172 protein-coding genes, 1 tRNA gene and 13 pseudogenes (2 of these 186 running past the window's edge) are annotated in these 230686 nt (G+C 70.8%); 90 read left to right on the top strand and 96 right to left on the bottom strand.

Annotation, left to right across the window (positions count from 1 at the left end):
- The 8 genes from Phou_RS51645 to Phou_RS37675 all read right to left on the bottom strand — a co-directional run.
- Nucleotides 1-59, bottom strand: the beginning of a protein-coding gene (locus Phou_RS51645; RefSeq protein ID WP_218579453.1) for an NAD(P)-binding domain-containing protein. It extends 223 nt beyond the left edge of the window; 59 of the gene's 282 nt are visible here — the first part of the coding sequence; its start codon is at nt 57-59; its stop codon lies beyond the left edge, outside the window.
- Nucleotides 60-69: 10 nt separating this feature from the next.
- Nucleotides 70-591 (bottom strand): imine reductase family protein, encoded by a 522-nt coding sequence (locus tag Phou_RS51640; protein WP_218579452.1) that lies wholly within the window; start codon nt 589-591, stop codon nt 70-72.
- A 401-nt stretch (nt 592-992) separates the two neighbouring features.
- On the bottom strand, nt 993-2036 hold the full coding sequence (locus Phou_RS37700) for a hydroxyacid dehydrogenase (RefSeq protein ID WP_218579451.1): 1044 nt from the start codon (nt 2034-2036) through the stop codon (nt 993-995).
- A gap of 219 nt (nt 2037-2255) precedes the next feature.
- The gene (locus tag Phou_RS37695; protein WP_173066420.1) at nt 2256-5750 is read right to left on the bottom strand and encodes an alginate lyase family protein; all 3495 of its coding nucleotides are present in this window, start codon (nt 5748-5750) and stop codon (nt 2256-2258) included.
- Between the two features lie 181 nt (nt 5751-5931).
- Entirely contained in the window at nt 5932-7554 is a 1623-nt protein-coding gene (locus Phou_RS37690) for an extracellular solute-binding protein (protein ID WP_173066417.1), read from the bottom strand.
- 32 nt (nt 7555-7586) lie between these two features.
- Entirely contained in the window at nt 7587-8543 is a 957-nt protein-coding gene (locus Phou_RS37685) for a carbohydrate ABC transporter permease (protein ID WP_246274170.1), read from the bottom strand.
- 11 nt (nt 8544-8554) lie between these two features.
- Nucleotides 8555-9466, bottom strand: coding sequence for an ABC transporter permease (locus Phou_RS37680; protein WP_173066414.1), 912 nt, complete (start codon nt 9464-9466; stop codon nt 8555-8557).
- Nucleotides 9459-10748, bottom strand: coding sequence for a polysaccharide pyruvyl transferase family protein (locus Phou_RS37675; protein ID WP_173066411.1), 1290 nt, complete (start codon nt 10746-10748; stop codon nt 9459-9461). Before Phou_RS37675 ends, Phou_RS37680 begins: the two co-directional genes overlap by 8 nt.
- 81 nt (nt 10749-10829) lie before the next feature.
- On the opposite strand from Phou_RS37675, the gene Phou_RS37670 reads away from it, so the two are divergent.
- Nucleotides 10830-11834, top strand: coding sequence for a LacI family DNA-binding transcriptional regulator (locus Phou_RS37670; RefSeq protein WP_281365141.1), 1005 nt, complete (start codon nt 10830-10832; stop codon nt 11832-11834).
- Between the two features lie 299 nt (nt 11835-12133).
- Here Phou_RS37670 and Phou_RS37665 read toward each other — a convergent pair whose 3' ends face one another.
- Nucleotides 12134-12880, bottom strand: coding sequence for a hypothetical protein (locus Phou_RS37665; protein ID WP_246274169.1), 747 nt, complete (start codon nt 12878-12880; stop codon nt 12134-12136).
- 493 nt (nt 12881-13373) lie between these two features.
- On the opposite strand from Phou_RS37665, the gene Phou_RS37660 reads away from it, so the two are divergent.
- Nucleotides 13374-13583, top strand: a complete 210-nt coding sequence (locus Phou_RS37660) for a hypothetical protein (protein ID WP_173066404.1) — start codon at nt 13374-13376, stop codon at nt 13581-13583.
- Between the two features lie 731 nt (nt 13584-14314).
- Here Phou_RS37660 and Phou_RS37655 read toward each other — a convergent pair.
- On the bottom strand, nt 14315-14638 hold the full coding sequence (locus Phou_RS37655) for a nuclear transport factor 2 family protein (RefSeq protein ID WP_173066401.1): 324 nt from the start codon (nt 14636-14638) through the stop codon (nt 14315-14317).
- A gap of 159 nt (nt 14639-14797) precedes the next feature.
- A complete protein-coding gene (locus tag Phou_RS37650; RefSeq protein WP_173066397.1) occupies nt 14798-15628 on the bottom strand; it encodes an SDR family NAD(P)-dependent oxidoreductase in 831 nt (276 codons plus the stop codon).
- 58 nt (nt 15629-15686) lie between these two features.
- Between Phou_RS37650 and Phou_RS37645 the strand changes: the two genes are divergently transcribed.
- The 6 genes and pseudogenes from Phou_RS37645 (at nt 15687) to Phou_RS37620 (ending at nt 23757) form a co-directional block, all read left to right on the top strand.
- On the top strand, nt 15687-16343 hold the full coding sequence (locus tag Phou_RS37645; RefSeq protein ID WP_173066394.1) for a TetR/AcrR family transcriptional regulator: 657 nt from the start codon (nt 15687-15689) through the stop codon (nt 16341-16343).
- Between the two features lie 700 nt (nt 16344-17043).
- Nucleotides 17044-17359, top strand: a pseudogene (locus tag Phou_RS53675) (sensor histidine kinase); the annotation flags it as partial.
- On the top strand, nt 17356-18015 hold the full coding sequence (locus tag Phou_RS37635) for a response regulator (RefSeq protein WP_173066388.1): 660 nt from the start codon (nt 17356-17358) through the stop codon (nt 18013-18015). The pseudogene Phou_RS53675 and the gene Phou_RS37635, both read left to right, overlap by 4 nt.
- A 1070-nt stretch (nt 18016-19085) precedes the next feature.
- Nucleotides 19086-20205: pseudogene (locus Phou_RS37630) on the top strand (IS630 family transposase).
- Nucleotides 20206-21084: 879 nt separating this feature from the next.
- On the top strand, nt 21085-21987 hold the full coding sequence (locus tag Phou_RS53670) for an expansin EXLX1 family cellulose-binding protein (RefSeq protein ID WP_173068883.1): 903 nt from the start codon (nt 21085-21087) through the stop codon (nt 21985-21987).
- A gap of 306 nt (nt 21988-22293) precedes the next feature.
- Complete coding sequence (locus tag Phou_RS37620) at nt 22294-23757, top strand: leucine-rich repeat protein (RefSeq protein WP_173066385.1); 1464 nt, start codon at nt 22294-22296, stop codon at nt 23755-23757.
- Between the two features lie 138 nt (nt 23758-23895).
- On the opposite strand, the gene Phou_RS37615 is transcribed toward Phou_RS37620, so the two are convergent.
- Entirely contained in the window at nt 23896-25374 is a 1479-nt protein-coding gene (locus tag Phou_RS37615) for a non-reducing end alpha-L-arabinofuranosidase family hydrolase (RefSeq protein WP_173068880.1), read from the bottom strand.
- 620 nt (nt 25375-25994) lie between these two features.
- Here Phou_RS37615 and Phou_RS37610 point away from each other — a divergent pair.
- From Phou_RS37610 to Phou_RS37585, 6 genes are all read left to right on the top strand, one after another.
- Nucleotides 25995-28694: an RICIN domain-containing protein gene (locus Phou_RS37610; protein WP_173066382.1), complete on the top strand. Its 2700-nt coding sequence runs from the start codon at nt 25995-25997 to the stop codon at nt 28692-28694.
- A 336-nt stretch (nt 28695-29030) separates the two neighbouring features.
- Complete coding sequence (locus Phou_RS37605) at nt 29031-29606, top strand: SigE family RNA polymerase sigma factor (protein WP_173066379.1); 576 nt, start codon at nt 29031-29033, stop codon at nt 29604-29606.
- Between the two features lie 466 nt (nt 29607-30072).
- Nucleotides 30073-30387: a hypothetical protein gene (locus Phou_RS37600; protein WP_173066376.1), complete on the top strand. Its 315-nt coding sequence runs from the start codon at nt 30073-30075 to the stop codon at nt 30385-30387.
- Between the two features lie 181 nt (nt 30388-30568).
- Nucleotides 30569-30931: a WD40 repeat domain-containing protein gene (locus Phou_RS54750; protein WP_281365139.1), complete on the top strand. Its 363-nt coding sequence runs from the start codon at nt 30569-30571 to the stop codon at nt 30929-30931.
- 139 nt (nt 30932-31070) lie between these two features.
- Nucleotides 31071-31454 carry a poly-gamma-glutamate hydrolase family protein gene (locus tag Phou_RS37590; protein WP_173066370.1) on the top strand — a complete coding sequence of 128 codons (384 nt, stop codon included), beginning with the start codon at nt 31071-31073 and terminating at the stop codon, nt 31452-31454.
- 164 nt (nt 31455-31618) lie between these two features.
- A complete protein-coding gene (locus Phou_RS37585) occupies nt 31619-34456 on the top strand; it encodes a penicillin acylase family protein (protein WP_173066367.1) in 2838 nt (945 codons plus the stop codon).
- A 406-nt stretch (nt 34457-34862) separates the two neighbouring features.
- On the opposite strand, the gene Phou_RS37580 is transcribed toward Phou_RS37585, so the two are convergent.
- Complete coding sequence (locus tag Phou_RS37580) at nt 34863-35885, bottom strand: serine/threonine-protein kinase (protein WP_173066364.1); 1023 nt, start codon at nt 35883-35885, stop codon at nt 34863-34865.
- Nucleotides 35886-36738: 853 nt separating this feature from the next.
- Complete coding sequence (locus Phou_RS37575) at nt 36739-39201, bottom strand: glycoside hydrolase family 2 protein (protein ID WP_173066360.1); 2463 nt, start codon at nt 39199-39201, stop codon at nt 36739-36741.
- A gap of 141 nt (nt 39202-39342) precedes the next feature.
- On the opposite strand from Phou_RS37575, the gene Phou_RS37570 reads away from it, so the two are divergent.
- The 6 genes from Phou_RS37570 to Phou_RS37555 are packed head-to-tail and all read left to right on the top strand — an operon-like array spanning nt 39343 to nt 44747.
- Nucleotides 39343-41115, top strand: coding sequence for an ABC transporter substrate-binding protein (locus tag Phou_RS37570; RefSeq protein WP_218579449.1), 1773 nt, complete (start codon nt 39343-39345; stop codon nt 41113-41115).
- A 10-nt stretch (nt 41116-41125) separates the two neighbouring features.
- Nucleotides 41126-42115 (top strand): ABC transporter permease, encoded by a 990-nt coding sequence (locus Phou_RS37565; RefSeq protein WP_173066357.1) that lies wholly within the window; start codon nt 41126-41128, stop codon nt 42113-42115.
- Between the two features lie 13 nt (nt 42116-42128).
- Entirely contained in the window at nt 42129-43379 is a 1251-nt protein-coding gene (locus tag Phou_RS51635) for an ABC transporter permease subunit (protein WP_246274167.1), read from the top strand.
- Nucleotides 43376-43567, top strand: a complete 192-nt coding sequence (locus tag Phou_RS53655) for a hypothetical protein (protein WP_246274166.1) — start codon at nt 43376-43378, stop codon at nt 43565-43567. Before Phou_RS51635 ends, Phou_RS53655 begins: the two co-directional genes overlap by 4 nt.
- Entirely contained in the window at nt 43549-43902 is a 354-nt protein-coding gene (locus Phou_RS53650) for an ATP-binding cassette domain-containing protein (protein ID WP_246274165.1), read from the top strand. Before Phou_RS53655 ends, Phou_RS53650 begins: the two co-directional genes overlap by 19 nt.
- On the top strand, nt 43899-44747 hold the full coding sequence (locus Phou_RS37555; protein ID WP_173066354.1) for an ABC transporter ATP-binding protein: 849 nt from the start codon (nt 43899-43901) through the stop codon (nt 44745-44747). The genes Phou_RS53650 and Phou_RS37555 overlap by 4 nt, the downstream gene beginning before the upstream one ends.
- 6 nt (nt 44748-44753) lie before the next feature.
- Here the strand turns inward: Phou_RS37555 and Phou_RS37550 are convergent, their stop codons facing one another.
- Nucleotides 44754-45878 carry an ROK family protein gene (locus Phou_RS37550; RefSeq protein WP_173066351.1) on the bottom strand — a complete coding sequence of 375 codons (1125 nt, stop codon included), beginning with the start codon at nt 45876-45878 and terminating at the stop codon, nt 44754-44756.
- A gap of 55 nt (nt 45879-45933) precedes the next feature.
- Between Phou_RS37550 and Phou_RS53645 the strand changes: the two genes are divergently transcribed.
- Both Phou_RS53645 and Phou_RS53640 read left to right on the top strand, forming a co-directional pair.
- Complete coding sequence (locus tag Phou_RS53645) at nt 45934-46881, top strand: cellulose-binding domain-containing protein (RefSeq protein WP_246274164.1); 948 nt, start codon at nt 45934-45936, stop codon at nt 46879-46881.
- 71 nt (nt 46882-46952) lie between these two features.
- Nucleotides 46953-47705, top strand: coding sequence for a glycoside hydrolase family 5 protein (locus tag Phou_RS53640; protein ID WP_246274163.1), 753 nt, complete (start codon nt 46953-46955; stop codon nt 47703-47705).
- Nucleotides 47706-47875: 170 nt separating this feature from the next.
- Here Phou_RS53640 and Phou_RS37540 read toward each other — a convergent pair whose 3' ends face one another.
- The 15 genes and pseudogenes from Phou_RS37540 to Phou_RS37475 form a co-directional block, all read right to left on the bottom strand.
- Nucleotides 47876-48292: a hypothetical protein gene (locus Phou_RS37540; RefSeq protein ID WP_173066348.1), complete on the bottom strand. Its 417-nt coding sequence runs from the start codon at nt 48290-48292 to the stop codon at nt 47876-47878.
- 124 nt (nt 48293-48416) lie between these two features.
- On the bottom strand, nt 48417-48920 hold the full coding sequence (locus tag Phou_RS37535) for a hypothetical protein (RefSeq protein WP_173066345.1): 504 nt from the start codon (nt 48918-48920) through the stop codon (nt 48417-48419).
- A 428-nt stretch (nt 48921-49348) separates the two neighbouring features.
- A pseudogene (locus Phou_RS37530) lies at nt 49349-51081 on the bottom strand (cellulase family glycosylhydrolase).
- A 319-nt stretch (nt 51082-51400) separates the two neighbouring features.
- Nucleotides 51401-51691 carry a hypothetical protein gene (locus tag Phou_RS37525; protein ID WP_173066342.1) on the bottom strand — a complete coding sequence of 97 codons (291 nt, stop codon included), beginning with the start codon at nt 51689-51691 and terminating at the stop codon, nt 51401-51403.
- A gap of 224 nt (nt 51692-51915) precedes the next feature.
- Nucleotides 51916-52335 carry a hypothetical protein gene (locus Phou_RS37520; protein WP_173066339.1) on the bottom strand — a complete coding sequence of 140 codons (420 nt, stop codon included), beginning with the start codon at nt 52333-52335 and terminating at the stop codon, nt 51916-51918.
- Between the two features lie 269 nt (nt 52336-52604).
- Nucleotides 52605-54062, bottom strand: a complete 1458-nt coding sequence (locus tag Phou_RS53635; RefSeq protein WP_173066336.1) for an MFS transporter — start codon at nt 54060-54062, stop codon at nt 52605-52607.
- 253 nt (nt 54063-54315) lie between these two features.
- Nucleotides 54316-66540: pseudogene (locus tag Phou_RS51625) on the bottom strand (condensation domain-containing protein); the annotation flags it as partial.
- Nucleotides 66526-73965: pseudogene (locus tag Phou_RS51615) on the bottom strand (amino acid adenylation domain-containing protein); the annotation flags it as partial. The pseudogenes Phou_RS51615 and Phou_RS51625, both read right to left, overlap by 15 nt.
- Nucleotides 73966-73974: 9 nt before the next feature.
- Entirely contained in the window at nt 73975-87708 is a 13734-nt protein-coding gene (locus Phou_RS55845; protein ID WP_371872258.1) for a non-ribosomal peptide synthetase, read from the bottom strand.
- A pseudogene (locus tag Phou_RS55840) lies at nt 87682-92669 on the bottom strand (amino acid adenylation domain-containing protein); the annotation flags it as partial. The pseudogene Phou_RS55840 and the gene Phou_RS55845, both read right to left, overlap by 27 nt.
- An 83-nt stretch (nt 92670-92752) precedes the next feature.
- Nucleotides 92753-94219 (bottom strand): serine hydrolase domain-containing protein, encoded by a 1467-nt coding sequence (locus Phou_RS37495; RefSeq protein WP_218579446.1) that lies wholly within the window; start codon nt 94217-94219, stop codon nt 92753-92755.
- 238 nt (nt 94220-94457) lie between these two features.
- Nucleotides 94458-95195 (bottom strand): thioesterase II family protein, encoded by a 738-nt coding sequence (locus Phou_RS37490; RefSeq protein ID WP_218579445.1) that lies wholly within the window; start codon nt 95193-95195, stop codon nt 94458-94460.
- A 133-nt stretch (nt 95196-95328) separates the two neighbouring features.
- Nucleotides 95329-96060 carry a hypothetical protein gene (locus tag Phou_RS37485; protein WP_173066327.1) on the bottom strand — a complete coding sequence of 244 codons (732 nt, stop codon included), beginning with the start codon at nt 96058-96060 and terminating at the stop codon, nt 95329-95331.
- Between the two features lie 204 nt (nt 96061-96264).
- Nucleotides 96265-99240, bottom strand: a complete 2976-nt coding sequence (locus tag Phou_RS37480) for an AfsR/SARP family transcriptional regulator (RefSeq protein WP_281365138.1) — start codon at nt 99238-99240, stop codon at nt 96265-96267.
- A 692-nt stretch (nt 99241-99932) separates the two neighbouring features.
- Nucleotides 99933-100460, bottom strand: coding sequence for a hypothetical protein (locus tag Phou_RS37475; protein WP_173066321.1), 528 nt, complete (start codon nt 100458-100460; stop codon nt 99933-99935).
- A gap of 551 nt (nt 100461-101011) precedes the next feature.
- Between Phou_RS37475 and Phou_RS37470 the strand changes: the two genes are divergently transcribed.
- Nucleotides 101012-101428, top strand: coding sequence for a hypothetical protein (locus Phou_RS37470; protein WP_173066318.1), 417 nt, complete (start codon nt 101012-101014; stop codon nt 101426-101428).
- Between the two features lie 358 nt (nt 101429-101786).
- Nucleotides 101787-102212, top strand: a complete 426-nt coding sequence (locus tag Phou_RS37465; RefSeq protein WP_173066316.1) for a PPOX class F420-dependent oxidoreductase — start codon at nt 101787-101789, stop codon at nt 102210-102212.
- A 141-nt stretch (nt 102213-102353) separates the two neighbouring features.
- Here Phou_RS37465 and Phou_RS37460 read toward each other — a convergent pair whose 3' ends face one another.
- The 3 genes from Phou_RS37460 to Phou_RS37450 form a co-directional block, all read right to left on the bottom strand.
- Nucleotides 102354-104312, bottom strand: a complete 1959-nt coding sequence (locus Phou_RS37460) for a glycoside hydrolase family 6 protein (protein ID WP_246274162.1) — start codon at nt 104310-104312, stop codon at nt 102354-102356.
- Nucleotides 104313-104378: 66 nt separating this feature from the next.
- Nucleotides 104379-104609, bottom strand: a complete 231-nt coding sequence (locus Phou_RS37455) for a DUF4287 domain-containing protein (RefSeq protein WP_173066313.1) — start codon at nt 104607-104609, stop codon at nt 104379-104381.
- Nucleotides 104606-105076 (bottom strand): DUF998 domain-containing protein, encoded by a 471-nt coding sequence (locus Phou_RS37450; protein ID WP_173066310.1) that lies wholly within the window; start codon nt 105074-105076, stop codon nt 104606-104608. Before Phou_RS37450 ends, Phou_RS37455 begins: the two co-directional genes overlap by 4 nt.
- Nucleotides 105077-105335: 259 nt before the next feature.
- Between Phou_RS37450 and Phou_RS37445 the strand changes: the two genes are divergently transcribed.
- The 7 genes from Phou_RS37445 to Phou_RS37415 all read left to right on the top strand — a co-directional run bounded on the left by Phou_RS37445 (nt 105336) and on the right by Phou_RS37415 (nt 109846).
- Nucleotides 105336-106016 (top strand): DUF998 domain-containing protein, encoded by a 681-nt coding sequence (locus Phou_RS37445; RefSeq protein ID WP_173066307.1) that lies wholly within the window; start codon nt 105336-105338, stop codon nt 106014-106016.
- Nucleotides 106017-106027: 11 nt separating this feature from the next.
- On the top strand, nt 106028-106591 hold the full coding sequence (locus tag Phou_RS37440) for a dihydrofolate reductase family protein (RefSeq protein ID WP_173066304.1): 564 nt from the start codon (nt 106028-106030) through the stop codon (nt 106589-106591).
- Entirely contained in the window at nt 106588-107433 is an 846-nt protein-coding gene (locus Phou_RS37435; protein ID WP_173066301.1) for an alpha/beta fold hydrolase, read from the top strand. Before Phou_RS37440 ends, Phou_RS37435 begins: the two co-directional genes overlap by 4 nt.
- Nucleotides 107408-107983 carry a DUF998 domain-containing protein gene (locus Phou_RS37430; RefSeq protein WP_173066298.1) on the top strand — a complete coding sequence of 192 codons (576 nt, stop codon included), beginning with the start codon at nt 107408-107410 and terminating at the stop codon, nt 107981-107983. The genes Phou_RS37435 and Phou_RS37430 overlap by 26 nt, the downstream gene beginning before the upstream one ends.
- 17 nt (nt 107984-108000) lie before the next feature.
- Nucleotides 108001-108168, top strand: a complete 168-nt coding sequence (locus tag Phou_RS37425) for a hypothetical protein (protein WP_173066295.1) — start codon at nt 108001-108003, stop codon at nt 108166-108168.
- A 62-nt stretch (nt 108169-108230) separates the two neighbouring features.
- Nucleotides 108231-108596: a YciI family protein gene (locus Phou_RS37420; RefSeq protein ID WP_246274402.1), complete on the top strand. Its 366-nt coding sequence runs from the start codon at nt 108231-108233 to the stop codon at nt 108594-108596.
- Nucleotides 108593-109846, top strand: a complete 1254-nt coding sequence (locus tag Phou_RS37415; protein WP_173066289.1) for an RNA polymerase sigma factor — start codon at nt 108593-108595, stop codon at nt 109844-109846. The genes Phou_RS37420 and Phou_RS37415 overlap by 4 nt, the downstream gene beginning before the upstream one ends.
- Nucleotides 109847-109885: 39 nt before the next feature.
- On the opposite strand, the gene Phou_RS37410 is transcribed toward Phou_RS37415, so the two are convergent.
- On the bottom strand, nt 109886-110311 hold the full coding sequence (locus Phou_RS37410; RefSeq protein WP_173066286.1) for a hypothetical protein: 426 nt from the start codon (nt 110309-110311) through the stop codon (nt 109886-109888).
- Between the two features lie 74 nt (nt 110312-110385).
- Between Phou_RS37410 and Phou_RS54735 the strand changes: the two genes are divergently transcribed.
- Both Phou_RS54735 and Phou_RS37400 read left to right on the top strand, forming a co-directional pair.
- A complete protein-coding gene (locus Phou_RS54735; RefSeq protein ID WP_281365137.1) occupies nt 110386-112620 on the top strand; it encodes a helix-turn-helix transcriptional regulator in 2235 nt (744 codons plus the stop codon).
- Nucleotides 112621-112644: 24 nt separating this feature from the next.
- A tRNA-OTHER gene (locus tag Phou_RS37400) sits at nt 112645-112705 on the top strand.
- A 179-nt stretch (nt 112706-112884) separates the two neighbouring features.
- Here the strand turns inward: Phou_RS37400 and Phou_RS37395 are convergent.
- The 5 genes and pseudogenes from Phou_RS37395 to Phou_RS53610 form a co-directional block, all read right to left on the bottom strand.
- Entirely contained in the window at nt 112885-114921 is a 2037-nt protein-coding gene (locus tag Phou_RS37395; RefSeq protein WP_173066280.1) for a ThuA domain-containing protein, read from the bottom strand.
- Nucleotides 114922-114960: 39 nt separating this feature from the next.
- Complete coding sequence (locus Phou_RS37390) at nt 114961-118842, bottom strand: ThuA domain-containing protein (RefSeq protein WP_173066275.1); 3882 nt, start codon at nt 118840-118842, stop codon at nt 114961-114963.
- 77 nt (nt 118843-118919) lie between these two features.
- Nucleotides 118920-119776 (bottom strand): annotated as a pseudogene (locus Phou_RS56095) (transposase).
- 225 nt (nt 119777-120001) lie between these two features.
- On the bottom strand, nt 120002-120628 hold the full coding sequence (locus Phou_RS37380; RefSeq protein ID WP_503827017.1) for a DJ-1/PfpI family protein: 627 nt from the start codon (nt 120626-120628) through the stop codon (nt 120002-120004).
- Between the two features lie 225 nt (nt 120629-120853).
- Nucleotides 120854-120937, bottom strand: a pseudogene (locus Phou_RS53610) (GntR family transcriptional regulator); the annotation flags it as partial.
- 343 nt (nt 120938-121280) lie between these two features.
- On the opposite strand from Phou_RS53610, the gene Phou_RS37370 reads away from it, so the two are divergent.
- Together Phou_RS37370 and Phou_RS37365 are read left to right on the top strand one after the other, a co-directional pair.
- The gene (locus Phou_RS37370; RefSeq protein WP_173066269.1) at nt 121281-121829 is read left to right on the top strand and encodes a hypothetical protein; all 549 of its coding nucleotides are present in this window, start codon (nt 121281-121283) and stop codon (nt 121827-121829) included.
- Nucleotides 121830-122236: 407 nt separating this feature from the next.
- On the top strand, nt 122237-122692 hold the full coding sequence (locus Phou_RS37365) for an NUDIX domain-containing protein (protein WP_246274159.1): 456 nt from the start codon (nt 122237-122239) through the stop codon (nt 122690-122692).
- A gap of 284 nt (nt 122693-122976) precedes the next feature.
- Here the strand turns inward: Phou_RS37365 and Phou_RS37360 are convergent, their stop codons facing one another.
- Both Phou_RS37360 and Phou_RS37355 read right to left on the bottom strand, forming a co-directional pair.
- Nucleotides 122977-123738, bottom strand: coding sequence for a metallophosphoesterase family protein (locus Phou_RS37360; RefSeq protein ID WP_173066266.1), 762 nt, complete (start codon nt 123736-123738; stop codon nt 122977-122979).
- A 132-nt stretch (nt 123739-123870) separates the two neighbouring features.
- Nucleotides 123871-125370 (bottom strand): peroxidase family protein, encoded by a 1500-nt coding sequence (locus Phou_RS37355; RefSeq protein WP_173066263.1) that lies wholly within the window; start codon nt 125368-125370, stop codon nt 123871-123873.
- A gap of 584 nt (nt 125371-125954) precedes the next feature.
- Here Phou_RS37355 and Phou_RS37350 point away from each other — a divergent pair.
- From Phou_RS37350 to Phou_RS37295, 13 genes are all read left to right on the top strand, one after another.
- Nucleotides 125955-126311: a hypothetical protein gene (locus Phou_RS37350; RefSeq protein ID WP_173066260.1), complete on the top strand. Its 357-nt coding sequence runs from the start codon at nt 125955-125957 to the stop codon at nt 126309-126311.
- 302 nt (nt 126312-126613) lie between these two features.
- On the top strand, nt 126614-127447 hold the full coding sequence (locus Phou_RS37345; RefSeq protein WP_173066257.1) for a VOC family protein: 834 nt from the start codon (nt 126614-126616) through the stop codon (nt 127445-127447).
- An 82-nt stretch (nt 127448-127529) separates the two neighbouring features.
- Nucleotides 127530-128321: a class I SAM-dependent methyltransferase gene (locus Phou_RS37340; RefSeq protein ID WP_173066253.1), complete on the top strand. Its 792-nt coding sequence runs from the start codon at nt 127530-127532 to the stop codon at nt 128319-128321.
- Nucleotides 128299-128964, top strand: coding sequence for an AAA family ATPase (locus tag Phou_RS37335; protein ID WP_173066250.1), 666 nt, complete (start codon nt 128299-128301; stop codon nt 128962-128964). Before Phou_RS37340 ends, Phou_RS37335 begins: the two co-directional genes overlap by 23 nt.
- Before the next feature lie 268 nt (nt 128965-129232).
- On the top strand, nt 129233-130546 hold the full coding sequence (locus Phou_RS37330; RefSeq protein WP_173066247.1) for an MSMEG_0569 family flavin-dependent oxidoreductase: 1314 nt from the start codon (nt 129233-129235) through the stop codon (nt 130544-130546).
- Between the two features lie 14 nt (nt 130547-130560).
- Complete coding sequence (locus Phou_RS37325; RefSeq protein WP_173066244.1) at nt 130561-131376, top strand: amidohydrolase family protein; 816 nt, start codon at nt 130561-130563, stop codon at nt 131374-131376.
- A gap of 23 nt (nt 131377-131399) precedes the next feature.
- Complete coding sequence (locus Phou_RS37320; RefSeq protein WP_173066242.1) at nt 131400-131915, top strand: MSMEG_0572/Sll0783 family nitrogen starvation response protein; 516 nt, start codon at nt 131400-131402, stop codon at nt 131913-131915.
- An 11-nt stretch (nt 131916-131926) separates the two neighbouring features.
- The gene (locus tag Phou_RS37315) at nt 131927-133006 is read left to right on the top strand and encodes an MSMEG_0568 family radical SAM protein (RefSeq protein ID WP_246274158.1); all 1080 of its coding nucleotides are present in this window, start codon (nt 131927-131929) and stop codon (nt 133004-133006) included.
- 4 nt (nt 133007-133010) lie between these two features.
- A complete protein-coding gene (locus Phou_RS37310) occupies nt 133011-134402 on the top strand; it encodes an MSMEG_0567/sll0787 family protein (protein WP_173066239.1) in 1392 nt (463 codons plus the stop codon).
- A complete protein-coding gene (locus Phou_RS53605; RefSeq protein WP_246274157.1) occupies nt 134399-134710 on the top strand; it encodes a hypothetical protein in 312 nt (103 codons plus the stop codon). The genes Phou_RS37310 and Phou_RS53605 overlap by 4 nt, the downstream gene beginning before the upstream one ends.
- Nucleotides 134644-135249 (top strand): carbon-nitrogen hydrolase family protein, encoded by a 606-nt coding sequence (locus Phou_RS37305; protein WP_246274156.1) that lies wholly within the window; start codon nt 134644-134646, stop codon nt 135247-135249. The genes Phou_RS53605 and Phou_RS37305 overlap by 67 nt, the downstream gene beginning before the upstream one ends.
- The gene (locus Phou_RS37300; protein WP_173066235.1) at nt 135246-136079 is read left to right on the top strand and encodes a carbon-nitrogen hydrolase family protein; all 834 of its coding nucleotides are present in this window, start codon (nt 135246-135248) and stop codon (nt 136077-136079) included. The genes Phou_RS37305 and Phou_RS37300 overlap by 4 nt, the downstream gene beginning before the upstream one ends.
- Nucleotides 136076-137044 (top strand): MSMEG_0565 family glycosyltransferase, encoded by a 969-nt coding sequence (locus Phou_RS37295; protein WP_246274155.1) that lies wholly within the window; start codon nt 136076-136078, stop codon nt 137042-137044. Before Phou_RS37300 ends, Phou_RS37295 begins: the two co-directional genes overlap by 4 nt.
- A 225-nt stretch (nt 137045-137269) precedes the next feature.
- Here the strand turns inward: Phou_RS37295 and Phou_RS37290 are convergent, their stop codons facing one another.
- The 7 genes from Phou_RS37290 to Phou_RS37260 form a co-directional block, all read right to left on the bottom strand.
- On the bottom strand, nt 137270-138991 hold the full coding sequence (locus Phou_RS37290; protein ID WP_173066231.1) for an Hsp70 family protein: 1722 nt from the start codon (nt 138989-138991) through the stop codon (nt 137270-137272).
- Nucleotides 138992-139154: 163 nt separating this feature from the next.
- Nucleotides 139155-139736: a dihydrofolate reductase family protein gene (locus Phou_RS37285; protein ID WP_173066228.1), complete on the bottom strand. Its 582-nt coding sequence runs from the start codon at nt 139734-139736 to the stop codon at nt 139155-139157.
- 65 nt (nt 139737-139801) lie between these two features.
- Nucleotides 139802-140641 (bottom strand): helix-turn-helix domain-containing protein, encoded by an 840-nt coding sequence (locus Phou_RS37280; RefSeq protein ID WP_246274154.1) that lies wholly within the window; start codon nt 140639-140641, stop codon nt 139802-139804.
- 43 nt (nt 140642-140684) lie between these two features.
- Complete coding sequence (locus Phou_RS37275) at nt 140685-140822, bottom strand: hypothetical protein (protein WP_173066222.1); 138 nt, start codon at nt 140820-140822, stop codon at nt 140685-140687.
- 145 nt (nt 140823-140967) lie between these two features.
- On the bottom strand, nt 140968-141636 hold the full coding sequence (locus Phou_RS37270) for a Type 1 glutamine amidotransferase-like domain-containing protein (protein ID WP_173066219.1): 669 nt from the start codon (nt 141634-141636) through the stop codon (nt 140968-140970).
- A gap of 34 nt (nt 141637-141670) precedes the next feature.
- Entirely contained in the window at nt 141671-142048 is a 378-nt protein-coding gene (locus tag Phou_RS37265) for a VOC family protein (protein ID WP_173066215.1), read from the bottom strand.
- Nucleotides 142049-142356: 308 nt separating this feature from the next.
- Entirely contained in the window at nt 142357-143022 is a 666-nt protein-coding gene (locus tag Phou_RS37260) for a hypothetical protein (RefSeq protein ID WP_173066212.1), read from the bottom strand.
- A 144-nt stretch (nt 143023-143166) separates the two neighbouring features.
- Here Phou_RS37260 and Phou_RS37255 point away from each other — a divergent pair, with 144 nt between their 5' ends.
- The 4 genes from Phou_RS37255 to Phou_RS37240 all read left to right on the top strand — a co-directional run bounded on the left by Phou_RS37255 (nt 143167) and on the right by Phou_RS37240 (nt 148286).
- Complete coding sequence (locus Phou_RS37255; protein WP_173066209.1) at nt 143167-145134, top strand: sensor histidine kinase; 1968 nt, start codon at nt 143167-143169, stop codon at nt 145132-145134.
- Nucleotides 145122-145769 (top strand): response regulator transcription factor, encoded by a 648-nt coding sequence (locus Phou_RS37250; RefSeq protein WP_173066206.1) that lies wholly within the window; start codon nt 145122-145124, stop codon nt 145767-145769. The genes Phou_RS37255 and Phou_RS37250 overlap by 13 nt, the downstream gene beginning before the upstream one ends.
- A 169-nt stretch (nt 145770-145938) precedes the next feature.
- Nucleotides 145939-146262, top strand: coding sequence for a PadR family transcriptional regulator (locus tag Phou_RS37245; RefSeq protein WP_371872248.1), 324 nt, complete (start codon nt 145939-145941; stop codon nt 146260-146262).
- Nucleotides 146259-148286: a hypothetical protein gene (locus Phou_RS37240; RefSeq protein ID WP_173066203.1), complete on the top strand. Its 2028-nt coding sequence runs from the start codon at nt 146259-146261 to the stop codon at nt 148284-148286. Before Phou_RS37245 ends, Phou_RS37240 begins: the two co-directional genes overlap by 4 nt.
- Here the strand turns inward: Phou_RS37240 and Phou_RS37235 are convergent.
- From Phou_RS37235 to Phou_RS37210, 6 genes are all read right to left on the bottom strand, one after another.
- Nucleotides 148200-148430: a hypothetical protein gene (locus Phou_RS37235; RefSeq protein WP_173066200.1), complete on the bottom strand. Its 231-nt coding sequence runs from the start codon at nt 148428-148430 to the stop codon at nt 148200-148202. The two genes, Phou_RS37240 and Phou_RS37235, sit on opposite strands and share 87 nt — an antisense overlap.
- Nucleotides 148427-149017, bottom strand: a complete 591-nt coding sequence (locus tag Phou_RS37230; RefSeq protein WP_173066197.1) for a hypothetical protein — start codon at nt 149015-149017, stop codon at nt 148427-148429. Before Phou_RS37230 ends, Phou_RS37235 begins: the two co-directional genes overlap by 4 nt.
- On the bottom strand, nt 149014-149619 hold the full coding sequence (locus tag Phou_RS37225; protein WP_246274153.1) for an RNA polymerase sigma factor: 606 nt from the start codon (nt 149617-149619) through the stop codon (nt 149014-149016). The genes Phou_RS37230 and Phou_RS37225 overlap by 4 nt, the downstream gene beginning before the upstream one ends.
- A gap of 203 nt (nt 149620-149822) precedes the next feature.
- Nucleotides 149823-150212 (bottom strand): hypothetical protein, encoded by a 390-nt coding sequence (locus tag Phou_RS37220; protein ID WP_173066191.1) that lies wholly within the window; start codon nt 150210-150212, stop codon nt 149823-149825.
- A 356-nt stretch (nt 150213-150568) separates the two neighbouring features.
- Nucleotides 150569-151471 (bottom strand): YybH family protein, encoded by a 903-nt coding sequence (locus Phou_RS37215; protein ID WP_173066188.1) that lies wholly within the window; start codon nt 151469-151471, stop codon nt 150569-150571.
- A 39-nt stretch (nt 151472-151510) separates the two neighbouring features.
- Nucleotides 151511-152521, bottom strand: coding sequence for a sigma-70 family RNA polymerase sigma factor (locus Phou_RS37210; RefSeq protein WP_246274152.1), 1011 nt, complete (start codon nt 152519-152521; stop codon nt 151511-151513).
- 140 nt (nt 152522-152661) lie between these two features.
- Here Phou_RS37210 and Phou_RS37205 point away from each other — a divergent pair, with 140 nt between their 5' ends.
- Nucleotides 152662-153153 (top strand): hypothetical protein, encoded by a 492-nt coding sequence (locus Phou_RS37205; protein ID WP_173066182.1) that lies wholly within the window; start codon nt 152662-152664, stop codon nt 153151-153153.
- A gap of 415 nt (nt 153154-153568) precedes the next feature.
- Here the strand turns inward: Phou_RS37205 and Phou_RS37200 are convergent, their stop codons facing one another.
- Nucleotides 153569-154270, bottom strand: coding sequence for a DUF8189 domain-containing protein (locus tag Phou_RS37200; RefSeq protein WP_173066179.1), 702 nt, complete (start codon nt 154268-154270; stop codon nt 153569-153571).
- Nucleotides 154271-154740: 470 nt separating this feature from the next.
- Nucleotides 154741-155391 (bottom strand): GntR family transcriptional regulator, encoded by a 651-nt coding sequence (locus Phou_RS37195; protein ID WP_246274151.1) that lies wholly within the window; start codon nt 155389-155391, stop codon nt 154741-154743.
- Nucleotides 155392-155571: 180 nt separating this feature from the next.
- On the opposite strand from Phou_RS37195, the gene Phou_RS37190 reads away from it, so the two are divergent.
- A complete protein-coding gene (locus Phou_RS37190) occupies nt 155572-156279 on the top strand; it encodes an alpha/beta fold hydrolase (RefSeq protein ID WP_173066173.1) in 708 nt (235 codons plus the stop codon).
- A 69-nt stretch (nt 156280-156348) separates the two neighbouring features.
- Entirely contained in the window at nt 156349-157032 is a 684-nt protein-coding gene (locus Phou_RS37185) for a trimeric intracellular cation channel family protein (protein ID WP_173066170.1), read from the top strand.
- 28 nt (nt 157033-157060) lie between these two features.
- Here Phou_RS37185 and Phou_RS37180 read toward each other — a convergent pair whose 3' ends face one another.
- From Phou_RS37180 to Phou_RS37120, 13 genes are all read right to left on the bottom strand, one after another.
- On the bottom strand, nt 157061-157768 hold the full coding sequence (locus tag Phou_RS37180; RefSeq protein ID WP_173066167.1) for an SDR family NAD(P)-dependent oxidoreductase: 708 nt from the start codon (nt 157766-157768) through the stop codon (nt 157061-157063).
- Nucleotides 157765-158757, bottom strand: coding sequence for an alcohol dehydrogenase catalytic domain-containing protein (locus Phou_RS37175; protein WP_173066164.1), 993 nt, complete (start codon nt 158755-158757; stop codon nt 157765-157767). The genes Phou_RS37180 and Phou_RS37175 overlap by 4 nt, the downstream gene beginning before the upstream one ends.
- Complete coding sequence (locus Phou_RS37170) at nt 158757-159866, bottom strand: zinc-binding dehydrogenase (RefSeq protein WP_173066161.1); 1110 nt, start codon at nt 159864-159866, stop codon at nt 158757-158759. The genes Phou_RS37175 and Phou_RS37170 overlap by 1 nt, the downstream gene beginning before the upstream one ends.
- Nucleotides 159863-160855: a zinc-dependent alcohol dehydrogenase gene (locus Phou_RS37165; protein WP_173066157.1), complete on the bottom strand. Its 993-nt coding sequence runs from the start codon at nt 160853-160855 to the stop codon at nt 159863-159865. Before Phou_RS37165 ends, Phou_RS37170 begins: the two co-directional genes overlap by 4 nt.
- 3 nt (nt 160856-160858) lie before the next feature.
- A complete protein-coding gene (locus tag Phou_RS37160) occupies nt 160859-161878 on the bottom strand; it encodes a class I mannose-6-phosphate isomerase (RefSeq protein ID WP_173066154.1) in 1020 nt (339 codons plus the stop codon).
- Nucleotides 161875-163359 carry a M81 family metallopeptidase gene (locus Phou_RS37155; RefSeq protein ID WP_173066151.1) on the bottom strand — a complete coding sequence of 495 codons (1485 nt, stop codon included), beginning with the start codon at nt 163357-163359 and terminating at the stop codon, nt 161875-161877. The genes Phou_RS37160 and Phou_RS37155 overlap by 4 nt, the downstream gene beginning before the upstream one ends.
- Complete coding sequence (locus Phou_RS37150; protein WP_173066148.1) at nt 163359-164108, bottom strand: SDR family NAD(P)-dependent oxidoreductase; 750 nt, start codon at nt 164106-164108, stop codon at nt 163359-163361. Before Phou_RS37150 ends, Phou_RS37155 begins: the two co-directional genes overlap by 1 nt.
- A complete protein-coding gene (locus Phou_RS37145; protein WP_173066145.1) occupies nt 164108-165316 on the bottom strand; it encodes an enolase C-terminal domain-like protein in 1209 nt (402 codons plus the stop codon). Before Phou_RS37145 ends, Phou_RS37150 begins: the two co-directional genes overlap by 1 nt.
- 1 nt (nt 165317) lies before the next feature.
- Nucleotides 165318-166595 carry an aspartate aminotransferase family protein gene (locus Phou_RS37140; protein ID WP_173066142.1) on the bottom strand — a complete coding sequence of 426 codons (1278 nt, stop codon included), beginning with the start codon at nt 166593-166595 and terminating at the stop codon, nt 165318-165320.
- Nucleotides 166596-166615: 20 nt separating this feature from the next.
- Complete coding sequence (locus Phou_RS37135; protein WP_173066139.1) at nt 166616-167383, bottom strand: SDR family NAD(P)-dependent oxidoreductase; 768 nt, start codon at nt 167381-167383, stop codon at nt 166616-166618.
- A complete protein-coding gene (locus tag Phou_RS37130) occupies nt 167380-169218 on the bottom strand; it encodes an ABC transporter permease subunit (protein ID WP_173066136.1) in 1839 nt (612 codons plus the stop codon). The genes Phou_RS37135 and Phou_RS37130 overlap by 4 nt, the downstream gene beginning before the upstream one ends.
- 19 nt (nt 169219-169237) lie before the next feature.
- On the bottom strand, nt 169238-170446 hold the full coding sequence (locus Phou_RS37125; RefSeq protein WP_173066133.1) for a sugar ABC transporter substrate-binding protein: 1209 nt from the start codon (nt 170444-170446) through the stop codon (nt 169238-169240).
- 145 nt (nt 170447-170591) lie between these two features.
- On the bottom strand, nt 170592-172079 hold the full coding sequence (locus tag Phou_RS37120) for a M81 family metallopeptidase (RefSeq protein ID WP_173066130.1): 1488 nt from the start codon (nt 172077-172079) through the stop codon (nt 170592-170594).
- Between the two features lie 142 nt (nt 172080-172221).
- Here Phou_RS37120 and Phou_RS37115 point away from each other — a divergent pair, with 142 nt between their 5' ends.
- From Phou_RS37115 to Phou_RS37095, 5 genes are read left to right on the top strand one after another with little or no spacing between them, the layout of a single operon-like run.
- Nucleotides 172222-172986 (top strand): IclR family transcriptional regulator, encoded by a 765-nt coding sequence (locus tag Phou_RS37115; protein ID WP_173066126.1) that lies wholly within the window; start codon nt 172222-172224, stop codon nt 172984-172986.
- Nucleotides 172987-173002: 16 nt separating this feature from the next.
- Nucleotides 173003-174589 carry an N-acyl-D-amino-acid deacylase family protein gene (locus Phou_RS37110; RefSeq protein ID WP_173066122.1) on the top strand — a complete coding sequence of 529 codons (1587 nt, stop codon included), beginning with the start codon at nt 173003-173005 and terminating at the stop codon, nt 174587-174589.
- A complete protein-coding gene (locus tag Phou_RS37105) occupies nt 174579-175790 on the top strand; it encodes a type III PLP-dependent enzyme domain-containing protein (RefSeq protein WP_173066119.1) in 1212 nt (403 codons plus the stop codon). The genes Phou_RS37110 and Phou_RS37105 overlap by 11 nt, the downstream gene beginning before the upstream one ends.
- Before the next feature lie 11 nt (nt 175791-175801).
- Nucleotides 175802-176857 carry a Gfo/Idh/MocA family protein gene (locus Phou_RS37100; protein WP_173066116.1) on the top strand — a complete coding sequence of 352 codons (1056 nt, stop codon included), beginning with the start codon at nt 175802-175804 and terminating at the stop codon, nt 176855-176857.
- Nucleotides 176858-176890: 33 nt separating this feature from the next.
- On the top strand, nt 176891-177364 hold the full coding sequence (locus tag Phou_RS37095; RefSeq protein ID WP_218579444.1) for a flavin reductase family protein: 474 nt from the start codon (nt 176891-176893) through the stop codon (nt 177362-177364).
- Between the two features lie 23 nt (nt 177365-177387).
- On the opposite strand, the gene Phou_RS37090 is transcribed toward Phou_RS37095, so the two are convergent.
- A complete protein-coding gene (locus Phou_RS37090; RefSeq protein ID WP_173066109.1) occupies nt 177388-177942 on the bottom strand; it encodes a Uma2 family endonuclease in 555 nt (184 codons plus the stop codon).
- 197 nt (nt 177943-178139) lie between these two features.
- Between Phou_RS37090 and Phou_RS37085 the strand changes: the two genes are divergently transcribed.
- Together Phou_RS37085 and Phou_RS37080 are read left to right on the top strand one after the other, a co-directional pair.
- A complete protein-coding gene (locus Phou_RS37085) occupies nt 178140-178529 on the top strand; it encodes a hypothetical protein (RefSeq protein ID WP_173066106.1) in 390 nt (129 codons plus the stop codon).
- Nucleotides 178530-178570: 41 nt separating this feature from the next.
- Entirely contained in the window at nt 178571-179365 is a 795-nt protein-coding gene (locus Phou_RS37080) for an endonuclease/exonuclease/phosphatase family protein (protein ID WP_173066103.1), read from the top strand.
- Between the two features lie 45 nt (nt 179366-179410).
- On the opposite strand, the gene Phou_RS37075 is transcribed toward Phou_RS37080, so the two are convergent.
- Entirely contained in the window at nt 179411-180166 is a 756-nt protein-coding gene (locus Phou_RS37075) for a siderophore-interacting protein (protein WP_173066100.1), read from the bottom strand.
- Between the two features lie 63 nt (nt 180167-180229).
- Between Phou_RS37075 and Phou_RS37070 the strand changes: the two genes are divergently transcribed.
- Both Phou_RS37070 and Phou_RS37065 read left to right on the top strand, forming a co-directional pair.
- Nucleotides 180230-180643: a helix-turn-helix domain-containing protein gene (locus Phou_RS37070; protein ID WP_173066097.1), complete on the top strand. Its 414-nt coding sequence runs from the start codon at nt 180230-180232 to the stop codon at nt 180641-180643.
- Between the two features lie 236 nt (nt 180644-180879).
- Nucleotides 180880-181398, top strand: coding sequence for a sigma-70 family RNA polymerase sigma factor (locus tag Phou_RS37065; RefSeq protein WP_173066095.1), 519 nt, complete (start codon nt 180880-180882; stop codon nt 181396-181398).
- 24 nt (nt 181399-181422) lie between these two features.
- On the opposite strand, the gene Phou_RS37060 is transcribed toward Phou_RS37065, so the two are convergent.
- Both Phou_RS37060 and Phou_RS51605 read right to left on the bottom strand, forming a co-directional pair.
- Entirely contained in the window at nt 181423-181839 is a 417-nt protein-coding gene (locus tag Phou_RS37060; protein WP_173066092.1) for a CBS domain-containing protein, read from the bottom strand.
- Nucleotides 181840-182066: 227 nt separating this feature from the next.
- On the bottom strand, nt 182067-182465 hold the full coding sequence (locus Phou_RS51605; protein ID WP_218579443.1) for a hypothetical protein: 399 nt from the start codon (nt 182463-182465) through the stop codon (nt 182067-182069).
- Nucleotides 182466-182697: 232 nt separating this feature from the next.
- On the opposite strand from Phou_RS51605, the gene Phou_RS37050 reads away from it, so the two are divergent.
- From Phou_RS37050 to Phou_RS37000, 12 genes and pseudogenes are all read left to right on the top strand, one after another.
- On the top strand, nt 182698-183126 hold the full coding sequence (locus tag Phou_RS37050) for a phage holin family protein (RefSeq protein ID WP_246274150.1): 429 nt from the start codon (nt 182698-182700) through the stop codon (nt 183124-183126).
- The gene (locus Phou_RS37045) at nt 183123-183740 is read left to right on the top strand and encodes a DUF3618 domain-containing protein (protein WP_173066089.1); all 618 of its coding nucleotides are present in this window, start codon (nt 183123-183125) and stop codon (nt 183738-183740) included. Before Phou_RS37050 ends, Phou_RS37045 begins: the two co-directional genes overlap by 4 nt.
- Nucleotides 183741-183865: 125 nt before the next feature.
- Nucleotides 183866-184039 (top strand): CsbD family protein, encoded by a 174-nt coding sequence (locus Phou_RS37040; protein ID WP_173066086.1) that lies wholly within the window; start codon nt 183866-183868, stop codon nt 184037-184039.
- Nucleotides 184040-184249: 210 nt separating this feature from the next.
- Entirely contained in the window at nt 184250-184552 is a 303-nt protein-coding gene (locus tag Phou_RS37035; protein WP_281365170.1) for an ATP-binding protein, read from the top strand.
- A 110-nt stretch (nt 184553-184662) separates the two neighbouring features.
- Nucleotides 184663-185510 (top strand): annotated as a pseudogene (locus Phou_RS37030) (STAS domain-containing protein).
- Nucleotides 185510-185905 carry an STAS domain-containing protein gene (locus tag Phou_RS37025; protein ID WP_173066080.1) on the top strand — a complete coding sequence of 132 codons (396 nt, stop codon included), beginning with the start codon at nt 185510-185512 and terminating at the stop codon, nt 185903-185905. The pseudogene Phou_RS37030 and the gene Phou_RS37025 overlap by 1 nt, the downstream one beginning before the upstream one ends.
- A complete protein-coding gene (locus Phou_RS37020) occupies nt 185902-186312 on the top strand; it encodes an ATP-binding protein (protein WP_173066077.1) in 411 nt (136 codons plus the stop codon). Before Phou_RS37025 ends, Phou_RS37020 begins: the two co-directional genes overlap by 4 nt.
- A complete protein-coding gene (locus tag Phou_RS37015; protein ID WP_173066074.1) occupies nt 186309-187313 on the top strand; it encodes an anti-sigma regulatory factor in 1005 nt (334 codons plus the stop codon). Before Phou_RS37020 ends, Phou_RS37015 begins: the two co-directional genes overlap by 4 nt.
- Before the next feature lie 4 nt (nt 187314-187317).
- Nucleotides 187318-188661: an ATP-binding protein gene (locus Phou_RS37010; RefSeq protein WP_173066070.1), complete on the top strand. Its 1344-nt coding sequence runs from the start codon at nt 187318-187320 to the stop codon at nt 188659-188661.
- Nucleotides 188658-189416: a response regulator gene (locus tag Phou_RS55135; protein WP_308784721.1), complete on the top strand. Its 759-nt coding sequence runs from the start codon at nt 188658-188660 to the stop codon at nt 189414-189416. The genes Phou_RS37010 and Phou_RS55135 overlap by 4 nt, the downstream gene beginning before the upstream one ends.
- Nucleotides 189377-190207 (top strand): PP2C family protein-serine/threonine phosphatase, encoded by an 831-nt coding sequence (locus Phou_RS55130; protein ID WP_308784720.1) that lies wholly within the window; start codon nt 189377-189379, stop codon nt 190205-190207. Before Phou_RS55135 ends, Phou_RS55130 begins: the two co-directional genes overlap by 40 nt.
- Before the next feature lie 484 nt (nt 190208-190691).
- Nucleotides 190692-191144 (top strand): DUF3052 family protein, encoded by a 453-nt coding sequence (locus Phou_RS37000; RefSeq protein WP_246274149.1) that lies wholly within the window; start codon nt 190692-190694, stop codon nt 191142-191144.
- Between the two features lie 340 nt (nt 191145-191484).
- On the opposite strand, the gene Phou_RS36995 is transcribed toward Phou_RS37000, so the two are convergent.
- Nucleotides 191485-191745, bottom strand: a complete 261-nt coding sequence (locus Phou_RS36995) for a hypothetical protein (protein ID WP_173066067.1) — start codon at nt 191743-191745, stop codon at nt 191485-191487.
- Between the two features lie 289 nt (nt 191746-192034).
- Here Phou_RS36995 and Phou_RS36990 point away from each other — a divergent pair, with 289 nt between their 5' ends.
- Both Phou_RS36990 and Phou_RS36985 read left to right on the top strand, forming a co-directional pair.
- Entirely contained in the window at nt 192035-192358 is a 324-nt protein-coding gene (locus tag Phou_RS36990) for a CU044_2847 family protein (protein WP_173066064.1), read from the top strand.
- Nucleotides 192359-192599: 241 nt separating this feature from the next.
- The gene (locus Phou_RS36985) at nt 192600-194081 is read left to right on the top strand and encodes an AAA family ATPase (RefSeq protein WP_246274148.1); all 1482 of its coding nucleotides are present in this window, start codon (nt 192600-192602) and stop codon (nt 194079-194081) included.
- Between the two features lie 358 nt (nt 194082-194439).
- Here Phou_RS36985 and Phou_RS36980 read toward each other — a convergent pair whose 3' ends face one another.
- Entirely contained in the window at nt 194440-194937 is a 498-nt protein-coding gene (locus Phou_RS36980) for a winged helix-turn-helix transcriptional regulator (protein ID WP_218579442.1), read from the bottom strand.
- A gap of 144 nt (nt 194938-195081) precedes the next feature.
- Between Phou_RS36980 and Phou_RS36975 the strand changes: the two genes are divergently transcribed.
- From Phou_RS36975 to Phou_RS36970, 3 genes and pseudogenes are all read left to right on the top strand, one after another.
- Entirely contained in the window at nt 195082-196089 is a 1008-nt protein-coding gene (locus Phou_RS36975; RefSeq protein WP_173066057.1) for an NADP-dependent oxidoreductase, read from the top strand.
- Nucleotides 196090-196259: 170 nt separating this feature from the next.
- A complete protein-coding gene (locus Phou_RS54730; RefSeq protein WP_281365136.1) occupies nt 196260-196385 on the top strand; it encodes a hypothetical protein in 126 nt (41 codons plus the stop codon).
- A gap of 15 nt (nt 196386-196400) precedes the next feature.
- Nucleotides 196401-196919, top strand: a pseudogene (locus Phou_RS36970) (alpha/beta fold hydrolase); the annotation flags it as partial.
- A gap of 1674 nt (nt 196920-198593) precedes the next feature.
- Here the strand turns inward: Phou_RS36970 and Phou_RS36965 are convergent.
- The 8 genes and pseudogenes from Phou_RS36965 to Phou_RS36930 all read right to left on the bottom strand — a co-directional run bounded on the left by Phou_RS36965 (nt 198594) and on the right by Phou_RS36930 (nt 207645).
- Nucleotides 198594-198779 (bottom strand): hypothetical protein, encoded by a 186-nt coding sequence (locus Phou_RS36965; protein ID WP_173066036.1) that lies wholly within the window; start codon nt 198777-198779, stop codon nt 198594-198596.
- A 124-nt stretch (nt 198780-198903) separates the two neighbouring features.
- Entirely contained in the window at nt 198904-199434 is a 531-nt protein-coding gene (locus Phou_RS36960) for a hypothetical protein (RefSeq protein ID WP_173066033.1), read from the bottom strand.
- Between the two features lie 78 nt (nt 199435-199512).
- Nucleotides 199513-200805, bottom strand: a complete 1293-nt coding sequence (locus Phou_RS36955; RefSeq protein ID WP_173066030.1) for a CHAT domain-containing protein — start codon at nt 200803-200805, stop codon at nt 199513-199515.
- Nucleotides 200802-201113 (bottom strand): hypothetical protein, encoded by a 312-nt coding sequence (locus Phou_RS36950; protein ID WP_173066027.1) that lies wholly within the window; start codon nt 201111-201113, stop codon nt 200802-200804. The genes Phou_RS36955 and Phou_RS36950 overlap by 4 nt, the downstream gene beginning before the upstream one ends.
- On the bottom strand, nt 201110-203299 hold the full coding sequence (locus Phou_RS36945) for a hypothetical protein (RefSeq protein ID WP_173066024.1): 2190 nt from the start codon (nt 203297-203299) through the stop codon (nt 201110-201112). Before Phou_RS36945 ends, Phou_RS36950 begins: the two co-directional genes overlap by 4 nt.
- Before the next feature lie 7 nt (nt 203300-203306).
- Nucleotides 203307-204848 (bottom strand): hypothetical protein, encoded by a 1542-nt coding sequence (locus tag Phou_RS36940; protein WP_173066022.1) that lies wholly within the window; start codon nt 204846-204848, stop codon nt 203307-203309.
- Between the two features lie 720 nt (nt 204849-205568).
- A pseudogene (locus Phou_RS36935) lies at nt 205569-206353 on the bottom strand (transposase family protein).
- A gap of 422 nt (nt 206354-206775) precedes the next feature.
- Entirely contained in the window at nt 206776-207645 is an 870-nt protein-coding gene (locus Phou_RS36930) for a hypothetical protein (protein ID WP_173066019.1), read from the bottom strand.
- Between the two features lie 342 nt (nt 207646-207987).
- Between Phou_RS36930 and Phou_RS36925 the strand changes: the two genes are divergently transcribed.
- On the top strand, nt 207988-208356 hold the full coding sequence (locus tag Phou_RS36925) for a group I truncated hemoglobin (RefSeq protein ID WP_173066016.1): 369 nt from the start codon (nt 207988-207990) through the stop codon (nt 208354-208356).
- 406 nt (nt 208357-208762) lie between these two features.
- Here the strand turns inward: Phou_RS36925 and Phou_RS36920 are convergent, their stop codons facing one another.
- Nucleotides 208763-210559: a hypothetical protein gene (locus Phou_RS36920; protein ID WP_173066013.1), complete on the bottom strand. Its 1797-nt coding sequence runs from the start codon at nt 210557-210559 to the stop codon at nt 208763-208765.
- 603 nt (nt 210560-211162) lie between these two features.
- Between Phou_RS36920 and Phou_RS36915 the strand changes: the two genes are divergently transcribed.
- Nucleotides 211163-211351 (top strand): hypothetical protein, encoded by a 189-nt coding sequence (locus tag Phou_RS36915; RefSeq protein ID WP_173066010.1) that lies wholly within the window; start codon nt 211163-211165, stop codon nt 211349-211351.
- 25 nt (nt 211352-211376) lie between these two features.
- On the opposite strand, the gene Phou_RS36910 is transcribed toward Phou_RS36915, so the two are convergent.
- Entirely contained in the window at nt 211377-211529 is a 153-nt protein-coding gene (locus Phou_RS36910; RefSeq protein WP_173066007.1) for a hypothetical protein, read from the bottom strand.
- A gap of 138 nt (nt 211530-211667) precedes the next feature.
- On the opposite strand from Phou_RS36910, the gene Phou_RS36905 reads away from it, so the two are divergent.
- From Phou_RS36905 to Phou_RS36895, 3 genes are all read left to right on the top strand, one after another.
- Nucleotides 211668-212324, top strand: a complete 657-nt coding sequence (locus tag Phou_RS36905; RefSeq protein ID WP_173066005.1) for a hypothetical protein — start codon at nt 211668-211670, stop codon at nt 212322-212324.
- Nucleotides 212325-212720: 396 nt separating this feature from the next.
- Nucleotides 212721-213368 carry a hypothetical protein gene (locus Phou_RS36900; RefSeq protein ID WP_173066002.1) on the top strand — a complete coding sequence of 216 codons (648 nt, stop codon included), beginning with the start codon at nt 212721-212723 and terminating at the stop codon, nt 213366-213368.
- A 391-nt stretch (nt 213369-213759) separates the two neighbouring features.
- A complete protein-coding gene (locus Phou_RS36895; RefSeq protein WP_173065999.1) occupies nt 213760-214434 on the top strand; it encodes a nucleoside/nucleotide kinase family protein in 675 nt (224 codons plus the stop codon).
- 311 nt (nt 214435-214745) lie between these two features.
- On the opposite strand, the gene Phou_RS36890 is transcribed toward Phou_RS36895, so the two are convergent.
- A complete protein-coding gene (locus Phou_RS36890) occupies nt 214746-215513 on the bottom strand; it encodes a hypothetical protein (protein ID WP_173065995.1) in 768 nt (255 codons plus the stop codon).
- Between the two features lie 1221 nt (nt 215514-216734).
- Between Phou_RS36890 and Phou_RS36885 the strand changes: the two are divergent.
- The 3 genes and pseudogenes from Phou_RS36885 to Phou_RS36880 form a co-directional block, all read left to right on the top strand.
- Nucleotides 216735-217826, top strand: a pseudogene (locus Phou_RS36885) (Hsp70 family protein); the annotation flags it as partial.
- 245 nt (nt 217827-218071) lie between these two features.
- Nucleotides 218072-218341, top strand: a pseudogene (locus Phou_RS55835) (hypothetical protein); the annotation flags it as partial.
- A 24-nt stretch (nt 218342-218365) separates the two neighbouring features.
- Nucleotides 218366-219064 (top strand): WD40 repeat domain-containing protein, encoded by a 699-nt coding sequence (locus Phou_RS36880; protein WP_173065989.1) that lies wholly within the window; start codon nt 218366-218368, stop codon nt 219062-219064.
- Between the two features lie 381 nt (nt 219065-219445).
- Here Phou_RS36880 and Phou_RS36875 read toward each other — a convergent pair whose 3' ends face one another.
- From Phou_RS36875 to arfA, 8 genes are all read right to left on the bottom strand, one after another.
- Nucleotides 219446-219859 (bottom strand): VOC family protein, encoded by a 414-nt coding sequence (locus Phou_RS36875; protein WP_173065986.1) that lies wholly within the window; start codon nt 219857-219859, stop codon nt 219446-219448.
- Between the two features lie 22 nt (nt 219860-219881).
- Nucleotides 219882-220856, bottom strand: a complete 975-nt coding sequence (locus tag Phou_RS36870) for an NAD(P)-dependent alcohol dehydrogenase (protein WP_173065982.1) — start codon at nt 220854-220856, stop codon at nt 219882-219884.
- A gap of 65 nt (nt 220857-220921) precedes the next feature.
- Nucleotides 220922-222667 carry a family 43 glycosylhydrolase gene (locus tag Phou_RS36865; RefSeq protein ID WP_173065979.1) on the bottom strand — a complete coding sequence of 582 codons (1746 nt, stop codon included), beginning with the start codon at nt 222665-222667 and terminating at the stop codon, nt 220922-220924.
- 10 nt (nt 222668-222677) lie between these two features.
- Nucleotides 222678-223664 carry a glycoside hydrolase family 43 protein gene (locus tag Phou_RS36860; RefSeq protein ID WP_173065976.1) on the bottom strand — a complete coding sequence of 329 codons (987 nt, stop codon included), beginning with the start codon at nt 223662-223664 and terminating at the stop codon, nt 222678-222680.
- A complete protein-coding gene (locus Phou_RS36855) occupies nt 223661-224476 on the bottom strand; it encodes a carbohydrate ABC transporter permease (RefSeq protein ID WP_173065973.1) in 816 nt (271 codons plus the stop codon). The genes Phou_RS36860 and Phou_RS36855 overlap by 4 nt, the downstream gene beginning before the upstream one ends.
- A complete protein-coding gene (locus Phou_RS53600) occupies nt 224476-225006 on the bottom strand; it encodes a carbohydrate ABC transporter permease (RefSeq protein ID WP_371872247.1) in 531 nt (176 codons plus the stop codon). The genes Phou_RS36855 and Phou_RS53600 overlap by 1 nt, the downstream gene beginning before the upstream one ends.
- 354 nt (nt 225007-225360) lie before the next feature.
- Nucleotides 225361-226698, bottom strand: a complete 1338-nt coding sequence (locus Phou_RS36845) for an ABC transporter substrate-binding protein (RefSeq protein ID WP_246274146.1) — start codon at nt 226696-226698, stop codon at nt 225361-225363.
- On the bottom strand, nt 226695-228224 hold the full coding sequence (gene arfA, locus Phou_RS36840) for an arabinosylfuranosidase ArfA (RefSeq protein ID WP_173065968.1): 1530 nt from the start codon (nt 228222-228224) through the stop codon (nt 226695-226697). Before arfA ends, Phou_RS36845 begins: the two co-directional genes overlap by 4 nt.
- A gap of 93 nt (nt 228225-228317) precedes the next feature.
- Between arfA and Phou_RS36835 the strand changes: the two genes are divergently transcribed.
- A complete protein-coding gene (locus Phou_RS36835; RefSeq protein ID WP_173065965.1) occupies nt 228318-229343 on the top strand; it encodes a LacI family DNA-binding transcriptional regulator in 1026 nt (341 codons plus the stop codon).
- 164 nt (nt 229344-229507) lie between these two features.
- Here Phou_RS36835 and Phou_RS36830 read toward each other — a convergent pair whose 3' ends face one another.
- Nucleotides 229508-230602 carry a hypothetical protein gene (locus tag Phou_RS36830; RefSeq protein WP_173065962.1) on the bottom strand — a complete coding sequence of 365 codons (1095 nt, stop codon included), beginning with the start codon at nt 230600-230602 and terminating at the stop codon, nt 229508-229510.
- A 74-nt stretch (nt 230603-230676) separates the two neighbouring features.
- On the bottom strand, nt 230677-230686 hold the end of the coding sequence (locus tag Phou_RS36825) for a hypothetical protein (RefSeq protein ID WP_173065959.1). It continues 212 nt past the right edge of the window; the window shows 10 of its 222 coding nt (coding positions 213-222); its start codon lies beyond the right edge, outside the window; its stop codon occupies nt 230677-230679.

Here is a 230686-nt window from a genome sequence, read left to right as displayed (position 1 = left end):
CGCCCCATCGGGCCGAGGCCGATGACCGTGACCGGTGCGCGGTCGTTGATGACGCTCATCGGGTGCTCCTCAGTTCCTCGAACATGCGGGCGGTGCCCTCCTCGCCGAACCGGCGGCGATCTGCCGGCGGACGATGTCGTGTACGGGCTTCAGCACCTCGGCATCGACGCCCGCGTCGCTGCTAGCCCGCATCAGCGCGGCGAGCGCTGTCTGCGTGAACCGCAGGCTCTGCTGGCCCTCGCCGGTGTAGTCCTTGGCGTCGATGATGGCGGCCAAGCCGGCGAGCCCACCGGTCATGGCGGCCAGGAAGACCGCTTGCCGCTCGGCGAACTCGGTCGCAGGGAAGTAGTCGTCACGCCCGGTGCTGCTGAGCCGCGCCACCACCGTTGCGGCCACCTGCGGTCCTTCGGTGCGCAGCCCGACCGACGCACAGCCACAGTCGCAGGTGGACACGACGCGCACCGTCGCAACCTGTTCGCTGAGGATCGGTACATCGACGAACATCACCAACCGGGCCACCAACCCATGCTCCGCCTCGGTGAGCGCCCTCGGTCGTGGCAGCTCGACGAGCGTCGGAATCGACTCGGTCACCGCGTCACGGTAGCGCCATGCCGGTCACCGACAGCACCGGTTTACCCGTCCCGACGGGCCGCCTGGGTCCGCGCTCGATCTGCGGCAGATGACGACGCCAGACCGAGCGAGATATTGGGCGGTCGACAGCAGCCGGCCGTTCTGCCGACCGGACGGCCGGAGACGGTGTGGCTACTCGCTCCGTCCCGGTGCCGGCTACCGCGACCACGACCGGATTCTGGCACGCTTCCACGCTCACGGTACGGGCGACAGGCTGGCTCCGCCCAAACCGCGCTCGGAGGAGAACCGGTGCCACCTCGCAACTTCTCGACGCCCGACCCTGCTCGTCGGCCCCCGCGCCATCGCGGCCGTCATCGTCGCGTCGACACCCTGGATCCGCTGGGTACGCCGACGGCGAACGGTCATGCGCGTAGCGCCGTTTCGGCAGCGCGGACCTCGTGTAGCAGCGGCTGGCCCGCGACGAAGCGACCGACCTCGTCTACTACCAGCCGACCGACGCGGCGCCGCTCGAGTCCGATACTGCCGGCGATGTGTGGGGTGAGCACCACGTTGGGCAGCGTATAGAGCGGCGAGCCCGGCTCGGGTGGCTCGGGATGGGTCACGTCGAGGAGCGCGAATACGTCCTGACGCCGGCGCAGGACCCGGATCAGCGCCGGCTCGTCCAGCACCGCACCGCGTGCGGTGTTGATGATTGTGGCACCCTCGGGCATCGAGGCGAGCAGTTCCTCGGTGATCAGTCCCGAGGTCTGTGGCAGGGACGGCGTGTGCACAGTGATCACGTCGGCGCGGTGAAACAGTTCCTCGATTCCCACGAGCTCGACGCCGAGAACGGCCGCACTCGCGGCGTCAACGTACGGGTCGGTGGCAACCACGTGAACGTCGAGTGTGGACAGCCGTTGGGCCACCAGGCGGCCGATCAGGCCGAGTGACAGTATGCCGACCGTGGAGCCGAACGTGCCGGGCGCCGTCGGCTGGGATGGGAACAGGCCGAGCCGGCGTACCGCGCGCTCGAAGCGGTGGGCGTGCTTAAGTGCCAGCGTCACCTGCGCGAATGTGAACTCGGCGACTGGCACCGCGTTGGCGGCGGCGGCCGACACGATGTGGATGCCGGCGGCCCAGAACTCGTCGGTGACGATCGGCCGCACCGATCCACCACCGTAGAAGACCGCACGGAGCCTGGTCGCGTGGGAGAGCAGAGTGCGGTCCAGGCGGGGGCCGCCCCAACCGGTGACGAGCAGCTCGACGTCGGCCAGTAGCGCCGGTCGCGTGCTGACCTGCTCGACCGTCGCGTCCGGGCCGGCCCAGCGCACCAGGCGGTCCAGGCGGGCGCGTTCGTCCGGTCCGTACACGTCGTCGACCAGGTCGCGCGGCATGACCAGCAGCGCCGACGGACGGTGTGGCGCGTCGGCGAGCACCGGTGACGAGGCTTGGGGTGCGGAGGACAACGCACAGCTCCTTCGTGATCGGCCACGCTGAGTGGGGAAAGACCCGGAAGCACCGACGCGAGTCATCGCCGGCGTGCCGGCACCACGGTTTGGTGCGCCGCCGTATGTGTGAGCGGCGCGCCAAACCTCGTGCTTTGCGCAGAAACAGCCGGCGATCGAGTCGAGCGCGACGGGGCAGCGGCTCCCCCATCCGCAGCGGTCGTGCCGCCGGCAACGCCGCTACCCGCCAGCTCCGTCGTTGCGGTCCGGCCGGTTGCTGGCGCCGGGCGCGCTTGGCCGGAGGCGTTCCCGCTGGCAGGACTGAGCGACAGTGATGTTCTCGAAAGTGCTCTGTGTGGATGCGTAAAGCCCGACGCCGCCGCTGCGGACAACCGTGTCGCGAGCCGTCAGGACCTCAACGCCGTTCAACGTCACGGTGATGCGGTCGCCGTGAATCACGGCACCCAGTCGAACGGGGCCTGTCAACGGGTTGCTGATTGATGCCGAGCCCACCCCGACCGGACCCGACGCGTGAGCCTCGCGGATGATATTCGCGTACTGGGTTCCTTCGCTCGTCTTGCCAATGTGGATCCGGTACCCGTACGAGTCCGTGGTGTCTCGTAACGAGATTCCCGCGTTGCCGACGGATCCGTTGATCGTGACCGTGGTCTCCGCGACATAGTCGCACGCTTCGGAGAAGCGCGACGGCAGTGTCGAGTCGGCTAGGACGTGCGCCCTGCCACCGGCAGGAGGCGTGAGGTGCAACTGACCCGAGGCGACGGACACAGACCCTGTTATCGCTCGCCAGTTGGCCTGATCGATCCCTTCCCTGATCACGATGTTGTCGAAGGTCGCGGCCCGCCGATGCGTGAAGGCGGCGGCACCACCCGTCGGCAGCTGTGAGTCGTCCGCGGAGATCGACGTGTCGCCGACTTTGGCGGTCAGATGCTTCCCGATCGCGGAAACGATCAGCTTGTGCGGGGCGTTGGCGCCGGTGGGCAGCTCGGTCGTCGCGAGAATCCAGGTCTCCCCGTCGTATACCTTCACGAGCTGCAGCGTCGCCCCCGACGAGGAGTTGAGTACATTGGCCCGATAGTAGTTTCGGGAATCTTGGTAGCGGAACGCGAGACCGGTACGGGCCGTCGTCTGGCCGCGTACCCCAGGAACGATGTCCGCGGCCATGACCACGTCATTCGGTACATCCTGCAGCGCCGCGAACGACATGATGTCCGCGGTCGAGGTCTGTGCCAACTGCGAGTCCGGACCAGCGCCGGTTAGCGACCAGGAGCCCTGCACCGGCGTCCAGCCGTCACGGGATCCGTTGAAGTCGTAGACGGTGCGGTCCAGGCTGGCATCGGCGAACTCGTCGTCGAGCACGGGTGTCGGAGAAAACGACGCTTGGACCGACACGGTGATGAGGTCGCCCGTGCGGGTGAACGCGGTCGGGGTCTCGTTCACCGTGACCGCGTTGACGTTGGGCGCGTTGATGGAGAGCGTGCCGGTGAACGGGTCCCCGAGCGAGATCTGGGCGGTCGCGCCTCGCAGTTCCACACTGACGTCGGACACCGGCGCGGATGCGGCGATAACGGTGGCACCGTGGTCGACCAGCGACGACCCGCGGGTCAACGCGTACCGGGTGAGCCCGCCACCCGAAGCACGTTCGAGGTAGGCGGTCTCGGCGTTGGTCGTGGCGGCCCCGAACGCCCTCGACGAGGGAGTCGCCTCCCGCGAAAGGTAGAAGCGTCCGGTCGCGTTCGGCAGGCCGATCTCCATCGCGGTCGCCACGGAGTGACCCACCCCGGGCATAGCGATGCGCTTCGCCGTCACCGCGGGCGCCGCGCCGGCCTTGCCGGGAACCACCACCGTGTCCAGTCCCGTCGACCCGGTGGCGCGCCAGTCGTACGACAGGTAGTCGACGTCCGTGAGTACCTGATCGCCGACGCGTACGGCGCCGTCCTCGTGGACAGTGGGGGTGAGCGCGGCGCCGGCCGTGGCCACCGGGACGAGCCGTACGCCGGCGACCGGTGCGGCTCCGGGCACGGTGTCAAAACCGACCGTGGCGACCTTCGTATTCGGGTTGACGGTGACCGGATCACCAGGGAAGTGCCAGAGCTGCCGGTAGTTGTGCGCGGCGGTGTCACCGGTGAGGTCGTCGGAGACGACCCAGTAGCCGGGCTTGATGAAGTAGACGGCGCGATCGTGCACGACCGGCCGGTAGCCCATCGTCGTACCGCGGTAGATGTCGAGGCCCGCGTTCGAGCGCCACAGGGACGTCGTGCGGGGGACGCCGGCGGTCTGCGGGACTCCGTCGACCTCGATGGTGTTGTGCGCCTCGGTGGTGCGGCGCATCCAGTCGTTGGTCGGAGTCGCGCTGTAGTCCCCCACTCCGGAGTCGACGATCAGCGGACGCCCGTACGCCGCCATCACCAGGCTGAGGTCGTCCGGGTGCCGATGCGAGGCGGTGTAGCTGGAATTCTGGTTGTTGATCAGCATGTACCGCGCGTCGGCGCCCCACCCGGAACGCTGTACCGCGAAGCTGATCGGGTACACAGTGGACTGTAGCGTCGGGACGGTCCCCTCCGTTCGACCGGAGGCGACCCAGGTGAAGTCGGGCCAGGAGTTGCGTGCACCGGTTCTGCCGATGGCGGCCGTGCCGGCGTCGGCGTTCGGCGAGTCGCCCACCATCGCGACCTCGAGATTAGGCTGGCGGGTCGCAAACAGCGAATCCGCGATCCAGTCCGAGGTCCGGACGAGCGAATCGGGAAGGGTGCGCCCATTGGGATCCGCAATTCTGGTGACGGTGTTGAGCAGATCCGCCACGTACGCCTGATAGTTGAACGCCGGCTCGCGGTACACACCGTCGCCCTTCACGTGCGCGCGCAGAAACCGCTCGAGCGAGCGCACCGCAAACCACTCCCAGCCGGTCGACGCCGAAAACTCGGGCAGAAACACGGCTGTCGCGTAGACCGAGCGGGCCATGGACACGTACCAGTTGTTCCCGACGTGTACCTGCATCACGCCGACGAGGTACTTCGCCGTGGCGTGCACGCCGGACAGGTACGCCACGAGGTCGCTCGCGTCGATGCCCGGGTCGGTCCGGAACTCCGAGAACGCACTGATCAGCTGTGCGAGACGCTTGGCGGCCGACAGGTTGCGGCCCTGCGGCCAGCTCTGAACGTCGGCGAAGAAGTCGAGCGAGATGTCCATCCAGGCCGCCGCGTACGCCGCACGCTTTACCGGGTCGGTCCCGTACGCGTAAGCGCTGATCAGTCTGGGCATGAACGCGAGATCACTCATCAAAGTCTGCGCGCTGCCTGGGGCGTCCTGCGTCCCACCCCAGGTGTCCTGCCAGTTGACGTCGATCCGCTGCTGGGCGTCGTTGTAGAAGTCGCGGGTCTCGGCGCCGAACCGGAAGATCCCCGCCGCGAGCTCATCGGCGCTCGCGTCGCCGCCGCCCGCGTCCGCGTTCGGAGCCGGGTGGTGGACGTTTGTGCGGCCGGCGTAGAACGTTTTGAGCTCGCCCGCGGCGCCCGCTTCATTACCGGCGGCGAGCTTTGCCGCCACTGCGGCGAGTTCCGGACGCGTCAGGTCGAGCAGTTCGCCGAGATCCGACATGTCGGCCGCGGCGGCCCGGCCCGGCGACAGGACCGTCGCCACCAGAGCCAGCACGAGCGTCGCAGCGGCCCCCGCACGGGCCTGTCGAGGCGTGTACCAGGGAAAATAGCGTCGTCTCACTATGGTCTTCTCCCTTACCCGTGAGCGTGTTAGCTGAAGTCCTTCGACCGCGCCCGGGAGCGCCGAAAGCAGTCCGCGGAGTTCGCGGCCGGCTGGTGTTGCTCAACCCGGGTGGGTGCACTTCACGGCTCGGCGGCCCGAGGCGAACGGGTACGCCGGACCGGCCGCCGTGTCCGGCTCGTCAGCGACCCGCCTGCTCCTCGTACTCCGCCTTGATTTTGTTGCCCACCCGGTCCATGAACTGCTTGATGGCCGGCTGCCATGCCGAGACGGGTTTGTTGCCGAGCTGGATCTCCAGCAGGACCGAGTCCAGTTCCTGCTGCTCGCTGGCCGCCTTGCTGGCGGCGGTCTCCGAGTACAGCCCGAGGGTCGGGTCCGGGGCGGCGAGCGGGACGCCGGCGACCTGGTGGTCGTACTGGTCCTGCACGGCCTGGCGGTTACCAGGCTCGTAGATGACGGGCGATGCCTCGGCGAGGTACCGCACGGGCAGGAATGTCTGGCTGCGCCCGCCCTCGGTGAGGGTCGGGTCGGAGCCGTTGCGGTTGAACGTCTGGCCCTCGACGCCGTACCGCAGTGCCATGTACTCGCGGCTGCCGAAGGGTGAGCACAACCAGTCGAGGACCTTGAGGATCTGCTTGATCCGGTCGGCGTCGTCGGTCTTGGCGATGGCGGTGAAGCTGGACAGGGCCGGACCGGGCGTGCGTACCTGCGTCCCCGTGCCATCCCGGGTGGGCGAGAGCATGCCGGTCAGGCGGAAGCCGGTCACGTCTTTGGCCTGGCCGTAGAACTTGCCCCAACCGGCGTACCCGCCGATGGTGAACGAGGTCGTGCCGGCCAGCATCCACGCGTTGCGCTTGGTGTTGGGCGCGCCCGCCTGGTCGGGATGTATCACCCCGGACTTCACCAGCTCGACGGTGTCCTGGAGGGCCTGCGCGAACTGCGGTGTCGTCCCGGTGTGGGTGAAGACGCCGTCCTTGGCCTGCCAGGCGCCGGCGCCGCCGGGCCAGTTTCCGGTGATCCCGTTCATCTCCAGGATCGTGGTGAACGGGATCTGCCCGAACGCCCAGCGGCCGGCCCGCTCGTCGGTCAACGCGGCCGCCATCTGCTTGAACTCGTCCCACGACGTGGGTTGAAGGCTGAGTCCGGCCTTGGCCAGCAGGTCGGCCCTGGTGTACAGCACGGTGCCGATCCGTGCCCGCGGCACCGGGATGCCCCAGATCCGTTGGTCGTAGACGGTGCTGCGCCAGGCATCGGTGGGCAGGCCGGCGAGGTTCGGGTAGGCAAGGACCGCGTCCCCGGACAGGTACTCGGTCAGGTCGGTGAATGTCGCCCTCAGCATGGCCGGCATCTGTTGGACGACGCCCTGGATAGCGACCATGTCCGGCAGGTCGCCACCGGCGATGGTGGTGGCTACCTTGCTCTTGTAGTCCGCCGACGCGACGTAGGTGATCTTCAGTTCGGTGCCGAGTTTGTCGTTGAGGTTCTGCCAGTAGGGGTTCGAGCCGAGCGCGGGGGCGATCGGGTCGTACGTGTACGTCAGCGCCGTGACGGCCTCGCCCTGCACCGGCTGCGACGCTGCGCTGGAGGCGGTCGGGTATGTGAAGTATCCCGGCGACACCCCGGCCGGCTCGGCGGCCAGGTCGGGCGTGGCCGCGGTGACGGGCTTGTAGGTGGGCAGCTTGACCGGCCCGGTCGAGCCGTTCGACGAGCTCGACCCGCCGTCGCCGCATGCCCCGAGCAGCGGGCCCAGCCCCGCTGCCGCGCCGAGTGCCAGGACGCGACGACGGCTGAGGTTAGGTGCCATGACGTCTCCTTCCACATTGTGTGGACGACCGATCAGCCCTTGACGGCGCCGACCATGAGTCCCTTGGCGAAGTGCTTTTGGATGAAGGGGTAGATGAGCAGGATGGGCAGGATGGAGATGACAAGAATCGCCATCTGGACGGAGATTTGCGGTGGCAGGTTCTCCAGGTTGGAGCTGAGCTGGTCGGATCCGATCGGGGTGTTGTTGACGACGTAGGTGCGCAGCACCAGTTGCAGCGGCCACTTTTCGGGCGACTGCAGGTACAACATCGCGGAGAAGAACGCGTTCCAGTACGCCACCGCGTAGAACAGTCCGATCACGGTGACGACCGCCTTCGACAGCGGCAGCACGATCCGCAGCAGGATGCGCACCTCCCCCGCACCGTCCATAAAGGCGCTTTCCACTAGCTCGCTGGGGATTTCCAGGAAGAACGCGCGCATGACGATGACGTTGAACGCGTTCACCAGCACCGGCAGGATCAGTGCCAGGTAGTTGTCCAGCAGGCCGAGCTGCTTGACCGTCAGGTACATCGGGATGATGCCCGGGTTGAACAGCAAAGTGAACACCGTCATCAGCAGGATCGGCTTGTGCAGCAACGAACCTGGCCTAGACAGCGCATACGCCAGAGCGATCGTGGCGACGAGGCTGAGTGCCGTGCCCAGCGCGGTGATGCCGGCGCTCACCATCAGCGCACGGGTGACGATTCCGCCGGACAGGACGGCCCGGTAGGCGTCCAGCGTCGGTTCGCGCGTCCACAGCACGAAGCCGCCCGCACTGCTGATCTCCTCCGGGGAGGCCATGCTGGTCATCAGCACCGCCCAGAACGGAACCACCACCGCCAGGCAGCCCACGCCGAGCACGAGTCCCCGCGCACCGATCCCCAGCTTGCTGGGCTCACCCATCCAGGCCGGACGCTGGCCACGGCCCGAGCGCGACCGCCGCGGTCCCGCGCCGCCTGCGGGGCGCGCCACGGACACCGCAGCCGACACAGGTACACCCGTCACTTGGCGTACACCCCCTGCTCGCCCAGCGCGTGGGCCGCCCGGTTCGCGCCGAGCACGAGCGCGACACCGACAATGCCTTTGATCAGCCCCACCGCGGCCGCGGTGCCCCAGTCCCCGCCGACGATCCCGTGGTTATAGACGTATGTGTCGAGCACCTCGCTGGCACCGGCGCCGACCTGGGCCTGCTGCAGGATGATCTGCTCGAACCCGACGGACAGCGAGTCACCGAGCCGCAGGATCAGCAGCAGGACGATCACCGGGCGGATAGACGGCAGGGTCACGTGCCACAGGCGGCGCACCGCCGAAGCGCCGTCCACCACCGCGGCCTCCATCTGTGCCGGATCCACTCTGGACAGTGCGGCGAGGAAGATGATCGTCGACCAGCCGGTGTCCTTCCAGATCACCTGTGATGTGATCATGAGCTTGAACAACTCGGGCACGCCGACGATGTGGAATGTCGACAGGTCGGCCGAGCGCAGCCAGCCGTTGAGCATCCCGCCGTTGCCGAACATCTGCTGGAACAGGGCGACCACGATCACCCAGGACAGGAAGTGCGGCATGTAGAGGATCGACTGGGTCAGGCGTTTGAGTCGTTCGCTGATCGTCGCGTTCAGGACCAACGCGAGGCAGATCGGCAGCGGGAACACGAAGACGACCTGGATCAGCGTGATGATCAGCGTGTTGACGAGCGCGTTGAGGAACACCGGGTCGCCGGTAAGCACGGGCTCGAAGTTGTCCAGCCCGACGTAAGGGCTGTGCCAGATTCCCAGGAACGGCTGGAAGTCCTGGAACGCGATGATGTTCCCGCCGAGCGGCAGGTAGTGAAACAGCAGCAGCGCCGTGACCCCGGGAAGCGCGAGCAGCAGCAGGACCCGGTCGCGCCGCCAGCGGTTGCGCAGGCTATGCATCGCCGCTCCCCACCTGTACAGGCAAGCCGATGGGTTGGCCCGCGACGCAGGCCCGCACCGCCGCCCGCAGCCGGTCGTCGGCGTTCGCCGCGACCCTCCTGCTCCGGGCGACCGCGGGCGCCGGGTCGGTGGCGATGTCGGTGACCGCCGCGACCACCATTGCCGCGGCGCGATGGTCGAGCTCGATTACCAGGTCCGGAGCGCCGAGGTCGGCGAACATCTGGGACTTGGTCGTCTCGGTCGGCTGTCGAAGGTAGATGGTCGGGATCGCGTGCCGTGCGGCCAGGATCGGCGAATGACACTCCATGCTGACCACCAGCGACGAGGCGGCGTAGACACCGGTCGCCTCCTCCAGCGGCCAGTACCGGTCCAGGAGCCGGACCTGCCTGAGTGTCTCTGGACTGACCAGGCTGGGAAGGTGCTCGTGCGCGAGCTCGACGGCGTAGCTCATCTCGGGCACCACGACGGCCGGCAGGCCGCTGACACGTACCCAGGTCTCGATCGCCGCCGCCAGCACCGCCAGGTCGTGCGTCACGGTCGCCCGGTTGACCGCGTCGCGCCGCATCTGCTCGCGGGTCGGATCCGTGCCGTAGATCTTCGCGTAGGGGCTGTAGCGCAGCCGCGGGACGAAGCAGGCGAACCGACCGGGCTCCAGGCCGAGACCCTCCAGCAGGCGGGCGGCCGCGACGGCGTCAATGTGGTCGAACGCGAACGTGCCATCCGGCCCGAAGGCGAGGTCGGGCCTGGTTATCTTCTGGCTGCGCAGGGTGGCGAGGGTCAGCGTTTCGCGGCAGTAGACGAAGTCGGCGCCGTCGAGGCGGTCCTTGACGTCGTCGTCGAGATAGGACGGCGGGAGCAGATCGACCATCCGGGCCAGCTCCGGCAGCGTCGCCGCGGTCGGTGGGCACAGCGGATCCACGGTGACCCCGAAGTACCCGTACGGGCGGCCCACGTGCCGGCGCCACCAGTCGATCTCGGTGCTCTGGAAGGCGTCGGCGCCCGATCCGTGCATCAGCACGTCCGCGCCGTCGATGGCGGCGGCCAACTCCGAGGTGCTCGGCCCGTCGCCGTCGAGAGTGCCGTCGACGACGCGCAGATCGGGCAACGCGTGTCGCAGCATGGATCGCTCGCGCTCCTCCAGCCGCACCGGCCAGAGGACGACCTCGACCTCGGGGGCGAACCGCTGGAACGCCCGCACGACACCAGGGGAGTGAGCCACGTCGCCGATGTTCACCGTCGCCCAGGACGACCGCAGGAGGACGGTGTGACGGGTCGATGTCATGCATGCTCCTTCGGTGACGTATCGTTAATTCAACGTAGGGGTTGGTGAGACGTTACGTCAAGATCCGAGGAGGCTTGCAACATGGCAACGCAACGTGACGTCGCACGAGCTGCTGGGGTGTCGCTCGCGGTGGTGTCAGCGGTGGTCAACGGCACGAGCCACACCCGGATGAGGGAATCCACCCGCACCCGGGTGCTCCGGGCGATGCAGCAACTGGACTACCAGCCGAACCATGCGGCGCGCTCGCTTCGACTCAACCAAACCGGCATGATCGCGATGATCCTCAACAAGCTCGACAACCCGGTCTACGGACCGCTTCGGCAAGGCGTCTACGAAGCGGCGGCGGAACACGGCGCTACGGTCCTGCTGGGCGATGCCGAGACGATGCGCTCCGGCAGCCAGTTCCTCACCCGGCTACTCAGCCAGGGCACGGTCGACGGCATCCTGATCCGCGGCGAAGGGCTGCTGGACGACGACGTAATGGCCGAACTCCGCTCCCACCCCAAGCCGATCCTGATCCTGGAACACGCACCGGACCATCCCTGGATCGACATCGACGATCGCCGCGCAGGTGAGATCGCGACCCGGTTCCTGGTCAACCTCCGCCACCGCCACATCGTCTTCATCGGGGGATCGGGATACATCTCCCAGCAGCGCTACGTGGGCTACCAGCAGGCGATGGACTCCGCCGGGCTGACACCGGCCCCACACCTGGCCACCGGGTTCGGCGAGCAGGCCGGCGCCGACGGGCTCCGGCAGGCCATGCAGGCGGCAACCGCACCGACAGCCATCGTCGTCAACAACATCATGAGCGCGGTCGGGGTCCTCGCCGCCGCGCACGACCTCGGCATCGCCATCCCCGACCAACTGTCGGTGGTCGGCATCCACGACGTCGACCTGATGCAACACCTACGCCCGGCCGTGACCGCAGTCCGGATGCCCATGTACCAACTCGGCTGGGCCGGCGTCGAGGCGCTGTACGACCTGATCGCAGGACGGCCGGGCGCGGGCGGTGTCATCACCGACCCCGAACCCGAACTGGTAATCCGAGACTCAGCGACCGCCCTGAACCCGCCGGGCACCTGAACCTCGCTGCCGTTGGCGCGCGTGACATCGCGGCGTCGGTCCCCATGGTCGGCAGGCTGTGACCTGGTGCACCGGGAAGCCTGATCGGCATGTCCACCGCTCGTCGCAGTCACCTCGGTTCGACCTGCCGACCGTCACGCGAGACCAAAATGTCGGCCGCTGTTCGTCGGCGGACCCCGGCCGGTGACCTACCGATCCGTCCCCCAGCTCCCGTCTTTCACTCCGGTCCCCTTCCGGCATTCGTCGCCGTTTCGGGAAGGCGCGGCGCGGCTCATTCGTTCCCGCCGGATTAGCTCGCGCTATATCACCAGGGTGTCGAACCGGCCTTCCCGGCGGCGGACGTGCCCACGCCATCCCGCTACCAGCGCGATGAAAGTCCAGCCGCTGCCGCCGAGAACCAGTGACCCCAGCTTGGCGGTGGAGTCGACTCGATCGGCCTCCTTGAGCGCGATCACACCGTTCGGATCGGTGAGAACGGTCAGGGTGTCGCCGATCTCGTAGTCGGGGGCGCTGCCTCGATAGATCAGCGGCTCGTCGAGCGGCCCATCGTCACCCTCGAGCGTGAACGTGTGCCGCTTACCGGCGACCTCAGCGTCGACGACGGTTACCTGCTGACGGACGCCGCGATTCTCCAGAGCCAGGTCGGGGGCGAGTTCCACCGACCCGACAAGCACGAACAGGCCGGGAATGAACGACAGCAACGACAGCCACATCGCTCGGTGCAGCAAACGTACGACGATCATGAAGGCCAGGCAGAAGGCGACTCCCGTCACGATCGAAATGACCTTCGACCCCACCGCGGCGTACGCGATCGCGGTATTGAGCGCGATGAAAGCCAGGCCAAGCAGCACCACCAGCGCCGTCCTGGTGGCCGACTTGCCCGCCGGCCAGGCTCCCGCCCAGCGGGTGGAACCAGCCGGCGGCGCCGCGGCTGGACCGGATCCGTACGAACCGAACCCGGCCGGAGGCGTCCGGGTGAATCGCTGGTCGGCCTCTCGTCCTCCGTCCGGCTGGATCCGGTCTGGTGGGGCGGGTTCGGAACGCATGACCAAGATCATAACGGTGGCCGACACCCAACCCGAACGTGCGGCGGAGGACCGGATCGCCGTTCAGATTCCCGAACCAAGGATCCAGGCGGCGCGCCTGGAGTGCTCGGGTACTCGCCGTGCCATGCGTGCTCGGTTGATGAACCGGCAAGCATCTGCCATGCGGCGGCGATGACGATCGGTCGCGGTACCCTGCGGCGTATCCGGCGATCCGACGGCGGATGTCGCGGCGGAGCGCCAACCCACCGATCCCGGTCGGCTATCGAGGCGCACCGGAGCCGACCGACAGCGGAAGCTGTAGCGCCAGGTAGCGGCCGTGTGACCTGGCGATGTACTCGCTGATCATCATCCGCGGGACCGGGTGGTGAGTCTCCACCACGGCTGGTACAACTGCGGCGTGAACGACCAGGTCGCATATCCCCCTCGGCCAGGCACGCCGCCGGTGCCCTCTTCCCCGACCACGCGTAGCCGGGCCTACCGCGTGTGGGCCCAAGTGCTTCTGTGGGCACCGGTCGCCTTCACCGTGATCGGCGTCGCGCTCGGCGTGGGGCTCATCGCGGTCGCCGATGCCGACCCGACAAACGGCTCGGCTGCGTACGGCTATCTCGGCCTCGTAGCGTGGGGGGTCCTCTTGGTGCTGTCGCCCGTCCTGCTCGGGTCGTTCATCGCCGGACTGGTCATGGTGACCCGGGCGCGGCGCTGACGCACACTGCGAGGCCCGTCGACAGGAAGATGCTCCACCACGCCTGCGGAGTCGGGGTCCGCCCTGGCCTGGCGTTTGTGTCACCAGGCCAGGGCGTGCCCCGTTCCCGGGTGACGCTGGCCAGTACAGCCAGGCACACGCTCTGATCAGCCTCACCACCGCGTTGATTGAGGCCGGCGAACTGGCGTGGGCCCGGCCAGCCGCCAGCGAAGCCGAGCAGGTCGCCCGCACCATCACCAACCCAAACAGCCAGGCAGAAGCGCTGGCCAGCCTCACCCCCACACTGGCCGAGGCCGACGAGCTGGAGCGCGCCCGTATGGTGGTTGCCAGCGCCTGCCGTTACCAATTGGGGAAGAATGCCTCTGGCGCAATTGAACCGCGTTGCGCCAGTAACCTACGCAGGCGAGCAATGCCGAGAAGCTCGCCGCCGCGGCCTAAAGGGCCTCGGTCAGGCCGGTCCAAAACCTGGCCGCTGCTAAACGCCATCCGTTGAGCCCTGCCAGACATACAGACACTTCGACCTCAAGACGTAGCCGCGATGTCCGCGATGGAGTCCGAACGATGGGGTCGAACGGTCGTGTGGCAGGGATCCGAAGTCGCGGTCGGCCGACCGCTCAGCGCTTGGGACATCCGTCGTTGGTGAGCGACTGGATCAGGTCGTTCGTGGTGACCTGGCTGCTTCCGCGTTTCTGACCGGGGCAATCCTCAGGCCGCCCCGGCCCCTTGACGAATCAGACGGGGTCGATTGCGAGGTCGGTGACCTGGTCGTCCTTGATGCCGAACACGAACGCGAAGGACAGAGGCCCGCCGGGGAATTCACCGTCCCCGGAGGCCACCAGCCGGTCGCCCGCGAACGAGGTCGGCGTGAGCACGATCTTGGGGTCGATCAGATGCCCCTGGATCCACTCGTGGATCTCGGCCTCGCCGGTCCAGGTTTTCCCGTCATCGTGCACGGTGGCCCCGTCGCCGAAGACCGCGGCCAGCGCGTTCGCGTCGTTCGCGTTGGTGGCCGCGATGAAGTTCTCGACAGCTTTGGGAAGGGTGATGTCGTCCATTTCTGCTCTCCGGTCTTTCTCGGGTGTCAGGACGCGGGCACGTCCTGGCGTGTAGATGCAGCACCTCAGCGGCACGGTGCACGGTGCCGGGGGATGCTCTTCAGGTTCGGGCAAGGTCAACTCACGCGAGTTGCGGACCCCCCGCTTCTGGCAGCAGGTTTAGAAGTCCGCGCTGCGCGAGAGCTTCTCGTTCGCGCGCAGTTCCGCGAGTGCGTTCTCGTGCATCGCAACAATGACGTCGTAGCCGGAGTTGCCGAGCACGATCCGGTGTGGTGGAACGGGGGCGTTCATCGCGCTGATCACGGCCTGCACTCCGCGTTCAGGGTCACCCGCTTGTTTGCCGTTGTGGTCCATGAATGCCGCCTTGACGGCCTCGACCATCGGCACGTAGGCGTCGACGGTCTCATTGACGGACTCGTTCTGGAAGTAGGAAAAGGCACTGGTGCGGAACGCTCCCGGCTCCACGACGAGCACGCGTACACCGAACGGCTCAACTTCCTGGCGCAGCGTCTCCGACAGTCCTTCGAGCGCGAACTTCGCCGCCGAGTAGTAGCCGAACCCCTGTCCGCCCACCCGGCCAGCCACCGACGACATGTTCACGATCCAGCCGTCGCCGCGTGCCCGCATACCAGGCAGTACCGCGCGCACCACCTCGACCACGGCGAACAGGTTGAGATCGAACGTGCGGCGGATCGTCTCGTCAGGGGCCCCCTCGACCGAGCCGTACCAGCCACGGCCCGCGTTGTTCACGAGCACGTCGATCCCGCCGAACCGCTCCTCCGCCGCCTTGACCGCCGCACGCACCTGGTCGGCATCGGTGACATCGAGCTGGAGAACCAGCACACGGTCGCCATGCGATGCAGCCCATTCCTGCAGTTCAGAGGGCCGACGCGCGGTCACCACCACCTGATCGCCCTGTTTCAGCGCAGCCTCGGCATAGACCAGGCCGAACCCTCCGGGCGTCCCACCCGTGATGAACCAAGTCCTCATGGACTTCACCTCCCGCTATAGAAGGCAATGTAGCGCTATAACAGTTACCATAGCAAGCATGCAGAACGCACGGGATCGACTCTTGCTCGCCGCGGCGGAGTTGCTGGAGAGCGGCGCTACGGTGTCCACGAGAGCGGTGTGCGACCGCGCCGGGGTGCAGGCCCCGACGCTGTACCACCACTTCGGCAGCAAGCAGGGCCTGATCGACACCGTGGCGAACCACGGCTTCACCCAATACACGGCGATCGAGAGCTCAGGCGACCCGCTGGACGACCTGCGCGAAGGCTGGGACAGGCACGTACGGTTCGGGCTGGAGCACCCGTCGTTCTACGGGCTGCTTTACGGCCGCGTCGAGCCGGGAAAGCCCTGCGCCGTCACTGCTCCCGCGCACGCCGCGTTGCGCGACCGGTTCACCGCAGCCGCCGCCCAGGGCATGCTCAAGGTGCCAGCGGCCGACGCCGCCGAACAGCTACTCGCCGCCAACGTCGGCATCACACTCACCCTGATCAGCCAGCCAGAGCCGGACTTCGAGCTCTCCAGACGCGTCCGCGAGGCCGCACTGGCCGGAGTGCTGCACACACCCACCACCGACACCCCCGCGACCCGCGCGAGCGCCGCACTGACATTGCGCGCGCTGGTCGGCAACGACCCGGGCGACCTCACCCCTGGCGAACGCGGGCTGCTCGGCGAACTGCTGGACCGCCTGGCCCGCTAGGAAGTGGAGCACGCGGCGTTTCTCCGAGGGCCGCACGTCCTCGTCGCTCTGGACGCGCGGCCCCGCCCCGATGTACCGCCGCGCCACTTGGGCAGGTAGGACTCGATGTCCTCGAAATCGGTGGCCCGCCACACCTCGATCGACCTACCCTCGACTCGGCGAAGCATTCCAAGAACGCGTTCATCCGCTCGGCAAGCTTGGCGTTCGGCTCCTAGAAGGCTGGTCGCCCTTTCGACGCGGGGCATGCACATCCTGCCCTGCGGACGATGCATCTAATGGGCGAAGGCGGCGTGAAGACGATCCGGGTTTGCGCGCGCTCTTCCGCGAAGGCGAGTGCCCAATCACTTCAAAGTTCCGGGCCTGCCCGTTGTTGCAGCGATGTAGGGGTTGCGGATGAGTGACCGTCCACAGTGGGCCGCGCATCTCAGCCGCGGGCGGTCTGCCGTCACCACGCCCTCCTCGAGTACGTCCAGGACGACTCGCTGTACGGATTCTGGTGGCTAGTCGCCCTGCGCGGCCTGCGACGCGGTGAGGCGGCCGGGCTGCGGTGGCAGGACCTCGACCTTGAGCGGCGACAGCTCACGGTCGTGAACCAACGCACCACGGTCGGCTACCAGATCGTCGAAGGACCGCCGAAATCCGCGGCCAGCCGCCGCACCATCGCCCTGGACGACCGGACCGCCCGGACCACAGCACAGGCGACCCGCGTACGCCCTCCGTCGGCGACCTCGACGCCCTCGTCGACCAGACCCGGCAGGCCGGGCAGCCGGTCGAGTTCGTCCGGGAGGGTACGCCGACGGCGGCCACCGGTAGCGCCGAGGTGGCCGCGTACCGGGTGGTGCAGGATCAGCACCGACGGCTCCGGATCCGGAAGCGCGTCGCCCGGCGGCAGCGGGCGCGGCCTCACCGGGCTTCGCGAGCGGGTCAAAGTCCTCGGTGGCGACTTCAGCGCCGGCGCGCAGACCGGCGGCGGCTTTCTCGTGCGGGCCCGGATCCCGGCCGGAGACCCGTCGTGACCGCGCCGATCCGGGTGCTGGTCTGCGACGACCAGGAGCTGATCCGCGCCGGCTTCGCGACGATCATCGACGCCCAGCCGGACATGCAGATCGTCGGCGAGTGCGGCGACGGACGCGCGGCGGTGGGCTTGGCCGCCCGGCTCCGGCCGGACGTGGTGGTGATGGACGTTCGGATGCCGGTGCTCGACGGCATCGAGGCGACCCGCCTGCTGGCCGGCGCCGGCGTCCCCGAGCCGGTAAAGGTCCTCGTGGTGACCACGTTCAACCTCGACGAGTACGTATACGAGGCGCTGCGCGCCGGCGCCAGCGGCTTCCTGCTCAAGGACGCCCCACCGGCGCAGCTGCTCAACGGCATCCGCACGGTCGCGACGGGCGCCGCGCTGCTGGCCCCGGAGGTAACCCGGCAGCTGGTGGGCAGGTACGCGGCGCGCATCCGCCCCGCCGAAGGCGACCCGGACAGCGGCGCGCTGACCCCGCGCGAGCTGGAGGTGCTCCGGCTCATCGCGGAGGGCCTCTCCAACAGCGAAATCGCCGCGGCCCTCGTGATCAGCCAGGAAACGGTAAAGACATACGTGTCCCGCATCCTCACCAAGCTCGACCTACGCGACCGGGTGCAGGCCGTGGTGTACGCGTACCGCCGCGGCCTGGTGACTTGAGCGGCCCTTCGCGCGGTGTTCGTGTGCACGAGCAGCACGACCCTTACCTTGGGGACCGCTCATCGTCCTCAATCTCGAAACTTCGCCGAGGACCTCGGCCGCGCCCCTTTCATGCCGTCCCTCGGGTTCTTCGACGTCGTCGTGCCGACCGGCCCGAGCCCGCTTGTCGTCGCAGAGGCAGGGCGCCGCCTCAGGGCACTCCGTGGCGGTATCCGATCATTACGCAGTTGGGACGCACTCATCTCGGCTAGAAGAGTGAAGCGTCACCCTCCAGTCAGGGCCGCCGCCCTCGTAACCAGGCTGTCGGGGTGCGGGCAGACGTGCACAACGCTGGACGCGTGGTCTACCGAAAAAGTCCGATGACCGACACGACAGCACCGACGACGCCTGCCACGACGCCGACCACGTTCCAGGCGGGTGAACTCAAGATCGGCAGCTGCGGTCTATCCGGTGCGGTGCGCGGCGGCGTGAACTCTTGGGCGGGAGTACGTGGCACAGACCCTTTCCACCTCTTCCGCCTCGCTAGACCTGCCAGCACGCTGAGCAGGATGATCAGCAGCGAGAGCGCCAGTAGCGCTGTGAAGGAGGACGCCGCCACGTCGAAAGAGTAGATGTTTCCACCCACAGTTGGCGAACTCCGCCGGCTTGTCGATCTCGCCGCCCTCGCCTGGCGCCATATAGCCGCACAGCGCAGCTTCTTCGCCGGCACCGACACGCTGCTCGACGAACGCCTCGGCCGCCAACCACGCACCGCCCACCGCGCAGGCAACGACCCGATAACAGAGCCTCGCCACCGCCGCGCACATGCGGCAGACCCCTGTAACTGGTCTTGCAACCATCAGCGCTCGGATCGCGACCAGATGCGAGTACCGATCAAGCCCCGATATCAGCGCGTGAGGCTTCGCTCGGCTCTATGCCGAACTACCGGATGCGGGTCTTTCAATGCCGCTAGTGCGCTGGCCACAAATGTTTACCGGGTTGCTGACACGCCGGGCGTGGTCGGTCGGTTCTGGTGAGGTCGCGGGCACGCTCAACAGCGGTCACACCGTTGTTGAGCGTGAGGTGGGTGGATGGCTGAGCCGGTACGGGCGCGGCGGCTTACTGACGAGGAAGGCCGTCGGCTGCAACAGATCGTGCGGCGGGGCAAGCACGGAACCATCCGGGTCCGCCGCGCCATGATGATCATGGCGTCGGCGTCCGGTACGCCGGTGCCAGCGATCGCCCGCCTTGTGGCAGCGCACGAGGACACCGTCCGCGATGTGATCCACGCATTCAACGAGATCGGACTGCGTGCGCTGGACCCTAACTGGGCGGGCGGCCGTCCCCGCCGGATCAGCACAGACGACGAGGCATTCATCGTCGCGACGGCCACCGGGCGGCCCACCACGGTGGGTCGCCCGTTCACCCGCTGGAGCATCCGCAAGCTGGCTGACTACCTGGCCACCAATCCCCACCGGCCGATGGCTGTTGGCCGGGAACGGCTCCGCCAGCTGCTACGCGAGCACGGCGTCACGTTCCAACGCACCCGCACCTGGAAAGAATCGCGAGATCCGAACAAGGAAAGCCAAGCTCGACCGCATCGAGCAGGTCACCTCGCAGTTCCCGGACCGGTGTTTCGCCTTCGACCAGTTCGGACCGCTGTCGATCCGGCCGCACCACGGCAGCTCGTGGTCACCCAAGAGCAGACCTGATCGGTTACCGGCCACCTATACCCGCACGCACGGGATCCGCTACTTCCACGGCTGCTACAGCCTCGGTGACGACCAGCTCTGGGGCGTGATGCGCCGCCGTAAAGGCGGCGACCACACCCTCGCGGCCTACAAATCGATCCGGGCCGCACGCCCGGACGGCGCGCCGATCTACATCATCTGCGACAACCTGTCCGCCAACACCACCCCGGCGATCCGGGCCTGGTGCGCGCGAAACAAGGTCGAACTGGTCCTCACTCCAACCAGCGCCTCCTGGGCCAACCCGATCGAGGCCCAGTTCGGGCCACTACGCGCCTTCACCATGGCCAACTCCAACTACCCCAACCACACCGTCCTAGCCCGCGAGATGCACGCATACCTACGCTGGCGCAACGCCAACGCCCGCCACCCCGACGTCCTAGCCGCCCAACGCCGCGAACGCGCCCGCATCCGCAGCGAACGCCAACAACGCTGGGGCCGACCACGCACCAAAGCCGGCTGACCATCAGACCCGGTGAACGTTCGTGGTCACCGCACTAGGCACCGTTCGCGGTGACCCGGCTCGCCAAGGTGGCGAAGTAGCTCAATGGAGATCTCACGCCGCTGAGGGTTCGCGTCGGTCAAACCACGCTGCGCGAGCTCGGTCACGCCTCGGCCAACTGTGATGACCGGGCCGCGATCGCTCGAAGGGTAGACATCGCCGCACCCTGTACCGATGGGTTCATATCCGCCAGGCCGAGCGCCAGAACCTGCAAGACTGCCGCCTCCCGCACGCGTGGTCCTCGTCGCCGAGAGCAGCGGTCACCACGCCTGCGGACAGCGACGTCGGCAAGGCACACAGACCGCGAACAGCCCTGAGCCGAACCCTCGGGTCAATGTCATCCGCCGCCCGCACAAGCGCCGAGGCGATCGCGTCGTACTCGACCGAACCAGGCCGCCTTCGGCGGGCCATTGTTCCAAGCCCCGTGATCGCCGCGCCGTTCCGTATCGATGCTCGATGTGGACCGTCGCAACAGATCCGCCACCTCATGGCTCAGGGCCTCGCCAGGTCCAACCACCACCCGATCATTTCACCCTTACAGCCCTGGCAACCATGCTCATCTCGGCTATGAGCGTGCGACGCCTCTGTCGCTGAGAGCCACGGCGCTCGTTTCGCGGGCCTGTGGCGACACCGCTTCGACAACGACTGCCTGGAGCTGCCGGGCTGCGCACCCTTCACCACCCACCCGGGTGGGGAGCCGATGTGGCTTTCGCGGCGGTACCCGGGTAGAGGTGGAGGGCGGCTTCTGAATTTTCTCGGGGCGGTCGAGCAACCTTTCCGGTCTGCCGGACCACTGAAGATCGTTCGGGTCGATTGGAATGGTTGAAGGAGAGCACCGACATGACCCCTGTGCACCCGCGCCGCAGGTTGCGCCTCGCGTTCGCGAGCGCCGTATCCGCGACCATACTGGCGGCCGGCGCTGGGTGCGGCGAACCCTCCCCCGCCGGGCCTATCGCGGCCACACCCGCCGCCAGCACCCAGGCGACCGTCCCAAGCGGGGCGGGGACCGCCACCGCGGCCTCTGGTGCGAGCCGCGCAACGGCGCGGCCGTCGGCCTCTCCGAGCATCAGAACGTCGCTATCGCCGAGGAAGAGCGGCCCGCGGACGGCGTCCGCTGCGGCACCGTTGGCGGGACGGATCCGACCTAACGTCATGTATCGCGGAAAAGCTACCTTCTACGACGCCGGGGACGGCGATGGCGCCTGCCTGTTCGGCCCAGCCGATGACCTCATGATCGGGGCGATGAACCAGACCGACTACGAGGCGTCCAAGGCTTGCGGGGCGTACGTGCTGGTCCGCGCGACCAACGGCGCCTCGGTCACGGTCCGGATCACCAACCTGTGCCCACTGCCCTGCGCGCCCGGGCAGATCGACCTCAGCCCTCAAGCGTTCGCCAAGCTGGCCGACCCCAAGCGCGGCGAGGTACCGATCACGTGGAAACTACTCAGCCCCAGCATCTCCAACACGATCTCGATCCGATACAAGACCGGGTCCAGCGAATGGTGGTGCGGCATCCAGGCGATTGGCCACCGCAATCCAGTGGCGCGGCTGGAGGTCCGCACCAACACCGGCTGGCACCGGCTGCCCCGCACCGACTACAACCACTTCCTCTCCTCCAACGGCAGCGGGTGCGGCGGCGCCATCAGAATCACCGACGTCTACGGAGAACGGCTGACCATCAACGGGATCGCGCTGAGGCCGGACGAGGCGCAGCCGACCCGGGTCCAGTTCGCCAAGCACTGAGGCTTGGCGCACGTCCTCCACCAACCCTTGCCGCGTGCCCGGCTTCGAGCCAGCGGGACCGCGTGCTGCCATGTCACCGAGTCCTCTGGGGTGTGGCTCGTAGGCGGCGAAGCGCCAGCGCGGGGTCGACGGCGGGCTCCAGCGCCGGCCCGAGTACCCGGTATCGCGGGAAGTCCAAGCGACCGTCGAGTCCGGGTGCTTGAATGATCTTCGCTCGTGGATCGACGTACCACATCTGCGTTCTCGGCTATTCGGTTGGTCCCGGCCGGGTCTCCAAGTCATGGCAAAGGCGGCGGGAGTACTGGCATGAAGTGGATCAAGGTCGCGGCTGGCGGGCTCGTGCTGGTCGCGGTGGGCGCGGCGGGGACGGCCGCGGCGGCGCTGCACGGAACGCCCGATCCTGTGACCACCGGGCGGTCGTGGGTGCCGCCGGGTGTGGCCGGAACCTCGGTGACCTCGTCGCCGGCCGCGGTGCCGCCGCCCTCGGCGTCCGCGTCGCCTTCGAGCAGCCGCACGACTGGTACGCCGGCCGGGAACCCGTACGCCGCGGGCGCGGTGATCGCGGACATTACCGTCGACCCGGGTCCGGACCCGGTCTTCGCGCGCGACGCGGACCTGCGGCGGACCGAGACGTACACCTATCGCTTCTCCACAGTGGGCGACCACCGCCTGGCGCCGGGCACGTTCGCCTTCCCGTACGACGTCACCACCGGGGCCCTCAAGGCGCGGCTGGCCGAGCGGAAGGCCGACCTCGCCGCAGCGACCGGAATCGCGCTCTACCTGACCGGCGGGACCGCGCTTGGCGACGCCGATCTGAGGGCGCTGCAGGGCGTGCACCGCGACCTGGGGCTGACGAACCTGTCCCGTCTCTACGTCTACAACCTCAGGACAGTGGCGGGTGGGAACGAGTGCACGCCGTCCTCCGGCCTGGCGTGCGCCGGTCAGACCGCTCGCGGCGGCACCTTCCCGTATCTGTGGTTCAACGGCTGGTGGGACACGTGGGTCAAACACCTGGTCCTGGATGACCTGATCGACGTGCCGGATGGGGCGTTCAGTAACCACACCTTCACGGACGTGAGCCTGCGCGCGGCCCGGTCGATCGGTGTCATGGCGTTCGGTCACGGGCCACGCGCACGGTTGAGCGTGCTGTACCTGCCCAGCGTGCGGACGATCGCGCGCGACGCGTTCCGCCGCAACCAGTACCTGACAAAGGTCAACCTGCCCCGGGCCACGACGATCGCCGACTTCGCCTTCGACGACGCGTCGCGCCTGCGGTATCTCACCGCCCTGCAGCTCGAACGGATCGGCCGGAACGCACTCAACGACAGCCACGCCCTCGTGTCGGTCAACCTTCCGAACCTGCGGTACATGGGCATCAACTGCTTCGACCTCAACCACGCCCTGACCGGCCTGCGGCTGCCCGCGCTGACTGAGCTGGACAAGAACGCCATCATCCGCTTCGACAACCTCCGATGGCTGTACGCGCCGCGGTTGAGCACCGCCCGGCACGACTCCATCACCAGCAACCCGAAGCTCAATGCCGTCCACCTACCGAAGATCGTCCACCTCGGACCGCGCGCCCTCGCCGGCAATCCGGCCCTCACCCGGATAAACCTCGGCGACCAGCCACCCCGGCAGGACTCAGACGTCTTCGCCGGCACCGACCAGGCGACGATCTACCACACCGGCACCGCCGCCGCCTGGGCCGGCTTCGTCCCGGCCGGCAACCCATCGCTACCGATCCGAGCACGAAGCTACGAGTCTCGGTAAAAGGTCCCGGTGGCTGGCGGGAGCTGCTGGTCGACGACCTGCAGACGATCTGCGTCTTCTGAGCCGGTCCGGGAGGCGACCAGGCGGGGCGGGCTCGGCCTTGCGCCGAGCCCGCCCGCTCCGGATCCACCGGGCTATCTAGCGCTGCAGTGTCATTACCGCCGGCCGCCAAGGCAGGAGGTTGTAGTCCACGCCGGTGGAGCCGGGGTCGAGCCCCTGGTACAGCAACTGCAGATTGCAAGGGTCGACAGTCTTGGTCTGATCGGGGTTGGTGCGAACCAGGTCACCGTGGCTGATGTCGTTGGTCCACGTGGCGCCGCTGTTGGCCTTGCCGGCGAAGGGGTTGCTCTCGGTGGCGGCCTGCGGCGTCCACGACCCGCCGAGGCTGGTGGCCGTGAACGAGCGGAAGTAGCGGCCCTGCGCGCCCATCGCCTCGACCAGCATGAGGTACTGGTTCTGACCCTGGATCCTGTAGACCTCGACCCCCTCGAAAAGGTTGGCGACCGTGTCGCTCATGATTTCCGTGTATGACGAGCCGAAGCTGCCCGGGAAGTTGCCGATGGGCATGCTGGATCGGTAGATCTTGCCGTTGTCGCCGGCGAAGAACATGTACATGTTCGTGTCGTCGGCGATGAGTGTCTGGTCGAGCGGAGCCGCGTCGCCGGGAATGTCCCCGGTAAACAGCGTCTGCGGCGACGACCAGCCGTTGGCGTTGGTGGGGTCGCTCGAGGTGCGGTAGGAGAAGGTAGTCGGACCCCATTGGTAGGCGAGCACCCAAATGTTCGTCGGGGCGAAGTAGATGAGCGTCGGCGCGACGGTGCCGATGGACATCGTGTTCTGGCTGGCCGAGGCCATGTCGGACCAGTTGGCGAAAGGGCTGAAGTTTATCGATCCATAGTTCTTGTTGAAGTCGGTCGTCGAGGCATAGACGATGTGCTGGCCGTTGTAGACGACGTTGGTGAAGTCCTTGAGCGCATTCAAACCCGACTTCGGGTTTGCCAGCGGGCCGGTCGATGACCAGCGGTAGCTCGACGGAAGCGTGCATCCGCTGCCCCCATCGACCTTGACGAGCTGCCACTGCTGGTTGCTGCCGTTCCAGTCGCTCCACTGCACGACGCTGCCGCCGTCGGCGGTCGACAGCCCCTGCACCTCGACGACCTTGCCGCTGTTCCGGTTGACCAGCCGGACATAGCCGCTGTCGGAGTCGGCCAGCCGGAACTGCTGGTTGGTCCCGTTATGGTCGGACCACTGCACAAGCTGCGTGCCGTCTGCGGTGGACGCACCGTTGACGTCCACGACCTTGCCGGAGTGGCGGGCCTTCAGTCGGTAGTAGCCACCGCCGGAGTCCACGAACTGGAACTGCTGGTTGGTGGCGTTGGTGCGGGTCCACTGGATGAGGTTGGCGCCGTCGGCGCTGGACACGCCGTTGACGTCGAGGGCCTTGCCGCTGTTGCGGTTCAGCAGTACATACCAGGCGGTGGTATCCACGGTGGCGGCCGACGCGGACGTTGTGACCACCGTAAGTAGCCCGCCCGCGACCGCCGCGACCACCGCAACCGCCAATCCTGACCGCCACCGACGACGCCACCTCGCGGTGTGCCCAACCCCAACCGACATAGCATCTTTCCTTTCATCATGTGGGGAACCGCTGACATGAACACGCCGCATCGGCGCGGACCCGACCCCGAGGACGACCCGCGCACGACAACGGCCTCGGCCGTGGTCTGCGTCGTGCCGGCGCCAACCGTCTGGGTCCCGGCCGTTCGTGGGGTTCTTCATGACGAGGTGTTCTCCTTGCATGCCGTTCACCAGAGGAAAGCTGGATCCAGCACCGGAGTGGCCGGGTTCCACTGCTTTGTGGTCGCGGGCCTCGCAAAGGTTGCCTCGAGCCGGGGACCTTTTCGGATCACCTTGCCGCTGCGCAGAGTATTCAGCCGGCATGGAGCCTCGGGAGACGCCCAGGACCTCGCCGGGCGGCCTCTCCTCCCGTGCCGCAGCGGAGCGGGAGCTCGAGTTGGGCGCGCGGGGCCGCCACGCCGGCCTACGTGCCGGGGCCGGAGGCGCTGGCCGCGGCGTGGACGGTGCGGCGCCTGCCGCGCCACGGTGCGACCTGAGAAATTTCCTCGGCTCGAGGCAACCCTTTGCGGGCCCGTGACCACAAAGGAGTGGGACCCGGCCACTCCGATGCTGGATCCACCTTTCCTCTGGCGAACGGCATGCAAGGAGAACACCTCGTCATGAAGAACCCCGCGAACGGCGGGCGCCGCGGGCGTCACCGCCGGCGCCGTCGTTGGATCGCCACCGGCCTGCTGCTCGCCATGTCCGCCGTCGTCGTGCCGTATGTCCTGTTCGTTGAAGAGGACTCGCAGGCCGCGACGATCGACGGGGGTGCCTATTACCGGTTGATTTCCGTGCGCAGCGGTAAGGCGCTGGACGTGAACGCCTTCTCGACCGCCGACGGTGCCCGCGTCCAGCAGTGGACCGACCAGAACACCGCCAACCAGCAGTGGAAGCTGCGATCCACCGGGGAGGGCTACTACGAGCTGGTGAGCCGCAACAGCGGTAAGGTGCTGGGCATCGCGGGCGATTCGACCGCCCAGGCGGCTGCCTCTGAGCAGCAGACCGAGAGCTCCTCCACCTCCCAGGAGTGGCGGATCGACGATGTGCGAGGTTCCGACGCCGTCACCTTCACCTCCCGCCGGAGCGGCCAGGTCCTGGACGTGTCCGGAAACTCCACGGCCGACGGCGCGGCTGTCATCCAGTGGCCCGGCCACGGCGGCGCCAACCAGCAGTGGAAGCTGGTGAAACTGGCCGAGGCCCCGGCGGCCCAGACACCGACGGCCGGGACTCCGACGACCGCTGCCCCGACGGCCGGGACCGGCACGACGGAACCCAAGACCCCGACCGGACCGTATGTGTGGAACAACGCCCAGGTGGTGGGCGGCGGTTACGTCACCGGGCTGGTGTTCAACCCGCGGGAGAAGGGCCTGTTGTACGCGCGCACCGACATGGGCGGCGCCTACCGATGGGACGCCGCCGAGCGGTGGATCCCGCTTACTGACTGGGCCGGCGAGAAGGACTGGAACCTGTTGGGCATCGATTCGGTGGCTACCGACCCTGTCGATCCCAACCGGCTCTACCTCGGGGCGGGCACCTACACCAACGAGTGGGCGGGCAACGGCGCGATCCTGCGCTCCACCGACCGGGGTCGCACCTTCCAGCGCACCGATCTGCCCTTCAAGCTGGGCGCCAACGAGTCCGGCCGCGGGGCGGGCGAACGGCTGGCGATCGACCCCGCGAACCCCGGCACCCTGCTGCTGGGCACCCGCAAGAACGGCCTGTGGCGCAGCACCGACTACGGCGTGACATGGAGCCAGGTCTCCTCGTTCCCCGTCAAAAACGGCGCGAGCAGCGGCGCGGGCATCTCCTTCGTCACGTACGGCCCGGCCGGAAGCGAGACGATCTACGCCGGCGTCGCCGACACGTCCACCTCCCTGTACCGCTCCACCGACGGCGGCAGCAGCTGGCAGGCCGTCTCCGGGCAGCCGACCGGCCAGATGCCGCAGCACGGCGTGCTCTCCGGTGACGGCTCGCTGTACCTGACGTACACCAACAACGTCGGACCCAACGACGCGACGGCAGGTTCGGTGTGGAAGTACACGCCGGCCGGCGGGGCGTGGAAGAACATCTCCCCGTCCCAGGGCGGCTACGGGTTCTCCGGTCTGGCCGTCGACCCGCAGGAGCCGTCCACGGTGATGGTCACCACCCTCGACCGCTGGTGGCCTGAGGACGAGCTCTACCGGACCACCGACGGCGGCACGACCTGGAAAGCACTGGCCGCCAAATCGGTGCGGGACGCCTCCGGCGCCCCTTACGTCGGCACCGGCACCGGGCACTGGATGACCGCCCTGGCCATCGATCCCTTCGACTCCGGGCACGTGCTGTACGGCACCGGCAGCGGCATCTGGCGCAGCAAGGACGCCAACGCCACCGACAGCGGCGGCACCACCCACTGGACCGTGGGGGCCCGGGGGCTGGAGGAGACCGCGCTGCTGGACGTGATCGCCCCTCCCGGCGGCGCCCACGTCGTCACCGCCATGGGCGACCTGGGCGGTTTCCGCCACGATTCACTGACCGAGGTGCCCGCCGGGCGGCTGCAGAACCCGATGATGACCAACAGCACCGACATCGATTTCGCCCAGTCCAACCCCGCTGTCATGGTCCGCGTCGGCCGTGGCGGTGCGCAGGACGGCGCCTACTCCACCGACGGCGGCAGCACCTGGAACGGCTTCACAGCAGAGCCGGTGGCCGACGCCGACACCGGCCATGTCGCGCTCGCAGCGGACGGCTCCGCCATCGTCTGGACCCAGGCCGGTCAGGCTCCGTACCGCTCAACCGACAAGGGGGCGAGCTGGTCGACGGTCAGCGGCCTAGGCACCGACGCCGTGGTCGTCGCCGACCGCTCCTCAGCCAAGACCTTCTACTCACTGGCCGGCGGCAGCCTCTACTCCAGCACCGACGGCGGCGTGACCTTCACCACCCGCGCCACCAACCTGCCCACCGGCCGACTCGCGGCCGTCCCCGGCATCGCCGGGGACCTGTGGATCGCCAGCGGTGCCAAAGGGCTGCTGCACTCCACCGACGGCGGCCGCACCTTCACCACCCTCACAACGGTGCAGTCCGCCTCCGCCCTCGGCTTCGGCAAGGCCGCACCGGGCGCCGCCTACCAGGCCCTGTACCTGATCGGTACCGTCAAGGACGTCACCGGCGTCTTCCGCTCCACCGACAGCGGCGCCACCTGGCTCCGCGTCAACGACGACGCCCACCAGTGGGGCAGCATCAGCGGCGCGGGCGTCATCACCGGCGACCCCGACACCTACGGCCGCGTCTACATCGGCACCAACGGACGCGGCCTCCAGTACGGCGACCCCTCCTGACCCCAAGGCCGTGGCGTTTATGACGAACCCCGACCGGCCCGCGGCATCCGCCGCGGGCCGGTCACGCGACTTTGGTCACGCCGGCGAGGACACGGCAGTGAGCGCCTTGCGAACGCCGCGTTGCATGTCATGGGATTGATTTATAGCCGCAACTTCCTGCTCGTATCCAGGGGCCGCGACGCTACCGGGTATAAGCCCACATCCTCGAGCCGACGCGCCCATCCTTTGGACTCGCGCGAGGGTGCACGGGTCTTTCAGACATGGGATCTCATGGCTACGATCCGGAGGCGCAACCGGACGAGTACAGACCGACTGTCGAGGGGGTGGGAGGCGCCGATGGCAGTATCGCGCGACGACGCCTTCCATTCCTTCTTCGAGATGCATCACGCCGAGCTGGCACGGCTGGCGTACCTGGTCACCGGCGAGGCGGAGGTAGCCGACGACCTCGCCGCCGACGCACTCCTGGAGGTATGGCGGCACTGGGACAGGGTCGCCGCGGCCGACAGCCCGATCGCGTACGCCCGCGGTGTGCTGGCCAACCTGGCCCGCAACCGGATCCGCAGGCTGAGCCGGGAGCGGCGCGGTCTGCTCGGTCTGGGCCTGCTGTGGCGCGACCGGACGCAGGACGTGGACGTGCCCGCGGTCGTCGACCTACGGCAGGCGCTTCACCGGCTGCCGTACCGGCGTCGGGCATGCGTGGTGCTGCGTTACGCGTTCGACCTGTCCGAGCGGGAGACCGCGCGTGCCCTTGGCATTTCGGTGGGCACCGTGAAGAGCCAGACGTCGCGCGGGGTGGCCCAGTTGACCGCGCTGCTCGGCGGCCAGTCGGCGTCGACGAGCGACGGCGCGCGGTGGCTGGCCCCCGCGTCCCGAGCCATAGTTCCGCCCGGCCCGTCGGGAAGGGGGAGCTGATGTCGACGGATCGCGTCCGCTCGGCGCTCCGCGCGGCAGCGGCCGCTCACCAGCCGGACCGTGCAGCCATTCTGACCCGGATCCAACGCGGCCAGGCGGCGACTGGCGCATCCCGGGCGCCCCGCTCCAACCACCGGCGCACGGCCGTGGCAGCCGGGATGGCCGCGACCGTGGCAGCGGTCATCGGTCTCAGCGTGGCGGTCACCTGGGCCGCCGTCCGCGGCGAGACGCCGCAGGAGCCGATAGCCGCGCCCTCGGCCACCACGGTGTCCCCCGCCCCGGCCGCTCCCCAAGCGCCGCTGCCGGGTCGGTGCCCAGCCATGGCCCTGCGCACCGTCCGCCGTCCGCCGCTCAAGCGTCTCGTTCACCGGCGGCGTCCCCGAGCAACTCCTCGGCCCAGCAAGGCTTCCTGTGGTCCAGCGTCGCCGTCGATCCACACAGCATCGACAACTGGGCGCAAAGCAACGTGACACTGAGAAACAGCCAGACGGTCACCGCGCTGGAGCTACGCGTGCGGATCGCGCTCACGCCGGACGTGGTCAACACCGGGGCCTGGAGCACCATATCCGCCGACGCTCTGGTGACCACCGTCGAGCAGCAGGCGGACGCTCTGGTCTACACGTTCACGCTGAAGCCGGGAATGCGCCTGGGGGCCGCCACACACTTCTTCGGGGTGCAGTATGGCCACGCGACGGGTGGCCGGGACCCGAGCCGGGACACCTACCAGGCCGTCGCGACCGCAGATGACGGTGCCCGAGCCGAAGTGGACGGCCGCTTCTGAACCCGGTTGGGATCTCGATCACATCGCGTACACATTGGTCTTCCCGTTCGCATCCCCCGGTAAGGCACCGAGCCATTCCGCGTGACGATGGTTGCGCTGCGCAGCTGACCGTCGGCGGTGCGGTGACACGCCGGATCTGTCGTGGTGCAACGAGAAGTGGAACCCAGCCACGGCCAGACCTGTGGGCGCGCCCCTGGCCGGCCACCCGTGGCCGGCGTACACCATCGCGCTGAGCCCCGACGGTCGCCTATTGGCCACCGGCAGCGAAGACGACACCCTAAGGCTATGGGATCCGGCCACTGGCAGACCCGTCGGCGCACCCCTGACCCGCCACAAGGGAGCGATGTACGCGGTGGCATTCAGCCCGGACAGCCAGCAACTCGCCACCGGCAGCCACGACGGCACGGTACAGCTGTGGGACCCCACCCTCTACACCGAACCAATCCGGAGCCTGTGCAGCCAACCCGGCGGCCTCACCCGCGAAGAGTGGGCCGTACACGCCGCAGGCGAACCATTCGTCGACGTCTGCCGGAGGTCACCATGACCAGTAACCAACCCGCGCGATGGCTCCCTGCGTCCTCGCGGGCCTGCTCGTACTGCTCAGCGGCTCAAGCGGCGCCCAGGCGGAGCGTGCGTCAACCCGGTACACCGCCGCGACGGGCAGCGTCGCGGAGTACCCGTCGATGACGGCGCTGCGCAAGGTCGAGCAGGAAGGTACCGCGTATGAACTCACCTGGACGATCACCGGCTCGCCGCTGATCGTCGTCGCACCCCACGGTGGCGCGATCGAGCCGCGCACGAGCGAGATCGCCGCGGCCATCGCCGGCGCCGAGCACACGCAGTGCCAGTTCAAGGGCAAGCTGCCGGCCGGTCAGAACCACCCGCGGCTGCACGTCACGAGCGAAAAACCACCAAGGACGGGCCGCCGTCAACGCGCGGGCAGGACTTCGTCGACGCGGTACGCGGCGTGTACTCATGATCGAAGCGCCGTGTTGGACCGCAACGAGCCGGCCGGCGTGCTGTGCCCTACCGTCCCGCCTTGTTGTGTGGGATGTCCCGCTCTTTGAGCCGCCGACCGGTGGACCCCAGTTGGTGGTCCAGGCCCAAGACGGCGAGGAGCGGCGATCAGGTATCCGACGCCACAGCAAATCCACAACGGTTCCACAGGCCGCCGCGGGGACCGTGGGCGGCAAGCCGTGTTTGGGTACCCGTCTAGTCGTGGAGGCCGCTGATGCGCCGTTCGGCCATCGCTTTCCTGTCCGCCGGCATCGTCGCCGCCGGACTGTTCACCGCCGCGCCGCCAGCGCCAGCGGATGTCCGCGACGCCGGCCGGGTCGCCATACCCGGCCTGCGAGCGCCCGCCTCGGTGGTGCGCGACGTCGAGGGTCTTGCTCATGTCAACGCCAGAAACCAGCACGACCTGTTCTTCCTCCAGGGCTGGATACACGCTAACGATCGCCTGTTCCAGATGGACCTGACCCGGCGGCAGGCAGCCGGAACGCTCGCCGAACTGCTGGGTAAGGACGCGCTTGCCGGCGACGTCCAGCTGCGCACGATCGGCCTGCGCCGGGCCGCCGAGCGCAGCCTGCCGCTGCAGTCCGCCGACACCCGGGCGGCGCTGTCGGCGTACGCGGACGGTGTGAACGCGTGGCTGGCCCGCAACCGGCCGCCGCGGCAGTACGCCGACCTGCTGGTCACCCGGGTCGCGCCGTGGACACCGGTGGACTCGCTCGCGATCCTGAAGGCGATCAGCTTCAGCCTGTCGTTCGACATGGACGGCGTCCGCACCACGAACACCGCCAGGTACGCGCGGGCCGGCGCCGCGAACGGGTTCGACGGCGTGGCGGCGGTGGACCAGGACCTGTTCCGCTTCCAGCCCTTCACGCGCGCCTCCACCGTGCCGGACGCGACCGGCAGGCGTGCCGCGATCCAAGGAAACCCGCCAGTCACGGCCGGCCGCCAGAGCCAGGCGCTCGGCGAGCTGTCCGAGGAAGGCCTGCGGCTGGTCGACAGGTACCGGACGGTGGCCGAGCGGGTGCCGCTGATCGCCCAGGCGATGGACAACGAATTCGACTTCGGGTCGAACGCGTGGGCGATCGCCGGACGGCACACCGCGACCGGCCGCCCGATCCTCGCCAACGACCCGCACCTGCCGCTGGACTCGCCCAGCACGCTTTACCCGATCACGCTCAGCGGTGCCGGGTTCGAGGTGACCGGCCAGGGGCTGGCCGGCATCCCGTACGTGGTCGTCGGTCAGAACCGCCAGCTCGCCTGGGGCCTCACCACGAACCTCCTGGACGTCACGGACATGTACCAGGAGCGGATCGAGCCGGACCCGACCTCACCGTCCGGACTGTCCACGGTGTACCAGGGCAGGAAGGAGCACGTCCTGGCGATCCCGGAGTCGTACCGGATCAACACGCGAACGCCGGGCCAGAGCGACACGATCGTGCCGGTGCCGCCGGGTGGTGCGGTGCCCGCCGCCACGTTGATCGTGCCGCGCCGCAACAACGGCCCGATCGTCGACGCGAACGTGGCCGCGGGCGTGGCCGTGTCGGTGCAGTACGCCGGCTTCTCCGGCACCCGGGAGCTCGACTCGTTCCGGATGGTGAACCTCGCGCGGGGACTGGACGACTTCAAGCAGGCACTGAGCTTCTTCGACGTCGGTTCGCAGAACTTCTTCTACGCCGACATCCGCGGCACCATCGCCCACTTCACCACCGGCGAGGCGCCGCTGCGCGAGGACCTGCAGGCCGGCCGCGTCGACGGCAACCCGCCCTACCTGGTCCGCGACGGCACCGGCGGCAACGAGTGGCTGCCGGCCAGAACCAAGCAGCCCGGGCAGGCACTGCCGTACGAGGTAATACCGTTCAACGAGATGCCGCAGGTGGTCAACCCACCGGCCGGCTTCGTCATCAACTCCAACAACGACCCGGCCGGCACCACGCTGGACAACGACCCGTTGAACCAGACGCGGCCCGGTGGCGGCATCTACTACCTGACCCACACCTACGACAACGGCAGCCGGGGCGGCCGGGTCACCGACATGGTCCGCGCGGACATCCGCAAGGGTCGCGTCACCGCCGAGGACACCCGGGACCGGCAGGCCGACGTCACGCTGCTGGACGCGCAGTTCTTCACGCCGTACATCACCGCCGCGTTCGACCGGGCCCGGCACAGCGCGACGCCCGAACTGAACGCACTGGCCGGAGACTCTCGGATCGCCGAGGCGGTACAGCGGCTGTCGGCATGGGACCGCACCACACCGACCGGCATCCGCGAGGGGTTCGACGCGAGCGACGACAACGGCCGACTCGGCGGCCCGTCGCAGAAGGAGATCGACGCCAGCGTCGCGGCCACGATCTTCGCGGTCTGGCGCGGGCAGTACATCGACAACGTCATCGACGAGCGTCTCAGGCCGCTGGAGCTGCCGTTGCCGGGCGGTCCGGAGTCGGTCAGGGCACTCAAGCAGCTGCTCGACACGTTCGACAGCCGGCGCGGCGTCGGGGCCTCGGGCCTGGACTTCTACGCGGTCCCCGGCGTGCCGGACGCGGCCGACCGCCGCGACGTGCTGCTGCTCAGGAGCCTCGCCGACGCGCTGGACCGGCTCGCCGGCGACCCGTTCGCACCGGCGTTCCACCGCTCGACCGACCAGGACACCTACCGGTGGGGCAAGCTGCACCGCATCGTGTTCGACGGCCTGCCCGTCCCGGCCGTGTACTCGGTGCCGACCGTGGACGGGCCGTTTGCACAGCCGCTCACCGGCCTGCCCGGCCTGCCCGTCGACGGCGGCTTCCAGACCGTCGACGCCTCGGCACACAACCCGCGCGCCGCCTCGGTGAACGACTTCATGTTCGTCTCCGGCCCGACCAACCGCTACGTAGGGCAGGCCACGCCGCTCGGCATGCGGGGAAGGACCTCGCTGCCGGGCGGAACGAGCGAGCAGATCGGAGACAAGTTCCGGTTGAACCTGCTGGGCGGGTGGCTCACCAACGAAAACTTCCCCTCCCGCCTGCACCCGACCGACCTCATCGGCGCCACGGACTCCGTCACCTTCTTCACCCCGTAGCGGTCAGATCGCCGGCGTCGCGCACAAGCCATGGCACGAGGACCCCGGGGCCGGCGGCGTCGCGGGCTGGACGCCGCCCGGCGAGCTGCGTTGGATGTTCCCCGCGACGCGCCAGGTCGAGGGCCTCGTGCACGTCGCCGGCGAGCACCAGCCCGGCACCAGCAACCGGCTGACACGCCCGCCACCACCGAGCAGCTGCTGTGCTTGCGCGATGACTTGCCGACCGGTCATCTGGACCGGACCCGCCTTCAGGCCGAAACAACCGCACCGACAGCTCCCGCGCCGCACCTCAGGCAGGAACAACACCGGCACGTGGGTGACGCCCAGCCGCCGGGTGTCCAGGCCCGTCGTCGAGGGACGTCACCCGTTCCGCGTCTCGAGCCAGGCATCGGCTACCGATACGGCGTCAAACACCCCGCGTCCGGCAGATCGAGACCAGTTCGCCGGCGCTGGGCCGGTCGCCTGGGTCGCGGGCCAATGCCCGCAGGATCAGCTCATCCAGTCCCGCCGGCAGCCCGAACAGATCTGGTTGCGCCGACTGGACCCGCAGGATCCACTCCTGCTCACTGCGGCTGGCGAATGGGTGGACACCGCAGGCCAGGTAGGCGAGTAGGCAACCCCACGCGAAGACGTCCACCGCTCGCGTGGCTGGGCCGGTACGCAGCTGTTCCGGTGCGGCCCAGCCACGGCTGTACTGCACGATCCCGTCAACACCGCACCGCTCGCCAACGTACCGGGCGATTCCGAAGTCGATGATGCGAACGTCGTCGTCCCGGACCAGCAGGTTCGCCGGCTTCACATCGCAGTGCACGATGCCCTTGTCATGTATCGCAGCAAGCGTCCGGGCCAGCACCCCTCCAAGCGTCCACAGCCGCTGAGCCGGCGGCGGCCCGCCCACCAACGTGGCGCCGCTCCGGTAGCCCGGAAGATGAGCCGTCACCAGGTAAGCGCCCGCCGTGGACACGCCGTGCCCGAGTGCCGGTGCGGTGCAGTCCGGATCGACGGCAGACGCCAGCAGGAATTCACGCAGGCATGCCTCGGCAACCCCGTCAACGTTGCGCAGGAGCTTGACCGCGACCGGCTCACCGGTGGGCGCCACCGCGTAGAAGACGTCCGCCATCCCGCCAACCCCGAGACGCGACACCAACCGGTAGCCGTCAACGTCGACCGGGTCGCTCTGGTAAAGCGGCCGGGTGTCGACAGTCGAGTCCGGATCTGCCACCACTGAGGCAGGTGGAACGCAGAGTTCGGCGCGGTCGGGATCGTCGGCCGATGGGGCGTCGCGGTGGCGCGGCAGCTGCCCGCTGCCCACAGGCGCGCCGACCGGTTGGCCGCGTCCTGACGCGGTGCCCGTGTGCGCGGTCGTGAAGCGGGGCCTGGCGGGATAGGCGGCGGCCGCGATCGTAGATGGCTCGGTGAGAACGATCATGCTGGTCAACGCTCTCTAGGGGACACCCCGCAGGCGTGCCCGGCCGGAGCGGCGCCTCTGCTGAAGCACCGAGGGCGCTGGTTGTGCCGCAGGGTCGAGGCGGCGAGAACTGGTCCGCACGGACGCCGACTGGGGCCGCACCGGCCGATGATGCCCAGCCCAGGTCCGAACGGGACAGCGAACTCCGTCCTGTCCGGCCAGCGTCGGCGACGCCCGGACTCGGTCAGAGCCAGACGCTGCCGGAAATTTCGGGCTGACCGGCGGGCATCGCCCGTCGTGCCGGCACACCCTGCTGGTTGCCGTAGGCGGCGCCCACAGCCACGAATGCAGGTCGACCGCCTCCACCGCGGCGACCAGTGTCCTCGCCGACATGGCAAACCGCGCCAATGTGGAGCCTCAAGGATTACGGGATGCAAGTCATGGTGTCCTCGCCGCTGTCTACACATGATGGTGACGCGTGAGCGGGCGAAGTCCGGGCCCACCGGCCTGCGAAGCGACCTCCCCGTTGGGAGGAGCCGCCGGCCTGACATGTACGGTAGCGCCGACCTGTTACGGCGCACGTACGCTACAGGTTACTCCCGACATCGCCAACACGCGCACCAAGACCGCGACGGATCAGGGCCTCCCGGGATGGCAGGCCAGGAGCCGGCTGGATGACCGGGACCCCGCTGTCGGCTCGGCCCTCGCGAGAGGTCCAGCAACACGAGCAGTCGCGACAGCATGCGGAGACTTCTTCCGCGCACGCCGCCCAGGCTTTGCACGCGTTCGGCGACGAGGTCGATGATCTCCAGCTGCTCTCGGTCAGATCACGAATCATGACGCCTGGCCGGGCGTACAACTCCCGCAAGGTGCGTCAAAACGACGATGTCCCACTGGATGCGGCCTGAGCCACTGTATTGGCACAGCGCAACACGTGTGGATGCACCAAAGTGGACGCTTGGTCGAGGGTCGCTGTCGTGCGTACGAGGAAGGTGTGGGTTCTCCCTGCCGGCAGGGAGATGAGCATGTCGTCGACCACCGCGTCGGGCGCGACCTTGTCCGCCAGCAAGGCGATGTCCCGGGCGTACGAGGTGGCCCGCACATCGACCCGGTAGCCGCCGGCCACAGGCGTGACCCTGGCGGTGAAGGGCACCGGGTTGTAGGCGAGATCGCGGTCCTCGGCGAACAAGTGGTGGGTATGGGCATCGCCGGCTGTCGCGACCAGCACTTCTCGTCTCGGGTCGGTGGGTTTGAGTAGGTCGTCGGCCAGATCCAGCAGGGCGGTGGAGCGGGGTGGCACGTGGAGTGACAGCTCGGCGGTGGCCAGCATGTCGCCGGCGAGGGTCTGCCTCGTCGCGAGGACGGTACCGGTCCATGGCTGGTCGTGGTCGTTCACCGCGACCAGTGTGGGCCTTCCCTGGCGGGGTTGGATGGTCAGCAGCCGGGGCGCGAAGGCGTGCTTTACCGCGTAGTAGAGGGGTTTGGGGCGTTCGTCGCTGTCCACAGCGGACCATGAGGTGACTGGCCAGCAGTCGTTGAGCTGCCAGACGAGGGCTCCCGCGGTTCGCGGCCACCAGGAGCGGAAGTGTTCGATGCCGAATGCCACCGCGCGAGCCTGGTTGAGCTGGGTCGCCCAGTGCCACGACTCGAAGTCGACGGGGACCGGCAGGTGGGGTGCGAGGCCACGGTGAAGCTTGCCGTTGCCGTCGTCGGCCTTCTGGTGGAGCAGGAAGGCCGGTGACGTGGGCGTCAACGGCTCGTCGTGGATCCATCGGGTGAGGGTCGCCCAGGTGGGTGGGCCCTGGAAGCCGAACTCGGCGCAGAACCGTGGAATGTGGTCGCGGTAGTGGGTGTAGTCGACGACGTTCCAGACGTCCCATTCGTGGCGGGTGCCGTGGTGAGCGTCGTTGGGTGGCAGGTCGTCGGGGCTGTACGGGCTGCCGGGCGCGTATGGGCGGGTGGGGTCGAGTTCGGCGACAATCTTGGGCAGCAGTTCGGTGTAGTAGCCGATCCCCCAGGTGCGCCCCTGTAGGCCGTCTTGCCAGCCCCAGTCGGCGTGAGCGGGGAGGTTCTCGTTGTTGCCGTTCCACAGCACGAGAGAAGGGTGGGCGACGAGCCGGGTGATGTTCTCCCGTGCTTCGGCCTCGACCTCGCCGCGCAAGGGCTCCTCCTCGGCGTAGAAGGCGCACGCGAAGGGGAAGTCCTGCCAGACCAGCACACCGCGTTCGTCGCAGACGTCGTAGAAGTCGTCTGTTTCGTAGATGCCGCCGCCCCAGACCCGCAGCATGTTCATGTTCGCGTGGACGGCCTGGCCGATCCGGCGTTCGAGCCGCTCGCGGGTGACCCGGGTGAGGAAGTGGTCGTCCGGGATCCAGTTGGCGCCCTTGGCGAATACGCGCCTGCCGTTGACGACGAAGGTGAACGGCGTACCGGTCTCGTCCGGTTCGGTGTCGACGGTGACGGTGCGGAAACCGATCCGGCGCCGGTGGGTGTCCACCGCTTCGCCGTCGGCCAGGAGCGTGACGGTCAGCTCGTAGAGCGGCTGGTCGCCGTAGCCGACCGGCCACCACAGCCGCGCGTCCGGCACGAGGACGGTGACGTGCGCGATGTCGCCGGATACCGTCGCCCGTTCCTCGGCGTCGCCGACGGTTATCACCGCGGTGTAGTCGCGGTCCGCGGCGCGGTCCAGTTCGAGGTGTACGTCGATGCGGCCGGTGCCGTCGGCGTCAACGGTGACGAGGGGGCGCAGCTGGGTCAGGCGGGCGGTGTCCCAGCGTTCCAGGCGTACGGGTTTCCAGAGGCCGGCGGTCTGCAGGTCGGGTCCCCAGTCCCAGCCAAAGGAGCAGGCCATCTTGCGTATGGCGTTGTAGGGGTGGGGGTAGGCCCGCTGGCGCCAGCCGAGCTGGGCCTGCATCTGCTCGGCTTGGGTGAGCGCGGATTTCAGCGTCACGGTCAGGTCGTTGCCGCCTTCGCGCAGCGACTGCCGCACGTCGAACCGGTAGCCGCGGTGCATGTTGGCGGTGTGGCCTACCACGTCGCCGTTCAGTTCGATGGTGGCGATCGTGTCGATGCCATCGAAGACCAGCTCGACCCGCTCGCCGGGTCGCGGCCCCTGCGCCTGGAAGGTGGTCGTGTACTGCCAGTCGACGCGGTGCATCCAGGTCAGCGTCGCCTCGTTGCGGTCCAGGTACGGGTCCGGTATGAGGCCGGCGGCCATCAGGTCGAGGTGGGTGCTGCCGGGCACCTGAGCGGGCAGGTCCCGCTCCCTCAGGAGGTCCGGCATCGGGCCTGCTGCGGCGCGCAGGCGCCAGCCGTCGTGCAAGGTCGTGCGCGTCATGGAGGCCCTCTTCGTCGGTTGGCGGCAGGGACCAGTGGTGACGAGGATCCTTACGCAGGCGACCGAAGTAAGTCAACACCTTCGATGTCTGCCGTAGGCGAGCCGACCGCGATCAGGCCATCGAATCCATGGTCTTGAGTATTGACGGGTTACTTAGCCAACTTAATAATGACCGGAGCGCGGGCTCATGTCGTAGCGCACCCACGAGCAGCAGGTCAGGAGGACATCGTGACGGTGTCGAAGAAACCGGGCGCGGGTCCGCGCGCCGCAGCCGCCCTGATGGCCGCACTGGTCGTAGCCGCGGGGTGCGGATCGTCAGACACGTCGGCCGGAGCCGAGACTCCCACGCTGGTGGCGTACACCGGCCAGTCCACGGACTATCAGATCAATTTCAACCCGTTCGCGCCAACGAGCATCGGCGGGACAGGGACGATCTTCCAGACCCTGTTTTTCTACAACATCGTCCGCGACGACGAGCCGACGCCGCGGCTGGGCACGCAGTTCGCCTGGAACGCGGACGGCACCCAGCTCTCGATCACCCTACGGGACGGGGTGACGTGGTCCGACGGGGAGAAGTTCACCGCCGACGACGTCGTGTTCACCCTCGACATGATCAGCAAGCACAAGGGCATGAACAGCACCGGCTACGCCGGCCGGGCCACGGCGGTCGATGACACGCACGTGTCCATCACGTTCGAGCAACCGTCGTTTGTGGACGGCCCGTCGGTTCTGGGCAAGACATATATCGTGCCCGCGCACAGGTGGAAGGATATCGCCGATCCGGCGGTCGCCGTGGTTGCCGATCCGGTCGGCACCGGCCCGTACCTGTTGGAGGAGTTCAAGCCGCAGGCGTACACGCTGAAGGCGAACCCGTCCTACTTTGGCGGCGAGCCCGCGGTGAAGAAGATCCGCTACCTCGCGCTGTCCGGCAACCAGTCCGGAGCCACCGCACTCAAGGCCGGCCAGATCGACTGGCAGACCGGGCCGGTGCCGGATGTCAAGGATGTCGAGAAGAACTACCCCGGCTACAAGTCGGTGATCACGCCGGTGAACCAGATCGCGCTGTACACCTGCAGCAGCGCCGCTCTGGGCTGCCAGGGCCCACAGACCGACCCGGCCGTGCGTCAGGCGATCTACCACGCGATCGACCGGACCCAGCTCAACGCGCTCGCCTTCGAAGGCACCGGCAGCGAAGTCTCGCCCAGCTTCCTGCTACCGGACCGCGACGGTGAGCTCATCTCCGGCAAACTGCGGCAGCGGACCGCGCCTATGCAGCCGGATACGGTCAGGGCACAGCAGATTCTGGAGGGCGCCGGCTACGCCAAGGGCTCTGATGGCGTCTACGCCAAAGACGGCAAGCCGCTGTCGCTGACGTTGAAGACGGTCTCCGGCTGGACCGACTACATCACCGCGGTGAACACCATCGGCCAGCAGCTCAAGCAGGTCGGCATCAAGCTCACCGCGCAGCAGCTGTCCTGGAACGAGTTCGTCGACGCCAAGGACCGCGGCCAGTACCAGCTGATCATCGACTCGCTCTACCAGGGCCCCGCACCCGACCCCTACTACCTCTACAGCTACTTCTTCAGCACCGCGCAGACCGCCAAGGTCGGCGCCAAGCCGGGGCCGAACGTCAGCCGCTTCTCCGACCAGCAGGTCGACCAGGCACTGGACGCCCTCAAGCGAATCAACCCGGCCGACGCCGCCGCGCGGCAGCCGCACCTGGAAGCGATCCAGACCCGCGTCGAGCAGGCGATGCCGTACATCCCGGTCCTCACCCAGGGCACGATCAACGTCTACCACGACGCCAAGTTCACCGGCTGGCCGTCAGGGGGCGACCTGTACGCGTTCCCCGCGGTCTGGGCGCACCCCGACAACGCGGAGGTCTTCCTGCGGCTCAAACCAGCCGGCAAGTGAGTCCCGGCCGATGCGGTACTACCTGCGCAAGTTCGCCTTCTACCTGGTCGCCCTCTGGGCCGCGGTGACGCTGAACTTCTTCATCCCGCGGATGATGCCCGGCGACCCGGTGGACATCCTCATGGCGAAGCTGCAACAGCGCGGCAGCGGCGTCGACCCGTCCGCCCGCCGGGCGTACGAGGTGCTGCTCGGCACCGACTCGGACGAGCCGCTGATCCGCCAGTACCTGTCCTACCTGGGCAACCTGGTACGCGGCGACTTCGGGATCTCGGTCAGCGACTTCCCGACCCCGGTCTCCACGGTCATCGCCACCTCGCTGCCCTGGACCGTCGCACTGGTCGGCATCGCGACGGTCCTGGCGGTCCTGGCCGGGACCGTGCTGGGTGCATTCGTGGGGTGGCGGCGCGGCACGTGGCTGGACTCGCTGGTACCCGCCACCACCGTGCTCGCCGCGGTGCCGTACTTCTGGCTGGCGCTCATCCTGGTCGCCGTGCTCGGGTCGGCGCTGGGCTGGTTTCCCCTCCTCGGCGGCTACGACGTCGTCCTCACCCCCGGATGGAACACCGAGTTCCTCGGCTCCGCGCTCTACCACGGCATCCTGCCGGCGCTGACGATCGTGATCTCCTCGATCGGCGGCTGGCTGCTGGGCACGCGAAACATGATGGTCTCCACCATGGCCGAGGACTACGTACTCACCGCCCGGGCCAAAGGCCTGCGCGAGCGACGCATCATGATCTGGTACGCGGCGCGGAACGCGGTGCTGCCGTCGGTGGCCGGGTTCGCGATCTCCCTCGGCTTCGTCGTGGCCGGTTCGATCGTCACCGAGCAGGTCTTCGCCTACCCCGGCATCGGGTCGAAGCTGCTGCAGGCGGTGCAAAACAACGACTACGCCCTGATGCAGGCCATCTTCCTGGTCATCACGGTCGCGGTGCTCGCCGCCAACCTGGCCGTCGACCTGCTCTACGGCATCATCGACCCCCGTACCCGGTCCGGCGGCTGAGGCGGAACGTCAAATGACCAACCTCAGCCCTGACCTGTTGGAGCCGCGGCCGAGCGCCGGCTGGCGCAACCTCGTGCCGCGCTGGTCACCGAAGCTCGCCGTCGGATCCGCGCTCATCGTCACCATCACCGTTCTTGGTCTGGTTGGGCCGCTGCTGGTCGGCGACCCAGACCGGATCGACAACATCGGTCTGACGCCGCCGGGCGGCGGACATCTGCTCGGCACCACCCAGACCGGTCAGGACGTGCTCGCCCAGCTCGCCTACGCCACCCGTGGCTCGCTCTACATCGGCTTGCTGGTCGGCGTCATGGCCACGTTCCTGTCGGCGCTGTTCGGCATCGTCGGCGCCTACGTCGGTGGCGTGGTCGATGAGGCGTTCTCGCTGTTCTCCAACGTGATGCTGGTGATTCCCGGCCTGCCCCTGGTGATCGTGATCTCCGCGTTCGTACCGCCGGAGCAGCGTGGTGCCTGGACAATCGCGCTGGTGCTGGCGATCACCGGTTGGGCCGGGTCGGCCCGGGTGCTGCGCGCGCAGACCCTGTCCGTGCGAGGTCGGGACTATGTGCTGGCCGCCCGGGTTGCTGGGGAGAAACCGTGGCGGGTCATCGGCGTGGAGATCCTGCCGAACCTGTTGCCGCTGCTGGCTTCCCAGTTCGTGTTCGCGGTCATCGCGGCGATCCTCAGCGAGGCCGGCCTGTCGTTCCTGGGGCTGGGCGCCTCGTCGTCCTCGACCCTCGGCACGATGCTCTACTACGCGCAGAACGGCTTCGCCCTACAGCGCGGAGCCTGGTGGTGGTTCGTGCCGCCCGGGCTCGTCATCGCCCTGTTCGGCTGCGGTCTGGCCCTGGTCAACTTCAGTATCGACGAGATCATCAACCCGAAGCTGCGGGATCTGCGCCGCCGCGTGGGAGCCGTGGCCCGACCCGCCACCGCCCCCGCGCTGAGCCCCGGCCACGACGCGGTCCTCACCCTGCGGGACCTGTCTGTGACGTACCAGGGCGAACGGCCGGTGCGCGCGGTGCGGGACGTCTCGCTCACGTTGCGGCGGGGTGAGATTCTCGGCCTGGCCGGCGAGTCGGGCTGCGGCAAGACCACCCTCGCGTACGCGGTCAACCGGCTGCACTGGCCACCCGCCGAGGTCACCGCCGGGTCCGTGACCTTCCACGACCGCGTCGACGGCGATCTCGACGTCCTTGCCCTGACCCCGAGCAGCTGCGCGCGTTCCGGTGGTCGAAGCTGTCCATGGTCTTCCAGGGAGCCATGAACGCGCTCAACCCGGTCCTGACCATCCGGGCACAGCTGCAGGACGTGCTCGCCACCCACCAGCCGGACATGTCCCGCAAAGCGCGGCAGGCCCGCTGCGTTGAGCTGCTCACGCTGGTCGGCGTCGACCCGCGACGGTCGCGTTCCTACCCCACGAGCTGTCCGGCGGGATGCGGCAACGGGTCATGATCGCCATGGCGTTGCTGCTCGAACCGCAGGTCGTGATCCTCGACGAGCCGACCACAGCACTGGACGTGGTCGTGCAGCGCGGCATCCTCCAGCAGATCCTCCGGCTGCGCGGCGAGCTCGGCTTCGCCGTCCTGTTCATCACCCATGACCTGCCGCTGCTGCTGGAGGTCGCCGACCGGATCGCCATCATGCTCGACGGCCAGATCGTCGAGCACGCGTCCGCCGAACAGATCCGGGACCGGCCACAGCACCGGTACACCCGGCGGCTGCTCCACTCCTTCCCCAGCCTGACCGGCGAGTCCGGGGCCTTCGTGCGCTCGGTGGGTGCGCCATGACCACCCTGGACGTTGCCGACCTGGTCAAGGACTTCCGCATCCGCGGCGGGCTGCGCCGCACCCGCCTGCGCGCCGTGGACCACGTCTCGTTCACCCTCACCCCCGGCCGCACCGTGGCGCTGGTCGGCGAGTCAGGATCGGGTAAGTCCACGATCGCCAGAATCATCGCCCGCCTGGAGCGACCCACCAGCGGCCAGGTCACCCTGCGCGGAGCCGACGGCGTGGCGGTCCCCAACCGCGCCTACCGCCACCACGTGCAGATGGTGTTCCAGGACCCGTTCGCCTCGCTGAACCCGTTCCACACCATCGCCCACCACCTGGCCCGCTCGCTACGGCTCCATGGCCGCACCCGGACACGCGCGCAGACCTGGTCGGCGGTGGTGGACCTGCTCGAGCGGGTCAGCCTGCCGGCCGCAGACATCGCGCACCGCCGCCCGCACGAGCTTTCCGGCGGCCAGCGCCAACGGGTCGCGATCGCCCGCGCGCTGGCGCCCGGCGCGACCGTCGTGGTCGCGGACGAGCCCGTGTCCATGTTGGACGTCTCGATCCGGCTGGATGTGCTCAACCTGCTGGCCCGCCTGCAGGCCGAGCAAGACCTCGCCATCCTCTACATCACCCACGACCTGGCCACCGCCCGCCATTTCGCCGACGACATCCTGGTCCTCTACCGGGGGCGGGTCGTCGAACGCGGCCGGTCCGACCAGGTCATTCTGGACCCGCGCCACCCCTACACAAAGCTGCTGGCCGCGGCATCGCCCGATCCGGCCGCGCGAGGCAGGTCCTTGGACATCGACCCCGTCGAGGTGGTCAAGGCGGGCAGCGCCCCGCCGTACGAGCACCGGTAAGAGGTCTCAGGGTGCCGTGCTCGTGCTGGCGGGAACCGGCCGTGCCCCGTCCTCCGGGCGGGCATGGCCAAGAGTCAGCTCGCTCTGCAGGACCAGGACCGCCCCGCCGATCGCCGCCGCATCCGACCCGTTGACCGACGGCACCACCCGTACCGGATGCGCCCGCCGGGCGAACATGCGGCGGTCCACCTCCTGCTGGATCACCGCCTGGTAGATCGATCCCGCCACCGCGAAGCTCGGCCCAGCCAGGACGATCACGTCCACATCGAACAGGCTCGCCATGGTGACAGCGGCAGAACCGAGGTAGCGGGCCGACCGCTCGATGAGGTCCCGGGCGTCCCGATCGCCGGCGTTCGCGGCCGCCGCGAGCCGCGCGAACTCGGTGAGGAAGTCCGCCGCAGACGGATCGAGCGCCAGCCGCTGGGCAAGCCCCGGTGTCGCCACCGCCTCCCGTACCAAAGCGGAGGGACCGGCGTAGTTTTCCAGGCAGCCGACGTTGCCACATGGGCACTCCGCGCCGTTGACATCGATCGAGATATGTCCGATCTCCACGCTGTTCGACGAACTGCCCCGATACACCTCACCGGCGACCACGACCCCACCGCCGATCCCGGTGGCCATGTAGATGCACCCGTAGGTGCTGCGCGGATCCACCGCACCCATCCAGTACTCGCCGATGGCGGCCGCCGCCGCGTCGTTGTCGAGCAGGACGGGCAGCCCAAGACCTTCCGCCAGCCGCCCCGCGACGGGATAGTCGAGCCACTGATCGGTGGGCTGCGGTGTCAACAGCACACCCGCGCGCCGGTCCTGCGGACCGTAGCTGACCAGGCCAACCCCCAGCACCTTGCCGCGATCGACGGCCGCTGTGGTCAACAGGGCGTCCACCTGTGCCGCCAACAGCGGCAGCGCCTGCTGCGGCGGCAGAGATGCCACGCCCTGGAACGAGGTCCGGGCCACCTGCCGACCGGCCAGGTCGACGACGACGATGACGCACGTGTTGCGCTCGAGCTGGACCCCGACGCTGTAGCGGGCCGAGGGGTTGAGCTGCACGAGCGTGCGTGGCTTTCCGCCGGTCGGCGCACCCCGGCCGGCCTCGACGACCAAGCCGTCGCCCATCAGCTCGCGCACCACCTCGGAGATCGTCGCGCCGGTCAGACCTGTCGCCGTCGCGAGCTCCACCCGGCTGATGGCGCGCGCCGCCCTGATCAGGTCCAGCACCAGGCCACGCGTCTTTGGCCGGCTTGCCCATATCGGGCTGGTCGCCACGGTTGCCCTCCTCTACCCCGCCGCTTTGCCAGGCTACTTTACTTACGGCTTCTCGTGGCTACTCGTGCTGCCTGCATCGCACCCGCAGGCTCGACTATGCGGTGTATTGACTTTCGTAACTAGGCTAATAAAGGATGTCGGCAGCGCTCCCGTCGATCCCTCACGACCACGAGGAGATCAGATGAAACATCGTCATGCATTGCTGGCTGCCGGTGCCGCCGGCGTGCTGGTACTGGGTGGCATGGCAACGGCTACCCTTCCCGCCTCAGCGGCCGCCTCCGGCTGCTCGGTCACGTACACGGTGCAAAGCCAGTGGCCGAGCGGGTTCAGCGCGAACGTGGCCCTCACCAACCTCGGCTCCCCCGTGACGAGCTGGACCCTGACGTTCGCCTTCCCGAACGCCAGCCAGAAGGTCACCCAAGGCTGGAGCGCGACCTGGACCCAGTCCGGCGCCCAGGTGTCCGCGGCCAGCATGGGCTGGAACGGGTCGCTGGGCACCGGCGCATCCACCTCCATCGGGTTCGTCGGCGCCTGGACTGGCGCCAACCCGGCACCGGCGTCCTTTGCGCTCAACGGCACCACATGCACGGGATCGGTGACATCGCCCACCGCGAACCCCACCTCCGCCCCGCCGAGCAGCCCGCCGGTCACGACGCCGCCGCCAAGCGGCCCCGCGCCCAAGCTCAAGGTGTCCGGCAACAAGATCGTCACCACTGACGGGCGGGCTTACCGGCTGCTGGGTGTCAGCCGGTCCAGCGGCGAGTTCGCCTGCGTGCAGGGCAAGGGCCTGTGGGATTCCGGGCCGGTCGATCAGGCCTCCGTCGATGCGATGAAGACCTGGAACATCCACACCGTTCGGATCCCCTGAACGAGGAGTGCTGGCTGGGCATCAACGGCTCGCCCAGCGGCGCCACCTACCAGCAGGGCGTAAAGGACTATGTGAACCTGCTGGTCGCCAACGGCATCACCCCGATCCTCGACCTGCACTGGACCTGGGGCGCCTACACCAACAGCCCGGACTGGCACTGCAAGGACGAGCACGCCACCTGCCAGAAACCGATGCCGGACGCTCGATACGCCCCACAGTTCTGGACCGGCGTCGCCAACATGTTCAAAGGCAACGACGCCGTCGTATTCGACCTGTTCAACGAGCCGTACCCGGACATGCCCGCCGAATGGAACAAGACCCTGGGCTGGCAATGCCTGCGCGACGGCGGCACCTGCACCGGCCTCCCCTACGAGGCAGCCGGCATGCAGGACCTCGTCGACGCGGTCCGCGCCACCGGCGCCACCAACCTACTCATGGTCAGTGGCCTGGAATGGACCAACGACATGCGGGAATGGCTGACCTACAAGCCGAACGACCCGCTGAACAACATCGCCGCCTCCTGGCACGCCTACAGCTTCAACGCCTGCGCCAACGAGTCCTGCTGGGACACCCAGATCGCCCCGCTCGCCCAACAGGTACCCGTGGTTCTCGGCGAATTCGGCCAGGACAACTGCGGCTTCGACTACATGCAAAGACTGGTCAACTGGGCCGACGCCCACGGCATCGGATACCTGGCCTGGACCTGGAACCCATGGGGCTGTAGCACCGGCGCCGTACTCATCAAGGACTGGTCCGGCACGCCCGAGGCCGGCGTCGGCGAGGGCTTCAAGGCACACCTGCTCACTCAAAACCCGTACGCCTGAACACCACCGCGGCGGTGACCTCGGCCGGCTAGCCGGCCGGTCGAGATCCGCCCACGCCTCGTCCGCCGACCAGACCGGCACCGCGGGCTGTCGGCCGCTGGGCTACAAACAGCGGCCGGCAGCCCGACGTCATCCTCGCCGCTGGACGTTCTCGACACCAGCGCGCCCGGTCACCGCGATCGCCAGTGGCGGCGCCGGTAAGCGCCGTAGATCACCACTCCGGCCGACAGCAGAAAGAGGACAGCACCGAAGATCCGCACCTGCAGAGGGCTGTCCGGCACGCGGTAGGTGTCCCCGTCCTCGTCGACGGGCTGACCGAAGATCAGCATGCCGAGACCCACCAGCCCGAAAAGCGACATCGAGAGGGAACTCAGGACGGCGTAGCCACCGCGCGCCCAGTTCGCCCGGTCGCCCGCGCGGGGATCGTTCCGGGCCTGACCCCAGATGACCGGCACCCCGATCAGCAGCGCCAGCCCGAACCCGATCAGCATCAGACCGAAGACGAGATCCGTGCCGGTGACCGCGACGAGCACCCCGCCGGCCAGGAAAACCAGACCACCGAGCAGCACGAGAAGCGCCTTCTTCACGCGCCCACGGTACCGACCGGTTCCGTCAATCTCTTTTCTCGATCGACGTCGACCCACGGACACGCGGCCGGTATCCCACATGATGTAGCCAGGTCAGGTAGATAGGCGCGTCGGCGCGGCGGGTTCAACCAGAGACGTAGCGGAAGGAGTCGCCTTCGCCTTTGACGCGACGGCCCAGCGCGCGGAGGGACTTTTCGTCGTCACGCCACTGTGCGAAGTCGCGGAACCGCGCGAGCGCACGCTCTGGCAGGTCAGCCTCGACGTCGTCGATCAGTTTGGTGAGCCCAAGGCCGACGGTGTCCGCACTGTGGTTGACCGCGGCGAGCACGATCAGGTTGTCCCGGTAGTCGTCGAGGACTCCCTCGGCGAGCCCCATCCCGACGAGTGCGCGTCGAAGCGGCTCCACCGACCTGGTGCGCACCGCCAGGACCGCCATGCGCTCGCCGTAGACGCTCAGGACCGCGGCCACATCCGCATTGAGGTCACGAGTCAGCTGACGCCGCGCGTCCTCGGATCCCGAGCGGTAGGCCGACACTGCCGCGTCCACGATGGAGTCAAGCTCGTGCGGGACGCGGTACGCGAGGTAACCATTGAACCGCTTGTCCCGCAGCCGAGCGAACGCATCCAACGGCCACCTCCCGTCCTATAGTCCGTGACGCCATGGTCACACAGGGGGCACGAGGTAATCACCCTGCCACCGGTAGCCGGCTTGGAGCAGCTGCTGTTTCTCCCGGGCGTATACGGTGGGCTCCGCACGCTTCCTGTTCCAGTAGTTGCCCCGGTAGGAGAGACGGTGCGGCGAGCTGTCCGACAGCGTGAGCATCGTCGTGACGCTGGATGACCGAAGCGTGGAGACCGCGCTCGAAGGCTGATCCTGCGTGAACCGATGCTAGGGATGCGAGGGGCGTAAGCATCGAGGAAGACTGAGGCCCCGTCATCGCGGACGGGGCCTCAGCCGTACGGCGGTGACCGAAACGGCCGCCCGGCGGACTGGTCAGCTGGTCAGGAGGGCGAACCGAGTACGGGTTCGTTTGCGGATGACGTAGCCCGGCGTGCTCAACGCGCCGTGCAGGCGCTGATGATTACTGGGCCGGTGCCACCTTCGGCGACGAAGCCGTAGGTCGTGCTGCCGCTCGGTGCGAGTGTGCCGTTGTATGGGGCGTTCGAAACGGTGTTCTCGCTGCGGACGCCGTTCCACACGTTGTTGACCACTACCCCTTGCGGCAGCGTCATGCTCACCGACCAGCCACGGATGGCGCTCGTGCCGGGGTTGGTGACGGTCACTTCGCCCTGGAACCCTGTCGGCCACGTGCTTGTGGCCCGGAAGGTCGCGGCACAGGTGCCAGCCGGCTGGCTTGGCGTGGGGCTGGCCGTCGTCGGGGTCGCGGTGGGCAGGGTTGGCGTCGGGCTGGTCGGCGTCGGGTCTGAGCCGCCGTACCGGCTGCCGAGGCTGATACCCGTCGTGCTGCCGACGCCGCCGAGCGGCACCTGGTGGTCGAGGCTGACGAACTTGCCATTGTGCTGCCACAGCGCCGGCTTCAGCAGCGCGTACTTCTGCTCGTCCCAGGTCTTCCAGTCGTCACGCAGCAAGCCGCCCGTGTCACCGGAGTTGGGGTTGAGCACCCAGAAGGTCTGGTGCAGCTTGTGCTCCGCGATCAGGTCGCGCAGCGCGGTCATCCACCTGTCCTGCCGCTCGTCCTGCCCGAGCCGGCCACCCCACTCGCCGATCAGCAGCGGCGCGATTCCTTGCTCGTGGATGAAGAACCAGTTGGGGCGCCACACGTCGGCGGTGAGGCTTGCCTTGTCGAACGGCTTCTGGAACCACGGCTGGTCGAACACCAACGGTCCGTAGTCATGCGGCGAGTAGACCAGCTGGTCCTGGTTGGCACCAAGGTTGATCGGGTGGTCACGTACGCCGCGCAGGTTGCCGCCCCACCAGTTGTAGTAGTAGTTGGGGCTCAGGTCCGGGTCGGTGTTGGGCGAGTTCCAGGTCTCCCCTCGCGTGGGTACACCTCGATGCCCTCGCAGAGCACCAGCACGTTGGGGTTGATGGCGAGGATGCGCTTGCTCGCCGTCTCGCAGGCGTGCTTCCAGTTGTCCTGGTCGGTGGTGTTGTCCCACTTGGCCCGGGGCGGCTGGTTGGGCGTACCGTGCGGCTCGTTCTTGATGTCCATCGCGATGATGGTGTCGTTGTTCTTGTAACGTTCGGTCACCCATTCCCAGCCGACGTAGAACTGCTCTGGGGTGACCGTGCCCTTGTACCACACCGGATGGATATGGCCGGAGTTGTCAGCCTCGGCGCTGTGCAGGTCGAGCATGACCTTGATGCCGTACTGCTCACTGAGCTGCAGGAAGTAGTCGAAGATCTGAAGGTTGTTCTTGCCGGCCAGCTCCGGGTTGGCGAACGTGTTCACGTTCGGCGCGGCGACTGTCTGGCCCGCGCGCCACTCCAGCAGCAACTGCGTGGAGATCGGTATCCGGACGAGGTTGATACCCCGGTCTGCCATCGATTTGGTGACCTCGGTGATGTTGGCCGACCAAAGACCATGGAAGACCCGCTCGGACGCGTTGAAACCGAACCAGTTGGCGCCGGTCAGCCACACCGGGTTGCCGTCCTCGTCGACGATCTGGTTGCCCTGGACGTGCAACCAGTCCTTGGCAGGGGCAGCGGAGACCGGTGTGGAAGTGACGGTGCTGACGGTCGCGGTGGCCAATGCCGCCGCCGCGGCGGCCAGTGCCACCGGTAACCGCCAGCGGCGACGACCGCTGGACGCTCTGCTCCAGGTCATGGTGGGGAACCCTTCGGGGTGAGTGACGTGCCCAGGATCGCCACCGCGGTGCCGCGGCCCGGTCTGAGCGGTCTGTGCCGGCCGGCGAAAAGCCACCGCCCGAGGCAGCACGACAGAACGGGAGCGCTCCCAGGGAGCGCGGGAGCGCTCCCACGCCGCAGCCTAGGGCCGACTTCCCGCTCCGGCAATACGTAGACGCCCTTGAATCCGCCCGCGCCCCGCCCACCCCGACTCAACCCCGAACGTGTTTGGTAGCGAGGACCTGCTTCTACGGTGCCGCCCCGAAGTGAGCGCGAAGTACTCGATGAACCGGTCGGAATCACCTCGCACCAGGACCGGCTTGGTTTCCGCCCTTCCTCGCCACGGCCGCCAACGCCTGCCGAGCCTCGGGCAGATCACCCAGCAGCGCGTGAGCGATGGCGAGGTACGTGTCGCCGAGCTGGGTCGTCCCGGCGGCGGACATCGCGGCGATGATGTCCGGCAAAGTCGATCGCGCGGCCAGGTACGGCGTGCCGTACTGATGTAGATCGGCGACCACCCGGTCCGCGACGTCTGCCTCTCCCGCCGGCCCACCCCGCAGGAGCGAGCCGCCGGCCGATTTCGTCGACAACCGTCACGCTGCGGATCCGCAGATCGGACACGTCCAAAGGTCGATCCGAAGGCCCATGGTCACCCTGCTGCCCTTCCTGAAGCGCGGGATAGCCCTGCGCCGGCCGAGAACGCGACTTCGGTCAGAACGAGCCGTCGGCACCGCAGTCGAAGGGCATAGCGAGGCGCGAAGCAATTGACGTGATGTCGGGCTGGCCGCCAGCGGGCGTGTCGGCCATCTGTTGGTCAACCCTGATCGTCTCTTGCCGTGGTCGTCGGTACACCGACCTCCGCCAGCCGGAGTGCCAGCAGTTCCAGTTCCGCCTCGGTGCCGGTCTGTCCCTGGGTCATCAGCGCCTCGACGCGAGCCGAGACGCTGGCCAGCGGTTCGCCGGTCGCTCGCAGGACCCGCATCACAGGCATGCGGGCGACCTGCTGCGGCGCCTGTACTCGCAGCCGGAAGGTGCCGCAGGTATCGAGCAGGGCCTGTCGCACCTGCGCCGGAGTCTCGTCCCAGCCGAACTCCTCCGTCTCACCGCCGCCGCAGGTGCCGCAGCCGCACAGCACGACCCACTGCAGCCGCCCGCCGATGACGTGCTCCCACGTGCGGCACTGGACGACAGAGCCGCACGTCTGGCACCGCTGCTCGATGAACGCTTCACACACCCCGCTGCAGCCAACCTCTCGTCACAGGGCAGACCAGCCTCTCATGGCCGACGAAGGGGCTGTAGACCGGCGGGTGGGAAATCCGGAGGTGCGGGAGGTCCTTCTGGAGGATTGGCCCGCGCCTCACAGCGCCAGCGGCGTTGCAGCGGCGCCTCGTCGCCGGGCGGCGAGGCACGCCGAAAGGGCCGCACCGTTGTGGACCGGACGTGCCGTGCAGGGCAACCATTGCCCATGCACGGCGCGTCGCCGTTCCCGGCCGGTGGTGTCGGTCAGGGCTGGGTGTCGGCCCCCATGCGCTCGCGCAGGCTGCGCGGCCGCATGTCGGTCCACACCTCGTCCACGTACGCGCTGCACTCGTCGCGGGTGCCCTCCTTGCCGACGCGGCTCCAGCCGGCCGGTACCTCGTGGCCCAGCGGCCACAGCGAGTACTGGTCCTCGTCGTTGCGGAGTACCTCGTAGGTCGCGTCGTCATCCATGTCTGGCTTCCCTTCGGTTGGGTTGTGATCGACAACGGGGGTGGAGATCGTTCGGAGCGCGCGGTTGACGGTGACCGCCACAGTGGCGACCGCCATGCCGGCCGCGCAGACCAGCACGGCCCCGGCGCCGGGCAGCGCCTGGGCGAGCAGGCCACCCATGGCCGGCCCGGCCGCGGCGGAGGCACCCATGGCCAGCCCGAGCACGGACGTGAGCCGGCCACGCAGGCGGTCCGGGGTGAGCAGGAGCTGGCGCGTCATCACCGCCGCGTTGGCGGTGGGCGGCAGCAGCGCCATGGCGAAGAACAGCGCACCGAGCATCGGCCCGCCGTGCAGCACGGCGGCCAGCGGGGTGAGGGCGGTGAGCACCCAGAACACCGCGATCACGGAGACGTGCGGGCGCAGAACCCGGTTCAGGTACGGCGCCGCGAGCGCGCCGACCACGCCGCCGACGCCGAGCATCGCGGCCATCACGCCGATGCCGCCGGCGGAAACGCCTCCGTCGCGGGCGAGCACGAGCACGACGACGTAGAACGCGCTGAAGAAGAGGTTGAGCACCAGCGCGCACAGGGCGGTGACCCGGATCGCCGGTTGCCGCCACACCCAGGCGACGCCTTCGGCGATTTCCCGGCCGAGGTGGCGGCGCTCACGCGGTACCGGCGCGGGGCGGGGCAGCCGGACGAAGGAGAGCGCCACGAACGCGACCGCGTGGGTGAGCGCGTCCACCACGAATGGCAGGACCCGGCCGACCGCGAACAGCGCGCCGCCGACCGCGGTGCCGGCGACGTGGCCGAGCAGCCCCCGCACGGCATTCATCGACACGGCCGCCGGCAGTTGCTCCTCGGTAACGACGGTGGGCAGCGAGGCGTCCTCGGCGGGGTCGAACAGCGCCGCGCAGGCCCCGATGACGACCGCGACGGCCAGCAGGTGACCGATGTGGATCGCGTCGAACCAGACCGCCGCCACCACACTGGCCGCCGCGAGCGCCTGCGCGGCCTCGCAGCTCAGCATGATCGCCTTGCGGTGCCAGCGGTCGGCCAGCGCGCCGGCGGGCAACCCGGCGACCATCTGGGCGGCGGCGATGGTGCCGAGCACGAGGCCGGACGCGGCCGCCGAGCCGGTGGCCGCGAGCACGAGCAGCGGAACCGCTATCGCGTACCCGTGGAATCCGAACAGCGACAGCGCCTGCCCCACCCACAGCAACTGGTAGTCGCGGTTGCGGGACAGCGGCGGCGCGGGACGGGCGGCGGTCATCCCGCACCCCGCACGTCCGCGGCGATGCCGCGCAGCGCGTCGGCGAAGTCGGCCGCCACGGCCGCCACCGCCGCGTGGGACGCGAGATCCGGGCGGTACGACCACGAGAACCGCATCCGGCCCTCGTCGATGCCGCCGACCACTTCGACCGGGTGTGGGCGCTTGTTGCCGGGATCGTGGTCGCGGCCAGCCGACCCGTGTACCGCCCGGAAGAGCCCGTCCTCGGGGCGGGGGTCGCGCTGTCCCACTGGCCGAGGTAGTTGAAGACCACGGGCGCCGCGGCTGTGCCCGCCGCGGTGAGCCGCTGCCGGGCCGCGGGCGGGCCGAGGTGGCGCAGCGCGGCGTATCCGAACCCGTTGGCTGGCACCGCCCGCAGCTGGCGCCGTACCGACTTCACCAGCGCCCGCCAGTCCGGCCCGTCGCCCGGCGCCACCGTGAGCCGCACCGGGTACATCGTGGTGAACCAGCCGACGGTACGGCTGAGGTCCACGCCGTCGAAGACGTCCTCGCGGCCGTGCCCCTCCAGCTCGATGCGCACGTCGTCGCGTCCGCCGTGCCGGGCCAGCGCCCACGCGGCGGCGGCCAGCACCACGTCGCCGGTGCCGACCCGGTACGCGCCCGGCGCCAGCCGGGACAGCGCCTCGGTGTCACCGGCGTCCAGTTCCACGAGCACCGGCTCGCCCTCCGGCGCCGCCGGGTCGCCCTCGAACCCCGCCGCGTCCCCTTCTGTCGCCGCGGCCCAGTGGTCCAGTTCGCCGTCGAAGCCGCCGGCCGCCGCGTGGTCGCGCAGCCGCACCGCCCAGTCGCGGAACGACGTGCTGCGCGGCCCGAGGTCGACCGGCTCGCCGGCGGCCGCCTGGCGGTACGCCCGGTCGAGGTCGTCGACCAGTATCCGCCAGGAGACCGCGTCCACCACGAGGTGGTGGGCGACGAGCAGCAGGTACGGCCGGTGGCTTCCGCTGCGCGGCACCAGGGTCGCGGTGAACACGGGACCTTCGGACAGGTCCAGCGCGGCGTGCGCCGCGTCGGCGATCTCCTCCAGCTCGCCGGCGTCTGCGATGGACGGTGCCCGGCGCAGTGGGGACGGCGCCGGCCCGTCGGGCACGTACTGCCGCCAGCCGTCGCCGTCCTGCGCGAACCGCGTCCGCAGCGCGTCGTGATGGGCCACGAGCGCGTCCAGCGCCGCCTCCAGCGAGGACTCGTCCACGTCCTCCGCCAGCTCCGCGACCATCGACTGGTTGAAGTGGTGGGGATTGGCCGGACCGGTGGCGAAGAACCATTGCTGGATCGGGGTGAGCGGCACCTCGCCGACGACCGGGCCGGCGTCGACCTCGGCCCGGTCGTCGACGAGCGCGACGACCGGTGCGAGCTCGGCGACCGTCTGGTGGCGGAACAGGTCCCGTGTGGACAGTGCCAGGCCGGCCTGCTTGGCCCGGGCCACCGTCTGCAGGCTCAGGATGGAGTCGCCACCCAGGACGAAGAAGTTGTCGTGCACGCCGACCTCGGCCACGCCGAGCACCTCGGCCCACACCCGGGCCAGCACCCGTTCGGTGTCCGTGCGCGGGGCGACGAAGCCCGCGCCGGCCGGGGTGGCGTCGGTGTCGGGCGCGGGCAGGGCGCGCCGGTCCACCTTGCCGCTGGCGTTGAGCGGCAGCCGGTCCAGCAGCACGAACGCGGCCGGCAGCATGTGGTCGGGCAGCGTGTGAGCCAGCCCGTCGCGCAGCCGTGCCGGCGTCAGCGCGTGCGCCTGCGGTGGTTGGGCGTCCGCCGCCGGCACGACGTAGGCGACCAGGCGTGGCCGCTCCCCCGGTGCGTCGCGCAGGACGACGGTCGCGTCGGCCACCCCCGGCTGCGTGCGCAGCGCGGCGGTGACCTCGCCCAGCTCGACCCGGAAGCCCCGCACCTGCACCTGGTCGTCGGCGCGGCCGCAGAAGTCGAGCTGCCCATCGGCCCGCCAGCGCACCACGTCGCCGGTGCGGTACATCCGCTCCCCCGGCCCGCCGAACGGGTCGGCCACGAACCGCTGGGCGGTCAGCCCGGGTCGGGTGAGGTAGCCGCGGGCCAGCCCGGTGCCGGCGACGTACAGCTCGCCGGGCACCCCGACGGGGACCGGTCGCAACGCGGCGTCCAGCACGTACGTCCTGGTGTTCCAGATCGGGCGGCCGATGGGCGGCGCCGTGGGAGCGGGCGGCAGCGGGTCCGTCCACGTCGACACGACGGTGCACTCGGTCGGGCCGTACATGTTGACGAGGTCGCGGCCCGGCGCCCACCGGCGGACCAGCTCCGCCCCGGACGCCTCGCCGCCGACGATGAGCGTGCGCAGGTCGGGCAGGCCGGCCTCGGCGCCGGCCGGCAGGGTGGACAGGGCGGCCGGTGGGATCAGCGCGTGTGTGATCCGCTGCTCGGCGAGGAAGGCGGCCAGCTGCTCGCCCAGCAGCGGCCCGGGCGTCGGCACGACGAGGGCCGCCCCGACCGGCAGCGCCAGGCACAGCTCCAGCACCGACGCGTCGAAGCCGGGCGAGGAGAACTGCAGCACCCGGTCGCCGGCGCGCACACCGCAGCGCTCGATCTCGGCCGCCGAGAAGCTGGGCAGGCCGCGATGCGGTACGACGACGCCCTTGGGCCGCCCGGTCGACCCGGAGGTGTAGATGACGTACGCCGGCTGCTCGGCCGTCACGTCCGGCAGCCCTTCCAGATCCGAGGAGGCCGCGGCGAGCTGCGCCGCGAAATCCGGGTCGTCCAGTCGCAGCACCGGCACGTCGCCGGCCGGCGGCTCCACTGTGGTCTGTGTCAGCATCAGTACGGGCCGGGCGTCGCGCAGCGTGAAGGCGATCCGTTCGGCGGGGTACGCCGGGTCGATCGGCAGGAACGCGCCGCCCGCCCGCAGCACCGCCAGCCGGGCGATGATGCCGTCGACGGATCGCGGCAGCAGCAGCGCCACCAACCTTTCCGGCCCGACGCCGCGCGCGGCGAGCAGGTGCGCGAGCCGGGTCGCGCCCTCGTCGAGCTCGCGGAAGCTCAGCGGGCCGCGTGGACCCTGGACGGCCAGCGCGTCGGGCGTCCGGCGGGCCTGCGCGGCGACGAGGTCGGTCAGCGTGGTGAACGGCACCTGTCGGGCTGTGTCGTTCCACTCCTCGACGACCCGGCGACGCTCGGCGTCGTCGAGCAGCGACAGCTCGCCGAGCCGGCGGTCGGGGTGGTGCGCGATGCCGGCGAGGGCGCGGGCGAGCTGGTCGGCCAGCCGCGCCACGGTGGACTGGTCGAACAGGTCCGTGCGGTACGTGAGCGCCATCCGCAGCTCTTCGTCCACTTCCTGGAACTCCACGGTGACGTCGAAGCCGGCGGTGACCGTGGCCGGCTCCACCTCGGCCACGTCGAGGCCGGGCAGTGACAGCGGAGCGCCCGGCGTGTTCTGCAGCACGACCATGGTCTGGAACAGCGGGGTACGCCCCGCGTCGCGCTCGGGCTGCAGCGCGTCCACGACCCGCTCGAACGGCACGTCCTGGTGGTCGAAGGCGTCCAGTGCGGTGGCCTGGACTCGGCGCAGGAACTGCTCGACCGTGTCCGTGTCGCGCACCGCCGTACGCAACACCACCGTGTTGACGAAGAACCCGACGATGCGGTCCAGCCCGGGGCGGTCGCGACCGGTCGTGACCGTGCCGACGGCCACGTCGTCCTGCCCGGACCAGCGGGCGAACAGCAGTTGGCTGCCGGCGACGAGGGTGGTGAACAGGGTGCCGCCGAGCCGGCGGCCGAGGCCGCGCAGGGCCTGCGTGTCAGCCGCGGACAGCGTCCGTTCCACGGTCGCGCCGGTGAGGCCGCGGACCGGCGGGCGGGGCCGGTCGGTGGGCAGCTCCAGCGTCGGTACGCCGTCGAGCTGCCGGCGCCAGAACTCCAGCTGCTCGTGCGGCTCCGCGGCCGCGTACCGGGCGCGCTGCCAGCGGGCCACGTCGGCGTACCGGGGCGGCGGCTCGGGCAGGTCCAGCGGCGTGCCGGCGGTCACCGCGGCGTACCGGTCGGCCAGCTCACCCAACAGCAGGCCGGTGGACCAGCCGTCGGTGACGATGTGGTGCAGGGTCAGCGACAGGATGTGCTCGTCGGCGGCCACCCGCAGCAGCCGCGCCCGCAGCGGCAGCTCGGTCAGCAGGTCGAACGGGCGTTGCGCGTCCTCGCACAGCAGGTGCGCAACCGCGTCGGGTGCCGCGTCGACGACTGCCAGGTCGACCGGCGCGGGCGGTTGGATGATCTGTACGCCGGATCCGTCGCCGTCGGCGAACGTGGTGCGCAGCGACTCGTGCCGCTCGGCCAGGCCGGTCAGGGCGGTGCGCAAAGCGTCGACGTCGAGCTTGCCGCGCAGGCGCAGGGCGAGCGGGATGACGTACTCCACGCTCTCCGGCTCGTGCTGGTGCAGGAACCACAGCCGCTGCTGGGCGAAGGAGAGCGGTGCCTGCGGCTCGTCCGAGCGTGCGGGGCCGTCGGCGGTCGGTGCCATGGTGGCCACGAGCGGGGCCAGCTCGGCGATCGTCGGCGCGGCGAACAGCGCGCGTGGCGACAGCTCGGCGCCGAGCGCGGCGTGTACCCGGGAGACGACCTGGATGCTGCTGATCGAGTCACCGCCCGCGGCGAAGAAGTTGTCGTGCACGCCGACGCGGGAAAGGCCGAGCGTGTCGGCCCAGATTCCGGCGAGGGTCCGCTCGACGGCGTCGCGGGGTGGTACGTGGCTCGGGCCCGTCCCGGCGCCGCTGTCGTCGGGTGGCGCAGGCAGCGCGCGGCGGTCGAGCTTGCCGTTGCGGCTCAGCGGCAGCGCGTCGAGCACCACGAAGGCGGACGGCACCATGTAGTCGGGCAGCGCGGCCGCGGCGTGCGCGCGCAGCTGCCCGACCTCGGACCGGCTGGTGGGCACGACGTAGGCGACCAGGCGCTTGGCGCCAGCGTCGGCCCGGGCAAGCACCGCCACATCCGCCACCGCCGGATGCCCCGCCAGCACCGACTCGATCTCACCCAGCTCCACCCGGAACCCGCGGATCTTCACCTGCTCATCGGCCCGACCGACGAACTCGACCACACCGTCGCTCCGCCACCGCACCACATCACCCGTGCGGTACATCCGCTCCCCCGGCCCGCCGAACGGATCCGCTACGAACCGGGCCGCGGTCAGCCCTGGACGGCCGAGGTAGCCGCGGGCGACGCCGGCGCCGGCCAGGTACAGCTCTCCGGGAGCGCCGGGCGGCACCGGCCGCAACCAGCCGTCCAGCACGTACGCCCGCATGTTGTCCAACGGCGCACCGATCGGCACCGCATCCGGCACCCCACCGGCCGCGGACATCGCAAAACTCGTCGCGAACGTCGTCGTCTCCGTCGGCCCGTACCCGTCCACCACCGTGATCCCGGGACACGCCTCCAACACCCGACGCACCGCCGCGGCCGGCACCACATCACCACCGGTCCACACCTCACCCACGCCGGCAAGGCAGTCCGGGGCCTCCTGCGCCACCACCCGGAACACACCGGCCGTCAGCCACAGCGACGTGACGCCGTGCGCGGGCAGTACCCGCCGAAGCATGGCCACGTCCAGGTCGCCGGGCGGCGCCACGACGGCGGCACCGCCGTTCAGCAGCGGCACCCACAGCTCGTAGGTGGAGGCGTCGAACGCCAGCGGCGAGTGCACCAGGACCCGCCGGTGCTGTGGCCCGGCGAAGCGGATGTCGTCGGCGAGGGCCACCACGTCGCGGTGGCGCACCGCCACACCCTTCGGCGTGCCGGTGGAGCCGGACGTGTACTCGACGTAGACAAGGCCATCGGGATCCGGCCGCGCGGGCCGCGCCTGAGCGGCACCCACGTCCCGCACGTGCAGGACCACTCCATCGTGGACGGACGTGGCCGTCTCGTGCCAGGCGTCGTCGGTGAGCACCACGCGGGCACCGGCCGCGTCGATGACGGCCCGCAACCGCTCGGCGGGCGAGCGCAGGTCCAGCGGCAGGTACGCCGCGCCGGCCAGCACCACGCCGACGACCGCCACGACCTGCTCGACCGAGCGCTCCATGAGCACGGCCACGCGGTCCTCAGCGCCGACCCCGGCGGCGGCGAGCCGGCCCGCGACGGCGGTGGCCCGCTCCGCCAGCTCGGCGTAGCCGAGCGTCGTCGCGCCAGCGACCACGGCGGGTGCGCCGGGGGTGGCCCGCACCTGGTCGGCGAACCGGTCGGCGACCGTGCCGGCCGATGCGGAGCCGGTGGCCGGCGGATTCCACGTGACGAGCACCTGCTCGCGTTCGGCCGCCGAGGTGACAGCCAGATCGGCCAGCCGGCGCTCGGTGTGCGCGGCGAGCTCGTTCAGCAGCAGGGCCAGTTGGTCCACCAGCCGCCGCGCGGTGGCGGCGTCGAACAGCCGCGGGTCGTACAGCAGGTTGAGCCGCAGGCGGCCGGCAAGGTCGGCGACCAGCGTCAGCGGGAAGCTGGTGCGGTCCTCGGCCCGCACCTCGCGCACGACGGGGCCGCCGTCGTCCTCGCCGCCGGCGTACGGGTAGTTCTCGAACACCACGGCGCTGTCGAACAGGGCCGAGCCGGGCGGCACGTCCGAGTGCGACGCGAGTTGGGCCAGCGAGACGAAGTCGAAACGGCGGGCCTCGGCCTGCGCGTCCTGCAGCCGTCGCAGCCAGTCGGCGGCGGTGGCGCGGCCGTCGGTGTCCACCCGCGTCGGCACGGTGTTGATGAACATGCCGATCATGTCGGCGGCGCCGGGCAGCTCGGCCGGGCGGCCCGACACCGTGGTGCCGAACACCACGTCCCGCTCGCCGCTGAACATCGACAGCAGCAGCGCCCAGGCGCCTTGTACGAACGTGTTCACGGTGAGCCCGTGGCGGCCGGCGGCCTCGCGCAGCCGCGCCGATCCGACGGCCGGCAGCTCCAGCCGGACCGAGCCGGCCGAGTCGGTGTCATGCGCGGAGCCGGGCGGCCGGTCGTACGGCAGCGGGGTGGGCGCGGCGAACCCGGCCAGCACATCGCGCCAGTACCCCGCGGCGGCCGCGGTGTCCTGGCCGGCGAGCCAGCGCAGGTACTCGCGGAAGGGCGGGCGGGTCGAGGCGGTGGCCGCCCCGGCGTACTCCGCGCACACCTCGGCGAACACCTGCGCGGCGCTCCAGCCGTCCAGCGCCACGTGGTGGGAGGTCCACACGACGACGGTCTCACCGCCGGGGATCGCGGCGATGGCCAGCCGCATGAGCGGCGCGACGGTGAGGTCCATGCCGGCGGCCCGGTCGGCGGCCAGCAGCTCGGCCAGGCGCGACTCCCAGTCGGCGCCCCACGCGTGCCGGGTCACCGGCACGGTGGCCCGGGCGTGCACCACCTGGACGGGTCGCGGCAGGCCGCGCCAGGCCAGGGCGGTGCGCAGTGCCGGGGTACGGTCGGCGACCCGCTGCCACGCGGCGGCCAGCCGGTCCGGGTCCTGCACGCCGGCCAGCCGGAGCGTGATCTGGTCCAGGTACGCGCCGGTCGGGTCGACCAGGCCGTGGAAGAGCATGCCGGCCTGCAGCGGGGTGAGCGGGAAGATGTCCTCGACGCCGCGCCCGTCGCCGGCGAGGCGGTCGACGGCCGCCTGGTCGAGCCCGGCGAGCGGGAAGTCGCTGGGCGTGCGGCCACCCGCGTCCGGCTGTACACAGTGGTCGATGATCTCTCGCAGGGCGGCGAGGTAGTCGTCGGCCAGCCGCCGCACGGTGGCCTCGTCGTGCAGCCGGTGCGAGTACGTGAAGCCCAGCTCCAGCGTGCCGCCGGCGACGATGCCGGTGACGTCCAGCAGGTACTGGCGGGGCGCGTCCGGGTCGGCGACCTGGCCGACGCCTTCGTGCCAGGCCCGGTAGAGCCCGTCCGCGACGCCGCCGGGTGCCCACTGGCCGAGGTAGTTCAGGCTGATGCCCGGCCGGGTGCCGCGGTCCAGCCCTGCCGCGCCGGCCAGGTGCCGCAGCGCGCCGTAGCTCACGCCGTGGTGCGGCACCGCCCGCAACTGCTCCTTGACGGCCTTGACCAGCGCGCCGACACCGCCCTGCGCGGGCAGCCGCAGCGCCACGGGAAACTCCGCGGTGAACCAGCCGACGGTACGGGCGACATCGACGCCGTCGAGCAGGTCGTCGCGACCGTGCCCCTCAAGGCCGACCAGCACCCGGTCGTGGCCGGTCCACCGGGCGACCGCGCGGCCCAGCGCCGCCAGCAGCACGTCGTTGACCTGTGTCCGGTACGCGCCGGGCACGTCGCGCAGCAGCGCGGTGGTGGCGTCGCGGTCCAGCCGCACGGTCAGGGTGGTGGCATCACCGGCCACGTTCGGACCGTCGTGGTCGAGCGGCAGCGCGGCGGCCGGCCCCTCGGCGAGCGCCGTCCAGTACGGCAGGGCGTCGTCGAAGCCGCCGGTGCGGGTGTGCTCGTCGAGGCGCCACGCCCAGTCGGCGTAATCGTCGGTGCGCGGCCCGAGGTCAACGGGGGCGCCGGCACGGATCTGGTCGTACGCCGTCTGCAGGTCGTCCAGCAGCACCCGCCACGACACGCCGTCGATCACGAGGTGGTGTACGACGATCAGGAGCTGGGGCGGCCGGCCGGTGCCCCGGTCCAGCAAGAGCGCGCCCAGCAGGGGGCCCGCCTCGATGTCCAGGCCGCTCTGCAACCACTCCGCGGCGTCCTCGATTGCCGGCCGCAGGTCCGCCTCTTCCACAGTGGACAGATCGCGTCGGGTCAGCAGCTCGGCGGTGTGCGCCCGCGTTTCCCGCTGCCACCACCGGCCGTCGCCGTCGCGGGTGAAGCGCAGGCGCAACGCACCGTGCTGGGCCACCACGGCCGCCAGTGCGGCGCGCAGCGCGGCCTCGTCGGCGTCGGGGGCGAGCTCGACGAGCGTGCTCATGGTGAACCGCGCGGCCGGGCCGGACGTGTCGAGGAACCACTGCTGGATCGGCGCGAGCGGCGCGGGACCGGTGTGCTTCGCCCGCTGGTCGGTACCGGCCGGGTCGGTGGCCGCCGCGACGGCGGCCAGCTCCGCGACGGTCTGGTGGCGGAACACGTCCTTGGCGGTGACCCGCAAACCGGCCCGCCGCGCCCGGGTGACCACCTCGATGCTGAGGATCGAGTCGCCGCCCAGGCCGAAGAAGTTGTCGGTGGCACCCACCCTGGGCAGGCCCAGCACCTCGGCCCATACGCGGGCCAGCTCGCGTTCGGCGTCCGTGCGCGGCGGGACGAACGACGCGTCCGCCGTGGCGGCGACGTCGGGCGCGGGCAGGGCACGCCGGTCCACCTTGCCGCTGGTGGTGTGCGGCAGCGCGGGCAGCGTCACGAACGCGGCCGGCACCAGGTACTCCGGCAGCCGCTCGCGCAGCCAGCCGCGCAGGTCCGCGCCGGCATCCCCGACCACGTAGGCGACCAGGCGGCGGTGGCCGGCGTCCTCGCGGGCCACGACGGCCGCGTCGCTCACGCCCGGGTGCCGGCGCAGCGCCGCCTCCACCTCGCCGGGCTCGATCCGGAAGCCGCGGATCTTCACCTGGTCGTCGACGCGGCCGAGGAACTCCAGCACCCCGCCGGCGGTCCACCGGGCCCGGTCGCCGGTGCGGTACATCCGGGTGCCCGGCGCGCCGTACAGGTCGGCGACGAAGCGGCCGGCGGTCAGCCCGGGCCGGTTCAGGTAACCGCGGGCCACCTGGGCGCCGGCCAGGTACAGCTCACCGGGCACGCCGACCGGGACCGGCTGCAGCCGGGCGTCCAGCACGTACGCCCGGACGTTGGGCAGCGGCCGGCCGACGACCGGACGGTCGTGGTCGCGTACCCGCGCCGCCAGCGCGTCGACAGTGCATTCGGTCGGGCCGTAGTAGTTGTACGCCGTGGTGTCCGCCGCGGCCGCCAGCTCCCGCCACATCGCCTCGCCGACCGCCTCCCCGCCGAGCATGAGCAGCCGGGGCCGGTGCGCGTCGGCGGTGAGCAGGCCGGCGGCGAGCAGCTGGCGGGCGTACGCCGGGGTGAGGTCCAGGAAGTCGATCCGCTCGGCGACGACGTAGTCGACGAGCGCGGCCGGGTCCATCCGGGTGGTTTCGTCGACGACGTGCAGCTCGTGCCCGGCCACCAGCAGCAGCGGGCCTTCCCACGAGGTGTCGAACGAGAACGCGGCGGTCAGCGCGGCGCGCAGCCGGGCACCGGCCGGTACAAGCCGTGCGAGGTGGCCGGCGTACAGGGTGACCAGTTGGCGGTGCTCCACCGCGACGCCCTTCGGCGTACCCGTCGAGCCGGAGGTGAAGATGAGGTAGGCCGTATTGGCGGTCCTCAGTGGACGGAAACGGTCGGCGTCGGTCGGGTCGTCGACCCGCTGATCGGCGAGCGCCGCGACGGTCCCAGGCGCGTCCAGCGCGACGACGGCCGCCTCGCCGGCGGCCGCGTGCACGGCGGCGGCGTCCCGCGTGGTGACGACAACGGCCGGTGCGGCGTCGCGCAGCAGCGCCTCGACCCGGGCCGGCGGCAGCGCGCGGTCGACCGGCAGGTACACCGCCGGCCTTGGTCACGGCGAGGATCGCGACGACCGCGTCGAGCGTGCGGGGCAGGGCGACGGCCACCACGTCCTCGGCGCCGACGCCGGCGCTGATGAGGTGGTGGGCGAGCCGGTTGGCGCGCTCGTTCAGCTGGGCGAAGGTCAGCCGCTCGCCCGCGCAGACGGCCGCGGTGGCGCCGGGTGTGCGGTGGGCGGCGGCCTCGAAGAGAGCCGGGAACGTCGCGTCCGGTACCGGCAGGCCGGTGTCGTTCCAGTCGCCGAGCATCCGGGCACGCTCCACGGCGTCGAGCAGCGGCAGGTCGCCAACCGGGCGGTCGGGAGCCGCGGCGGCGCCGCGCAGCACGGCGAGCAGGAGCCCGACCAGGCGCTGGGCCGTGCCCGCGTGGAACAGGTCCGTGTTGTACTCCAGCGACCCGACCAGGGAGTCGCCGTCGCTGTAGAAGTCGACGCTTACGTCCACGCTGGCCGTCGTGGCCGGCGTGGTCAGCTCCGCCACGCTCAGCCCGTCCAGTGCCGGCAGCCGGTTGCCGAGGTTCTGCAGCACCACCATCGCCTGGTAGAGCGGGGTGACGCTGGTGTCGCGCTCGGGCGCGACCGCGTCGACCACCCGCTCGAACGGCACGTCCTGGTTGGCCAGCGCGTCGCGCACCGTGTCGCGCACCTCGTCGAGCAGCTCGGTGAACGGCCGGTCACCGGGCACCCGGGCGCGCAGCACCAGTGTGTTGACGAACGCGCCGACCAGCCCTTCCAGCTCGGGCCGCTCGCGCCCGGACACCACGGTGCCGACCGCCACGTCGTCCCGCCCGCACCAGCGGGCGAGCAGCACCTGGACGGCGGCGACCAGGGCGGTGAACAGCGTGCCGCCGTGCGCGCGGCCGAGCGCGGCCAGCCGTGCGGTCACCTCGGCGGGTACGGCGAACGGCACCGCCGCGCCGTTGTGGGTCTGCACGGCTGGGCGGGGACGGTCGGTCGGCGGCTCCAGCGGCTCCAGCCCGGCCAGCCGCTCGCGCCAGTACCCCAGCTGCTCCTCCAGGTCCGGCTCGCGCGAGCGCTGCCAGGCGGCCACGTCGGCGTACTGGACGGGCAGCTCGGGCAGGCGCGGCGCGCTGCCGGCCCGGGCGGCCCGGTACAGCTCGGCGAGGTCGCCGGCGAGCACGCCCATGGACCAGCCGTCGGTGACGATGTGGTGCAGGGCGAGTGTGAACACGTGCTCGTCGGCGGCCAGGCGCAGCAGGCGGGCCCGCAGCAACGGCCCGCGGCGCAGGTCGAAACCGGTGCCCGCCTCCTCGGCCAGTACCCGCTCCACTTCGGACTGACGGGCCGCCGCGGAAAGCGCGCGGAGGTCGGTCACCGGCAGCGGCAGAGTGGCGTGCGGATGGATGATCTGCACCGGCCGGCCGCCGTCGGTGTCGAACGTGGTGCGCAGCGCCTCGTGCCGGGCCACCAGCCCGTCCAGCGCGGCACCGAGCGCCGCCGCGTCCAGCTCGCCGCGCAGCCGCAGCGGCATGAACGTCACGTACTCCGCCGAGCCCGGCTCGAACTCGGCGAGGAACCACAGCCGCTGCTGGGCGTACGACACCGGCAGCGCGCCGTCGCGGGCGGCCGGCTTGATCGCGTCCGGGTCGCCCGCGGCGTCCTCGGCGGCGCGGGCCAGCGCGGCCACCGTCGGGTGATCGAACACCGCGCGCGGCGGCAGGTCCACGCCCAGCGCGGTGCGCAGCCGCGACGCCATGCGGATCGCGACGATCGAGTCGCCGCCCAGGTCGAAGAAGTTGTCCTGCGCGCCGACTCCCCCGACGCCGAGCAGGTCGGCCCAGACCCCGGCGACGGCCGCCTCGGCCGCGGTGGCCGGTGCCACGTGTGCGGCGCGCGCGGCGGCGGCCGGCTCGGGGCGGGCAGCGCCCGCCGGTCCAGCTTGCCGTTGGCGTTGAGCGGCAGCGCGTCCAGCGTCACGAAGGCGGCCGGCACCATGTAGTCGGGCAGCACGGCGGCCAGACCGGCCCGCAGCGTCGCCGGGTCAACCGGCGCCGGGCCGGCCGGCACGACGTACGCGACGAGCCGCTTGCGGTCCGGCTCGTCCTCGCGGGCCAGCACCGCGGCGTCGGTGATCTCGGGCCGGGCCACCAGCGCGGCCTCGATCTCGCCCAGCTCGATCCGGAAGCCGCGGATCTTCACCTGGTGGTCGGCACGGCCGAGGTACTCCAGCCGGCCGTCGAACGTCCAGCGCGCCAGGTCGCCGGTGCGGTACATGCGCGCGCCCGGGCTGGTTGCGAACGGGTCGGCCACGAACCGGTCGGCGGTCAGGCCGGGCCGGTTGAGGTAGCCGCGGGCCAGACCGGCTCCGGCGACGTACAGCTCGCCCGCCACGCCGGGCGGCACCGGCTCGCGGTCGGCGTCCAGGACGTACAGGCGCAGGTCGGGAATGGCCGCGCCGATGACGCTGCCGGTGGCCGCCGCGGCCGCCGCCCGATCCAGCGGCGCGTACGTGACGTGCACCGTCGTCTCGGTGATGCCGTACATGTTGACCAGGACGGGAGCGCGGTCGTCGTGGCGGGCGTACCAGTCGGCCAGCCGCGACAGGTCCAGCGCCTCGCCGCCGAAGATGACGTACCGCAGGGCGAGCGGCGAATCGTCGTCCCGGTCGGCCGCGATGAGCTGGTAGAAGGCCGACGGGGTCTGGTTGAGCACGGTCACCCGCTCCTGGGCGAGCAGGCGCCGCACGTCGCGCGGCGACCGGGACACCGCGTGCGGCACGACGACGAGCCGGCCACCGTGCAGCAGCGCGCCCCACAACTCCCACACCGAGAAGTCGAAGGCGTAGGAGTGGAACAGGGTCCACACGTCGTCCTCGCCGAACCCGAACCACGGCCGGGTGGCCTCAAACAGGCGTACGGCGTTACGGTGCGTCACCACCACGCCCTTCGGCTGCCCCGTCGAGCCGGAGGTGTAGATGAGGTAGGCCGGCGTGTCCGGGTCCGGCGCCACAAGTTCCGCGTCCACAAGGGACTCGTCCGTGACCGGCAGCCGCGGCACGGAAAGCTCGGGCAGGTCGAGCGAGTCGTCGGCGACAACGGCGACCGGGGCGGCGTCGCGCAGCATCCGCGCCATCCGGTCCGCCGGCTGCGCCGGGTCCACCGGCAGGTACGCCGCGCCGGACTTCAGCACACCCAGCACCGCCACGACCTGCGAGACCGACCGGGGCAGCACGAGCGCCACGTACCGCTCGGGCCCCGCCCCGGCGACCACCAGCCGCCGGGCCAGCCGGTCGGCCCGGGCGTCCAGCTCCGCGTACGTGAGCTCGCCGTCCTCCCCGGTCACCGCGACCCGGTCGGGCGTGCGGGCCGCCTGCGCCGCGAACAGCTCCACCAGTGTCGCCGGGCGGTGGACGATCCCGTCGACGCGCGCGCAGCTCCAGTCCTCGAGGATCTGCCGCCGCTGCGCAGCCGGCATCCACGGCACCGCCCGCACCGGCCGGTACGGATCGGACGCCAGGCCGGCAAGCAGGGTCAGCAGCCGGTCGCCGAGCGCCTCGGCGGTGGCCGCGTCGAACAGCCGGGGGTCGTACGCGAGGTCGAAGCCGAGACGGTCCGTCACGTACGCCCGCAGGCTCAGCGGGAACGTCGTGGAGTCGCGCGGCACCACGTCGACGATCCGCGGCCCCGCCCCGGACGACTCGTCGTACGGGTAGTTCTCGAACGCCACGATGCTGTCGAACAGCTCGGTGCCGACCGGCACCCCGGCCCACGCGCGCAGCTGGGTGAGCGCGACGAAGTCGTACTCGCGGGTCCGGTTCTGCTCGTCCTGCAGCCGCCGCAGCCACGCGGCGGCCTCGTCGCCGCCCGGCACCCGCACCCGCGCGGGCACCGTGTTGACGAACATGCCGACCATCGACTCCACGCCGGGCAGGTCGGCCGGGCGTCCGGAGACGGTCGCGCCGAACACCACGTCGTCCCGCCCGGTCCAGCGGGCCAGCAGCAGCGCCCAGGCGCCCTGCACCACGGTGTTCACCGTCAGTCCGGCGCCGGCGGCCATCCGGCGCAGCCGCTGCGACTCCGCCGCGTCCAGGCGCAGGCGCAACATCCGCGAGGACTCGGCCTGGTGCGCCCGGGCCGGCGGCCGGTCGTACGGCAGCGGCGTGGGCTCCATGCCGGCCAGCGCGGCGGTCCAGTGCTCCCCCGCCCGGTCGATGTCCCGCCCGGCGAGCCAGGCCAGATAGTCGCGGAAGGCCGGGCGCGGCGAAGAAGTCGCGGGCCGGCCGGTCAGCAGCGCCGTGTACCGCTCGCACACGTCGGTGAGCACCTGGGCCAGGCTCCAACCGTCCAGTCCGATGTGGTGGGACGTGAGCACGAGCACGACCCGCTCGGCGCCGACGGTGGCAACGGCGAGGCGCAGCAGCGGCGCGGCGGCCAGGTCGACGCCCGAGCGCCACTCGGCCTCGGCGATGCGGGAAAGCTCCGCCTCCCGCGCGGCGTCGTCGAGGCCGCGCAGGTCGTGGTACGCCACCGGCACGGTGGCCCGCGCGTGCACCACCTGCAGCGGCTCGTCCACGTCGCGCCACACCACCCTGGTACGCAGTGCGGGCGTCCGGTCGACGACGTCCTGCCAGGCCGCGCCGAGGGTGGCGGGGTCGCCGACGCCGTCCATCAGCAGCCGCGCCTGGTCCAGGTAGACGCCGGTGCCGTCGAGGGCGTGGAAGAGCATGCCGGCCTGCAGCGGGGTGAGCGGCAGCAGGTCGGTCACGTCGCGGCCGTCGCCCACCAGCCGGTCCACGCCCGCCTGGTCCAGCCGCACCAGCGGGAAGTCGCTGGGGCTGCGCCCGCCCGCGCCCGGTGCCGCGCAATGCGCGACGATCTCACGCAGCGCGCGCACCATCCGGTCGGCCAGCCGGCGCACGGTCGACTCGTCGAGGGCGTCGGCGGGGTACAGCCAGGTCAGCACCAGCTCGCCACCGGTGACCGCTCCGGTGACATCCAGCAGGTACGACAGGTCGGCCGTCGGGTCGGTGTCCGGCCCGGCGCCGGCGTCCTCACTCCAGCCGCGCACCAGCCCGTCCGCGCCCGTGCCGGCGTCGAACCTGCCGTGGTAGTTGAAGCAGATCCTCGGCTGCGGGGCGCCGGCCAGGGTGTCCGCCCCGCGCACGTAGCGCAGCGCCTCGTAGCTCAGGCCCCGGCGCGGTACGGCCCGCAGCTGCTCCTTGACCGCCGGCAGGACGGTCCGCCAGTCCGCTGTGGACGGTACGGTCAGCAGCACCGGGAACTGGGTGGTGAACCACCCCACGGTGCGGGACAGGTCGACGCCGTCGAGCAGGTCCTCGCGGCCGTGGCCCTCCAGCGCCACCAGCAGCCGCTCGCGGCCGGTCCACTCGGCCAGCGTGCGGCCGAGCGCCGCCAGCAGCACGTCGTTGACCTGGGTGCGGTACACGTCGGGCACCTGGCGCAGCAGCGCATCGGTGGCCGCCGGGTCCAGCCGGACCGTCACCTGCCGCGCCGGGCCGGCCGTACCCGCGCCCTCGCGGTCCACCGGCAGCCGCGCCGCCTCGGGGTCGGACGTGGCTTCCCAGTACGCCAGGTCCGCGTCGAGCGCACCGGATTCGACGTGCTGGGTCAGCTCGTGCGCCCAGCGGGTGAACGCGGTCGGCACCTCCGGCAGCGCCACCGGCCGGCCGGCGCACCGGTCGGCGTACGCGGACTCCACGTCCTCCAGCAGCACGCGCAGCGAGACGCCGTCCATGACGAGGTGGTGGGCGGTGAGGAAGAGCAGCGGCGGCCGGTCGTGGCCGCGCGGAAAGAGCCGTGCCGCGACGAGCGGGCCGTCGGCGAGGTCCAGGCCGGCACGCGCGGCGCCGGCCTGGCGCTCCACGGCGGCGGCCTGCTCGCCCGGGTCGAGGTCGGACAGGTCGCAGCGGCGCAGCACCTGCGTGGGCGCGGCGGGCGCGAGCTCCTGGCGCCACCCGGTGGCCGTGCGACGGAATCGCAGGCGCAGCGCGTCGTGGTGGGCCACCACCGCGTCGACGGCCTGGGCGAGCGCCGCCTGGTCCACATCGGAAGCCAGCTCGACGAGCACGGACATCGTGAAGTGGCGCAGCGCGCCGTGAGTGTGGAAGAACCAGTGCTGGATCGGCACGAGCGGGGCCGGGCCGTCGACCGGGCCGCGGGCCGGCGCGGCGTCCGCGTCGCCGGTGGAGGCGGCCGCCGCCAGCTCGGCCACCGTCTGGTGGACGAACACGTCCCGGGCGGCCAGCCGCAGCCCGGCCTGCCGGGCCCGCGAGACGACCTGAATCGCCAGGATCGAGTCGCCGCCCCGGGCGAAGAAGTTGTCCGTCGCGCCGATCCGCTCGGTGCCCAGCACGCCGGCCCAGATGTCGGCCAGCACGCGTTCGTTCGGCGTGCTCGGCGCCACGTGGTCCTCGGCGCCGGCCACGGCGTCGTCGGGGTCGGGCAGCGCGCGCCGGTCGAGCTTGGCGCTGACCGTGCGGGGCAGCTGCGCCAGGGGCACGAACGCCGACGGCACCATGTACTCCGGCAGCCGCCGCTTGAGCCCGGCCCGCAGCCCGGCCAGGTCGGCGTCGCCCACCACGTACGCCACGAGCCGCCGGTGGCCGTCGGCACCGGCGCGGGCCACCACGGCGGCCTCGGCCACGCCCGGCTCGTCCAGCAGAGCCGCCTCCACCTCGCCCGGCTCGATCCGGAAGCCGCGCACCTTCACCTGCTCGTCCGCACGGCCGAGGTACTCCACCACCCCGTCGCCGGTCCACCGGGCCAGGTCGCCGGTGCGGTACATGCGCGTGCCAGGACCACCGAACGGGTCGGCCACGAACCGTTGTGCGGTCAGCCCGGGCCGGTTGAGGTAGCCGCGGGCGAGCTGGTCGCCGGCCAGGTACAGCTCGCCGACGACGCCGACGGGCACCGGCCGCAGCCGGGCGTCGAGGACGTACGCGCGCACGTTGCGCAGCGGCCGCCCGATGACCGGCCGGCCGTCACCCTCGATCGGGCAGGACAGCGCGTCGACGGTGCACTCGGTCGGGCCGTAGAAGTTGTACGACGCCGTGTCCGGCGCCGCGGCCAGCTCGCGCCACAGCGCCGGGTCGACCGCCTCGCCGCCGAGCATCAGGATCGCCGGCCGGTGGCGGGGGTCGGTGAGCAGCCCGGCCGGCAGCAGCTGGCGCAGGTACGACGGGGTGAGGTCGAGGAAGTCGATGCGGTTGGCGGCCACGTAGTCGACGAGGCCGGCCGGGTCGAGCCGGACCGCGGCGTCGATCAGGTGCAGCTCGTGCCCGTCCGCCAGCAGGGCGGGGCCCTCCAGTGACGTGTCGAACGAGAACGCGGCGGTGAGCGCGACCCGCAGCCGCCGCCCGCCGGCGCGGGCGACGAAGTCGGCCCGGTGGTTGGCGACGAGGTTTGCCAGCGCCCGGTGGTCCACCACGACGCCCTTGGGCATGCCGGTGGAGCCGGAGGTGTAGATGACATAGGCGGCGTTGTCGGGCCTGGGCCCGTCGCGCCGGTCGCCGCCGACCAGGTCGTCGCCGGACAGCGCGCGCAGCTGCGCCACGGTCGCCGGGTCGTCCAGCGCCAGTACGGCGACGCCGCCGGCCGGGCTGCCGGACGCCGCGACGAGCAGTGCCGGGTCGGCGTCGCGGCACAGCAGCGCAAGCCGCTCCGCGGGCACGTCGGGGTCCACCGGCAGGTAGACCGCACCGGCCTTCCACACCGCGAGCATCGCCACGATCGCGTCCGCGGAGCGGGGCAGGGCCAGCACGACCGGGCGCTCCGGGCCGGCGCCACGGGCCGCGAGCAGCCGCGCCAGCCGGTTGGCCCGCGCGTTCAGCTCGCCGAACGTGAGCCGCTCAGGCCCGCAGACCAGCGCGGTACGCCCGGCGTCGCGCCGCACCTGCGCCTCGAACAGCTCCGGCAGCGTCGTGTCCGGTACCGGCAGGGCGGTGTCCGTCCCCGCCGCCAGCAGGTGGCGCAGCTCGTCGCCGGAGGTCAGCGGTACGTCGGCGAGCGCCCGGTCCGGGTCGGCGGCCACGCCGGACAGCAGCGCCACCAGGTGCCCCGCCAGCCGCCGCGCCGACGCCGGCTCGAACAGGTCGGTGCGGTACTCCAGGGACGCGGCCAGCTCCCCGCCGCGCGGCTGAAACTCCACGGTCAGGTCGAAGTTCGACGCCCGCCGGTTGAGCGGGGCCGGTGTGGCCACGGCGCCGTCGAGGTCGCTCGGCCCGCCGCCGGCCGCGTGCAGCAGCACCATGGTGTCGAACAGCGGGTTGCGGCTGGGGTCGCGGTCGGGCTCGACGGCCTCGACGACCCGCTCGAACGGCGCCTCGTCGTGGGAGAACGCGTCGAGCACCGTGTCGTGCACGGCGGCCAGCAGCTCCCGGAACGACCGGTCCCCATCCACTGTGGAGCGGAGCACGACGGTGTTGACGAAGAAGCCGACCAGCCGCTCCAGCTCCGGCCGGTTGCGCCCGGCCACGGCGGTGCCGACGGCCACGTCCTGCTGCCCGGCGTACCGGGCGAACAGCGCCTGGCAGGCGGCCACCAGCACGGCGAACAGGGTGGTGCCGCCCTCGCGGGCCAGCGTGCCGAGCCGCTGGGCCACGTCGGCCGGGACGGTGAACTCGTGTACGGCGCCGCCGGTCGTGGCCACCGCGGGGCGGGGCCGGTCGGTGGGCAGCTGCAGCGGCTCGACGCCGGCCAGCCGCTCGCGCCAGTAGTCGAGGTGCCCGGCGAGGGCGTCGCCGGACAGGCGCTCGCGCTGCCACGCCGCGTAGTCCGCGTACTGCAGCGGCAGCGGCGCCAGCTCCGCCGGCTCGCCGGCCCGCCGGGCGCGGTACAGCGCCGCCAGCTCCGTGCCGATGATGCCCATCGACCAGCCGTCGACCACGATGTGATGCGCGGTGAGCAGCAGCACGTGCTCGGCCGGGCCCAGGCGGACCAGCAGCGCGCGCAGCGGCGGCCCGACGCGCAGGTCGAACGGGCGCTCGTACTCCGTGGTGAGCACCGCCTCCAGCCGCTGCGGCGAAGCGGACAGGTCGACCACCGGCAGGTCCACATCGGACTCGGCGTGGACGGCCTGTACGGCTACCCCGTCACGGTCGGGGAACGTGGTGCGCAGGATCTCGTGGCGGGCCACCAGCTGGCCGAGCGCGGCGGCCAGGGCGGGCACGTCCAGCTCGCCGTTGAGCCGCAACGGCAGCGCGCTGTGGTACTCAGCGGTGCCCGGCCGCAGCTGCTCGGCGAACCACAGCCGCTGCTGGGCGAAGGAGAGCGGAAGCGGCCCGCTCCGGTCGGCCAGCGGGATCTCGGCGGCGGCGCCGCTGCCCCCGGCGAGCCGGCGGCGCAGCTGCTCGCGCAGCTCGGCGGGGAGAGCGGCGACCCGGCGCTCGTAGGTGGACGTCATCGGTGCTCCTCACAGATCCCGGGCGGCGGCGAACCGCTCCAGCTCGGCCAGCACGGCCAGTTCGACCAGCTCGGCGAGTTGGGCGACGGTTCGGGCGGTCAGTACGTCACGGGGCGCCAGCTCGACGTCGAACGCCGCGGTGATCCGGGCGGTGATCCCCAGGCTGTGCAGCGAGTCGCCGCCGTGGTCGAAGAAGTCGTCGTGCACACCCACCAGCGGCGACCCCAGCACCTCCTGCCAGATGCCGACCAGCACGGCCTCGGTGTCGGTGCGCGGCGCCACCGGCTCGGCGGCGGGCGCGGCCGCCTCCGGTTCGGGCAGCGCACGGCGGTCGAGCTTGCCGTTCGGGGTCAGCGGCAGCGCGTCGAGCACCGCGAACCCGCTCGGCACCAGGTAGTCGGGCAGTGTGCGGGCCAGGTGCGCGCGCAGCTGCGCGGGTGTGGGGCGGTCCGCGCCGGGCGCCGGCACGACGTACCCCACCAGGCGGTGGGAGCCGCCGCCGTCCCGGGCGACCACGGCCGCGTGTGCCACCGCGGGATGCCCCGCCAGCACGGCCTCGATCTCGCCGGGCTCCACCCGGAAGCCGCGGATCTGCACCTGCTCGTCGACCCGGCCGCGGAACTCCAGCTGCCCGTCGGCGCGCCACCGGACGAGGTCGCCGGTGCGGTACATCCGCTCCCCCGGCCGGGCTGTGCTGGTGGCGAACGGGTCGGCGACGAACCGCTGCGCGGTCAGCCCCGGCCGGTTCAGGTATCCGCGCGCCAGGCCGACGCCGGCCACGTACAGCTCACCGACCGCACCGACCGGCACCGGACGCAACGCGCCGTCCAGCACGTACACGCGGGTGTTCGGCAGCGGCCGCCCGATCGGCGGCGCCGAGCCGTCCGCGGTCAGCGGCTGCGACCACGTCGCCACGACCGTGCACTCGGTCGGACCGTAGGAGTTGATGAGGCGGCGGCCGGGCGCCCACGCCGAGACCAGGTCGGCTGAACACGCCTCACCGCCGACGATGACCGTGCCGAAGTCGGGCAGGGCGGCCGCGGTGTCCACAGTGGCCAACGCGGCCGGCGGGATCAGCGCGTGGGTCACCTGGTGCGCGGCGAGCACGGCGGCGAGCTGGTTGCCCAGCAGCGGGCCGGGCGGCGGCACCACGAGCGCCGCACCCGCCGGCAGCGACATGCACAGCTCCAGCACCGACGCGTCGAAGCTCGGCGACGAGAACTCCAGCACCCGGTCACCGGGGCGTACCGCGTAGTGCTCGATCTCCGCGGCGGAGAAGTTCGCCAACCCTCGATGGGTGACCACCACGCCCTTGGGCCGCCCGGTCGAGCCGGAGGTGTAGATCACGTAGGCCGGGTGGTCGACGTGCGGCGGCGCGTCCGTGACCGGCTCCGCGGGCAGGGCGGCCAGCTCGCGGCGGACCGCGTCGTCGTCGAGGGCCAGCCACCGCTCGGCCGGCACCATGCCGTCCGGCGACCCCCAGCCGAGCACCAGCACCGGGTCGGCGTCGGTGAGCATGAACGCGATCCGGTCGGCCGGGTACGCCGGGTCGATGGGCAGGAACGCCGCCCCCGCCTTGGTGACCGCCAGCTGCGCCGTGACCAGGTCGACCGAGCGCGGCAGGGCCAGTGCCACCAGCCGCTCCGGCGCCGCGCCCCGCGCGGCCAGCAGCCTGGCGAGGCGGTTGGCGTGGGCGTCCAGCTCGGCGAAGGTGAGCTGGCCGCCGTCCCAGACGAGCGCGGGCTGTTCGGCGTACCGGTCGACGGCGGCCGCGATGAGCTCGCGCAGCGGCACCGGCGGTACGTCGCGCACCGCGCCCGCCCCGGACTCGATGGCCCGGCGGCGCTCGTCGGGCGCCAGGACGTCGACCGCGCCGACCGTACCGGGCTCGTCGAGGAACGCCGCCAGCGCGCGCAGCAGCTGGCCGGCCAGCCGCTCGACTGTGGACTCGTCGAACAGGTCCGGGTCGGCGCCCAGCTCCACGCCCAGCCGCTCGCCCGGCGAGACCACCACGGTCAGCGGGTAGTTCGTGGTCTCGAACGCGGCCAGCTCGCTGACCCGCAGGCCGTGCGCGGCCGCCGTCTCGTCGTTGATCGGGTAGTTCTCGAAGACGACCAGGCTGTCGAAGAGGCCGCCGCGCAGGTCCGCCCAGGCCGCCAGTTGGGCCAGCGACACGTGGTCGTACCGGCGCGCCTCGGCCTGCGCCGCCTGGATCTCCCGCAGCCAGTCGCCCAGCCCGGCTCCCGGGCGCACCGCGACCCGTACCGGCAGGGTGTTGATGAAGATGCCGACGATGTCGTCGGCGCCGGGCAGGTCGGCGGGCCGGCCGGACACGGTGGCGCCGAAGCACACCTCGCCGCGCCCGCTGGCCCGCGCCAGCACCAGCGCCCACGCCGCCTGGACGGCCGCGTTGAGCGTGACCCGGTGCCGGCGGGCCAGCGTCTCCAGGCCCGCGGTGGCCTGCGCGTCCAGGTGGTACTCCCGCCAGCGCGCCGACCGCGCCGCGTGCCCGTGCGCCGGCGGCCGGTCGTAGGGCAGCGGCGTGGCCGACTCCAGGCCGGCGAGCGCGCCGCGCCAGTACGCCTCGGCGGCGGCCGGCTCGCGGGCGGCGAGCCAGCGCAGGTAGTCTCCGAACGGCGGCCGGTGCGGGCTGGCCTCCGGCGCGTCGCGGCCGGCGGCCAGGGCGGCGTACGCGGCGAACACGTCACCGAGCACGGCGAAGACGCTCCAGCCGTCGAGCAGCACGTGGTGGAACGTCCAGACGACGCGCACCTCGGTGTCGGAGAGCCGGATCAGCGCCACCCGCAGCAGCGGCCCGGCGGCCAGGTCGAAGCCGGCCGCGCGGTCGCTGTCCAGCAGTTGCCGCAGCGCGGACTGGCGCTGCGGCTCGGCCAGATCGGTCCAGCCGAGCTGGCGCACCGGCAGCGCGACGTGCGCGTCGACGACCTGGACCGGCGTGTCGACGCCCTGCCACACGATCCGGGTGCGCAGCACCGGCGTGCGGTCCACGACCGACTGCCACGCCCGGGCCAGCAGGTCGAGGTCGGTGACGCCGCTCAGGACGAACGTCGCCTGCTCCAGGTACAGGCCCTGCTCGCGCTGGGACAGCGCGTGGTAGACCATGCCGGCCTGCATCGGGGTCAGCGGGTACGCGTCGACCACGTCCCGCCCGGCCGACAGGCGGTCCACGGCCGCCTGGTCGGCGGCGATCAGCGGGAAGTCGCTCGGCGTGCGGCGGCCGGGGCCGGCACACCGCTTCGCGATCTCGCGCAGCGCGTCGGTGGTCGCCGCGGCGAGGCGGCGCACGGTCGCCTCGTGGTGGCGCCCGGTGGAGTACCCCCACTCGACCTCCAGCACGCCGCCGGTCACCCGGGCCACGACATCGAGCAGGTACGGGCGCTCGTCGGCCGGCCCGGCGTCGCCGGACAGTCCTTCGTGGACAGCGGCGACCAGCTCGCCGTCCGGCCGGGTTGCGCCGTCGGCCTGGCCGAGGTAGTTGACGCTGACCTGCGCCGGTGACGGCGGGACGGCCGGGTCGCCGGCGAGGTGGCGCAGCAGCCCGTACCCGATGCCGCGGCGCGGCACGGCCCGCAGCTGTTCCTTGACCGAGGCGAGCGTGGTGTCCCAGTCGCCCGCTCCCGGGTCCGGCACGACCGGGTGGATCGTGGTGAACCAGCCGACCGTGCGGGACAGGTCCACGCCGGGCAGGATGCCCTCGCGCCCGTGGCCCTCGACGTCGAAGGCCACCGGCCCCCGCGCCCATCGGCCGAGCACCCGGGCCAGCGCGGCCAGCAGAACCTCGTCGATCCGCATCCGGTACGCCCGGGGCGCATCGCGCAGCAGCGCGGCCGTCGTTTCGGGCTCGAGCCGGGCGGTGACCGCCGCCGTGCTGGCCACGGTGGCATCGCCGTCCGCGTCCGTTGGCAGCGGCGTGCCGGCCGGCAGCGCCGCCCAGTGGTCGGCCTCGCCAGCGAGGTGGCCGCCGGCGACGTGCCCGGCAAGGCCGGTGGCCCAGTCGCGGTACGACGTCGTCTTCGGGCCGAGGTCGATCCGCTCGCCGCGGACGGCCTGCCCGTACGCGCGGTCGAGGTCGTCGAGCAGGATCTGCCAGGAGACGGCGTCGACGACCAGGTGGTGCGCGGTGAGGGTCAGCAGCGGGGCGCCGGACGGGCCGCGGTCCACCCAGGCCGCCCGCAGCAGCGGTCCGCGCCCCAGGTCGAAGCCGCCGGTGAACGCGACGTCGGCCTCGTCACTGCGCTCCTCGGACCGGATCCCGCCAGCGTCGACCGGGGCTGTGCCCTCCGCGCTCGCTCCGCTCGCAAGCGCCCCGCGATGCCGGCGCCATCCGGCCTCGTCACTGCGCTCCTCGGACCGGATCCCGCCAGCCCTCGGGGCGAAGCGCTGCCGCCAACCGTCGGGCGTGGGCTCGTAGCAGGCCCGCAGGGCGTCGTGCTGTGCCAGCAGCGCGTCCAGCGCCCGGTGCAGCGCGTCCCGGTCGGCGCCGGGCCGCAGCTCCACCGTGACCTGCTGGGTGAACCGCTCCGGCTGGCGGCCGTGGGTGTCGAAGAACCAGTGCTGGATCGGGGTGAGCGGAGCCTCGCCGGTGATTTCGCCCTGCTCCGCGCCCGGGGTGTCGAGGTCCTGGGCGGCGGTCGCGGCGCGGGCCAGCTCCGCGACGGTCTGGTGGCGGAACAGGTCGCCGGGCATGAGCCGCAGGCCGGCCCGGCGGGCGCGCGAGACCAGCTGGATGCTGACGATGGAGTCGCCGCCGAGCTCGAAGAAGTTGTCGTGGATGCCGACCCGCTCGACGCCCAGCGTCGCCGCCCAGATGTCGGCCAGCACCCGCTGCGTGTCGTCCATCGGGGCGGCGTAGCCGGCGGCCGGGCCGGCCGGCTCGGGGGCGGGCAGGGCGCGGCGGTCGAGCTTGCCGTTGCGGCTCAATGGCAGCGCGTCGAGCTCCACGTACGCGGCCGGCACCATGTAGTCCGGCAGTGCCGCCTCGGCTCGCTCCCGCAGCGCCGCGGCGAGCAGGCCCGCGTCGCCGCCGGGCGTGTCCGCGCCGCTCGCGGGCACGACGTAGGCGACCAGGCGCTTGGCGCCAGCGTCGGCCCGGGCCAGCACCGCCACATCCGCCACCGCCGGATGCCCCGCCAGCACCGCCTCGATCTCACCCAGCTCCACCCGGAAACCACGGATCTTCACCTGCTCATCGGCCCGACCGACGAACTCGACCACACCGTCGCTCCGCCACCGCACCACATCACCAGTGCGGTACATCCGCTCCCCCGCACCACCGAACGGATCCGCCACGAACCGGGCCGCCGTCAGGCCGGGCCGACCCAGATAACCGCGGGCCAGACCCGCACCGGCCACGTACAGCTCACCCGGCGCACCCGGCGGCACCGGCCGCAACCAACCGTCCAGCACGTACGCCCGCATGTTGTCCAACGGCGCACCGATCGGCACCGCATCCGGCACCCCACCGGCCGCGGACATCGCAAAACTCGTCGCGAACGTCGTCGTCTCCGTCGGCCCGTACCCGTCCACCACCGTGATCCCGGGACACGCCTCCAACACCCGACGCACCGCCGCGGCCGGCACCACATCACCACCGGTCCACACCTCACGCACACCGCGCAGCGCGTCCGGGGCGTCCTGCGCGACAACGCGGAACACACCGGCCGTCAACCACAGCCCGGTCACGGCGCCGGCCGCGAGCGTCGCGCGCAGCGTCTCGACGTCGAGTTCGCCGGGCGGGGCCACGACGACCGTGCCGCCGTTGAGCAGCGGCACCCACAGCTCGTAGGTGGAGGCGTCGAACGCCAGCGGGGAGTGCAGCAGCACGCGATGGTGCGCGCCGCCGGCGAAGCGCTGGTCGGCGGCGAGCGCGACCACGTCGCGGTGGCGCACCGCCACACCCTTCGGCGTGCCGGTCGAGCCCGACGTGTACTCGACGTACGCCAGCGCGTCGGGGTCGGGCTCCGGCAGGGGGACGGGCGGCGCGTCGCCGGGCTCACCGGCGAGCAGCGTCGGTCCATCGTGGACGGCGGCGGCGGTGTCCCGCCACGCGGTGTCGGTGAGCAGCACGCCCGCGCCGGCCTCGGCCAGCACCAGGCGCAACCGCTCCAGCGGGGCGCGCGCGTCCAGCGGCAGGTACGCCGCCCCCGCGCGGATCACCGCCAGCACCGCCACGACGAGGTCCACGGAGCGGTCCAGCAACACGCCGACCCGGTCCTCCGGCCGCACGCCCAGCGCGAGGAGCCGGCCGGCCAGCGCGCGGGCCCGCGCGTCCAGCTCCGCGTAGCTGAGCCTCTGGTCGCCGCAGGTCACCGCCGGCGCACCGGGCGTGAACCGTACCCAGGAGTCGAACGGGGCGCACAGCGACACGTCGCGGGCCGGGCGTGCGGTGGCGTTCCACTCGCCGAGGACCAGCCGCCGCTGCTCCGGCGTGGCGGCCGGAAGGTCGAGCAGGCGCCGGTCCGGGTCGGTGGCGATCTCGTCGAGCGCCAGCGCCACCTGGTCGGCGAGCCGGCGGACGGTGGGTTCGTCGAACCGGGCCGGGTCGTAGTCGAGGGCGACCGCGAGCCGCTCCCCCGGGTACACGACGGCGGTGAGCGGGTAGTTCGTGGGCTCCAGGTCGCGGGCCTCCAGCACCCGCACGCCGTGCGCGGCTATCGCGGCCTCGTCGAACGGGTAGTTCTCGAAGACCAGGATGCTGTCGAACAGCGGGGCGGCACCGGGGATATCGCTGTAGCCGCGCATCTGGGCCAGCGGCACGAAGTCGTACCGGCGCGCCTCGGCCTGCTCGCGCTGGATGCCTCGCAGCCAGGCAACGACCTGCTGGCGTGGCTCGGTGTCGACCCGTGCGGGGATGGTGTTGATGAACACGCCGACCATCGACTCGACGCCGGGCAGCTCGGCCGGGCGGCCGGAGACGGTCGTGCCGTACACCACGTCGCGCTCGCCACTGAACCGGGACAGCATCAGCGCCCACGCCCCCTGCACCAGGGTGTTCAACGTGAGGCCGTGCCGCTGCGCGGTCGCCCGCAGCGCCGCGGTGCGCTCCTGGCCGAGCTCGAGCCGGACCGAGCCGCCCGGCCCGTCGACACGGCCGGCGGCGCGGTCGAACGGCAGGGCGGTGGGCGCCTCCACGCCGGCTAGCACGCCGCGCCAGTACGCCTCGGCCTCGGCGTGGTCGCGGCGGGCCAGCCAGTCGAGGTACTCCCGGAACGGCCGGCGGGCAGGCCGCGCCGCGTCAGGCGCCGCGTACTCCGCGCACACCTCGTCGAGGACCTGGGCGGCGCTCCAGCCGTCCAGCAGCACGTGGTGGAAGCTCCAGACGAGCAGCACCTCGTCGGCGCCGAGGGTGGCGACGGTGAACCGCAGCAACGGCGCCACGGCCGGGTCGAAGCCGGCCGCCCGGTCGGCGTCGAGCAGTTCTCCCAGCGCGGCCTCGCGGTCCGCCGCGGTGAGCGAAACCCAGTCCAGGTACGTCACGGGGACGCTCACGCCGCGGCGCACCACCTGTACCGGCTCGTCGAGCCCGTCCCAGGCGACCTGTGCGCGCAGCGCCGGGGTACGGTCCACGACGCGCTGCCACGCCTCGCCCAGCGCCCGCGGGCGGGTGATCCCGCCGAGCCGCAGCTGCAGCTGGTTGACGTACGCGCCGGACGGCCCCTCGACGAGGCTGTGGAACACCATGCCCGACTGCATGGGCGTGAGCGGGTAGATGTCCTCGACCTCACGGCCGTCGCCGGCCAGCCGGTCCACGGTGGTCTGGTCCAGCCGCACCAGCGGGAAGTCCGACGGGGTACGGCCGCCGTGGTGAGCACAGTGGACAGTGATGTCGCGCAGCGCGCCGGCGGTGGCGTCGGCCAACCGCCGCACCGTGGTCTCGGTGTGCACGCCGTCGGCGTAGAGCCAGGTGAGCTCCAACCGGTCGTCACGTACCGCGCCGATCACGTCGATCAGGTGCGCCCGCGGCGCGCCGTCGGCGGCGTCGCCCTCGATGCCGCCGACCGCGGCGAACGGGCCGCCGGCCGGGGCGCCGTCGAAGCGGCCCAGGTAGTTGACGCTCAGCTGGGGTGCCGGGCGGTCGACCAGCTCCGGGTCGCGGGCGAGGTAGCGCAACGCGCCGTAGCCCAGGCCCCTGCCCGGCACGGAGCGCAGCCGCTCCTTGACCGACTTCAGCACGCCGCCCCAGTCGCCGGCCGGCACGTCCAGCGCCACCGGGAACATCGTGGTGAACCAGCCGACCGTGCGGGAGAGGTCCACGCCGTCGAACACGTCCTCCCGGCCGTGGCCCTCCAGGTCCACCAGGACCCGGGACCCGCCGGCCCAATCGGCGACCACCCGGCCCACGGCGGCCAGCAGCACATCGTTGGCCTGCGTCCGGTACGCCGCCGGCACGTCGCGCAGCAGCGCGGCGGTCTCGGCGGCGTCCAGCGCGACCGTCACCGACCGCATGGCGCCGACGGTGTTGGGTCCGTCGCCGTCCACGGGCAGCGGTGCGGCGGCATCGCCCGTCGACTGGGCCCAGTACGCCCGCTCGCCGTCGAACGCACCGGCGGCCGCGTGCTCGGTCAGCCGAACGGCCCAGTCCCGGAACGACGTCGTCTTCGGCCCGAGGTCGACCTTCTCCCCCTTGCTCGCCTGGCCGTAGGCGCGGGCGAGGTCGTCGAGCAGGATCCGCCACGACACGGTGTCCACGACCAGGTGGTGCGCCGTGAGGAACAGTGCCGCCGACTCGCCGCGGCGCAGCAGCACCGCGCGCAGGAGCGGCCCGCCTGCCAGGTGGAGGCCCGCGTGCGCCGCCGCGACCGCGGCGGCCTCGTCCCGCGCCTGCGCGACGGTGAGCACGTCCTGGTCGGCAGAGACCGGGGTGCCTTCCTGGTACCAGCCGTCGGCGTCGCGCCGGAACCGCATGCGCAGCGCGTCGTGCTGGGCCAGCAGCGCGGCCAGCGCCGCGCGCAACGCGTCCTCGTCCGGCCGCTGTGCCAGCTCCACCCGGACCGCCTGGTTGAACCGGTTTCCCAGGCTGTGCCGGCTGCGCTCGCTTCGCTCGTTGGGTGCCCCGGGAGGCCGGCGCCATCCGGCCTCGTCGCTGCGCTCCTCGGACCGGATCCCGCCAGCCCCGAGGCCCTGCTCGAAGAACCAGTGCTGGATCGGGATCAGTGGTGCCGGCCCGGTCACCGGGCCCTGCTCAGCGGTGACCGGGCCGGTGTCCTCTGTGGACCGTGCTGCCGCGGCGAGCGCGGCGACGGTCGGGTGGGCGAACAGGTCTCGCGGGGTCAGCTCCAGCCCCTGCTGCCGCGCCCGGGACACCACCTGGATGCTGAGGATCGAGTCGCCGCCCAGCTCGAAGAAGTCGTCCTCGACGCCTACCCGGTCGACCTTCAGCACCGCCTGCCACACGGCTGCCAGGTGCCACTCGGCGTCGGTACGCGGCGCCACGTAGGCGGCCGAACCTTGCGGGTCGGGGTCGGGCAGGGCACGGCGGTCCACCTTGCCGTTGGCGTTGAGCGGCAGCCGGGCCAGGCTCACGTACGCCGACGGGACCATGTAGTCCGGCAGCGACGCGGCCAGGTGCCGGCGCAGCGCGGCGTGGTCCGGTGCGCGCCCGGGCGCGGGCACCACGTAGGCCACGAGCCGCTTCCGGCCGTCCGCGTCCTGCCGCACCATCGCCAGCGCCTCGGCGACCTCGTCGTGGGAGCGCAGGACGGCCTCGACCTCGCCCAGCTCGATCCGGAACCCGCGAATCTTGACCTGGTCGTCGGTCCGCCCGACGAAGGCGATCTCGCCGTCGGCGGTCCACCGCACGACGTCGCCGGTGCGGTACATCCGCGTGCCGGGGAAACCGTACGGGTCGGCCACGAACCGCTGCGCGGTCAGCCCCGGCCGGTTCAGGTAGCCGCGGGCCAGCCCCGCGCCGGCCAGCCACAGCTCTCCGGGCACCCCGACCGGCACCGGCCGCAGCGCGGCGTCGAGCACGTAGGCGCGCATGTTGTCCAGCGGCCGGCCGATCGGCACCACGTCGGGCACCTCGGCCACGGCCGCCATGCCGCGCTGCGTGGCGTACGTGGTGGTCTCCGTCGGCCCGTACACGTCGACGACGAGAAGGCCGGGGCAGGCGGCCAAGACCCGGCGGATCGCGGTGGCGGGCACGACCTCGCCGCCGGTCCACACCTCGCGCGCGCCGGCCAGGGCATCCGGCGCGTCCTGCGCCACGAGGCGGAACAGCCCTGAGGTCAGGAAGATGCCGGTCACGCCGTACTCGGTGATCATGCGGCGGAGCAGGGCGGTGTCGACATCGACGGGCGGGGCGAGCACGACGGTGTCGCCGTTCAGCAGCGGCACCCACAGCTCGTACGTGGACGCGTCGAACGAGTGCGTCGAGTGCATGAGCACGCGCGCGTGCCCGCCGCCCCGGAAGCGCCGGTCGGCGGCGAAGGAGACGATGTCGCGGTGGCGCACGGCCACGCCCTTGGGCGTCCCGGTGGAGCCGGAGGTGTGGATGACGTACGCGAGGTTGTCCGGGTGGACGGCCGCCGGCGGCACCGGGTCGGGCGCGGGTACCGGGCCGGACTCGTCGACCTCGCAGACCACGCCGTCGTGGACCGACCGGGCCGTGTCGGCCCACCCGGAGTCCGCCAGCAGGACGGCCACGCCGGTCTCGGCCAGGAGCACCCGCAGCCGGGCGGCGGGCGCACGCAGGTCCAGCGGCACGTACGCGCCGCCGGCCTTGAGCACCGCCAGCTCCGCCACGAGCAGTTCGAGCCCTCGGCGCATCAGCAGCCCGACGGGCTGTTCGGCGCGGACACCCAGGGATACCAGGCGCCCGGCGAGCCGGTCCGCCCGCGCGTCCAGCTCGGCGTAGGTCACGGACAGCCCGTCGCCGACCACGGCGGGTGCGTACGGGGTGCGCCGTGCCTGTGCGACGAACCGCTCCGGCACCGTGCCGTCGGGTACCGGGTGGTCGGTGTCGTTCCACTCCCGCAGCACCCGCACGCGCTCGGCCTCGGCCAGCATGGGCAGGTCGGCCGGTGTCCCCGCGTGCCGCGGCATCGCGTCGAGCAGCAGCAACAGGTGCTCGCCCAGGCGCCGCGCGGTCGCCTCGTCGAACAGCGCCGGGTCGTACCCGAGGCTCACCGCCAGCTGCTCGCCCGGCGACACCACGGCGGCGAGCGGGTAGTTGGTGGCCTCCGTGGCGGTGAGGTCGCGCAGCCGAAGGCCGTGCGCGGCGGCCGAGTCGTCGTTGATGGGGTAGTTGTCGAAGACGACGATGCTGTCGAACAGGTTGGTTCCGGCCGGCACGCCGGCGAGCGCCTGCAGCCGCGGCAGGGAGAACAGGTCGTCCTGCCGGGCCTGCGTCTGGTCGGCCTGCAGCGCCGCGAGCCACTCGACCAGGGGCCGGCGTACACCGAGGTCCACCCGCGTGGGCAGCGTGTTGATGAACATGCCGACCATCGAAGCGACGCCCGGCAGCTCGGGCGGCCGGCCGGCGACCGTGGTGCCGAAGCAGACGTCACGCTGGCCGCTGTGCCGGGACAGCAGCACCGCCCAGGCGCCCTGCACGACCGTGCTCAGCGTCAGCCCGTGCGCCCGGGCGAACCCGGCCAGCCGCGCGGACTGCGGCGCGCCGAGCGCGACCTGGACACTGTGGACGGACCGGGCGCCGTGCCGGTGCGTGGGCGGCCGGTCGTACGGCAGGGCGGTGGGCTCGGCCAGCCCGCCGAGCGCCTTCCGCCAGTACCCGAGCGCGGACTCGCGGTCCTGACCGCCGCGCCACGCCAGGTAGTCCCGGAACGGCCGCCGCGCCACCGGTTGCGCCGAGCCGTCGCCGGCGAGCGCGGCGTGCCGGGTGAACACCTCGGCCAGCACCTCGAACACGCTCCACCCGTCGAGCAGCACGTGGTGGAACGTCCAGATGACGCGTACCGCCTCGTCCGGCAGGCGGATGAGGGTGACGCGCGCCAGCGGCGCCGCGGCGAGGTCGAGGCCGCGCGCCCGGTCCTCGGCGAGCAGGTCCGCGAGGGCGGCCTCCCGCTCGGCCGGCGAGGTACCGGTCCAGTCCAGCGTCGCCACGCCCAGCCGCGCGGCACGGTCGAGCACCAGCACGGGCTCGCGCACGCCCTGCCAGACCACCCGGCCGCGCAGCTCCGCGATGCCGTCGACGGTCGCCTGCCAGGCGCGGGCGAGCAGGTCGACGTCGGTGACGCCGTCCAGCACGAAGGTGGCCTGCTCGACGTAGACGCCCTGGTCGGCCTGTGCGAGCGCGTGGAAGACCATGCCCGCCTGCATCGGGGTCAGCGGCAGCACGTCGGCCACGCCACGACCGTCGCCGACCACCCGGTCGACCTCCGCCTGGTCGAGGTCGACGAGCGGGAAGTCCGACGGGGTGCGCCCGCCGGCGCCCGGCGACGCGCAGTGCTCGACGATTCCCGACAGCGCGTCGAGCATGGCCGACGCCAGCGCGCGCACCGCCGCCTCGTCGTAGGCCGACGGCGAGTACTCCCAGAGCAGGTCCAGCTCGCCGCCGGTGACCCGGGCGATGACGTCGAGGGCGTGCCGGCGCGCCGCTGTGGGGTCCTCGGCCAGCCGCAGCTCGCTTCGCAGGCCGCACAGCACGCCTTGCCCGGTCCCCAGCCCATCGAGCTGGCCCAGGTAGTTGAACGACACCTGCGGCGCGTCCGGCAGCGCGACGCCGGCGAGGTAGCGCAGCGCGCCGTAGCCGATGCCCTTGTCCGGCACCGCCCGCAGCTGCTCCTTGACCGACTTGAGGGCGGCGCCCCAGTCGCCGTCCGGCACCTGCAGCGCGACGGGGTGGATGGCGGTGAACCAGCCCACCGTGCGCGAGAGGTCGAGGCCGGGCAGGATCTCCTCGCGGCCGTGCCCCTCCAGGTCGACCCGCACGGTGCCGCCGCCGAAGGCGCGCCCCAGCGCGGCCAGCAGGCAGTCGTTGACCTGCGTGCGGTACGCGCCGGGCACGTCGTGCAGCAGCGCCCGGGTCCGCGCGGCATCCAGCCGCACGGTGATCGACCGGGTGGCCGACACCGGGTCCACCGGCGCGGGTGCGGCGGCGGGCTGCGCGGTCCAGTAGCCGACCTGCCCGTCGAAGCCACCCGCCTCGGTGTGCTCGGCGAGCCTGCGCGCCCAGTCGCGGAACGGCGTGGTCTTCGCCCCCAGCGCGACGTTCTCGCCACGCGCGGCCTGTTCGTAGGCCCGCTCGAGGTCGGCCAGCAGTATCCGCCAGGACACACCGTCGACGACGAGGTGGTGCACGACGAGCAGCAGGGCGTCGCTTTCCTGGCCGCCGTACCGCACCCGCACCGCCCGCAGCAGTGGCCCGCGGCTGATCTCCATGCCAGCGGCCACCTCGCCCGCGACGGCGTCGATGTCCACATCAGACAGAGCCATCTCGGTCAGCAGCGCGGCGGTCTCGTCGGCCGCGTTCTCCTGCCGCCAGTCGTCCTTGTCGCGGGTGAACCGCATCCGCAGCGCGTCGTGCTGCGCCACCACCGCGGCGAGCGCGGCGGCCAGCGCGGCCGAGTCCGCGGCCGGGTCCAGCTCGACCGCCAGATGCTGCGCGAAGTGTCCCGGCCGCGGCGGCTCAGAAGCCAAAAACCAGTGTTGTACCGGCGTGAGCGGCGCCGCCCCGGTGACCGCACCCTGCTCGCCCGTGTCCCGTGCCGCGACCGGCGTGGCGTGGCGCGCGAGCGCCGCGACCGTCTGGTGCGCGAACACGTCGCGCGAGGTGAGCGCGAGCCCGGCGGCGCGGGCGCGGGACACCACCTCGATGCTGAGGATCGAGTCACCGCCCAGCTCGAAGAAGTTGTCGTCGACGCCCACCCGCTCGGCGCCGAGCACCTGCGCCCACACGCCGGCCAGCACGCGCTCGGTGTCGTCGCGCGGTGCCACGTATCCGGCCGCCGCGGCCAGGTCGGGTGCGGGCAGGGCGCGCCGGTCGAGCTTGCCGTTCGGGTTGAGCGGCAGCCGGTCCAGCGTCACGACGGCCGACGGCACCAGGTAGGCGGGCAGCGCCGCGGCCAGGAAGTCCTTGAGCTGCGCCGGATCAGGCGCGCCGCCACGCGGCACGACGTAGGCGACGAGCCGGTCGTGGCCGTGGTCGGTGCGCACCACGGCGACCGCCTCGGCCACCGCGTCGTGGCGCAGCAGGGTGGCCTCGACCTCGCCGAGCTCGATCCGGAAGCCGCGCAGCTTCACCTGATGGTCGGTGCGGCCCAGGTACTCCAGCTGCCCGCCGGCGGTCCAGCGCACCACGTCACCGGTGCGGTACATCCGCGCGCCTGGCCCGGTGAAGGGGTCGGCGACGAACCGCTGCGCGGTCAGCCCGGGCCGGTTCAGGTAGCCCCGGGCCAGTCGCGGCCCGCCCAGGTACAGCTCGCCGCGCACGCCGGCCGGCACCGGCCGCAGCCACCGGTCCAGCACGTACACCCGGGTGTTGGCGATCGGGCGGCCGATCGGCGGCGCGAGGTCGGCCGGGTCGTCGGCGGCGGAGTACCAGGCGGTGGCGTACACCGTCGCCTCGGTGGGGCCGTAGATGTTCGAGACGCGGGCGCCGGGCAGGGCCGCGCGGATCTGCTCGACCGTGCGCGGGGCGAGGGCCTCGCCGGCGAGCACCACCTCGCCGGCCGTCACGTCCCGCATGCCGGCCGCGAGCACCGGCGCCAGCGCGGACGGCACCGCGCTCACCAGGCTCGCCCGGCGCGGCTCGGTACGCGGCTGGGCCAGCGCGAGCACGTCCGGCACCAGCTCGATGGCGCCGCCGTTGAGCAGGGGCAGAAGATCTCGAACACGGACACGTCGAAGTTCAGCGACGTCGACACGATCACGTCGCTGAGGCCGCGCTGCCCGAAGGCGTCCGCCGCCCAGGCGGCCAGTTGTACCGCGCCGCGATGGGCTACCACGACACCCTTGGGCGTGCCGGTCGAACCGGAGGTGTAGATGACGTACGCGGGGTGGTCGGGCGCCAACGGCGCGATCCGGTCGTCGTCGGTGAGGACGCCGTCCCTCGCGGCTGCGCCGGTCGCGCTCGCTTCGCTCGCCGGGTTCATCCGCGGGACGCCGGGCGTCTCGGGCAGCCGGGCGCCTACCTCGGCGTCGGTCAGCAGCAGCGCGGGCCGCGCGTCGGCCAGCATGAAGCGGACCCGCTCGGCCGGATACGCGGGGTCGATCGGCAGGTACGCCGCGCCAGCCTTGAGCACCGCCAGCAGCGCGACGATCAGGTCGGGGGTGCGTGGCAGCGCGATGGCCACGAACCGCTCCGGTCCGGCGCCGCGCGCCACGAGCTGCCGGGCCAGCCGGTTGGCTCGCGCGTCCAGCTCGCCGTACGTCAGCACCGTCGCACCGTGCCGCACCGCCGGGGCGTGCGGATCGGCCGCCGCGCGCGCCTCGAACACCGACGGCAGCACGGTGGCCGGCAGGTCGACGGCCGTGTCGTTGCGCTCGACGAGCAGGTCCCGCAGCTCGGCGCCGGTCACCAGCGCCTGGCCGCACAACGGCTCGTCGGGGTTGGCCGCGACACGGCCGAGCAGCGCGGCCAGCCGGTCGGCGAGCCGGGCGACGCTCTGCGCGAGGAACAGGTCGGCGTTGTACTCGATGACGAGGTCGAGCGCGTCGCCCCGGTGGGCGAACTCGACGACGATGTCGAACCGTGCCGCGGGTCTGGGCAGGTCGTACCCGCTGAGCCGCAGCCCGCCGCGCTCGCGCGGGCGCGTCATCTCCTCCTGGAGCACCACCAGCGCCTGCACCAGCGGGGTACGGCTCGGGTCGCGCTCGGGCTGCAACTGCTCGACCAGCCGGTCGAACGGGACCGCGTCGTGCTCGAAGGCCTCCAGCACCGTGCCGCGCACCTGGTCGAGCAGGTCGGCGAAGGCGCGCTCCTCATCCACAGTGGAGCGGAGCACGAGCGTGTTGATGAAGAAGCCCAGAATGCCGTCGAGCTCCGGCCGGCCGCGCCCGGACGTGACCGTGCCGACGGCCACGTCGCTCTGGCCGGTCTGGCGCGCCAGCAGCAGCTGCACCGCCGCGGTCAGCGTCATGAACAGCGTGGCGCCGTGGGCCCTGCCCAGGTCGGCGAGCGCCCGCACCAGCGGTGCCGGCAGCTCCCGCCGCACGGCAGCGCCGGCCGTGGTGCGCACCGGCGGCCGGGGGCGGTCGGTCGGCAGGTCCAGCGGGGGCAGCCCGGCCAGCCGTTCGCGCCAGTACGCCAGGTGCGGCGCGAGGGCGTCGGGGGTGCTCTGCTCGCGCGCCCAGGCCGCGTAGTCCGGGTACTGCACGGCCGGACCGCCGGGGTGCCCGCCGGCGTACAGGTCGGCCAGCTCGTCGACGAGGACCCGCACGGACCAGCCGTCGGTGACGATGTGGTGCTGGCTGACGAGCAGCACGTGCTCGGCGGGGTCGAGCCGCACCAGCAGCGCCCGGGTCAGCGGCCCGCGTTCGAGGTCGAACGGGCGGCGCAGCTCCTCCTCCAGCGCGGCGTCCACATCGGACTGCCCGGAAGCTTCGACGGTGCGCAGCGGGATGTGCCCCTCGGGGGCGACGATCTGCACCGGTTCGCCGTCGACGGTGGCGAACGTCGTGCGCAGCGCCTCGTGCCGGGCCACCAGCGCGTCCAGCGCCGTCCGCAACGCGGCAGCGTCGAGATCGCCGGCCAGCCGCAGCGCGACGCCGGTGTTGTACTCGGTGTCGCCGCCGGTCAGGTCGTGCAGGACCCACAGCCGCCGCTGCGCCGGCGAGAGCGGCACCGCCTCTCCCCGCCCCGGCAGAACCCGCCGCGGCGCGGACGGGATGCCGGCGCCGAGGTCCGCCCCGCCGCTCGTGGCGGCCGCGATGCGCGCCGCGAGCTGGGCGACGGTCGGCGCGTCGAACAGTGCCCGGGTGGACAGCTCGACGCCGAAGGCCTCACGAGCCCGGGCCACCGCCCGGTACGCGCTGATCGAGTCGCCGCCCAGCGCGAAGAAGTCCTCGTCGGCGCCGACGTCGGTCACCTGCAGCACCTCGGCCCAGATCCGGGCGAGCGCGGCCTCGGCGCCGGTGCGCGGCGCGACGCCCGCCGGGCGGCCGGCGTCGGCGGTCGGGTCGGGCTCCGGCAGGGCCCGGCGGTCCAGCTTGCCGTTCGTGGTGACCGGCAGGGCCGGCAACGCGACGAACGCCGCCGGGATCAGGTAGTCGGGCAGCGTTTCGGCGAGGAACGCGCGCAGCTGCCCGGCGGTCGGGGCGGTCGCGCCGGGCGTGACCACGACGTAGCCGACGAGCCGTACGCCGGTGCCGCCGGGCGCGGGACGCCCGACCACCGCGGCCTGCCGCACGGCGGGGTGCGCGGCGAGCGCGGCCTCGACCTCGCCCGGCTCCACCCGGAACCCGCGGATCTGCACCTGCTCGTCAACCCGACCGCGGTAGTCCAGCTGCCCGTCCGGTCGCTGGCACACCAGGTCGCCGGTGCGGTACATCCGCGCTGGGCTGGTGGCGAACGGGTCGGCGACAAACCGCTGCGCGGTCAAACCCGGCCGGTTCAGGTATCCGCGCGCCAGGCCGACGCCGGCCACGTACAGCTCACCCACCGCACCCGCCGGCACCGGACGCAGGTTGTCGTCCAGCACGTACACCTGAGTGTGCGGAAGAGCGTGACCGATCGGCGGCGCCGAGCCGTCCGCGGTGAGCGGATCCGACCACGTCGCCACGACCGTGCACTCCGTCGGGCCGTACGAGTTGATCAGCCGGCGGCCCGCTGCCCAGTCACGTACCAGCTCCGCCGAACACGCCTCGCCGCCGACGATGACCGTGCCGAAGTCCGGTAGCCCGGCGGCTGAGTCCACAGTGGCCAGAGCCGCCGGCGGCACCAGCGCGTGCGTCACCCGGCCGTCGGCGAGGGCGCGCACGAGGTCGTCGCCGAGCAGTACGCCCGGCGGCGGCACGACCAGCGCCGCACCGGCCGGCAGCGACATGCACAGCTCCAGCACCGACGCGTCGAAGCTCGGCGACGACAGCTGCAGCACGCGGTCACCGGGGCGTACCGCGTAGTGCTCGATCTCCGCGGCGGAGAAGTTCGCCAGCCCTCGATGGGTGACCACCACGCCCTTGGGCCGCCCGGTCGAGCCGGAGGTGTAGATCACGTAAGCCGGGTGGTCCAGCCGCAGCGGTGCCCGCCGGTCGGCGTCCACAGGGGCGTGTGTGGCGGCTGCCGCGAGCAGCTCGCGTACCTCCGCCCCGTCCAGCGCGGCGAGCCTCCCGCCCGGCGGCGGCACGGCGGCCAGTTCCGCGAGGGTCAGCGTCACCGCGGCCCGCGCGTCGGCGAGCATGGCCGTGATCCGCTCGGCGGGGTACGCCGGGTCGACCGGCAGGAACGCGCCGCCCGCCTTGGCCACGGCGAGCCGCGCCACGATCCCCTCCACCGACCGCGGCAGCACGAGCGCGACCAGCGCCTCCGGGCCGACGCCCCAGCCGATGAGCACGTGCGCGAGCCGGTTCGCCGCCGCGTCAAGCTCGGCGAACGTGAGCGCGCGGTCGCCGGCGAGCACCGCGGGCGCGGCGGGCGTGCGGGCCACCTGCGCCTCGACCAGCTCGGCAAGGGTCGCGGCCGGCACGTCGGCGGTTGCGCCGGCCGCCGTCACGCCCGCCGGCGATCTCGCGGAAAGGCCGTCGTCGGGGTCGGATGCGGGCCGGGCAGGCGCGATCGTCTCCATGAGGGAACACCTTTCGGGCGCGTCCATGCCTCGCCCGCGCCGGTGTGGGCGCGGGCGGCCGCAGGGACGGAAGTGAACGGGGATCAGGCGATCATCGATGCGCGCCGAATCGGTGCGGTCCGGTCGCGGCGGGCCACGCGCCCGCCGATCTGCAGGGCGTCGATGACCCCGGTGCCGGGGTCGCGGCGGAACCTCCCGCCGCGCACGAGCCGGCCGGACTCCGGGTCTGGCACGGAGAAGACAAGTCCATCGTGGAACGTCATCGGTACCGGCGGTGCGTCGTCGACGGCGAGGACGGCGTGCCCGTCCCGCGCGAAGACCTCGAACTCGACGCCACCGTTGGCGTACGTGCCGGCGCACCCCCACGGGACCGCCACCACCGGCGCGGCGGCGACATCGTCGGCGCCCGCGTCGCCCAGTGGCACGCCGAGCATGCGCAGCTGGGCGCACAGGTCGCGCCACAGCGCGGCGCCGCCGGTGCCGTTGCTGGTGAACGCGACGACCCACCCGTCGACGGGATCGGCGCGCAGGTAGCACGCGGTGCCGAAGCCGTTGCCGTCGTGGCCGACCCAGCGCCGGCCGTCGTGTTCGAACAGGGCCAGGCCGAGTCCCCAGCCGTCGGCCAGGCCGAACGGGTCGGCGGCCGGCTCGGGCGTGCGCATCCACGCGGCCTGCTCGGCGGGCAGCGGGCCCCGGGCGGCCGGCTGGATCAGCGCCGCGCCGAGCCGGACGAGGTCCGTGGCGCTCCCCGCGAGTGCTCCGGTGGCGGACTCGACGAGCGCGAGCGTCTGGCGGACCGGGCGTGCCCGACCGCCGCCGCTCGCGTGCCCGGTGGCGATGGGCCGGCCGGTGGTGGAGCCGCCGTCGATCGCGAACGCCGGGACGATGCCCAGCGGCTCGAGCAGGATGGCGGAGATCGACTCGGCCCAGTCCATCCCGGTCGCTTCCGCGATGAGCGCACCGACCGTGACGTAACCGGCGTTGGAGTACGAGAACCCCGTGCCTGGCGGCAGCACGAGGTCGGCGGCGCGGCAGTGGTCGGCCAGGTAGCGGCGCACCGGAACGCCGTCGACGTCGGCGGAGTCGGGGCCGGAGGCGAGCCCGGCGGTGTGGCTGAGCAGGCGCCGGAGCGTCACCTCGTCGCCAAGCCCGTCGAGCTCGGGCAGGTACTCACCGACCGGCGCGTCCAGGTCGAGGTCGCCGTCGGCGACGAGGATGAGGGCCAGGGCGGCGGTGAGGGTCTTGGTGATCGAGCCGAGCGGGACGGCACTGTCCCGGCTCATCGGCCGGCCGGTCCGCTGCTCCAGCTCGCCGACCTCGATCGCGACGGTCGTGCCCCGGCGGTGTACGGCCAGCTGAGCCCCGGGTACGGCGTATCGCCGGGTCAGCGCCGCCAGCCGCGCCTGCAGCAGGGGCAGCGCGGCGGCCGGCAGCGGCCCGCCGCCCGTGTGCCCGCCGGGCGAGCTGGGCGGCCCGCCGGCCGGGCGGATCCGAGGATTACCCGGACGCGCCCCGCCGGCAGTGGTGAGAGGGGCGCCGGTTGTCCCCACGCGCGTACGTGCGCTGAGAAACCACGTGGTCGCGGCCCCCTCTGCACTTCGCTTCTCCACCACGCAAGCCCCTTCCGGCTGGATGACACTGACCGTTCGTCTGTGTCAGCCTCCGAGTTTCGGGGTGCCGCCAACAAGTGCCGCCCGTCATTGATCTCCCGTGATGAAGTCACCGTGGGTAGTGACAAACGAGGGGTTTGAGACTGCACAGCGACGGTATTACGCGCGCGTGCGCCCGTTAAATGCCCATATAAAGCGGAAGCATCTCCCACACCTTCTCGGTGTAGAAGTGGCCGCCGGGCAGGACCTCCGCCCGATACACCCCGCCCGCCAGCGCCGACCACCCGCCGTCGACGGGGTCCACGTCCGCGTCCTCCTCCCCCGCAAGGCGGCGCACCGGGCAGGCCACGGTCCGCCCGGGCACGAAGTCGTACGACTCGGCGGCACGCCTGTCCGCCCGGTACAGGTCGAGGGCCATCTGGCGCAGCCCGTCGTCGGCGAGCACGGCCGGCGGCAGCTGGCCGGCCCTCGACATCCAGCCCAGCAACTCCTCGTCACCGGCGCGCGACGTCGGCGGGCGCAACCGCTCCTCGCTGGCCCGGCTGGGCGCGTTCGCGGCCGAGACGACGAGTGCCTCGGGCCCGCGCCCGCCGGCGGCCAACCCGAGCGCGGCCTCGTACGCGACCCAGGCGCCCATGCTGTGCCCGAACAGCACGTACGGCCGCGCGGTGACCGAGCGCGCCGCCGAGAGCGCCTCACGCATCAGGTCGTCCCACCGCTGCGCGGGCGGCTCCGCCATCCGGCGCTCCCGCCCGGGCAGGCAGACGAGTGCCAGGTCCACGTCCGCGGGCAGAGCGCCCATCCATCCCCGGTACGCCGCCGGCCCACCCCCGCAGTACGTGAAGCACACCAGGACCCGCGCCGCCTCCGGCCGTGGCGATGGCCAGACCACCCCCGCCGCGTATGTTCCACGCACCTGTCCGCCTCCTACGGTGAGCCAGCCGGCTGGCCGGAATTCCCAACGGCAGCGACCTACCCGCGCTCACCGTGATTCATACAGCCGACAATTCGCCGTCTTCAGGTAGCCAGGGGCGCCCCACCCTCGATGATCATCGGCTGCCGTCGCTGTAAAGGCAGCTCGCCTCGCCACGCCCGACCACCAAGGGCATGCCGTCGTAGTACTGCTCGATGCGAACGCCGAAATGGACGTACAGGTAGTGAGGCGGCGTGGCGCCGGCCCGCGCCTCGTAACCCACGTGCGACCAGCTGCCGTCGGCCGCGACCCGCACCCCGTAGCCCTTTTCCGGCAACGTCGTGCCCCAGCGCAGGTCTTCTGGGCGGTACTGCGAGACGTACGACTGCGTGTACACCACGCGGATGGCCGCGTTCGCCAGGTAACCGCCGCCCGCCACGACCAGCCGCAGCGTCTGGGTCGCCTGGTCGCACGTGAACGTGTACGTCGTGCGGGTGTCGTACGCGCAGTACCCCTCGCGCTGGACGGCGACACCGGTCGCGTCGTCGCGCACCGTGACGCGCACCGTCTCGGTGTAGAAGCGATAGCTGGCCGAGGGCCAGGCCCGCTGGTACCCGATGACCGAGAGACTGCCGCCGGACACCGTCGCCTGCTTCGTCACCCGGGTGTTCTTCTCAGGGATGTGGCCCTGGGTTGTCGCGCTGACGTAGGTGCCAGCGATCACGTCGAAGTGGACGGTGACGCGGCTACCTTCGGTGAAGGCATCGCCCACGATGCTGGCAGTGACCGTGTCGGTGGCGGCGTCGCATACGACCGACGCCTTGAGCGGGGTTACCGCCGCACCCGCCGGCTGAGCCGGCGCCAGCACCGCGCCCACCAACAGCGCGCCGGCGCCAACAATCCGTGCTAACACATTTGTCCCTTCCGATCCGACTTGAGCGGCCGGATCTGGCTTCCACGCGACCTGTGCCCGTGAAGCTACGACGGGACGCATGCGTTCCTTTGACGCGTCGCTGACGCGGTCGCCGCCCCGGACTCCCCGCTGCCGTATCGTGGCCGGCTGTACCGATGTTCAGGTGGACTCGTCCGCGCTGTCCTCACGTCCAGATTGGTGGACGCGTGCCAGTCCGGCGTGCGCACGGGCCTGCTCGTCGCGGGCGCCGGTCCGGGTGGCGATCGCCAGCGCGCTGCGGTAGTAGGCGAGCGCGGTGGGCGCCTGCCCGGCCACGTCGGCTGCCTCGCCGAGGCCGTTGAGGGCAGAGGCCTGTCCGTCGTCGTCGCCCAGCTCGCGGAACAGGTGCAGAGCGTGCAGGTGCCGGTCGCGGGCCTGGGCGTAGCGGCCGAGGAGCCGCTCGGCGGTGCCGAGTCCGGTCAGGGCCCACGCTTCGCTGGTTCGGTGGCCGAGCTCGCGGAACTGCGTCACCGCCTGCCGGGACCGTTCGGCCGCGGTCTGCGGTCGTCCGGTGCGGGCGTCCAGTTCGGCGAGGCCGAGCAGTGCCCATGCCTCGCCGAACCGGTGCCCGGCCTGCCTGTGCAACCGCAACGCGTGCCGCAGATGGCCGTGGGCGTCGTTGTGGCGCCCCAGCCTGGCCCCCACGACGCCCAGCCGGGTCAGGGCATGCGCCAGGCCGACCCGGTCGCCGACCTGCCGGTACAGCGCGAGTGCCCGCCGGTAGTGTGCGCTGCTTGATCGGTATCGTCCGAACCGCTCGTGGAGCTGGCCGAGGTTGCCCACCGCCCGGGCCTCGGCGAGCCGGTCACCGCCGTCGCGTGCCGCGTGCACGGCCCGGTTCAGTTCGTCGACCGCGGCCGCGTACCGTCCGGCCTGGGTGTGCGCGGCGCCGAGGGCGACCATCGCCACCGCCTCGCCGGTCCGGTCGCCGAGGCGGTGCGCGGCGTCGCGGGCCTGCTGGTGGACGGACACGGCAGCGGCGTCGTGGCCGTCGTCGAGGTACCGGAAGAGCACCGGCGACAACTGAACCGCCTGGGTCAGGCAGTCCACTGTGGCCGCATAGGCGGAGACAGCCACCAGGTTGGGTAGCTCGACGTTGAGCCACTCCTGCGCCGCCGCCCGGTCGGGAAAGGACGGGACGGGCGTGGCCGGTGGGGGTACGGGCGGACGCCGGGCGGCTTCGCCCGGATGCAACACGTTCATCGCGGCGGCCGATGCGGCCAGGTAGTAGTCCACCAGCCGACGGGACGCCGCTGGGGCATCGACCGGCGGTTCGAGGGCATCGGGGTCAGCGGCGGGTGCGGTGGCGAGCCGCGTGGCGTACACGTGGAGTAGGTCGTGAATGCCAAATTGGCGGTTGCCGACCCGGTGGACCAGGTGGGCGCGGGCCAGCCCGTCCAGCCGGCGGCCGGCGTCATCGAGGTCGGTGTCGGCGAGTGCGGCAACGGCGTAGGCGTCGAATTCGCTGCCCGGATGAAGGCCCAGTAGCGCGAACGTCTGGGCGCTTGACACCGCGAGGTGCTGTACCGACCAGGAAAAGACCGTCCGCACCGCTGCTCGCGGATCGCCTCCGCTGCTGAGCAGCTCCAGCCGGCGTTGCTTTTCGGCAAGCTCCGCAGCCAGCGCGGCCAGGGAGATGGCCGGCCTGGACAGCGCGAGCTCGGCGGTGATCCGCAGCGCCAGTGGAAGCCCGTCGCAATGACGCACGAGCGCCCTCGACGCTTCGGGTTCGTCCTCCACCGCCGAGCCGACGAGGCGGCGAAGCAGTGACGTCGCGTCCGGGGTCGGCAACGGACTGAGCATCACGCGTCCCGCGTCGTGCAGAGCCACCAGACCGGCGAGGGAACTCCGGCTGGTGATCAGGACCGTGCAGCCCGGCGAACCGGGTAGCAGCAGGCGAACCTGCTCCACTGTGGACGCGTTGTCGAGGATGACAAGCATTCGCCGGCCGGCCGTTTCAGTCCGGTACCGGGCGGCCCGCGCCTCGACGTCAGCCGGCAGGTGTCGCTCATCGGGCGTCAGCGCCGCCAGGAAGATGGACAACACCTCGTCGGGCGTCATCGGCCGCTGCGGATCGTAGCCGCGCAGGTTCACGTAGAGCTGGCCATCCGGGTACCGGTCGCGGACGAGGTGCGCCCAGCGGACGGCGAGGGCGGTCTTGCCGACGCCGGCCGTACCGGTGATGCCGACGATGACCGGTGCGGTGGTGGGCTCGGCGTCGACGAAGCTGTCCAACGCGGCCAGTTCGGCGCTACGACCGGTGAACGCGCCCACGTCCGCGGGCAGTTGCGCGGGAACGGCCCGCGCCGGGGCACTCTTGCCGGCCGCGGTGTCGAGGTCGTGCCGCAGCACGGCCTGGTGGACCTCGCGCAGCTCCGGACCCGGATCGGTGCCGAGCTCCTCGCGCAGTGTCCGCCGGATCCGGTCATAGCGCTCCAGCGCCTGCGAGGGACGGCCCACCGCGTAGAGCACCCGCATCAGCACCGCGGCGACGGACTCGTCGGTCGGGCGTTCGTCGAGCAACTCGGTCAGCGGCCGAACCGCGGCGGCCGCGTTGCCGGTGCGTACCTCAGCATGCGCCCATGCGACCAAGGCGTCCGCGTGCTCCTGCCGCAGCACGTCGCGGGTGCGCGCCGCCCACGCCCCCGCCACCCCGGTCAAGGGCTCGCCGAGCCACAGGTCCAGCGCCTCGCGCAGCAGTGCGGCGCGGTCCCGGTCCGTCGTGCCGGCATCATGGGACCGGGCCACCAGCGCCCGAAACCGGTGCAGATCCACATCTTCGCCGGTGACCGACAGTACGTAGCCGCCGGGACCGCGAACCAGCGGTTGGCTGGGTGGAACGCCACCCCGTCCGCAATCCGCGCCCGCCGCCCGTTCCAGGGCCCGCCGGATCCGGGCGACGTGCGCCTGGACCGATCGATAAGCCTGTGCCGGAGGCTCGTCGTCCCAGATCCGGTCCACCAGCGTCGGCATGCTGACCGTGCGGCCGGCTTCGATCAGCAACATGGCCAACACGGCCCGCTGGCGCGGCTCACCCGCCGGCACCGGCTGGCCGCACGCCCATATCTGGACCGGCCCCAAGACCCGGAACTCCATGTCAGTCGCGCCGACACGCATTCACGAACATCGCGCCCCATAGGTGGTACGCCTGCCATCCGCACCTGGATGCCAATCGCCACCAGCGGCACGTGTCGGCAAGCGGACAGGGCTCGACCGCTGTCCGGCTGACCCGTTTCAACAGGAGGAATCAACGTTCCGTAGGCTCCGAGTCGGCCTCGCGCCGGCGATGGCTGTGTCCGGTGTGCTGGCATTCACCGCGCCAGTACGCGCCTCACATGGCGGCCGCGGCCGGCGAGATCTGCGAGACCTACACGCCGGAGTGGTTCATCTTCGAGGTGCCCACCGGCGCCTTCCTGTACTCGCAGACGCTGTTCCTCCAGTACTGCCGCGACGGTGGAGGGCCTCGTCATCCCCGACGGTTTCCGGACCAGCGCGCTCTTCTTCACGAGTGCCGTTTAGAAGGTCCGCGAGCCGGCCCGGTCCCGCTTCGGGGCGGGGCCGGTCCACCCTGCCCAATTCGTAGCGGCGGGTCCCCTGCCAGATCGGCCGCAATCGCCGCCGTCCCGGGATCAACATCTAGCGCGACAACTCCCGAACCTCCGGACAACACAGCTTCTGGTTTAAGCCGGGCATCGACGTAGCGGGCCGATCGTCCGACGCGACGGTGGCGGGCTTCGCATTTTGAAACCGGCGCGGGGGTTCGACCCAACGGCCGCCTCCGACACGCCCTACTTCATCAGCTTGGCCATCGGGGGACGCAGGCCCAGATCCGCAGATGTGGTGACCCTGCGCATCGGGAGGACCGGGCCAACCTTCCGTCCAGCACGTATCTGAACCCGCCCGCCGGCAAGCTCTCCAGCCACTTCGCGGTCCCGTGCCTCGACGCAGCATGAATACGGCCGGCGACGGCAGCGCCGAACCCAGACTGCAGCTCTGGCCCTGCAACGGGGCCCGCGGCGCCGGTAAGCGCCGTAGATCACCACTCCGACCGGCATCAGAAAGAGGACAGCACCGAAGATCCGCACCTGCAGAGGGCTGTCCGGCACGCGGTAGGTGTCTCCGTCCTCGTCGACGGGCTGGCCGAAGATCAGCATGCCGAGACCCACCAGCCCGAAAAGCGACATCGAGAGGGAGCTCAGGACGGCGTAGCCACCGCGCGCCCAGTTCGCCCGATCGCCCGCGCGGGGATCGTTCCGGGCCTGACCCCAGATGACCGGCACCCCGATCAGCAGCGCCAGCCCGAACCCGATCAGCATCAGACCGAAGACGAGATCCGTCCTCGACCGACGTCGACCCACGGTCAGGGGTAAGCAGTGGACCAGCCCCGTCAACGCGGGCGCATCTCGCGGTATCCCACCTCCCCCGCCACCGGGTCACCCTGGATCAGTCGCGCCTCAAACCACCTACGGAGAAGCGCCGCGTGGCAGCGCTCGACCCATCGTCTTCTCTGCTGCGGCCCATAACCACCAGTACTCGTCGAACCATGCGATTCGGGCCGATGACCTGGCCTTCGATCTGTTAAGTAACCGCGACAAGCAAGCAGCTCCCAGACGGAAATGACCATGACGTTTCGGTTACCTTGGAAAATGCGACAGGTTTTCTCTGATGACCTTTGGTCGGGGGTACGCTGACCGTGTCGCCCAAGACCTCGGCGTAGTACGAGCCCGTGAAGGCCGGACGCCGTGGCGAAGGGAACATACGGTCTGACGCACCGGCTGCGCGATCTGCGCCGAATTCGACCAGCGCCATATGCCCCCAGCGCATTCTTCGTCTCTAGCCTTTCCAGACATCCAGAAAGCGGTGTTTCATGTCCCGGCTGCGCGCTGCCCTTGTTCTTCTTCTAACCACTTCTTCTCTGGTTCTGGTCGCCGTTTCACCGGCCAGTGCCGCCCCCACTCTGGCCCTTGACGTTGGCTCGGTGACCCTTGTCGCCAACGGCGCCGCCGTGAGGGTACAGATCACCGCCACCTGCTTCGAAGGAGACGTAGGTGGCATTACGCCCACCGTCACCCAGGCAGCCGGCGACCGTGTCGCCCAAGGCACCCAGGCGCAGAGCTTCACCTGCACCGGCCAACCACAGCAGTTCTCCATCCTCGTCCTGGCAAATGTCAACGGTGCCCCGTTCCGCACCGGCGTCGCCCTCGTGACCACCCAACTCCAGTCCTGCCCCGGAGCGAACTGCACCACCATACAAACCGATGAGGTCGTCCGTATCCGGCGATAAGCCCGCACGCTACGCACACCACCGAAACCACTCCCGCCGATCACCTCGCCAGCCGGTCGGGCGGCCCTTTGAGAGGCCCGGCCTGCCGGCTGGCATCCCCAGAACCAGACCCCGCACAGACCTCCTGTTCGACATGTGCCATGGACTTCGCGATGTTGTGGCTGGTCCGCGTCAGCCGAACGGCGCTAAACCAACGTCGTCAGTCGGCATCCGCTCGTCAGCGTCAGTGAGTGGATCGGGGCTGAGATGGCGCGGCGCGCTGCGAGTTGGCTCGAATCTTGCGAACTTCGGCCGAGCGCGTGATCAAGCGCGCGCCGGAGGGCGGCTACCGTGGTCTCGTGATAGAAACCATCACGCTATGAGCGGTTTGCCGGATGAACTGCGAGATTTGATCGAGTCCGGCCCGATGGCTCACCTGAGCACTATCAACGCTGACGGGAGCCCTCAGGTGACCGTGGTCTGGATCGGGCTGGACGGCGACGACCTCGTCAGTGGTCACATGTCGTGGTACGCGAAGCTGCGCAACATCGAGCGTGACCCGCGGGTCGTGTTGTCCTTCGATGCGCCTCGGGTGCGCACCGTCTTCTTGAACGAGTACGCCGTGTTGCGGGCGCGGGCCGTTGTCCAACGCAGTGACGACGCGTGGGATCTACTCAACCGCTTGACGAAGGTTTATATCTCCTCAGACACCGAGTTCCCGGCGCCGAAGGGGCCCGGCTACGTCGTGCGCTACTCCGTCGAACGCATCGGCGGTGTCGGCCCGTGGGCGTCCACGTCGCACTAGACCCAGTCGATTCGCACGGATCCGCAGGCAGCTGCCCATCGTGACAAACGGTTTCGCGGGGATGGCTCAACGACAGCCGTGGCGGGCCATGCGCGCGGGCGATGATCGTGCGGCTCGCGCCGGGCGGGGGCGTTGGGGTCGTCAGCCGAGCGGCGGGTGCGCTTTCGCCATCAGCTCCCGGAACTGTGCCGGGAACCATGCGCCGTAGGGCGGTGCGCCGGGCAGCGCACCGGTCGGGCGGTTGCTCCCGCACACGCACGCGTTGTACGTGGGGTCGCACATGCGGTCGAAGGCCGCGCCCGGGATTTGCGTGCTGGCACCGTCGGACTCGCCCGGCGGCTTGATCCAGGCGTAGGCGTCGACGCCCGGCTCAGGCGCCGCTACGGGGCGCTCGCCGAGGCCGGCGCCGGCCTGGTTGCAGTAGTTGCCCTTGTGGAGCCGCCGGTCGATCCGCGACTGGTCGACGAACTGGTTCGAGTCCGTCGACGTCGACGGCCCGACGGGCCGCGTCGGCCCGCCCCACCCGTTGCGTGAGGTGTCGATGACGAATCCGATGTCCGCGGGGAAGCCGAGCTGGACGAGCGGGGTCCGCAGCGCCTGGGCAAAGGCGAACTCCTCGTTGAACCTGTTCCAGTCGATCCACTTGGAGTAGGTGTACGGCTGGACCATCGGGATGAACGGCTCGCGCAGGGCCGAGTAGTTGGCGGTGTTCGTGACGAAGCCGTCCACATTGGCCGGGCTGCTGCCGGACGCCCGGGCGGCACGGGCCATCAACTGCAGGCTGGGACCGAGGTTGTCGTCCCAGCCGATCATGCCGTGATGCGTGACGTCGAGGTAGTTGAAGACGTTCGGCAGCGCGCCGAGCTTGGCGAGGGCGTACCCGACCCCGTCGACGTAGCCGTTGTTGGCCAACATTGTGTTGCAGAGCGGGGTCGCGCTGGGCCGTGTGCCGGTGCTGACGACGAGGTTCGGCAGCGAGTCCGGCTCGATGACGGTCACGATCCGCAGGTCGGCGTACTGCGGGCGGGCCAGGATCCCGGCGATCGGGTCGATGAACTCCGCCTTGTACAAGGCCAGGTCGTTGGGGCCGAGCTCCCCGTCGGAGGCCAACCGGCCGCAGTTGCGACCAGGCAGGTCGTAGAGGACGAGTTGCACGACCAGCGGCTCGCCGCCCGCCTGCACGACCGCCTGGTCGAGGTGCTCGGCCAAGCTCATCGAGCGGTGGTCGGCGTGGCCCCGCCCGCCCGCGATCGAGGCGATGCTGTCCAGCCACACCGCCGTCGGCTGGTGCGCGACCCGGTCGCCGCCGGGCTCGGCCAGCGCCTTCGCGCGCCACTCCGGATCGACGTACACCCGGGCGCCCGCGTATGGGTTGGCCGGCTGCGGCTGCGGCCCGTCCACCCGGAACCGCACCTCCTCGCTCCGGGTCAGCGGCGGTATCCCGTTGTCGTACACGGTGACCCTGGCGACGTGCTGGCCGGCGGGTACGCCTTCCACTATGGTGCCGAACGGCATGGTGGTGTCGGAGCCGACGAGCGTGCCGTCGAGGTGGAAGTCGACGCGGGCCACGCCGTGGTCGTCGCTCGCCGTCGCGCCGAGCAGGATCGCCTGGCCCGACAGGTAGACCTGGTCGGGTGTCGGGCTCGTGACGTGCACCGACGGGGGCTGGTTCTGCCCGCTGCCGCAGGCCACCCCGTTGAGGGTGAACTCGGTGGGGTCGGTGTTCGCGCCGGTGTAGCTCGCGTTGAAGCCGATCGCGATAAGCGCGCCGGGTGCCAGTCGCGCGTTCCAAGGCGCGTTGCTGGCCACGGTGACCTGCCGGCTGCCGACCGCCTGGGTCCACGTCACCGGCCATCCGGTCGTGACGCGCTGGTCGCCGGCGAACGTGAAGGCGAGCGTCCAGCCGTCGAGCGCGTCACCGGTGTTGGTGATGGTGACGGCCGCGCCGAACCTGCCGCCGCTGTCCCAGGTCTTCACGTACGTGACGCCGCAGGAGGCGGCCGCGGCCGCGGGGGTAGGCGCGGCGACGAGGGTACCGGTCACCAGAAGGGCGGTCATGGCGATGGTCACGGCACGACCCGACGCGGCTACGGTACGCATGCACCCAGCGTGACATGGAAATCAATCAATCTCAACGACAGGTCAGCTCTGAGCTGGTCAGGTCACCTAGTCGGCCCGATGGTCGGCGTCGAGCACCGGCGCCTCGCCCTTGAGTACGGCCACGATCGCCATCGCGTGGCCACGTCCGAGGCCATACTCCTCTGCCAGCCAGGCGATGACCGCGGCGGCCTTGGTACCTGGCCGGTCGAGTCCTCGCTCGGCGGCGAGCCGGCGGAAGTCGTGGGGTCCAAGGCCGGTCCTGGCCTTGATGGTGTTGAGGTACCCCTGGAAGCTCATCGATCTACTCCTTTGCTTAGTCGGTGGGCGAGAAACGCGAGCCAGGCAAGACCCGCCAACAACGCCACACGCTCGGCGATCCCACTGGGCAGCGCTGGCCCGTTCACGGCGAACGACGCGGCCGCCATGGCACTGGCCGTGACGAAGCCGAGGGCGACGATGACAGCGAAGACCACACCCCACGGCGGCGTCGCCAGGCGCCGCGTGGCCAGGCAGGTGCCGAACAGGCCCAGGAAGGTTAGTCCGCCGCCAAGGTCGTGCAGTTGGCCGTGCCATGTCGCCTCCTCCGCGTAGCGGGTGCCGGGTGGCGCGTCAGAGACGAAGGCAGCGGCCAGGACGAGGCCGGTCGCCGCGACCGCGACCATTACGGCCGGCCACCGCGACGGTGTGGCGACTCGAACCGGGCGCACGAGAGCAGCCGCCGCCGCGCCCGTGAGCAACAGGCCAGCGATATTGACCCCGCCCATGGGCCGAGGGACAGGTGGCTGATCCAGTGCCGGATGGCGGACACGTCGCTCCGCAGGACGTCTTGGAGTGCAAGTGCGATGACGAATACGGCCAGGGCCGCGATGATTCCACCGGCCCGCCTGCGGCTCATGGTGACGAGGGGCACGTGTACCTCCTTTCCTCGTCTCTTACGTCGCTGTGGAGCCGCGGTTCTTGACATCGCCACCGAAACTTTCTCCGGCGATGTCGAGATCGGCGTGGTCGGCGTGACGTACGGGCATGAAACAACTCGACATCGGCAGTGCCGTGACCCGCTCGATGCTCGGCTGGGGGGTGCTGGCCGGCCCGATCTACCTCGCGGTCGGCCTCGCGTTGGCGCTCACCCGGGACGGGTTCGAGCTGGGCGAACACGCGTTGAGCCTGCTCATGCTCGGCGACGGCGGGTGGATGCAGCGGGCCGACCTGGCCGTCAACGGCCTGCTTTGCCTCCTTGCCGCCATCGGGGTCCGTCAGGCGATGGTGCCCGCGGGCGGTGGGGCCGGAGCCGGCCGCCTGCTCGGCCTCTACTCCCTCGGGCTGTTTGGCGGCGCCGCGTTCGCCCCCGATCCGGTGGACAGCTTCCCCGCCGGCGCGCACGCACACGTGACCGCCTCCGGGTTACTGCACCTGGCGTTCGGGCTGGTGCAGTTCGTCAGCGTCGCGATCGGCGCGCTCAGCCTTTCCCGCTGGGCCGCGGCCCGCGACGACCGCGCCTCGGCGCGCGGCTTCCGGGCGGCCGCGGTCGTCATCCTCGGTGGGTTCATCGGCGGTGCGGCGCTGGCGCAAAGCGCCGGCGGGGTCGCCCTGCTGTGGGTGGCGGTCCTCGCATCGTACGGGTGGCTCGCGGCCGCCTGCCTCTACCTGTGGCCGATCGTGCCCCATCCGGACCTCGGCCGACGTCATCTCGCACTCACCACTTAGGAGCCGCTGATATGCGCACCCTCTTCGCCAGTTACTTCATCAGCCTCGACGGCGTCGTCGACGCGCCCCAGAACTGGCATTTTCCGTACGCCGGCGCCGAGGTCATGGACGTGGTCGGCGACGCCACCAAGGACGTCGACGCGCTTCTCATGGGCCGGCGCACGTTCGAGGAGTGGAAGGCTTTCTGGCCGGGCCAGTCGGGCTACCCACTGGCCGACTTCATCAACAGCACGCGCAAGTACGTCGTGACCGGCAGCGGCGCGGATGTCGGCTGGGCACCGTCCACTGTGCTCACCGGCGACGTTCTCGCCGCGGTGGCCGACCTCAAGGCGCGGCCCGGTGGGCGGATCGCGGTCAACGGCAGCGGGACCCTCACCCGGCACCTGCTCAGCGCCGGCCTCGTGGATGAGCTGCACCTGCTGGTGCACCCGGTCGTCGTCGGCAACGGCAAGCACCTGTTCGAGAACGGCGCCGCGGCGGTGGGCCTGGACCTCGTCGCGACGCGTGCCTTCGCGAACGGAGTCGTGCACAACGTCTATTCCCGCGCCGCCGCCACCGAGGAAGGGGACCGATGAGCCACCGCGTGATCGTCGACCATGTGCGTTCCGCTGACGGCACCCGGCTGGCGCTCGACGTGCTCGGGTCAGGGCCGCCGCTCGTCCTCGTCGGTGGGGCGTTCAGCTTCCGGCGGTGGAAGGGCTTCGTCGAGCTGGCACAGCTACTCGCGGACGACTTCACTGTGGTCGGGTACGACCGGCGCGGGCGCGCGGACAGCGAGCCGGGCCCGGCCACGTCGGTGGCGCTGGAGATGGCGGACCTGCGGGCCGTCGTCGCTCATGCCAGTGGCGGACCGGCGCACGTGTTCGGCATGTCATCGGGCGGCGTGCTCAGCCTGCGGGCCGCCGCGGCCGGCGTGCCCATGCGGAGTCTTGCCGTCTACCAGCCCCCGTTCGTCCTCGGCGGCCGGGTTCCGCCGGCCGACCTGGCAGAGCGGGTGGCCCGGCTGGTCGCGGCGGGCAAGCGGTCGAAGGCCGTTCGCCTGTTCATGACGCGGGGTATGGGCGCGCCAGCCCCGGCCGTACTGCTGATGCGCCTGGCGCCGTTCTGGCGGGATCTCACGGCCGTGGCCCACACGCTTCCGGCCGACCATGCGGTCATGGGCGAGACGCTCGCGGGGCGTCCCCTGGATCCCCAGCCGTGGCGGGACGTTCCCGTGCCGGTGCTGGTGATCGACGGCGGGAAGAGCCCCGCCGGCGCCGGTGCCGCCGCCGACGCGCTCGCCGGGCACCTGCCACACGCCACCCGGCTCACCCTGCCCGGTCAGGGCCACAACGTGTCCATGCCTGCCCTCGCCGCCGCGATCGGCGACTTCGCGATCTCAGGGAGAGCCGATGACCACCGTCGCACCCGTCCGTGACTCAGCCCGGATCCGGCTCACCGCCGGTGTGCTCGCGGCCCCGCTGTTCCTGCTCGTCAGTGCGGTGCAGCTGCCGTTCAACCCGGGCCTCGACCTCACCGAGCACGCGTTCAGCTACTTGAGCATCGGTCCGACCGGCCCGCTACAGCAGGCGAACTTCGTGCTGATGGGGTTGGCACACATCGTCGCGGCGACCGCCCTCGTGCGTGCCCTGACCGGCCGGACCGCATACGCCGCCGCGGCGCTGCTGGCCGCCCACGGGCTCGGCCAGGTTGTCGCCGGGCTGTTCACCCTCGACCCGTCGAACGGCTTTCCCGCGGGCGCGCCGCCGGGCCTGCCGCAGACCGTCACCACCCACGGCCATCTGCACGGGCTTGGGTTCGGCCTCTCGATCGTGTCGTGGTGGCGCTGCTCGTCGTGTTGGCCCGCTGGTTCGCGCGGGGCGGGCGCCGCCTCTCGGGCGGCCAGCGAGCCAACCGCGCGCAAGCCGGCATGGCCTGGGGCTGTGCCGGCGCGGCGGCCGCGCTGGTGGTCACGGCGGCTTGCCTGACGACGCCATTCGGCACCGTGCTGCTCTACGTCGTGCTCACCGGCGCGTGGATCTACACGGCGCTGCTGCTGCGACACCTGCGCGACACTCGCCTCAGTCCCCGGACGGATGCGCCCGGCCCACGCGAAGCCGACCGGTACGAGAATTTCTCGGCGATGATGTCAAGAACCGGCCGCCGCCGGTGACGCATGGGTGAGAGCGGCCCGTCCCAGGGCCGTTACAGCCTGAAGGAGCCACCGTGAAGTACATGTTGCTGGTGCACGAGGTCACCCGGCCCACCGCCGAGCCGCCCGCGGAGCTGTTCGCGGCGATCGGCGCCCTCGGCGCGGAGAACACCGCCAACGGTAGCCTCGTCGAGATCGGCGGCCTGTTGCCGATCGAGGCGGGCGCCGTCGTCCGCCTGGCCGCCGACAGCGTCACCACCACGGATGGCCCGTTCGTGGAGACCCGGGAGCTGGTCGGCGGGTACGCGGTCTACGAGGTGCCCGACGTCGCAGCGGCCGCGAAGAAGGCCGAGGACTTCCTCGAGGCACACCGCAGCACCTGGCCGGGCTGGGAGGGCTGGGTCGAGGTCCGCACCGTGCTCGACGGGCGCCCACCGGCCGGCCAGTGACGACGAACGACACCGCAAGGGCTGTCGAGCGGGTGTGGCGGCTGGAGTCGTCACGCCTGCTCGGCGCGCTGCTGCGCATTACCCGAGACCTCGACCGCGCCGAGGACCTGGCCCAGGAGGCGCTGGCCGCGGCGTTGGCCCAGTGGCCGGCCGAGGGGGTGCCCGATAACCCGGGCGCTTGGCTGATGACCGCCGCCAAGCGCCGGGCCATCAACCATCTTCGCTCCGGCGAGCGGCAACTGCGGGCGTACGCGACGCTTGCGGCCGGCACCGCCGAGGCTTACGACGAGGAGTTCGCGGTGGACCGCCTGGAGGACGACGTCCTGCGGCTGATGTTCGTCTGCTGCCACCCGTCGCTGACCGACGACACGCGCACGGTGCTCACCCTACGGCTCGTGGCGGGCCTGACCACGCGCGAGATCGCCCGCGCCTACCTGACCTCCGAAGCCACCGTGGCCACCCGCATCTCCCGCGCCAAGCGGACACTGCACACCACGGTCGCGGCGCTGGAGGAGCCGACCGGCGCGGAGCGGATAGCCCGCCTCGCCTCAGTCATGTCCGTGATCTACCTGCTCTTCAACGAGGGGTATGCGGCCACCGCCGGCATCGACTGGACCCGGCCGGCACTGTGCGCGGAGGCCGTCCGACTGGCCGCCCTGCTCATCACCGTCACACCCCGCGAACCAGAGGCGTACGGCCTGCTCGCCCTGCTCGAGCTCCAGTCGTCGCGGCTAACGGCGCGCATCGACCCGGCCGGCCACCCTGTGCTGCTGACCGACCAGGATCGCCGGCGGTGGGACCGATCGGCGATCTCCCGCGGTGACGCCGCGCTGCGCGTCGCCCTCTCACTGGGCGGCGGCGGACCGTACGTACTGCAGGCAGCGATCGCCGCCGAACACGCACGAGCGTCCTCAGTGGAAACCACCGACTGGGCGCGGATCGCAGCACTCTACGGCACACTGCACCAGGCGACCGGCTCAGCGGTGGTCGAGCTGAACCGCGCCGTCGCGGTGGCCATGGCCCAAGGCCCACAGGCCGGCCTCACCATCGTCGACGAGATCGAGCCCGCACTACCCGGCTTCCACCTCGTCCCGGCCGTCCGCGGCGACCTGCTCGCGCGGCTCGGCCACTACCCAGAGGCGGCCGCCCAGTTCGACCGCGCCGCCGAACTCGCCGCCAACGGCACCGAACGCGCCCTCATGAAAGCCCGGGCCGACACGTGCCGCCAGCGCGGCGCGACCGCGTCATAGCGCGCTACGGCTGGAAGACTGGGACATCCGGAGCCCGGCTCAGCGCCACCGCTCGCCAGGGGTGAGGACGTACTGCCGGTAGACGTGCGGCCACGGCACCACCGCCAGGAAGATGACGACGAGAAGGGACGAGGTCGTGTACCCCCACGTCTCGTCGTCCATCCGGTCGGAGAGCCACGCGGGCAGGGCCACCGCGCTCAGCCAGATCAGCTTCCAGGCCGACTCGAACAGGAGCAGCGGGAGCATCGTCACGGGGTGGCGCAGGCCGACGAATGCCAGGAGCGATATCGCCGCCAGTATGCAGTAGACGAGGCTCTCTGTCCCTTTCCAAGACGAGTCGTGGTTCAGGACGACCGGCCACGTTTCGATCGCGAGGAAGATTGCGAGCAGGGAGTACCCGAAGCGCAGCGCGTACAGGCGCGGCAATGACAAGGCGACATCTTCCACCAGGGCATTCGTGGTCATGGGCCAACGGTAGGAAGAACGCGGTCGACGCTCATCAGTGGAAGTACGGAGCCGGTACTGAGTACCGTCGTGTCGTGGCCACCCGCAGTCGACGACCGGGCAACCTCCCCGCCGAGGCCACGAGTTTCGTCGGTCGCCGCCGTGAGCTGGCCGAGGCGAGGAGGAAGCTGGCCGACGGGCGTCTGGTGAGCTTGGTCGGGCCCGGTGGCGTGGGCAAGACGCGCCTCGCGCTCCGTCTCGCCACCGACCTCGCCCGCGGGTTCCGGGACGGCGCGTGGCTGGTCGAACTCGGTAAGCTGCGCGATCCGGCGCTGGTGACCCACACCGCGATGGCGGCCCTCGACCTGCGCGACCAGGCCGCCTCCGCACCGAGTGAACTGTTGCTCCGGCACCTCCGCGACGCCGAGCTGCTGCTCGTCGTCGACAACTGCGAGCACCTGCTCGACGCCGCGGCCACGCTGATCGGCGAGGTGCTCCGGGCGGCGCCGGCGGTTCGGGTGATCGCCACCAGCCAGGCGCCGCTCCGGGCTGCCGGGGAACACGTGCTGCCGGTGCCGCCGTTGTCGCTGCCGGCGGACGATCCGCTGGAGCGCCTGCGCGAAAACGAAGCGGTTCGGCTCTTCGTCGAGCGTGCGGCGGCCGCGTCGGGCGACTTCGAGCTCACCGACACCAACCAGGCGGCCGTGGTGGACCTGTGCCGGCGCCTCGACGGGTTGCCCCTGGCGATCGAGCTGGCGGCGGCCCGGACCCGGGTGCTCGCCCCCGCACAGATCCTCGACCGGCTGCACGACCCGTTCGCGCTGCTCGCCCGCGGCACCAGGGCGGCCCTGCCCCGCCACGAGACGCTGCGCACCACCCTCCAGTGGAGCTACGACCAGCTGACTTCGGCCGAACAGGCACTGATGTCCCGGCTGTCGGTGTTCGCCGGCCGGTTCACGCTCGACGACATCGAGGCGGTGTGCTGCTTCGGTGAGGTGCCGGCGGCGCAGAGCGTCGAACTGGTGTCCTCGCTGGTTGACAAGTCGCTGCTGCAGCGAGAGCTCGCCGCGGGCACGGCCGTCTACCGCCTGCACGAGACCATGCGCCAATACGCCAGCTCGATGCGTTCCCCGGATGGCCTCGAAGAGCGCTGGGCGGACCACTACCTGCAACGATGCGCACGATTCGGTGCCGAAGGCCGGTACCGGCTGGTGGAGTGGCTGACATGGATCGAGCCGGAGATCGACAACGTCCGGGCTTTGCTGCGGGCGTTCTCCGCCGACGTGCGCGGCGTCGCTCTGGCCACCAGCCTGATCTGGTACTGGGTCACCCGCGCCACAACCGAGGGCGTCCGATGGCTCGACGAATTCGCTCCCGCGGCGGCGTCGCCGTGGACCTACTTCGTCCGCGGCTTCCTGGCCGTGCTGCAGAGCGACCCGGTCGTCGCCGTGCCGGTGTTGGAGCGTGGCGTGCTCGCCGCTCGCGCGGCCGGGCAGCCGGACGTCCTGTGCCAGCTGCTCGCGATGGCAGCGATCGCGGCGAACATGGCAGGCGACCGTCCGTCCGCCGAACGGCTGCTCGACGAAGCGGTAGCCCTGTCCGCCGACCGGGACGATGTCGGTGCCGCGCTGATGGTGCATCAGGCACGGACCCTCAACGCACTCGGAGACGGTGATCTCGAGACCGCCTGTTCCGCAGCCGCCGACGGCGCGCGGCTGAGTCGCCGGGCGGGCGATCTGTACAGCCTCACGTGGATGCTGCTGAACCAGGGCTTCGCCGCACTGCGCACCGGTGACGCCGACGATGCGGAGCGTCGGTTCGTCGAGGCGCTGCCGATCGCCCGCCAGGTAGACGACCGGGTCGCGCAGTGTTACCTGCTCGGCGGCCTCGGCGCGTGCGCCGCGTCGGTTCGCGACCCACAGCGTGCGGCCCGGCTGCTCGGGGCCATGGACGGGCTGCGTGTCGAGGTGGGTGTGATCGTCAACAGTGGAATGGCACCCGCCCTGTCCTCGGCGACCGAATCGGTGCGGGCGGCTCTCGGTCCAGCGCGCTTCGAGTCCGCGCTCCGCGACGGCCTGCGGATGAACCGTGCCGACGCGCTGCGGCTGGCGCTGCGTGAGGTGGCCGCCCCGAGCCCGAACGGTCCGTTGACACAGCGCGAGAAGAACGTCGCCGGGCTGGTGGCCGAAGGCCTGAGCAACAAGGACATCGGTGCGCGGCTGTTCATCTCCGAACGCACGGTCGAGAGCCACGTGCGCAACATCCTGAACAAGCTGGGCTTCCACTCGCGTACTCAGATCGCGAGCTGGGTCGCCGCCCCCGAGAGCTAGACAATCTCGCGCCGTCGATCCTCAGGGGCAGTAGCTCAACGTCCTAATAGGACGCCGGTCGCGGGTTCAAGCCCCGCCTGCCCCATCAATCAGCGCCTCCGACAAAGATCCGTACGGCCCCACCGCTCGCGGCAGATCCGCTCAGTGCGCGGCGACCTCACGTTCGTCGGCTACGTCGTCCGTTCTGGACCGCAGCGGACGTCGCGATAGCGCAAAAGTCCCCGCGGCGGGGGCGGCGATCCACCGCCCCCGCCGCGTGAACGGTCAGCGGTTGAGGTTCTGCATCCACTCCCGCAGCGCGCGCGCCTGCCGCGCGAGCTCGGAACGCGCCGCAGCGTCGCCGGAGGCCTCGTCGTTCGCCAGGTCGACGATCGAGTTCAGCGCCGGGATGGCGGTGGTGTAGTTGGTTGCCAGGTAGCTGTCCCGCGCGATGTCCAGGGCGGCATCGGCGGCGTCCGCGGCGTCCGCGGTCAGCAGCCCGGCCGCTCGGTCAGCCTCGATCAGCAGGCTGGTCTCGCGGTAGGACGAGCAGTTGGCGTCCGTGCGGTCGGCGGTCGTCTCGATCCCGCCGAGGATGATCTGCATGAACGAGTCGTCGTAGTACTGCGTCCGGAAGTGGCCGAGGATGTTCGAGAACGCCTTGCCACCGCCCCAGTTCTGGCACCACGCGATCGGGTGGTCGCCGTTCATCAGCCGCAGCGGGTTGGTGGCCGCGTTGCCGCTGTTGAGGCTGCGCTGGTAGCTGGCCTCGTTGAGGCTCAGCAGCGTGTGCACGTCGGCCCGCATGTTGCGGTCGAAGTTGTAGAGCTCGTCGACCGTCATCCACCGGGCAGGCAGATGCGCGGTCGCCGGGTGCGTGTTGTCTTCGGTCACCACCTCGGTGTGGATGCAGCTGCCGCACTGGCCGAACCCGTTCTGGCCGTTCGGATGGTTGGTGAAGAACCCACCGACGAGGTTGCCGTACCACGGCCAGGTGCCGATCTCGAACGAGTCGGCGGCGCCGTGGATGCCGACATAGCCGCCGCCCTGGTTCATGTAGGCCTCGAAGTTCGGCTGCTCGGTGCTCGCATTGAGCGGGCCCGGGTGCCCGACGTTGGACTCGAAGACGATCGTGTCGTACTGCTTGAGCGTGTCGAGGCTCAGGAACGGGCTCGTGGGCAGCGTGACGGTCGGCAGTTGCGGGTCGTAGACGTCGACGTTGAAGTTGTGCGCGATGCCGAGCTTCTGGATCGCGGCCACGGTGTGCGGGATGTGGTCGTGCCGGAAGCCCGTCGTCCTGGAGAAGACCAGGACGTTGTAGTCGGCGTCCGGGTTGTGCGGGAGCGGGGCGAGCACCGGGTCCGGGATGAACTTCGGGCCCTCCGCGGGCTCAGACGCGAGGCCCGTCGCGGGCTCCGGCGCGAGCCGGCCGTTGAGCTGGTCGATCAGGTAACGCGCATCGCCCACGAGTGTGCTGCGGGCCGAGCCGGGCGCGATCTGGTCGCCGGCGATCGAGACGAACTCGTTCAGGACCTGGCCCGCGCGCTTGGCCGAACCGGCGTCGGCGAGCGCCTTCGACTGGTCGAGCTTGGCTTGGAGCGCCGCGCCGACCTCCGCCGAGACACTGCCGGCGGTCACGAACCGGCCGATCAGCGTGCCGACGTCCGCGAACGACGTCGTCACGATGAACGTCTGCGTGTACTTCGCGCTGTTGGAAGCAGCGTCGGAGAGATGCACCGCGAGCGTGTGCACGCCGAACGACAGGTCGGCGGTCTGCACCGGCAACGGCGGGACCAGCTTGCCGTCCAGGTACATGTTCAGCACAGCCACTCCGCCCGAGCCGGGGGCGGGGTCCGTGCGCGTCGGGATAAGTGTGGCGACGTGACCGACGTGACCGTCGGTGATCGCCGGGTACGATGCAGCCGGCGCGCGCGTGTCGATCCGGACCGAGATCGAGCGGAACGCCGAGATGTTTCCGGACGTGTCGACCGCGCGGTACCGGACGCTGGTGTTGCCTTCCTGCGTGATCACCGCCGACGCCGTGGCCGACGCCGGCGCGCCCTCGACGGGCACGTCGATGTAGGCGGCGCCGCCGTTGAGCGAGTACTGGAACTTGGCGATGCCGACGTCGTCGGTCGCCGACACGTTCAGCGTCACCGGGCCGCGGTACCAGTTGTTCTGGCCGGTCGGCGCAGCGGGCGACAGCGTCGCCGCGTTGATCGTCGGCGGTGTCGTTTCCAGTGCCCACGACGGTGCCGCGGGGAGCAATGCGGCCGCCGTCACGCAGACGACCACTGCCGATGTTCGAAATCTTCTTCGCATGAGTGTCTTCTCTCTCTTGCCGCTATACGGGTGGGTTCGCTAGCTGCCGATGCCCGTGCCGACGAACTCGGCCCAGTTGAGGTTGAACAGGTTGCCGCCCGTGGCGCCGCCCGTGACTGGGCGGAACACCAGGAACAGCTCATGCGTCCCGGACATCGAGACCGGGAACGTCTGGCTCGTCCAGGTTCCCGTCCCGCCGGTGGACACGAGGTTGGCCGTCGTCACGATCGGGCCGGTGAGCGAGTCTTGACGGACCTCGATTGCCGCCAGCGGCGACCCGGGCGTGCGGCCGGTCGCCGCGTCCGCCACGCGGAACGTGATCGAATCGATGTTGGTCAGGTTGAATGGGCCGTTGAGCTGGAGCCAGTCGCCCGATCCCAGGCTGCCGCGGTGCACGCCGGCGCCGCCGTCGGTGTTGGACGCCGTGTTGGTGCCGGACTGGTTGACGACGAACTCCACCTCCTGGTGTTTCTGGCGGATCTGGTGCTGGCCGGTCGTGGTCAGCTGTGGGACGCCGCCGGGACCGCCGTGGTCGGTGTAGCGCGCCTGGACCACGCCGGAGACGTTGCCGCCGTGTGAGACGTCGTCGGCGACCGTGTGGAGCACGCCCGAGCAGCCGTTGACGGACTCCTCGGCGTGGCCGTGCGCGTCGTGGCCGAGCACGAACGTCACCTGCACCTCGGAGCAGTTCACCGTCCCGTCCTCGGGGTCGGTGACCGTGACCGAGAACGGGATGTCGTCGCCGAACACGAACGTCCCGCCCTCCACCGGCGTATTGACGACCACAGTCGGGCTCGTGTTGCCCACGGTGATCACGGTGCTGGTCGAGGTTTGCTTGCCGGACGAGTCCAGCACGGTCAGCACGGCCGTGTAGCGGCCGGACTGCGTGTAGGTGTGTGTCGGGTTCGGGTCGGTCTCGATCGCCGAGCCGTCGCCGAAGTTCCACTCGTAGCGGATCGAGTCGCCGGGATCCTCATCCAGCGAGCCGGCGCTGGAGAAGTTCACGGTCAGCGGCGTTGAGCCGTCGGTGCGGTCCGTGGTGAGCACGGCCTTCGGCGCGCGCTTGCCCTTGACGTACTCCCACTTGTACATGCCCGCGTCGGGGCTGATGACGTTGAACCCGTTGCCGTAGGTCAGCATGTAGAACGCGCCGTCAGAACCGAACTGCATGTCCATCGGGTTGTCGCACTCGAACCGGAACCTGCCTGCCCCGGCGTTCGCACGGCTGCCGCAATCCAGGAAGTTGTTGATCTTCTGGATCTGGTTGTTCTGATTGTCGAGCTTGACCTCGCGCAGCGTGTCCTGCGTCCACTCGCTGATGATCACCGAGTCGTCGTAGTACGGCGGGAACTTGTTAGGGTTCGGGTTCGCCGGGTCGTAGTGGTACTTCGTGACCCCGTGCGGACCGACGCCACCGGTGAAAAGCTCGGGGAACAGCCGCGGGCATTCGGTCGTCGAGCCGGGCGCGATCGGGCCCGGGGTCGGCGCGTAGTAGGCCTCGCACGGGGTGCCGAGCGGCGTGGTCGTGTTGTTGTCGCGGTAGGAGTACCAGATGTCCGGGTCGGTGACCGGCGGGACGTCCCGGAGACCCGGCTCGACCGTCGGACCGCCCTCAATGTTCCACAGCGAGTCGTTGCGCTGCGTCGGCCCGTCGCAGTCGAACTTCTGAGGCGGGTTGTTCAGCGGCGTGCCCGCGGTGGTGGTGCCGGGCGCGAACTCGTGGAAATTCCACTCGTAGTGCGCGAGGTCGCGCTTGTAGCACGTCGGCCAGCCGTAGTTGGACGGCTTGCGCACGATCTCGTAGCGGCCGGTGCCCGACGGGCCGCGCGAGCGCTGCGGTGTCTGGGCGTCGGGCGAGTAGTCGCCGATGTAGGCCACGTCGTTCTCGTCGACCTGGATCCGGAACGGGTTGCGGAATCCCATCGCGTAGACCTCCGGCCGCGTCTTGTCCTGCGGCGCGCCCCCGACCAGCGGGAACAGGTTGCCCGACGGGATCGAGTAGGCGCCCGTGCCGGAGCCGAAGTCGACCTTGTTGGCGTCGGCGGCGGAGATGCTGCCGTCCTTGACCTTGATCCGCAGCACCTTGCCGCGCAGGTCGTTGGTGTTCAGCGCGCTGCGGCGCGCGTCACCGGTGAGCCGCTGGTACCAGCCGCCCGCCTGCGCCGTGCTGGTGGCGATCGCCGGCGTGGCGGTGCCGGTCAGACCGGCGCCGTCGGCGGTGATCTGCGCCTGATCGGACTGCTGCTTGCCGCGGCGGAAGAACACGTTGACGTTCGACGTGTTGACCGGGCCGCCGCTGGTCTGGATCTCATCCGCCTCGATGTTCGAGAGCGCCTCGAGCGCCGCGTCGATCGCATTGCGATCCGCGTTCCACGCGATCGGCTCCGTCGTCTGGCCCTCGAAGGTCAGCGTGAACGTGCCGCCCGTCGCGTTGGTGACGCGTACGGTCTGCTGCTCGTCGGTCTTCTGCGAGTTGTACGGCGCGTAGCCGCCGCCGTTGATGCCGCCCGCGGGCGTGTCGTCGCCGGTGACCATCCAGAGGTTGCCGTGCTTGTCGAAGTCGATGTCGCCCGCGACATGGCAGCACTCCTGGCGGTTGACCGGCACGCGCATGATCTGCTGCTCGGAGCCCATGTCGAGGTGCGCCGGCGCGCTGTCGGTGGCGTCGACGAACTTGAAGCGGCTGAGCTGGAAATAGCCCACGTACGGGTCCCACGCGGTCTTGGACGCCGCCACGTTCGGCGGGGTGGTGTTCGGCGTGATCTGGGTGACGACCGATCCGTCGCTCAGCTTGACGTCGGTGACCTCCTTCCCCGAGTAGTAGAGGTAGACCCACTTGTTGGTCGCGAAGTTGGCGTCGACCGCCGGGCCGTAGAGCCCGTCCTCGCCCGCGGAGTAGATCTGCTGCGTCATCGGCAGGCTCGGGTCGGCGAAGTTGGCGACGACCGTGGTGACGCCTGTGGTCGAGTCGTGCATGCGCAGCGAGCCGAGGCGATCCGTCTGCAGAACGCGGCCGTCCGGCAGCTGGTCGAAGCCGATCGGCTCCTGCAGGTTCGGCGGCGAGCCGATCTTCGTCTGCTGGTAGTTGGCCAGCACGGTCGCGCCGCAGTCGCTGTAGACCGGGTCGGCCTTGCCCGCGGCCCAGCCGATCGCGCCCTTGAGGTGCTTGGTGAGGCCGGCGTCGAAGCTCGCGGCCGTGTTGCCCAGGCCGGTGTAGAACGAGCGGCCGCCCTGGAAGTCCTTGCACCACGAGACCGGGTGATCGGCGCCCATGGTTCCCCCGGCGATCCCGTCGAGGTTGGCGCCCTGGGGCTGCGGCCCGAACGGGTCCTCGACGACGGTAGTGAGGACGTGTGACAACCCGCGGACGTTCTTCGTGAAGTTGTACCAGTTGTCGGTCCGCGACCAGATTTGCGGCAGATCCTTGCTCGCGTCGTGGACGCGGTCGGCGACCTTCACGTCACCCGATTGCACGCCGGTCCTGCTGGACGCACGCGTCCCCAGGACGTCAGTCAGGAACGACCATGACTCGTCGGTCTCGACCGCCGAGCCGACGCCGACGAAGCCGCCACCGTTGCGGAAGTAGCTCTCGAAGTTCGCGCGTTGCGCGTCCGTGAGCGGGCTCGCGAGACCCGTGTTCAAGAACACGACCGCGCGGTACTGCTCCAGCTTCTTCTCCGTGAAATGGTCGCCTATGTCAGCGGGCGCGGGCGCCACGACCGTGAAATCACCGGTTCTGGCCGCATCCCGGATCGCGGCCACGCCGGCCGACGACACTGCGTCCTGGGTGCTGCGCACCACGAGCACCTTGAAGCCGGCGTCTGGTGGTGCGGCCTTGGCGGCAGGTGCGGACGGCAGCGGCAGCGCCGCTGCAGCGACCAGCCCTGCGAGCCCACACGCGTATAACGTGCGCTTTCTCATTGCGAGGTTCTCCTCCTCTTCCCGATGGACCGGGAACCGTTGGGATTGCATCCGTGCTAGACGATCTATTCCAGGAGTTAGTGGTCGTACGCGATCAGCGACCGCATGATGGGTTGGCCGGTGTGCCAGTTGTGCCAGATGGCGGCGGTCATGGCGAGGATGCGCTGTAGGACGCGTGCGGTGACTCCGGCCGGGTTCGTCCGCCGTGTCGTTCCAGGTCGAGTTGGTATTTGAGGGTGTCGTGGACCGATTCGACGCTTTGTCGTACTGCGCGTGGCAGAGTGCGGCCAGGGCGGGCGGGTTCGGTCCAGTAGGCGGGTCGGACAACGGCGATGTTGGCTTCGTTGAGCCAGGTTTCGGTGGCGCGGTCGCGGTATCCCTTGTCCACGGCCAGAATCAACCCGTCAGGGTGGTGGAACCTGTTCGGCTGTAACGAGACCCGGTCGATGAGCACGTCACGTTCGTCGGCTTTTGAGCTGGCCAGGGCGAACGCGACGGGCAGGCCGTGCACGGTGACCAGGTCTAGCCGTAGTCCCCGAATTTGCGGAGTGGGAGGCGCAGTAGCCGTATCCGGCCCAGCCGGCCAGGTCGGAGTGTTGGGCGGTGGTGCGGGAGGTGCCGCATGGCACGGCGGTGGAGTCGGCGATCCGGATCGGGTCTTGCCACAGGTCGGTGTCCGTGGCCAGCAGGCCGGTCAGGGTATGCCAGTTGTGTGGTCAGGGCTCGTAGCCGCTTGTGTAGCCGGGCTGTTCGGGCAGGTACGGGAACAGATGCGGGTTGTCCTTGCGGGCTCGGCGTAGCCACCGGGTCTCGTGGTGGTGGCTGAGCAGGACCTGCAACATCGCGACGGTAATCAACTCAGCGTCGATGATCTTCAGCTCATCGTCGATCTTCACGTACAGTGCGGTGCCGAGGTGTCCAGATCGACGTGCACGTGGCCTCCATGGTCATCGTTGCTCAGCAACGTCGATCATGGCCGCCTTGCTCCTTCTCGCTGCCGCTACCCCTTGGAATTAATCGTTTAGTGCGATCCCGCGCCCAATTCGACCCGGGCGAGCGTTGACCAGTTCCTTTCCCGCCGCGCGGTAAACTGCCACGCCCAGATCGCATAGCCGACGACGAACGTCGGGCGAAGTGCCGTCACCGGGCGGTCAGGTGGTCATGGCGATGCGGAGTTGACCGACTTCGAAAAGAGCTCCATCATCGCTCTGCCGAACTGCGGCATGTCGGGCCACCCCCGGCAGGAGACGAGGTTGCCGTCCACGACGTCGGGAGCGTCGATGACCGTCGCGCCCGCGTTTTCCATGTCGCCGGTGATGGGTGGGAAGCACGCGGTCTTTCGACCCTTCAGCAGCCCGTACACCGCGGGCACCTGCGCGCCGTGGCACACCAGCGCGATCGGGAGGTCGCGCGCGAAGAAGTGCTCGGTGATGCGCCTGACGTCGGCGTCGACCCGGATCCACTCGGGGGCACGGCCACCGGGGATGATGAGGGCGTCATAGCGCTCGACGTCGACCTCGGCCCAGGGCACGTCGACCGGCAGCTTCCGGCCGTTCTTCTCCACGTAGGCATCGGAGTTGGGGTCGAACTCGTGGATGACCAGCTGCACGTCGCGCATCGTCCGTGACGAGACGTCAACGTCCCAGCCGCCCTCCTGCACGCGGTAGTAGGGATACATGGTGTCGAGCTCCTCGGCGGCGTCGCCGGTCAGGAGCAGCGCTCTGGGCACCTGCTTCTCCTCACATGTGGGGGGTGAGGTCGATCCAATCCGATCCGATTGGATCATTCCTCGGCCCAGGCCGCCCGTCAAGCCTTCATCGCCACTCCGTCCGCATCCTTGACCTCGTCGAACAACCGCCGGAACCGCTCGCCGGACCGCTGTCGGGACCGAGGAGCAGGCGGACCTCGAGCATGTCCTCGAACCGGCGACGGGTGATTTGAGGGGGAATGCGGTAGCCAGCATGGGCACACGCACGACCAGGCCCTCGGCCTCCATGCGGTTCAGGGCGTCTCGGATTGGCGTCTGCGAGACTCCCAGCTCTCGCGCCAGGACGTCGATCGCCACGCGGGAGCCGGGCTCGATCCGGAGCGACATCCGGTGTCCGAGCAGCGTGTCGTACACCTCGTCGGCAAGCCGGCCGCGAACTCGGGACGTGAGGTCCCTTCTCCCGTCCGCGAACCTGTTGACATCGGTCGCGACGCTGCTGCATGCTGACGCCACCCAAATCGTATAGGAAAGTGACGGACGCGAGCCATCCTGCACCATCGCGGACCACCCGCCAGCGCCCTGCCTCGACCACCTGAAGCTCCCCTGAGCATGCTCGACGTCCCGCTCGGTTCGCCTACCGACGACGACGCCGCTCGCCTCCAAAGGCGAAGACCCGGAGGCACCCACGGCTGGGGCGCGGCTCAATCCTCCGTCACAACCGCGTGTTGCTATGTCCGGCGACCTGCCTGTGCCGACTTCGTTCTCGCAATCGAGCCACGAACTAGTCGCGGCAACGTTCGTCCTCCGGCCGACCTGCATTTCTGGTTTCGTTTGGCTCCTACGGAGCCTGTCGGTTCCCGCTGCCATACAAAACCTCATAATTGAGGAACTCGGAATGTCAAATGCAGCCGAGCCACCGGACCAGATAGGCGTCTTTTTAACCACCCCACGAGCGTTAACCGAATCGGCAGAGTCTCGTACGCGTTCCCGGCAGCCGCATCTCCCGAATTTCGCTGCCGGCGCGGTGGCCGAACACAACACGAAAGATCCAGCAACGACTGCCAGAGAGTGGATCATGCAGCTTTGTGATCGAGACCTGCCAATGGACGCCTACGAACTGCGTGCCGTCGGATCTCGGCACGACGCGCTCTCATCGGTGATGCCGGTGTCCTGGTCGATTTTCGACGCCGATCAGAGCACGTTGGAACGGCACGTCGGCGTGCACGGCGACGGCGACATCGGCGAGCCAACTGTCCGGCGGCGCCCGCCACGCGAGTGACTCGACGCCGCTGCGTTCGTCGAAGGGATAGCCGCCTATCCTTTGTTCGACTCGCGCCAGTGCACCCTGCGCTGCGGGTCGGTGGCGTCAGCCACCGGCCCGCTAGGGTGCGCCGTCCATTGTCTGGGCGGTCCGTCTCGCGTCACGTCGCTGCGGTGTCCGGCCGCAGCCGCTGTTGCTGCTCGTGCGGGCGCATCCGTCTCGGTGGCGCCTGGAGGTCACTTCCAGCGGTTCTGCAATGGCGGCTGCGGATGAGTCGAGGAGCAGTGGCATGAGGCGGCCATGCGGAGCCGAGCGTCGATGTCAGTCGACCTGCCGCAGAGCACGCAGTTTGCGGCAGAGCCGAATGCCTGCACGTGCCCTCCGGCTGGAGCGAGCTTGTCCTACCCCTGTGCTCTAATCCCGCCATGCATATGGTCGTCTGCGGCGCACTCGTGGAAAACGGCGCGGTCCTGCTGGTACACCGCAGCCCGACCCGCCGGGCGTACCCAGACCTCTGGGACCTGCCCGGCGGACACGTCGAAACGGGTGAGTCGGAGCCACAGGCCCTCGCGCGTGAGATGCACGAGGAGCTAGGGGTTCACATCGTGGCGGAGTCCTCGTCACGGTTGGGCGACCTGCATGCCGGCAGTGGCCAGGACGCCGTCCACGTGAGCGTCTGGCAAATCAGCGACTGGGTCGGCTCCCCCACCAACCATGCACCCGAGGAGCACGACGACATCGCATGGGTCAGGATCAGCGAGCTGGGCGGCCTTCCCCTCGTCTTCGACACCCTGCCGGCATTGCTTCCTTCCCTGCCTGAGCCTGACCGGCTGCCTCGTCGCGACGAAGCACGGACAACCACATCGCCGAGCGGCCCGTAGGTCCATCGCTGCTCGGCACTTCCGTCCGGTTGAATCCCCAGCCACAACGGCGAACGCTCCGGCTTGTTCGGGGCCCGGCGTCAGGATGGGCGGCAGGTGGTCCCAGACCAACACGATCGGCGCACCGAGTTGCTGGTGTGCGGCATCGGGCAGGGCGGTCAATTCCCGTTCGCGGAAGCCCTTCGGACGCCGGGACGGTCCGCCAATTGAGGGCGCCCCGAACAAACCGCACACGGCGGTGGGTGGCAAGGGTGAGCCGGCCACTGTGGACACGCGACTCCGGTTCAATTTGGCGTCGGCGTGGGACCATCGTTGGCGGCGATGGTCGTGAAGGCGTGCAGCGCGTCATCGTCGCTGTGGGGACGGAGGACGTACTCCTCAGCCCAGCCGGAAGCGTTCGGAAATCCGCTGGCGGCGATCCGCTCGGCGGCGGCGTGCACGTCGTACATGGTGCGCTGAAGCTGGACGGTTGGGCCTAGCAGAGCCCAGTAGGCGCCCGGCGGCCCGTATGCCATACCAACGCTGCCGGGGTTGATGACTCGTCGCCCGGTGACCAGTCGATCAAATGGCATGTGGGTGTGCCCGCACACCACCACCTGCTCGGTAACGCCGTGCAGGACTGCTTTCCACCGCTCGATGGGCGAGTCGACGAGAACGAACTCGTCGTCACGTCGCGGCGTGGCGTGGCAAAACAGCGTCGGTCCGAGGCCGTCCACGTCGACGGTGACCGTCAGTGGTAGATCGGCCATCAGATCTCGATGCCGCCTTTCGAGTAGCGGGATACAGGACGCGACGGTATCCGCTGCTGGCCCGGTGGGGCCCGCGCCGTCGAAGGCGTCCACCAGCTCCCGCTCCCCGTTGCCGTGCACCCAGATCACACGGTCTGCGAGCTCTGCCAGCCGATCGAGGGTTTGACCTGGCATCGGGCCGCCAGCGATGTCGCCCAGCAGAACGATCCGATCCACGTCCAACGTCTGGACGTGGTCCAGTACCGCTTCCAGGGCCGGCAGATTGCCGTGCACATCAGCAAGAACGGCAACCCTCATGCGAACAGTATCGTCCAGAACCGAGGTGGCACCTCTGGAGGACAACAAGAGCCGGCTGCTGCCGCGCTGGCCCCTCCACTCGTCGGCGGCCCGGCGCCGAAGGGCGCCGGGCCGCCGGGTAGCGACAACCACTCACTGACCGCGGCTGGTGGGGTCCACTCGCGCGAATGTCAACAGATCGATCATGCGGAATGTACCCGGGGTGCGGGCTGGCAGATTGGGCTGGAAGCCAGGGTTGTCCCGCAGGAACCCGCCGGGAGCAAGCTGGAGCAGGCCGATGAAGACCTCACCGACGATGGTCGCGCCGACCGGGCCGAGGCGCAGCCCCTGCTCCAGGACTTCGGCCTCCTTTAGACAGTAGTGCCACAGGGGAGTGTTCGCGTCGAGGCCGATGTTGTAGCGGCTCCACTCCTGGAAGCTTCCGGCGCCCAGCACCGGCGCGCCTATCGCCCGGGCCACGTTCTGCCCAGAGGGAAGGTTCCAGGTGATGCCCCGCAGCATGTTGCGCACCGGCAGCGCGATCGGTGGGTCGCCGCTGGAGATGGCGGACAGCGGCAGTCGGAACAGCGGCGTGGAGATCCTTGTGTCGATGCGTTTGTTAGGCCGGACTGCCGGATTCGTCGAGCCCGGGTCGGTGAACTGCGGCCCGAAGTCGAAGAACGTCTGCCAGCCGATGAAGCGCCGCGGCGCCCGGGCGCCACCGCGCATGTCGACGGGATCGGCCTGGCCCTGGCCGGCCGGATCGAAGATCATCGCGAAGAACGCGCTGCCGTCCGGGTTGCCGGCCAGGTTTACCCGGTACGACGGGCGGACCATGCTGTGGCCGAACCGGTACGCCGCACCCTGGAACTCCACGGGCATGAAGTGCTGTCCGGACACGGGCGTGTAGAAGCGCCGGCCGCCGTTGCGGATCGCGTTGACCCGGTCCTGCCCGATGATCTGCGGTAGGAACTCGTTGAGCATGATCCACTGGTAGTGCCAGGTGACCTGCTGCCGCGCCAGGTTGAACACGGCGGTCACGCTGGCGCCCGGGTTTTGTGACCGTACCCGGTCGACGACCCGGTTGTGGAACAGAATGAACGCCGCCTGCAGGCCGGAGATGACTACGTTCTCGTCGTTACGCGGGTCGGCGATGATCGCGGTACGGTCCGCGCGGCGGGGGACGTCCTCGAAGCGTCCGCCGCTCTCGATCCGCAGCTTGGCCCCATCGCTGGGGTCGTACAGTTCCGGGTTGGCGGTTGGCCCTCCGCCATATACCGAATCCAGGTCCAGCGCCGGATTGCGCATGTTGCGGGTGGTGTTGGGGTCGGTCACGACGGCCAACCGCGAGGTGGTATCGAACGTCACGTCATGGTCGAGGAACTGCCCGAAGAACGTGGTGCCGGCGGTGTGGTTGGGGTTGTTCTGATTGTTGTTGCTCAACGCCGGGTCCGCGATCAGCGCGACCGGCCCCTTCTCGAGCACGTCCTTGGCGTCCATCACGTGGGTGAACTCGCCGACGTCCCGGATCGCATCGATCGTGCGCTGGAGGATGATCGTGTCTGCCGTGTTCACGAACGGCGGCAGGTTCGGGAACATCCGGCCAAAGAACTGGGGCGAGGTCGCCACGAGCTGCGCTTCCTGCTGCACCATAGCGGCGAGCGCTTTGGTGCTGGTAAGTGTGGTGGCGCTGAGGAGCCCCAACGTGCCGGCGCCGTACCCGAGCAGCTTGCGCCGGCTGAGGCCGGTGCTCGGTTCTGCCTCGTGCCCACCTATGTGGCTTTTAGTCATGTCCTCGCATGCCTCCGTCCTGGGGTAGCAAGCACCGCAGGGCCGCGAACGCTTACACACGCTTTCGACCCACGTCGGGGAAAGGAGTTTGAATAGGAGGCCAGGATCAAATGGCCCCTGAGGGGCCTAGGTGATCAGGTCAGTCGCCACAGGTGGCCAGCTGCGCTCCCATCCTGGATCTCGGTCCTTGCCGGTCATCGTTTGCCGCTTCGGCCAACAGCGAGCTCGCCAGCACGGGCTCGCACATCAGTCCGATCGAGTTAGCTCGATTCTTGATATAGCGATCGGTCGGAGCACAGTTCCCCAAGGGATTTCGGTAGATCCGGACGGACTGGAATGAAGATCTATCGGTACGCCGGCGCAGCAGCATCGCCGGATAGCTCGGCGATCCGTCCGAGGTCGACCAACCGGTGGCTCAGCCACCCGCACAGCGGTAGCTACTCGGCGTGAATCCCGCCGAGAGCCGTCAGCGCGGTGGACCACCGCGGCGCACGCCAGCTCGGCAAGCATGCGCGGACGCCGGCGATGCCGCCACGGTGCTGTTCCCCGGCACGCCGGCCGCCACGGCGGCGGCCAATGTTGGCCAAGTCCAGGCGGGCGCCCCTGGCGTCATGATCGTTGACGGCGAGCTTGACGAGCTGATGAAGATCGTCGCGGAGGAGGAGACTCTCACGCTCAACGCGCAGGCCACCGCGATCGTGTCGGACTTCGAGATCCAGGTCTACGGTGGCGGCAACGACCAGTCGGTCCAGCAGTTGATGGGGAACTACACGGGCAGCATGCAGGAGCTCGGTTACATGTGACCGCGTCCGCGTACGGGCCCTCCGCCCACGTGCGACCGCGATGTGCATCGCGTCCGACGGCGCGAGCCGACTGGCCTGCCTGGCGGCGCACAGTCCGTACAAGCTCACCTCCATCGGCACTGACGATTTCCGCGTCCTCAGCCGGCCGCTCGGAGGATGCGGCAGCTGCGTCACCGACCCATAGCTACGTGTATCCGCTGATCGGCTGATGCGCGCGGTCGTGGCAGCTGGTTCGTTCGTGGCGTCCCGGGGGGTGGGGTCTGGGTAACGTGGCTCGGGTAGGCCGATGAAGGGGGACGGACGTGACCGAGCCGAGGAGCTACCCGCACGGTGTGACGTGCTGGATCGACACCGAGCAGCCCGATCCGCAAGCCGCCGACCGGTTCTACAGTGGCCTGTTCGGCTGGACGCTGACCGACGCGGTGCCCGCGAACGCGCCCGGCTCCTACCTCATCGCCACCCTCGACGGGCAGGACGTCGCGGCGATCGCGCCCTCCTCCGGCGACACCGCGACCTGGAACACCTACGTCGCCGTCGACGACGCCGACATCAGCGCTGCGGCCGTCACCGCGGCAGGCGGCACGGTCGTCTCGGCGCCCGCGGACGCTGGCCCGGGCGGCCGGACCGCGACCTGCCTCGACCCGACCGGGGCCGTGTTCCGGCTTTGGCAGGCCCGCAGGCGGCTCGGCGCTCAACTGACGAACGCCCCGGGCACCTGGAACTTCAGCGACCTGCACTCCCCCGACCCCGCCGCCGCCCTCGCGTTCTACACCAGCGTGTTCGGCTGGCGAGCCCTGGACGTCGAGGGGGCCGGCACGATGCTTCAGGTCCCCGGTTACGGCGACCACCTCGCCGCCACCGTCGACCCCGGCATCCACGAGCGGCAGGCCTCGGCGCCGGCCGGATTCGCCGACGTGATCGGCGGACTCGCCGTCGCGAGCGCCGACGAACCACCCCACTGGCACGTGACCTTCACCGTGGCCGACCGGGACGCCAGCGCCGCCATCGCCGAACGGCTCGGCGCCACGATCCTCACCTCCTCCGACGACCTATGGACCAAAAACGCTCTGGTACGCGACCCGCAGGCAGCCGAATTCACCATCAGCCAGTTCACCCCGCCCGACGGCGACTGGTAACCAAATCCCCCGGTGATCGGACGCCGTATGCTGCGCGTCAAAGCGGTTGCCGGCTGCGCCGCCCGTCCATACGGTGGGCACCGTGACGGCGGACCTGTTTGACGCGGCGGCGATGTACGACGAGGACTACCTGTACTTCTTCGCCGGATCGGACGCCGGCGGCGCGCCGACCCACGGCCCCGTTGTGGGAACGGCGTACGCCGGCGCGTCCGCCGCCGCTGATATCGTCTGGCAGCTGCTGGATCTGCGGCCTGGCATGAGTGTGCTCGATCTGGCCTGCGGCCACGGCGTGTTGGCGAACATGTTGGCGGCGCGCGGTTGCCGGGTCACCGGCCTCGACTCCTCGGCCGTGTTCCTGGATCGCGCCCGAGCCGACGCGGAGGCGATGGCTGTGGAAGTCGAGTACGTATCCGGGGACATGCGAGAACTGCCGGAATGGACGGCCCGGTTCGACCGGGTCGTGAACTGGACGACGGCGTTCGGGTACTTCGATGACGCCGTCAACCGGACGGTGCTGACGCAGATGGCACGAGTCCTACGGCCGGGCGGCAAGCTGGCCATGGATCTGGACAACCTGACCAAGTTCCTGGCGTCCTACACGCCGTCGCGTGTGACGGCTCTCCGAGACAACGGCGACATGCTCGTCGACCGTCACCACCTGGATCCGCTGACGGGGCGCTTCCAGGTCGAACGCACGGTCGTTCGCGACGGTCAAGCCCGCCGATTGACTTTCGTCAAGCGGTTGTTCGGCTTTCCCGAGCTGCGTGACTGGTGCACCGCCGCGGGCTTCACCCGTGTGTCCGGATACGGCGAGGACGGGAGCCCACTGAACGCCGGCCACAATCGAATGGTTGTGGTTGCGCAGCTTCCGTAGCACCCTGGTGCGCGCGGCACACCCCGACGTCCACGTCTCGTCGATCCGCATGATCGAACGTGGACCTGAACGGGGAGCACATCGGAGGTTCTTTGTGTATCGAGCCTTGCTGCTCACCGGGGTCGCTGGGGTCGGAAAGTCCACCGTGGCCGACGCGGTCGGGCGGGCTCTCACCACAGCAGGCCGTGTCACCGCAGTCGTTGACACAGACATGCTGGCGCAGTTCGGGCCGCCACCGAGCGGAACCCGTGAGCGGGGCCAGTTCTACGACGAGCTCAAATGCGCAAATCTGGCGGCGGTCTGGGCAAACTACAAGGCCGTTGGCGCCCGGTTCATCATCGTCGCGGCGGTCATCGACAGCCTGGCCTTGCGCAAGCGATATGCCGACAGTCTCGCGGATTGCCAGGTTTGCCTGGTTAGACTGACCGCCAACGAGGACACGATCCGCCGGCGCCTGCAGGAACGGGACACGGGGTCGAAGCTCGAACGCCGCCTCAGAACCCGGGACGCGCACCGGCTCGAACCGACGACGATCGTCGTTGAAGACTCCACGGTCGCCAACGATCGCGCCGTTGGCGACGTGGCTGCAGAGGTCCTCATCCGGACCGGTTGGCCGGTCCAGACCGGCGAACACCAGCCCTGATCGGTTCGTCCGGCGTGCTACGGCAAAGTGTGGGCATGCCGGTCAGCGGGACCGCTCGCTGCTGCGGCTCCAGACCATCACGACCGCCGAGACTCGCGTCGAGGAGGTCCGTCCGAGTTCAGCCCAGGCCACGGCATGTCGGCCGGATACGCCCACAGCCCATCGTGAGCTTCGTGAAACGCAGCTTTGTTCCGGATGACTCCGATCGGTAACGGCTGGCCGTTGAAGTAGTTCCTCACACGGGTCCGTGGCCTGGTTGGAGGACGCGATGCCGCAGACGCTCGACGGTTCTCACTTTCCCGTTGTCGTCGTCGGCGGTGGCCAGGCGGGCCTGTCCGCGAGCTACTGCCTGCGTGAGCGCGGCATCGCACACGTCGTCCTGGAAGCGAATCAGGTCGGGCACGAGTGGCGCACACGCCGGTGGGACTCTTTCTGCCTGGTCACCCCGAACTGGCAGTGTCGGCTGCCCGGATTCCCCTACGGGGGGCCGGATCCGGACGGGTTCATGGTCCGCGACGAGGTCGTGCGCTACCTGGAGGAGTACGTGTCCTTCTTCCAACCGCCGTTGGTCGAGGGAGTGCGCGTCGACCGGCTGCGACGATCGGCCACCGGCCTGTTCGAACTGTCCACATCGGCCGGTGCCGTCACCGCCGATCAGGTCGTGGTGGCGACCGGACCGTACCACTCGCCGTCGGTTCCGCGTATGGCGGAACGGCTCCGCGGTGATGTGATCCAGATCCACTCCTGCCAGTACCAAAGTCCGGAGCAGTTGCCCGACGGCGCGGTGCTGGTCGTCGGGACCGGCCAGTCGGGATGCCAGATCGCCGAGGACCTGCATCTGGCGGGACGGCAGGTGCACCTGGCTGTCGGCGGCGCACCGCGGGTGGCGCGGTTCTACCGTGGCCGCGACTGTGTCGCCTGGCTGGACGACATGGGCCACTACGCCAAGGGGATCGACGAGTTCTCCGACGCGGACGCGGTCCGGCTGCGGGTCAACCACTACGTCACCGGCCGGGACGGCGGCCGCGACATCGACCTGCGAGCGTTCGCCAAAGATGGGATGCGGCTGTACGGGCGCCTGGTGGACGTGCACGGCTCGACGCTCGCGTTCGCCGGTGACCTGAAGGCCAACCTCGACCGTGCCGACGCGGTGGCCGAGAGCATCAAGGACAGCATCGACGCCTACATCGCGGCGCGCGGGATCGAGGCACCCACCGAGGCGCGGTACGTGCCGGTGTGGGAACCCGACGACAGCCAACCATCCACCGTGGACACACGGTCGGCCGGGATCGCGTCGGTGATCTGGTCCACCGGCTTCACCCGTGACCATGGCTGGATCGGCGTCCCGGTGTTCGACGGGCGCGGCTATCCGATGCACTGGCGGGGCGTGACGAGCTGCCCGGGCCTCTACTTCCTCGGCCTGCCGTGGCAGCACAGCTGGGGTTCGGGCCGGTTCGAAGCGGTCGGGCGCGACGCCGAGTTTCTGGCCGACCACGTCGACGCGTCCCGGCGCCTCGCCGACGTGTGCGGGGTCCTCACCGGTGCGCCGGCGACGCTGGGCGTCGCACTGCCGGTCGGGTGAAGGGGGTCCACGCGATGGTCTTTGACGCTCACCGCCATATCGGTGTGCTGCCGGCGTACCCGTTCTACGGCGGTCCACCGGTCAAGCCCGACACGACCGCACGCGCCACGGTCAAGCAGCTCCTGGCCGATCTGGACGCCGAGCGCACCGAGCGGGCGTTGGTGCTGCCCAACTACGGTGTGCCAGACCCCGCGGTCGCCTTCTCCTTCAACGAGTTGGTCGTCGAAGCGGCCCAGACGGACGAGCGCATCCGCGCCGGTCTGTGGGTTTCGCCTCGACCGGACGACGAGCGGCGCACCATGGCCGCCCTCGCGCTGGCGGGAGAACGTGGTGTGCGAGCGCTGAAGGTGAGCTTCCTGCTTGGCGGCCGGGCGACCGACCCGGCCTGCCGCCCTCTGCTGGACCAGATCTTCGGTACGGCCGAACGTTTCGACCTGGTCGTGCACGTCCACACGTCGCCGGGCGCCGCGTCGGACATCGACGAGGTCGGCCACCTGGTCGACTGGTACGCCGACCGGGCCGCGATCCACCTGGTCCACTTCGGCGGCGGGATGAGCGGGCACATCAAGCTGGCCGGTTCCCGCTTCTTCGACTGGATCGCGGCCGGCAAGCGCGTCTACACCGACCTGTCGTGGGCCATCGGCTTCACCCCGTACTGGCTGGCCCGCGAGATCGAGCGCCGCGGCGTCGGCCACGACCGGGTGCTGTTCGCCAGTGACCAGCCGTGGGGCGACCACGCCGGTGAGTACGCCCGGATGGTCGCCGCCACCGGTGACGGCGACCTGGCAGACCTGATCTTCCGGGAGAACTTTTCCGCCCTGTACCGATAGCCCACCGAATCGAAGGAGAGGACATGACCGTCGACCTGAGCGAGCTGGAGAGCCAGAGCCTCGCGGAGATCCCGCACCCGTCGCTGCCCGAGGGCTCCAGCATCTACGGCAGCACCAAGGTGTTTCCCGACTACAAGGCCGAGAACGGCGAGGCGTACTTCACCCTCGTGCACGGCATCGCGCACGAGTCGTCCGTCAGCTTCGTGGCCGTGCTGCAGGCCACCCGCGCGCTGCGCAAGGGCTTCGAGGCGGCCATCTACTTCTACGGACCTGGCTCGCTGAACTGCCTGGCCACCCGGGGCTTCCCGACCACGGGCAACTCCGCGTTCCCCGGCGAGCACAACATCAACAACCAGCTCAAGACGTTCCTGGCCGAGGGCGGCAAGGTGTACTGCTGCCGTTTCGGCCTCTCGCTGCACGGGGCCCGCGAGGAGGACCTCATCGAGGGCGTCATCCCGACCCACCCACTCGACGTCCAGGACGCGATCATCCACTACGCCCGCAAGGGCGCCATCATCAACTCCACCTACCAGCTGTAGAGGGGGCGGCTGTGAGCGTTGGCGCCGACACGACGGTGGCTGTGCGGATCATGACCCGCGCCGAGCTCGCTCTGCACGGGGTCCGTGCGGACACGCTGCGCAGGCCGGACGGCGCCGGGCCGAGCGGCGACGACCACGTCCTCATCGACGGCGCCAACGCCGCGCTGCCCACCAACCCGGCGAGCCCGTACACCGTTCGTGACGGCAGGGTCTGGCTCGGCGACGACGACATCGGCCTCACCCTGACTCCCGTCCGCCGGCCCAGGTTCTACGACCTGACCACCGCGGACGGTGTGCCCTACGAGCAGATCGCCCGACTGCACGGCGCCGACGTCCTCGCCACCACCGTCGTGCAGACCTGCGTCCGGTACGCCGAGCCGGACCGGTGCCGTTTCTGCACCATCGAGGAGTCGCTGCGCTCCGGTGCCACCGTGGCCGCCAAGACGCCCGCCCAACTCGCGGAGGTGGCCGAGGCGGCGGTGCGGCTGGACGGCGTGCGGCAGATGGTGATGACCACCGGCACCACCACCGGGCCGGACCGCGGGGCCCGCGCGCTTGCCCGGTCGGTCCGAGCGGTCCTGGCGGCTGTGCCCGGGCTGCCCATCCAGGTCCAGTGCGAGCCGCCGACCGACCTCGGCTGGATCGGCGAGCTGCACGCGGCCGGTGCCACTGCGATCGGCATCCACGTCGAGTCCCTCGACGAGGCGGTGCGGCGCCGGTGGATGCCCGGCAAAGCCACGGTTGCCATCGACGAGTACGAGGCGGCGTGGGACGAGGCGGTGCGCGTGTTCGGGCGCAACCGCGTCTCCACGTACCTCCTCGTGGGGCTCGGCGAAGACCCGGACGAGCTCGTCGCCGGCGCCGGCGGGCTGATCGACCGCGGCGTCTACCCGTTCGTGGTGCCATTCCGTCCGATGCGCGGCACCCTGGCCGGCCGCGACGGTGTCCGCGCACCCGACCCGCGGCTGCTCGCGCACATCACCGCACGGGTCGGCGCCATGCTCCGCGCCGCGGGCATGTCTGGCGCCGACCAGCAAGCCGGGTGCGCGGCCTGCGGCGCCTGCAGCGTGCTGCCCGCCGCGGGCGGCTGAGACGGTGAACGACATCCTCCTGCTGCTCGGCGACCGCAGCACGCTCGCGCGGCAGCCCGCGTTTCAGATCGAGGAGGCGGACGGCGCAGCCGTGCTGGATGCCTACCACCGGCTGCGCCGCGACGTGTTCGTCGACGAGCAGCGCCTCTTCGACGCCCACGACCGGGACGACCGCGATGAGGACCCGCGCACCATCGTCCTGGTCGCCCGCGACCCGAGCGGCGCGGTCCTCGGCGGTGTGCGGCTCGGACCGGTCGACAGCGGCCCGGACATCGGCTGGTGGAACGGTGGCCGCCTGGCCGTCGCCCACGCGGCTCGCGGCCCGCGTGGTATCGGCGCGGCCCTGGTCAGGGCCGCCTGCGCCCGCGCCGAGTCAGAGGGCGTGCTGCGCTTCGAGGCGACCGTACAGACCCGCAACGAGCCGATGTTCCAGCGGCTCGGCTGGGCACCTGTACGCCCGGTCAGCGTCGCGGACACCCCGCACACGCTGATGCGATGGCCGATCCGCCGGGTCAGCGCCCAGGTGGACGCGACCAAGTCGGCGCTCGGGCCACTGCTGTCGCAGCTGTCGCCGGGCGGTGCCGGGTTCGTCGGCGACGACGGCGCACCGGTGCCCGGCAGCGACGTGATCGCCGCCTGCGACGCGATCCTCCCGTCCATGGTGGAGCGTGACCCCGAATGGGCCGGTTGGTGCGCGGTCCTGGTCAACGTCAACGACCTTGCGGCGATGGGTGCCACCCCGATCGGACTGCTCGACGCGCTCGCCGCCCGCGACGCCTCCCACGCCGCCCGGGTCCTGGCCGGGCTGCGCCACGCCGCGGCCGCATACGGCACTCCGATCCTCGGCGGGCACACCCAACTCGGGGTACCGGCGGCACTGGCCGTCACCGCCCTCGGGCGGACCGGACACCCGGTACCCGGCGGCGGAGGCCGACCCGGCCACCGGATCCGCCTCACGGCCGACCTGGCTGGAGCATGGCGGCCCGGCTACCACGGTCGCCAGTGGGACTCGACCACCGGGCGCCGCGCCGACGAGCTCCGCGCGATGACTGGGGCCGTAGCCGCCAACCGACCGGCCGCGGCAAAGGACGTCTCGATGGCCGGCATCGTGGGAACGCTGGGCATGCTGGCCGAGGCGAGCGGCTGCGCGGCCGTGCTCGACGTGGCCGCCGTCCCGCGTCCACACGACGCCAACGCCGGCGACTGGCTGACCTGCTTTCCCGGGTACGCCGTCGTCTCCGCCGACATGCCGGGACGGCCCGCACCGCCCGCCGCGCCGGCGGTCAGCGCACTCTGCGGCGAGCTGACCCACGGCGAGGGGGTCGGCCTGCGCTGGCCGGACGGAGAGGTCACGCAGGCCCTCACCGGCGTCGTCACCGGAATGGGGAGAGCATGAGCAGGCTACGGATTGCCGCCGTCGCCGAGCAGTTCGGCCGCGACCTCGAACACGACTTCCGCACCGTCGAACGGCTCATCACCACGGCCCGCGCCGAGGGCGTCCGGCTGCTCGCCCTTCCCGAGGCGTGCCTGGGCGGCTATCTGCTCAGCCTCGACGGCGACAGCGACCAGGACGCGGGGCCGCCCCGTTGGCCGCGGACGGCCCACAGATCCGCCGCCTGGCCGCGCTCGCCGGCGAGATGGTCGTGGTCGCGGGCTACTGCGAAGCGGACGGCGACACCCGGTACAACAGCGTGGTCTGTGTGAACGGCGACGGTGTGCTGGGCAACCATCGCAAGGTCCACCAGCCGCTGCGCGAGGACGCCAGCTACTCCTCCGGCGACCGGTTCCGCGCTTTCGACACCCCGGTCGGCCGGCTGGGCATGATGATCTGCTACGACAAGGCGTTTCCCGAGTCGGCGCGGGCGCTGGCCCTCGACGGGGCGCAGATCGGCGTCTGTGTGTCCGCCTGGCCCGGCTCGCGTACCAGTCCCGCCGCCGACCTGGCCGAGGATCGGTGGAAGCGCCGTTTCGACCTCTTCGACCGGGCGCGGGCACTCGAAAACCAGATCGTGTGGCTGTCCGCCAACCAGTCCGGGTCCTTCGGATCGCTCCGGTTCGTCGGTAGCGCCAAGGTCGTCGACCCGGGCGGCGAGGTCCTCGCCGACACCGGCGTGACCGCCGGCATGGCCGTCGCCGACCTCGATGTGGCCGAGGTGTTGCGGACCGCGCGCCGCTCGATGGCTCACCTGCGCGACCGGCGCCCGGAGGCGTACACGTACCCGGCGGGAGCCTTCAGCGCATGAATATGGTCCGGATCGCGGCCGCCGCCGCCCACTTCGGTCGCGACCTCGACTTCGACCTGGCCAGGATCGGCAAGATAATCGAGGACGCGCGCGGCCAGGGCGCCGGACTGCTCGTGCTGCCCGATGCCGCTCTGGGAGGCTATCTCGCGGATCTGCGCCACCCGGACCCCGAGGCGTTGCCGCCCGCGCTCAAGCCGGACGACCCGCTCATCTTCCAGGTCGCACGCCGCGCCGCCGAGATGACCGTCTGCTTTGGATACTGCGAGGCCGACGGCAACCTCCGCTACAACGCCGCCGTCTGCGTCAACGGCGACGGTGTCCTCGGCCGACACCGCAAGGTCCACCTCCCCGCCGGCGAGGTCGCCGCGTACATGCCCGGCGACACCTTCGACGCCTTCGACACCCCGGTCGGCCGTGTCGGCATGCTCATCGACTACGACAAGACCTTTCCCGAAGCCGCTCGCAGCCTCGCCCTCGGCGGCGCCCACATCCTCGCCTGCCTGTCCGCGTGGCCGACCAGCATCACCAACCGCGCACCCCGAACCCGCCAGGACCGCCAGTCCCGGCTGTTCGACCTGTACGACCAGGCCCGCGCCGCCGAAAACCAGGTCGTGCTCGCGTCGGCGAACCAGACCGGCGCCATGGGAGGTATGCGCTTTCTCGGGCAGTCCAAAGTGGTGGGTCCTGGCGGCGACATCCTCGCCCGCACCTTCGGCAAGGCTGGCCTCGCCGTCGCCGACATCGACGTCGCCGCCGAAGTCGAACGCGCCCGTCGCGTCCTGCACCACCTCGACGAGCTCCGGTTCGACGCGTACCGCGGCTCGCCGTGAAGATCGCGCTGCTGACCTACTCGACGAGGCCACGCGGCGGCGTCGTGCACACGCTCGCCCTCGCCGAGGCACTGGCCACCGTGGGACAGGACGTCACCGTGTGGACCCTCGGCCGGGGCGACGACCGCGGGTTCTTCCGCCCTGTCGACCCGCTGGTACGGCTGCAGGTCGTGCCGTTTCCGGACGGCCCGTCCGGCGAGACCGTTGGCGACCGGATCCTGCGCTCGATCGCCGTCCTGCGCGACGCCTTCGACCCGCGGGCCTACGACATCGTGCACGCCCAGGACTGCATCAGCGCCAACGCGGCGGCGCCCTGCATCCGCACCGTCCACCACATCGACCAGTTCACGACACCGGAGCTGGTCGCCTGTCACGAAAAGGCCATCACCGAGCCGCACGCGCACATCTGCGTCTCGACCGCCGTGGCGAAGGAGCTCGCCGACGGCTGGGGCATCACCGCCGAGGTCATCCCCAACGGCGTCGACTACGAACGCTTCACCACCACCGACCCGGCGGCACGGGCGAAGTGGCGAACACGGCTCGGGCGCTACCTGCTCAGCGTCGGCGGCATCGAGCCACGCAAGGGATCACTCGACCTGCTCGACGCGTACGCCCTGCTACGTCGCGACGTGCCCGACGTACAGCTGGTCATCGCCGGCGGCGAGACGCTGTTCGACTACCGCGACTACCGCGCCAGATGGGAGAAGCGCGCCGCCGACCTGGGCGTCGAACCGGTCGTGCTCGGCGCGGTCCCCGAGGAAGACATGCCGCCACTGGTCGCTGCCGCCGCCGCGTTCGCGTTCCCCTCCCTCAAGGAAGGCTTCGGCCTGGCCGCCATGGAGGCCCTGGCCGCTGGCGTACCCGTGGTCGCGCGCGACCTACCGGTGCTACGCGAGGTCTTCGGCCCGGCGGTTCGATTCGCCACCGACGCCCCGCCTTCGCCGCAGCGCTCGCGACCGCTCTGACCCGCAACGACCCGGCCCGGAGAGCGGCCGGTCACCAGGTGGCGGCCCGGCACACCTGGGCCGAAGCGGCCCGCCGCCACCTGACGCTCTACCAGGCCTGGTCCGATCCACAGCGGAGAAGGAACGGAGGCGTCCCGCCGTGACCGTCCCAGCCACCAGGCCCCGCACAAGGCGCGCCAGACCGTCACGCGTACCCACTCGCGCCAACGGGTACGCGCTCCCGCGTCAGGGCTCGAGGAGCCGGGCCGCGACCGCGTGGGGCTGGTAGACCTGTTCGGTGATGCGTAGGTGGAGCTCCCGGATGTTTGGTAGGTGTGCCAGCCGGCGCAGCTGGTGGTGGCGGCCGTCGGCCTCGACGATGAGCACGCCGTAGCCGAGGATCTGGCCGAGCCGGCGCTGCTCGTACTCGATTTCGGTGATGCGGTCGAGCGCGAGTGACACCGATCGGTGATTGCGTCCTCCCTCGACCAGCATCAGCCGCTGGTCGGTCAGGCACAGCCAGGTGCGCGACCACTCGTTGAACCGGTAGGCGGTCTGCGACAGCACACTGAACCACGCGACGGCGACAGTGATCAGCCAACCTGTCGAGCCCAAGGCCCACGCCGTGGCGGCGATGCCGGCCGGTATGGACGCTGCGCCGACAACCGCCGAGCCGGCGACGTGCACCCAGTGGCGGCGCCACTCGCCTCGTCGCCGCTCCGTCGGCAGCAGGTGCCGCGCCACCACCACGTGCGGCGGTGGGTCGAGGCTGGGTCGTGGCCGCGGCGGCACGTAGGACGGCGGCATGGGTGTGCCGTCCTCGTCGAGGAGGCCGAACGGGTCGTGGGGCTCCGCGATGTCGGATCGGCCCTCCACAATGGTCAGGTCGACGGCGGTGAGTGTGACCCGCCGGTGCAGCAGGCCACCGTGCGCGACCACGAGCTGCGGGTCGTCAACCGCGGTCGCGGGCACGCCGAGTGCCCGATGCAGGAGCGTGGCGACCAGTGGGATCCGGGACGAGCCGCCGATCGGAAAGACGGCGCCGACGTCCTCGGGCGGGATGCCGGCGCGGCGCAGGGTGGCGAGGGTCAGCTCGACGGTGCGGTCCAGCAGCGGCCGTGCCAGCCGTTCCAGCTCGTCGCGGGTCAGGTGCAGGCGACGGTCGACAAGTGGGACGAAGACGTCGGCGCTCACCTGGCGCGACAGCTGCTCTTTGGCCTCGCGAACGTTGCGCCACAACGCCTGCCGGGCCTGCCGCTGCTCAAGCGTCGTGGGCCAGTCGAGCTGCGCCCAGCCCGGATCGGGGTGGGCGCGACGCAGATGGCGGACCAACACGTCGTCGATGTCGAGGCCGCCGACATCGTCGAGGCCGCCGCTGGCGGCCACCTCGAAGCCGCTCGGCGTCACGCGGACCACGCTGACGTCGCAGGTGCCGGCACCCATGTCGTACACCACCAGGCAGCGCCCGGCCGGCAGCGCCTTGCCGACCACCTCGACCAGGTAGGTGGCCGCGGCCACCGGCTCGGTGACGAGGAGGGCGCCGTCGAGGCCCGCGTGGGCCGCGGCCCGGGTGAGGATCGTCCGCCGGGCCGGGCCCCATGCCTCCGGGCAGGTAATCACCACCTCGGACGGATCGGTGCCGGTCACCCGCACCGCCTCGGCGACGGCCCGGTCGAGCACGGCGGCGACGAGGTTTACCACGCCGAGCTCATGGTCGCTGAGCCAGACGGTGCCGTCGTCGACGCGGCGTTTCGGGTGGGCCTCGAAGCCCGCCGGGTGCGCGGGCGCGGCCCGCTCGGCGTCTTCTCCGGTGAGCAGGACGCCGTCGACACCGAGGAAGACCGCCGAGGGCAGCCGGGGCGAGGCGTCGAAGTGGACCGGCCGGACCGGACGCCCCGGCTCCTGGATCATCGCGACGGTCGTGGACGTGCCGAAGTCGATGCCGAGCCGATAACCGCCGCGGATCACCGACTCAGTGTAGTGACGCGCCGACCGACCGTGTATCACCCCGTCGTGGCGGATCTGGCCGACCGTTGGCTCCACCGGCGCCGGCCGTCGGCCCGCCCACCGACGCCGCCGCGCCCGCGATCCTGGACCGTTTCCCGGGGTGTACTCGCCGCGTACAGCCGGGTCAGCGGCGCACCCGATAGCGCAGGTGAAGCACCCGGTTGCCCTGAATCGTCACGTCAGGATCCTCCAACAGGTGCTGCGCGTTGACCGACCCGAAGAAGCGCTTGCCGGACCCGAACACGACGGGTACGACGTCCATGCGCACCTCGTCGACAAGGCCGGCGGCAAGCACCTGGCCACCGACGTCGCCAGCGGCGACCTCGACCAGGCGGTCACCCGCAAGCTGCTGCGCCTTGGCCACGGCTGCCTCGACGCCGTCGACGAAGTGAAACGGCGCCGCGGGGTCCCAGCCCTCGGGCGCCGGCCGGTGCGTAACGACGACCACGTGGTCGATGCCGCCCGGAGGCTTCCCGTCCCAGCCGTCCGTCAGGTCGAAGACGTGGCGGCCGGCGATCGTCACCCCGATCTGGTCCCAGTACGTGCGGGTGTGGTCGTAGGACGCCTGCGACACCTTCAGCATGCCGCTCTCGTCCAACGGGACGTCACCGCTGGTCAACCAGTCGAACAGCGGTCCGGGCTGGTCGTTCTCGTCCGCGACGAAGCCGTCCACCGACACCGAGGCGTATATGACTACCTTGCCCACGGGGCTCTCCTCTGCTTTGGGGTGCCCCAAATTAGTGGGTCGTGAGCTGCAGCTCTTGTAAGAAATCAATCGGCCGGAAGCGGCCAGCCGTCGATCACGTGGCCGGGATGTTCACGCAGGAAACGCCGCCGGACTTCGATGTACCGGGTCGGCGTGAGCCCGGTGAACGCACGGAACTCGTGGCCGAAGTGGGCCTGGTCGAAGTAGCCTGCGCGACCGGCGACGTCGCCCCAGTCGATCGGTTCAGCGGGGTTGATCGCGAACACGGTGGCGGTGAAGCGGTAGGTGCGGGCCAGCCGCTTCGGCGTGACGCCGATGAGCTCCTTGAACCGCTGTGCCAGATGAGTGCTGCTGACACCGGCTGCCAGGTTCAGGTCGCCGATCGCCACCGCCCCGCTGGCCGCCGCGATCACACTGCTCGTGTGGCGGACGAGCCCCAGGCCGGCGGTCTCGCACAGCCGTCGCAACAGCTCCTGCTCGAGCAGCGTCAGCATCTCGTGCGGTCCGTCCGCCGCGGCGAGCCGGTCTCGAAGCTCGGCAACGGCTGGCCGCCCCCAAACCTGCTCTACCGTCACCGGCCGGTCGCACAGCTCGGCCGCGGGCATCGGCAGGAACGGCGCCAGGCCCCACGGCTTGACGTGCACGCCGACGGACCGGGTCGGGAGGGGGTAGCCGAACTCGAACGCGCGGGTGGGCATGGTGATCACGCAGCCGTCGGCGTACTCAGCCGTCTCGATGTCGGTGCCGGCGCGGATTCGGAACGGCGCCCCGAGGTTGACGATGAGCAACGCCGACGGCGCCGGCGGCAGCGTCAGCCGGGCGTACGGCGGCGCACCCTCCAGGTAGTAAAGGTCGTCGATCAGCCCGTCCAGCGGCGGTCGCGGCACTCTGGACACGTACTCCACGCCCACAGCATCGCGGCCACCGTGTGCGCGATCAACCCCGCCGTCAATGTGACGATCCACCGCCGCTGAGGTCACGGACCACACGCGCGGCGCGCGCCTCGTCGAAGTCCGCGTCCTCGATCTCGTCAAGGCAGAGGGTCTGCGCGACCTGCGCCAACCCCAACCAAAACGGCCGGGGCATCGCGTGCCGCCGCCCCGCGTCCACAACCGCGGCGAACGCCGCACCGAGACGACCACCAACCGGCGTCGCGACAGGTAGCTCGGCAGCCAGCGCCCGCAGCTGCCCGGCAGCCCGCTGTTGGCGCTCGCGGCACTCGGCTGTTTGGCTACGGCTCTGAGGAGAACAGCTTCCAGTGCCCCTCGGAGACGACCTCGGCGGTGCCGTCGGTCACCTTGATGGCGGTCTGGTCATCGATTGCGTACGCCGGACCCGCGATCTCGGCCGCCCATCTCTGGGCAGCAGCCAAGGTGTTGTCCGGCATGTGACCCAGGTGCGGAAAGATCGAGAAGTCGACGATCCCGAGGGTGCTGTCGCCCCCGGTCGGTGGCGTCCACTCCACGAAGTCCCCACCGATCCGGGGAGTCATCACCATGCTTCCCGCACTCAACCCCACCCACACGGTGTCCCGCAGCGACGGCAGCAGGTCCGCCAGCCCCGACTGCCGCATCCAGTGGCACAGGTACATCGCATCGCCGCCGGCCGCCAGCAGGACGTCAGCCTCCCGGACCCAGGGAACCCACCGCCGCTCGCCGACACTGGGCAGCGCCGTCAGCTCAAGGACGCCCAGCGACTTCCAGCCCAAGTCGCACATGGGTAGCGGCGTCTGGCCGGTGATGAACCGCCACGCCGACGCCGGCCCGCACATCGGATGGCCGTACTGCGCCGTAGGGACGCACAAGGCCCTTGAGTCGGCGATCGGCTTGCCCAACAGGTCGACAAGCGCATCGCGGATGCTTGGGTTGCTGACGCCCGCGGACGTGAGAAGAAGCCTCACGCATGACACCATAGCCGGGTTTGATCGCTCGCTCTCATCCGCCGTACGGCCGCGTGATGATCTCGAGGTTGTGACCGTTCGGGTCGGCCCAGTACAGGCCCCGTCCGCCGTCGTTGGTGTTGATCCGTCCGGGCTGGCGGTGGAGCGGGTCGGCCCAGAATGTCAGCCGGCGATCCTTGATCCGAGCCCAGATCTTGTCGAACTCCTCCTCGCTGACCAGGAACGCGTAATGCTGTGCGCGCACCGGCCGGCCGGCTTGGATTACGTCGAGGGAGACGCCGTTGCTGAGCTCGACGACGCGGAACGGCCCATACGTCCCGGCCGGCTCCAGCCCCAGCAGATCGACCAGGAAGTCGGCCGTCGCGTCCCGGTCCTGGGCCTCGACGATCGTGTGATTGAACTGCACAGGCATGGCAGACCTGCCCTTCCACTGAAGCGGCAACCTGCTACCTGTCTACACCCGCGTCCTGACGTGCGGTCTGGGCGGGGCTGCCTGGCCGTGCTGGTCGCTAACGTTCCGGATCTGGTCGGCCGGCAACGGCCGGCGTGTCCACCGCGCATGTCCTGTAAGCGCGCTCAACACGGGAGCAGGGTTGCCCGGGGGCGGACGGTAGGAAGAGTTTGCTTGTTCCTGCGCAGCCGCGGCAACTGCTGGACCGCGTACGAGAAGTGACGCCGCTAGGCCCCGGCGTTGCCGCGCCGGGGCCCAGCTCGGGTGGGTCAGGCGGTGCGCATCGCGTAGTACGCGACCACCACCAGGCTCAGCATCTGGACCGCCTGGACGACGTTGAGCACGACTCCGCCGAGCGCGAACGTGCCGACCGTCAGCACCAGGTACGCGACCGGCAGCCACCGCGGCACCGCGCGAGCCCGCCACAGCGCCACCATCAGGGCGAGTGAGCCGAGGGTGAAGAGCAGGAACCCGACCATCTGTACGCCGAGCATGTGCCCCGGGCTGTCCTCGACGTAGCTCATCAGCGCCTCGCCGGGGCCGGAGGGGATGGCGGCGGTGTCGGTGGCGTACCAGGCGAAGGATCCGAACGACACCATGCCCGCGCAGAACGCGACGCCGCCGAGCGTGGTCATGACCGCTCCAACGTTCGCCCACGCCGCGCCCCGGGCGGGGGCGAGCAGGCAGACGGCGAGGCCGAGCGCGGTGCCCACCACGGCGAACGCCAGGCCGTCGGCCAGCGAGCCGAGCCACGCGGCGTCGCGGTGCGGGGCGAGGTCGGCGTAGCCCAGGGCGTCCCGCTCGCCCCAGGGCTGCCACAGCACGAGGACGGCGACCACGGCGGCGCCGAGGGCCAGGAAGGCGGAGACGATGGCGGCCCGCGGGGCGGCGGGACGGACAGGCGCGGAGGTGACCGCGGCGGTTTGGGTGGACATATCAACTTCCCTCCGAGACGGGTCGCTTGGCGATGCCATCCAGGCTGGGATCCGGGGGCGGTCCGGGGCATCGGTACAGGCGCCGGCCCCGACCTCCGTGCCAGCACTGGTCCCATCGCGGCCACCCGGTCGTAGAGTGCGGGCATGAGTGGGCCCCGACGCGTCGCACTGGCGACCTGCCTGGTCACGGGGGTCGTGCTGGCGGTCGCCGTGGTGCTGGCCGCACGGGCCCCGGTCACCGGGGCCTTGATCAACCTGGGCATCGCCCTGAGCGTGGCGCCCGCCGCGGCGGTACTCGGTCTGGTCATCGCCCGCCGCCGTCCCCGCAACGTCGTCGGACCGTTGCTGGGTCTCCTCGGCCTCACCACGGCGCTCAACGCCGGCCGCGACATCGCCTGGTGGTACCTGGCCGAGCGGCGCCCGGACGCGCTGCCGTCGCTCGACTGGCTGGCGGCGCTCGCCGACCAGAGCGCGGTGTGGATCTTCGTGGCCGTCGCGCTGCTTCTGCTGTACTTCCCGGACGGCAAGGTGCCCGGCCCGCGGTGGCGGTGGATCCCGCCCACGCTCGTCGCCTGTGCCGCCATCGACCATATCGGCACCTCGTTCGACACCATGCCGTTCCGGGCGCCGTTGCAGGACATCCCCCGACCGTGGTCACCGCTGCCGCTGCCCCTGCAGGCGGCGGGCCTGGTCGTGTTCGTCCTGGAACTGGCCCTGGTGCTGGTCTGCGCGGCGTCGCTGGTCGTCCGGTTCCGCCGCTCCGACCAGGTACGCCGGGCGCAGATCAAGTGGCTGGCGCTGGCCGGCATGGCGATCCCGATCTATCCCCTGGCGTGCCTGCTGGAGATCCTGCTGTGGGGCCGGCCGCTGTGGGTCAGCGCCGCGATCGGCCTCGCCGGGCTGATCGGCATCCCGGTGGCGACCGCGGTCGCGATGCTGCGCCACGACCTCTACGACGTCGACAAGGCGCTCGCCGCCACGGTCACGTACGGCCTCGTCAGCGCGACGCTCATCGGGATCTACGCGGTCACGTCCGTCATCGGCGGTGTGCTGCTCGGTCAGGAGTCCACTGTGGCCGCCGCCGTCGCCACCGCGGTCTGCGCGGTGGCGCTCTCTCCACTTCGGACGCGGCTGCAGCGCGGCGTCGACCGCCGCCTCTACCCGATCCGCCGGGCCGCGCTGGCCGCGGTCGACGCGCTGAGCCGGGACGCGCGCAGCGGCGACGCCCGCCCCGAGCAGCTGGAGGGGATGCTCCGCACCGCACTGCGCGACCCCGGGCTGCGGGTGGGCTTCCAGGTGCCCGGCACCGAGGGGTACGTCGACACCGGCGGCGACCGCGTCGATCCCGCCGGCGCGGTGCCGGTGGAGCTCGGCGGGCGCGAGATCGGCGTGATCCGGCCCGGTTCCGGCGCGGTACGCCCGGAGCTGCTCCGCCAGGTCGGCGGTGCGGCGGCGACGCTGGTCGAGGTCGTGCGGCTGCGGCTGGAGGTGGCCCAGGCGCTGCGCGAGGTGGAGTCGAGCCGGGCCCGGCTGGTGCAGGCCGGCTACTCCGAGCGGCGCAGGCTCGAACGCGACCTGCACGACGGCGCCCAGCAGCGGCTCGCCTCACTGGGCATGGCGTTCCGGCTCGCGCAGCGGCACCTCGGCGACGGCTCGGTGGACGTCAACGCGGTGCTCGACCAGGGCGTCGCCGAGCTCGGCACGGCGCTGGCCGAGCTCCGCCGGATCGCGCACGGCCTGCGCCCCGGCCGCCTCGACGACGGCCTCGGCCCGGCGCTGACCGAGCTGGTCCGCACCGTGCCGATCAAGATCGACCTGGACATCCGCACCGACCCGCTGCCCGACGACGTCGCCACGACGGCGTACTACGTGGTCAGCGAGGCCCTCACCAACGCGGTCAAGCACGCCACCGCCGAGCGCATCGTGCTGAGTGTCTGCCGGTCCGACGGCCAGCTGCTGATCAGCGTCAGCGACGACGGCCGCGGCGGCGCAACGCTGTCCCAGCGCTCCAGCATCGCCGACCGGGTGGCCGCGCTCGGCGGCACGCTCCGCGTGGACAGCCCGCTCGGCGCGGGCACGAAGGTGGAGGCGGTGCTGCCATGCGCATCGTGATCGGCGAAGACTCCGCGCTGTTTCGGGAGGGACTCGCCCGGCTCCTCGTCGACGCCGGCCACGAGATCGTCGGCAAGGCGCCGGACGCGCCGGCGCTCGTCGCCACCGTCCACAAGGAACAGCCGGACCTGGCCATCATCGACATCCGGATGCCGCCCGACCACACCGACGACGGCGCCCGCGCCGCCCGCCAGCTCCGCGACACCCACCCGGACCTGGGTATCGTCCTGCTGTCCCAGCACCTGGAGACGCGCCACTCGGTCGAGCTGGTGACCCGCGGGCACTTCGGCTATCTGCTCAAGGACCGCGTCTTCGACGTCGACGACTTCCTCGACGCCATCCGCCGGGTCGCCGCCGGCGGCTCCGCGCTCGACCCCGAGGCGGTCGCAGCCCTCATCACCCGCCGCCACAACGACCCGCTCGCCGCCCTGACCTCCCGGGAACGCGAGGTGCTGGCCCTGATGGCCGAGGGCCGCACGAACATCGGCATCGCCCGGCGGCTGTGGCTCACCGACCGCACGGTGGAGACCCACGTCAGCAGCATCATGGCGAAGCTCGGCCTCGCCGACACCGACGAGGACCACCGCCGGGTGCTCGCCGTCCTGGCGTGGCTCGGCCAGCAAGCCCCGGGCTGAGCGCCGACAGGCGGATCCCGACCTTGCTGGACCACTCCCGGTTGGCCTGGATCTTGAGCGTGGTGGTCAGGCCGATGCTCGCCGCTGTCGGCCGCTGCCGGCTGGCTAGGCACGCGGCGGTGCCACCTACCGCGAGGACGACTCCCGAGGGGCTATGTAGAATCTCTACATGGCTATGCGAGTGACGGCTGCGGTGGCGACCGTACTGGCCGTCTTTCTGGAGGATCCGGACGCGGATCGCTACGGTCTGGAGCTGATGCGGGCCACCGGCCAGCCCAGCGGGACGCTCTATCCGATCCTCGCCCGCCTCCAGGAGGCGGGCTGGGTGGCGGCGCACTGGGAGGGCGTCGACACGACCGAGGTGGGCCGGCCGGCGCGGCGCTACTACCGGCTGACCCCGGACGGCGCGGTGGCGGCGCGGGACGCGGTCGCCGACCTCTCCGCGCGCCTGGCCAAGGCGCAGCCGGCGAGCCGACGGCCGCGGCTCGCATGAGGCTCACCGGAGTGGTGTTGCGCCTCGCCGCCCGCCGCTGGCCAGTGCCGGGTCGGGCCGAGCGGCTAGCGGAGTGGACGGCGGAGGTCCACGTGCTCCGCCACGAGCGCGGCGGAGCGGTAAGGCGTGAGCTGCGCGCACTGCGGTTCGCGGCGAGCCTGGCCCTCAGCGCGCCGCCCCGCGGCGGCGCGGTGTCCGTGCGGCCGTGGCTGTCGCCCGGCACGGCCGGCGCGGCGGTGGCGCTCGGCTCGGGCGGGCTGTTCGTGGCCATGTTCGCCGTGCTGGCGACGGGTCCCGTCCCGGTCGCGCTCCTGCGCGACCTCTCCGGTGCGGTGGCCGGGCCGGAGCTGGAAGGCTGGCTCACCGCCGGCATGTACGCGGGATGGCTGCTCACCCTCGTCGCGCTCTGCGGGCTGGGCGGCACCGCCCTCGGCCGGGCGCTGCCGGGTGTGCCGGTGCTGGCCGTGGCCCTCGCGCTGGGCGCGGCGGCCGCCGCCTGCGGCACCTACCAGGTGGGTGGGACGGGCACCGGCGCCATGCTCGACCCGCTCCTCATCGGACTGGCCGTCTGGCTGGCCTCCTGCGTGGTCCTCACCGCACAGGTGCGCCGGCGGATCATCGGCGGTCAGCTCGTCGCGGCCGTGGTGGCCGGCTGCGTGGGCACCCTGATCCTTGTCGAGGCCGCCGGCATCGCCGCCGCGGCGCCACTCGTGGCGCCCACCCTCGACGGCGCCGCCACGGCCCTGCGCTGGGCCCCCGCCGCGCTCGCGGGTGCGTCCGGGTCGAGCCTGCCGCTCATGGAAGACGCGCCCTGGCTGCCGGGCCAGCTGTTGCTGCTCACCGCCATCACCGTCGGATACACGCTGGGCTCGGCCACGCGCGAGCGCCAGGTGGCCGCACCCCCGCCCCCGGACCTCCGCACGCCGCTGCCCGGCTGGTGGCGACCCGGCCTCGGCGGCCTGGTGGCACTCGTCGCCGCGCTGGCCGCCTGGGCGTACGCGGTCGCGGTGCTCACGCCGGCCGTGCCCGAGGTGGCCGCGATGGCGCCGATGCCGGGCGGCGACGGCGAGCTGTACATGTGGGTCGCCGAGCTGCGGTGGGCCGCGATCGCGACGGCCGCGATCGGGCTGCTGGCGGCGACCGCCGACCGGCACCGCCCGCCCCTGGCCGCGGCCGGTCTCGGCACCCTGCTGCTGGTCGCCGACGGCGTCCTCGCCCGCGACGGCGTGACCGACCCGCGGGTGCCGGCGTTGGTCGCCGCCGCGGTCGCGGGCGCCGCCTGGTGGCTGGCCGGGCCGCGGCTGCACGTGCCGCGCTCGGCACCGGTCCGGCGGCGGCTCACCGTCGCGGCGGTCACCTCGATCGGCTGCGGGCCGTTCCTGCTGGTGCAGGGCACACCGGAGGTCAATCACCGGCTCCTGCCGGCGGGCTTCGCGGTCGTGACCGCCGGCTTGGCCGTGCTGGCCGTGATGCTGGCCGCGTTCGCCACCTGGCACGGCCGCGCCACGCCGCCACGCCCGCTCGCGGTCGGCGCGCTCGTGGTGCTGGTGGCGGTCCCGCTGGGCGCGCTCGGCGCCGGTACCACAAATGGAGCCGCACCCGCCACGACCGCGATGGGCATCCTGCTTGCCGGACCGGCCACCCTGGCCGTGCTGGCGATCCTCCGTGGCCACCGGCCGCGGGCCCGGACAATTCCACTCTGGACACTGGCCGGCATCGGTGCCGCCGTGCCCGCCGTCATGGCCGTGGTGACCATCTCCGTCGTCGGAGCACCGCTGCTATTCGCGCTCTCCGACACGACCTATCCGGTCGACGGCCTCGCCGCGATTCCGGGCGCTGCGCTGCTCTGGGCGGCAGCCGGCATCCTCTATGCGCTGTGGCTCGCCCCGGTCACCCGCCCCGCCCGCCGGCTGGCTGGCAACCCCCGTCCGGTCCGGTCACTCGATGCGGAGCTGGTGGGCGGCGGGGTCGACGGTGCGGGTGGTGGTGGCGGTCCGGAGCTCGAGGCGGGAGCCGGCCGGTGAGCCGCGGTCGCTGGGCCACCAGGCTCCCCAGACGCCGCCGTACACGGTGGCGGTGACGCGCAGGCCGTTGGCCAGCACGATGTCCACGCCGGTCACATCCGCACCGCTCAGCCCGTAGACCTGGTTGACCTCAAGCCGGATCACGCCCTCCTCGGTCTCCTCGGGGGTGGGGCGGACAGGTTGCCGCCGAGCACCAGCACGTCGCCGGCCGGCGGCGGGGTGAAGGGCTTGTCGGAGACGGTGGCGGACATGCTGTTGAGGCCGCCGTGCTCCTCGGTCCGCAGGCCGGACAGGGCGATGAGCGGGTCGGCCGGCGTGCCGTTGCCCACCGACACGTCGACGCAGTAGGTGAGGTCGCCGCGGCGGTCGACCAGCACCTGCCGGCGGGCCGCGGCAGCCGGGCGCGCGGGTACCCCCTGCACGCCCACCGCACCGACGTCCAGGTCGCTGCATTTGGACGCCCACGTCGCGATGTCGTCGCTCGACGCGCCCACCGGCGGTACGGCCCCCGGCTCGGCGGTCCAGCCCGCGTAGCTCGGCGGCGCGGACGGATCGGCGATCAGCAGGACCGTCGTGGTGGCCGCGACCGCCGCGACGGAGGCGACCGCGAGGCCGGCCCGCCGGCGGTGGCGTGCGCGCACCGCCGGCGGGGGTGGGGTGGCGTGGTCGGTGAGCAGCCGTCGAACCGCGGCGTGGCGCTCGAGGTCAAGGCGGGACTGCAACCCTGTCATGGCAACTCCTGGCGCGATGCGGAGCCGATGAGTGCGTCGGGCGTGGCGAGGCTTTCGAGGCGGGCGCGCGCGCGTGACAGGCGGGACCTGACCGTGCCCACCGGTACACCGAGCGCGACCGCGGCGGCGGCGTAGCTGAGCCCCTGCCACACGCAGAGGATCAGCACGTCGCGGTCGGCAGCAGGCAGGCGCGCGAAGGCCCGGGTGAGCTGGGTGAGGCGGCGCTCGTCGTCGAGGCGGGCGGCGACCTCGTCGGCGTGGTCGGGCGTGACCGGTGGCGGTGGCAGGCGGGACAGCGCGCGCCGGTGCCGTAGGGCGCTACGCCACCGGTGCTGCACGGTGCGGCGGGCGATGCCGTAGAGCCAGGGCAGGGCGGTGCCGTCGACAAGCTCCACGCCGGCACGGCACCGCCACGCCTCCAGGAAGACGATCGAGACAAGGTCGTCGGCCGCGTCGACCGAACCGGTCCGGCGCGCGCAGTACGCACGGACCGCCTCGCAGTGCCGGTCGAACAGCACACCGAAGCACTCCGCCTCGCCCCGCACGGCCCGCGCCCACAGCTCGCCGTCGCCGAGTCCGGTCACACCCGTCGTGTCACCCACACCCCACCTATGCCCGCTCCGACCGGCCGGTTCCATGGTGCCTGCCGCGGGTGGCGTACAACGCCCCGGCCGAGACCGACGGCCCTACGTGGCGAGGCGTTGAGCTGCCCGCTGTCGAGGTTGGACACCGGTGCGGGCGTGCGGCCGCTCACCGGTGCAGGCCGCGCGGTGATCCAAATGACGGCGCCGGTAGCTGCTGGGGATTACGGGCGTGGTGCGTCGGGCGTCGTCAGGCAGTAGCTCGCGAAGGATATGTAAGCGGTCGTCGGCGGCTCGAGCAAGCCCAGGTACGACGAGCCGGCCTCAATGACGGCGGATAGGCTGATGCTGCGTGCTTCGCCGCCCACTTTGTCCCGGGTAACCGCTGGCAACCGGTACACAAACGCCTCACGGCTGGCGTCATAGGCCATCCTCACCTCGCCCCCGTACCGGCTACTGCCGCCGACGCCATACATCAGCCGGACCGAGAACAGGTCACGGCTGTGGCCGCCGGCATCGACCTTCACCACGATCTCGGGCCGCTCCGGCGGAATGGGCGGCGCGCAGGCAAGCGGATCGATCCGGGCCGGCACGGCACGAATCGAGCGAATCACCGGAGGTCGCACGGTTGGCGCGGCCGAAGGTGCGAACCTCGTGGGCGATGGTGCCGGTGACGTCCGCGTTGACACGGGCGACGTTGGCGACACGGGCGGCGACGTCGCCGTTGGCGAAGTCGAACGCATTCCGGGCGAGGAAAGGCGACGGCGGGGCCTGGCCCCTGTCGGAGCTGTCGCGGGTCTCACCCGCGCAGCCGACCGAGATAATGACCAGACCGACCAAGCAGCCGGTCAGGTAGCCGCCTTGAGACCAGCGCCACCGACCACCCACAGACATGGCCCGAGGATAGAGCGCCCTTCACCGGGTACGGCTGGCTGCGCGCAGCTGGCCGTACCCGAAGCGGTCTTGTGGGTTATCGTCCGTGCTCGTCGGGTTGGTCGCGCCGTCCCGGTTGCGGGCGGAGGTCGGTCCTGGCGTCGCCGGTGGCTGGGGCGTAGGGGTAGGAAAGGTGCTGGTGGGTCATTTGCCAGGCGCCGTCTCTGCGCTGGAAGATCCTGGTCCCGCGGGACCAGGTGTCCACGGTCTGGCCGTCAGCGGGTGTGACCTGTACGTGGTTGAGGCCCCAGGCGACGGCGAGATCGCCGTCGACCAGGACTTTCAGGTCGGGAACGTTCCATGTGACGGTGCTGTCACCGGCCGCGTCGAGTCCGGCCTTGCACACTTTGCGGACGGCTTCGACACCGACGTGCTGCAGTGGCTGGTCGTGTTCGTAGGAGATGACGTCGTCGGCGATGGGGTCCATCAGGCCGTCGAGATCTTTGGCGGCTGTGTTGTCGAACCAGCGTTGGTGTAGCCGGCGCAGGTCCTGTTCGGCGGCGGCGCGGTCCCGGTCGGGAGCGGGGTCCGCCGCGGTGGCCCCGTCGGTGAGCGGGAAGGAGTGGTGCTCGTGCGTGACGACCCACCGGCCGGCCTCCTTGCGCAGACCTAACGTCAGCCGCAGGCGGTTGTCGGGATTGTCGGCGAAGTCGCGCTCGGTGCCGCAGCGTAGCAAGGCGTACGCGAAGGCGACATCGTCGCCGGCGGTGACGTCCAGCGACTCGATTTCGAACGAGCCGCCCTCGGCCTGCCATTTGAAAAATGGTGGCCAGGTCTCACGGTAGGCGTCCAGGCCACGCACTCCCTGATGCGGTGGCGGCACGTCGAACATCACGATGTCCTCGGTGTGGTCAGCAAGGACCGCGCCGAGGTCGCCGTGGTGGACCGCCTTGGCCCAGCGCACGATCAGGGTGCGGATCTGCTCCTCGTTGGTAGCCATGTTCGGCTTCGTCCTTCCGGGTTTATGCGTCCGTCAGGACTACAACCCGGGCCGGCCCGCAAACTCATCGCCGTTTGAGAAGTCATCCGCGGTCAGCTGGGCCGGCAGGCCGAAGGTCGGGAAGTCGGCGTCCAGGAACGAGACCACCTCGGCTATCTGCTGCCCGCGCAGCGCCAGCAGGTCCAGGCCCGCCGGGAGGTACGCGCCCCGCGCGTCGCTCCACATGTATGTGCCGAACGCGAGCTGCCCGTTCGCCCGCGCCGGCAGGAACCGCCAGCGATGCCGCAGCACCGCGTCGACCAGGAACGCGCGGATGTCCACCCGGCCGGCGTACCAGGTGGTCAGCGGCGGCATGGAGTACCGTGCGTCCTGGGCCAGCATCGCCACGATGGTGTCGACGTCACCGGCCTCCCAAGCGGTCATGTACCGCTGGGCCATCTCCCGTTGTGCCGCGTCGCCGAGCCTCTTCAGGGTCTGCTGCTGGCTGGGTTCCGGTTGCAGGTCTGTGACGACCTTGCGGGCCCGCTGCAGAGCGCTGTTGACCGCGGCGACCGTGGTGTCCAACAGGTCGGCGACCTCACTGGCGGCGTAACCGAGCACGTCGCGCAGCAACAGCACCGCTCGCTGCGACGCCGACAGATGCTGCAACGCGGCGACGAACGCCAACTCCACGCTCTCGCGCGCGACGATCCGGGCCTCCGGGCCCAGCCGCGCCGTCCAGCCCATCAGCTGATCCGGGTACGGCTCCAGCCACGCCACCTCGGCCAGCGGCGCGCCTTCCGAGCTCAGGTCAGCGGGCAACTCGCGCCGCCCCCGGCGTTCAATGATGGTCAATGACCGGTTCGTCGCGATCTTGTACAGCCACGGCCGGATCGACCCGCGATCCTCGAACCGCGCCAGGCTGCGCCACGCCCGATCCAGGGTGTCCTGAACCGCGTCCTCCGCGTCGTGAATCGACCCCAGCATCCGGTAGCAGTACGCCCGCAGCTCGTCCCGCAACGGCCCCACCAACCGGCCGAAGGCATCGCCGTCGCCCGCCCGCGCCGCCACCAACAACTGCGCTACGGCAGACTCGCCCGCCCGACTCGAACCGCTCCCGCGATCTCCAGCGTCGCTCACCATCGCGAGGCTACATCGACGCGACCGGCGCCAACCTGCGAACACTGTGAACGGACCGCGATGATGAGGCAGTGCTGACCACCGTCGACAGTGGCCGCTGGGCCCTACTCGCAGTCGCCGTCGGTGTCGCCGCTACGGCAGCGGTCGAGTTCTTCCGGTACCCGCTGGATGCCACCTCGTTCGTGCTTGGCTGGGCGGTCGCAGGCTGCGCGTGGCTGCTGGCGATAGCGGCGACGGTCGCAGGAACCTTGCTCACCTTCTGGCGACGCGACGGCCTGAGCGCAATCCTGCTGGCACTCGTGGCTGCCCTCGGGCTGGCCGTCGTCGTCCGCAAGGACCTCGAGCTCGGCTACCCGTGCGCCTATCATCTGGCACACCGTTCAGACTTCGCCGCGGCAGCCGCCCGAGGCGACACCGTCCAGTGGATGTCGAACTGGGACGGCTACGGATACGGCTACGCCCACCTGCCAACCGCCCGGCACGGCCAAAAGCTCACCATCGACGGCACCTCGGTGACCACAGCGGCCTCGCTCGGCAACGGCTGGTGGTTCGTCCGCAGCTGAGGCCGACGCCGCATCAACGCAGCCAACCTCCGCGGATGGGCAATTCCTATAGTTCGATCTCCAGAATTTGCGGGCGGTACTCCGGCCTACCACAGGTCAAAACCCTCAGCAGCTGACGTCGAACCTCCGGCAGATCCACGGACGAGTCCTCCACAAGGAACTCGAACTCGGCGTCTTCGAGCCGAAGATCCCTTACCGCCCCTCGTTGAAACGAACCCGGAGCCGGTTACCTGTGAAGCGGGCTTCCAAGACGCCACCGTAATGGCTACGACTCGTCTTCGACGCCAACCTCACGTGCGACCACCGAGATCATGTACCGCTCCTCGTAAGGATCCCCACCTAGCACCCGTCAGGTGGGGATCCGGTGATCTGCTCGCTCGCGGGCAGACCGGTATGTTCTACGACCTGTCAGTTGTCATCCGATGTAACCCCACTGGTGCCACGCGCTCCAGCTACCGCCGGGCGACGTCTGCCAGATCGAATAGTGGTAGCAGTCGGTCCCACGGACGTTGATGACGAGCTTGCCGTCGCTGCTGCGTTCGCCCCACGGGAAGCTGGTGAGCCCACCGCCCAGTGTCACCCAGTTCGACCAGGAGTAGTCCAGGTTCTGCCAGCGGTGGTGCAGCGCGTTGTCGCTGCCCCGAATGAACACCTCGATCCGGCCGTCGTGGTTGACCAGCGCGAGCGGATTCGCGCTCGCGTAGCCGCCAAGGCTGAACCACCCCTGCCAGTCCCACGAGCTGCCGGGGTTTGTCTGGTACTTGAAGTAGACCTGGTGATCGGTGCCGACCACGAATACGACCAGGCGGTTGTCGCGGTTGCGCACGGCCGTCGGCTTGCCGATCGTTTCGCCGCCGAGCCGGTAAGAGGTCCCTGTCCAGTTCAAGTTGTCGTTCTGGTAGTCATGCAGGACGTAGTCATAGCCGACCGGCCCGCGACCGAACCACTCTTGCCGGCCGTCGGAATTGGTCGCATACGCTCGCCCGCCGTTGTACGGGGTGTAGTCCACGACCTGGCAGGCTGCGGCCGCCGCTGGCGTTGCCGGAACGACGGCGACAACGACGGTCGCCACAGCCAATGCGACCAGTACGCGGATCAACTTGCGAAGGTTCGACATGACCCTCCTAGGTTGAAGGTGGTGGCCGGCGCCGGCAGTGGTCCGGCCTGGGATTGCGCGCCCCGTCACCGTCGCCCGGCGCCCCGGCTACTCGCAACGACCTTCGAACACGACCAAAAGACGCAGGTCACCTCCCTCGATGGCGATTCATGGAGTGGCGATGACACGCACGGTGCCTCAACGCGACCGCAGCGGCTCGCGCGGCCGCTCACGTGTCTGCGGACGGAAGCGATCTGCGCGACGTGCTGCCGCTTCTCGTTGCGTGGCTGAAGGCGATGCCCTAGCCAGCCGACACCGCCGGACGGAAGCCTGCGCTGATGAAAATGACCTTCGTCGGTCGGCGGGCGCGGGCAAGACCGCGCTGGCCGACGACGACGCGGAGGCGGCGCGGTCGATCCGGCCGGTGACGGTACGCGGGTGTTGGTCCTGGACGACATCGCCGCGACGCGGGACGCACGAAGCCGTCCGGTCTACTCCCCGCTCTGGAGATCAGCCGTCGGCACGTCCGCCTCGGCCGGCAGGGTGTGCCAGATGTTGAACGCCACTGACGCGGCCGCTTCCACGTCGCCGGCCGCCATGAGTTCGATCAGCTGGGCATGAAGTTCCACGGACATGTGCCCGTCCGCGCTGAAACGCATCCGCTCCGCGCGGCGTACCAGGGGATCGAACTGGTCGAGCACGGTCTCGAGCGCTTTGTTGCCCAGCGCGGTGACCGGGATCCGGTGTATCTCTTCGTCGGCGTCGAGCGCCGCGCCGATGTCGCCGGCGTCCACCGCCTCGGCGAAGCGGCGGTTGGCCTCCCGCATGCGCTCGATGTGGTCATCGCTGAGCTGGCCGGTTGTCTGGCGAACGGCCAGTTCGTGCATCGCGGCGATGACGTCGCGAGCATCCCGTACCGCTCTCGGATCGATGGTGCTCACCCTGGTCGATCGGCCCGGCAGCGCGACCACCAGTCCGCTGCCGCCGAGGCGTAGCAGGGCCTCGCGCACCGGGGTGCGGCTCACTCCTAGCCATTCCGCGAGCTCACCGTCTTTGAGCTGCTCCCCGGGCAGGAAGGTGCCGTCGACGATGGCGTCGCGAAGGCGGCGGTAGACATCGTCACGCAGCAGTGAGCGGTCCACGGCCGGACCGCTCGTTGGGATCGGCATGCAACATATTGCACACACTGCACCGGCGGATACAAGTCGAGGCAGCCCTTGTCGGATCGTTCTGCATGCAATATATTGCATGCAGGCCGGCGACCGCCGGACCCCACCGAGACCCGCCGGGGAAGCCGGCGCGGCGACGGAAGGAAGAACCTCATGAGCACCACCGGTCAAGAGATCAAGAATGTCGTGCTCGTGCACGGCGCGTTCGCTGACGGTTCGGGCTGGCGCGGCGTGTACGACAAGCTGACGGCCCAGGGCTACCGGGTCACGATCGTGCAGAACCCACTGACCTCGCTCGAGGACGACGTCGCGGCGACCACACGAGTGCTCGACCAGCAGGACGGCCCGACGATCCTCGTCGGCCACTCCTGGGGCGGCACGGTCATCACCGAGGCGGGAGTCCACCCGAACGTCGCCGGACTTGTCTACGTGTCGGCGCTGGCGCCCGATGCCGGCGAGACCACCGCCCAGCAGTACGAGGGATTCGCCCCGACGCCCGACTTCGTCATCGACGTCGTCGAGGACGGCTACGGCTTCCTCAACTACGACAAGTTCAAGGCCGGATTCGCCGCCGATGCCAGCGACGCCGAAGCCGCCTTCCTTCGCGACTCGCAGGTCCCCATCAACATGGCGGTGTTCGCGACGCCGGTGAAGAACGCCGCCTGGCGCGACAAGCCGACCTGGGCCGTCATCGCGTCGCAGGACAAGTCGTTCGACCAGGCGATGCTGCAGCACATGGCCAAGCGCATGAACGCGAAGATCACCAACGTCCCGGCCAGTCACGCGCTCTACGTGACACAGTCCGCCGCCGTCTCCGACGTGATCGTCACCGCCGCGCAGAACGCCGCCAGCGGTCGCTGACCACTCCCACCCCGGGCCGGCTCGCACCCGCCACGTGAGCCGGCCCCGACCTTTGCGGAGTGTGACCGCATGTCCACGTCGTTTCAGGTGGCGCTGTGGATCGAGCTCCTCGCCGCGGGACTCGGCGGCCTCCAGGGCGCCCTGTTCGCGGCCGGAAAGAGGCACCGCCGCATCGACGTGCTCGGCGTCATCGTCATCGGGCTCGCCGTATCGCTCGGCGGCAGCCTGCTCCGCGACATCGTGCTCAACCAGCCGCCCGTCGTGATCTGGAAGAACTGGTACCTGCTGGTGGCCGGCGCCTCGGCGGTCCTGGGCATGCTGCTGCAGCCGGTATTCGCGCGAGCGGACTGGCTGATCACCGTGCTGGACGCGGTCGTCATGGGACTGTTCGGCGCGATCGCGGCTTCGAAGGCGCTGTCTCTCGGCGTCGGCGAAGCCGGAGCGCTGGTCGTGGGGGTCATCGGAGCCATCGGAGGCGGAATGCTGCGCGACGTCATCCTGAGCCTTCCGATCTCCTTTCTCCAGGTCGGCACCCTCTATGCCGTCGCCGCCGGGGCCGGGGCGGGGACGCTCATCCTGTTGACCGGATTCGGCACACCGACCCTGATCGCCGGTCTCGGCTGCGTGGTCGTGACGACGTCCCTGCGTCTGGCCGCCGTTCGCTTCGGCTGGACGTTCCCCGAGCAGCGCACGGTGCGGCCCCGGTATCCGAAGGGACCCTCAGAGACGCGCGGCAGCCGCCGCGCCGGCTAGCGGTACACCAGGCCGCCGCCGACCTCGATCACCTGGCCGGTCGTCGCGGCCGCGCCTTCCGATACCAGGAAGCGGACCGCGGCCACCAGATCGTCCGGCACGAGCCGGCGCGGTATCGCCTGCCGGGCCAGCGTCCGCGCCACCGCCTCCGGGTCTTCGCGCCCCCGGCGAGCTCGACCTCGCCCTGCGTCTGGATCGCGCCGGGTGAGATGGCGTTGACGGTGATGCCGCTGCGGCCGAGCGTGCGGGCCAGCGACCGGGTCAGGCCGATCAGGGCGGCCTTGCTGGACACGTACGACGGGCCGGACGGGCCGCCCATCCGGACGGTCGCGGAGGTGATGTTGACGATGCGGCCCCAGCCGCGCTCGGCCATTCCGGGCGCGAGTGCCTGGGCCAGCAGCATCGGTGCGGTGACGTTGACGGCGAACGTCTGCTGCCACTCCCCCAGCGTCAGCTCCCCGACGTCCACGTTGGAGGCGCGGGCGGCGTTGTTGACGAGCACGTCGACATGGCCGGCGCGGGCGGCGAGGTCGTGGACGGCGGCGGGGTCGGACAGGTCGGCTTCCAGGATCTCCGCCTCGGCGCCGTGCTCGCGGCAGTCGCGGGCGACCTGGGCGGCCTCGTCAGGGGCGGCCAGGTGGTGCAGCAGCAGGGTGCGTCCCGGCTCGGCGAGGCCGACCGCGAGGGCGGCGCCGATGCCGCGCCGGGCGCCGGTGACCAGGATGCGATGGGTCACGTGGGTTCCTCGGGGGTCAGCACGGTTTTGATCGTCTCACCCGAGCGGACCAGCGCGAGTGCGGCTTCGGCCTCGCCGAGGCCGAAGCGGTCGGTGACCAGCGGGGCGAGGCGGGCGGCGTGGCGGCGCAGGGTGTCGACCGCGGCGGGGAAGCTGTGCAGGATGGCCATCGAGCCGACGATGGTCAGCTCGTCGGCGTAGAGGCGGTAGGGCGAGACAGCGGCGGTGGCCTCGGGCCTTGCGACGCCGAAGACCAGCAGCGTGCCGGCGCGGGCCACGCTCGCGAGGGCCTGTTCGAAGGCGGCGGGGTTGCCGGTGGCCTCGACCACCCAGGGTGCCTTCAGTTCGGCGGCGTCCTCGGGTGCGCGCACGTCGGCGGCGGTGAGGCGGGCGGCGAGGGCGCGGCGGGCGGGGTTGACCTCGACAAGGGTCACCGGCCCGACGCCGCGGGTGTCCAGCAGGATGGCCATGATCAGGCCCATGGTGCCGGCGCCGTAGACGATCGCGGGCTGGTCCGGGTGCGGGTTGAGGCGGCGCAGGCCGCGTTCGGCGCAGGCGACCGGTTCGGCCAGCGGGGCGACCTCGAACGGGAAGCCGGGCTCGAGCAGGTGCAGGTTGGCGGCGGGTACGGCGGCGTACTGTGCCCAGGCACCGTCACGGGTGGCGCCGATCGCCGCCCACCGCTGGCACATGTTGCCCTGGCCGCGGCGGCACGGGTCGCAGGCGCCGCAGTGCAGCGACGGGTCGACGGCCACCAGGTCGCCGGCCCGGTACCCGCTCGCGCCCGCGTCGACCACTTCGCCCCACGGCTCGTGGCCGGGCACCAGCGGGAACCGGTCGGTGCCGAGGTCGCCGGCGAGCAGGTGCAGGTCGGTGCCGCAGATGCCGCAGGAGCGGACCGCGACGACCACCTCGCCGGGGCCGGGAGTGGGGTCGGGGACGCTGGTGACGGTGAGCTGGCCGGGCCCGGTGGCGAGGACGGCGCGCATCAGCCGGCCGCCGGTGTGTCGAAGATGATCAGGCCGCGGGTGGCGGCGCCGGAGCGCAGCGCATCGTAGGCCTCGTCCATCTGGTCGGGGCGCCAGCGGTGGGAGACCATCGCGGCCAGGTCGAGGCGGCCGGCGAGGTACAGGTCGACGAGGTCGGGGAAGTCGACCGGCGGGTTGGACGAGCCGTACTTGGAGGCGATGACGCGGCGTTCGCCGTTGAGCAGGTGGCCGGGGTCGAAGCTGACGGTGGCGCCGTCGGGATAGCCGGCGATCAGTACGCAGGTGCCGCGCACGGCGAGGCTGGCCATGGCGAGCGGAAAGGCGGGGGCCGCGCTGGTGGTGACGAACGCGTGGTCCACACCCCGGCCGGCGGCGTCGCGGATCTGGTCGGCGGCGTCGGGCGCGGCGGCGTCGACGCAGTGGGTAGCGCCCATGCGGTTGAGCGCGGCGAACTTGTCCGTGCGCACGTCGACCGCGATCACGGGGTGGGCGCCGGCGAGCGCGGCCGCGTGCAGGGCGCTGATGCCGACGCCGCCACAGCCGACGACGGCGACCGCGTCGCCGGGGCGGACCCGGGCGGTGTTGCGTACGGCGCCGACGCCGGTGGTGGCCGCGCAGCCGATCAGCGCGGCCAGGTCGAGTGGCATGGCCGGGTCGACGGGTACGACGGCCCGTTCGGTGACCACGGTCAGCGGGGCGTTGGTGGCCGGTCCATAGTGGAACACCTCGCCGCCGTCGTGGCGGAAGCGGGTGGTGCCGTCGGCCATCCGGCCCAGCGGAGGCTGGTGCGTGCAGAGCGCGGGCAGCCCTTGCCGGCAGGTGCGGCAGCGGTCGCAGCCGGGTGCCCAGGAGACGATCACGTGGTCGCCGGGTGCCACGGTGGTCACGCCGGTGCCGACCGCTTCGACGACGCCGGCGCCCTCGTCGCCGAGCACGATCGGCATCGGGATGGCGGCGTGGTCGCCGTCGATCGCGTACAGGCAGCTGTGGCAGACGCCGGACGCGGCCATCCGGACCCGCACCTCGCCGGCGCGCGGCTCGCCCACCTCGAGGTCGAGGATGCGGTGCGGGGTGCGGGCCGCGATCAGCACCGGCGTGGGGACGATCATGGGGTACCTCCCGCGTCGGCGGCCGGGCCGGCCAGATGGATCTTGACTTCGCCGCCGGCCGCCGCGGCCCGCAGCGCGTCGGGCGCGGCGTCGAGCGGGTGTACGGCGGTGACGAGCCGGTCGACGGGTGCGCCGGCGGCGATGAGGCGTTCGGCGGCGGTGAAGTCGCCGGGCACGTACATGGCGGAGCCGGCGAGGCGGATCTCGTGGTCCTGGATCTGCTCGACGGTGAGCGCGAACGGGCCGTGCCCGACGCCGACGACCACGACCGTGCCGCCGCGCATCGCCAGCCGCAGCGCCGACTCCAGCGAGCCGCGCGAGGCCACGCAGTCGAAGACGATGTCCGGGCGGCCGTCGAGCGCGCCGGCTATCCCGTCCTCGTCGGCGGGCGGGAGCGCTGCCGCCGCACCGAGGGAGGCGGCCAGGTTCCGTTTGGCGGCGACCGGGTCGGTGACGGCCACCCGCGCGGCGCCGGCGGCGAGCGCGGCCAGCAGCACGCACTGCCCGATGCTGCCCCCGCCGAGCACCGCCACGGTGGCGCCGCCGACCCCGCCGGCGACGGTGGTGGCGTGTACCGCGGTGGCCAGCGGCTCGATCATCGCGGCGGCGGCGAGGCTCACGCCGGGCGGCACCGGGGCGAGCGCGGCGGCCGGTACGGTGAACGCGTCGGCGAAGGCGCCCGGCCGGTGCGAGCCGATGCCGATCAGGTTGGCGCAGAGGTTGGGCCGGCCGCGTCCACAGTAGAAACACTCGCCGCAGGCGACCGCGGGGCGCAGGTAGACCCGTTCGCCGCCGGCCACCCCGGACGCCTCGTGGCCGGGCGCGATCGGGTAGGGCAGCCACGGGTGTCCACGGTGGAGGGTGTGCAGGTCGGAGCCGCAGATGCCGGCGTACGCGGTGCGCACCAGCACCTCCCCCTCGGCCGGCTGAGGCTCGGGCACGTCGCGCACCTCGACCGCGCCGGGTCCGGTGATCCACACCTGTCGCATCGTTCACACCTCCGGCGGCCGGCAGACGATCGCGGTCACCTGGCCACGGAACTGAAGCGGTCCGGCGGCGGCCGGCACGACGAGGGTGCGGCCGCGGGTGACCGGCATGGCGCCGCCGGACCAGCGCAGTTCGCCGCGGCCGCCGGTGACGACGACGACCGCGAAACCCGGCTCGGGCAGCGTGACCGCGTCCGCGCACTCGACCAGCCAGGCCCGGAAGAACTCGTCGGCCGCCGGCGCGAACAGGCTGGTGACGCCGGGGACGACGGGGCGCGGGACGGGCAGCAGCTCGTCGAGGCGGCCGGCGTAGCCGCCCAGGTCGAAGCAGGACAGGGCCAGGTCCCAGCCAACGCCGAGGGTCGCGGCGTCGGCGCCGACGCCGAAGGCGGTGTGGTCGGCCAGCACCGAAAACGAGGTCGGCTCCTGCAGCTCGGTGATCATGACGCCGGGTCCGATCGCGTGCGGCAGCCCGGCCGGTACGTACAGCACCTGGCCGGGGTGGACGGTGAGCTCGTTCATCGCGGCGAGCATGGCGGCGGTGTCCTGGCCGTCGATCCAGGCGCGCAGGTCCGCCCGGTCGACGCGGTCGCGCAGGCCGAGCCACACCCGGGCGTCGGGCGTGGCGGCCAGCACGATCCAGCCTTCGGTCTTGCCGAACATGCTGCCCAGGTGCCGCCGGGCGAAGCCGCGGCCGGGGTGGCAGTGCACCGGCAGCCGCTCGCCGGCGTCGAGCAGCTTGACCAGCAGTCCACTGTGGCCGTCGAACGCGGCGGCCAGCCGCTCCCCCAGCCAGCCGGCGGGGTCGGCGGCGACGAGGTCGGCCAGGGAGCCGCGCGCGGTGCGGGAGACGCCGGTGTCGGCGGGGTGGCCGGGCGGGAGGATGGCGGCCGGCAGCGCGGTCAGCGACCCCACCCAGTCCTCCGGGCCGGTGGTGCCCGAGATGCCCCGGAACTCGTCGATGCCCGCGCCGCCGGCGTAGTACACCGGGACACGGTTGTCCTCCAGCACCAGCGGCGCGGTCACCGGGCACCTCCGTCGATCGGGTACAGCGGGCGGGGTGCGTGCCGGAAGTCCAGGTAGTCCAGGCGCGGGGTGCTGGCGCCAGGCAGGTCGAGCAGGATCGCCTCGGCGTAGCCGCCGTTGTAGCCGGCCCGGTAGAGGGTGGCGGAGCGAACCACGACCGCGTCGGCGTCGGCCGGCTCCAGGCCGGCGTGGCGGTACCCGGCCGGGTCGAACGTCGGCGCCGGCCGCTCGGTGACCAGCACGGTCAGCCCGGTACCGGTGTCCACTGTGGCCCAGCGGCCGATGCCGACCTCCTGCCCGGTCATCGCCGCGCCGGTGAGGGTGACCGCCTCCGCGCCGAGCCGGGTCACCGTGCCGGTGAGCCGTACCGGCTTGGACCACCGCGGGTCGACCGTGGCGCCGACCGGGGTGTCGACGGCGGCGCCGGTACCGGCCAGATGGCAGCAGGCCACGGCGGGTGCGTCCACGACGGTGGCGTACGAGCGGATGCGCCCCGGCCGGTCGAGCAGGGCGGCGATGACGGTGGCGCTGTCGGCGGCGGCGCCGGCGGTGGGCGAGTCGGCGGACTGGACCAGCAGCACCGGTCCGCGGCCGGTGCGCGCCGGTACCGACGCCACCGCCTCGGCGACCGGGACCGGGTGTACGGCGAACTCGCCGCGCCGCTCCCAGGCCGCGGCGGCGACCGTGTCGGCGACGGCCTGCCCGGCCTTCGGGTCGCCGGCGTGGGTGACGCTGACGCCGAAGCCGAGCTCGGGCACGTCGAGCCAGGGCTGTACGGGAAACACCGACACGTCGAGGATCGGCCCGCCGGTCGCCTCGTCGGCGAGGCGGCGCAGCGCGGCCATCGGCGGGTCGGCGATGGCCTGCGACTCGGCCGGTACCAGCATCGGCCGCTTGGCCAGCGCGGTGCCCGGGCGCAGGCCCTCGTCGAGCATCCGCAGCGCGAGCACCGCGCCGCGCCGGCCGGTGTCGCCCTGGTCGACGTGCGGGTAGGTGCGGAAGCCGGCCAGCGCGTCGACCTGGCGGGTGAGGCGCGCGGTGACGTTGGCGTGCAGGTCGTGGGTGACGACCAGCGGCGTGCCGGGCCGTAGCACCGAGCGGGCGGCCTCGACCAGGGCGGCGTCCGCGGCCGGCTCACCGTCGGCGACCAGCGCGCCGTGCAGGCACAGCACCAGCGCGTCCACCGGCCCGGCGGCGACCAGGCCGTCGAAGAGCAGGCCGCGCAGGTACGTGAACGCGTGGCGGTCCAGCACCCCGCTGGACATCGCCCAGGCGCGCACGACCGGTACCGCCTCGGCGCCGCCGGCGGCGATCCGGGCCAGCGCGCCGGCGATCTCGGTGTTGGTGCCGGCGGACCGCTCGGCCGCCTCGGCGCCGACCCACAGCCCCTGCGCGGTGAAGTCGTCCAGTGTGGAGGGTTGGGCGGCGAACGTGTTGGTTTCCTGGATGATGCTGGCGACCGCGACTCTGGCTGCTGCCATCAGTGCATCACCCACCCGCCGTCGACGACCAGCAGCTGGCCGGTGAGGAAGGCGGCGTCGGGGCCAAGCAGGAAGCTCGTGACGGCGGCGACGTCGTCGGGTTCGCCGCGGCGGCGCAGGGACTGCAGCGCGGCCATCGTGGCGGCCAGCTCGTCCGGGTCGCCGTAGACCGCCTCGTCCGGGGTGCGGATGGCGCCGGGCGCGATCGCGTTGACCCGTACGCCGTCCGGGCCGACCTCGCGGGCCAGCGCCCGGGTGAACCCGATGAGCGCGGCCTTGGAGGTGACGTAGTGCAGGTTGCCGGTGCGCCCGATCAGCGGCGTGACCGACGACATCACCACGACCGCGCCGTCGCCGGCGGCGGCCAGGTCCGGGTAGGCCGCCTGGACGCAGAGGAACGCGCCGGTGACGTTGACGGCCAGTACCCGCTGCCAGTCGGCGGCGGTGAGCGTGTGCCAGTCTCGCACGGCGGCGACCGAGGTGGCCGCGTTGCAGACCAGTGCGGTGACCGGGCCCAGCCGCTCCCGTACCGTGTCGATCATCGCTCTGACCTGAAGTGGATCGCTCACGTCGGCCACGACGGCGGCAGCCCGCCCGCCGGCGGCGGTGATCTCCGCGACCAGCGCCTCGGCTGCCGGCTCCTCGCCGGGCAGGTGGTTGACCGCCACCGCCGCGCCGTCGGCGGCCAGGCGCGCGGCGATCCGGCGGCCGATGCCGCCGGCGGCACCCGTGACCAGCGCGACCCCCATCAGAACCTCGGAAACTTCGCCCGGAAACCGGCCTGCGCGGCGTCGGCGAACTCGCTGCCCTCGCCGACCTTGCGGTGGTGCTCGGCGTAGAAGCGCAGCTTGTCCTGGTCGATCTCGACGCCGAGGCCGGGCCCGGCCGGCACGTCCAGGCAGCCGTCGCGGAACGTGAACGGGGTGGTGATGATGTCGTCGGCCTGCTCCGGCAGGTGCGAGTCGGCGGTGTGGCTGAGCATCGTCTCGGCCGAGGCCAGGTGCAGCACCGCGGCGGTGGAGATGCCCAGCTCGCGGTCGCTGTGCATGCCGAGGCCGAGGTTGAAGGTCTCGCAGATCTTGGCGAGCTGGAGCACGGCGGTGGGGCCGCCCCAGAAGTGCACGTCGCCGAGGATGACGTCGACGGCCCGCTGCCGCACCGCGAGCGGGATCTGCTCGAACGCGACGCAGCACATGTTTGTCGCCAGCGGTACCGGCGTGCGCTCGCGGACCAGCGACATGCCCTCGATGCCCCAGGTCGGGTCCTCGCAGAACTCCAGGCCGTAGTCGTAGACCGCGTGCAGCACCCGGATGCTGGTCTCCACCGACCACACCGCGTTGGGGTCGATGCGCAGGTAGCGCAGCCGGTCGCCGAGCCGGTCGCGCATCAGCCGCACGCTGGCGATCTCCTGCTCCGGAGGCAGGACCCCGTTCTTGAACTTGATGTCGCGGAACCCGTGCGTGTCGAACAGTTCCTGGGCGTGGTCGGCGGCGTCCTCGACGCTGTCGCCGCGGCCGACGTCGGTCATCGACTCGTACCGGTAGAAGACATAGGCGGCGAACTCGACCCGTTCCGTGGCCACGCCGCCCCACAGGTCGCCGCAGCGCTTGCCGAGGGCCTTGCCGAGCAGGTCCCAGCAGGCCATCTCGACCGCCGCGCCGGCGAGCTTGGCGGCGCCGACGAGGGCGAGCTGCTCGCTGGTCATCCGGAAGATGCCGAAGCGGCGGGCGATCCGGCCGACCTCGGTGGGGTCCTGCCCGATGTAGATGTCGCGGTGCAGGCGCAGCGCCTCGACGACCTCGTCGCCGCCGCGGGTCTCGCCGACCCCGACCAGGCCCTCGTCGGTGATCAGCTCGACGATGGTGCGGGTCGTGGACACCTCCACGCCGAACGACCAGCGCAGCGGGCGGCGCAGCGGCACGGTCACCGCGGTCGCCCGGATGTCGACGATCTTCACGTCACTTCCCCTCGGCGAGGACGGCGCGCACGGCGGCGAGCGTCTGGTCGACGTGCCCGTCCTCGTGCGCGGTGGACACGAACCAGGTGCCGCGCGGCAGCACCCGCACCCCGTGCGCGAGCAGGCGGGCGGCGAACCGCACGTACCCGGCCCGGTCGGCGCGCAGCGCCTCCCGGTACTCGCGCGGCTGCCCGGTGTCGAACCGCACCTGGAACACGGCGGGGAAGCCGACGACCTGCGCCTCGACGCCGGCGTCGGCGAACTGCTTGCGCAGCCCCTCCATGAGCCGGCCGCCGGTGGCGGCGATCCGCCGGTACGGCTCCCCGCCGGCGATCTCGGTGAGCGTGGCCAGGGTGGCGGCCATCGCCACCGACTGGGTGTTGTAGGTGCCGCCGTGCAGCACCGGCCCGGCCAGCACGCTCATCGGCTCGCGGCGGCCGACCAGGGCCGCCACCGGGAAGCCGTTGGCCAGGGCCTTGCCGAGGATGGTGAGGTCGGGGGTCACCCCGTACAGCTGCTGGGCGCCGCCGGGAGCGACCCGGAACCCGGTGATCACCTCGTCGAAGATCAGCAGCGTGCCGGTGGCGTCGCAGGCCTGCCGTACCGCTTCGAGGTAGCCGGGCCGGGGAAGGATGCCGGCGTTGTTGAACATCACCGGTTCCATGATCACCGCAGCGACGTCGCCGGCTGCCAGGCGCGCCGCGAGGGGCTCCGGCGTGTTCCAGGGCAGCACCTCGACGTCGACGGCCGGCTGCTGGCCCGCGGAGCCGGCCACCGGTACCGGCGCCTCGACCGGGCCGGCCTCGTCCGGATCCGGGGCAACGCTCCACAGCACGTTGTCGAACCAGCCGTGGTAGTGCCCCTCGAACTTGACCACAGTGGACCGGCCGGTGACCGCCCGCGCGACCCGCAGCGCGGCCTGCACCGCCTCGCTGCCGGAGACGGAAAAGCGGACCAGTTCCGCCGACGGTACGAGGTCGGCCAGCAGCCGGGCGGCGGCGTACTCCAGCTCGGTCTGCCCGGCGACCAGGATGCTGCGGTCGAGCTGGGCGCGGGCCGCCTCGACCACCGGCGCGGGCCGGTGCCCGAGCAGCATCGGGCCCATGCCGAGGAAGTAGTCGATGAGGCGGTTTCCGTCCAGGTCGGTCAGGATGGGGCCGTCCGCGTCGGTGAAGACCAGCGGGTGCGGGGCGATCCCCAGCCGGAAGGCGCTGTTGACGCCGCCGGCGACCAGCGCGGAGGCTTCCTCGATCCGTTTTCGCGAGGCGTGGAAAGGCATTGGTACTCCTAGGGAGGGGGTCACCAGACCGTCCATCCGCCGTCGACCACGAGGCTCTGCCCGGTGACGAACGAGGACGCCGGGGCGGCCAGGAACAGCACCGCCGAGCGCAGCTCCCGGTCGGTGCCCAGCCGGCGCATGGGCGTGCCCTGCTCCAGCGCGGCGATCACCTCGGGTTGCAGCGCGTCGTCGTTGGCGGGGCTGGGAAACATGCCGGGGCACAGCGCGTTGACGGTCACCCCGGTCGGCCCGACCTGCGCGGCCAGGAAGCGGGTGAGCCCGACGAGCGCGTGCTTGCTGGCGAAGTACGAGGCGATGTCCAGGTCGATGCCGGGATAGCGGGAGGCGTCGCCGCCGACGACGCCGTAGACCGAGGCGACGTTGATGACCCGGCCCCAGCCGCGCTCGATCATGCCGGGTACGAACCGCTGGAAGAGCCAGAACGGCGCTTCCACGTTCAGCGTCATGATCCAGCGCCAGTCCTCGGAGCGGACGTCCTGCCAGGGCGCGCGGTGCGCCAGGCCGGCGTTGTTGACCAGCACGTCGATGTCGCCGGCGGCGGCCACCAGCGCGTCCAGGTCGGCGGGGTCGGTGACGTCGGCGCGTACCGGGATGACCCGGTCCCCCAGCTGTCCGGCGGTGCGCCGCAGCGGCTCGGGCCGCCGCCCGCAGATCACCACCTCGGCGCCGGCGTCCACGAACGCCTCGGTCATCTGCCGGCCGAGCCCGTCCCCGCCGCCGGTGACCAGGACCCTCCTGCCGGTGAGGTCGAAGTCGTCGACGGTCATGCCAGTGTCCCCTCGGGAGCTTCCAGGCCGGCCATCAGGTGCAGCAGCCTGGTGTGGGTGACCTGCTCGATGGTGTCGTCGTAGACGACCCGGCCCAGCCGCAGCACCACGACCCGGTCCGCGACGGCGAACACCGTCCGGATGTCGTGGCTGATCAGGATCACGCCGGCGCCGTTGTCCGCCGCCTGGCGGGCGATCCGCAGCACGTTGCGGGTCTGCGTGACGCCCAGCGCGGCGGTCGGCTCGTCCAGGATGACCAGCTTGACGCCGTCCTTCATGGCCCGCGCGATGGCGACCGACTGGCGCTGGCCGCCGGAGAGCCGCCCGACGGAGCGGTTCAGGTCGTTGAGTGTGATGCCGAGTGAGGCCAGCCGCTGCCGGGTGCGGGCCAGCGCGGCGGCGTCGTCGCGCACCGGGATGAACCCGAACAGCCGGCGGCGCGGCTCGTCGCCGAGGATCAGGTTGTGCGCCACCCCGAGGTTGGGGCAGACCGCCAGGTCCTGGTGAACGGTCTCGATCCCGGCGCGGCGGGCGTCGATCGGGCCGCCGAAGTCGACCGGCGCGCCGTCCAGCTCGATGCGGCCGGAGTCCGGGCGGTGCACCCCGGAGATCAGCTTGATCAGGGTGGACTTGCCGGCGCCGTTGTCGCCGACCAGGCAGACCACCTCGCCGGCGCGGACCGAGAAGGTGCCGTCGCGCAGGGCGAAGACCGCGCCGAATCGGCGGGACAGCCCTTCGACCTTGAGCACCACCGCACCGGGCCGGTGGTCGGGGTCGCGGTCGAGGCCGTACTCGTCGGCCGCCGGCGTTGGCGGTGCCCCGGATACCGGTTCCGGTTCGGCCGGCGCCTCGCGGCGTGCCGACCGGGCCCGGCGGTGCTCGGCGATCTGGTCGGCGCCCAGGGCCAGCAGCAGCACCAGGCCCTTGCTGATCTGCTGCCACCAGTCTTCCAGCCCGGCGAAGATCAGCCCGGAGCTGAGCACGCCGATGGTGGCGACGCCGACGAAGACGCCGGCCGGGTGGCCGCTGCCGCCGGCGAAGCCGACCCCGCCGAGGATCACCGCGGTGAGCACATCCAGCTCGAACGAGGTGCCGATCTGCGGGGTGCCGCTGCCCAGCCGGGCCGTGGTGAGCACGGCCACGACACCCATCAGCAGGCCGTTGAGCACGTACAGGCGCACGATCACCCAGTCGACGTTGACGCCGGTGAGCCGGGCCGCCTGCGCGTTGCCGCCGATCGCGAACAGGCGCAGGCCGCCCGGGGTGCGCAGCAGCCAGAACCCGCCGGCGACGAAGAGTACCGCCGCGATGATGACCGGCAGCGGCACCTCGTTGATCCGGGCCCGGCCGAGGAAGATGAACGCGTCGGAGAAGCCGAAGACCGAGCGGCCCTCGCTGACCAGGTACGCCAGTCCTTTGAAGACCGCCATCGTGCCCAGCGTCACGATGAGCGGGGAGATCTTCATGTACCGCACGAGGATGCCGTTGGTCAGGCCGAGCAGCAGGCCGGCCAGCAGCCCGACCGCGACCGCCAGCACCACGTTTCCGGAGTCCTTGGCGAACTGTGCGGTGATCACGGAGATCAGCGCGTACTGGCCGCCGATGGACAGGTCCACGTTTCCGGAGACGAGCAGGAACATCGCGCCGATCGCGGCGATCGCGATCGCGGAGACGTTCATCAGGATCGTCAGTCCATTGGAGACGGTGAAGAAGTTGTCGAACGAGATTCCGAAGTAGGCGACCAGGACGACGCAGAGCAGGGCGAGCCCTGTGCGCCGGCTGGGTTCCCCGGGTACCAGATATCGGCGGTTGGCCGCCGCGGACGCGATCGACAACTCGACCCCCTCGCCAGACTCAGGCGGCGTAGTTGATGAACTGCTCGCGATCCTGGTAGCGGATCGAACCGAGCATGGTGAAGTACTCAGCGGAGTTCTTCCAGGTCTCCGCGACGGCCTTCATGTCCGCCTGGTACTTGTCGATGGTGGCGGCCGAGTTGAGCTCGATCGCGTTGAACTGCATGACCTGCGGGATCGGCTTGCCCTCCAGCCAGTCCGCGGCGAACTGGCCCCACGCGTACCCCATCAGCGGGTAGGCGAAGGCGAAGCTGGCCTTGTAGGCGCCGCCCTTGCGGATCTCCGCGAGCGCCTGCTCGTCGCCGTCGATGCCGGACAGGTACATGTCCGGGCGGGCCTTGCCGGCCGCCTGCAGCGCGGACAGCGCGCCGAGGCAGTAGGTGTCGCCGCCGACGATGACGTTCACGTCCGGGTTGGCCTGCAGGATGGTGTTCATCGCCTTGAACCCGCCGTCCTGCGTGATCGCCGGCGGCTGGATGTCGGAGACGATCTTCATACCCGGCCCGGCGGTCTTCAGCCCGTCCAGCGCGCCCTGGTGGCGGGCCTTGAGCACCTCGATGGTGTCGGTGTTGAAGTAGACGACGTTGGCCTTGCCGCCGAGCTTCTCGGTGATGTACTTGGCCGCCGCCAGGCCCTGCGCGTTGCCGACCTTGTACTGGTCGGCCACCACCTGCGAGGTGCTCGGCGGGGTGACCAGCGACAGCACCGCCGCGCCGGCCTCGATCGCCCGCTTCATCAGCGGCGCCTGGGCGTTGGCGTCCAGCGGCTGGATGCACAGCGCCGCGATGCCGCGCTGCAGGAACGTCTCGATCTGCTCGATGTTCTTGGCCGAGTCGTCGTTGGCGATCGCGGTGGCGAACTCCAGGCCGCGGGCGGTGGCCGCGGACTCGATGGCCCGGGTGATCTGCAGGAAGAACTCCGCGTCGGAGGTGTTCGCCCAGGCGATCCGCTTGGGCAGGTCGGGCTTCTCCCCCGCGGGGCCGTTGAAGTCGAACGGGGCCAGCTGCTTCTTCTCGGTGATCCCGTTGCCGATCACCTTCTCGCCACCGGCGCCGGATCCCGAACCGGAATCCGAACCCGAGCCGTCATCGACCGAACAGGCCCCCAGCAGCGGGAGGCCGACAAAAGTGCCCGCGCCCGCAAGCGCGCCGATTCGCAGAAGGTTACGCCGGTTGAGCTGCCCCCGCCCCGCTGTTGTGTCACCAGGCATGTGCGACTCCTCTGTCACCGGGTCCGCATTGCGGACTCCGATTCTGCTATGCGGACACGTTAGGGATCATGCTCGCGGCCTGTCAATCGTTCGGATCGCCTTGATCGTCGCCGCAACCAACTCGTGACCAGGACGAATCGCCTGATCACGGCGGCGAGAGCGCCGCGCTCACCTTGGCCTCCCAGCCCGGATCGCGCTCCAGCGGGTACAGCGGTTGCGGCCGCGACCGGTAGTCGAGCTGGTCGACGGAGGCCGGGCAGTAGCCGGGCGTGCGGGCGTAGACGGCCCGGGCGGCGTACCCGTCGAAGGCCGCCTTCCAGGCGATCGCACCCTTGGCGACGATCGCGCGGGCGCCGCGCGGGCGCACGCCGACCGCGGCCAGGTGGTCGTCGTCGAACGGCACCACCCGCCGCTCGGTCAGCACGATCTGCCCGATCCGGTCCTCGACCACCGCGACCCGCCCCATGTCCACGCGCTGGCCGCGCATGTACGAGCCGGTGCGCAGGTAGCTGACCGGGCCGTACCGGCGCACCGGGCCGGCGGCCGGGTAGGGCGGTCCCATCCGCGGGTCGCTGTGCCCGCCCACCGGCAGCGACAGCGACGCCCCGCCCTCCTCGTGCGCCCGGGCCACCGCGGCCGGGTCCCAGAGGACGGCGACCGCACCGGTGGCCCGCGCGTGGGCCAGGGCGTGCAGCAGCGCGGTGCCGTCGCCGGGCGAGCCGCCGCCCACGTTGTCGGCGACGTCGACGAGGACCACCGGGTACGGCGCCGCGGTCGCCGCGAGCGCCGCCTGGTCGGGACTGACCAGCGGCGCGGCGAACTCGGCCCGCCGGTCCCACACCATCGCGGCCAGCTCGCGGGCCCGCCGTGCCGCGCGGTCGCCGGCCGCCACGTAGACGGTGAAGCCGAGCCGGTCGGTCTCGGCGTAGGCGAAGCCGGGCAGCACGCTGGCCGCCCACACGTCCGCGTCGGCGCGCAGCGCGTCGGCGGCGGCCAGCAGCTGCCGCATCGGCGCGGCGGCGTCCTCCTGCGCGTGCGGGATGGTCAGCAGCGGCAGCTTGACCAGGTGCCGGTCCGGGCGGGCGCCGGAGCGGGCCATCCGGACCACGAGACGCAGCGCCTCCGCGCCGCGCTCGGCCATGTCGACGTGCGGATAGCTGCGGTACCCGCACAGCACGTCGGTGCTGCGGGCCAGCGCCGGGCCGACGTTGGCGTGGTAGTCGAGGGTGACGCCGATCGGCAGGTCGCCGAGCACGGCGCGCAGCGCGGCCACGATCTCCGCCTCCGGGTCGGCGTGCCCGTCGACCACCATCGCGCCGTGCAGCGAGAGCACCAGGCCGTCCAGCGCCGGCGCGGCGCGGGTCCGCTCGACCAGCGTGCGCAGCATTCGCTCGAACGCGTCCCGCCGCACGGTCCCGGCCGGCAGCGCGGCGCCGAACAGCAGCCCGACCGGCTGGACCCGGTGCTCGCGCGCGGCAGCGATCGCGCCGCCCAGCTCGGTGCCGGTGCCGGCCAGCGAGGCGACCAGCTCCGGGCCCTCGAAAAGCTGGTACCGGTGAAAGTCTTCCCAGGTCGTGGGTCGGGGCGCGAAGGTGTTGGTCTCCTGCCAGATGCCGCCTAGCCCAATTCTCATGATCGACCACCCGCCTTGATCATGTACGCTAGCCGAAATCTAGTTCCGCGAAGCGGACTAGGCAATGAGGGGGGCGGGTGGATGTCCGCAGTACGTACAATCAGTCCCCATCGCGGAACCGACGGGACGGAGCTCAGCGACCGTGACCAACGAACGGCGCTCCGACGAGGTCAACGTCCTCGCCAAGGCACTGGACATCCTCGACCGGATGGCCACCGACGCGCCGTGCACGGTGGCGCACCTGTGCCAGCAGACCGGCGTGACCAAGCCCGCCGCCTACCGCATCCTCAAGACGCTGGACCAGCGCGGCTACGTGGTGCGCGACGAGGTGCGCCGCGAGTACTCGCTCGGCCCCGCCCTGTACGGCCTGAGCCGCGCCGCCCGCAACTCCACCGACCTGGTCCGGCTGGCCCGCCCGGCCATGCAGGCGCTGAGCGAGGAGTTCGGCGAGACCGTCAACCTCGGCGTGGTCAGCCACGGCCAGGTGGTGTACCTGGACGCGATCGAGAGCGTCCAGCGACTGCGCACGACGGTGCAGATCGCGCTGCGCGACAACATCCACACCACCGCGCTCGGCAAGACCATCCTCGCCGCGATGCCCGAGCAGGAGGTGCGCGAGCAGCTCGCCGAGGCGGACTGGTCGCCGCTCACGCCGAACACGCTGCGCTCCGCCGACGCGCTGGTGGCCGACCTGCCCCACTTCCGGGCCCAGGGGTACGCGATCGACGACGAGGAGAACGAGGTCGGCTCCCGCTGCGTGGCATCGTCCATCCTGGACAGTGCGGGGCGGCCGGTGGCGGCGATCAGCGTGTCCGCGCCGACGCCGCGGATGACCGACGAGATGCTCGCGACGATCGGCGCGCGGCTTGTCGAGACCTGCAAGCGGGTGGGCGAAGCGCTGACCTGACTGTGCGGGCGGCGTCATGAGCCCGGACCTGGACCTGCTCCTGCGCGGCGCGACCACTGTGGACGGTACCGGCGGCGAGCCGCGCCGCCTCGACGTCGGGCTGTCCGGCGGCCGGATCCGGTACCTCGGCGACACCGGGCGCCCACCGTCGGCCGCCCGCACTCTCGATCTGAGCGGGCTGGTCCTCGCGCCCGGCTTCGTCGACATCCACACCCACTCCGACGTCAGCCTGCTGCACGACCCGGCCGGGCAGAGCAAGGTGCTGCAGGGCGTGACCACCGAGGTCGTCGGCAACTGCGGCTTCTCCGCCTTCCCCGTGCACCCCGACCGGCGGGCAGACCTGCGCGACCACCTGGCCCGGCTCGGCGACCGGCCAACTACTCCACAGTGGACCGACTTCGGCGGGTACGCCGCCGCGCTGCAGGCCGCCCGCCCGGCCCTCAACGTCGCCGCCCTGGCCGGCCACAGCGCGCTGCGCATCGCCGCGATGGCCGACCCGTACGCGCCCGCCACCGCCGGCGACCTCGAGCGCATGTGCCGCCTGCTCGACGCCGCGCTGGCCGCCGGCGCGTACGGCATGTCCACCGGGCTCACCCACACACCGTCCGCGCTCGGCGACGCCGCCGAGGTCACCGCGCTGGTGCGGGTCTGCGCCCGGCACGACGCCCTGTACGCCACCCACGCGCGCGCCGCCGCCGGCCGCGAGCTGGACGCGATCGACGAAGCCATCAGCACCGCCCGGGCGGCCGGCGGCCGGCTCCAGTTCTCCCACCTCGCGCTCAACGACCCCGACTACTGGGGGCGCGCCGCCGACGCCCTCGACCGCTTCGACACCGCCCAAGCCGAGGGCCTCGACGTCGCCTTCGACGTCTACCCCTACGACGCCTCCTCCTCCGCCCTGATCCAGTACCTGCCGCCGTGGGTGCAGGACGGCGGCAGCGCCGCCCTGCGGGCCAACGCCGCCGACCCGGCCTGGCGCGCCCGCGCGCTCGACGCCGTCCGCGAAGGCTTCTTCGGCGGCATCCCTTGGCACTGGGAACGGGTCACCGTCACCGCCGCCGGCCCACACCACCACCTCAACGGGCAGAGCATCGCGGCCATCGCCGCCGGCCGGCACGCGCCGCCCGAACAGGTCATGTTCGACCTGTGCGCCGAGCTCGGCGACGCCGTCCAGGTCGTACTCCACTACCGCACCGAAGCCGACATGACCGCGTTCCTCGCGCACCCGCTGTCGATCGTCGGCTCCGACGGCAACGCGCTGCCGCTGGCCGGCGCGGACCTGACGCACCCGCGCGCGTTCGGCACGTTCCCGCGCGTGCTCGGCCGGTACACGCGGCTGCTCGGCCTGCCCGCCGCGGTGCGCAAGATGACCCTCGCGCCGGCCCGGCGACTCGGCCTCACCGACCGCGGCCTCATCGCCGCCGGCGCCGCCGCCGACCTCGTCGCCTTCGACCCCGAAGCGGTCATGGACCGCGCGACCTTCGCCGCACCCCGGCGCGCGCCGGCGGGGATCGCGCTCGTCGTGGTCGCCGGCCAGATTGTGGTACGTGACGGCACGGTCGGCGCCGCCCGGCCGGGAAAGGTGCTGCGCCGTGGCCGCTGACCCGCCCAAGGGCCTCCCGCCCGGCACCGACCCGATCGGCGCCAACCTCTTCGACGGCACGTTCCCGCTGCCCACCGCGGTACTCGACGCCGCGGCCCTCAGCCACAACCTCACCACGATGGCCGGCTACTGCGCGGCGCACGGCGTGCTGCTCGCGCCGCACGGCAAGACCACCATGTCGCCGCAGCTGATCGGCCGCCAGCTGGACCTCGGCGCGTGGGCGGTCACCGCGGCGACGGCCTGGCAGGCCGGCGTGCTGGCCTCGTCCGGCGTACCCCGCATCCTGATCGCCAACCAGGTGGTGGACGCCGGCTCGCTGGCCCTGCTCGACCGGCTGCTGGCCGGCCGGGCGGACATCGAGGTGTACTGCTACGCCGACTCGCCCGAAGCGCTGGCCGCCCTCCTCGGCGGCCTCGCACCCGCCCGCCTGGCCCGGCTGCGGGTGCTGGTGGAGCTCGGCGTCACCGGCGGGCGCACCGGCCTGCGCGACGACGGACAGGCACTCGCCCTGGCCCGCCGCATCGCCGCCGGTCCGGCGGTGCTGGCCGGCGTCGCCGCGTTCGAAGGCATCATCGACGAACCCGACCTCGCCGCGGGCCTCGCCCGGGTCGACACCCTGCTGGGCCGCGTCGCCGGCCTGTGCGGGGCGATCGACGCCGCCGGGCTGGCCGGCACCGAGCCGATCGCCACGGTCGGCGGCAGCGCCTACTTCGACCGGGTGGTCCGGCTGCTGCCGCGGGCGCTGGCCGGCACCGCGTTCCGCACCGTGCTGCGCAGCGGCTGTTACGTCACCCACGACGCCGGCAGCTACCACGCGCTGTCACCGTTCGGCGCGGGCGGCCGGGAGGCGCCCCGGTTGCGCGAGGCGCTGCACGTGTGGGCACCGGTGCTGTCCCGGCCGGAGCCCGGCCTGGCCATCGCCGGCCTCGGCCGCCGGGACGCCTCGGCGGACGCCGGCCTGCCGGTACCGCAGATGCGGCGCACCCCCGGCGGCGGGTGCGAGCCGCTTGCGTCCACTGTCGTCACCGCGGTCAACGACCAGCACGCCTACCTGGCTGTCCCGCCCTCCACCGCGCTGGCCGTCAGCGACCTGGTCCGGTTCGGCATCTCGCACCCCTGCACCACGTTCGACAAGTGGCGCGCCATCCCCGTGGTCGACCCCGACGGCACGGTCGTCGACGTCGCGCGCACCAGCTTCTGAAGGAGAGCCCAGTGACCACCCACCGCCTGGCCGTCGTCGGATGCGGCGACATGGAAGACGCCCACCAGCAGGTCTTCGCCGACCTCGGCGACCGCGTCACCGTCATCGGCACCGCCGACGTCGTCCTCGAACGCGCCCAGCACGCCGCCAAGGCGCTCGGCGCACCGCGCGCGGTCACCGACTACACCGAACTGCTCGACGAGGCCGACGCCTGCCTCATCGTCACCCCGCACGACCTGCACCACGAGATGGGCATGACCTGCCTGCGGGCCGGCAAGCACGTGCTCATGGAAAAGCCCATGGCGGTCACCGAGCAGCAGTGCCTGGAGCTCATCGAGACCGCCCGCACGACCGGGCGGCAGCTGATGACCGCGTACCCGATGCGCTTCCACCCGCTCGTCGCGCGGCTGCGGGAGCTCGTCGCCGGCGAAGCGCTCGGCGAGGTCTTCCAGGTCTCCATCTTCACCGAACAGCACACCGAACACCCCGAGGGGCACTGGATCCGCTCCGCCGCCCGGCTCGGCGGCGGGCAGCTGTTCAGCCACGGCTGCCACTACGTCGACCTGCTGCTGTGGATGCTCGGCGAACCGGTCCGCGGCACGCACACCGGCACCCGCCGCGGCACGCCCTGGATGGAATGGGAGGGCACCAGCAACGCGGTGCTCGAGTTCGCCAGCGGCGCGCTCGGCTACCACTTCGGCACCTGGGGCGCACGCGCCACCCGCCACGGGTACGCCATCCACGCGCACTGCGCCGGCGGCATGCTCGAAGCCGACCTCACCCGCGGCGTGCTCTACGCCCACCACGCCTGGCCTGGCGAGGCTCCCCGCGGCGGCCTGTCCGGCCGGCTGTCCCCCGACCCGGCGAACGCCGAGGTGCTGATGACCGTGCCGGCCGACTCCAAGCACCTCGGCGGCGAGCTGGTCCACTTCATCGACTGCCTGGACAGCGGCGCCACCCCGCTCACCGACGGCCCCGGCAGCCTGCAGGGACTGCGCGTGATCTGGCGCCTGTACGCCGCCGAACGCGACGGCGTGGTGGCCGACCTGCGCGGCCTCGGCCTCTGAGCGGTTTCGCGGCGGATGTGGCAACGTGGCGGAGTGACCGAGTTCGTCGCGGGTTTCGACTACCCGATGTTCGTCGTGACCGCCGCCGACCCGCGCACCGGGGAGCGGTCCGGATGCCTGGTCGGCTTCGCCACGCAGTGCAGCATCAGGCCGTTCCGCTTCCTCGTCTGCCTGTCGCAGGCCAACCACACGCACGGGGTGGCCGCCGCCAGCCAGATGCTCGCGGTGCACGCGCTGAGCCCGGGGCAGCACGAGCTGGCGGCGCTGTTCGGCGAGCAGACCGGTGACGAGATCGACAAGTTCGCGCGCTGCGCGTGGACGCCCGGCCCGCACGGGACACCGCTGCTGGACGACTGCCCGCGCCGGCTGGTCGGCAGCGTGCTGGAGCGGGTCAACCTCGGCGACCACACCGGGTTTCTGCTCGCCCCGATCCAGGAGGAGGGCCAGCCGGAGCCGGCCCTGATGTTTTCGTCGGTCCACGACCTGGAAGCCGGCCACTCCGCCTAGAGCGCGCCTCGTCTGACCCGCGGTTAGTCGATGTGGTCCGATGGCGAGGTCTGCAGCAGCCAAGCCATGGGCATCCTCGCCTTCTCCTCGTAGGCGCCATGCGGGGCAAGACGATGCAGGGTGACCGTCTGGGCGCCGTCCCGGTCAACCACCCAGTACTGCGGGATGCCTGCGGAGGCGTACTCACGGACCTTCGTCACCGAGTCCATGGCCTCCGAGCCTGGCGAGACGATCTCGATCACCAGCACGATGTCTGCCACGGCGGACCAGACGCCTCTGGGCGGCGGCTTTCTCCAGACGCTGACATCGGGAATCCGGCCGCCGTCGCCGTCAGGCCCAGGGATCCTGACGCCTGCCGCCTGAAGCACCTGTTCCGCCGGCCAGCCCGCCATGATGAGCCACGCGAACAGACGACTGGCGATCATCGCATGCTCGGAGTCGGGTGGTGGCATGACCGACAGGACCCCTTCAGGACTGGTTTCGTAGCGATGACCATTCGCGTCGGCAGCGTTCATCGCGGCCAGATCTTGGAGCGTCACGACGGCGGGCATGTGCGTGCCGACGGCCTCAGCGCTCATGGGACTCATTGTAGGGGCCGGGGGCGGGCGAAGGGCAGGCCATGGCCCCGGCGTCACCGCCCATGACGTCGGTCGATGCGTATTTACGCAGCTTTTCGAGTATCGCATTAGTTTCTGTCTATTTGTTGTCGAGTCGGTCTTGCCACCCTATGTGTGCGGTCGCTTCCGCGCCGCGCACAAGTCCTGGGGAGGAACCGATGACACCTCGCACGCACCGACTCCGCATCGTCCGGACGCTGTTCGTACTCGTCGCGGCCGCCGCGTTCGGGTTCGCGTGGGCCGGCACCGCGGCCGCCGCGCCGTCCACGGCCGGCGCCACCACCACGAAGGTCAGCTGGACCCAGCCGGCGACGGCCGCGCTGATCCTGCCGCCGCCGCACGAGCCGGACCGCGGCAGCTGCGCGGCCACCCGGATCAACCGCCAGATCCGCCTGGACTGCATCATCCGCAAGCCGGACACGACGCTGTGGGTGGCCTGCTCCGGCGGGTTCGTGGAGATCCGCCACCTTCCCGAGGGGCCGATCACCGCGCAGGGCACCTGCCCGGTGTACGGCGGGTATGCCCTGACCTTCACCTCGGCCGACTGACCGGGACGGCTCCGGACCGCCGCGGGTGATGCAATGTGCCGGTGACAGGTATCCGGCTGCTCACCTTCAACGCGCTCATCCGCGGCGACGTCCGCCCGCGCCTGCGGGCCTTGGCCGGGATCCTGCAGGAGGCGGAGTACGACGTCGTCTGCCTGCAGGAGATCCTGCACCGGGGCAGCGCCCGGCTGCTGGGCCGGCGCACGCCCAGCTACGGCTTCCGCGCCGCCGGCGGCTTCGCGCTGCTGCGGGGTGGGCTGATGATGCTGTCGCGGTGGCCGCTGGTCCGCCACCACTTCACGCGGTACCCGGTGACCGGGCCGGCCCGGACCGAACTGCTGATGCGCAAGGGCGCCCAGGTCGCCGTCGTGCGTACGCCCGGCGGCGACCTGGCAGTGGTCAACACGCACCTGTCGGCCAACCGCGACGACGACTGGACGGCGGGCAACCGGTACACCCGGATCGCCGAGGCCGAGCTGCAGACCCTGGCCGCGCTGGTCGCGGCGATCGACCCGGCACTGCCGGTCGTGGTCGCCGGCGACTTCAACGTCCCGCGCCACTCCCCGACCCTGACCGCGTTCCGCGCGGCGGCCGGCCTCGACGACCTGCTGTCCGGCGACTCGAGCCCGACCTTCCGCCCCACCGCGCGGTTCCCGAAGCCCCCGGCGCTGGACCAGATCTACCTCCGCTCCACCCCGAGCCGCGCCCTGACCGGGGACGCCCGCCTCGCCTTCCAGGACCCGGTACGCCTGCCGGACGCCCGCGAGGCCTACCTGTCCGACCACTACGCCATCGAGGCCGACCTCACCCTCACCGGGCCGGCTGACCACCGCGGTTGATCAGGGACCTGGTGGGCACGAAGTCCCTGATCAACCGCGCTACAGCTAGTCCAGGCCGCGCTTGCCGGGGGTCCAGAACGGCTTGACGATCGTGGCGCGCCGGGGCCAGCCGCGCTCCTGGGTGAGGTGGCGGCGCACGGCCTGGCAGGCGCGTGCCTCGCCGGCGATGTACGCGACGCCCGGCTCGTCCGGCAGCCGCAGCGACCGCAGCGCCTCCAGCAGCAGCCCGCCCTCGTCCGGTGCGGCGCCGTCCCGGTGCACCCAGGTCAGCTCGCCGGCGCGGGGCAGCGGCAGCCGGTCCTGCGGCGTGTCCAGCTCGAGCACAGCATGCACGCGCGCGGCGGGTGGCAGGGCGCGGAGCATGGCACCGAACGCCACCGTCGCGGTCTCCTCCCCCACGAACAGGTGGTAGGGCGCGTCCCGCTGGACGACCAGCCGGCCCTCGGGGCGCGTGAACGAGACGCGCTGTCCGATATGGACGCTCGCGGACCAGCGCGCGCCCGGGCCGGGTTCGGGATGGTCCACGATGCACAGCTCCAGGTGGCCGGCGGCGTCGTAGTCCCAGACCGTGTACGTGCGCAGGGTGTCGCGCAGCCCGCGCATCCAGTTGGACGGCGCGCGCAGGTCGCCGACCAGCACCCGGATGTGCTGGCCGGCGGCCCACTGCAGGTCGCGCAGCGACGGGCCGGTGACGCGGATGCGGCGCGCGCCGCGGGTGAGCTGCTCGACGGCCTCGACGGTGCCGGTCAGCAGGAAGCGGTCCAGCACACGGGGTACGCGCGCCGCGGGCGCGGTGCTCATCGCACGCCCGCCGCCGGTCGGTCCTGATTGCTCATGGCCGACATGATGATGGTTAATGTGCGCATGAAGTCAAGCGCCGTCGACGACGAGCTGACCATCGGAGAGCTGGCCGACCGGTTCGGGCTGGCCACCCACGTGCTGCGCCACTGGGAGAGCATGGGGCTGCTGGCGCCGGGTCGGGCCGCGGGCGGGCAGCGCCGGTACGGCAAGGCCGACCTGATGCGGGTCGCGGTGGTCCTGATGGGCAAGGAGGCGGGCATCGGCCTGCGCGAGCTGAGCGTGGTGCTCGCCACGGGCGACCCGATGGACCGGGCGGACCTGTTGCGCCGGCACGTCGCGGAGCTTGACCAGCGCATCGCCCGCGCGCAGGCGGCCAAGGACCTGATCGAGGAGGCGCTGGAGTGCCCGCTCAGCTTCGAGGAGTGCCCGCGGGCCAGGGAGCGGATCTCGGCCCGCATCCCGCCCACCGGTACCTAGCGTCAACCTGCGCGGATGCGGGTTTGCGCAGCTCCGCATGCTCACGCTCGGCAACATCTGCCCGCTCCGACGGGGCACCGCGCCACGCCAGCGAACCCGTCAATGCCGCCCCGAACTCGACCGACATGCGCAGAATCATAGATGCTCGTCATCTGCGAAGCCGATTCACATGTCACAGTGAGCACCGCTGAATCGTCTCGGTGACGAACCGCTATTACCGGACGAGGAGTGTGAGCGTGACGCGGGACGAGGAGTTCGAGCAGCTGCGGCCACTCATGTTCGCCATCGCCTACCGGATCCTCGGGAGCGTGGCCGAAGCTGAGGACGCCGTCGAGGAGGCCTGGCAGCGGTTCGAGTCGTCCCCGCAGGAGCCCAAGTCCGTTCAGGCGCTCCTGTCCGCTGTGGTCACCCGGGTCTCGATCGACGCCCTGGAGTCCGAGCGGGTGCAGCGGGAGCGGTACGCCGCCGCGCCGCGGTCGCTGCTCACCGACCCGTACGCGGACCCGGCCCGGTCGGCCAACCTCGCCGACTCGCTGTCGATGGCGGCGATGGTGCTGCTGGAGCAGCTCAGCCCGGCCGAGCGGGCGGTGTTCGTGCTGCGCGACGTGTTCGGCGCCGGGTTCGCCGAGATCGCCACGGCGGTCGGCAGGTCCGAAGCGGACTGCCGCCAGCTCGCGGTACGGGCGCGGCGCCACATGGACGGCAGGTCGTCGAGGGCCGAGGAGGCGTCACGCCCGCGTTCACCACGGGCGTGACCCACCTCGACCGCGCGGGCCGGGCTACCGCTCGCTGATCGCGTCCAGCACCGCACCGACCGGGCGGTCCGGCAGCGCCCGCGCGACGTCCGCGAGCGCGACGATGCCGACCAGGTCGTGGCCGTCGATGACCGGCAGCCGCCGGACCTGGTGCTGGCCCATCGTCCGGAGGATCTCGTCCGCCTCGTCGTCGGCACCGATCGTCACCGGCTTGCCCTGCGCGAGCGCCCCGGCGGTGACGCTGTCGGCGTCGTCACCCGCGGCGAGCACCTTCAGCACGATGTCCCGGTCGGTCAGCATGCCTTTGAGCCGGTTGTCCTCGCCGCAGATCGGCAGCGCGCCAACGCCGAGATCCGCCATCCTCCGGGCGGCCTCGCGCACGGTGTCGTTCTCGCCGACGCACTCCGCGCCCGCCGTCATGATTTCTCGTGCCGTGGTCATGCCCTCAACTCCTTACCCGTCCCTGGCCCCCGCATCAGTGACGGCAATCGAAATCTTCCTGACGCCAGATGCCCTGGATGAGCCGCCGGAAACCACCGGACGCGGCCGCGCGGAAAACGGCACGACCGGCGTGAATGGATGGCCCGGCGGCGGGTAGCCACCGGGCCCCAGCAAGCAATCCCTCAGGTTAGGGGCAACACGAGATGACGGACATCGCTATGTCTCGTTCACCCTCGGGCGACCAGGAGTCGACCGCACGGGTGGCGAAGGAACAGGCCGCTAACGTCGGGCACACGGCCGCCGAGGGCGGCGGGCAGGTGCTGCGGACGGCCGCCGAGCAGGGCCGGCAGGTCGCCGGGGAGGCGGGCGAACGCGCCCGCGAGCTGTACGGCGTGGCCCGCGACGAGGTCCGCGGCCAGGTCGGCGGCCAGCAGCGCCGGGCGGCCGGCGGGCTGCGTTCGGTCAGCGGCGAGCTGCGCGCGATGGCGGACGAGGGTGGCGGGTCGGGCCCGGCCACCGAGCTGGCCCGCCGCGCGTCGGGAACGATCGACCAGTTCGCCGGGTGGCTGGAGGGCCGCGAACCCGGCGCCGTGCTCGACGAGGTCAAGCGGTACGCGCGGCAGCACCCCGGCGCCTTCCTGGCCGGTGCGGCGGTGCTCGGCGTCCTCGCCGGGCGTCTGACCCGCGGCCTCGCGGCCGACGCGAGCGCGGACACCGGTACCGGTGACGACCGTCCGGCGGGCAACGGCGCCGTCGGCGTCGCCACTGTGCCGCCCGCTACCGGCATCCCGCCGGCTGATCCCATCGGGTACGCCGAGGGTCGGCCGGCGGATCCCATCGGGTACACCGGGGCCGGCCGTGAACCCCGCGGCCTCCGATGTGAACGAGCCGAGGCGGGACGTGTCGCAGCGCTCGTTCGGCGAGCTGGTCGGCGAGGTGGCGCAGGATCTGTCCACTTTGGTCCGCCAGGAGATGGACCTCGCCAAGGCCGAGCTGCGGCAGGAGGCGGGCAAGGCCGGACGGGCCGCCGGTGCCTTCGGAGCCGCCGCGGTCGCGGGGCACATGGTCCTGCTGTTCCTGTCCTTCGCCCTGTGGTGGGCGCTGGCCAACGGCATGGACGAGGGATGGGCGGCACTGATCGTCGCCGTCGTGTGGGCGGTCGCCGCCGCCGTCCTGTACGCCGTGGCCCGCTCCCAGGTACAGCGGGTCCACGGGCTGACCCGTACCGCCGAGACCGCCAAGCAGATTCCGGACGCCCTCAAGCCAGAGCCAGGAGGCTACCGATGAGCACGGACCCGGATCAGATCCGGAACGAGATCACCCGTACCCGGGAGAGCCTCAGCGACGACGTGGACGCGCTGGCGTACAAGGCCGACCCGCGACGGATGGTGGAGGACCGCAAGCGGCGCGTCGGCCAGGCGGTGCACCGGGTGACCGACAAGGTCATGGGCACCGCGTCGCAGGCCGGCGAGATGGCCTCGGACCGGGTGTCGTCCGCGGCATCCACCGTCGGCGACGCGGCTTCCGCCGTGGGCGACGCGGCCAGCGCCGCGCCGCGCCAGCTCAAGCAGCGGGCCGAGGGCAACCCGATCGCGGCCGGGCTGATCGCGTTCGGTGTCGGCTGGCTCGTCTCGTCCCTGCTGCCGGCCACCCGGCGCGAGCAGGAGGCGGCCAGCCGGGTCAAGGAGGTTGTGCGGGACCACAGCGACACGATCAAGGAAGAGGTCGGCGGCGTGGCGCAGGACCTGCGCGACGGCCTCCGCGAACCGGCGCGCGAGGCGACCGAGGCGGTCAAGACGAGCGCCGAGGACGCGGTCGGTGCCGTCAAGGACGAGGCGCGGACCACGGCCAGCGACGTCAAGGACGAGACCCGCACCGCCCGCGAGCAGATGCGCTCGTAGCCCGCGTACCACCGGCCGGCTCCCCCAGCCGGCCGGTGGGCTCCGGATTGGGTTTCCGAACCGGCGGGTACCGCTATATGGAGCCGCCGTCCCGGTGGACGGCCGACAGTTCGAAGGTGGTTGTCATGGGAATGGATGACAAGATCGACAACAAGACCGAAGAGCTTGGCGGCAAGGCCAAGGAGAAGGTCGGCAAAGCGACCGACGACGAGGACCTTGAGGCCGAGGGCAAGGCCGACCAGACATCCTCGAACCTCAAGCAGGCGGGCGAAAAGATCAAGGATGCTTTCCGCTCCTGACCGGTGCTTCAACGGGGGCCGCGACGCGGGTCGTGGCCCCGTGGGGTGTGCGGGTCAGAACGCAAACACGAAAGCGCCTATCGTTCATGGTCTGCCCCGCCGGGGTGGACGGAGGGGCGCGATGCAGGGGATGGTTCCCATGACGGTGAGCATGCGGCTGCCGCGTGACGTCGCCAGCCTGCCGCTCGTCCGGGGGTCGTCGACCGGACGCTGAGCGCCGCCGGCGTGTCCGAGGACTTCCGGTACGACATCACCGCCGCGCTCACCGAGGCGTGCGGAAACGCGATCCGGCACGCGGGGACGGCCGGAGACTACGGCGTCGCGCTCATGGTCACCGGCGAGACCTGCACCGTCGAGGTCAGCGACGAAGGCGTCGGGTTCACGGCGACCGGCACGCCCGTCCAGCCCTCCCCGGCGCACTGGCCGGACGCGGCCTGTACCTCATCGCGCAGCTCGTCGATCACGTGGAGGTGGACGCGGCCGCCGGGCGCGGCACCACCATCCGCTTCGTGAAGAATGTCAGCCCCGCCACCGTCCGATAACGAAGGTCCGGAGGGCGGTAACGGCGGTGGTAGAGTCCGCCGGACCAGCGGCCATAGATCAGGTGTTCGAGGAGGTACGCGGTGGGACTGGACGCAGCGGAAGGCGAGCGGTTTGCGGCCGTCCTCGTCCGTCATGAGGACCAGATCGTCAAGCGCTGGACGGAGCTCGTCGCCGAGACGCTGCGGGGCCGGCTGAGCCAGGCAGAGCTCGGCCGCCAGGTCACCGAGATCCACCGCAGCCTCGTCGCCGCGGCCGGCCCGAGCGGGATGAGCGTCGACGGTGAGGCCGCCGGCGAGCTGCGCGCGGTGCTCTCCGAGCTGTCCGTCGCCCGCGCCCGGCAAGGGTTCACCGCCACCGAGACGGCGGTCAGCATCTTCGCGCTCAAGGACACGCTGCGCGACATCCTCGACATCCGGGACAGCCCCGAGCTGCTCAGTGACTACGTCGAGTTCTCCCGGTTGATCGATGAGCTGGGCCTGTTCACGTTCGAGACCTACACCAAGGCCCGCGAGTCGGTCGTCGCCGACCAGGCCGAGCAGCTGCTCGAGCTGTCCACCCCGGTGGTCAAGCTCTGGGAAGGCGTCGTGGCCGTGCCGCTGGTCGGCACGCTCGACTCGGCGCGGGCACAGGTGGTCATGGAAAAGCTGCTCCAGACGCTTGTCGACACCGGCTCCCCTACGCGATCATCGACATCACCGGTGTGCCCGCCGTGGACACGCAGGTCGCGCAGCACGTGCTCAAGACGGTTGTCGCGGCCCGCCTGATGGGTGCCGACTGCATCATCTCCGGCATCCGCCCGCAGATCGCCCAGACGATCGTGGCGCTGGGCATCGAGTTCGGCGACATCGCCACCAAGGCGAGCCTCGCCGACGCGCTGCGGCACGCCATCCGCATGACCGAGGCCCGCCCGGGCCGCGGGGTCGCCTGATGGAACGCGTGCCGATTCTCAAGATCGGCAAGGTGCTCCTGGTCTCGATCCAGGTCGACATGGACGACCAGACCGCGCTGCAGCTGCAAGAGGATCTCGCCGAGCAGGTCGTGGCACACGGGTCGCGCGGCGTCCTCATCGACATCACCGCGCTGGACATCGTCGACTCGTTCGTCGGCCGGATGCTGTCGACGGTGGCGTCGATCTCCAAGGTTCTCGACGCCGAGACCGTGGTGGTCGGCATGCGCCCCGCGGTGGCGATCACGCTCGTCGAGCTGGGCCTGTCGTTGCCGGGGATCCGCACCGCACTCAACGTCGAGCGCGGCCTGGAGCTGTTGACCGGCTCCCCCGAGCTGGACGCCGTCGACACCCCCGAGGTGTCACCGTCACCATGACCGTCGCCGGCGAGGTGCAGACGCAGCCCATCTCGTCTGACGAAGACGTCGTCCGGGTCCGCCAGCTGGTCCGCGCCGCCGCCGTCGCGGCCAAGCTGTCCCTGGTCGACCAGACGAAGCTGGTCACCGCCGCGAGCGAGCTGGCCCGCAACACCCTTGTGTACGGCGGTGGCGGCAGCGTCACCGTCACGGCGGTCGACAACGGCCGCCGTCGCGGCATCCAGATCGTCTTCGCCGACGAGGGGCCCGGCATCGCCGACCTCGACCTCGCGATGACCGACGGCTACACGACCGGTGGCGGGCTGGGCCTCGGCCTCAGCGGCGCGCGGCGGCTGGTGGACGAGTTCGACATCGACACGGAGGTGGGCCGCGGCACGGCGATCACCGTGACCAAGTGGTCCCGATGACCGACTCCACCATCCCCGACGAGGGCATCTGGTTCACGGTGGACGAAAACGCCACGGGCAGCGGAGCACGCCGGGCCGCGGAGCGCCTGGCCATCCAGGTCGGCCTCGCCGCGGCGCGGATCTCCGAGCTGTCCATCGTCGTCGCCGAGCTGGCCAGCAACCTGGTCAAGCACGCCAGCGGCGGCTCGCTGCTGGTGCGGCCGGTCCGGCGGCACGGCGAGGCGGGCGTCGCGCTGTTCGCCGTCGACTCCGGACCGGGCATGGCGGACCTGGCCAGATCGGCACGGGACGGGCATTCCACCGCCGGCAGCCTCGGCATCGGCCTTGGCGCGATCGGCCGGCTGGCCAGCTGGTACGACGCGCACAGCGTGCCCGGAAAGGGCACCGTCGTGGTGGTCGAGATCTGGCCGGGGAAACCGCCGGAGCTGGAGTGGGCGGCGGCCATCGCCCGCCCGCTGACCGGTGGCCAGGTGTGCGGCGACGGGTACGCGTGGCGGCTCAGTGACGAGCGGCGCCAGGTGCTCGTCAGCGACGGGCTGGGGCACGGCGCCCTGGCCGCGGCGGCCTCCCAGGCGGCCGTACACGCCTTCCACCGGGCACCCGCCGCCACACCGGCGGCGGTCGTGGAGCACCTGCACCGCAGCATCAGCCACACCCGCGGGGCCGCGCTGGCGGTCGCCGAGCTGGACCTGCCGGCCGCGACGGTCCGGTTCGCCGGGCTCGGCAACATCGCCGCGACGGTGCTGGAGGGCGACACGCGGCGGGGCATGATCTCGCTGCCGGGCATCGCCGGGCACCAGCGGCGGGCCGTGCGCGAGTACAGCTATCCCCTCACCGCACAGTCGCGGGTCGTGATGCACTCCGACGGTGTCAACGACCGGTGGCGTCCCGACGACTATCCGGGACTGGGCGAGCACCACCCCGCCGTGGCGGCCGCGACCATCCTGCGGGACGCCGGGGTCCGCCGCGACGATGCGTGCGTCCTGGTCGCCCGGGGGTAACGGCATGAGTCCGCTACTGGCCCAGATGGCCCTGCGCGTCGAACACGACATCTTCCTCATCCGGCAGCGCGGGCGCGAGGTGGCCGCCGCCGTCGGGCTGGACAACCAGGACCAGATCCGCTTCGCCACCGCGCTCAGCGAGGTGGGCCGGCAGGTGCTCGCCCTCGGCGACGGCGCCGACGTCACCTTCCACGCCGAGCCGACAACGCTCTGGGTACACCTGGTCACCCGCCGTCAGATCAGCGAGGCTGACCTGCTCGCCGGGCCCGCCGCCGCGGCGCACCGGCTCGTCGACGCGCTGCGAGTCGACGTCACCGACGTGACAATGGTGCGGATGTCCCGCCATCTGCCAACGACCGCGGAGCGCCTGACCACCGAGCGCGTGGACCAGCTGCGCCTCGACCTCGCGCGCCTGCTGCCCGGCTCACCGCTGGACGAGCTGATGTCGCAAAACAGCCAGCTCGTCGAGGCGCTGGACAAGGTACGGGCGCAGCGCGACGAGCTCGCGCGGCTCAACGAGGAGCTCGCCGAGACAAACCGGGGCGTGCTCGCGCTCTACAACCAGCTCTCCGAGGAGCTGGAGGAGACAAACCGGGGTGTCGTCGCGCTCTACGCCGAGCTGGACGAGAAGACCGCGCAGCTGCGCGCCGCCAGCGAGTCCAAGAGCCGCTTCCTGGCCAACGTCAGCCACGAGCTGCGCGCCCCGGTGACCGCGATCATCGGGCTCACCCGGCTGCTGGCCGACTCGCCGGCGGCACCCCTCGTCGCCGACCAGACCACCCAGGTCGATCTCATCCGCGGCTCCGCCACCGACCTGCTCGCGCTCGTCAACGACCTGCTGGACCTGGCCAAGGCGGAGGCCGGCCGGCTGGAGCCGCAGTGGGCCGACGTCGAACTGCGGGTGGTCTTCGGCCAGCTGCGGGGCACGCTGCGCGCCGTGACCAACAACCCCGACGTCGAGCTGGTCGTCGACGACCCGGTGCCGCCGCTGGTCATCCACACCGACGAGGTGCTGCTCGCGCAGGTCCTGCGCAACCTGCTCGTCAACGCGCTGAAGTTCACCGCCGCCGGCCAGGTCGCCATGCGGGCCCGCAGCGGCCCGGACGGCCTGGTGGAGCTCGTCGTCGCCGACACCGGCGTGGGCATCCCGGCCGACCAGCAAGAACGGATCTTCGAGGAGTTCTACCAGGTCCCGGGCACCATCGCCGCCCCGCGCACCGGCACCGGGCTCGGCCTGCCGTATGCCCGGCGGCTGGTCAACCTGCTGGGCGGCACCCTGCGGGTGGACAGCGAGCCCGGCCGCGGCAGCGTCTTCACCATCACGCTCCCCGAACGGCCGGTGGGATGAGCGAGCGGGCCGACGCGATGACCGTCCTCGTGGTCGATGACAGCGCACCCAAGCGGTACCTGCTCACGACCTGGCTGCACCGCGCGGGCTTCACCGTGCTCCAAGCCGAGACCGGGGGTGCCGCCCTGCACATGATCGAGGCGACGCCGGTGGACCTCGTCGTGCTCGACGTCAAGCTGCCCGACATGACCGGCTTCGAGGTCTGCGAGCGGATCAAGACCAACCCGCGGCACCAGGCCCTGCCGGTCATCCACGTCTCCGCCCACGCGGTCGACGTGCGGGACCGCACCCACGGCCTGTCCAACGGCGCGGACGCCTACCTCACCGAGCCGATCGAGCCCGACGAGCTCGTCGCCACCGCGCACGCCGTCCTGCGGTACTACCAGGCGCGGCAGCGGGCCGAGCGGCTCGCCGAGCGGATGACCTCCCTGGCCGAGACGACACTCGCGGTCAACCTCGCCTCCTCGGTCACCGAGCTGCTCCAGGTCGCCTGCCAGGGCGCCGCCCGGATGTTCGACGGATCGGCCGTGGTCGCGGCGGAGACGATCGACGGCGAGGCGCTCGCGGCCGCCACCGGCGACAACGGCCAGCCGGTCACCCTGCACCCGTGGGTCGACGGCGGCACCTCGCCCCCGTCGGGATCACCGTCCGCTCGGACCGCGCCGCCGACTGGCCGCAGGCCGACTGGGGCGCGCACGAGGCGGTGGCGGTCGCGGTGGTCCGGCTGCGGGCCGACCGCGCACCGGTGTACGTGACGGTCGCCGCCGGCAACCAGCCACCCGCGCTCTCCACGCTGCACCAGCTCGCCCAGGCGGTCGCCGCGGCGATCGAGGCCCAGCGCTCGTACGACCAGGAGCACCGGATCGCGCTGACCCTCCAGCGCAGCCTGCTCCCCCGCCGGGTGCCCAGAATCGCCGGCCTCGACCTCGCCGTGCGGTACGAACCCGCCAGCGTCGACACCGAGGTGGGCGGCGACTTCTACGAGCTGACCATGCTCGGCGACACCCTCCTGGTGGCGATCGGCGACGTGACCGGGCACTCCCTGCACGCCGCGACCGTCATGGCGGAGGTACGCCACGCGATCCGCGCGTACGCCGTCGACGGCCACCCGCCGGGCGCGATCGTGGACCGGGTCAACACGCTGATGCGCACCCTGCTCCCCGACGAGCTGGCCACCATCTGCGTCATCCAGCTGGACCCGGCCACCGGCGCGGCGCGGATGGCCAGCGCCGGCCACCTTCCACCCCTGCTCGTCACCGGCGCGGGCACGCGGTACCTGGAGCACCTCGCCCCGCTGCTCGGCGTAGCCGCGAGGCGCCCGCCGGACCTGGAGTTCACCCTGCCGCAGGACGCCACCCTCGTGCTCTACACCGACGGGCTGATCGAGCGGCGGGACGCGGACATCGACGACGGCCTGCGGGCACTCGCGAGCAGCGCGGCGCAGGTCGACGCCGACCTCGACCACTTCTGCCACCGCCTGCTCACGGAGCTGGCCACCCCGCACATCCGGGACGACATCGCGGTCGTGACGGTCCGCCGCCGGTAGCGCACCGTCACCATCGGTAACGGCCTTCTGCCTGGTTCGAGCATCCGGCTCTGCCGACGACAGTGCATTCAAAACCGCCGCGCCGCTTCCGTGCTCACGTGCGCGCTGCGCCAGAGTACCGGCTCCCGCCGGGGCAGCGATGGCAGGTGCGACTGGGCTGGCGCACCGAACCTGCCGGCCCGGACGAACTGCCGACGGCGTCGGTCCTGATTCAGTTCAGCCCGGCTAAAGCCGAACTGAACCAGCGATGATCGGCCTCACCGTAGGTGGCCTGATTCTCGCCGTCGTGGCTCTGAGCGCCGGGGCGGTCGTCCTCTCCCGACGCGGGACCGGAGGGCGGCTTGGCCTACCCGCCCGCCGCGTCAATTCCCGAGCAACAGCCTCGAGACACTCTTCTAGCCGCGAACCGCGCGTACAGAGTGGGACGGCCTGCTCGGTGGCTCGGCGGATGCGTAAGCCTCGGCCGCACCACTACGATCCACGAGTGTCCGACAACGCGGGGCGATGGGGTGACATGGCTGGTTACTCGGGCACGCCGCTGCACCGCAAGCTCGGCATCAAGCCGGGTCACCGAGTCGCACTGTTGGACGCGCCGACTGGTTTCGAGGCCAAATTCGATGGCCTGCCCGACGGAGTCGTCATCCGGTACGGCCTGGCTGCCGACGCGCCGACCGACGTGATCGTGCTGTTCGTGACCGGACGCCACGAGTTGCAGGCCCGCCTCGACGAGGTCAGACGCGGCATGGCCCAGGACGGCGGCTTCTGGGTCGCCTGGCCGAAACGAGCGTCGAAGGTGCCCACGGACGTTACCGAGGACGTCGTCCGTGAAGTCGCGCTGCCGACCGGGTTGGTCGACAACAAGGTATGTGCGATCGACGAGATCTGGTCGGGCCTGCGGTTGGTCATCCGCCGCGAGTACCGCACACAAGCCAAGTGAGGTGTCTCGCCGGATCCCCTCGACGCAAGACGGGCGCCGCGACGCGCCTCGATGCGTACAGCCCGGCGGCGGGACTGAGGTGACGGTGGGCTCGTAGAGGGTGGATGCACCGAACATGTGGTTCGCGCAGGCCGCCAGCCTGGAGCAGGTTGTTCGGGCTCCGGGTTGAGCGCTTCGGCCAGGAAATCAATCTCCAGCACGACGAGCACTCCATCCGCCTCACGCGATGCCCGGATCTGCCGCGCTGCGTGCGCTCCGCGGATCTCTGCCGCGATGCTGGTCGCCGGCTCCCTGGGAAGTCCGGTTGTGCGGATGGGCATGACCGTAGATGCCAACGGGCCTACCGTTCGGCGATCCCTTCGCCGGCCCAGCCGCTCATATGCCGCGCGACGACTTCCCGTACTTGATGGCGAAGATCGGTGTAGCTCATGTCGCCCATGCCTTCGGCTTCGAAGACCGCGTCGGTGAAGCTGTCCACCGTCTCCGGCGGCGCCTCACATAGGTGACGTATCTCGGCCGGTGGCAGGCAGAAGCCCAAGCTGATGCACAGGTCGGCGAGGAGTTGCTCGACGTCGGAGTCAAGGTTGAACCGGTGGCCCACCGCAACATCGTGCCAGCCCTCCGGCCGACGACACACCTCCGGCCCCGTGGCGCCCGCACATGCCGCGATCCGGGGCGCTGCGCTGGTTGAGTGCGAGCTCGTGTCGATGGGCGTAGTAGGAGTGATGCGGCGACGTCAACCGCGGGCTGCGGCGGTAGCGGGCGATGCCCGACGCTTGCCGAGGTGGCGGTTGCGCCTCTTCTTCGGTCCGCCCGGGCATCCGTACGCGTCGGGAATCTGTCTGCACTGTTGGCTTCACGGGCGGCCGGTGTTGCGGTAGGAGTCTGATGTGGCGGATTTCGTGGAGTACACATTGGATGACGGCACGGTCGTGGTCTTCGAGTCCGCCGAGGCTGACCTGGTCAGCCTCCATGGTGGGGGCATGGCTGACACCGCTGAAGGTGGCCCGTTGGCGGCCAAGCTGGTAGGGATCGCCAAGACGTGCGGTCAGATTGCCCGGGCGGTGGGTGACGAGCTGACACCAGACGAATTGGCGGTGCAGTTGGGCGTCAAGATCGCGGGCGAGCTCAACATGTGGTTCTTCGCGAAGAGTCAGACCGAGGCCACGATCACGGTCACCGCGACGTGGAAGCGAGGGCTGACGGCATCGTGAGGGCTGGCCGGCAGCACATCCAGGCCGCGACGGCCACCGTCAGGCTGACTGAAGCGGGCAAGTCGGTCGGTACGGCCGTGTTGATCGATACTGGTCGCCTTCTGACCTGCCGTCACGTCGTCGCGAAGCACACGCCCGGACACTGGGAACGGCCCGACGTCTGGATCACGTTTCCCGGCATACCCGCGATCGGTGCCAGGGTGTTGTACGGGGCGAGGTCGACGCTGTTGTGCTGGACCTGATGACCGCGGACGACGACCCGCGGCTGCCTCGACCGGTGCCGTTGTCCGGCAGCGCCCGGCAGCCAGCCCGGGTGGAGGTGTTCGGCTATCCGACCTCGGATCACACGGCCGCGGGTGTGTGGCGCGACTTCGAGGTCGCGGGCGTGGTCGACGGCGAGCAGTACCAGCTGAACTGGAACGGTGCCGGCTCGCTGCCCGGACACAGCGGCGGCCCGGTCGTCGATGCTAAGTCCGGGCGGCTCGTCGGCCTGCTCACCGCGGGCTCGCAAGCCGGCCGGTTCGACCGCTACCTGCCACTGACCACCTTGTTGAGTCGTGGTGTCCTGGCGCGGCTGCCCTGGCTCATGGAGGGCGATGACGCCCAAGGGCACTTCACCCGCCGCTCGCGCGGCCATCGTGGGCAGACGTCCGGTAGCAGCGTGTTCACCGGCCGCTGGGCCGCTCGCGAGCGCATCCACGACTGGCTCGTGGCAGACCAGGCACCCGGCGACGTACTCGTGATCACCGGGCAACCGGGAGCGGGCAAGTCCGCGGTCCTGGCCCGGGTGGGGCTCGACCTGTCCGAGGAACTCTCCGGTTCACGCGGTCTTCTGTTCCACGCACGCCAGGCGACGGCCGCCGACTTCCGCACGGCGGTCGCCGACCTCACGGGCGCCGCGGACGACAGCGGACCGGGCCAGCTGCTGGCCGGCGTCGACGATGCCGCACGCGGGCAAGTGGGCGACCGGCGATGCGTGATCATTGTGGACGGTCTCGACGAGGTCCCCGACGCGAAGGATCGGCGGCAGATCGCATCACAGCTGACCCAGCTGGCCCGCCGCCCCTGGGTCCGGGCGGCGGTAGCAACCCGATGGATGGCCACCGACCCGTTCGCGCCGGCGAGCCTGCTGCGTGAGTTCGGCATCACCAGCGCCCGCGCCCGACACCTCGTCTTCCTAGACGCGCCGGAGTACTTCGCGCCGACCGACCTCGCCGAGTACACGTCCCGGCTCCTGGCGCAGGAGGGAGTGAAGTACCCGCCGCCGTCAAACCGGGCCTGGCGGCGATACCGATCCGACCACCACCTGCGGGAACGGCTGGCGGCGGTCGTGGCCCAGCGGGCGGGCTCCAACTTCCTCGTCGCTGCTCTGTCCGCCTCCCGGCTCGCCGAGGCATACCGGGTCCGCGATCCGCGCGATGCCGACTTCGACCCCGCGAAACTGGCCGCCAGTATCGGCTCCGCGCTCGAGGCCTTCCTCGACGGCCACGGAAACGGTGCCCTCCTGCGCGGCGCCCTCACCAGCCTGGCCTACGCGCCGGCGGCCGGCTACACCGATCACGCGTGGCAAGCGGCGGCCGCCGCACTGGGATACCCCTCGACCAGCTCGCCCTGGACCGGATCCGACGAGGCAACGTCGCCGACTACCTGCTACAAACCACAACCGACACGGCCGGCATCGTCACCCGCCTGTTCCACCAAGCCCTCGTCGACCAACTCCTAGCAGATCGTGACACCCGCCAGGACCAGGCAAACATCACCAAAGCGTTGACCCCTGGCACCGGGCACTCAACACGGTAAGTACGACGTCGTCTCTTCCGGCGCGGCCCGCGACGGTACCTGTACGCGCCGACGCTCAGCCAGAGGGAGTGTCGATTCCACGAACTGCGCATCGTGAACGTCGGGTATCCGGATCTGCCGAATTGAGTGCGTTGCGGAATCGAGGGATTAGTCCTTGGCTGCTTCTACCCTCGTGCGGCTCATTGTGCACAAGCGGGGCATCTCGCGCTCGCCGTGGCCGGGTAAACCAACCCGGCAGGAGCGATCACGAGCGCGGGTTGTGCGGTTGACGACGTGGGCGTTCAGGTTGCGCGTTCGGGGGCTGCTTTCGTCCGGAAGCCCGGTCCTGGGCCGACTTCGACCTCGGCTGCCGGAACGTGGTGATCGCGCGCGCAGCGGACCTGGACGGAGAGTGGGGCGCCGCAATCGCGGTGGTGGTTGATGACCGCCGGCCCGGCCGGGTCGGCGCGGTACTTGTCACCCCATTGCAGCAGTCCTAGTACGGCGGGGGCCAGGTCGTTGCCTTTGGCGGTGACGACGTATCGGGATCGGCTGCGGGCGCCGTGCTCCTGGTAGGTCTCGCTGGCGAGGATGCCGTGTTCGACGAGCTTGCGTAGGCGCTCGGCGAGCAGGTTGCGGGGGCATCCCAGCATTTTGTGCAGGTCGCTGAAGCGGGATACGCCGTACCAGATCTCCCGCAGGATCAGCAGAGTCCACTTCTCGCCCACGACTTCCAGGGTTCGGGTGATCGAGCAGTTCGTGGTGTCCCGGTCGAGACGCAGGTCGATGATCGTGGTCATAGGCACATCCTACCCGCTAGGTTTACTTTCTTATACTCAGGCCATCTCGGCGGTCACCGATACAACAAGCTGAAGCCGGGCACGGCCGATCGATCAGTGATCTGCGCGCCGACGAGACGGGCAGAGACCGAGAAGGAGAGGACGATGAAGGCATTTGTGGTCGAACGCTACGGCGACGCCGACACTGTGCAGGCCCGCGAGATGCCGGACCCGATCGTGGGCGACGACGACGTCCTGGTCCGGATCCATGCGGCGAGCGTCAACCCACTCGACCTCAAGATCCGGTCCGGGGACCTCAAGTTGATCCTGCCGTACCGGGCGCCGTTCGTCCTCGGTAACGACCTGGCCGGCACCGTCGCCGCCGTCGGCTCCCGCGTCACCCGGTTCGCCGTCGGCGACGACGTCTACGCGCGCCCGGACCAGAACCGGATCGGCGCGTTCGCCGAGTTCATCGCGATGCGCCAGGACGACGTGGCCGCCAAACCGGCCACCCTCACGATGGAAGAGGCAGCCTCCATCCCCATGGTCGGTTTGACCGCCTGGCAGGCTCTGGTCGAACGGGCGAACCTGCGGCCGGGCCAGAAGGTCCTCATCCACGCCGGGGCCGGCGGCGTCGGCACCATCGCCATCCAGCTGGCCAAACACCTCGGCGCTCACGTCGCCACGACCGCGAGCAGCGCGAAGACCGACCTGGTGAAGGGCCTGGGCGCGGACGTCGTCGTCGACTACACGAAGCAGGCGTTCGAGACGGTCCTGCGTGACTACGACGTCGTGCTCGACACCGTCGGCGGCGACACCCTCGACAAGTCTTTGCAGGTGCTCAAGCCGGGCGGCATCGTGATCAGCATCGCCGGACCGCCCGACCCTGCCTTCGCCAGGCAGGCCGGTGCCAACCCGCTCATCCGGCTGGCGGTCGCCGCGTTGAGTTTCCGGGTCCGGCAACGCGCCCGCCGCCACCGCGTCCGGTACTCGTTCCTGTTCATGAGGGCCAGCGGCGACCAGCTCCGCCAGCTCACCACCCTGCTCGACGCCGGAACGATCCGCCCGGTCGTGGACCGGGCCTTCGACTTCGCGTCGACCCGCGAAGCCCTGGCCCACGTCGAGCAAGGACGCGCCAAGGCGGGCAAGGTCGTCGTCCGGATGACGTCGTAGCCGCTAGGCCTAACCGCCCCGATCGTCCCACCAACGGCCGCCCGGCCAAGCGGCTTGCGTGGCCCGGCCGAAACCGTCCCGTTCAGTCTGATCACAGAAGTTCGCATGAACACGCCTTTGGCTCCCGTAACAGCTCAACAGCGGCTTCCCGGGATGCCACCACTCGAACCGTGTCCGCCGACGGTGTCGACTTCATGTACCGACAACTCGGCCCGGACGACGGCGGTGTGCCGCTGGTCCTGCTGAATCACCTGGCCAGCATCCTGGACAACTGGGGTCCCCGGGTGGTCGACTGACTCGCCGCCCGGCGCCAGGTGATCACCTTCGACAATCGCGGTGTCGGCGCGTCGTCGGGCTCCATCGAGGCCATGGCGCACGGGGTGGCGTTCATCCACGCTCCCGGCCACGACCGCGTCGACCTGCTCGGGCTGTCCATGGGCGGCTTCATCGCCCAGGTGATCGCGCAACAACAGCCGGAACTCGTCCGCAGGATCATCCTCGCCGGCACTGGCCCTGCCGGGGGCGAGGGCACCACCAGGGTCACCCGGTTGACGCTCCAGGACATGGCACGCGGTGCGCTGACCTTCCAGGATCCCAAACAATTCATGTTCTTCACCAGAACGGCCAGCGGGCGTCAGGCTGGACGGGGCTTCCTGCGACGCCTGAACGAACGTCAGCACGACCGCGACAAGGCCATCTCGCATCGTGCCGAGCGCGAACACCCTCAACCTCGCCGAACGCCTCCCGAACAGCGAACTCGTCGCTCTACCCGGCCGCCGGGCACGGCGGCATCTTCCCGAACCATGAACAGTTCGTTCTGCGGTTCCTAGAGTTCCTCGCGCCCTGAGTGCCGGATCTCGGTCCGTCGTTCCTCCGTCTGACTGACGATATTGCGGGGCATTACCACCTCGGGTCGACGTTATGAGATCGTGCCGCTGGCACCGCACTCTTTTGCCGCTGACATTGCGCGGGCGACGTGTGGCTTGCTCGTGCTCCGTGACAGACAGTTGCTCACAGCAGGGCGGCGCCGCCGTGGGCGGAGTCGCTCGGCGTTGCTTTGGAGCCGTGGCATTTTGTGATCTTGTTTGTGTTGCGTGGCGCCGGACCGCTGCGGCGGTCGTATCAGGGCCCCTGAACTGGGAACATGTGGTTCCTAACGAGGTCCCGCATCATCACGGCTGGCTACGGCGCTTCCGGTTGTGGCCACGCGGGTGCAAGCGCGAGAGGTGCGATGATGGCCGGTTCGAAGACCCGCGTTCTGCGCCCGCGCGGTTGGCGGAACGGCACGCCGGCGGCGCGCTCCTGGTGCTCCCTATTGGGGCGTCATCGGCGGGACCGGTCGATGCCTCGTCGTAGGGTGCGAGGTGCTCCCTCGGGCCGAGGTGTTTGTGCAGGTGGCGGCCGGGTTCGCCGGCGGTTGGGGGAGCGGTGCTGGGGTGTTTGGCGGCCTGATGGGCCGGGTCATGTCGGTGTGCTCCCCGAACCGGCGGCCGGGCGGGGAGCAATGTGGGTGTCGTCAACGGCGTTGGACTGCTTCGGACGGATGCGAACGGCGTTGAACGGAGTCGCCCTGACCAGCGTGTTTGGTGTTTGTGCTGGTCAGGGCGTTGGGGTGGACCGCGTTCACACAGAGGTGCTCCACAACGGCGTCGGACGGCGCTCAATGATGTCGAACCGCAGGTCAATGGCGGCGTACGGCGTCAGCTACTTCCGACTTTGCTCCCGTGACGACTACTCGATCGCAGAAGTACGGCAGATGCTGCCGCAGAAGCGAGCGCTTCGTGGACGTCGTGGTGGTCGCGGAGGTCGCTCGAACCGTGCTGACGGAGGCTCTGGTGACGACTTCGGCGGCGTGGTAGTTCGGCTCCGGTGGCGCTGAGCTGGATGGGCTCCGCGCGCCCGGCCGGACTTCTGTAACTCGGTAGTCTGCTCCCGCGCTGAGCGCTTCTGGACCGAGGAGGTTGTCGGCACGTCCGATCCGCCCGCCGCTATGGGCTGATGTCGAGTGCTGGGGCTGGATCGGGTGAGTCGGTGATGGACCTGCGCGGCGGTCGGTCACGAGCTCGGCTGCGGGCCAGCAGCTGCTGGCAATCTTGAACCCGGTCTGAGTCTGGCCGATCCCGGTGCGACGGGTTGTGTACCCGTGCACGTACCTGTGTTGCTCGGACAGTGCGCGGTGCACTGTCGCTGATTCGCCGCGGGCGTTGCCGGGCCGGGCGGGTGGTCTCCGTACGCTGCGGCGACCTCCGCCAGGCATCCGCGGGCTCCGCCGTACTTGCGAACGGCGTGTCTGATAGCGGCCGCGACCTCGGCGCGCATGGGTTGGGACGACGCCGACAGGTCGCTGGCGAAGAGTGCCTCCGCGCGTGCGTCGGCCAGGATGGTGAGCTGTGCGGTCATGACGCCTCCTGCGGGTCTCGACGCGTTTCTCCGGACGGTCAGAGGCCGCCGAGCCAGTCGAGAATCGTCTCCAGGATGTCGCCGTCGCCGTTGTCCTCAGCGGACTACGAGGTCGGGTCGCCTCCCGTGGCGGTGCTGCCCAGCTCCTGAGTGCGGAGCTCGTGCCGCGCCGGGGTCAAGGCAGTGTGCGCCTCTTCGATCGCCGAGGACTCGTGCCCCGTTGCGCGCGACGCGGCGCTGGCGACGGACACGGCCTTCACCGCCAGGGCGGTCAGGTCGATGATGGACATCGGTTTGCCTGCTTCCGTCAGCTCGCCGGCTGGTCGCCGGCGCTGATCGGAGTCTCCGGCGCCCGGTGGCCCGATCGACAGGGAGCAGGGTCCCGCCCGCTTCGGGAATTCGTGACGGGCGCCGTCAGGGCTGCGGCTCGAGTCCGCGCGCCGAACAGAAGTCGTTGTCGAACGTGCCTGGGCGCCCGTCCCCGATGATCTCGGTGAGGCGCTTGCGCCACCGCTCCAGCTCGGGGTACGAGGCGGCCACAGCCGCGGCATCGGTGCCGTTGCGCTGTCCCCAGTGGATGGTGCCGCCGCGCTGCAGCGCGGCGAGCTCCAACGTGTTCAACACTTCGGCGTTGCCCTCGATGCCCTTTAGTAACGCCACTTCGACCGAACAGGTGACATCCCACCGCTGCATGGCCAGCAGCGCCGATGACCGGCGGGTGAAGCGCAGCGAGACGTATCCGGCGACGGTGCGGCCGGCCTTGGCCGACTCTTCGAACGCGGCGAACAGGTCCTGCTCGACGAAGTCGATGTGCGCACCCGCGTGTGCGTCGAAGAATGCCTCCATCGAGTCTGCGCGGTAGCACTCACCGCCAGTCTCGGCGAGGTCCATCAGCTCGTAGCCGACGTCGCACGCCGTCACGCGGGGGCGGGCCCGACCGATCACCGCTGCCAGCGCGCGGCGGATCAACCATGACCGGCCGATCCGGTTGGCCAGCTCGCTTCGCCTGGCCGGGCTTCCAGGTCAGGCGGGCAGTCTCGGCACGAGCACGGTCGTCCCGGGGTTCACGCCCACCGCCTGGGTCAGGATCGGGAGATCGGCGTCCTCGAAACCGTTCATTCGCATCTCGGCCTTCGCGACGCGAAACGCTCCCAACACGGACTGCCCCTCGGCGATAGCGGCATAGAGCCGGGACGCGAAGTTGATCGCGGCGGGGTCTGTGACCCTGTCGCTCATTCCGATGGCGATCCGGGCTGAGCCGACCAACCGACCGAGCTGGGGCTCTGAGTTGCACGCGTTCAGCACCACGATCGCTGGCGGCTCATCGACCGCGCTCAGCGCGGCCGCGAACGCCTCCGCGGAGATGCGCCTGCCGTTTTCCCTGGTATCACGCCCCGAGTCGAGCAGGAGCATGGACTCGTTGGCATGCCCCGAGAAGTGCACCGCGTGCGGGCGAAAACGCGTCAGTCCGTCAAAAAGGTCCGAGCTGGTGGCCGCCGGCAGATGGTGGATATCGACACGATCGCGTCCGGTCGCGGAACGGACTGCCGCCTTGACGCTTCGAATCTCCTGGTCGAGTCGCAGGTCACCGGCCGGTGCCGCGGTGATGTAGAGGATTCTGAGCGCCTCCGGCGCCGGACTGCCCGCGTTGCCGGCGGGCGCCCGCACCACCAGGTCCAGGTGGTCCACCTGGGTCCGCGCCGGGCCGTACCTGGTGTGGACGGTGACCGGAACGTGGCGCCCGCCCTGGTTCGCCTGCACCTGAAACGAGAACCGCGCCGTCGCGCCCTCCCCCAGCGTGTCCACCCTGGACGGTTTCGGGTCGTTCAGGAACGGGCCCTCGACGGACACGGTGACGCCGTGCAGCGGGACCCCGGTGCTGTTCGTCACCAGTACCCGCAGCCTGTCCCAGGCGCCGAGCTCGAGCTCGCCGCCCTCGTGCCGGACCCGGAGGCGCCCGGTGGGCTGCCGGACCGGGGCGGCCACCGGCGCGGCCGCCACCGCCAGGGTCGTGTGGAAGTCGGTCACCCGCACCGGTGTGTCGTACTGGTCGCGGTACGAGAAGTTGTTGCTGGTCAGCTCGAAGCGGCCGGGCTGGCGCGCCTCGACCGTGATCTCGTGCGTGTGGCTGCGGCCGGCCGGGATCACCGGGATCTCGACCCGGTCGGAGCCGCCCCGCAGCACGACCCCGGGCGGCATCCTGAGCTTGAAGACGACGTCGCAGCACCGGCCGGGACCGGTGTTGGCGAACCTGATCGCCAGCGGCGCCTTCCGCCCGGCGACGAGGTCGCCGGGCGAGACCGATACCTCGATCACGGCGTGCGTACCGCCCCGGGCGGCGCGACCGGCGGTGGCGCGGCCCAGCCGTGCCGCCGTTCCGCCCTCTTGTGGTGGGTGTCCGCGCATTCCCGGCAGTGCATGGCGGGCTGCGGCGGGTTCGTGACCGCACGCTGCGCCGGCACGGACGGCCCTGGCGTCGGGGGCGTCCAACCCGTGGTGGCGAAGGCGTCGTCGTCCGGGACGACCCAGCCGTGCGCCTCGCAGACCGGCATACCGCAGTGGTGGCACACGAAGATCTCGTGATCTGGCCGCGGCTCGCCGTTGACTCCGCAGTTCAATATCATCGCGTCTCCCCCAGCTTGGTGAGCGCGGCCTCGATCCGGGCGACGATGCCGCGGTGGGTGTCCTCCCCGATCCGCCCAGCGAGCAGCGCGTCGTCGGCGGCGGCCTGCTGCCGGCGCAGCTCCTCCACCTGCCGGGCCTGCTGGTCGGGGATCCGGGCGGCGATCACCGTCTCGTCTGCGGCGGTGCGCGGCGCCGGCAGGACGGTCTCGCCGTCGAGCACCGCCCCGTAGTCCGGGGTCGGGACCGCCTCGACGATCACGACGTCGTCCGGCAGGTCCGGGCTGCCGGGATCGAGCAGCTCGCTGTGCTGGACGCCCTCGGTCGCCGCGGGAAGCGCCGCGACGGCCCGGCGCACGCGGCCGGCGAGGACGTCGGTGACCCGGGCGTGCAAGCTGTCCCAGGTGTCCTCGATCCGCATGAGCAGCTCGCCGCTGTCCGGGTCGACCTCCACGTGTGCCCCGGCGTCGAGCTCGTCGGCCGACGGTCCCGGCCCGACCAGGGCACCGGTCGCGTACGTGCCCTTCACCGTGACTTGGGCGACCGTCTTGCCGGAGATCCCCGCCGGCGTCTCGACCTCCTCCCCGCGCAGGCTGATGTCGAAGTCGATGGGAAACAGCCCGATGTACCGGCGGCCGGCGACGTCCCAGACCCGGTTGAGCACGCCGGGCCGCGCGTCGTCGCGGTACGGCGGATGCTCGACGACGCTCTTCACGTAGTACTCGTCCATGCTGATCGCGCTGGTCAGCTCGGCGACGGTGACGTGGTCGGGCACGGCGCCGTGGAACTCGTCCGCCCGGGTCACGTCGCGCGGGTTCTTGGCGTCCGGCACCACCCGCTCGTCCTGGTACCGGACCGACCGGAGGCTGACGTCGAAGGTGATCTCCACGGTGGTGTTCAGGGTGGCCGGCGGCCGGTGATTCTCGCCCCCGCCGGGCAGGAAGACCCGGGCGCCCGTGACCCCGGACAGCAGGCCGGTGAAGGTGGCCTTCAGCATGCCGCTGATCGTGAGCGGGTCGTGGCCGTCGCGCCACTCGTAGTCGTCGGGGATCGGATCGATCTCCTCGCCGATGGCCTTCGGGAAGGTCAGCGTCAGCCGCAGGCTGCTGTCTCCGGTTTGCCGCGGTCTGAGCTGCTTCCACCGGATGGTCCGGCGGCCGCCGTCCTTGCCGGTCTCGGGCGCCACCGGGGCGGAGCCCTCCACGTTGCCCCAGCCGGCCGGCACCCGCAGCTCGACGAGGTCGAACATCGAGAGGCTGAGCGGCTGCTCGTCCGGGCCGGGGTGCGTCCAGTGCAGGTCGATGTCGAGCGTCCGCCGGCCGGACGCCGGCACCAGCGACGGGACGATCCACAGTGGAATCCCGTCCGGGCCGCGGCCGTCCTGCAGGTCGTAGTCGAGCGTGATCGTGTACCCGCGCTGGCCCGTCTCGGCGCCGTTGGGGAAGAAGCCGTGGCCGTGGACGGAGTCGCCGCCGAGCGAGAGCACCGGCTCCTGCCCGCCCTTGAACCTCAGCCCGGCCTCCCCCTCGAGCATCAGGAAGCCGCCCGCGAACGGGACCTGCTCCGAGCCGTCCAGGCCGAACTTCTCGCGGTAGGCCCGCAGCCGGCCCGGGCCGTCGTTGGCGGACATCGCGACGGTGAGCCGGCCGTCGAGGGCGGCCACGACCCACTTGTACGCCTCGTTCTCGATGCGGACGTAGCCGGCGAGCCGCTCGACGGCCCCGACGTTGTGCACCTGCGGTACGAGCGGCAGCGGCGGCCGGGTCAAGTTGGCGGCGGACATCCGGTGCATCAGCAGCGGGATGCCGGCCGTCGCCGCGCCGGCGAGCAGGAACAGCACGCCCACCACGGCGGAGGCGAACAGCAACAGGAAGCCGAGCGCCCCGATGCCCGCGCCGATGAGGATCCAGCGCAGCGGCAGGCCCCGCACCAGGTGGTCGTGTTCCTTGCAATGGTAGACGGCTTCGCGCAGGCCGCCCAGCCCCAGGCCGGCGAACTCCTTGCTGGCCGGCCGCGCCTCCTCGGCGCCGGCCGGGGTGCGGACCAGCGTGCTGCCCTGCCGGAACGCCGGCGGGCTGTGCTGCTCGCACATCGGCCGCCGGCAGTGGTGGCACATCGCGACGATCGCCGCGTTGCCGCATTCGTAGCAGCGCACCCGCGGCGCGTGCTCAACCAGTTTCTCGGTCATGATCGGATCACTTTCCGGACAGCTGGTGGAAACGGAAACGGTCCCGCAGCTCCCGCTGCACGGCGTTCATGACGCGGGTGAGCTCCTTGTGGTCGCGCTCCAGGTTGCCCAGGACGGAGATCTTGAGCTGGCCGCTCTCCTTGCGGCCCTTGATCTTCACGCTGGTGCCGAGGATCTGCTCACGGTCCAGGTCGATCCGCCGCCCCTCGACCGCGATCACCAGCTCGAGCTCGTCCGGCCCCTGGCTCCGGCGCGCCTTGAGCAACCAGGTGGGGTGCACCGCGTCCGGCTCCGCCTGCGGCTTGTCGACGCTGAACTTGGCGTTCCGCAGCACCGTGACGAGGTCGTTGATGCGCATCTCGTCCGGCATGATGTCGTCGAAGACGAACTGCTGGTACGGGGAGAACCGCCGCATCGCGAAGATGTCGCTCGGGTAGACCTTGGCGTGCAGGCGGAGCTTGGTCGTCAGCTCCGGCTGGTCGGGCAGCCGGTGCCCGGTCGCGCCGTACAGCCGCGCCTCGAGCCCGGACATCAGGTAGCCCGGTATCTCCACCACCGCGTCGATCTCGAGCAGCTCCTCCTTGAACAGGTCGCCGGGGTGTCCGATGTAGAGCATGGCCATCGCGCTGCGGAAGACCCGGGTGCCGTCCTCGTCCCGGCGCACGTCCGACGGCGTCACCTCGCGCGTCGCGACGTCCGCCCACTCCAGCTGGCGCGGCACCGGGTTGTACCGCACCGCCCCGTCCTTGAACGGGTGCTCGCGGGCGTCCGGCCCGAGGTTCTCGACCAGCAGCCTCGTGCTCCGCAGTGAGGTGCGGGTCGGCCACTGGATGGACATCTCGCGGACGACGGGGTGCAGCGCGGGATAGTTCGCCTTGACCGGGAGCACCACCCGGACCGAGAAGTACAGCAGCAGCTCGCTGGAGAACCGCGCCGTCTGCCGGAGCCGGTTGATGGCGTCGGACGTCTTCTGGGGCGCCCGCGGCCGCGCGTTCGCCAGGAGCCCGGTGTTGTCGAACGCCTGCCGCACGGCGTCCAGCTCGTCGGTGAGGCTGTCCGGGTCGAACACCCGGACCTCGAGGTCGACGGGGAGCAGGTGCGGGGGCAGCGGCTGGTAGTCGTGGGTGACGACGCACGTCCGGCGGTCGCCGGTCAGGTCGAGCGACCCGTCCGGGGTGGCCACCGGGACGGTGAGCGGGATGACCCCGGCCTGGTGGTGATGGCGCATGACGGCGGGCAGGCCGCTCGTCCGGTCGTGGGCGGCCACCAGCAGCTGCCCGATCACGGCCCGGCGGTCGGCGGCCGCGCCCCGCGTGCCGAGCGCGTGCGCCACGTCGGCGGCGGCCCGGTGCGAGAAGTGCTTGTCCCCGTCGTACGGGACGGTGACCTCGATCCGCCCGGTGCCCTCGCCCTCGGGCTCCGACGACTTGTTGTGCGAGATGTCCTGCTTGACGGCGTAGGTCTCGGTCACTTCGACCGTCTTCGGCACCGCGCGGGCGTACACCTCGTCGGGGCCGCGCGCACGCCGCGACCCGAGCGACCCCAGCATCGACAAGTCCCTCAATCTCCCTCGCGGTCACAGGTGTCCGATGTGCCCGGACGGCGCGGTCGACAGGGTTCGGCCGACATCGTCGCGGTCGGCTTCGTGTGAGGGCGGCGGCGATCCGGCAACGCCCGCGCCCTCCGGAAGTTGGCAGCAACGTTCCCGGAACGGGGTTCGGAACGTATCGGCCGTACGGGCGCACGTGATCTAGCCACTCAGCGCGACAGGCCCGCGACTGTCGGTGGAGTCCGTCACTAGGCTGACGACTGCCTCCCCCGTTGCAGCAAAGCCGCCGGTCGCGGCCCCGGCCCGCACCGCGCCCCGCGGCCCGGACGGACGCGCGCGGCGACGGTCGGATCAACGACAGCCGTCACTGCGGACGGGCGTTCCGGACGCGGTGAGCGGCCGGCCTCGCCCCGGGGCCGGCCGCCGTACCGGCCGCTACCCGCCCGCGCGGGCGGCGCGCAGGCCGGGCAGGGCGTTGATCGCCACGCCGCGCGGCGGAAAGGGTGCCAGCGGCTCCAGACAGCGGCGGCTGGATGTGGGGCCTCGATCGCCTTCCGGTGTATGCGTAAACCGCTCCGTCTGAGCGTCCTGATTGCGCTGGTGGCGGCGAGGTCGGCATTGGACTCGGGGAGCGGGGTGTGGTGTTTCGCGGCCTGATCGGCAGGGTTGGGTTCGCACGCTCCCCAAACCAGCGGGCGGGCGGGGAGCAATGAGCCATTTTCATCGTGGGTAGCGGTCGTCTTCGGTGTGTTGGAGGACGAGGATCGCTCGGACGATGGCGGTGGCGCGGTGCGGGCTGCAGTGCAGTTTGGCCAGCACTTTCCAGGTCTTGAGGGTGGCTACCGCACGTTCGCCGAGGGCGCGGATCTTGGCGTGTTGCCGGTTGACCGACCTTTGCCGCTTGGACAGCCGCGGCCGCTTCGGCTGTCGTTTGAACGGCGTCCAGACGGTGCCGCCAGCGCCTTGGTACGCCTTGTCCGCGAACGTCATCACGTCGCCGCTGGTCAGGGCGTCGATCAGGCCGTGGGTACGGGCGGCGGTCAGGTCGTGGACCGCGCCGGGCAGCGCGGGTGATGCCCATACGAGCCGGCCGGCTGGGTCGGCCAGGATCTGCACGTTCACGCCGTGCCGTTTGTGCTTTCCCGAGTAGTAAGGCCGCTGGTCGGCAACCCGGTCGATCGGGATCAGCGTGCCGTCGATGATCGCGTAAGCCAGCCGCCTGGCGCGGACGGCCGCCTGGGTAAGGTCCGGGGCAATGGCGGCGAGCAGGTCGATCGCCTCGCGTAGGTACCGCCACACGGTGCTGACCGATACCGCGAACCCAACCGCTAACCGGGCGAGCGTGTCGCCGTTGCGTAGGTGGGCGAGCGTCATCAGCGCCTGCTCGTGTGTGCTGGCAGCCGCCGCCAACGGCCGCCCAGCTCGACGCGTCGGGCTCGGATCAGCTCGGCAAGGCGCGTCAGGCTGCGTGTGGACAACGGGATGGTGGCAACATACGTGAGCAACGAGACTCCTGGACAGGGCTGTCGTTCTTGGTCGACTGCTGTCCTACCGGGAGTCTCGTCCTATGTGGAGCATCGACACACCCTCGCTGACCAGGACCCGAGGTGGCCCACCCCCGCGATGAAAATGGCTCAATCAATTCAGCGTAGGTCCGCCCGCGCCCCACGCCCGCGGCCGGCCGCCGCAAGCCGAAATCCGGTCTCACTGCGGGTTCGGTGACTCCGCCACGAGCAGCGTGGGCCGCAGCCCGTGCCTCTGTCTCCACGGCTTCGCCTCAACACCCGCTCATGCCGATGTGATCGCATTCGATCACCCCAAATTTATCGGACGGCACTGTCAGGTCGTTGACTTCCGATTTCGTGTCGCGCAGTTGGTCAAGTCGGATGGCTTGAAGCATTAGCCCTCGCGTGGCGGGCTTTATCTGTCACTCGGTCGTTCGGCCTGTGTTCGATAGCCTGGCGACAGGGTTTGCCTTGTTCGTCGTGGTGTCGGCGGCGACGGTGCCTGGTTCGGACATCAATCCCGCAGTGGCTGCGACTACGAGGCGGCGTATAGATCTGGATGTCGCTGAGGCGACAAGGGCGATACCGACACCAGTAAGAACGGGTAACAAAGGGACGTGCACGTGCGTCATTCGTTCGAGTTGTGCGCCGGCGTATGCCAGAGGCGTGGCCCAGCCAAGCACGACGAAGCCGTACACCGTCATACCTCCGGTTATGGAGACCAGCTGCAATGTCAGCAGGCCGGGTCGGCGACGTCGGAGCCATACGGCGGCTGCGAGAAAGACTGCACCGTCAGCGGACATGAGCACCCACCCTGCCAGGAAGGTCTGCCGGTTAACGGCCACCAGAACCACGTTGACCGCACCGACGCACGCGAACAACCATCCCGATCGGGGCAGCGTATCGCGCGCGCCAACGCTACAGAGGTGAGCTGCGGTTAAACCCATCAACATCGCGACCAGGGTGGCCGCCAAGGCTCCACCCGGACGAAGGTTTGCCGAGTCCGCAGGTAAAGAGCCAGCCGCAAACAGCACCGGAACCGGTGTCAGCAGCAGGAGGCTCGGCACCGCGGCATGCGCCAGCCGTGAGCGAGTGGCGCCGGCGACGAGACCGGCCAAGGTAATAAGCAACCCCGCGATCACCGCAACCGCCACTCCGGGATATCCGGTGGTTGCGCTGAACAGGTTGAAGAACATACCTCCGGCGGCAGTGCCGAGCATAAATGCTGCACCGATCCGATACCTGGCTGGGATCACGAGGATGTTTCGGTTGGCTCCGTCCGTGGTTGCCACGGGGCTATTATGGGAGACCGCCAGGTTCGGGAACCATACGCCGCTGACCGACATCGCCTTCAACTGTCGGCTAACCGACAGTTGACCGCCGACTGCGCGCGGGCCAGAGGTTCGAATCCATCGGAGTCATGCTCGGCGCGCCCATAAGCATTCGATGCGAGTCACCTTTCACCAGCGCGAGGCTGCATCGTTGGCGCTGTGCGGCACGTTGTTACGCCGCCGTAGCGGCCTGCCAACGGCCGCGCAATGTAATCCATCTATCCTTCCGTACCGGCCAACCCCGCCGTTGCCCAGGCGCAGGCGCCGCCCACCCCGTTACGCCCAACGACAGGGAGGTACAGCATGACCATCTTCGACACCATCGGCGGTGCCCCCGCCGTCCAGGCCGCAGTCGACGACTTCTACGTCCGCGTGCTCGCGGACACCGCCCTGGCGCCAGTGTTCGCCAGCACAGACATGAACCGGCTCAAGGCGCACCAACGTGCATTCATCGCCGCCGCCATCGGCGGTCCCCAACCGTACGCAGGCCGGGACATGGCGACGGCGCACGCCGGACTGGGCATCACCGACGCCCAATTCGACACCGTCGTCGGCCACCTCGTGGATACCCTCACCGGCCTGGGCGTTCCCGGCGACACGATCGCCCAGATCGGCGCCACCCTCGCGCCGCTGCGCACCGACATCGTCACGGCCGAGACGAAGGTCGCCTAACTCAGAGACCCCATAGCCCGGAACGCCTCCTCCAGAAACCCACGCGCCGCGCCTAGCCGTGACCTGGCGTCAACACCTAGGGCGCCCCAAGGTCGGGGATAGCCGCAAGAGGTTTGAGGGCGGCCTGTACTTGCTCGCCTCACCGGTGCTCGCCCAAGATCGGTTGCGCGGACAAGCGACCGCGCTAGTCACCGAAGGTGACGGCAGGTACCGCTCGCCAGCGTCCGGTCATGCCGAAGACAGTGCACTCGATCTTGCCAAAGTGGCGACGTCTGGTCGGCCAGGACGCGCTCCACCCAGGTATGCCGGATCCGCATCTCTGTCCGTCGTGGTTCGAACCGCTGCTCCCGCTGCTTCCTCGACTGCTATCGACGGGGTGGGAGGCGGGTGAACTGCGCCATGCGTCCTACTCTTGCCGCCACTCGAAGGAAGTCGGATCGGCTCCCATTTTTCGAATCGTCTCGAAGAAGACGCGCCGGAAGGTTTCTGTGACCCTTCTGGGTCGCTGTGGAGTAAACCTGCGGTCTCCAAGGAGGAAGTTCCGTACGGAGTCGGCATGAAAACTGGACTCCCGCTTGAGATCTAGTATTCGCGGCAACGCGGGTCCCTTGGTTTCGACCACCCCTTCGATCATGTCCAATTCGACCAGATCCATAAGCTCTAGTGGGGCAATATCTTGCTCCTTTAGCAGGCCGGCAGCCTTGATCTCCTGTCGCATTAGGGAGGTGACGAGAGGATTAGCTGGAAAACCCTCCGTTAGGACTATGATCGGATAGAAGATTGCTTGCATGACGTTTTGGTCGCCGGTTAGTGCTATGCGGTTCTGTCTAAGCTGGTCGATCGTCGCAGCGATTTGCGAGGCTTCATGGACTACCATTTTCCGGTCTCGCTCCAGGCCGTCGACCGAAACTGCATTGATGGTGTTGCGAGCAGCCTGGCTGGTAGTCACCTCGACCACAACCCAAGCATCCCCATAGTCGACCGCGACATCGGCCACACTCAAGCCTTTGTAGGCCCTCTTGAGGTCACTATCTGAGTACACTCGCTTGACCCCCAGAGTTCCCGCAAGCGATTCAAATATTTGCCGGGCATACTTCTCGGAGTACTCGTCGAAAGCCTGTTTTACGGCTATGGATTCGCGGTGGCGCCCTCGCTCCTCGAGCTTCTGCTGCATATGGAACATCGGAGGAAGACCGAGACACCGCTTAAGGACAAGTTCTGGATCAAGGACCACCAGATGCTTGCCGAATCGGACCAACGGATAGCGCGCGAAAGTCGTGAAGTACCAGTCGAGAGGATGCTCTGTCAATTCTCGCCGAATCGCTTCCCGATATTCCTGAATGGGCATGGAGACCGAGGTGATTAGGGTTCCTAGCCTTTCTTCGTTCCAGTCGAAATTCGCGAAATAGGTTGGATAGTGCACAACAGGATTTCCTGCTACGCAACTTGCCCAGATTCCTATGGCGAATGAGACCAGGTCGCTCAGGTCCATGCCGGTGGCCTCGGCAAACACCTCGTCTAGAGGGCGGCTGTAATAGGTGCTGGGAGATTCTCGAGGGATCTCTATCCATCTTCGCTGGAAAAGAGCTAGTTGCGAATCCTCGCGATAGGTAGAGTTGAAGTTTGTATTTGCGGCCAATTCGAGCACCAGTTCGTTGGACAAATGCACTGTCTGGTCGATGGTGGTTGGCATCCGAGAGGATTTGAGATTGTCCGCTAGTACCAGTAGAAGTATCGCCCGCGAAGTCTCAAAGAAGTCCTTTGTGTCAACCTCGTCTGGACATCCTGCCAATGCCAGTTTGGCCAGAACCATTAGCAGTTGGGGCGCATGAATCAATGAACCGTCAGAGATCTTGCGAGCTACTCGCGAGCGGGTCGGCTCAGTAAAGTATGGCAAAGACTCGCGATCCAGGTCTCCTGCCGGGTCAGACCGTCCGGGGTCACGTAGCTTGGCCATGGCTACCGCAACGAGCTGGATTGCGCTTTCGATGGGAATGCGATTGAGTGCACTACGCAGCCAGTCCAGGCTGACGTCGAAACCGTCCGTAACCTCGCTGAGCGTTATGTAGGTACGAGCAAAGTCTAACGGCGCGGGCGAAACGCTGGACCCTTGAGGCACCCAAAGACCGGTGTTGGTTTGAACGACAGCGCCGATTGCGGGTACCGTCGTACCCGCTTGGTACAGCTGCCCTTCGTTTGGCACCGTTAGGTACGTGCGGAGATCGGCGGGCTCGTTGGAGGTTAAGAGGCGCCGTAGTCTATCTAGACTTATCCGATCCTGGTTCATTACATCCTCGCTGGATGCCTTCAGCGGTACTCTGGTGGCCGTCATACCCTTAGGCCCGGACCGTTCATGTTGCCTCAAACGTACAGATCCCGCCACAAAATTTGTTCGCCCGGCGGGGCCGACCTCCACGATGGGCCCTGGTGGCGTTGGCATCGCGATTCTGCAACCACCCGTACGTGTCTACGCGGCTGCCCTGGGTTCGATTTGGCTGGGTGTTGGTGATGCTCGGGTGTGCTGCTTGCCGCATCACCACGATTGATTGGCCAGCCACCTGGACGCACGAGGCAGCCGACAGTAACGGTGAGTGCGAACGACGGTCGACGGGTGAGGCCGCGGAGCAACCCCATTGCCGCTGATCTGTCCAAAACGGTCCGAAATCGGCAAGATCGAGTGCATTGATCTGCGGCGATCTGCTCGCTACCAGCGGTGACCGAGCTCGGTTGCTGCTCGGCGGCGCCCGGCACGCCGCGGAAACGGGCGTGGTCCATCTGTGGACAAGGCGACCTGTAGCGTAAGTCTATGGCTGGGCGGACCGCGGCTGTCGCCGAGTTGTTCCCCGACCTGCCGGGCGACCACGACGCCAACGCGCGGGCGCATCCCGCCCGTAGCGTGGTCGACGGGGCGATCGAGGGCTGCCAAGATCAGCCCAGGCTGGCGACGGTGAGCCCCTTCTCGTGCAGCGCGGCAATCAGGTGCAATGGATTGTGAGCCTTTCGCGTCATGTTGGCCGTGATCATGTGCCGGGATGTGCGACGAGGTCGCCGTAGCGGTGGAACCCGTCGAGCAGCCTGCCCAGCATGTCGCGCCGGAAAGCTGGCGCCTTGCCCAGCAACGGATGCCCTGTTGGGCCTGGCGCCGTGGACCGCACGGCCGATTGCGTCGACATCCGATCACCGTTCCGGATCGACCCCTGTCCGTCAGCTTGCCACGGTCCCCTAGGGACGGCGAGTAGCTTTGCGCCAGGTGAGGCTCTCTCGGCGTGCCGCTGACGTTCTCTTAGCCTGCGGCGGAAACGTCCGTCGCGTTGACGTCACCCTATTCCGATCATGAACTCCGCAACCGCATCATATGGACCAGTGAAGTCCTTCCCGGCATGATTTGCCGCTCCGCCTACATGTCACCGTCCCCGATGGCGGGCGGGAAAGAGGTGGCCTTGAACCGCAGACGGGCGATCAGGCTATCATTGATCTTCTTGGCGGCCGCGGTTGGCGCTGCATTGGTTCTAGGATCACCCGTCCTGCTCTTGGCGGCGCACCGGGGCCTCTCCATTGACGACCTCACGAAGATGGGACTTCTTGGTGAGGCATATGGCGGAATATCGGCGCTGGTGTCCGCCGCCGCGATAGCAGGAGTCGTCGCGACCCTGTCCGTCCAGATACGTCAGGTCAAGATCAGCCAAGCCCAAGCTATGACCGCCGGCGCGCGCCGAGGGATCACCGAAGGGGGCGTCCGTCGTTCTCCGTATGCCAGGAATGTCGGGCGAGCGCGGGAGGTCGCGGCGGTGGCGCAGGTCGTGATCGTCTGGTTCGGTAGCACCGCGCTGATTGACTCGGCGGCGGGAGCCCGGATCTCCAACTCGTCGAGGATCGCCGACACCATCGCCCCGCGTGGGGTGGCCGATGGCGTGGGTGGCCGTAGAGGTCGTGCGCGTGACTGCGCCGCTGTTGAGGTGCGGCGGTAGCGAGCATGCCCGCCCGGGCGCGGCGAGTCACAACGGTGGCTGCCTGTCTGCCGCTGGCCGCCCCAGTCCAGTCGGACAGCGCTGAGCTCTCATCGGTCATTGGCGCTGTCACTCAGGACTTGGCACTGGCGGCCTATCGCGTTCGCCTGTTGGCAACACATTCCGGGCGACCGGTATGGGATGGCGTCACCTACGGCGTCCGCTGACCCGCTTGGGTTCGACCCTGCTAGACGAACGGCTGCGGTGACCGAGATCCGACAGCGATGTTCTGGCGTCGGCAGCTACCGTGCCGGTCTCCCCAGGGAACGCGGCGGCAGGTCTTTCGGCAGAGTCTGGCCGGCCGCTGTCCCGACACCTGCACCCGGTCGAAAGGCCCTGCGTAAGGAAGGAGCCCTCATGTCGCAGCAACCCTCCGCGGACGCACAGCAGCCCTACCCGCAGGGGCAACAAGCAGTACAGCCGCAGAGGAAGCGCAACGCCGGACTGATCATCGGTTTCGCAGTCGCGGTGGTTGTCGCGCTGGCCGCCGGCGCGGGCATCGCAATGGCATTCGCCGGCAACCCCAACGACCCGGCAAGTGAGTCGACCGCCCCCTTGATCGACTCGCCGACGGCCGCGACGCAGTCCGCCGAGGAGGAACGACAGTCGCGTGAGCCGCAGACCCTGGAGGCCGCCCGGGTGGCTGCGCAGCGCGGGTGGGACCGGTTCACCAGCGGCGACTACGCCGGCACCTGGGACACCTACGGCACGGGCGTCCAGAAGCGCATCAGCCGTGCTGACTACGCCAAGGTGTTCAAGGCGTGCAACGAAGCGCTCGGCAACGCGGACATGCTCGCCGTGCAGGTTGAGGATCCCCGCTGGTTCAACAGCGCACACACCAAGGTCACCGTAACCGTGAAGCACCCGTTGGTTACCGACACACGCACGATGGTCTACGAGGAAGGTCGTTGGGTTCAGGAGCCCCAGCCGGCCACCCTGCAGGTCATCGCCACCTTCAAGAAGTCGGGGCAGGCCGAAGCTGTCCGCAAGCACTGCACCAGCTAACTCGTCGGGTAGTCGCCACTAGGCGAAGCCGGTCGTAGGCGCATCGTGAGAGCGCGGGATCGGCGGCAGCGGCCCCTAACGAAGCATCCGAACCGATGTATGCCGCTCCTCCGCTTGCGTGCCCTTCAGGTCCCAGGCGACGTCGTACAGAAGCCAATCAGGAAGACGTCGAGTGCGGTCCGGCCGCCCGCTCAAAGAGCCAACTTGACCCGCACGACCGGCACGACCACCAGGATCCGCTCATGCCGATGTTGGTGTGCGAGGTGCCAGGTTCCGGAAGTACGACGGCGGTCCGCGATCCGTTGGTGGGCCTGCCTATTAACGCGGCGCTCTGGGATGCGCCGATCGGGCCTCTGGAATCATTCCCTCGATGACCACAATACGGCAGCACGTGCTCGGCGAGTTGGCCGACCGGATCCTCGCGCTGAGGCTGGATCATTCGACACGCGTGGGGATCGACGGCCACTCCGCAGCTGGCAAAACGACCCTGGCCGACGAACTGGCCACCACCCTGCGCACGAAGGCAGCGCGGCCCGTGCTCCGCGTTACGATCGACCACTTCAAGCGACATGTTGACCAACGGACGCAATATCCGCCCGGCTCGCCGGAAAGCTACTACTTCGAGATGTTCGACGTCGACGCCATCCGCGACGAACTTCTTGCGCCGCTGGGTCCGGGCGGAAACCGTCGCTACCGCACGCAGATCATGGACTTCAGCGGTCGTACGCCCATCGACTCCGGCGTCCACGTGACCTCGGACGACGCGATCCTCGTGGCGGACGGCGGGTTCCTGCAGAAGCCGGCCCTGTCACGACACTGGGACTTGCGCGTCTACCTCCACATCGAGGTAGCGGACGTGCTGCACCGCGGCACGATCCGCGATCAGGCGTGGATGGACTCGGCGGAGGCGGCCGCTGAGCAGTACCGCTCGTACTACATCCCCGGCGAGGAGCTCTACCTGGCCGAGATCCGCCCGGCTGAACGAGCCGACATCGTCATCGACAACCGCGACTTCGAGGCACCCCGCATCATCCGTGACCTTCCCAACCAACGTCCTGAGTACTGACCGAGGACGCCCGGCGCGATGACCGCCACACCGCGCTAGCGTCGCTGGGGCTTCAGCGCGCGGTCATGCCGAAGACAGTGCATCCGATCATGGAAACAAGGAACCCGTGCGCTGGCATTCTCACAGCGAGCCGCACGTGGGCGCTCGCCATCGTTGCGGAGCCTTCGACGGCGTCGGCGACCTGTTGGCTCTTGCGGCGTACGAACGTCAGAGGGCGATCTGGTTCAGTCTGCCGTCTGCCACGTAGTGGAGTCAACGACACACCCGCGCGGGCGTACTCACCTGGGCTGACCGGCCGACGTCGGCCGTTCCTACTCAATTGAGCGATAGTGTGCGAGCTTGGCGCGATAGCGGTGTTCCGCCTCCGACCGGCTTCCGATGGACTCGGCTCCGCCGACGTGGCCGTCGAGGAACTCTGCGAGTTCCGCGGTGGCATCGATGAGGAGCCGGACCCGGCCAAGGTTCTCGCCACGCCCAAGCTGGAGGTGGTATAGAACGACGGGCTCAATCCACGGCCGGCGATCAGGTTTTTGGAGCAGTTGACAGAACTCTCGATAGGTGAGGAGGCGTTTCTCATCGCGATGCCACATCTCTTGTCCGAGGCTGATCTGCGCCACGTTGGGCATGCCGCCGTCCTGCAGGATTCCGACGTGGACCTGCAAGGTGAGTTCCGCCAAGCGGGTGTCGGCCGTGGTGGTCAGCCGGAGGTAGGGCACGTTGTCACGGACACGAGCAAGGTGGGCAAGCAGGCAGGCGGTCAGGTAAGTAGCGGTTGCCAGGCGGGCGCCCTCGCTAACGAACCATCCAGGATCCTTGTCGGCGAGGTCCGCAGTGGTTGCGAGGACGTCGAGCTCGTCCCAGTGGCCACCGTGCTGCCTGACTTTGTGGAGGTTGTCCGTGATTCGGAAGTGGTTTTCCACAGCGTGGTATCGGAGCGGGTTGAGGTAGGTTCCGCGGATGACGTCGTGCTCGGCCTCCACCGCATGCCGCCGCTGATGCCGCGCCGTGAGAACGGCCGACAGCAGCACGACGACGACGGATGCGAGGGCGCCGACCACCGCAGGGATCACGACTTCCACGTGGCCTCCTCGGATGTGTCCGCCAGCCTTGGTGGAACAGTACAGAACGGTCAACGGTCGGGTTCGAGAGGCGGTCAGCTTCAATAGCGACATAACGCCGGACCGTGCAGTTCGGCGAAACTGATTGGCGCGAATGGGGTTTATGCGAGCGCCGGTGGTTACCCAGATGCGCGAATGGGTGGCGCCTGCCTCGCCGAGCGTTCCACGGCCGCCTCGCTGGAGCCAAGCCGGGGCGGCCGGTGGAGCGCTGGGCCGGTGCATGGTGGCTCGGCTGGTCCGCGATATCGGCCGCCGTCTGCCCAGCGTGCGATGCACTGTTCTGCCGCAGACAATGCGCGCGGACGCGCCAAGGTGACTTGCGCTGCTGATGGACGCTGCTTGGTGGCGGAAGCATGCCTGCGCGGCGTTGTGCGGCTGCCCGCGCTGTGGTCACGTTGGGTGGGCCGCAGGCTAATGCGTGATCCGCTGTCGCACCGGTGCGACCATCACGTCGGGCGCCTCAACTGGGAAAATGCGGTTCTTCTTCTGGTAAGTGAGGTCCAATGGTTGTCACGATAAGAACCGCCCTTGCTGCCGGCGCTGATCATGGTTCTGACCTGGGTGGGTCGCGGGCGTCGTATGCGCTGGCGCCGGGGCGCTGCGTCGTTCGTCGGATGTGTGGGGCTCCTGCTGGCGGGAGGGGGTCAGTCAGGCGGCAACGCGCTGCGGGGCCTGATGCCGCGAACCTTTGCCTCGTCGAGGGTGCCACCTGGATGGCCGAGCACAACGATCGGTTCAGCAGCAGGTGCAGCAGCCCGTTTCCGCCGTGGATAGCGCGTCCCGTGCGGGGTGCGTCGTCAGGCGGTGTAATTATGGATCGCCGGCTGGTAGGTCCAGCCGAAGCTCGACGCCTTCCAACGGTGACGCACTGCGCTGTTGTAGGTCGCCTCGCCGCTGCGGCTACCGGGTTGTAGCTCGCTTCAGCTGTCGCCGTACCCGGCGCCGCCCTCTGGCTCACGGGGTATCCGGCGCCGTTGAGCTCGTGGGCGGGCTCCCTGCCGGTGCCGGGGTGACGGTCGCCAGCCACCGGGGGGCGCGGTCCGCTGGGGGAGGTGACGGACGCCAGCGAGTCTGGCGGGGAGGAGCTGCCAGCGGGCTTTCCGCGCCGCGCCGGTGGGTGCTGGGGTTGGACGGTGACGGTCGTTCGACGGCGGTGCGTGGCCCGCCGTACGATCTGTGCTGATGCCGTCCCTCCCGGCCTTTGACGTGCCATGGTCGATCGCTTCGTTGCGGCAAGGAGGCGGAGGCGGCCCGGTGAACCGCTTGGGGATCGACTTCGGTACCTCCGCGACGGTGGCTGTTCTCGCCGGGCCGGCCCAGCGGATACGGCCGTTGCTTTTCGACGGGTCTCCGCTGCTGCCCTCGGCTGTGTTCGCCGGTGCGGACCTGCTGACCGGTGTCGATGCTGAGCGGTCGGCCCTGGCGCGTCCGGGTGGGCTGGAGCCGAACCCGAAGCGGCGGATCGATGACGGTACCGTCTGGCTCGGCGAGCGGGAGGTGTCGGTCGTCGATCTGGTCGCCGCGGTGCTCGGCCGGGTGGCCGCCGAGGCCCGGCGGGTCACCGGCGGCCCGCTCGACGAGGTGGTGCTGACCCATCCGGCCAGTTGGCGTCGTGTTCGCTTGGACGTGCTGGCCGAGGCCGCCCGTCGTGCCGGGCTCGGCGATGTTGGCTTGGTGGCCGAGCCGGTCGCCGCCGCGGCGTATTTCACCGCCGTCCTGGGTCGGGAGATGGCCATCGGTCGGTGTCTGGTCGTGTACGACCTCGGCGCAGGCACGTTCGATACCGGCGTCGTGCGCCGTACCACGGACGGTTTCGACGTCGTCGCCGCGGACGGCCTGGGCGACGTTGGTGGCCTGGACCTCGACGCCGGGCTGGTCCGCCATGTCCGTTCCCTCACGGCCGCGGCGAGCGCGATGTGGGGCCGTCTGGACTGGCCGCGGACGCCGGCCGACCAGCATTCGCGTCGCGCGTTGTGGCAGGGTGTCCGGGCTGCTAAGGAGCAGCTGTCCCGCCACTCCACCGCTGACCTGCACGTACCGCTGGTCGGGGCGGACTTGCACGTGACCCGGGAGGAGTTCGAGAAGATCGCGCGGCCCCACTTGGAGCGCACGATGGAGGTCACGCTGCTGACGCTGCGCGCGGCGGCGGTTCCCCGCGAGGTGATCGCCGGGGTGTTGCTCGTCGGCGGTTCCAGTCGGATCCCGCTGGTGGCCACGCTGCTGCACCGGGCCCTCGGCATCCCGCCGACCGCTATCGACCACCCCGAACTCGTCGTCGCCGAGGGAAGTCTGCGCACCCGGCCAATCCCGCTCACCCCACCCGTCCAGCGCGACCCGGCCCCCGTGAGCACCCAGCCCCCGGTGCCCGCCCCAGCCCTCGTCGCGCCCAGCGTGCCGGCTGGGACGGCGGTGCAGGCGCCCGCCGTGGGCGCCCGCGCGACCCGAGGGCGACCGCTTCGGCGGAGGGTCCTCATCGGACTGCTCGCCCTCAGCCTCGCCGCCGCCGGCCTGGCCGGGTCCTGGCGCGTCCTCGACGACCGAGCCGGCGGCGTGGGCGACCAAACCGGCGGCGCGGGCACAACCGCACCGCCGTCCGAGGCCGCCGCCCTGGCTTTCAGCCCGGACGGCAGCCTCCTGGCCGCGGGCATCGGGCAGACCGCGCAGATCTGGGACGTGGCGAGCCGCCGCCGGCTCGCCGTGTTGACCGGCCACGGCGGCGGCACCTACGGCGGTGCGGTGGAAGGCGTGGCGTTCGCCCCGATGGCCAGACGCTCGCCACCGCGAGCCAGGACGGCACCGTACGCCTCTGGAACGTGACGGCCGGCACCCAGATCGGCGACCCCCTACCCGGCGAGAGGGCCGGCAACAACACGGCGCGGCTGTTCGACGTCGACGTCAGCCCTGACGGCAAGCTCCTGGCCACAGCGGGTGTCCTCGGCACCCGGGTATGGGACCTCGCGACGCGGCGGCGCATCGCCACGTTCGGCGGCGCCGGTGCCTGGGACGTCGCGTTCAGCCCCGACGGCAAACGTCTCGCGGCCGGCCTGCTCGGTGGGGCGGCGAACATCTACGACGTCCGCGACCTCGACTCGCAGCCCCGGCAGCTCGGCCTGCACCAGGCCCTGACCGACGCCACCGACAGCGTCTACGGCGTGGCGTTCAGCCCGAACGGACAGCTATTCGCCACCGCGGCCGGCGACCGGACCGTGGCGCTGTGGGACCTGACCAATAGCGTACGGCGCCTCCCCCGACTGACCGGACACACCCACAGCGTCCAGGACGTCGATTTCAGCCCCGACGGCCGCTTCCTGGTCACCGCCGGCCAGGACGGCACGGTACGCCGGTGGAACGCCGGCAACGGCAATGAGATCGGCCAGCTACGCGACGCCGCCGCCACATCGCTGGGCCGCGCCGTCGCCTGGAGCACGAACCGAGACATCCTGGCCGCCACCGACGCCGGCGGCGTACGCCTGTGGAACCTGGCAACGCCCGGCACCAGCGTCCTGCTGTGAGGAAAGCCGCGCTATCTGCCAGCGCGGTGCACCCCGCACAGTGAGGCACCACCCCGGACCGCTCAGGCACAGCACCGACAGCCTTTAGCTGCCGACATCGGCATCACAAGCGCCAGATCACCGAACGCTATTCAGCCGGTATCCCGCAGTGGCGGTTTCTGAACGAGGCGGTCAGCCACCGACCGGGTTCGTCCAGGACTTCGCCGTTGTGGGTTGGCCTCGCGGCGAGGAGGACGCAGTCACGTCGGCGTGCAGGGGTTCGCCAGGCTGACGTGGGCGTCGATGTCGATGCCGCAAACGGCTTCGAACATGTCGGTGATGTTGGCGCGCGGGATGACGGGGGCTCAGCGACATCCGGTGCCGCCTGGTGGGTCCCTGGGCTCAGGCGAAGTCGGCCTTGGTGATGCCGTCGGCGTGGCCGTCCGGCCACTGGAGCACCTCGATCCGGTAGCCGTCTGGGTCGGTGATCCAGCAGGTCCGCGGCCCGGCGGCGCCGCCGGGATACTCGATCGGCTCGGGCTCGATGCCTTTGGCGGCAAGGTCGGCGCGTGTGGCGTCCAGCGACTCAACCTGGATGACCAGGTGGTTGATGCCCACGCCGGGGCCTGCCTCGCCCTTTGCCGGGTCGTAGACCAGCTCGATGGTGACGAAGTCGTCGCCGGGTAGCTGGAGCATTGTCAGCTTGCCGTACGCCGTCCCCTCGACGGTCCCGATGACCGTGTAGCCGACGGCGGTGTAGAACGCGAGTGAACGTTCCAGATCGCTGACCCGCAGGCCGAAGTGCAAGGTACGCATGAGTGACACCCTAGGCGGGCGGTCAGGTCGGCGGGTCGGTCACGGTGACCACGACGTTGCCGACCTTGTGGCCGCCGTCGACGTAGCGGTGCGCCTCGACGATCTCCTCCAGCGGGTACGCGCGGTCGATCACGATCTGGAGCTTGTCCGCCTCGAGGAGTTCCCGCAGGGCGGCGAGCGCGGCGTGCTTGCGTACCGACATGCCGGTGCGCACCCGCGGGCCGCCGCGCGCGGCCGTCCAGAGCGCCAGGGCGTTGTTGGCCAGCCCGGTGGTCGGCAGGTAGCTGCCGCGCGGGGCCAGGACGGGCCGGCACGCGGAGTACGAGCTGCGGCCGACCGTGTCGAAGACGGCGTCGTACCGCTCGCCGCCGGTCCGGAAGTCCTCGACCGTGTAGTCGTAGACCCGCTCGGCGCCCAGCGACGTGACAAGCTCGGCGTTGCGGCCGCTGCACACGCCGTGCACCACCGCGCCGAGGTGCCGGGCGAGCTGCACCGCGTAGGTGCCGATGCTGCCCGAGGCGCCGATCACCAGCACCCGCTGGCCCGGCTGCAGGTCGGCCAGGTCGCGCAGGAAGTACCAGGCGGTGGTGAAGCCGTCGACGGTCGCGGCGGCCTGGGCGAAACCGACGTTGGCCGGCATCGCCGCGATCGACGCCCGCTCGGGCAGCCGCAGGTACTCCGCCGCGGCGCCGACCGCGAATCCGGTGAAGCCGAAGACCCGCTCCCCCACCCGGAACCGGCCCACCGACCGTCCCGCCTCCACCACCTCGCCGGCGAACTCCAGGCCGAGCACGCGTACGCCCCTGCGGGGGCGGACCGGCCCGAGGATCACCCGTCCCCAGCGCGGCTCGCCACGGCGCATGCCGCACTCCGCCGACGTGACCGTGGTCGCGTGCACCCGGATCAGCACCTGGCTGTCGCGCACCACGGGCGTCGGCACGTCGACCACCGAGAGCACCTCGGGCGGGCCGTACCTGTGGAACATCGCCGCTCGCATCCCAGCATGGTGCGGCACCGACACTGTGATCCGGCTGTGAACGGCGCGAGCCGCGGGGGGTCCGGTCAGCGGTACACGCGGAAGTAGTCGAACACCGCCGTCGCCTGTGGAGTGTCGCCGCCGTGGGAGATCAGGCCGATGCGGGGCGTCGTGCCGGCGCCGAACGTCCACGTGCCACCCCAGGTCCAGTGCCGGCCGTCGGTGCTGTAGCCGGCCCGGTACCGGTGCTCGCCGCTCGTGGCGGTGGTGTGCGCGAGCCGCAGCCAGGTGGTCTCGGCGGGTGGGCCCTCCACCATGCCGCCGTACGACAGTCGCCCCGCGTACGGCAGCTCGCGGCCGAACTCGATCTGGCGGGTGTTCCAGATGGCCACGTGGCTGAGCCGGGCGAAGTCGTCGTCGCCGGCGTACACCACGAGGCCGGCCTGCTGGTAGTTGCGCACGGTGTCGATGCCCAGGTCGATGCTGAGCCGGGTCTCCACGACGTAGTCGCCGGCCGGCGCATCGCGGACGAGTACCGATGCGGTGTTGTCGCCTCCCACGAGGTCGGCGGCCTGGGTCGGCCAGCGCAGCGCGCCGCCCTCGACCGTGGCGTCGGGGTCCTGCCGCACCCAGCTCCAGCCCGGCCCGGGCGCCGTACCGGCGAACTCGTCGGACGCGGAGCCGGCAAGCCGGCCCGGTCGCGGGTCGGCCGCCGGCGGACCTTCACCGCCGCCGCTCTGGTGCCGTCCGGTGACCGGCGCGCGCTGCGGCCTGTCCGAGGCCCAGTGTCCATTGCGGACGGTGGGCCAGCCGTGGCGCCAGTCCAGCCGGTCGACGAGCATCGGCCGGCGGTTGATGCCGTACGGCTCGTTGAGGTAGGGCGCCTCCCGGTCGATCGCGTGGTACACGAGCCAGTCCTGGCCGGCCAGGTCGGTGACGACGGCGTTGTGCCCGGTGCCGATCCAGCGGTTGCCGTTGGGCTGGATCACCGGGGTGCCGCCGACCCGCGAGGTGAGCAGCGAAACCCCGTCGCGGTCCACGAACGGGCCCGCGGGGCCGCGGGAGCGGCCGGCGAAGACGCTGTACCCGGTCGTCGGGCCGGCGCAGCAGTTGGCGGCCGAGCCGAACAGGTAGTACCAGCCGCTGCGGCGTACGACGTAGGCGCCCTCGTAGCGGTTGTCGATCGTGACCTGGGTCGGCGTGCCGGCGGTGCGCAGGCCGTCGCCGGCGAGCGGCACGGTGAAGATGCCGCCGAAGTAGGAGCCGTAGTAGAGCCACTGCCGGCCCTGCGCGTCGACGAGGTGTGCGGGGTCGAACGTCCACAGGTACCCGCCGCCGGGCGCCGGCCTCGGCCCGACGATGGGGCCGCCGCTGTCGGTCCACGGCCCGAGCGGCGTGGGCGCGGTCGCGACGCCGATCGCCGAGTCGTCGCCGGGGTTGAGGGTGGTGTCGGTGACGGTGAAGTAGAGCAGGTAGCGGTCGCCGGCGCGGCGGATGTCCGGGGCCCACAGGCCGGCGGTCGGCGTGGCCCAGGCGGGGCGGTTGGCGGCGGTGAACGCGTCGCCGGCGAACGTCCAGCGCACCAGGTCGTCCGAGCGCAGGATCGGGATCTGCCGGTGGACGGTTTCGCCGGCCTTGAGCGGGTCGCTGGTGCCGAAGGCGTACCAGGACCCGTCGCCGCCGCGGACCACGGCCGGGTCGGCGAACGTGTCGGCGGCGGGCGCCGAGACCGGGTTTACGTAGGTGGCCGGCCGGGGATGGGCGCTCGACGGTGACGCTATCGCGATGCCGAGCAGGGTGAGCGTCGCGGCCGCCAGGGCGATCGGCTTCATGAGGTCTCCTCTATGGACGGCGCTGGGGACCGGCGGTGGGTCCGTTGACGGCCGGCCTGCCGCCGGACCAGGTCACTTCGTCGAGCCAGAGCTGGCGGCCGGGGTCGACGGCGCCCTCGGCGCCTTCGGGCCAGGCGTGGTACAGCAGCCAGGTCCGCCCGCCGTGCTCGACCATCGAGGCGTGTCCCGGTCCGGAGGCGCCGTCGCGGGACCGCAGGATCGGGTTTTCGGCCGCCTTGGCGCACGGGCCGAGCGGCGATTCGCAGACGGCGTACCCCTCGGCGTAGTCGGCCTTGTCGTAGGCGTTGGCGGCGTAGAACAGGTACAGCCGGCCGTCCCGGCGCCACAGGAACGGGCCTTCGACGACGTGCCCTTCCCACGGCTCGGTCTGCTTGAGCAGCCGGGCCGGCTCGCCGACCAGGCTCAGCCCGTCCGGGGACAGCCGCTGCGCCCACAGCCAGGTGTCGGCGCCGATCGCGTTGCCGTCGTTCTTCCACAGCAGGTACAGCGATCCGTCGGTGTTCCGGAACGGGCTGGCGTCGATGGAGCCGCCCAGGTCGGCCTGGCAGAGCAGCGGGCCGTCGCCGTGGCCGGTGAACGGGCCGGCCGGCCGGGAGGCCACCGCCACCGCGATGCACTGCCGGCTGGAGGCGCGGTCGGCGACGGTCGGGTACATCACGTACCGGTCGTCGGCGAGCGCGATCACCTCCGGTGCCCATGTCCTGCCCGGGTCGGCCCACGCCGGCAGCGCGGGCAGGGCGTCGCCGGCGGGCGTCCAGGTGACCAGGTCGGGCGAGGTCAGCACGGGCACGTTGCGCCCGCCGGCGTTGGTGTGCACCAGGTACCAGGTGTCGCCGGCCCGGAAGGCGTGCGGGTCGGGTGCGTCGCCGGCGTACACCGGGTTGGTGAAGGTGTTCACGGGTGCCGCCTCCTCGGCGGATCCGCACCCGGCCACCAGGAGGGTGCCGGCGACTGCGGCGGCAAGTGCACGGCTCACCCCTTCAGCCCGCTGCGCGAGACGCCTTCGATGATGTAGCGCTGGGCGAGCACGAACAGCAGCAGCGCGGGGATGCTCGCCAGCACGGCACCGGCCATGATGACCGGGTAGTCGGCGATGTAGGCGCCCTGCAGCAGGCCCAGCCCGGCCGGCAGCGTGAGCCGGTCGGCGCTGAACAGCACGTAGATCGGCCACAGGAAGTCGTTCCAGTTGCTCAGGAACGACAGCACCGTGAGCGTGGCCAGCGCCGGTTTGGACAGCGGCAGCACCACCCGCGTGAAGACCTGCCACTGGTTGGCGCCGTCCAGGATGGCGGCCTCCTCCAGCTCGCGCGGCAGGGTCAGGAAGAACTGCCGCAGGAAGAACACGCCGAACGCGCTGGCGGCGCTGGGTACGACGACCACGGCCAGGGTGTCCAGCCAGTCGAGGGTGTCGGCGACGAGGAAGTTCGGGATGATCAGCGTGGCGGGTGGCACGAACAGGGTCGCGACGATCAGGGCGAACACCAGGCGCCGGCCCGCGAACCGCATGCGGGCCAGCGCGTACGCGGCGCTCGCCGCCGTCACCAGCACCAGCGCGGCGTGCAGGGTCGCGGCGAGCATGCTGTTGAGAAACCACAGCAGTACCGGGTTCTGCGAGCCGGGCTGGAAGAGCCGGTCGTAGCCGTAGGTGGAGACGGGGTCGGGCAGCCAGGTGGGCGGGCTCTGCTGCGCGGTCGTGTAGCTCTTGAGCGAGGTGAGCACCATCCACACCAGCGGCACGACGAACACGGCCGCGAGCGCCACCAGGATGACGTACCTTGTCTTCCTCATCAGTCCTCCTGGTACCGGAAGATCCGGAAGTTGGCCACGCTGATGAGCACCAGCATCAGGGTCAGGGTGATGCTCATCGCGGCCGCCCGGCCGGCGTCGTTCTGGGCCAGGCCGCGCTCGACGATGTACGACACGACCGTGCGGGTCTCGTTGCCCGGCGCGCCCTGCGTGATGAGGTACGACTGGCCGAACATGTTGGCCGAGGCCAGGATCGTCGTGGTGACGACGAACAGCAGCACCGGCCGCAGCCCGGGCAGCGTCACGTGGCGGAACCTGTCCCACGCCGTGGCACCGTCCACTGTGGCCGCCTCGTACAGCTCGGCCGGGATGTCCTGCAGTCCGGCCAGGTAGATGACCGCGTTGAAGCCGCAGGTCCACCACACCGTGACGCCCACCAGGGACACCCAGGCCCACGGCGTCGCGGTGACCCACGGGGTGTCCGAGGGCAGGCCGACCAGGCCGAGGAGGTGGTTGACGAAGCCGAGGTTGGCGTCGAGCAGGAAGCGCCACAGCAGGCCGATGACGGCCACGCCGAGCACGTACGGCGCGAAGTACAGGGCGCGGAAGAACGTCCGCCCGGGAACGAGCGGTTGAGCAGCAGCGCCATCCCGAGCGGCAGCACGACCAGCAGCGGTACCGACGCGACCGTGAAAATCGCGGTCGCGCGGACGCTCTCCCACCAGTCCCCGAACACCAGCGAGTCCGAGGAGAACAGCTCCTTGTAGTTGTCCAGGCCGACGAACGGCTTGTTCGGCAGCTGGAAGTCCCACTGGTGCAGGCTGAGCCACACTCCGAGCACGATCGGCAGCAGGCCGAAAACCCCGAAGATGACAAGGTACGGCAGCAGGAACAGGTACGGAGTGGCCCGGCGGTGCATGCGCCGGTCAGCTCCCGTACTTCTTGCGGTTGTCCTCCAGCAGCTTGTCGGCCTTGGCGACGCCGTCGTCCAGCGCCTGCTTCGGCGACTTCTTGCCCAGCACGGCCTCGTTGAAGGCGGTGTAGAACAGCAGCGTCACGTCGCCGATGCCCGGCGCGGCCGGCGGGAAAGCCGCGTCCGGCAGCTCCGCGGCCAGCGTGTTGACCTCGGTCAGCGCCTGGAACTTCGGGTCGTCCAGCACCGCACGGCGCGCGGGCACCTGGCCGCCGGCGGCCCAGTCCAGCGAGTGCTGGCTCAGCCAGTTGATGAACACCTTGGCGCCGGCCACCTTGTTCGCGTCGGCACCGCGCGGCTGCTGGACGATCGTGAAGTTGTGCGAGTTGGCCCAGACCGACTTCCGCGACCCGATCTGCGGCATCGCCGCCACGCCCCACTGCACGTCGGGGCTCTTCTTCAGGTCGTTGATCTGCCAGATCCCGTTGACGTTGAAGGCGTTCTTGCCGCTCTTGAGGGCGAGGTAGTCGGCGTCCTGGCCGACGTTGGCCGGCGAGTGCCCGCCGGTGACCAGCCGGGCGCACCAGTCGACCGCCTCGACCGCTTCCGGCGAGTTGAAGGTCGCCTTGGTGGCGTCCTCGTTGTAGAGCGAGCCGCCGAACTGGTACACCAGCGAGTACCCGGTCATGCCGCCGGTGAACTGGAACGGGCTCATCCAGAAGCCCTGTATGCCCTTGCCCTTCATCGCCGCCAGTGCCTGCTCCACCTCCGACCGGTTGGTCGGCGGCTTGTTCGGGTCGAGGCCGGCCCGCTCCATGAGCGTCTTGTTGTAGTAGAAGCCGACCGGGTGCATGTCCAGCGGGATGCCGTACCGCTTGTCCTGGTACAGGCCGCCCTGCCACACGGTCGGCGCGAAGTCGGCCTCGCTCAGCTCGAGGGCGGACGCGACGTCGTCGACCGGCTGGATCACCTTGCGGGCGGCGAAGGTGGCGAGCTGGTCCATGTGCATGACCGCGATGTCGGGGCCGTTGCCGCTGGTCACCGCACCGGGCAGCTTCGCGTAGTAGTCCTCCCACCGGTAGGTGGCGACGGTGATCGCGATGTTGGCGTGCTCGGTGTTGAACTGGTCGACGAGCTTCTTGAAGATGTCGCCGTCGCCGCCGGTGAAGCCGTTCCACAGGTTCAGCGAGACCTTCGGCCCGGTGTAGGTCTTGCCGCCGTCACCGGCGGCGGCCCCGCCCTCGGTGTCGTCGTCGCCGCAGCCGGCGAGCCCCAGTGTGGTGGCGGCTCCGAGGCCGAGGCCCAAGCCGAGCAGCCGGCGACGGCTGAGCTCGGTGCGCTGGATGGTCATGTGGGGCCTCCTTCAGGAGGGGGAAGGTGGTAGCGGATGAGGTTCCAGGAGGCCGGCGCGAGCCGGACGGCGGACCACCCGGCGTCGACCGAGGGCCGTTCCCGCTCGCGCGGGACGACCCGGTCCGGGTCGTCGGCCGTGTTGACGGCGTCGGGGTCGGCGCCGGCGTCGAGCGCGAGATGCGCCGCGCCGGCCAGGCCGGGCAGGCCGCGCAGGTCGATGTCGAGCCGTATGTCGGTGGTGCCGCGGTTGACCGCGAAGACGACGAGACCCCCGGTCTCCTCGTCGTGCACGGCAACGGTGTCCACTGAGGACACCTCGCCGTACCGGTTGGTGTCGTGTGAGGGTCCCGCCGGTTCGGTGCGCAGCACCGTGCCGCGGGCGTAGCGCGCGGTGAGCGCGAACGGGTGGAATATGCTCTGCCGCCACGCCGGTCCGCCGTTGAGGGTGCGGATCGGCGCGATGACGTTGGCCAGCTGGGCCTGGCAGGCGACGCCGACCCGGTCGGCGTGGCGCAGCAGGGTGATCAGCAGGTCGCCGACGACGACCGCGTCGGTCGCGGTGAACGTGTCCTCGATCAGGGCCGGTGCCTCGACCCAGCCGCGCCGGTCCAGGTCGGCCCGCAGGCGCTGCTGGTACCAGACGTTCCACTCGTCGAAGGACACCATGAGGCGGCGCTTCTCGCGCTTTCTGGCCGCGACGTGGTCGGCGGTCGCGACGACCTCCTGGATGAAGGCGTCGAGGTCGACGGCGGAGGCGAGGATGCTGGGCCGGTCGCCGTCGGACGGGTCGTAGTAGGTGTGAGCGGAGATGTAGTCGACGTGTTCGTAGGTGTGTGAAAGGACGGTGGCCTCCCACGCGGCGAAGGTGGGCATCCCCCGGTTGGAGCTGCCGCACGCGACGAGGCTCACCGACGGGTCGATCATCTTCATCGCGCGGGCCGTCTCGGCGGCCAGCCGCCCGTACTCGTCGGCCGTCTTGTGCCCGACCTGCCAGGGGCCGTCGAGCTCGTTGCCCAGGCACCACAGCCGGATGTCGTACGGCTCCTCCGCGCCGTACTTGCGGCGCATGTCGGAAAAGTGCGTCCCGCCCGGGTGGTTGGCGTACTCGAGCAGGTCGCACGCCTCCTGCACGCCCCGCGTGCCGAGGTTGACCGCCATCATCGGCTCGACGCCGGCGGCACGCGCCCAGCGCATGAACTCGTCGAGCCCGAACGCGTTCGTCTCGATCGTCTTCCAGGCCAGGTCCAGCCGCCGGGGCCGGTCGCCGACCGGACCCACGCCGTCCTCCCACCGGTACCCGGAGACGAAGTTGCCGCCCGGGTAGCGCACGACCGACACGCCGAGCTCCCGGGTGAGGTCGAGAACGTCTCCGCGCAGGCCGTGCCCGTCGGCGGTGGCGTGCCCCGGCTCGTAGACCCCGCCGTACACACATCGACCCATGTGCTCGACGAACGATCCGAACAGGCGCCGCCGCGCCGGCCCGATGCGAAATGCCGGATCGATGCTCAACCGTGCGGTGTCCACACCTGTAGATTTTTACAACGTTGTATGCAACGTTGTAAAGAGGTTGGTACGCGGTAGTGTGCGATCCGTAACGTCGACAGGGAGGGTGCGGACGTGCGGCACAGGCTCAAGGATGTCGCCGAACGGGCCGGTGTCTCGGTGAAAACCGTGTCGAACGTCGTCAACGGGTACGTACACGTGCGAGCCGACACCCGCGCCCGCGTCATGGAAGCCATCGCCGAGCTCGACTACCGCCCCAACATCAGTGCCCGCAACCTGCGCCGCGGCCGGACCGGCATCATCGCCCTGGCCGTGCCGGAGCTCGACATCCCGTACTTCGCCGAGCTCGCCAAGCACGTCGTCAGCGCCGCCGCCCGCCACGACTGGACCGTCCTGATCGACCAGACCAACGGCGACCCGGAACAGGAGCGGCTGGTGGCCGCCGGCATCCGCGACCACCTGATCGACGGGCTCATCTTCAGCCCGCTCGCCCTCGCCGGCGCCGAGCTCGACGTCGGCGCCAAGGCCACACCCATGGTGCTGCTCGGCGAACGCGTCGCGCACGGCCAGGCCGACCACGTCGCGATCGACAACGTCGCCGCCGCCCGCGACGCCACCGCCCACCTGCTGGAGCTGGGGCGCCGCCGCATCGCCGCGATCGGCGCCCAGCACACCGCCGAGGCCGCCACCGCCCGGCTGCGGCTGGCCGGCTACCGCGAGGCGCTGCACGCGGCCGGCATCGGCTACGACGAGACGCTGATCGCGCCGGCACCCTCGTGGCACCGGGCCGACGGCGCCGAGGCCATGCGCGCGCTGCTGGCCACCGGCGCCCGCTTCGACGCCGTGGTCTGCTTCAACGACACCCTCGCACTGGGCGCGGTGCGGGCACTGTACGACGCCGGCCGGCGAGTGCCGGACGACGTCGCCGTGGCCGGCTTCGACGACATAGAGGACGGCCGCTTCTCCGTACCGACGCTGACAACAGTGGCACCGGACAAGGCCGACCTCGCCCGGATCGCGGTCGACCTGCTGGCCGCCCGGCTCGCCGCCACCGAGGACGGGCCGCCGCGCGAGCAGAGCGTGCCGCACCGGCTGATCCCCCGCGAGAGCACCCTGGGCGGGCGCGCGGGAGTCGCGTGACGCCGGCTACCAGCACCTCGGCCAGCGCGGCCCGGCCCTCCTCGTAGAGCCGGGTCAGCACGTCGGGCATCGCCTCACCGCAGATTTATCTACTTAAATCTGGCGATTCTGGCCAGACTACAAAGGATCCACCGCCCGGGCCGCCCACCACGGCCCCGGCCCGCTCAGGTGAAGTGTTCGCTTTCGGCGCTGGCTATCGTCGACCCACCGGCGATGAGGGTGGACCGGATGAAGTAGGGGCCGGTGGCCTGTGGCAGTGGGATCCAGAAGTCGACGCTGGCGGAGTCGTGGTCGGACGTGGCCTGCAGGCGGTACGCCAGGTTGGTGTTGAGCCATTCGCCGTACAGGCGGGTGGTGCCGCCCGCCTGCCACATCGACCAGGAGACGAAGACTGCCTCGTCGCGCATGTGCATCAGCTCGACGTCGACCGCGACGACCACGCCGACCGGCTCCCCCGACTGCCCGCCGGTCACCCGCGCCTGCTTGAACGTGGTGACGATGCGGTCCACGGCCTCGCCGGCGCTCAACGGCTCGCCTTCCGCGCCCGTCGACATGGCATCGACCGCGCCCGACTTGGGGAGGAACTCCTGGCACTTCTCCGGCGAGTAGTCCGGGGAGAGAGCCTGGCAGCTCTCAGCGTGGACCGTCCGGGGTGCCTTGACCGTGCTGGAGGGCGCCGGCAGGATCGGCGCGGACTTACCGGCGGCCGGTGCCTCCGGTGACTCCTCTGTGGACGGAGGAGCTACCGGGGCCTCACCGGTCGGTTCCGGCGTCGAAGGGTCGGCCGTCTCGCCGTCGTCCGGCGGCCCGGTGGGCTCCTCGCCCGGCGGCTCCGTGGGCTCCTCGTCCGGCTCCGGGTCGGCCGTCTGGTCCTCGCCGCCCGGAGCGGACGTGGCGCGCACCTGGACGGCGCCGGACCAGGGCGATCCGACTCCGGCCAGCGACACGGGGGCGGCCGCGCCCCACGGACGCGCGCCGACGGGCTCGGGCAGATGGGCGGCGGCGAGGCGCTGGCGGTACTCGCTGAGCGGCACGTTCGCGGTGACCTGCACCGTGTTGATCTTTGCGACGTTCGCCGGGTCCGGACCCGGCCACAGCGACAGGCCGGCGGCTGTTGCGGACGCCACCGCGCCGATCCCGACGGCCGTCTTCGTGCCGAGGTTCCACCAGCGCCGCCATCCGGTGGCCGTGACCCATTCGGCGTCGTCGGCCACGCCCGTGACCCGGCGCGGCGCATTTGGTTGTCGACGTTTGGCCATGGCGACGTCCTCGCTCGACAAGCCCTAACCGGAGCCTAATACCTGTGGCACGTGCGGCCGGCGCGTTCCACGAATCAGGGGATG

The sequence above is a fragment of the Phytohabitans houttuyneae genome (assembly GCF_011764425.1).
Taxonomy (GTDB): domain Bacteria; phylum Actinomycetota; class Actinomycetes; order Mycobacteriales; family Micromonosporaceae; genus Phytohabitans; species Phytohabitans houttuyneae.
Note: the sequence above shows the minus strand (reverse complement) of the source record. Positions and strands in the feature narration are given on the sequence as shown.

Coding starts and splice junctions, on each gene's coding strand:
- Phou_RS37230 (WP_173066197.1), bottom strand. CDS start 149,017: ATGACAGGGTTGCAGTCCCGCCTTGACCTCGAGCGCCACGCCGCGGTT.
- Phou_RS37440 (WP_173066304.1), top strand. CDS start 106,028: ATGCGCACCCTCTTCGCCAGTTACTTCATCAGCCTCGACGGCGTCGTC.
- Phou_RS37575 (WP_173066360.1), bottom strand. CDS start 39,201: ATGACGCGCACGACCTTGCACGACGGCTGGCGCCTGCGCGCCGCAGCA.
- Phou_RS37120 (WP_173066130.1), bottom strand. CDS start 172,079: ATGAGAATTGGGCTAGGCGGCATCTGGCAGGAGACCAACACCTTCGCG.
- Phou_RS36900 (WP_173066002.1), top strand. CDS start 212,721: ATGTCGCAGCAACCCTCCGCGGACGCACAGCAGCCCTACCCGCAGGGG.
- Phou_RS37430 (WP_173066298.1), top strand. CDS start 107,408: ATGACCACCGTCGCACCCGTCCGTGACTCAGCCCGGATCCGGCTCACC.
- Phou_RS37200 (WP_173066179.1), bottom strand. CDS start 154,270: ATGTCGAACCTTCGCAAGTTGATCCGCGTACTGGTCGCATTGGCTGTG.
- Phou_RS37110 (WP_173066122.1), top strand. CDS start 173,003: ATGAGCCCGGACCTGGACCTGCTCCTGCGCGGCGCGACCACTGTGGAC.
- Phou_RS36940 (WP_173066022.1), bottom strand. CDS start 204,848: ATGCTGGGGTCGCTCGGGTCGCGGCGTGCGCGCGGCCCCGACGAGGTG.
- Phou_RS36965 (WP_173066036.1), bottom strand. CDS start 198,779: ATGTCCATCATCGACCTGACCGCCCTGGCGGTGAAGGCCGTGTCCGTC.
- Phou_RS37605 (WP_173066379.1), top strand. CDS start 29,031: ATGGCAGTATCGCGCGACGACGCCTTCCATTCCTTCTTCGAGATGCAT.
- Phou_RS37240 (WP_173066203.1), top strand. CDS start 146,259: ATGAGGCTCACCGGAGTGGTGTTGCGCCTCGCCGCCCGCCGCTGGCCA.
- Phou_RS37045 (WP_173066089.1), top strand. CDS start 183,123: ATGAGCACGGACCCGGATCAGATCCGGAACGAGATCACCCGTACCCGG.
- Phou_RS37365 (WP_246274159.1), top strand. CDS start 122,237: ATGCATATGGTCGTCTGCGGCGCACTCGTGGAAAACGGCGCGGTCCTG.
- Phou_RS37590 (WP_173066370.1), top strand. CDS start 31,071: ATGACGGCGCTGCGCAAGGTCGAGCAGGAAGGTACCGCGTATGAACTC.
- Phou_RS36870 (WP_173065982.1), bottom strand. CDS start 220,856: ATGCGAGCGGCGATGTTCCACAGGTACGGCCCGCCCGAGGTGCTCTCG.
- Phou_RS37175 (WP_173066164.1), bottom strand. CDS start 158,757: ATGCGCGCCGTCCTCGCCACCGGGCCCGGCCAGCTCACCGTCACCAGC.
- Phou_RS53635 (WP_173066336.1), bottom strand. CDS start 54,062: ATGACCGCCGCCCGTCCCGCGCCGCCGCTGTCCCGCAACCGCGACTAC.
- Phou_RS37445 (WP_173066307.1), top strand. CDS start 105,336: ATGAAACAACTCGACATCGGCAGTGCCGTGACCCGCTCGATGCTCGGC.
- Phou_RS37090 (WP_173066109.1), bottom strand. CDS start 177,942: ATGAGCGCTGAGGCCGTCGGCACGCACATGCCCGCCGTCGTGACGCTC.
- Phou_RS37620 (WP_173066385.1), top strand. CDS start 22,294: ATGAAGTGGATCAAGGTCGCGGCTGGCGGGCTCGTGCTGGTCGCGGTG.
- Phou_RS37060 (WP_173066092.1), bottom strand. CDS start 181,839: ATGACCACGGCACGAGAAATCATGACGGCGGGCGCGGAGTGCGTCGGC.
- Phou_RS36845 (WP_246274146.1), bottom strand. CDS start 226,698: ATGACCATCCAGCGCACCGAGCTCAGCCGTCGCCGGCTGCTCGGCTTG.
- Phou_RS37020 (WP_173066077.1), top strand. CDS start 185,902: ATGACCGTCGCCGGCGAGGTGCAGACGCAGCCCATCTCGTCTGACGAA.
- Phou_RS37465 (WP_173066316.1), top strand. CDS start 101,787: ATGAGCGGTTTGCCGGATGAACTGCGAGATTTGATCGAGTCCGGCCCG.
- Phou_RS37085 (WP_173066106.1), top strand. CDS start 178,140: ATGACACCTCGCACGCACCGACTCCGCATCGTCCGGACGCTGTTCGTA.
- Phou_RS36985 (WP_246274148.1), top strand. CDS start 192,600: ATGACCGCGGACGACGACCCGCGGCTGCCTCGACCGGTGCCGTTGTCC.
- Phou_RS37690 (WP_173066417.1), bottom strand. CDS start 7,554: ATGGCACCTAACCTCAGCCGTCGTCGCGTCCTGGCACTCGGCGCGGCA.
- Phou_RS37455 (WP_173066313.1), bottom strand. CDS start 104,609: ATGAGCTTCCAGGGGTACCTCAACACCATCAAGGCCAGGACCGGCCTT.
- Phou_RS53655 (WP_246274166.1), top strand. CDS start 43,376: ATGAACGCGCTCAACCCGGTCCTGACCATCCGGGCACAGCTGCAGGAC.
- Phou_RS53605 (WP_246274157.1), top strand. CDS start 134,399: ATGAGCAGGCTACGGATTGCCGCCGTCGCCGAGCAGTTCGGCCGCGAC.
- Phou_RS37420 (WP_246274402.1), top strand. CDS start 108,231: ATGTTGCTGGTGCACGAGGTCACCCGGCCCACCGCCGAGCCGCCCGCG.
- Phou_RS37410 (WP_173066286.1), bottom strand. CDS start 110,311: ATGACCACGAATGCCCTGGTGGAAGATGTCGCCTTGTCATTGCCGCGC.
- Phou_RS36945 (WP_173066024.1), bottom strand. CDS start 203,299: ATGACCGAGAAACTGGTTGAGCACGCGCCGCGGGTGCGCTGCTACGAA.
- Phou_RS51635 (WP_246274167.1), top strand. CDS start 42,129: ATGACCAACCTCAGCCCTGACCTGTTGGAGCCGCGGCCGAGCGCCGGC.
- Phou_RS37025 (WP_173066080.1), top strand. CDS start 185,510: ATGGAACGCGTGCCGATTCTCAAGATCGGCAAGGTGCTCCTGGTCTCG.
- Phou_RS37215 (WP_173066188.1), bottom strand. CDS start 151,471: ATGGCTACCAACGAGGAGCAGATCCGCACCCTGATCGTGCGCTGGGCC.
- Phou_RS37355 (WP_173066263.1), bottom strand. CDS start 125,370: ATGGTGCAGCAGGAAGCGCAGCTCGTGGCGACCTCGCCCCAGTTCTTT.
- Phou_RS37655 (WP_173066401.1), bottom strand. CDS start 14,638: ATGGACGACATCACCCTTCCCAAAGCTGTCGAGAACTTCATCGCGGCC.
- Phou_RS37040 (WP_173066086.1), top strand. CDS start 183,866: ATGGGAATGGATGACAAGATCGACAACAAGACCGAAGAGCTTGGCGGC.
- Phou_RS37070 (WP_173066097.1), top strand. CDS start 180,230: ATGAAGTCAAGCGCCGTCGACGACGAGCTGACCATCGGAGAGCTGGCC.
- Phou_RS37190 (WP_173066173.1), top strand. CDS start 155,572: ATGAGCACCACCGGTCAAGAGATCAAGAATGTCGTGCTCGTGCACGGC.
- Phou_RS37390 (WP_173066275.1), bottom strand. CDS start 118,842: ATGAGAAAGCGCACGTTATACGCGTGTGGGCTCGCAGGGCTGGTCGCT.
- Phou_RS37460 (WP_246274162.1), bottom strand. CDS start 104,312: ATGCGTACCGTAGCCGCGTCGGGTCGTGCCGTGACCATCGCCATGACC.
- Phou_RS37665 (WP_246274169.1), bottom strand. CDS start 12,880: ATGCGTTCCGAACCCGCCCCACCAGACCGGATCCAGCCGGACGGAGGA.
- Phou_RS37470 (WP_173066318.1), top strand. CDS start 101,012: ATGTCCCGGCTGCGCGCTGCCCTTGTTCTTCTTCTAACCACTTCTTCT.
- Phou_RS55135 (WP_308784721.1), top strand. CDS start 188,658: ATGAGCGAGCGGGCCGACGCGATGACCGTCCTCGTGGTCGATGACAGC.
- Phou_RS37680 (WP_173066414.1), bottom strand. CDS start 9,466: ATGCATAGCCTGCGCAACCGCTGGCGGCGCGACCGGGTCCTGCTGCTG.
- Phou_RS36830 (WP_173065962.1), bottom strand. CDS start 230,602: ATGGCCAAACGTCGACAACCAAATGCGCCGCGCCGGGTCACGGGCGTG.
- Phou_RS36875 (WP_173065986.1), bottom strand. CDS start 219,859: ATGCGTACCTTGCACTTCGGCCTGCGGGTCAGCGATCTGGAACGTTCA.
- Phou_RS37300 (WP_173066235.1), top strand. CDS start 135,246: ATGAATATGGTCCGGATCGCGGCCGCCGCCGCCCACTTCGGTCGCGAC.
- Phou_RS36865 (WP_173065979.1), bottom strand. CDS start 222,667: ATGAAGCCGATCGCCCTGGCGGCCGCGACGCTCACCCTGCTCGGCATC.
- Phou_RS37260 (WP_173066212.1), bottom strand. CDS start 143,022: ATGTCCACCCAAACCGCCGCGGTCACCTCCGCGCCTGTCCGTCCCGCC.
- Phou_RS37475 (WP_173066321.1), bottom strand. CDS start 100,460: ATGCTGATCGGGTTCGGGCTGGCGCTGCTGATCGGGGTGCCGGTCATC.
- Phou_RS36950 (WP_173066027.1), bottom strand. CDS start 201,113: ATGATATTGAACTGCGGAGTCAACGGCGAGCCGCGGCCAGATCACGAG.
- Phou_RS37125 (WP_173066133.1), bottom strand. CDS start 170,446: ATGCCTGGTGACACAACAGCGGGGCGGGGGCAGCTCAACCGGCGTAAC.
- Phou_RS37585 (WP_173066367.1), top strand. CDS start 31,619: ATGCGCCGTTCGGCCATCGCTTTCCTGTCCGCCGGCATCGTCGCCGCC.
- Phou_RS37330 (WP_173066247.1), top strand. CDS start 129,233: ATGCCGCAGACGCTCGACGGTTCTCACTTTCCCGTTGTCGTCGTCGGC.
- Phou_RS37555 (WP_173066354.1), top strand. CDS start 43,899: ATGACCACCCTGGACGTTGCCGACCTGGTCAAGGACTTCCGCATCCGC.
- Phou_RS53645 (WP_246274164.1), top strand. CDS start 45,934: ATGGCGCGCGCCGCCCTGATCAGGTCCAGCACCAGGCCACGCGTCTTT.
- Phou_RS37360 (WP_173066266.1), bottom strand. CDS start 123,738: ATGAGGGTTGCCGTTCTTGCTGATGTGCACGGCAATCTGCCGGCCCTG.
- Phou_RS37135 (WP_173066139.1), bottom strand. CDS start 167,383: ATGACCGTCGACGACTTCGACCTCACCGGCAGGAGGGTCCTGGTCACC.
- Phou_RS36910 (WP_173066007.1), bottom strand. CDS start 211,529: ATGTCGACGCAATCGGCCGTGCGGTCCACGGCGCCAGGCCCAACAGGG.
- Phou_RS37170 (WP_173066161.1), bottom strand. CDS start 159,866: ATGATCGTCCCCACGCCGGTGCTGATCGCGGCCCGCACCCCGCACCGC.
- Phou_RS37150 (WP_173066148.1), bottom strand. CDS start 164,108: ATGGGGGTCGCGCTGGTCACGGGTGCCGCCGGCGGCATCGGCCGCCGG.
- Phou_RS37320 (WP_173066242.1), top strand. CDS start 131,400: ATGACCGTCGACCTGAGCGAGCTGGAGAGCCAGAGCCTCGCGGAGATC.
- Phou_RS37245 (WP_371872248.1), top strand. CDS start 145,939: ATGGCTATGCGAGTGACGGCTGCGGTGGCGACCGTACTGGCCGTCTTT.
- Phou_RS37435 (WP_173066301.1), top strand. CDS start 106,588: ATGAGCCACCGCGTGATCGTCGACCATGTGCGTTCCGCTGACGGCACC.
- Phou_RS37675 (WP_173066411.1), bottom strand. CDS start 10,748: ATGACATCGACCCGTCACACCGTCCTCCTGCGGTCGTCCTGGGCGACG.
- Phou_RS36980 (WP_218579442.1), bottom strand. CDS start 194,937: ATGACCACGATCATCGACCTGCGTCTCGACCGGGACACCACGAACTGC.
- Phou_RS37670 (WP_281365141.1), top strand. CDS start 10,830: ATGGCAACGCAACGTGACGTCGCACGAGCTGCTGGGGTGTCGCTCGCG.
- Phou_RS37275 (WP_173066222.1), bottom strand. CDS start 140,822: ATGCCCCGGCCGTTTTGGTTGGGGTTGGCGCAGGTCGCGCAGACCCTC.
- Phou_RS37155 (WP_173066151.1), bottom strand. CDS start 163,359: ATGGCAGCAGCCAGAGTCGCGGTCGCCAGCATCATCCAGGAAACCAAC.
- Phou_RS37250 (WP_173066206.1), top strand. CDS start 145,122: ATGCGCATCGTGATCGGCGAAGACTCCGCGCTGTTTCGGGAGGGACTC.
- Phou_RS37015 (WP_173066074.1), top strand. CDS start 186,309: ATGACCGACTCCACCATCCCCGACGAGGGCATCTGGTTCACGGTGGAC.
- Phou_RS37165 (WP_173066157.1), bottom strand. CDS start 160,855: ATGCGACAGGTGTGGATCACCGGACCCGGCGCGGTCGAGGTGCGCGAC.
- Phou_RS37380 (WP_503827017.1), bottom strand. CDS start 120,628: ATGATCCAATCGGATCGGATTGGATCGACCTCACCCCCCACATGTGAG.
- Phou_RS36925 (WP_173066016.1), top strand. CDS start 207,988: ATGACCATCTTCGACACCATCGGCGGTGCCCCCGCCGTCCAGGCCGCA.
- Phou_RS37650 (WP_173066397.1), bottom strand. CDS start 15,628: ATGAGGACTTGGTTCATCACGGGTGGGACGCCCGGAGGGTTCGGCCTG.
- Phou_RS37480 (WP_281365138.1), bottom strand. CDS start 99,240: ATGGAGTTCCGGGTCTTGGGGCCGGTCCAGATATGGGCGTGCGGCCAG.
- Phou_RS37185 (WP_173066170.1), top strand. CDS start 156,349: ATGTCCACGTCGTTTCAGGTGGCGCTGTGGATCGAGCTCCTCGCCGCG.
- Phou_RS37010 (WP_173066070.1), top strand. CDS start 187,318: ATGAGTCCGCTACTGGCCCAGATGGCCCTGCGCGTCGAACACGACATC.
- Phou_RS37615 (WP_173068880.1), bottom strand. CDS start 25,374: ATGTCGGTTGGGGTTGGGCACACCGCGAGGTGGCGTCGTCGGTGGCGG.
- Phou_RS37265 (WP_173066215.1), bottom strand. CDS start 142,048: ATGCCTGTGCAGTTCAATCACACGATCGTCGAGGCCCAGGACCGGGAC.
- Phou_RS37370 (WP_173066269.1), top strand. CDS start 121,281: ATGTCCGGCGACCTGCCTGTGCCGACTTCGTTCTCGCAATCGAGCCAC.
- Phou_RS37450 (WP_173066310.1), bottom strand. CDS start 105,076: ATGGGCGGGGTCAATATCGCTGGCCTGTTGCTCACGGGCGCGGCGGCG.
- Phou_RS37580 (WP_173066364.1), bottom strand. CDS start 35,885: ATGATCGTTCTCACCGAGCCATCTACGATCGCGGCCGCCGCCTATCCC.
- Phou_RS36855 (WP_173065973.1), bottom strand. CDS start 224,476: ATGAGGAAGACAAGGTACGTCATCCTGGTGGCGCTCGCGGCCGTGTTC.
- Phou_RS37610 (WP_173066382.1), top strand. CDS start 25,995: ATGAAGAACCCCGCGAACGGCGGGCGCCGCGGGCGTCACCGCCGGCGC.
- Phou_RS37325 (WP_173066244.1), top strand. CDS start 130,561: ATGGTCTTTGACGCTCACCGCCATATCGGTGTGCTGCCGGCGTACCCG.
- Phou_RS53650 (WP_246274165.1), top strand. CDS start 43,549: ATGCGGCAACGGGTCATGATCGCCATGGCGTTGCTGCTCGAACCGCAG.
- Phou_RS37645 (WP_173066394.1), top strand. CDS start 15,687: ATGCAGAACGCACGGGATCGACTCTTGCTCGCCGCGGCGGAGTTGCTG.
- Phou_RS37565 (WP_173066357.1), top strand. CDS start 41,126: ATGCGGTACTACCTGCGCAAGTTCGCCTTCTACCTGGTCGCCCTCTGG.
- Phou_RS37075 (WP_173066100.1), bottom strand. CDS start 180,166: ATGAGCACCGCGCCCGCGGCGCGCGTACCCCGTGTGCTGGACCGCTTC.
- Phou_RS53670 (WP_173068883.1), top strand. CDS start 21,085: ATGACCCCTGTGCACCCGCGCCGCAGGTTGCGCCTCGCGTTCGCGAGC.
- Phou_RS36915 (WP_173066010.1), top strand. CDS start 211,163: ATGGCTGGGCGGACCGCGGCTGTCGCCGAGTTGTTCCCCGACCTGCCG.
- Phou_RS36975 (WP_173066057.1), top strand. CDS start 195,082: ATGAAGGCATTTGTGGTCGAACGCTACGGCGACGCCGACACTGTGCAG.
- Phou_RS37305 (WP_246274156.1), top strand. CDS start 134,644: ATGGTCGTGGTCGCGGGCTACTGCGAAGCGGACGGCGACACCCGGTAC.
- Phou_RS37255 (WP_173066209.1), top strand. CDS start 143,167: ATGAGTGGGCCCCGACGCGTCGCACTGGCGACCTGCCTGGTCACGGGG.
- Phou_RS37395 (WP_173066280.1), bottom strand. CDS start 114,921: ATGCGAAGAAGATTTCGAACATCGGCAGTGGTCGTCTGCGTGACGGCG.
- Phou_RS37140 (WP_173066142.1), bottom strand. CDS start 166,595: ATGCCTTTCCACGCCTCGCGAAAACGGATCGAGGAAGCCTCCGCGCTG.